Annotated in this window: 206 protein-coding genes, 1 tRNA gene, 2 rRNA genes and 1 pseudogene (2 of these 210 running past the window's edge); 124 read left to right on the plus strand and 86 right to left on the minus strand. The window is 73.7% G+C overall.

The window, feature by feature from the left end; genetic code table 11:
• Positions 1–1,910: ribosomal RNA gene (locus tag PVK37_RS18030) — 23S ribosomal RNA — on the plus strand; it begins 1,200 nt to the left of the window's first position.
• An 89-nt stretch (positions 1,911–1,999) separates the two neighbouring features.
• Positions 2,000–2,116: ribosomal RNA gene (gene rrf / locus PVK37_RS18035) — 5S ribosomal RNA — on the plus strand.
• A 90-nt stretch (positions 2,117–2,206) separates the two neighbouring features.
• On the opposite strand, the gene PVK37_RS18040 is transcribed toward rrf, so the two are convergent.
• On the minus strand, positions 2,207–4,000 hold the full coding sequence (locus PVK37_RS18040) for a hypothetical protein (RefSeq protein WP_275035339.1): 1,794 nt from the start codon (positions 3,998–4,000) through the stop codon (positions 2,207–2,209).
• On the opposite strand from PVK37_RS18040, the gene PVK37_RS18045 reads away from it, so the two are divergent.
• Entirely contained in the window at positions 3,902–4,945 is a 1,044-nt protein-coding gene (locus PVK37_RS18045; protein WP_275035159.1) for a tetratricopeptide repeat protein, read from the plus strand. The two genes, PVK37_RS18040 and PVK37_RS18045, sit on opposite strands and share 99 nt — an antisense overlap.
• On the plus strand, positions 4,942–5,973 hold the full coding sequence (locus PVK37_RS18050) for an HAD-IIA family hydrolase (protein WP_275028627.1): 1,032 nt from the start codon (positions 4,942–4,944) through the stop codon (positions 5,971–5,973). The genes PVK37_RS18045 and PVK37_RS18050 overlap by 4 nt, the downstream gene beginning before the upstream one ends.
• Positions 5,974–6,051: 78 nt before the next feature.
• On the opposite strand, the gene PVK37_RS18055 is transcribed toward PVK37_RS18050, so the two are convergent.
• Positions 6,052–6,390 carry an SCP2 sterol-binding domain-containing protein gene (locus tag PVK37_RS18055; protein WP_275035160.1) on the minus strand — a complete coding sequence of 113 codons (339 nt, stop codon included), beginning with the start codon at positions 6,388–6,390 and terminating at the stop codon, positions 6,052–6,054.
• A 116-nt stretch (positions 6,391–6,506) separates the two neighbouring features.
• On the opposite strand from PVK37_RS18055, the gene PVK37_RS18060 reads away from it, so the two are divergent.
• From PVK37_RS18060 to PVK37_RS18120, 13 genes are all read left to right on the plus strand, one after another.
• A complete protein-coding gene (locus tag PVK37_RS18060; RefSeq protein ID WP_275028628.1) occupies positions 6,507–7,118 on the plus strand; it encodes a phasin family protein in 612 nt (203 codons plus the stop codon).
• 28 nt (positions 7,119–7,146) lie between these two features.
• A complete protein-coding gene (locus PVK37_RS18065; RefSeq protein ID WP_275028629.1) occupies positions 7,147–7,452 on the plus strand; it encodes a hypothetical protein in 306 nt (101 codons plus the stop codon).
• 20 nt (positions 7,453–7,472) lie between these two features.
• Positions 7,473–8,423, plus strand: coding sequence for a TlyA family RNA methyltransferase (locus PVK37_RS18070; protein WP_275028630.1), 951 nt, complete (start codon positions 7,473–7,475; stop codon positions 8,421–8,423).
• Between the two features lie 22 nt (positions 8,424–8,445).
• Positions 8,446–9,330 (plus strand): NAD kinase, encoded by an 885-nt coding sequence (locus PVK37_RS18075; RefSeq protein ID WP_275035161.1) that lies wholly within the window; start codon positions 8,446–8,448, stop codon positions 9,328–9,330.
• Between the two features lie 108 nt (positions 9,331–9,438).
• Complete coding sequence (gene recN / locus PVK37_RS18080; protein ID WP_275028631.1) at positions 9,439–11,196, plus strand: DNA repair protein RecN; 1,758 nt, start codon at positions 9,439–9,441, stop codon at positions 11,194–11,196.
• A gap of 118 nt (positions 11,197–11,314) precedes the next feature.
• The gene (gene steA, locus PVK37_RS18085) at positions 11,315–12,493 is read left to right on the plus strand and encodes a putative cytokinetic ring protein SteA (protein WP_275028632.1); all 1,179 of its coding nucleotides are present in this window, start codon (positions 11,315–11,317) and stop codon (positions 12,491–12,493) included.
• Between the two features lie 28 nt (positions 12,494–12,521).
• On the plus strand, positions 12,522–13,451 hold the full coding sequence (locus PVK37_RS18090; protein ID WP_275028633.1) for a copper transporter: 930 nt from the start codon (positions 12,522–12,524) through the stop codon (positions 13,449–13,451).
• A 61-nt stretch (positions 13,452–13,512) separates the two neighbouring features.
• Positions 13,513–14,376 carry a hypothetical protein gene (locus tag PVK37_RS18095; protein ID WP_275028634.1) on the plus strand — a complete coding sequence of 288 codons (864 nt, stop codon included), beginning with the start codon at positions 13,513–13,515 and terminating at the stop codon, positions 14,374–14,376.
• A 1-nt stretch (position 14,377) separates the two neighbouring features.
• Positions 14,378–16,042, plus strand: coding sequence for a murein biosynthesis integral membrane protein MurJ (gene murJ / locus PVK37_RS18100; protein ID WP_275035162.1), 1,665 nt, complete (start codon positions 14,378–14,380; stop codon positions 16,040–16,042).
• Positions 16,039–17,196 (plus strand): glycosyltransferase family 4 protein, encoded by a 1,158-nt coding sequence (locus PVK37_RS18105; protein WP_275028635.1) that lies wholly within the window; start codon positions 16,039–16,041, stop codon positions 17,194–17,196. The genes murJ and PVK37_RS18105 overlap by 4 nt, the downstream gene beginning before the upstream one ends.
• The gene (locus PVK37_RS18110; RefSeq protein WP_275028637.1) at positions 17,196–19,658 is read left to right on the plus strand and encodes a hypothetical protein; all 2,463 of its coding nucleotides are present in this window, start codon (positions 17,196–17,198) and stop codon (positions 19,656–19,658) included. Before PVK37_RS18105 ends, PVK37_RS18110 begins: the two co-directional genes overlap by 1 nt.
• Positions 19,659–20,043: 385 nt before the next feature.
• Positions 20,044–21,816, plus strand: a complete 1,773-nt coding sequence (locus tag PVK37_RS18115) for a CTP synthase (RefSeq protein ID WP_275028639.1) — start codon at positions 20,044–20,046, stop codon at positions 21,814–21,816.
• Positions 21,813–22,412: an NUDIX domain-containing protein gene (locus PVK37_RS18120; protein ID WP_275028640.1), complete on the plus strand. Its 600-nt coding sequence runs from the start codon at positions 21,813–21,815 to the stop codon at positions 22,410–22,412. Before PVK37_RS18115 ends, PVK37_RS18120 begins: the two co-directional genes overlap by 4 nt.
• Positions 22,413–22,567: 155 nt before the next feature.
• Here the strand turns inward: PVK37_RS18120 and PVK37_RS18125 are convergent, their stop codons facing one another.
• Positions 22,568–22,885: a TM2 domain-containing protein gene (locus PVK37_RS18125; RefSeq protein WP_341483451.1), complete on the minus strand. Its 318-nt coding sequence runs from the start codon at positions 22,883–22,885 to the stop codon at positions 22,568–22,570.
• A gap of 220 nt (positions 22,886–23,105) precedes the next feature.
• Between PVK37_RS18125 and ald the strand changes: the two genes are divergently transcribed.
• From ald to PVK37_RS18170, 9 genes are all read left to right on the plus strand, one after another.
• The gene (gene ald, locus PVK37_RS18130) at positions 23,106–24,221 is read left to right on the plus strand and encodes an alanine dehydrogenase (protein WP_275028642.1); all 1,116 of its coding nucleotides are present in this window, start codon (positions 23,106–23,108) and stop codon (positions 24,219–24,221) included.
• A gap of 47 nt (positions 24,222–24,268) precedes the next feature.
• Positions 24,269–25,267, plus strand: coding sequence for a site-specific tyrosine recombinase XerD (locus tag PVK37_RS18135; RefSeq protein ID WP_423790823.1), 999 nt, complete (start codon positions 24,269–24,271; stop codon positions 25,265–25,267).
• A gap of 248 nt (positions 25,268–25,515) precedes the next feature.
• On the plus strand, positions 25,516–26,439 hold the full coding sequence (locus tag PVK37_RS18140) for a ParA family protein (RefSeq protein WP_036375269.1): 924 nt from the start codon (positions 25,516–25,518) through the stop codon (positions 26,437–26,439).
• Between the two features lie 34 nt (positions 26,440–26,473).
• Positions 26,474–27,784 carry a segregation and condensation protein A gene (locus tag PVK37_RS18145; protein ID WP_275028643.1) on the plus strand — a complete coding sequence of 437 codons (1,311 nt, stop codon included), beginning with the start codon at positions 26,474–26,476 and terminating at the stop codon, positions 27,782–27,784.
• Positions 27,785–27,790: 6 nt separating this feature from the next.
• Positions 27,791–28,684 (plus strand): SMC-Scp complex subunit ScpB, encoded by an 894-nt coding sequence (gene scpB / locus PVK37_RS18150; RefSeq protein ID WP_275028644.1) that lies wholly within the window; start codon positions 27,791–27,793, stop codon positions 28,682–28,684.
• Positions 28,671–29,441 (plus strand): pseudouridine synthase, encoded by a 771-nt coding sequence (locus PVK37_RS18155; protein ID WP_275028645.1) that lies wholly within the window; start codon positions 28,671–28,673, stop codon positions 29,439–29,441. Before scpB ends, PVK37_RS18155 begins: the two co-directional genes overlap by 14 nt.
• A 182-nt stretch (positions 29,442–29,623) precedes the next feature.
• On the plus strand, positions 29,624–30,304 hold the full coding sequence (gene cmk / locus PVK37_RS18160; protein WP_275028646.1) for a (d)CMP kinase: 681 nt from the start codon (positions 29,624–29,626) through the stop codon (positions 30,302–30,304).
• Positions 30,301–31,701: a ribosome biogenesis GTPase Der gene (gene der / locus PVK37_RS18165; RefSeq protein WP_275028647.1), complete on the plus strand. Its 1,401-nt coding sequence runs from the start codon at positions 30,301–30,303 to the stop codon at positions 31,699–31,701. The genes cmk and der overlap by 4 nt, the downstream gene beginning before the upstream one ends.
• A 196-nt stretch (positions 31,702–31,897) precedes the next feature.
• A tRNA-Pro gene (locus PVK37_RS18170) sits at positions 31,898–31,971 on the plus strand.
• Between the two features lie 1,039 nt (positions 31,972–33,010).
• Here the strand turns inward: PVK37_RS18170 and PVK37_RS18175 are convergent.
• The gene (locus tag PVK37_RS18175) at positions 33,011–33,433 is read right to left on the minus strand and encodes a hypothetical protein (RefSeq protein ID WP_275028648.1); all 423 of its coding nucleotides are present in this window, start codon (positions 33,431–33,433) and stop codon (positions 33,011–33,013) included.
• 149 nt (positions 33,434–33,582) lie between these two features.
• Here PVK37_RS18175 and PVK37_RS18180 point away from each other — a divergent pair, with 149 nt between their 5' ends.
• Positions 33,583–34,356 carry a GntR family transcriptional regulator gene (locus tag PVK37_RS18180; protein ID WP_275028649.1) on the plus strand — a complete coding sequence of 258 codons (774 nt, stop codon included), beginning with the start codon at positions 33,583–33,585 and terminating at the stop codon, positions 34,354–34,356.
• Positions 34,353–34,952: a GNAT family N-acetyltransferase gene (locus PVK37_RS18185; protein ID WP_275028650.1), complete on the plus strand. Its 600-nt coding sequence runs from the start codon at positions 34,353–34,355 to the stop codon at positions 34,950–34,952. The genes PVK37_RS18180 and PVK37_RS18185 overlap by 4 nt, the downstream gene beginning before the upstream one ends.
• Before the next feature lie 98 nt (positions 34,953–35,050).
• Here PVK37_RS18185 and PVK37_RS18190 read toward each other — a convergent pair whose 3' ends face one another.
• The 13 genes from PVK37_RS18190 to PVK37_RS18250 all read right to left on the minus strand — a co-directional run bounded on the left by PVK37_RS18190 (position 35,051) and on the right by PVK37_RS18250 (position 47,166).
• The gene (locus tag PVK37_RS18190) at positions 35,051–35,497 is read right to left on the minus strand and encodes a vWA domain-containing protein (RefSeq protein WP_275028651.1); all 447 of its coding nucleotides are present in this window, start codon (positions 35,495–35,497) and stop codon (positions 35,051–35,053) included.
• 171 nt (positions 35,498–35,668) lie between these two features.
• Positions 35,669–36,541 (minus strand): oxygenase MpaB family protein, encoded by an 873-nt coding sequence (locus PVK37_RS18195; protein ID WP_275028652.1) that lies wholly within the window; start codon positions 36,539–36,541, stop codon positions 35,669–35,671.
• Positions 36,538–37,770, minus strand: a complete 1,233-nt coding sequence (locus PVK37_RS18200; protein ID WP_275028653.1) for an MAB_1171c family putative transporter — start codon at positions 37,768–37,770, stop codon at positions 36,538–36,540. The genes PVK37_RS18195 and PVK37_RS18200 overlap by 4 nt, the downstream gene beginning before the upstream one ends.
• A 5-nt stretch (positions 37,771–37,775) precedes the next feature.
• Positions 37,776–38,300 carry an ImmA/IrrE family metallo-endopeptidase gene (locus tag PVK37_RS18205; protein ID WP_275028654.1) on the minus strand — a complete coding sequence of 175 codons (525 nt, stop codon included), beginning with the start codon at positions 38,298–38,300 and terminating at the stop codon, positions 37,776–37,778.
• A gap of 50 nt (positions 38,301–38,350) precedes the next feature.
• Entirely contained in the window at positions 38,351–38,872 is a 522-nt protein-coding gene (locus tag PVK37_RS18210; RefSeq protein WP_275028655.1) for a hypothetical protein, read from the minus strand.
• A gap of 541 nt (positions 38,873–39,413) precedes the next feature.
• Positions 39,414–39,776, minus strand: a complete 363-nt coding sequence (locus tag PVK37_RS18215) for a hypothetical protein (protein WP_275028656.1) — start codon at positions 39,774–39,776, stop codon at positions 39,414–39,416.
• A gap of 392 nt (positions 39,777–40,168) precedes the next feature.
• Positions 40,169–41,158, minus strand: a complete 990-nt coding sequence (locus tag PVK37_RS18220) for an NAD(P)-dependent alcohol dehydrogenase (protein ID WP_275028657.1) — start codon at positions 41,156–41,158, stop codon at positions 40,169–40,171.
• A gap of 85 nt (positions 41,159–41,243) precedes the next feature.
• Positions 41,244–41,942, minus strand: a complete 699-nt coding sequence (locus PVK37_RS18225) for a TetR/AcrR family transcriptional regulator (protein WP_275028658.1) — start codon at positions 41,940–41,942, stop codon at positions 41,244–41,246.
• Between the two features lie 89 nt (positions 41,943–42,031).
• Positions 42,032–42,550 carry a hypothetical protein gene (locus PVK37_RS18230; protein ID WP_275028659.1) on the minus strand — a complete coding sequence of 173 codons (519 nt, stop codon included), beginning with the start codon at positions 42,548–42,550 and terminating at the stop codon, positions 42,032–42,034.
• 335 nt (positions 42,551–42,885) lie between these two features.
• Positions 42,886–44,253, minus strand: a complete 1,368-nt coding sequence (locus PVK37_RS18235; RefSeq protein WP_275028660.1) for a permease prefix domain 1-containing protein — start codon at positions 44,251–44,253, stop codon at positions 42,886–42,888.
• Positions 44,250–44,627, minus strand: a complete 378-nt coding sequence (locus tag PVK37_RS18240) for a PadR family transcriptional regulator (RefSeq protein ID WP_275028661.1) — start codon at positions 44,625–44,627, stop codon at positions 44,250–44,252. Before PVK37_RS18240 ends, PVK37_RS18235 begins: the two co-directional genes overlap by 4 nt.
• A gap of 119 nt (positions 44,628–44,746) precedes the next feature.
• Positions 44,747–45,931 (minus strand): Cmx/CmrA family chloramphenicol efflux MFS transporter, encoded by a 1,185-nt coding sequence (locus PVK37_RS18245; RefSeq protein WP_275028662.1) that lies wholly within the window; start codon positions 45,929–45,931, stop codon positions 44,747–44,749.
• 344 nt (positions 45,932–46,275) lie between these two features.
• Positions 46,276–47,166, minus strand: coding sequence for a DMT family transporter (locus PVK37_RS18250; protein ID WP_275028663.1), 891 nt, complete (start codon positions 47,164–47,166; stop codon positions 46,276–46,278).
• Between the two features lie 61 nt (positions 47,167–47,227).
• Between PVK37_RS18250 and PVK37_RS18255 the strand changes: the two genes are divergently transcribed.
• Entirely contained in the window at positions 47,228–48,622 is a 1,395-nt protein-coding gene (locus tag PVK37_RS18255) for an aminotransferase-like domain-containing protein (RefSeq protein WP_341483388.1), read from the plus strand.
• Here the strand turns inward: PVK37_RS18255 and PVK37_RS18260 are convergent.
• From PVK37_RS18260 to PVK37_RS18300, 9 genes are all read right to left on the minus strand, one after another.
• On the minus strand, positions 48,573–49,496 hold the full coding sequence (locus PVK37_RS18260) for an ATP-grasp domain-containing protein (protein WP_275028665.1): 924 nt from the start codon (positions 49,494–49,496) through the stop codon (positions 48,573–48,575). The two genes, PVK37_RS18255 and PVK37_RS18260, sit on opposite strands and share 50 nt — an antisense overlap.
• Positions 49,490–50,236, minus strand: a complete 747-nt coding sequence (locus tag PVK37_RS18265; RefSeq protein WP_275028666.1) for an SDR family oxidoreductase — start codon at positions 50,234–50,236, stop codon at positions 49,490–49,492. Before PVK37_RS18265 ends, PVK37_RS18260 begins: the two co-directional genes overlap by 7 nt.
• Before the next feature lie 36 nt (positions 50,237–50,272).
• On the minus strand, positions 50,273–51,439 hold the full coding sequence (gene metX, locus PVK37_RS18270; protein WP_275028667.1) for a homoserine O-acetyltransferase MetX: 1,167 nt from the start codon (positions 51,437–51,439) through the stop codon (positions 50,273–50,275).
• Positions 51,440–51,465: 26 nt separating this feature from the next.
• Positions 51,466–52,443, minus strand: coding sequence for a cysteine synthase A (gene cysK, locus PVK37_RS18275; protein ID WP_275028668.1), 978 nt, complete (start codon positions 52,441–52,443; stop codon positions 51,466–51,468).
• 33 nt (positions 52,444–52,476) lie between these two features.
• Positions 52,477–53,289, minus strand: a complete 813-nt coding sequence (locus PVK37_RS18280; RefSeq protein ID WP_275028669.1) for an arginase family protein — start codon at positions 53,287–53,289, stop codon at positions 52,477–52,479.
• Positions 53,286–54,044 carry a YqcI/YcgG family protein gene (locus PVK37_RS18285; RefSeq protein WP_275028670.1) on the minus strand — a complete coding sequence of 253 codons (759 nt, stop codon included), beginning with the start codon at positions 54,042–54,044 and terminating at the stop codon, positions 53,286–53,288. The genes PVK37_RS18280 and PVK37_RS18285 overlap by 4 nt, the downstream gene beginning before the upstream one ends.
• 495 nt (positions 54,045–54,539) lie before the next feature.
• The gene (locus PVK37_RS18290; RefSeq protein WP_275028671.1) at positions 54,540–56,153 is read right to left on the minus strand and encodes a hypothetical protein; all 1,614 of its coding nucleotides are present in this window, start codon (positions 56,151–56,153) and stop codon (positions 54,540–54,542) included.
• Positions 56,150–57,178, minus strand: a complete 1,029-nt coding sequence (locus tag PVK37_RS18295; RefSeq protein ID WP_275028672.1) for a glycosyltransferase — start codon at positions 57,176–57,178, stop codon at positions 56,150–56,152. Before PVK37_RS18295 ends, PVK37_RS18290 begins: the two co-directional genes overlap by 4 nt.
• Positions 57,157–58,302, minus strand: coding sequence for an NAD(P)/FAD-dependent oxidoreductase (locus tag PVK37_RS18300; protein ID WP_275028673.1), 1,146 nt, complete (start codon positions 58,300–58,302; stop codon positions 57,157–57,159). The genes PVK37_RS18295 and PVK37_RS18300 overlap by 22 nt, the downstream gene beginning before the upstream one ends.
• Positions 58,303–58,356: 54 nt before the next feature.
• Between PVK37_RS18300 and PVK37_RS18305 the strand changes: the two genes are divergently transcribed.
• From PVK37_RS18305 to PVK37_RS18315, 3 genes are read left to right on the plus strand one after another with little or no spacing between them, the layout of a single operon-like run.
• Positions 58,357–59,127, plus strand: a complete 771-nt coding sequence (locus PVK37_RS18305) for an NAD-dependent epimerase/dehydratase family protein (protein ID WP_275028675.1) — start codon at positions 58,357–58,359, stop codon at positions 59,125–59,127.
• Entirely contained in the window at positions 59,124–59,936 is an 813-nt protein-coding gene (locus PVK37_RS18310) for a sugar phosphate isomerase/epimerase family protein (RefSeq protein WP_275028676.1), read from the plus strand. Before PVK37_RS18305 ends, PVK37_RS18310 begins: the two co-directional genes overlap by 4 nt.
• A complete protein-coding gene (locus tag PVK37_RS18315; protein ID WP_275028677.1) occupies positions 59,933–60,778 on the plus strand; it encodes a glycosyltransferase family 2 protein in 846 nt (281 codons plus the stop codon). Before PVK37_RS18310 ends, PVK37_RS18315 begins: the two co-directional genes overlap by 4 nt.
• A gap of 97 nt (positions 60,779–60,875) precedes the next feature.
• On the opposite strand, the gene PVK37_RS18320 is transcribed toward PVK37_RS18315, so the two are convergent.
• Positions 60,876–62,540, minus strand: a complete 1,665-nt coding sequence (locus tag PVK37_RS18320) for a PQQ-dependent sugar dehydrogenase (RefSeq protein WP_275028678.1) — start codon at positions 62,538–62,540, stop codon at positions 60,876–60,878.
• A gap of 167 nt (positions 62,541–62,707) precedes the next feature.
• Between PVK37_RS18320 and PVK37_RS18325 the strand changes: the two genes are divergently transcribed.
• On the plus strand, positions 62,708–63,118 hold the full coding sequence (locus tag PVK37_RS18325; protein ID WP_275028679.1) for a cupin domain-containing protein: 411 nt from the start codon (positions 62,708–62,710) through the stop codon (positions 63,116–63,118).
• On the opposite strand, the gene PVK37_RS18330 is transcribed toward PVK37_RS18325, so the two are convergent.
• The 4 genes from PVK37_RS18330 to PVK37_RS18345 all read right to left on the minus strand — a co-directional run bounded on the left by PVK37_RS18330 (position 63,119) and on the right by PVK37_RS18345 (position 67,738).
• Complete coding sequence (locus PVK37_RS18330; RefSeq protein WP_275028680.1) at positions 63,119–64,660, minus strand: pentapeptide repeat-containing protein; 1,542 nt, start codon at positions 64,658–64,660, stop codon at positions 63,119–63,121.
• Between the two features lie 120 nt (positions 64,661–64,780).
• Positions 64,781–65,692, minus strand: coding sequence for an RNA polymerase sigma-70 factor (locus PVK37_RS18335; protein ID WP_275028681.1), 912 nt, complete (start codon positions 65,690–65,692; stop codon positions 64,781–64,783).
• Positions 65,674–66,483, minus strand: coding sequence for an SDR family oxidoreductase (locus PVK37_RS18340; protein ID WP_275028682.1), 810 nt, complete (start codon positions 66,481–66,483; stop codon positions 65,674–65,676). The genes PVK37_RS18335 and PVK37_RS18340 overlap by 19 nt, the downstream gene beginning before the upstream one ends.
• 211 nt (positions 66,484–66,694) lie before the next feature.
• A complete protein-coding gene (locus PVK37_RS18345) occupies positions 66,695–67,738 on the minus strand; it encodes a pectate lyase family protein (RefSeq protein WP_275028684.1) in 1,044 nt (347 codons plus the stop codon).
• 315 nt (positions 67,739–68,053) lie between these two features.
• Between PVK37_RS18345 and PVK37_RS18350 the strand changes: the two genes are divergently transcribed.
• From PVK37_RS18350 to PVK37_RS18365, 4 genes are all read left to right on the plus strand, one after another.
• Positions 68,054–68,800 (plus strand): LmeA family phospholipid-binding protein, encoded by a 747-nt coding sequence (locus PVK37_RS18350; RefSeq protein WP_275028685.1) that lies wholly within the window; start codon positions 68,054–68,056, stop codon positions 68,798–68,800.
• Positions 68,800–71,142, plus strand: a complete 2,343-nt coding sequence (locus tag PVK37_RS18355) for an MMPL family transporter (RefSeq protein WP_275028686.1) — start codon at positions 68,800–68,802, stop codon at positions 71,140–71,142. The genes PVK37_RS18350 and PVK37_RS18355 overlap by 1 nt, the downstream gene beginning before the upstream one ends.
• Positions 71,143–71,364: 222 nt before the next feature.
• Positions 71,365–72,060: a response regulator transcription factor gene (locus PVK37_RS18360; protein ID WP_275028687.1), complete on the plus strand. Its 696-nt coding sequence runs from the start codon at positions 71,365–71,367 to the stop codon at positions 72,058–72,060.
• A gap of 40 nt (positions 72,061–72,100) precedes the next feature.
• Complete coding sequence (locus PVK37_RS18365; RefSeq protein ID WP_275028688.1) at positions 72,101–73,477, plus strand: HAMP domain-containing sensor histidine kinase; 1,377 nt, start codon at positions 72,101–72,103, stop codon at positions 73,475–73,477.
• A gap of 14 nt (positions 73,478–73,491) precedes the next feature.
• On the opposite strand, the gene PVK37_RS18370 is transcribed toward PVK37_RS18365, so the two are convergent.
• Entirely contained in the window at positions 73,492–74,712 is a 1,221-nt protein-coding gene (locus PVK37_RS18370; protein WP_275028689.1) for a PucR family transcriptional regulator, read from the minus strand.
• 86 nt (positions 74,713–74,798) lie between these two features.
• Between PVK37_RS18370 and PVK37_RS18375 the strand changes: the two genes are divergently transcribed.
• Both PVK37_RS18375 and PVK37_RS18380 read left to right on the plus strand, forming a co-directional pair.
• On the plus strand, positions 74,799–75,890 hold the full coding sequence (locus PVK37_RS18375) for a ferredoxin reductase (protein WP_275028690.1): 1,092 nt from the start codon (positions 74,799–74,801) through the stop codon (positions 75,888–75,890).
• 14 nt (positions 75,891–75,904) lie between these two features.
• Entirely contained in the window at positions 75,905–77,068 is a 1,164-nt protein-coding gene (locus PVK37_RS18380; RefSeq protein WP_275028692.1) for a fatty acid desaturase family protein, read from the plus strand.
• A 134-nt stretch (positions 77,069–77,202) separates the two neighbouring features.
• On the opposite strand, the gene PVK37_RS18385 is transcribed toward PVK37_RS18380, so the two are convergent.
• Positions 77,203–77,853, minus strand: a complete 651-nt coding sequence (locus PVK37_RS18385) for an NAD(P)-dependent oxidoreductase (RefSeq protein ID WP_275028693.1) — start codon at positions 77,851–77,853, stop codon at positions 77,203–77,205.
• Positions 77,854–77,960: 107 nt separating this feature from the next.
• On the opposite strand from PVK37_RS18385, the gene PVK37_RS18390 reads away from it, so the two are divergent.
• Complete coding sequence (locus PVK37_RS18390; RefSeq protein WP_275028694.1) at positions 77,961–78,344, plus strand: winged helix-turn-helix transcriptional regulator; 384 nt, start codon at positions 77,961–77,963, stop codon at positions 78,342–78,344.
• 172 nt (positions 78,345–78,516) lie between these two features.
• On the opposite strand, the gene PVK37_RS18395 is transcribed toward PVK37_RS18390, so the two are convergent.
• Positions 78,517–79,272, minus strand: a complete 756-nt coding sequence (locus PVK37_RS18395) for a GntR family transcriptional regulator (RefSeq protein WP_275028696.1) — start codon at positions 79,270–79,272, stop codon at positions 78,517–78,519.
• A 236-nt stretch (positions 79,273–79,508) separates the two neighbouring features.
• Positions 79,509–79,703 (minus strand): hypothetical protein, encoded by a 195-nt coding sequence (locus PVK37_RS18400; protein ID WP_275028697.1) that lies wholly within the window; start codon positions 79,701–79,703, stop codon positions 79,509–79,511.
• 134 nt (positions 79,704–79,837) lie between these two features.
• Between PVK37_RS18400 and PVK37_RS18405 the strand changes: the two genes are divergently transcribed.
• Positions 79,838–80,665 carry a nucleotidyltransferase domain-containing protein gene (locus PVK37_RS18405; RefSeq protein ID WP_275028698.1) on the plus strand — a complete coding sequence of 276 codons (828 nt, stop codon included), beginning with the start codon at positions 79,838–79,840 and terminating at the stop codon, positions 80,663–80,665.
• The gene (locus PVK37_RS18410; protein ID WP_275028699.1) at positions 80,662–81,024 is read left to right on the plus strand and encodes a hypothetical protein; all 363 of its coding nucleotides are present in this window, start codon (positions 80,662–80,664) and stop codon (positions 81,022–81,024) included. The genes PVK37_RS18405 and PVK37_RS18410 overlap by 4 nt, the downstream gene beginning before the upstream one ends.
• Before the next feature lie 71 nt (positions 81,025–81,095).
• On the opposite strand, the gene PVK37_RS18415 is transcribed toward PVK37_RS18410, so the two are convergent.
• The 4 genes from PVK37_RS18415 to PVK37_RS18430 all read right to left on the minus strand — a co-directional run bounded on the left by PVK37_RS18415 (position 81,096) and on the right by PVK37_RS18430 (position 84,351).
• Positions 81,096–82,064: a TerC family protein gene (locus PVK37_RS18415; RefSeq protein WP_275035165.1), complete on the minus strand. Its 969-nt coding sequence runs from the start codon at positions 82,062–82,064 to the stop codon at positions 81,096–81,098.
• 206 nt (positions 82,065–82,270) lie between these two features.
• Entirely contained in the window at positions 82,271–82,438 is a 168-nt protein-coding gene (locus tag PVK37_RS18420; RefSeq protein WP_275028700.1) for a hypothetical protein, read from the minus strand.
• Between the two features lie 137 nt (positions 82,439–82,575).
• Positions 82,576–83,199, minus strand: a complete 624-nt coding sequence (locus PVK37_RS18425; protein WP_275028701.1) for a C39 family peptidase — start codon at positions 83,197–83,199, stop codon at positions 82,576–82,578.
• Positions 83,200–83,631: 432 nt separating this feature from the next.
• A complete protein-coding gene (locus PVK37_RS18430) occupies positions 83,632–84,351 on the minus strand; it encodes a polyamine aminopropyltransferase (RefSeq protein ID WP_275028702.1) in 720 nt (239 codons plus the stop codon).
• A gap of 107 nt (positions 84,352–84,458) precedes the next feature.
• Between PVK37_RS18430 and eccB the strand changes: the two genes are divergently transcribed.
• Positions 84,459–85,835: a type VII secretion protein EccB gene (gene eccB, locus PVK37_RS18435; protein WP_275028703.1), complete on the plus strand. Its 1,377-nt coding sequence runs from the start codon at positions 84,459–84,461 to the stop codon at positions 85,833–85,835.
• 9 nt (positions 85,836–85,844) lie between these two features.
• Here the strand turns inward: eccB and PVK37_RS18440 are convergent, their stop codons facing one another.
• Positions 85,845–86,468, minus strand: coding sequence for a class I SAM-dependent methyltransferase (locus tag PVK37_RS18440; protein WP_275028704.1), 624 nt, complete (start codon positions 86,466–86,468; stop codon positions 85,845–85,847).
• Positions 86,469–86,583: 115 nt separating this feature from the next.
• On the opposite strand from PVK37_RS18440, the gene PVK37_RS18445 reads away from it, so the two are divergent.
• The 9 genes from PVK37_RS18445 (at position 86,584) to PVK37_RS18485 (ending at position 114,015) form a co-directional block, all read left to right on the plus strand.
• The gene (locus PVK37_RS18445; RefSeq protein ID WP_275028705.1) at positions 86,584–88,089 is read left to right on the plus strand and encodes an MGH1-like glycoside hydrolase domain-containing protein; all 1,506 of its coding nucleotides are present in this window, start codon (positions 86,584–86,586) and stop codon (positions 88,087–88,089) included.
• Between the two features lie 376 nt (positions 88,090–88,465).
• Entirely contained in the window at positions 88,466–91,948 is a 3,483-nt protein-coding gene (locus PVK37_RS18450; protein WP_275028706.1) for an AMP-binding protein, read from the plus strand.
• Complete coding sequence (locus PVK37_RS18455) at positions 91,945–95,067, plus strand: thioesterase domain-containing protein (protein ID WP_275028707.1); 3,123 nt, start codon at positions 91,945–91,947, stop codon at positions 95,065–95,067. The genes PVK37_RS18450 and PVK37_RS18455 overlap by 4 nt, the downstream gene beginning before the upstream one ends.
• On the plus strand, positions 95,064–98,666 hold the full coding sequence (locus PVK37_RS18460; protein WP_275028708.1) for an amino acid adenylation domain-containing protein: 3,603 nt from the start codon (positions 95,064–95,066) through the stop codon (positions 98,664–98,666). The genes PVK37_RS18455 and PVK37_RS18460 overlap by 4 nt, the downstream gene beginning before the upstream one ends.
• A gap of 8 nt (positions 98,667–98,674) precedes the next feature.
• Complete coding sequence (locus tag PVK37_RS18465; protein ID WP_275028709.1) at positions 98,675–104,155, plus strand: type I polyketide synthase; 5,481 nt, start codon at positions 98,675–98,677, stop codon at positions 104,153–104,155.
• A gap of 23 nt (positions 104,156–104,178) precedes the next feature.
• Positions 104,179–105,123, plus strand: a complete 945-nt coding sequence (locus tag PVK37_RS18470; protein ID WP_275028710.1) for a TauD/TfdA family dioxygenase — start codon at positions 104,179–104,181, stop codon at positions 105,121–105,123.
• On the plus strand, positions 105,123–105,311 hold the full coding sequence (locus PVK37_RS18475; RefSeq protein WP_275028712.1) for an MbtH family protein: 189 nt from the start codon (positions 105,123–105,125) through the stop codon (positions 105,309–105,311). The genes PVK37_RS18470 and PVK37_RS18475 overlap by 1 nt, the downstream gene beginning before the upstream one ends.
• Positions 105,308–108,487 (plus strand): non-ribosomal peptide synthetase, encoded by a 3,180-nt coding sequence (locus PVK37_RS18480; protein WP_275028714.1) that lies wholly within the window; start codon positions 105,308–105,310, stop codon positions 108,485–108,487. Before PVK37_RS18475 ends, PVK37_RS18480 begins: the two co-directional genes overlap by 4 nt.
• The gene (locus tag PVK37_RS18485) at positions 108,484–114,015 is read left to right on the plus strand and encodes a non-ribosomal peptide synthetase/MFS transporter (RefSeq protein ID WP_275028715.1); all 5,532 of its coding nucleotides are present in this window, start codon (positions 108,484–108,486) and stop codon (positions 114,013–114,015) included. Before PVK37_RS18480 ends, PVK37_RS18485 begins: the two co-directional genes overlap by 4 nt.
• A 185-nt stretch (positions 114,016–114,200) precedes the next feature.
• Here PVK37_RS18485 and PVK37_RS18490 read toward each other — a convergent pair whose 3' ends face one another.
• Positions 114,201–114,875, minus strand: coding sequence for a GGDEF domain-containing protein (locus tag PVK37_RS18490; protein WP_275028716.1), 675 nt, complete (start codon positions 114,873–114,875; stop codon positions 114,201–114,203).
• A 266-nt stretch (positions 114,876–115,141) separates the two neighbouring features.
• Here PVK37_RS18490 and PVK37_RS18495 point away from each other — a divergent pair, with 266 nt between their 5' ends.
• From PVK37_RS18495 to PVK37_RS18510, 4 genes are all read left to right on the plus strand, one after another.
• Positions 115,142–115,381 carry a DUF397 domain-containing protein gene (locus PVK37_RS18495; RefSeq protein WP_275028718.1) on the plus strand — a complete coding sequence of 80 codons (240 nt, stop codon included), beginning with the start codon at positions 115,142–115,144 and terminating at the stop codon, positions 115,379–115,381.
• 155 nt (positions 115,382–115,536) lie between these two features.
• Complete coding sequence (locus PVK37_RS18500; RefSeq protein ID WP_275028719.1) at positions 115,537–116,424, plus strand: helix-turn-helix domain-containing protein; 888 nt, start codon at positions 115,537–115,539, stop codon at positions 116,422–116,424.
• A 111-nt stretch (positions 116,425–116,535) separates the two neighbouring features.
• On the plus strand, positions 116,536–117,372 hold the full coding sequence (locus PVK37_RS18505; protein WP_275028720.1) for an SAM-dependent methyltransferase: 837 nt from the start codon (positions 116,536–116,538) through the stop codon (positions 117,370–117,372).
• A 44-nt stretch (positions 117,373–117,416) separates the two neighbouring features.
• Positions 117,417–118,931: a protein kinase domain-containing protein gene (locus tag PVK37_RS18510; RefSeq protein ID WP_275028721.1), complete on the plus strand. Its 1,515-nt coding sequence runs from the start codon at positions 117,417–117,419 to the stop codon at positions 118,929–118,931.
• A gap of 91 nt (positions 118,932–119,022) precedes the next feature.
• Here PVK37_RS18510 and PVK37_RS18515 read toward each other — a convergent pair whose 3' ends face one another.
• Positions 119,023–119,847, minus strand: coding sequence for an MOSC domain-containing protein (locus PVK37_RS18515; RefSeq protein ID WP_275028722.1), 825 nt, complete (start codon positions 119,845–119,847; stop codon positions 119,023–119,025).
• Positions 119,848–120,299: 452 nt separating this feature from the next.
• Here PVK37_RS18515 and PVK37_RS18520 point away from each other — a divergent pair, with 452 nt between their 5' ends.
• From PVK37_RS18520 to PVK37_RS18530, 3 genes are all read left to right on the plus strand, one after another.
• Positions 120,300–120,887 carry a hypothetical protein gene (locus tag PVK37_RS18520; RefSeq protein ID WP_275035166.1) on the plus strand — a complete coding sequence of 196 codons (588 nt, stop codon included), beginning with the start codon at positions 120,300–120,302 and terminating at the stop codon, positions 120,885–120,887.
• A gap of 83 nt (positions 120,888–120,970) precedes the next feature.
• A complete protein-coding gene (locus tag PVK37_RS18525; protein ID WP_275035167.1) occupies positions 120,971–121,930 on the plus strand; it encodes a pirin family protein in 960 nt (319 codons plus the stop codon).
• 62 nt (positions 121,931–121,992) lie between these two features.
• On the plus strand, positions 121,993–122,658 hold the full coding sequence (locus tag PVK37_RS18530; protein WP_275028724.1) for a hypothetical protein: 666 nt from the start codon (positions 121,993–121,995) through the stop codon (positions 122,656–122,658).
• A 219-nt stretch (positions 122,659–122,877) separates the two neighbouring features.
• Here PVK37_RS18530 and PVK37_RS18535 read toward each other — a convergent pair whose 3' ends face one another.
• Together PVK37_RS18535 and PVK37_RS18540 are read right to left on the minus strand one after the other, a co-directional pair.
• Entirely contained in the window at positions 122,878–123,537 is a 660-nt protein-coding gene (locus PVK37_RS18535; RefSeq protein ID WP_275028725.1) for a DUF1345 domain-containing protein, read from the minus strand.
• A 28-nt stretch (positions 123,538–123,565) separates the two neighbouring features.
• Positions 123,566–123,835 carry a DUF2795 domain-containing protein gene (locus tag PVK37_RS18540; protein ID WP_275028726.1) on the minus strand — a complete coding sequence of 90 codons (270 nt, stop codon included), beginning with the start codon at positions 123,833–123,835 and terminating at the stop codon, positions 123,566–123,568.
• Between the two features lie 185 nt (positions 123,836–124,020).
• On the opposite strand from PVK37_RS18540, the gene PVK37_RS18545 reads away from it, so the two are divergent.
• On the plus strand, positions 124,021–124,431 hold the full coding sequence (locus PVK37_RS18545; protein WP_275028727.1) for a DUF2267 domain-containing protein: 411 nt from the start codon (positions 124,021–124,023) through the stop codon (positions 124,429–124,431).
• 160 nt (positions 124,432–124,591) lie between these two features.
• On the opposite strand, the gene PVK37_RS18550 is transcribed toward PVK37_RS18545, so the two are convergent.
• A complete protein-coding gene (locus PVK37_RS18550; RefSeq protein WP_275028728.1) occupies positions 124,592–125,764 on the minus strand; it encodes a CaiB/BaiF CoA transferase family protein in 1,173 nt (390 codons plus the stop codon).
• Between the two features lie 127 nt (positions 125,765–125,891).
• Between PVK37_RS18550 and PVK37_RS18555 the strand changes: the two genes are divergently transcribed.
• The 5 genes from PVK37_RS18555 to PVK37_RS18575 all read left to right on the plus strand — a co-directional run bounded on the left by PVK37_RS18555 (position 125,892) and on the right by PVK37_RS18575 (position 129,548).
• On the plus strand, positions 125,892–126,560 hold the full coding sequence (locus PVK37_RS18555; RefSeq protein WP_275028729.1) for a hypothetical protein: 669 nt from the start codon (positions 125,892–125,894) through the stop codon (positions 126,558–126,560).
• Between the two features lie 231 nt (positions 126,561–126,791).
• Positions 126,792–127,811, plus strand: coding sequence for a TerC family protein (locus tag PVK37_RS18560; protein WP_275028730.1), 1,020 nt, complete (start codon positions 126,792–126,794; stop codon positions 127,809–127,811).
• A gap of 81 nt (positions 127,812–127,892) precedes the next feature.
• Entirely contained in the window at positions 127,893–128,492 is a 600-nt protein-coding gene (locus tag PVK37_RS18565; protein WP_275028732.1) for a sulfite oxidase-like oxidoreductase, read from the plus strand.
• Position 128,493: 1 nt separating this feature from the next.
• Positions 128,494–129,243 carry a ferredoxin reductase gene (locus PVK37_RS18570; RefSeq protein ID WP_275028734.1) on the plus strand — a complete coding sequence of 250 codons (750 nt, stop codon included), beginning with the start codon at positions 128,494–128,496 and terminating at the stop codon, positions 129,241–129,243.
• Positions 129,244–129,260: 17 nt separating this feature from the next.
• Entirely contained in the window at positions 129,261–129,548 is a 288-nt protein-coding gene (locus PVK37_RS18575; RefSeq protein ID WP_275028735.1) for a DUF6510 family protein, read from the plus strand.
• Between the two features lie 94 nt (positions 129,549–129,642).
• On the opposite strand, the gene PVK37_RS18580 is transcribed toward PVK37_RS18575, so the two are convergent.
• The 3 genes and pseudogenes from PVK37_RS18580 to PVK37_RS18590 all read right to left on the minus strand — a co-directional run bounded on the left by PVK37_RS18580 (position 129,643) and on the right by PVK37_RS18590 (position 132,300).
• On the minus strand, positions 129,643–129,882 hold the full coding sequence (locus tag PVK37_RS18580) for a hypothetical protein (protein ID WP_275028736.1): 240 nt from the start codon (positions 129,880–129,882) through the stop codon (positions 129,643–129,645).
• 313 nt (positions 129,883–130,195) lie between these two features.
• Positions 130,196–130,681: pseudogene (smpB, locus tag PVK37_RS18585) on the minus strand (SsrA-binding protein SmpB); the annotation flags it as partial.
• An 86-nt stretch (positions 130,682–130,767) separates the two neighbouring features.
• Positions 130,768–132,300, minus strand: coding sequence for a glycosyltransferase family 2 protein (locus PVK37_RS18590; RefSeq protein WP_275028737.1), 1,533 nt, complete (start codon positions 132,298–132,300; stop codon positions 130,768–130,770).
• A 349-nt stretch (positions 132,301–132,649) separates the two neighbouring features.
• On the opposite strand from PVK37_RS18590, the gene PVK37_RS18595 reads away from it, so the two are divergent.
• Entirely contained in the window at positions 132,650–133,951 is a 1,302-nt protein-coding gene (locus PVK37_RS18595; RefSeq protein WP_275028739.1) for an NAD(P)/FAD-dependent oxidoreductase, read from the plus strand.
• Here the strand turns inward: PVK37_RS18595 and PVK37_RS18600 are convergent.
• The 3 genes from PVK37_RS18600 to PVK37_RS18610 form a co-directional block, all read right to left on the minus strand.
• A complete protein-coding gene (locus tag PVK37_RS18600; RefSeq protein ID WP_275028740.1) occupies positions 133,939–135,024 on the minus strand; it encodes an AI-2E family transporter in 1,086 nt (361 codons plus the stop codon). The two genes, PVK37_RS18595 and PVK37_RS18600, sit on opposite strands and share 13 nt — an antisense overlap.
• 41 nt (positions 135,025–135,065) lie before the next feature.
• Positions 135,066–135,854, minus strand: a complete 789-nt coding sequence (locus tag PVK37_RS18605) for a spermidine synthase (RefSeq protein WP_275028741.1) — start codon at positions 135,852–135,854, stop codon at positions 135,066–135,068.
• A 137-nt stretch (positions 135,855–135,991) separates the two neighbouring features.
• Positions 135,992–136,966: a DUF2267 domain-containing protein gene (locus PVK37_RS18610; protein ID WP_275028742.1), complete on the minus strand. Its 975-nt coding sequence runs from the start codon at positions 136,964–136,966 to the stop codon at positions 135,992–135,994.
• A 305-nt stretch (positions 136,967–137,271) separates the two neighbouring features.
• Here PVK37_RS18610 and PVK37_RS18615 point away from each other — a divergent pair, with 305 nt between their 5' ends.
• The gene (locus tag PVK37_RS18615) at positions 137,272–137,574 is read left to right on the plus strand and encodes a hypothetical protein (RefSeq protein ID WP_275028743.1); all 303 of its coding nucleotides are present in this window, start codon (positions 137,272–137,274) and stop codon (positions 137,572–137,574) included.
• Between the two features lie 77 nt (positions 137,575–137,651).
• On the opposite strand, the gene PVK37_RS18620 is transcribed toward PVK37_RS18615, so the two are convergent.
• A complete protein-coding gene (locus PVK37_RS18620; RefSeq protein ID WP_275028745.1) occupies positions 137,652–137,996 on the minus strand; it encodes an STAS domain-containing protein in 345 nt (114 codons plus the stop codon).
• Between the two features lie 50 nt (positions 137,997–138,046).
• A complete protein-coding gene (locus tag PVK37_RS18625; RefSeq protein ID WP_275028746.1) occupies positions 138,047–138,388 on the minus strand; it encodes an STAS domain-containing protein in 342 nt (113 codons plus the stop codon).
• Positions 138,389–138,628: 240 nt separating this feature from the next.
• Between PVK37_RS18625 and PVK37_RS18630 the strand changes: the two genes are divergently transcribed.
• The 5 genes from PVK37_RS18630 (at position 138,629) to PVK37_RS18650 (ending at position 143,193) form a co-directional block, all read left to right on the plus strand.
• Positions 138,629–140,458: a PP2C family protein-serine/threonine phosphatase gene (locus PVK37_RS18630; protein ID WP_275028747.1), complete on the plus strand. Its 1,830-nt coding sequence runs from the start codon at positions 138,629–138,631 to the stop codon at positions 140,456–140,458.
• Complete coding sequence (locus PVK37_RS18635) at positions 140,455–141,501, plus strand: cobalamin B12-binding domain-containing protein (protein WP_275028748.1); 1,047 nt, start codon at positions 140,455–140,457, stop codon at positions 141,499–141,501. The genes PVK37_RS18630 and PVK37_RS18635 overlap by 4 nt, the downstream gene beginning before the upstream one ends.
• An 87-nt stretch (positions 141,502–141,588) precedes the next feature.
• Positions 141,589–141,933, plus strand: coding sequence for an STAS domain-containing protein (locus PVK37_RS18640; RefSeq protein WP_275028749.1), 345 nt, complete (start codon positions 141,589–141,591; stop codon positions 141,931–141,933).
• 70 nt (positions 141,934–142,003) lie between these two features.
• Positions 142,004–142,450, plus strand: coding sequence for a response regulator (locus PVK37_RS18645; RefSeq protein WP_275028750.1), 447 nt, complete (start codon positions 142,004–142,006; stop codon positions 142,448–142,450).
• 317 nt (positions 142,451–142,767) lie between these two features.
• Positions 142,768–143,193 (plus strand): hypothetical protein, encoded by a 426-nt coding sequence (locus tag PVK37_RS18650; protein ID WP_275028751.1) that lies wholly within the window; start codon positions 142,768–142,770, stop codon positions 143,191–143,193.
• A gap of 135 nt (positions 143,194–143,328) precedes the next feature.
• Here the strand turns inward: PVK37_RS18650 and PVK37_RS18655 are convergent, their stop codons facing one another.
• The 8 genes from PVK37_RS18655 to PVK37_RS18690 form a co-directional block, all read right to left on the minus strand.
• Positions 143,329–144,162 carry a hypothetical protein gene (locus PVK37_RS18655; protein WP_275028752.1) on the minus strand — a complete coding sequence of 278 codons (834 nt, stop codon included), beginning with the start codon at positions 144,160–144,162 and terminating at the stop codon, positions 143,329–143,331.
• 361 nt (positions 144,163–144,523) lie between these two features.
• A complete protein-coding gene (locus tag PVK37_RS18660) occupies positions 144,524–144,949 on the minus strand; it encodes an OsmC family protein (protein WP_275028753.1) in 426 nt (141 codons plus the stop codon).
• Between the two features lie 207 nt (positions 144,950–145,156).
• A complete protein-coding gene (locus PVK37_RS18665) occupies positions 145,157–146,104 on the minus strand; it encodes a serine/threonine-protein kinase (RefSeq protein ID WP_275028754.1) in 948 nt (315 codons plus the stop codon).
• Positions 146,105–146,222: 118 nt separating this feature from the next.
• Positions 146,223–147,227, minus strand: coding sequence for an SDR family oxidoreductase (locus PVK37_RS18670; RefSeq protein ID WP_275028755.1), 1,005 nt, complete (start codon positions 147,225–147,227; stop codon positions 146,223–146,225).
• Between the two features lie 48 nt (positions 147,228–147,275).
• Positions 147,276–148,130, minus strand: a complete 855-nt coding sequence (locus PVK37_RS18675; protein WP_275028756.1) for an FAD:protein FMN transferase — start codon at positions 148,128–148,130, stop codon at positions 147,276–147,278.
• 132 nt (positions 148,131–148,262) lie between these two features.
• Positions 148,263–149,036, minus strand: coding sequence for a methyltransferase domain-containing protein (locus PVK37_RS18680; protein ID WP_275028757.1), 774 nt, complete (start codon positions 149,034–149,036; stop codon positions 148,263–148,265).
• Positions 149,037–149,188: 152 nt separating this feature from the next.
• The gene (locus PVK37_RS18685; protein WP_275028758.1) at positions 149,189–149,380 is read right to left on the minus strand and encodes a DUF397 domain-containing protein; all 192 of its coding nucleotides are present in this window, start codon (positions 149,378–149,380) and stop codon (positions 149,189–149,191) included.
• On the minus strand, positions 149,371–150,138 hold the full coding sequence (locus PVK37_RS18690; RefSeq protein ID WP_275028759.1) for a Scr1 family TA system antitoxin-like transcriptional regulator: 768 nt from the start codon (positions 150,136–150,138) through the stop codon (positions 149,371–149,373). The genes PVK37_RS18685 and PVK37_RS18690 overlap by 10 nt, the downstream gene beginning before the upstream one ends.
• Before the next feature lie 311 nt (positions 150,139–150,449).
• Here PVK37_RS18690 and PVK37_RS18695 point away from each other — a divergent pair, with 311 nt between their 5' ends.
• The 6 genes from PVK37_RS18695 to PVK37_RS18720 all read left to right on the plus strand — a co-directional run bounded on the left by PVK37_RS18695 (position 150,450) and on the right by PVK37_RS18720 (position 157,433).
• Positions 150,450–150,686: a flavin reductase gene (locus tag PVK37_RS18695; RefSeq protein ID WP_275028760.1), complete on the plus strand. Its 237-nt coding sequence runs from the start codon at positions 150,450–150,452 to the stop codon at positions 150,684–150,686.
• 77 nt (positions 150,687–150,763) lie between these two features.
• Positions 150,764–151,510, plus strand: coding sequence for a response regulator transcription factor (locus PVK37_RS18700; protein WP_275028761.1), 747 nt, complete (start codon positions 150,764–150,766; stop codon positions 151,508–151,510).
• A gap of 43 nt (positions 151,511–151,553) precedes the next feature.
• Positions 151,554–152,993 carry a sensor histidine kinase gene (locus tag PVK37_RS18705; RefSeq protein WP_275035168.1) on the plus strand — a complete coding sequence of 480 codons (1,440 nt, stop codon included), beginning with the start codon at positions 151,554–151,556 and terminating at the stop codon, positions 152,991–152,993.
• Between the two features lie 78 nt (positions 152,994–153,071).
• Positions 153,072–155,294, plus strand: coding sequence for a glycosyltransferase family 39 protein (locus PVK37_RS18710; RefSeq protein WP_480212899.1), 2,223 nt, complete (start codon positions 153,072–153,074; stop codon positions 155,292–155,294).
• A 3-nt stretch (positions 155,295–155,297) separates the two neighbouring features.
• Positions 155,298–156,518 carry a bifunctional glycosyltransferase family 2/GtrA family protein gene (locus PVK37_RS18715; RefSeq protein ID WP_275028763.1) on the plus strand — a complete coding sequence of 407 codons (1,221 nt, stop codon included), beginning with the start codon at positions 155,298–155,300 and terminating at the stop codon, positions 156,516–156,518.
• Positions 156,519–156,674: 156 nt separating this feature from the next.
• Positions 156,675–157,433 (plus strand): helix-turn-helix domain-containing protein, encoded by a 759-nt coding sequence (locus tag PVK37_RS18720; protein ID WP_275028764.1) that lies wholly within the window; start codon positions 156,675–156,677, stop codon positions 157,431–157,433.
• Here the strand turns inward: PVK37_RS18720 and PVK37_RS18725 are convergent.
• Complete coding sequence (locus PVK37_RS18725) at positions 157,379–157,807, minus strand: VOC family protein (protein ID WP_275028765.1); 429 nt, start codon at positions 157,805–157,807, stop codon at positions 157,379–157,381. The genes PVK37_RS18720 and PVK37_RS18725 overlap by 55 nt on opposite strands.
• 161 nt (positions 157,808–157,968) lie before the next feature.
• Here PVK37_RS18725 and PVK37_RS18730 point away from each other — a divergent pair, with 161 nt between their 5' ends.
• The 4 genes from PVK37_RS18730 (at position 157,969) to PVK37_RS18745 (ending at position 163,274) form a co-directional block, all read left to right on the plus strand.
• Entirely contained in the window at positions 157,969–158,160 is a 192-nt protein-coding gene (locus tag PVK37_RS18730; protein ID WP_275035340.1) for a hypothetical protein, read from the plus strand.
• Between the two features lie 7 nt (positions 158,161–158,167).
• Complete coding sequence (locus PVK37_RS18735) at positions 158,168–159,577, plus strand: methyltransferase domain-containing protein (RefSeq protein WP_275028767.1); 1,410 nt, start codon at positions 158,168–158,170, stop codon at positions 159,575–159,577.
• Complete coding sequence (locus PVK37_RS18740; protein WP_275028768.1) at positions 159,570–161,645, plus strand: sulfatase-like hydrolase/transferase; 2,076 nt, start codon at positions 159,570–159,572, stop codon at positions 161,643–161,645. Before PVK37_RS18735 ends, PVK37_RS18740 begins: the two co-directional genes overlap by 8 nt.
• 345 nt (positions 161,646–161,990) lie before the next feature.
• The gene (locus tag PVK37_RS18745; RefSeq protein ID WP_275028769.1) at positions 161,991–163,274 is read left to right on the plus strand and encodes a citrate synthase; all 1,284 of its coding nucleotides are present in this window, start codon (positions 161,991–161,993) and stop codon (positions 163,272–163,274) included.
• 139 nt (positions 163,275–163,413) lie between these two features.
• On the opposite strand, the gene PVK37_RS18750 is transcribed toward PVK37_RS18745, so the two are convergent.
• On the minus strand, positions 163,414–164,814 hold the full coding sequence (locus tag PVK37_RS18750) for a glycosyltransferase family 4 protein (RefSeq protein ID WP_275028770.1): 1,401 nt from the start codon (positions 164,812–164,814) through the stop codon (positions 163,414–163,416).
• Positions 164,815–165,153: 339 nt separating this feature from the next.
• Here PVK37_RS18750 and glgX point away from each other — a divergent pair, with 339 nt between their 5' ends.
• The 5 genes from glgX (at position 165,154) to PVK37_RS18775 (ending at position 172,770) form a co-directional block, all read left to right on the plus strand.
• Complete coding sequence (gene glgX, locus PVK37_RS18755; RefSeq protein WP_275028771.1) at positions 165,154–167,271, plus strand: glycogen debranching protein GlgX; 2,118 nt, start codon at positions 165,154–165,156, stop codon at positions 167,269–167,271.
• Positions 167,271–169,712, plus strand: coding sequence for a malto-oligosyltrehalose synthase (treY, locus tag PVK37_RS18760; RefSeq protein WP_275028772.1), 2,442 nt, complete (start codon positions 167,271–167,273; stop codon positions 169,710–169,712). The genes glgX and treY overlap by 1 nt, the downstream gene beginning before the upstream one ends.
• Complete coding sequence (treZ, locus tag PVK37_RS18765; protein ID WP_275028773.1) at positions 169,709–171,439, plus strand: malto-oligosyltrehalose trehalohydrolase; 1,731 nt, start codon at positions 169,709–169,711, stop codon at positions 171,437–171,439. The genes treY and treZ overlap by 4 nt, the downstream gene beginning before the upstream one ends.
• 58 nt (positions 171,440–171,497) lie before the next feature.
• On the plus strand, positions 171,498–172,106 hold the full coding sequence (locus tag PVK37_RS18770) for a signal peptidase II (RefSeq protein WP_275028775.1): 609 nt from the start codon (positions 171,498–171,500) through the stop codon (positions 172,104–172,106).
• Between the two features lie 127 nt (positions 172,107–172,233).
• The gene (locus PVK37_RS18775) at positions 172,234–172,770 is read left to right on the plus strand and encodes a GNAT family N-acetyltransferase (protein ID WP_275028776.1); all 537 of its coding nucleotides are present in this window, start codon (positions 172,234–172,236) and stop codon (positions 172,768–172,770) included.
• Positions 172,771–172,777: 7 nt separating this feature from the next.
• Here PVK37_RS18775 and PVK37_RS18780 read toward each other — a convergent pair whose 3' ends face one another.
• Complete coding sequence (locus PVK37_RS18780; RefSeq protein WP_275028777.1) at positions 172,778–174,256, minus strand: glutamate-cysteine ligase family protein; 1,479 nt, start codon at positions 174,254–174,256, stop codon at positions 172,778–172,780.
• Positions 174,257–174,452: 196 nt separating this feature from the next.
• On the opposite strand from PVK37_RS18780, the gene PVK37_RS18785 reads away from it, so the two are divergent.
• On the plus strand, positions 174,453–174,791 hold the full coding sequence (locus tag PVK37_RS18785; RefSeq protein WP_275028778.1) for a DUF3817 domain-containing protein: 339 nt from the start codon (positions 174,453–174,455) through the stop codon (positions 174,789–174,791).
• A 20-nt stretch (positions 174,792–174,811) separates the two neighbouring features.
• Here the strand turns inward: PVK37_RS18785 and PVK37_RS18790 are convergent, their stop codons facing one another.
• Positions 174,812–175,393, minus strand: a complete 582-nt coding sequence (locus tag PVK37_RS18790; RefSeq protein WP_275028779.1) for a sigma-70 family RNA polymerase sigma factor — start codon at positions 175,391–175,393, stop codon at positions 174,812–174,814.
• 92 nt (positions 175,394–175,485) lie between these two features.
• Between PVK37_RS18790 and PVK37_RS18795 the strand changes: the two genes are divergently transcribed.
• Positions 175,486–176,232, plus strand: coding sequence for a zf-HC2 domain-containing protein (locus tag PVK37_RS18795; protein WP_275028780.1), 747 nt, complete (start codon positions 175,486–175,488; stop codon positions 176,230–176,232).
• A 25-nt stretch (positions 176,233–176,257) separates the two neighbouring features.
• Here PVK37_RS18795 and PVK37_RS18800 read toward each other — a convergent pair whose 3' ends face one another.
• Both PVK37_RS18800 and PVK37_RS18805 read right to left on the minus strand, forming a co-directional pair.
• Positions 176,258–176,809: a hypothetical protein gene (locus tag PVK37_RS18800; RefSeq protein ID WP_275035169.1), complete on the minus strand. Its 552-nt coding sequence runs from the start codon at positions 176,807–176,809 to the stop codon at positions 176,258–176,260.
• Between the two features lie 68 nt (positions 176,810–176,877).
• The gene (locus tag PVK37_RS18805) at positions 176,878–177,015 is read right to left on the minus strand and encodes a hypothetical protein (protein ID WP_275028782.1); all 138 of its coding nucleotides are present in this window, start codon (positions 177,013–177,015) and stop codon (positions 176,878–176,880) included.
• Between PVK37_RS18805 and PVK37_RS18810 the strand changes: the two genes are divergently transcribed.
• Together PVK37_RS18810 and PVK37_RS18815 are read left to right on the plus strand one after the other, a co-directional pair.
• The gene (locus PVK37_RS18810; protein WP_275028784.1) at positions 177,014–178,138 is read left to right on the plus strand and encodes a baeRF2 domain-containing protein; all 1,125 of its coding nucleotides are present in this window, start codon (positions 177,014–177,016) and stop codon (positions 178,136–178,138) included. The genes PVK37_RS18805 and PVK37_RS18810 overlap by 2 nt on opposite strands.
• Before the next feature lie 121 nt (positions 178,139–178,259).
• Complete coding sequence (locus PVK37_RS18815; protein WP_275028785.1) at positions 178,260–179,303, plus strand: iron-containing redox enzyme family protein; 1,044 nt, start codon at positions 178,260–178,262, stop codon at positions 179,301–179,303.
• Between the two features lie 87 nt (positions 179,304–179,390).
• Here the strand turns inward: PVK37_RS18815 and PVK37_RS18820 are convergent, their stop codons facing one another.
• Positions 179,391–179,618, minus strand: a complete 228-nt coding sequence (locus PVK37_RS18820; RefSeq protein WP_275028787.1) for a CDGSH iron-sulfur domain-containing protein — start codon at positions 179,616–179,618, stop codon at positions 179,391–179,393.
• Positions 179,619–179,890: 272 nt separating this feature from the next.
• Between PVK37_RS18820 and PVK37_RS18825 the strand changes: the two genes are divergently transcribed.
• Together PVK37_RS18825 and PVK37_RS18830 are read left to right on the plus strand one after the other, a co-directional pair.
• Positions 179,891–181,246 carry a hypothetical protein gene (locus PVK37_RS18825; RefSeq protein WP_275035170.1) on the plus strand — a complete coding sequence of 452 codons (1,356 nt, stop codon included), beginning with the start codon at positions 179,891–179,893 and terminating at the stop codon, positions 181,244–181,246.
• Positions 181,247–181,526: 280 nt separating this feature from the next.
• Entirely contained in the window at positions 181,527–182,405 is an 879-nt protein-coding gene (locus tag PVK37_RS18830; protein ID WP_275028789.1) for a SigB/SigF/SigG family RNA polymerase sigma factor, read from the plus strand.
• Between the two features lie 161 nt (positions 182,406–182,566).
• Here PVK37_RS18830 and ctaD read toward each other — a convergent pair whose 3' ends face one another.
• The 4 genes from ctaD to PVK37_RS18850 all read right to left on the minus strand — a co-directional run bounded on the left by ctaD (position 182,567) and on the right by PVK37_RS18850 (position 187,788).
• Complete coding sequence (ctaD, locus tag PVK37_RS18835; protein ID WP_275028790.1) at positions 182,567–184,561, minus strand: aa3-type cytochrome oxidase subunit I; 1,995 nt, start codon at positions 184,559–184,561, stop codon at positions 182,567–182,569.
• 100 nt (positions 184,562–184,661) lie between these two features.
• Positions 184,662–185,387, minus strand: a complete 726-nt coding sequence (locus tag PVK37_RS18840) for an ATP-binding protein (RefSeq protein WP_275028791.1) — start codon at positions 185,385–185,387, stop codon at positions 184,662–184,664.
• 114 nt (positions 185,388–185,501) lie between these two features.
• On the minus strand, positions 185,502–186,656 hold the full coding sequence (locus PVK37_RS18845) for a glycosyltransferase (RefSeq protein WP_275028792.1): 1,155 nt from the start codon (positions 186,654–186,656) through the stop codon (positions 185,502–185,504).
• 148 nt (positions 186,657–186,804) lie between these two features.
• A complete protein-coding gene (locus PVK37_RS18850) occupies positions 186,805–187,788 on the minus strand; it encodes a glucosyl-3-phosphoglycerate synthase (protein ID WP_275035171.1) in 984 nt (327 codons plus the stop codon).
• Between the two features lie 247 nt (positions 187,789–188,035).
• On the opposite strand from PVK37_RS18850, the gene PVK37_RS18855 reads away from it, so the two are divergent.
• From PVK37_RS18855 to PVK37_RS18885, 7 genes are all read left to right on the plus strand, one after another.
• Positions 188,036–189,031: a Gfo/Idh/MocA family protein gene (locus PVK37_RS18855; RefSeq protein ID WP_275028794.1), complete on the plus strand. Its 996-nt coding sequence runs from the start codon at positions 188,036–188,038 to the stop codon at positions 189,029–189,031.
• Positions 189,024–190,112, plus strand: coding sequence for a zinc-dependent alcohol dehydrogenase (locus PVK37_RS18860; protein ID WP_275028795.1), 1,089 nt, complete (start codon positions 189,024–189,026; stop codon positions 190,110–190,112). The genes PVK37_RS18855 and PVK37_RS18860 overlap by 8 nt, the downstream gene beginning before the upstream one ends.
• Positions 190,113–190,253: 141 nt before the next feature.
• Positions 190,254–192,101, plus strand: a complete 1,848-nt coding sequence (locus tag PVK37_RS18865) for an ABC transporter ATP-binding protein (protein ID WP_275028796.1) — start codon at positions 190,254–190,256, stop codon at positions 192,099–192,101.
• A 142-nt stretch (positions 192,102–192,243) separates the two neighbouring features.
• A complete protein-coding gene (gene secA2 / locus PVK37_RS18870) occupies positions 192,244–194,538 on the plus strand; it encodes an accessory Sec system translocase SecA2 (RefSeq protein ID WP_275028797.1) in 2,295 nt (764 codons plus the stop codon).
• A gap of 196 nt (positions 194,539–194,734) precedes the next feature.
• Complete coding sequence (locus tag PVK37_RS18875; RefSeq protein ID WP_275035172.1) at positions 194,735–195,463, plus strand: GAF and ANTAR domain-containing protein; 729 nt, start codon at positions 194,735–194,737, stop codon at positions 195,461–195,463.
• A gap of 70 nt (positions 195,464–195,533) precedes the next feature.
• The gene (locus PVK37_RS18880; protein ID WP_275028798.1) at positions 195,534–196,034 is read left to right on the plus strand and encodes a DUF2231 domain-containing protein; all 501 of its coding nucleotides are present in this window, start codon (positions 195,534–195,536) and stop codon (positions 196,032–196,034) included.
• Positions 196,035–196,085: 51 nt separating this feature from the next.
• On the plus strand, positions 196,086–196,847 hold the full coding sequence (locus PVK37_RS18885) for a class I SAM-dependent methyltransferase (protein ID WP_275028800.1): 762 nt from the start codon (positions 196,086–196,088) through the stop codon (positions 196,845–196,847).
• Between the two features lie 204 nt (positions 196,848–197,051).
• Here PVK37_RS18885 and PVK37_RS18890 read toward each other — a convergent pair whose 3' ends face one another.
• Together PVK37_RS18890 and PVK37_RS18895 are read right to left on the minus strand one after the other, a co-directional pair.
• A complete protein-coding gene (locus tag PVK37_RS18890) occupies positions 197,052–198,008 on the minus strand; it encodes a DUF3500 domain-containing protein (protein WP_275028802.1) in 957 nt (318 codons plus the stop codon).
• Between the two features lie 6 nt (positions 198,009–198,014).
• Positions 198,015–198,407 carry an ankyrin repeat domain-containing protein gene (locus PVK37_RS18895; protein ID WP_275028803.1) on the minus strand — a complete coding sequence of 131 codons (393 nt, stop codon included), beginning with the start codon at positions 198,405–198,407 and terminating at the stop codon, positions 198,015–198,017.
• A 59-nt stretch (positions 198,408–198,466) separates the two neighbouring features.
• On the opposite strand from PVK37_RS18895, the gene PVK37_RS18900 reads away from it, so the two are divergent.
• From PVK37_RS18900 to PVK37_RS18960, 13 genes are all read left to right on the plus strand, one after another.
• Positions 198,467–198,844: a signal peptidase I gene (locus PVK37_RS18900; RefSeq protein WP_275028804.1), complete on the plus strand. Its 378-nt coding sequence runs from the start codon at positions 198,467–198,469 to the stop codon at positions 198,842–198,844.
• Between the two features lie 111 nt (positions 198,845–198,955).
• On the plus strand, positions 198,956–199,399 hold the full coding sequence (locus tag PVK37_RS18905) for a cysteine dioxygenase (RefSeq protein ID WP_275028805.1): 444 nt from the start codon (positions 198,956–198,958) through the stop codon (positions 199,397–199,399).
• A 25-nt stretch (positions 199,400–199,424) separates the two neighbouring features.
• Positions 199,425–199,916 (plus strand): rhodanese-like domain-containing protein, encoded by a 492-nt coding sequence (locus PVK37_RS18910; RefSeq protein ID WP_275028806.1) that lies wholly within the window; start codon positions 199,425–199,427, stop codon positions 199,914–199,916.
• A 45-nt stretch (positions 199,917–199,961) separates the two neighbouring features.
• Positions 199,962–200,552: a winged helix-turn-helix domain-containing protein gene (locus tag PVK37_RS18915; RefSeq protein ID WP_275028807.1), complete on the plus strand. Its 591-nt coding sequence runs from the start codon at positions 199,962–199,964 to the stop codon at positions 200,550–200,552.
• A gap of 261 nt (positions 200,553–200,813) precedes the next feature.
• Positions 200,814–201,419, plus strand: coding sequence for a winged helix-turn-helix domain-containing protein (locus tag PVK37_RS18920; RefSeq protein ID WP_275028808.1), 606 nt, complete (start codon positions 200,814–200,816; stop codon positions 201,417–201,419).
• 175 nt (positions 201,420–201,594) lie between these two features.
• Positions 201,595–202,230: a nucleoside/nucleotide kinase family protein gene (locus PVK37_RS18925; RefSeq protein ID WP_275028809.1), complete on the plus strand. Its 636-nt coding sequence runs from the start codon at positions 201,595–201,597 to the stop codon at positions 202,228–202,230.
• 124 nt (positions 202,231–202,354) lie between these two features.
• Entirely contained in the window at positions 202,355–202,753 is a 399-nt protein-coding gene (locus PVK37_RS18930; protein ID WP_275028810.1) for a TraR/DksA family transcriptional regulator, read from the plus strand.
• 57 nt (positions 202,754–202,810) lie between these two features.
• Positions 202,811–203,725, plus strand: a complete 915-nt coding sequence (locus PVK37_RS18935; protein WP_275028811.1) for a DUF72 domain-containing protein — start codon at positions 202,811–202,813, stop codon at positions 203,723–203,725.
• A 246-nt stretch (positions 203,726–203,971) separates the two neighbouring features.
• Positions 203,972–204,181 (plus strand): hypothetical protein, encoded by a 210-nt coding sequence (locus tag PVK37_RS18940; protein ID WP_275028812.1) that lies wholly within the window; start codon positions 203,972–203,974, stop codon positions 204,179–204,181.
• The gene (locus tag PVK37_RS18945; RefSeq protein ID WP_275028813.1) at positions 204,174–204,602 is read left to right on the plus strand and encodes a DUF2267 domain-containing protein; all 429 of its coding nucleotides are present in this window, start codon (positions 204,174–204,176) and stop codon (positions 204,600–204,602) included. Before PVK37_RS18940 ends, PVK37_RS18945 begins: the two co-directional genes overlap by 8 nt.
• A gap of 187 nt (positions 204,603–204,789) precedes the next feature.
• On the plus strand, positions 204,790–205,032 hold the full coding sequence (locus PVK37_RS18950; RefSeq protein ID WP_275028814.1) for a hypothetical protein: 243 nt from the start codon (positions 204,790–204,792) through the stop codon (positions 205,030–205,032).
• A 6-nt stretch (positions 205,033–205,038) separates the two neighbouring features.
• Positions 205,039–206,394 (plus strand): cupin domain-containing protein, encoded by a 1,356-nt coding sequence (locus PVK37_RS18955; protein ID WP_275028815.1) that lies wholly within the window; start codon positions 205,039–205,041, stop codon positions 206,392–206,394.
• Between the two features lie 138 nt (positions 206,395–206,532).
• Complete coding sequence (locus PVK37_RS18960) at positions 206,533–208,170, plus strand: lipase family protein (RefSeq protein WP_275028816.1); 1,638 nt, start codon at positions 206,533–206,535, stop codon at positions 208,168–208,170.
• Positions 208,171–208,287: 117 nt separating this feature from the next.
• On the opposite strand, the gene PVK37_RS18965 is transcribed toward PVK37_RS18960, so the two are convergent.
• From PVK37_RS18965 to PVK37_RS18985, 5 genes are all read right to left on the minus strand, one after another.
• Positions 208,288–208,956 carry a hypothetical protein gene (locus PVK37_RS18965; RefSeq protein ID WP_275028817.1) on the minus strand — a complete coding sequence of 223 codons (669 nt, stop codon included), beginning with the start codon at positions 208,954–208,956 and terminating at the stop codon, positions 208,288–208,290.
• Positions 208,953–211,631 (minus strand): FtsK/SpoIIIE domain-containing protein, encoded by a 2,679-nt coding sequence (locus PVK37_RS18970; RefSeq protein ID WP_275028818.1) that lies wholly within the window; start codon positions 211,629–211,631, stop codon positions 208,953–208,955. The genes PVK37_RS18965 and PVK37_RS18970 overlap by 4 nt, the downstream gene beginning before the upstream one ends.
• Positions 211,624–212,643, minus strand: a complete 1,020-nt coding sequence (locus tag PVK37_RS18975; RefSeq protein ID WP_275028820.1) for a hypothetical protein — start codon at positions 212,641–212,643, stop codon at positions 211,624–211,626. The genes PVK37_RS18970 and PVK37_RS18975 overlap by 8 nt, the downstream gene beginning before the upstream one ends.
• A gap of 5 nt (positions 212,644–212,648) precedes the next feature.
• The gene (locus tag PVK37_RS18980) at positions 212,649–212,909 is read right to left on the minus strand and encodes a hypothetical protein (protein ID WP_275028821.1); all 261 of its coding nucleotides are present in this window, start codon (positions 212,907–212,909) and stop codon (positions 212,649–212,651) included.
• A 77-nt stretch (positions 212,910–212,986) separates the two neighbouring features.
• Positions 212,987–213,436: a PIN domain-containing protein gene (locus tag PVK37_RS18985; RefSeq protein ID WP_275028822.1), complete on the minus strand. Its 450-nt coding sequence runs from the start codon at positions 213,434–213,436 to the stop codon at positions 212,987–212,989.
• A 95-nt stretch (positions 213,437–213,531) separates the two neighbouring features.
• Here PVK37_RS18985 and PVK37_RS18990 point away from each other — a divergent pair, with 95 nt between their 5' ends.
• The 3 genes from PVK37_RS18990 to PVK37_RS19000 are packed head-to-tail and all read left to right on the plus strand — an operon-like array spanning position 213,532 to position 216,636.
• Positions 213,532–216,084, plus strand: coding sequence for an ATP-dependent Clp protease ATP-binding subunit (locus tag PVK37_RS18990; RefSeq protein WP_275028823.1), 2,553 nt, complete (start codon positions 213,532–213,534; stop codon positions 216,082–216,084).
• A 4-nt stretch (positions 216,085–216,088) separates the two neighbouring features.
• A complete protein-coding gene (locus PVK37_RS18995; RefSeq protein ID WP_275035341.1) occupies positions 216,089–216,286 on the plus strand; it encodes a hypothetical protein in 198 nt (65 codons plus the stop codon).
• On the plus strand, positions 216,286–216,636 hold the full coding sequence (locus PVK37_RS19000; protein ID WP_275028824.1) for a DUF3140 domain-containing protein: 351 nt from the start codon (positions 216,286–216,288) through the stop codon (positions 216,634–216,636). The genes PVK37_RS18995 and PVK37_RS19000 overlap by 1 nt, the downstream gene beginning before the upstream one ends.
• 197 nt (positions 216,637–216,833) lie before the next feature.
• Here PVK37_RS19000 and PVK37_RS19005 read toward each other — a convergent pair whose 3' ends face one another.
• The 3 genes from PVK37_RS19005 to PVK37_RS19015 form a co-directional block, all read right to left on the minus strand.
• On the minus strand, positions 216,834–217,076 hold the full coding sequence (locus PVK37_RS19005; RefSeq protein WP_275028825.1) for a hypothetical protein: 243 nt from the start codon (positions 217,074–217,076) through the stop codon (positions 216,834–216,836).
• A 100-nt stretch (positions 217,077–217,176) separates the two neighbouring features.
• Positions 217,177–218,148, minus strand: coding sequence for a LysR family transcriptional regulator (locus tag PVK37_RS19010; protein ID WP_275028826.1), 972 nt, complete (start codon positions 218,146–218,148; stop codon positions 217,177–217,179).
• Between the two features lie 93 nt (positions 218,149–218,241).
• Positions 218,242–218,847: a hemerythrin domain-containing protein gene (locus PVK37_RS19015; protein ID WP_275028827.1), complete on the minus strand. Its 606-nt coding sequence runs from the start codon at positions 218,845–218,847 to the stop codon at positions 218,242–218,244.
• 276 nt (positions 218,848–219,123) lie between these two features.
• Here PVK37_RS19015 and PVK37_RS19020 point away from each other — a divergent pair, with 276 nt between their 5' ends.
• Positions 219,124–220,449: a M20/M25/M40 family metallo-hydrolase gene (locus PVK37_RS19020; RefSeq protein WP_275028828.1), complete on the plus strand. Its 1,326-nt coding sequence runs from the start codon at positions 219,124–219,126 to the stop codon at positions 220,447–220,449.
• Between the two features lie 66 nt (positions 220,450–220,515).
• Positions 220,516–221,175, plus strand: coding sequence for a hypothetical protein (locus PVK37_RS19025; RefSeq protein WP_275028829.1), 660 nt, complete (start codon positions 220,516–220,518; stop codon positions 221,173–221,175).
• A gap of 78 nt (positions 221,176–221,253) precedes the next feature.
• Here the strand turns inward: PVK37_RS19025 and PVK37_RS19030 are convergent, their stop codons facing one another.
• Both PVK37_RS19030 and PVK37_RS19035 read right to left on the minus strand, forming a co-directional pair.
• Entirely contained in the window at positions 221,254–221,445 is a 192-nt protein-coding gene (locus PVK37_RS19030; RefSeq protein ID WP_275028830.1) for a DUF5703 family protein, read from the minus strand.
• A gap of 73 nt (positions 221,446–221,518) precedes the next feature.
• The gene (locus tag PVK37_RS19035; protein WP_275028831.1) at positions 221,519–222,490 is read right to left on the minus strand and encodes an aldo/keto reductase; all 972 of its coding nucleotides are present in this window, start codon (positions 222,488–222,490) and stop codon (positions 221,519–221,521) included.
• Positions 222,491–222,664: 174 nt separating this feature from the next.
• Here PVK37_RS19035 and PVK37_RS19040 point away from each other — a divergent pair, with 174 nt between their 5' ends.
• Both PVK37_RS19040 and PVK37_RS19045 read left to right on the plus strand, forming a co-directional pair.
• On the plus strand, positions 222,665–223,717 hold the full coding sequence (locus PVK37_RS19040) for an LLM class F420-dependent oxidoreductase (protein WP_275028832.1): 1,053 nt from the start codon (positions 222,665–222,667) through the stop codon (positions 223,715–223,717).
• Entirely contained in the window at positions 223,714–224,550 is an 837-nt protein-coding gene (locus tag PVK37_RS19045) for an undecaprenyl-diphosphate phosphatase (RefSeq protein ID WP_275028833.1), read from the plus strand. Before PVK37_RS19040 ends, PVK37_RS19045 begins: the two co-directional genes overlap by 4 nt.
• 62 nt (positions 224,551–224,612) lie before the next feature.
• Here PVK37_RS19045 and PVK37_RS19050 read toward each other — a convergent pair whose 3' ends face one another.
• Positions 224,613–225,200, minus strand: coding sequence for a hypothetical protein (locus PVK37_RS19050; protein ID WP_275035173.1), 588 nt, complete (start codon positions 225,198–225,200; stop codon positions 224,613–224,615).
• A gap of 409 nt (positions 225,201–225,609) precedes the next feature.
• On the opposite strand from PVK37_RS19050, the gene PVK37_RS19055 reads away from it, so the two are divergent.
• From PVK37_RS19055 to mshC, 4 genes are all read left to right on the plus strand, one after another.
• A complete protein-coding gene (locus PVK37_RS19055; RefSeq protein WP_275028834.1) occupies positions 225,610–226,323 on the plus strand; it encodes a histidine phosphatase family protein in 714 nt (237 codons plus the stop codon).
• A 121-nt stretch (positions 226,324–226,444) separates the two neighbouring features.
• On the plus strand, positions 226,445–227,023 hold the full coding sequence (locus PVK37_RS19060) for a DUF3090 domain-containing protein (protein WP_275028835.1): 579 nt from the start codon (positions 226,445–226,447) through the stop codon (positions 227,021–227,023).
• Positions 227,020–227,838, plus strand: a complete 819-nt coding sequence (locus PVK37_RS19065) for an SCO1664 family protein (protein WP_275028836.1) — start codon at positions 227,020–227,022, stop codon at positions 227,836–227,838. The genes PVK37_RS19060 and PVK37_RS19065 overlap by 4 nt, the downstream gene beginning before the upstream one ends.
• Before the next feature lie 194 nt (positions 227,839–228,032).
• Complete coding sequence (mshC, locus tag PVK37_RS19070) at positions 228,033–229,271, plus strand: cysteine--1-D-myo-inosityl 2-amino-2-deoxy-alpha-D-glucopyranoside ligase (protein WP_275028837.1); 1,239 nt, start codon at positions 228,033–228,035, stop codon at positions 229,269–229,271.
• Between the two features lie 131 nt (positions 229,272–229,402).
• Here mshC and PVK37_RS19075 read toward each other — a convergent pair whose 3' ends face one another.
• A protein-coding gene (locus PVK37_RS19075) for a GntR family transcriptional regulator (RefSeq protein ID WP_275028838.1) crosses the window boundary here: on the minus strand, positions 229,403–230,049 show its 3' portion. The gene runs 145 nt beyond the window's last position; 647 of the gene's 792 nt are visible here — the last part of the coding sequence; its start codon lies off the right edge, out of view; the stop codon is at positions 229,403–229,405.

Genomic DNA, 230,049 nt, shown 5'->3' on the forward strand with positions numbered 1-230,049 from the left:
TCCGCGCCGACAATGTAGCGGGGCTCAAGCACACCGCCGAAGCTGTGGCATTCATACTTTACTTCGCGTGCCCTTGATGGTGCGTGCAGGTGTGTGGATGGGTAGGGGAGCGTCGTGCCGGGGGTGAAGCAGCGGGGTGACCCAGTTGTGGACGCGGCACGAGTGAGAATGCAGGCATGAGTAGCGAAAGAAGGGTGAGAAACCCTTCCGCCGGATGACCAAGGGTTCCAGGGCCAGGCTAATCCGCCCTGGGTGAGTCGGGACCTAAGGCGAGGCCGAGAGGCGTAGTCGATGGACAACGGGTTGATATTCCCGTACCCGCGAAAGAGCGTCCCTGATGAACCTCGTTGTGCTAACCACCCGAGCCTGGGGAGGTCTTCGGACCGAGCTGGGGGAGCGTGGGAACCTGGCGGGTAGTAGTCAAGCGATGGGGTGACGCAGGAAGGTAGCTGAGCCCGGCCGGTGGTGGTTGTGCCGGGGTAAGCGTGTAGGCCGTGTTGTAGGCAAATCCGCAACACATGGGGCTGAGACGTGATGCCGAGCCGATTCAGGTGAAGTCAGTGATCCTATGCTGCCGAGAAAAGCCTCTAGCGAGTTCTTAGCGGCCCGTACCCCAAACCGACACAGGTGGTCAGGTAGAGAATACCGAGGCGATCGGGCGAACTGTGGTTAAGGAACTCGGCAAATTGCCCCCGTAACTTAGGGAGAAGGGGGGCCGGAGACGTGAAGCCCCGCGCGGGTGGAGCGTTGTATGGCCGCAGAGAGCAGGGGGAAGCGACTGTTTACTAAAAACACAGGTCCATGCGAAGAAGTAATTCGATGTATATGGACTGACGCCTGCCCGGTGCTGGAACGTTAAGGGGACCTGTTAGCTCTTCGGGGCGAAGCGGAGAACTTAAGCGCCAGTAAACGGCGGTGGTAACTATAACCATCCTAAGGTAGCGAAATTCCTTGTCGGGTAAGTTCCGACCTGCACGAATGGCGTAACGACTTCCCCACTGTCTCAACCACAGGCCCGGCGAAATTGCAGTACGAGTAAAGATGCTCGTTACGCGCGGCAGGACGGAAAGACCCCGGGACCTTTACTATAGCTTGACATTGGTATCCGAATTAGCTTGTGTAGGATAGGTGGGAGCCGGTGAAGCTCATACGCCAGTATGGGTGGAGGCAATCTTGAAATACCACTCTGGTTGATTTGGGTATCTAACTTCGGACCGTTATCCGGTTCAGGGACAGTGTCTGGTGGGTAGTTTAACTGGGGCGGTTGCCTCCTAAAAGGTAACGGAGGCGCCCAAAGGTTCCCTCAGCCTGGTTGGCAATCAGGTGTTGAGTGCAAGTACACAAGGGAGCTTGACTGTGAGACTGACAGGTCGAGCAGGGACGAAAGTCGGGACTAGTGATCCGGCACTTGCGTGTGGAAGCGGTGTCGCTCAACGGATAAAAGGTACCCCGGGGATAACAGGCTGATCTTCCCCAAGAGTCCATATCGACGGGATGGTTTGGCACCTCGATGTCGGCTCGTCGCATCCTGGGGCTGTAGCAGGTCCCAAGGGTTGGGCTGTTCGCCCATTAAAGCGGTACGCGAGCTGGGTTTAGAACGTCGTGAGACAGTTCGGTCCCTATCCGCCGTGCGCGTAGGATACTTGAGAAGGGCTGTCCCTAGTACGAGAGGACCGGGACGGACGAACCTCTGGTGTGCCAGTTGTCCCGCCAGGGGCACGGCTGGTTAGCTACGTTCGGAAGGGATAACCGCTGAAAGCATCTAAGCGGGAAGCTCGCTTCAAGATGAGGTATCCCACCCTCTTTGGAGGGGTAAGGCCCCCAGCTAGACGACTGGGTTGATAGGCCGGAAATGTAAGCCCGGTAACGGGTTCAGTTGACCGGTACTAATAGGCCGAGGACTTGACTACAAAGATTCTTGCTCGCGTCCACTGTGCGATTCACGACAAACGAACATCCCGACCTCGAGTTGTGTGGGTGTTTGATAAGTCGATAGAGTTACGGCGGTCATGGCGGAGGGGAAACGCCCGGTCACATTCCGAACCCGGAAGCTAAGCCCTCCAGCGCCGATGGTACTGCACCCGGGAGGGTGTGGGAGAGTAGGACACCGCCGGACAATCTTCCAGTCGAGGGCCGCCCCACCGGGGTCGGCCCTCGACTGCGTAGCGCCAGTTGTGGCGCACTGAGGAAGGATGTACCTGTGAGTTCAGAATCGCAGGGCGGAGATCGTCCCCGTCGTTACGAAGACCGCGCCGACCGCTTTGGTGGGCGCGATGGATCGCCGCGTCGTGACGATCGCCCGCCCTACCGTGGCGACCGTGCCCCGCGTACCGGTGGCCAGGGTGCCGAGCGGGGCGGCCGGGACGGCGGCTACCGCGGCAACGACCGCCGTACGGGAGACTTCCGGTCCGGCCCGCGTGACGGTGACTCCCGTGAGCGTGGCGGTTTCCGCCGCGACGGGGACGGCCGTCCGGGTGGTCCGGGCGGTTTCCGCCGCGACGACGATCGGCGTCAGGGCGGTTTCCGTGGTGGCGATCGCCGTGAGGGTGGCGCACCACGAAGCGACCGCGGTGAGGGCTTCCGCCGCGACGACCGGGCTCCGGGCCGGGACGGTGGTTTCCGTGGTGGGCGCGACGGCGGTGGCTATGGCCGCGACGACCGGGCCCCGCGCGAGAGCGGCGGATTCCGCCGCGACGACCGTGGCGAGGGTGGTTTCCGCGGCGGTGACCGTCGGGACAGTGGTGGTCGTCCGGGTGGTTTCCGTCGGGACGACGACCGTCGTGAGGGTGGGTTCCGTCGGGACGACCGGGGTGGTGCCGGTTTCCGTTCTGGTCCGCCGCGTGAGGGCGAGCACCGTGGTGGTGACCGCCCGGGTGGCTTCCGCCGTGACGACCGTGGCGACGGTGGTTTCCGCCGTGACGACCGTGGCGACGGTGGTTCCCGTCGCGATGATCGTGGTGAGGGTGGTTTCCGGCGGGACGATCGGGCGCCTCGTGAGGGTGGCTTCCGTGGTGGGGACCGCCGTGAGGGCGGTTTCCGGTCCGGCCCGCCCCGTGAGGGTGGCTTCCGCCGCGAAGGTGGAGACTCCACCAGGAACGACCGTCGGGACAGTGGTGGTCGTCCGGGTGGTTTCCGTCGGGACGACGACCGTCGTGAGGGTGGGTTCCGTCGGGACGACCGGGGTGGTGCCGGTTTCCGTTCTGGTCCGCCGCGTGAGGGCGAGCACCGTGGTGGTGACCGCCCGGGTGGCTTCCGCCGTGACGACCGTGGCGACGGTGGCTTCCGCCGTGACGACCGTGGCGACGGTGGTTCCCGTCGCGATGATCGTGGTGAGGGTGGTTTCCGGCGGGACGATCGGGCGCCTCGTGAGGGTGGCTTCCGTGGTGGGGACCGCCGTGAGGGCGGTTTCCGGTCCGGCCCGCCCCGTGAGGGTGGCTTCCGCCGCGAAGGAGGGGACTCCACCAGGAACGACCGCCGGGACGGCGGTTTCCGTGGTGGGGACCGCCGTGAGGGTGGGTTCCGCCGCGACGATCGCGGTGAGGGCGGGTACCGACCCGCTGCCCCGTCCCGGGAAGGCGGCTTCCGGCGGGACGGTGCCGGCCGGGAAGGTGGCTTCCGGGGCGGGGACCGTCGGGAGGGCGGGTTCCGCGCCGACGAACGCCCCGGCCGTGGGCCCCGGGACGGCTTCCGGGACCGGGATCGGCCGTACCGGGAGGGTGACCGGCCGGACCGCCCGCGCCGGGACGACCGGGGTCGGTTCGACGACCGTCGCCGTGACGGCGGGCCCTCCGGGCCGCGCCGGGAGGACGACCGTCAGCCGGCCGAGGGTGACCGGGTCGCCGCCCCGGCCCTGCCTGACGAGATCGTCGCGAGTGACCTCGACACCGCTGTCCGGGCGGAACTGCTCTCCCTGAACAAGCCGGTGGCGGAGACCGTCGCCCGGCACCTGGTGGCGACCGGTCAGTTGATCGACGAGGACCCGGCCGAGGCGCTCGCGCATGCGCTGGCCGCCCGCCGGTTGGCCTCCCGCATCTCGTCGGTGCGGGAAGCGGTCGGGCTGGCCGCGTACCACGCGGGGGAGTGGCAGACGGCGATCGCCGAGCTGCGGACGTACCACCGGATGACCGGGTTGCAGAGTCACCTGGCGGTGCTCGCCGACTGCGAGCGGGCGCTGGGGCGTCCGGAACGGGCGATCGACCTGTTCCGCGGCGCCGACCGGGACGCGCTCGACCCCGCCGTGGCGATCGAGCTGCTCATCGTGGCCGCAGGTGCCCGGGGTGACCTCGGGCAGAAGGACGCCGCGGTGGCGATGCTCCAGGTGCGCGAGCTGACCACCGAGGCGGTCCAGCCGTGGACGGCCCGGCTTCGGTACGCGTACGCGGACGCGTTGCTGGCGGTGGACCGGCGGGACGAGGCCCGGGAGTGGTTCGCCCGGTCCGCCGAGGTGGACACCGACGATGAGACCGACGCCGCCGAGCGGCTGCTGGAGCTCGACGGTGTGGTCATCGAGGGCGACGACGAGGAGGACGGCGACGAGCTTCCCGTCGACGACGTCACGCCCGGACCCGGTGCGCCGGGTGCGGTGCCGGCCCGGCCGGACGCCGACCTGACCGGCGACGAGAGCGGCGACCCGGGCGAGCCGGACAGCCTCGACGACGACGACCTGTCCGCCGACGAGGCGGACGAGGACGAACCGGCCTCCGCCCGAGATGCCGTAGCAGCGGCCGATGCCGTAGCGGCGGTCGATGCCGTAGCGGCGGTCGATGCCGTGGCGACGGTGGATGCCGATGTCGTGGCGTCGACCGACGCGGGTGCGGAGCCGGCGGTGACCGATGCCGCTCCGGTGCGGGCGGTCACCGATGCCGAGGCCGATGCGGTGGCCGACGACGCGGTCGCCGGGGAGCCGGCCGGCACCACCGAACGTCCGGGGCCGGGCCAGCGGTGAGCAGCGGCGGGGGCGGTCTGGTCGACGGGTACCGGCTGGTGGTCTTCGACCTCGACGGTGTGATCTACCTGATCGACCGGCCGATCCCCGGCGCGGTCGAGGCGGTCGCCCGGCTACATGCCGGCGGCCACCTCGTCGCGTACGCGACGAACAACGCATCCCGCCGCTCCGCCGAGGTCGCCGACCTGCTCACCGGGATGGGCGTGCCGGCGCGGGCGGACGAGGTGCTGACCTCCGCCGCCGCAGCCGCCGAGGTGCTCCGTGAGCGGCTCCCGGCCGGAGCGGCGGTGCTGGTCGTCGGTGCCGAGGCCCTCCGCGCCGAGATCAGCGCGGTGGGGTTGCGTCCGGTCGGGCGGGCCGAGGAGGCACCGGTCGCCGTGGTGCAGGGCTACGGTCCGCAGGTCGGCTGGGCCGATCTGGCCGAGGCGTCCGTCGCGATCCGGGCCGGCGCGATGTGGGTCGCCACGAACACGGACCGGACGCTCCCCAGCGGCCGGGGACCCCTGCCCGGTAACGGCTCGCTGGTCGCGGCGCTGCGTACCGCGCTCGGCCGGGGACCGGACCTGGTCGTCGGCAAGCCGGAGCCGGCCCTGTTCACCACCGCGGCCCGCCGCGCCGGGGGCGCGGACTGTCTGGTGGTGGGTGACCGGCTGGACACCGACATCGAGGGGGCCTGCCGGGCCGGGTTGCCGAGCCTGCTCGTGCTCACCGGGGTCAGCGGGGTCACCGACCTGCTCGCCGCACCGCCGCAGGCCCGTCCGACGTACGTGTCCTTCGACCTGGCTGGACTGTTCGACCCGGACGCCGTGGTCCGCGTACCGGCCGGGTCCCCGGCCGGCGAGGGCTGGTCGGCGCAGGTCCGGCAGGATGCGATCGAGTTGGCCGGTGCGGGTCGGCCGCTCGACGCGCTGGCCGTGCTCTGCGCCGTCACCTGGGCCCCGGGCCCCGCTGCTGGTGAGGGCCTCCCGGTCCGCCCGGTCGGCACTGCGGCGGCGGACGCGCTGCGGGCGCTCGGCCTGCCGTCCTGAGTGACCGCCCCGGGCGTCCAACGTCGGGTGCGGCCCGGGCGTCCCACCGGCACCGGGCTCCGCGTCCGTCGGTGCGGCTCAGAGCAACTTGCGGAGCTTCATCAGGTCGAACGGGTTCGCCTTGATGGCGACCCGGCGGGACGCCAGTGCCCGGGGCACGTCCAGTTCACCGCGGACCAGGGCGAGCAGGTCGTCGCTGGTGGTACTCAGCGCGATCTTGGCTTTCGGGTCGTCGCCGTCGGTGAGGTCGACCAGCCGGCCGCCGGTGAGCCGACCGTGGAAGGCGGTGTCCAGGTCGGTGATCCGGCAGGCCAGGGTCCGGTCCAGGTCGATGCGGTCGCGGACCTTGTCCGCGTTGTCGTCCAGCCGAGCGGCCAGATCCCGCAACGCCTGCCGGCATTCGTCCACGCTGGCCACGCTCGCCCCCTCGCCTCGCGCCACGCTTCGCTCCCGGCACGGTACCGCACGGGGGGCACCTCCCGGCCCGGTAGCGTGACACCAGCACACCCCGACCCCCGCGGAAGGACTCAGGTATGCAGGACGCGTGGCGCGCCTACCTCGAGCTGGCCCTGGGCCTCACGGAGGCGCCCCGGAAGAGGGCACAGGACGCGGTCCGGCGACTCGTCGGTTCCGGCGGGGCGACCGCCGCCCAGTTGCAGGCGCTCGCCGAGGAACTCGTGGCGACCAGCACGGCCAACCGGGAGGCCCTGACCAAGCTGGTCCGGTTCGAGGTGGACCGGGCGCTGGGCGCGGTGGGACTGGCCACCGCAGACGAGGTCGCCGAGCTGACCCGCCGGGTGCACGAGTTGGAGCGGCAACTGCGCGAGGCCCGTGCCGCGACGCCCACCCCGTCGGCCGAGCCCGTGGCGACTCCGGCCGTGCCGACTCCGGCGGTGGTGGCGGAGCGTACGGTCGCGAAGAAGACGGTCGCGAAGAAGGCCGTGGCCAAGAAGGCCGTGGCGAAGCGGACGCCGGCCACGGAAACGCCCACGGCGGCGCAGGGGCCGGAGAGTTCTCCGCCGCGCAAGGCCCCGGGCAAGCGGCCGCCGGCGAAGAAGGCGACCCCCGGTGCGGGTGCGGCGCAGGGCCGGGCGCAGGCGGCGTCCGGTGGCGCGGGTACGCCGACCCCGGACGGTGCCGCGTGACCGCCGCCGGCCATCCGACGGCGCGACGATGAGCACCCCGTTCCGTCCCGGCCCACCGCCCGGTGGGCCCCGGCCGGCTCCGCCGGGCACCGGGCCGCGGCCCGGCCCGCCACCGTCCGGTGGGCCCCGGCCCGGCCCGACCGCCGGGTTCCGTCCGGGACCGGCACCGGAGGTCGACCCGACCGACGGGGACGACGCCCGGCATCCGGCGGTCGACGCGGCGGTACGGGCGATCGTGAACGCCTCGGCGCTCGCGCCCGCCGACCAGATCCCGCACTACGAGGCCGCCTACCAGACGTTGCGGGAAACCCTCGCCACCATCGACCAGACCTGACCGACCGGAGAACCACCCCGATGGCACGTCGTAACCGGCTGGATGCCGAACTCGTCCGCCGTGGCCTGACCCGGTCACGGGAACAGGCCGCCGCCCTGGTGGAGGAGGGCCGGGTCCTGCTGCGCGGGGTGGTGGCCCGCAAGGTCGCCGCGATGGTCGACCCCGCCGACCCGCTGCTGGTCACCGGCGCGGACCCCACCTCGGAGTACGTCTCCCGGGGAGGACACAAGCTGGCCGGCGCCCTGGCCGCGTTCGACCGGTTGGCGGTCACCGGCCGGCGCTGCCTGGACGCCGGTGCGTCGACCGGCGGGTTCACCGACGTGCTCCTGCGGGCCGGTGCGGCCGAGGTGGTCGCCGTGGACGTCGGCTACGGGCAACTCGCCTGGCCGCTGCGCAACGACGGACGGGTCCGGGTCTTCGAACGCACCAACGTCCGGACGCTGACTCCGGAGACGATCGGCGGGCCGGTGGATCTGACGGTGGCCGACCTGTCGTTCATCTCGCTACGGCTGGTGCTGCCCGCGCTGGCCGGGTGCACCCGGGCCGACGGTGACCTGGCGTTGATGGTCAAACCGCAGTTCGAGGTGGGCCGGGACCGGGTCGGCGCCGGCGGGGTGGTCCGCGACCCGCTGCTGCGCGCCGAGGCGGTGCTCGACGTGGCCGCCGTCGCGGCCGGACTCGGCCTCGGGCTGGCCGACGTGGCGGCCAGTCCACTGCCGGGGCCCAGCGGTAACGTCGAGTTCTTCGTATGGTTACGCGGGGACGCGCCGCCGGCCGACCCCGAACGGGTCCGGTCGGTGGTGCTGGCCGGCCCGAACCCGACGGAGCGCACCGAGCCGGCGGTACCGGCCGGCTCGGCGGCACCGACGGCACCGGCCGGGCCGGTGGAGCGGACCGAACCGACGGACCGGGGCGACGGACCGGCGGTCGGGGGCGGTGCGTGCGGGACACGCTGCGAACAGGAAGGGTGACGGGGTGGGCGCGACAGACCCGGTGAGCCGGACGGCGCTCCTGGTGACGCACACCGGCCGGCGGCGGAGCACCGAGCACGCCCGGGCGGTCGCGGCGGATCTCATCGCGGCCGGGTTCGAGGTACGTGTGGTCGCCGAGGAGGCCGAGGACCTGGACCTGCCCGGGGTGGTGCCGGTCAGCGGGCTCGCCGCCGCCGAGGGGGCCGAGATCGTCTTCGCGCTGGGTGGCGACGGGACGTTCCTGCGGGCGGCCGAACTGGCCCGGCCGGCGAAGGCCCCGCTGCTCGGGATCAACCTCGGCAAGGTCGGTTTCCTGGCCGAGGCGGAGATCGACGACCTGGACCTGGCGGTACGGGACGTGGTCGAGCGGAACTACACGGTGGACGAGCGGCTCACCCTCGACGTCACCGCCGAGTTCGAGGGCGGCCCGACCATCGAGTCGTGGGCGCTCAACGAGATCAGCGTCGAGAAGGGAGAGCGGGCGCAGATGCTCGAACTCCTGGTCGACGTGGACGGCCGGCCGCTGTCCCGGTACGGCTGCGACGGGGTGGTCTGCGCCACCCCCACCGGCTCCACCGCGTACGCGTTCTCCGGTGGGGGACCGGTGGTCTGGCCGGAGGTGGAGGCGCTGCTGCTGGTGCCGATCAGCGCGCACGCGCTGTTCAGCCGCCCCCTGGTGACCGCGCCGACGTCGATCTTCTCGATCACCGTGGACCCGTTCACCACCCTGGCTGTGCTCTGCTGCGACGGTCGCCGGGTGTACGACCTCCCACCGGGTGCCCGGGTCACCGTCCAGCGCGGCGCGCTGCCGGTGCGGATCGTCCGGCTGCGGGCCCGACCGTTCACCGACCGGCTGGTCGCGAAGTTCGGTCTGCCGGTGCACGGCTGGCGGGGCAGCCGCAGGTGAGCCCGGTCTCCTCGGCACGGTGACCGCCCAGCCCGGCGACCCGGTTGTCCACAGCCCGGGTCGCGTCGGCTGGTCAACTGTCGGGGGCCGCGTCTACTGTCGGTGGCTGTGCTGGAAGAGCTGCGCATCACCGGACTGGGCGTCATCGAGGACACCACGCTGCCGTTGACCGGCGGCATGAACGTCATCACCGGCGAGACCGGTGCCGGCAAGACCATGGTCGTCACCGGCCTGGGGCTGCTCTTCGGCGGTCGGGCCGACGCCGGTCGGGTCCGCGCCCAGCCGGGTCGGGCGGTGGTCGAGGGGCGGCTGCGGCTGACCGGTCGGGTCGCCGCGTCGGTGCACGCCCGGATCACCGACGCCGGGGGCGAGCCGGACGAGGACGGTTCGGTGCTGTTGAGCCGTACGGTCACCGTGGAGGGTCGGTCCCGGGCGCACCTGGGCGGGCGGAGCATGCCGGTGGCCACCCTCGGCGAGGTCGGCGAGCAGGTGGTGGCGGTGCACGGTCAGTCCGACCAGCTCCGGCTGCTGCGCCCGGCGGAGCAGCGGGCCGCGCTGGACCGGTTCGCCGGCCCGGCGCACGAGAAGCTCCTCGACGAGCTGCGTGAGGCGTACGCCCGGTGGCGTCGGGTGGTCGACGACCTGGCCGACCGGCGGCGCAACGCCCGGCAGCGGCACCAGGAGGCGGATCTGCTCCGCCTCGGGCTGGACGAGATCACCCGGGTCGACCCGCAGCCCGGCGAGGACGACGAGCTGAAGGCGGAGGCGCAGCGCCTGGAGCACGCCGAGGGGCTGCGCACCGCGGCGCAGACCGCGCACCAGTGCGTGGCCGGTGGCGCCGAGCCGACCGACGAGGTGCCGGACGCCACCGCGCTGCTGGGGGCGGCCCGCCGGGCGTTGGAGGCGCAGGCCGGCACCGATCCGGCGCTGGCCGACCTGGCGGCCCGGCTGGAGGAGGCGGCCACCCTGATCGGGGACGTCTCGGCGGAGCTGTCGGCGTATCTCGCGGCGCTGGACGCCGACCCGGCCCGGTTGCAGACCATCTACGAGCGGCGGGCCGCGTTGCGCACGCTGACCCGCAAGTACGCCGACGACGTGGACGGCGTGGTCGCCTGGGCCGAACGCGCCCAGGCCCGGCTGGCCGAGCTGGACACCTCCGACGAGTTCCTCGACGAGCTGGACCGGGAGGGCCAGCGGCTGGCCGGCGAGGTGGCCGAGCTGGCCGCCCGGGTCTCGGCGTCCCGGCGGGAGGCGGCGTCCCGGTTCGCCGAGGAGGTCACCGTCGAGCTGGCCGGGTTGGCGATGCCGCACGCCCGGATCGAGGTGGCGGTGCTGTCCCGTCCGGCCGGGCGTACCGACCCGTCGCTCGTCGTCGACGGGGCCGAGGTCGGCATCGGGCCGGACGGCGCGGACGAGGTCGAGCTGCGGCTGTTGGCCCACCCGGGCGCGCCGGCGCTGCCGTTGCAGCGGGGCGCGTCCGGTGGTGAGCTGTCCCGGGTGATGCTCGCCATCGAGGTGGTCTTCGCCGGCTCCGGCGGTCCGCCCACCCTGGTCTTCGACGAGGTGGACGCCGGGGTCGGCGGCCGGGCCGCGGTGGAGATCGGCCGGCGGCTGGCCCGGCTGGCCCGCAGTCACCAGGTGCTGGTGGTCACCCACCTGCCGCAGGTGGCCGCGTTCGCCGACCGGCACCTGGTGGTGGCGAAGGACACCGGCGGCGCGGTGACCACCAGCGGGGTGCGGGTGGTGGAGGACACCGAGCGGGCCCGGGAGCTGGCCCGGATGCTCGCCGGTTTGCCGGACTCCGATCTGGGTATCGCCCACGCGGAGGAGTTGCTGGCGGTGGCGGCCCGGGAACGGCGGCCGTGACCTGGTGTTTGTGAGCGCAGCCACACCGGGCTGCGCTCCGGTGTGCTTCCCTGGGTAGGCGGCCCTGCTCAGGCATGTCGCGACGGAAAAGCCCGCTTTCCATGCCAGGATGGTCACGATGCGTCTACCCACCTTGCGCCGCACCCGGAGCGCGGAACCGGGCTCCGTCGTCGGCGCCGCCCGCCTCGACCGCCGGACGAAGCGACTGGTCGGCCGGCTGCGTCCCGGCGAAATCGCGGTGATCGACCACGTCGACCTGGACCGGGTGGCGGCCGACTCGCTGGTGGCGGTCGGTGTCGCGGCGGTGCTGAACGCCAAGCCGTCGGTCTCCGGCCGCTACCCGAACCTGGGCCCCGAGGTGCTGGTGGCCGCCGGCATCCCGCTCCTGGACGACCTGGGGGAGAGCATCTTCCAGCGGATCCGTGAGGGCGACGTGGCCCGGATCGACGGGAACACCGTCTTCGTCGGCGAGGAGCCCGTCGCGCACGGCACCCGGCAGGACGCCGAGACGGTGGCGAAGGCGATGGCCGACGCCCGTGAGGGCCTGTCGGTCCAGTTGGAGGCGTTCGCGGCCAACACCATGGACTACCTCAAGCAGGAACGTGACCTGCTGCTCGACGGGGTCGGCGTGCCGGAGATCCAGACCCCGATGCAGGGGCGGCACTGCCTGATCGTGGTCCGTGGCTACGACTACAAGGACGACCTGGACGTGCTGCGGCCGTACATCCGGGAGTTCAAGCCGGTGCTGATCGGCGTGGACGGCGGCGCGGACGCTCTGGTCGAGGCCGGGTACACCCCCGACATGATCATCGGTGACATGGACTCGGTCACCGACGACGTGCTGCGCTGCGGCGCCGAGGTGATCGTGCACGCCTACCCGGACGGGCGGGCGCCCGGCCTGGCCCGGGTCACCGGGCTGGGCGTGTCGGCGCAGACCTTCCCGGCGGCGGCCACCAGTGAGGACCTGGCGATGCTGCTGGCCGACGAGAAGGGTGCGTCCCTGCTGGTCGCGGTGGGCACGCACGCCACCCTGGTGGAGTTCCTCGACAAGGGGCGCGGCGGCATGGCGTCCACCTTCCTGACCCGGCTCAAGGTGGGCGGGAAGCTGGTCGACGCCAAGGGCGTCAGCCGGCTCTACCGGCAGAGCATCTCCGGTTCCTCCCTGTTGCTGCTGGTCCTGTCCGCGGTGGCGGCGATGGCGTCCGCGGTGGCGGTGTCCACCGTCGGTAAGGCGTACCTGGGTGTGGTTTCGGAATGGTGGGACAATTTCGTGTTCCAGCTCGGCCAGCTCTTCTAGCCCCCGACCTACTCAAGAGGCTGTAAGCGTGATCAACTTCCGGTACCACGTGGTGTCCCTGACCGCGGTCTTCCTGGCGTTGGCGATCGGCCTGGTGGTCGGCACCGCCGCCCTCAACGGCCCGGTCGCCGACTCGCTCCGGGAAACCGTCAACTCGCTGCGCAAGGACAACCAGCTCATGCGCCAGCAGGTCAACGACATGCAGCGCGAGTTGGAGCTGGAGGAGGACTTCGCCGCCGAGATGGCCCAGACGTTCCTGCCGGGCCGGCTCACCGACAAGCGCATCCTGGTACTCAGCCTGCCCAGCGGCCGGGACCACACCGAGGGCGTGCTGAAGATGCTCCAGCTCGCCGGGGCCAAGGTCAGCGGCCGGGTCGACATCCAGGACAAGTTCATCAGCCCGGACAACAACAACAACCTGCTCGAGTTGGCGGTGACCGCGGCCGGGCCCACCGGCGCCCCGACCTCCGGGCTGCCCGGCAACGGGCACGGCGTGGAGAACTCCAGCGCGCTGCTGGCGAACGTGCTGCTGGACCGTACGCCGGCGGTGAGTGAGGCCGACCGCAAGGCGGTGCTGGCCGCTTACGCCAACGCGGGCTACCTGACCATGACCGACCTGGCCGGGGCGGCGGAGGCGGTCGTGGTGGTCAGCGGGCAGCCGCACGTGGACAAGGAGTCCGCGGCCAAGGACGAGTCGGTGGTGAAGATCGCCGAACAGTTCGACCGGACCGGGGCGATCGTGGTCGGCGGCAACGGTTCGACCGGCGGGAACCTGGTCGCCGTGGTCCGGGGCGACCCGGTGCTCGCCCAGACCATCTCCACCGTCGACAACGCCAACACCGGGCAGGGACAGCTGGTCACCGTGCTCGCCATGGAGGAGCAACTCAACCAGAAGAAGGCCGGGCAGTACGGTGTGGGCGACAACGCCGGATCGCTGGTGCCTACACTGCCCAGGTGAGCGAACGAAGCGCCCCGATGCCCGTCTCGTCCCGTTCCGTGCCCGTCGGCCGGTGGTCGGCGTGAGTGCCGGCCGGGTGATCGCCGCCGGGGTGGGCGCGCTGGCCGCCCGCTACCTGCTGCGCGAGGTGCGCGCCACCCCGTGGGCACCGACCCTGGAACGCACCAACTTCCGGGGCCGCAGTGTCACCCTGGCGGCCGGTCCGGCGCTCGCCGCCGGCGCGGCCACCGGCGCGGCGTTCGGCGCGGCCAGCCCGGCCGCCGGCGCGGCCGCGCTGGTCGCCGGCCTCGGCTCCGGCGCGGTCGGGCTCTACGACGACGTGGTGGGCGCCCGGCCCGAGCAGAAGGCCGCGAAGGGCTTCGCCGGTCACCTCGCCGCGCTGCGCGAGGGCATGGTCACCGCCGGGATGGTGAAGGTCGCCGGGGTGGGCGCGGCCGGGCTCGCTGCCGCCGCGCTGCTCGCCGCCGACCCCACGGTGGCCGGGCACCGGCGTCGCCAGCGGCAGGGCGGCCTCGGCCGGGTCACCGACGTGCTGCTCGGCGCGGGCGTGGTGGCCGGTACGGCGAACCTGCTGAACCTGCTCGACCTTCGGCCCGGCCGGGCGCTGAAGTCCGGCATCCTGCTCGGTACGCCGCTGGCCCGGGGCCCGCACGGCGGGCTGGCCGCCGGCGCGGTCGGTGCCGCCGCCGGGCTGATCCGCGACGACCTGGACGAGCGGGTGATGCTCGGCGACAGCGGCGCCAACGCGATCGGCGCGCTGCTCGGCGTGGCCCTCGCCGCCCGGACCGGGCCGGTCGGGCGGGCCGGCATCCTGGCCGTGCTCGCCGGACTCACCGCCGCCAGCGAGAAGGTCAGCTTCACCAAGGTCATCCAGCAGACCCCCGGGCTGCGTGAACTCGACGCGCTGGGCCGTCGATCCGCCTGACGTGAACGCGCCGGCACCCCTCACCACGGCCGGTCGAGTCGCCGGAGCGGCGGCCCTCATCGCCGTCCTCACCGTCGCCGCCCGGCTCGCCGGGTTCGCCCGTACCGCCGTGTTCACCTGGGCGGTCGGCCCGACCGACCTCGGCAGCGTGTACTTCGTCGCCAACACCGTCCCGAACATCATCTTCGAGATCGTCGCCGGTGGGGCGCTGGCCAGCCTGGTCGTACCGCTGCTGGCCGGGGCGGTCGCGGCCGGCGACCGGCCGGCGGTGGCCGCCACCACCGGCGCGCTGCTGACCTGGACGCTGACCCTGCTGGTGCCGCTGGCGGTGCTGGTGGCGCTGGCGTCCGGGCCGCTGATCGGGCTGATCGGGGAGGGCCTCACCGACGCCCAGCAGCACACCGGCGAGCGGATGCTGTGGGTGTTCGCCCCGCAACTGCCGCTGTACGGGGTGGGCATCGTGCTCACCGGGGTACTCCAGGCGCACCGCCGGTTCGCCTGGCCGGTGCTCGCGCCGCTGCTGTCCAGCCTCACCGTCATCACCGTGTACCTGACCTTCCTCGGCCTGGCCGGTCGGCGACCCGACATCGGCGACGTGGACCTCGCCGACGAACTCGTCCTCTCCGGTGGCACCACCCTCGGCGTGGTGGTGCTGTCGCTGTCGCTGCTGATCCCGGTACGCCGGCTCGGGCTGCGCCCCCGACCCGGGTACGCGTTCGGCCCCGAGGCCCGGGCCCGGGTCGGTGGCCTGGCCGTGGCCGGTGTGGTGACGGTCACCGCCCAGCAACTCGCCCTGCTGGTGATCCTCAACCAGATCTCGTTCGGACCGACCTTCGCGCCGGCGGTGTACAACCTCGCCCAGACCGTCTACCTGCTGCCGTGGGCGGTGCTGGCGGTGCCGCTGGCGGTGGCCGCGTACCCCACCCTGGTCGCCGCGGCGTCCGGCGGCGACGCCGACGGCTACCGGTCCACCCTCGCGCCGGCCGTGCGCGGCGTGCTGCTGTTCAGCAGCCTCGGCGCGGCGGCGCTGGTCGGCACCGCCGGGCCGGTCGCGGCGTTCTTCCTGCCCCCGTCGTCCGCCGGGCCGGCCGCCGCCGCGATCGTCGGGTTCGCCCCCGGACTGATCGGCTACGGCCTGTTCGCGGTCCTCTCCCGGGCCCTGTACGCCCGGGGCGACACCCGACCGGCCACCGTGGCGATCACCGTAGGCTGGCTGGCGGTGCCGGTGGCCGCGCTGCCGCTGGGGGCCCTGCTCCCGGTCGACGACCGGGTGCTCGCGGTCGCCCTCGCCAACAGCGCCGGGATGCTGCTGCTCGGGGCACTGCTGCTGGTGGCGGTACGCCGCGCGGCGGGCCCGGCCGCGCTCGCCGGCAGCGTCCGCGCCGGGACCGCCGGGGTGGTCGCCGGGTCGGTCGCCGCGCTCGCCGGCGCTCAGGTGGCGCGGGCGCTGGCCGGAGCCGGTGACGGGACCCCGACGACAGCGGGGACGCTGCTTGCCGGCATGCTGTCCGGGGTCGTGGTGGGCGTCGTCTTCCTCGCCGTGGCGTACCCGGGCGATCGGCGGGACGTAGGGCCGTTGCTGGCGGGAGTGCTCCGCCGGCTCCCCGGCCGGAGCCGCGCCGGCCGCCCGGACCGGACGCCCGAGGACGGAAAGGTGGAGCGGTGAGTGCCAGGAACGGGGGCGGGTGGCCGGGCACGGTGGCCCTGCTGCTCGCGTCGAGCACCGGCGGGGTCGGTCAGCACGTCCGGTCGGTGGCCCGTGGGCTGGTCGACGGTGGCACGTCCGTGCTGGTCTGCGGTCCGGCGGCCGTCCAGGAACAGTTCGACTTCGTCGGGGTGGGGGCACGGTTCACGGCCGTGGAGATCCCGGCGAACCCGACGCCGGCCGACGCCCGCGCGGTGGTCGCGCTACGGCGCGCCCTGGCCGCCGAGCCGGTGCAGGTGGTGCACGCGCACGGGCTGCGGGCCGGCCTGGTGGCGGCGCTGGCCGGTACCTCCGCGCCGCTGGTGGTCACCTGGCACAACGCCGTCCTCGCCGGTGGGTTGCGGGGCCGGCTCTCCACGCTCGCGGAGCGGTTCGTCGCCCGCCGGGCCCGGGTGGCGCTGGGCGCCTCCAGCGACCTGGTCGACCGGATCACCGCACTGGGTGCCACCGATGCCCGGCTCGCCCCGGTCGCCGCCCCCGTGCTGCCCGCCCCGCGTCGCCGGCGCAGTGCGGTCCGGGCCGAGTTCGGGGTGGCCGCCGGCCAGCCGCTGATCCTGTCGGTCGGGCGGCTGCACCCGCAGAAGCGCTACGACGTGCTCATCGACGCCGCCGCCCGGTGGCGGGACCGCACCCCGCCCCCGGTGGTGATCGTCGCCGGGAGCGGGCCGGCCTACCTGCCGCTGGCCGCCCGGATCTCCGCCGCCCGCGCGCCGGTGACCCTGCTCGGGCACCGTACCGACGTGGCGGACCTGCTCGCCGGCGCCGACCTGGCCGTGGTGACCAGCGACTGGGAGGCCCGGCAGCTCTTCGCGCAGGAGGCGCTGCGGGCCGGCGTGCCGCTGGTCGCGACGGAGGTGGGCGGCCTGCCGGAGTTGGTCGGGGACGCCGCCGTGCTGGTCCCCCCGGGCGACGTGGACGCGGTCGACCGGGCGGTGCGGACGCTGCTCGACGACGAGTCCCGCCGGACCGACCTGGCCCGGCGGGGCACGGACCGGGCGGCCGGCTGGCCGACCGAGGCGGACACCGTGGCCGCGCTCACCGCGCTCTACGCCGACCTGGTGCCGGACGTCGGACCGACCGCGCCGGAGGCCGACGCCGCGACGGGACGTGGTTGATGCTGCGCCGGATCGCACCCCTCCTGCTCACCCTGGTCGTGGTGGTCCTCGGGGTGACCGCGCTGGCCGCCGAACCGGACGACGCGGCACACCGCCCCGAGGCCGACTTCGTCGTGCTGGTCGGGGTGCCCGGCCTGCGCTGGGACGACGTCGACCCGGAGACCACCCCGACGCTGTGGAAGATGGCCGAGAACGGCGCCATCGGCGCGCTGTCCACCCGGTCGGCCCGCCGCCCGACCTGCCCGGTCGACGGGTGGCTGACCCTCGGCGCGGGCAACTTCACCGCGTGGAACACCAGCCGCCCGGCGGGTGCCTGCCCGAAGGTGGACGTGACCGTGGAACAGCCCGACACCTTCGGCGCGAACCTGCCCGAACAGGAGAGCGTGGTCCTGCACAACCGGGAACGGCTGCCCTGGGGCGCGGTGCCCGGCGCGCTGGCCGAGTCGGTGCGCTGCACGGTCGCGGTCGGTCCGGGCGCGGCGGTGGCCGCCGCCCGGCCGTTCGGCCGGGTCGACCGGTACGCGCCCCGGCTGCCCGCCGACCCGGCCGCCCTGCTGGGCTCGTGCGTGCTGAGCATCGTCGACCTGGGTACGGTCAGCGGCGAGGACCGGGCCGCCCGGGACGTCGCCGTGCGGCGGATCGACACCGCCCTGGCCCGGGTCCTGGCCGCCCGGCCGGACAACTCGCTGGTGCTGGTGGCCGGGGTCTCGGACACCGCCCAGCCGGCCCGGCTGCACGTGGCGATCGCCGACGGGCCGGGATGGGAGCGGGCCTGGCTGACCTCGGCCAGCACCGGCCGGGAGGGGTACCTGCAACTGGTGGACCTGGCCCCGACCGCGCTCACCACGCTGGACCGGCCGCTGCCGGAGGGGAACTTCCTCGGCCGGGCGGCGGCCCCGGTCGACGGCCGGCCGGCCGACCTGCGGACCGCCATCGACGCCCCGGCTGGCGCGGACCGGGAGGCAGGCGCCCAGGGCCGGGTCGCCCGCTGGTTCTTCGTGCTGCTCGCCGGCTTCCAGGTGGCCCTGGCCGTGGTGGTGCTGCCGCTGCTGCGCCGGGCCCGCCGGCACGCCGGCCCGGTGGGGCCCGCCCCGGTGCCCCGACCGGTGGTGGCGACCGTCGAGGTGCTCCTGGTCGCCGCCGCGCTGGCGATCCCGGCGGCCCTGGTGGCCGACCTGGTGCCGTGGTGGCGGGGCGACCACGCCGGCTGGTACTTCGCGGTGACGACGGTGCTGCTGCTGGCCGCTGCGACCGTACTGGTCCGGCTGGCGCCCGGTCACGACCGCACCCTCGGCCCGCTCGGCGCGGTCGCCGGGCTGACCGTGCTCGTCGTCGGCGCGGACGTGCTCACCGGGGCCCGGCTGCAACTCAACGGCGTGGTCGGCTACTCCGCCCTGGAGGGCGGCCGGTACGCCGGCCTGGGCACGGTCGGGTTGGGGGCGTTCGTGGCCGGGGTGCTGCTGGCCGCCGGCTGGCTGGCCCAGCGGGTGGGTCGGCGGTGGCGGCCACCGGTGGTGGTGGCCCTCGGTACGGCGGCCGTGGTGCTGGTGGGCAGCCCCTTCCTCGGTGCCGACTCGGTCGGCGCGATCGCGTTGACCGCCGGGGTGACCGTCGCGGCGGTGATCTGCAGCGGCGGTTGGCTGACCCTGAGCCGACTGGCCTGGGCCAGCATGGCCGGGCTCGCGGTCACCATCGGGCTGGGGGTGCTGGACCTGCGGCGTCCGCCGGCCGAGCGGGGTGGTCTCGGTCGGTTCCTGGCCGCCCTCGGCGACGGTACGGGTGGCCTGACCGTGCACCGGGCCAGTACCGCCAACTTCGACACCCTGGTCAACAGTCCGTTGACCGTGCTCGCCGTGGCCGGCACGGTGCTGGTCTGGTTCGCCCTGCTCCAGCCGTGGGGCGGGCTGATGCGGCTGTTCGGCATCTACCCGGCGATGCGGGCGGCGATGGCCGGTACGGCGGTCGCGGCGGTGGTCGGCGGGGTCCTGGGCGGTTCGGCGTTGGACGTCGCCGGGGCGGCGGCCGCGCTGGTGGTGCCGATGGCGGCGCTCGCCTCGCTGCGGGTGCTCGACCACTCGACCGACCGTACCCAGCCACCGGGCAACCGGCCCCAGGACTTCGTCACCGGGGCCCGCTCCGGTGACGACCCGGCCGATGACCCGGCCGGCGATCCAGCCGATGACCCGGCCGGCGATCCGGTTGGCGACCCTGCCGGCGACCCTGCCGGGCGGCCGGGCGCGGGACCGACCGCGTCCGACCCGGAGGCCGCCACCGGGATCGTCCCGGCCGCCAGCGGGGACGGCGTCGCCGGTGCCGGGACCTCCCCGGCCGCCACCGGGGACGGCGTGGCCGGTGCCGGTGCGCCGCCGGAGTCGCCGGGCGGTACGGACCCGGTCGGCGGGCGGCCGGACCGGACGGTGGACCGGACGGCCCGGGCGTCCACCGGGGTCGCGACGGCCTAGGTTCCGCCCCTGCGGATGCGGTGCTGCGGGTCGGCCGGGACGGGCCGGCACCGGACGCCGTGCTGTCCCGGACGGCGTGCGGTCCCGGACGGCGTGCGGCACCGGGAGCCGCCGACGCACCTCGCGCCGTACGTGCGCGACGAGCGCCACCCGTGATCCACCGGACGCGCCTGGCCGTGGCCGGCGAGGGGGCCGCAGGTGGGTCGGGCGGGGGTGGAGACGGCGTTGGTGGTGGTGAGGGTGCCGGCGGGACCGGCGGCGTGGCGGGTGCGCCCCGGGGCCGACCTGGGCGAGGTGTTACCGTGGAATCCCGTGGATCGCGTGATCACTTGGCTGATCGGCACGGCGGTCTGCACGACCGCGACAGACGACACGGGAGCAGGCCTTGGCCCCTTCAGCACGGACGACCAGGCACATCTTCGTCACCGGGGGCGTCGCCTCCTCGCTGGGTAAGGGGCTCACCGCCTCCAGCCTCGGCAACCTGCTCACTGCCCGCGGGTTGCGGGTGGTGATGCAGAAACTCGACCCGTACCTCAACGTCGACCCGGGGACGATGAACCCGTTCCAGCACGGTGAGGTGTTCGTCACCGAGGACGGCGCGGAGACCGACCTGGACGTCGGCCACTACGAGCGGTTCCTGGACCAGGCGCTCTCCGGCAAGGCGAACGTCACCACCGGCCAGATCTACTCGGACGTGATCGCCAAGGAGCGGCGCGGCGAGTACCTCGGCGACACGGTGCAGGTCATCCCGCACATCACCAACGAGATCAAGTCCCGGATCCTGGCGATGGCCGAACCGGACGCCGACGGCAACGTCCCGGACGTGGTGATCACCGAGGTCGGCGGCACGGTCGGCGACATCGAGTCGCTGCCGTTCCTGGAGGCGATCCGGCAGGTCCGGCACGATCTGGGCCGGGACAACTGCTTCTACCTGCACGTGTCGCTGGTGCCGTACCTGGCCCCCTCCGGGGAACTGAAGACCAAGCCGACCCAGCACTCGGTGGCCCAGCTGCGCAACATCGGTATCCAGCCGGACGCGCTGGTCTGCCGCTCCGACCGGGACATCCCGGACAAGCTCAAGCACAAGCTGTCGCTCTACTGCGACGTGGACCGGGAGGCGGTCACCGCCGCCCCGGACGCGCCCAGCATCTACGACATCCCCAAGGTGCTGCACCGGGAGGGCCTCGACGCGTACGTGGTGCGCCGGCTCGGCCTCTCCTTCCGGGACGTGGACTGGACGGCCTGGGACGACCTGCTGGAGCGGGTGCACCACCCCCGGCACACGGTCACCGTGGCGGTGGTCGGCAAGTACGTCGACCTGCCCGACGCGTACCTGTCGGTCAGCGAGGCGATCCGGGCGGCCGGCTTCCACCACCGGGCCCGGGTGCAGCTGCGCTGGGTGCCCAGCGACGACTGCGTCACCCCGGCCGGCGCGGCGGCCGCCCTGGCCGGCGTGGACGGCATCGTCATCCCCGGCGGCTTCGGGGTCCGGGGCATCGAGGGCAAGATCGGCACCGCCCGGTACGCCCGGGAGAACGGCATCCCGCTGCTCGGCCTCTGCCTCGGGTTGCAGTGCATGGCCATCGAGGTGGCCCGGCACCTCGGCGGACTGGACGGGGCGAACTCGCTGGAGTTCGACGAGGAGGCCGGCCACCCGGTGATCGCCACCATGGCCGACCAGGAGGACATCGTCGCCGGCAAGGGCGACCTGGGCGGCACCATGCGGCTGGGCGCGTACCCGGCCACGCTCACCGAGGGCTCGATCGTCGCCGAGGCGTACGGCAGCACCGAGGTCAGCGAGCGGCACCGGCACCGGTACGAGGTGAACAACGCCTACCGGGACGCGCTCACCAAGTCGGGCCTGCACATCTCCGGTACCTCCCCGGACGGCCGGCTGGTCGAGTTCGTGGAGCTGGACCGCAGCCTGCACCCGTTCTTCGTGGCCACCCAGGCGCATCCCGAGCTGAAGAGCCGGCCGACCCGGCCGCACCCGCTGTTCGCCGCGTTCGTCCGGGCCGCGGTCACCTACTCGGAGGCCGACCAGCTTCCCGTCGAGCTGGACGGGGCCGGCTCGCGGCCGGCCGCCCCGACCGGGAAGAAGGCGTCCCGCAACGGCGTGCCGGCCACCGACGCGGCGACGACGGCGTCGGCGTCGTGACCGGGCACCGGTACGAGCTGCGGGCCCGCACCGAGCGGTTCGCCGGGCGGATCTTCCAGGTGTACAGCGACGAGGTGACCATGCCGGGCGGCGGAACCGCCGTCCGGGACGTGGTCCGGCACGTGGGCGCGGTCGCCGTGGTGGCGTTGGACGACGCCGGCCGGGTGGTGCTGGTCCGGCAGTACCGGCATCCGGTCGGCGGGTACCTCTGGGAGCTGCCGGCCGGGCTGATGGACGTCGACGGCGAGAACCTCGCCGAGGCGGCGCGGCGGGAACTGGCCGAGGAGGCCGACCTGACCGCCGGCCGGGTGGACGTGCTGGTCGACCTGCACAGCTCACCGGGCTTCTCCAGCGAACTGGTACGGATCTTCCTGGCCCGGGAGCTGACCGAGGTGCCGGCGGGTCAGCGGCACGACCGGCACGACGAGGAGGCCGACATGCAGGTCGTCCGGGTCGATCTGGACGATGCGGTGGCCCGGGTGCTGGCCGGCGAGATCACCAACGCCTCCTGCGTGGCAGGGCTGCTGGCCGCCGTCCGGGCGAGGGACGCGGGCTGGGCCCCGCTGCGTCCGGCGGACGAGCCGCTGCCCCGCTGACGCCACCGCCCCGCCGCCCGGCGCGGGCGGCGGCACCGCGTGACGGCGGGCCTCCGGCCGGGACCGCGTGACGGCGCGTCGCCCGGCCGGGACCGGGGGCGGGCACGACGAAGGGGCCGTACGGTTCGCCGTACGGCCCCTTTCGTGGTCGTGGATCAGTCGCGCAGCGGTCGGCCCTGACCGTCGACGCCGCCGTTGATCAGGATGAGGATGCCGTCGATGAATCCCCAGATGCTGCCGATGCCGCAGGTCACCAGGGTCACCACGAGCTGGATGACGCCGGTCTTGGTGTCGCCCATGTAGAACCGGCCGACGCCGAAGCCGCCGAGGACGATCTGGAGCACGCCGGCGACCACCTTGCTCTTGTCCGAGACGCCGCCGGGGTACTGGTACTGAGGGTAGGTCATGAGGCGACACCTTAATGATCGACTTCGTTGCTGTCCGCAGCGAGTCCGGGCCGATGGGACGATAATGGGCGAACACTGTCCCAACGGCCGAGGTCGGGTCACGTTGTCGGCCAGGACATGCCTGACAGATCGTCAGGAGAACCGGTCACGGGATGTCACTCTGCTGGTCGTCCACTCGGGTCGGCGGGCCTAGACTGCGGCCGACGGGTGCGGTGGACCGCGGCGGCAACGGAGCCGCCGCGCGCCGAGCGGGCGGGGCAGTGCGGCCCCGGGGAGAGGTGTCGTCGTGAAGGTCGGAATCCCACGCGAGGTCAAGAACCACGAGTACCGCGTGGCGATCACGCCGGCGGGCGTGAACGAGTTCACCCGCAGCGGTCACCAGGTCTTCGTCGAATCCGGGGCCGGCACCGGTTCCAGCATCACCGACGAGGAGTTCGTCGCCGCCGGCGCCACGATCCTGCCCACCGCCGACGAGGTGTGGGACACCGCCGACCTGGTGCTGAAGGTCAAGGAGCCGGTCGCCGAGGAGTACCACCGGATGCGCGCCGGGCAGGTGCTCTTCACCTACCTGCACCTGGCCGCCTCCAAGGCGTGCACCGACGCGCTGGTGGACCGGAAGGTCACCGGCATCGCGTACGAGACGGTCGAACTGCCGGACCGGTCGCTGCCGCTGCTCGCCCCGATGTCCGAGGTCGCCGGCCGGCTCGCCCCGCAGGTGGGGGCGTACCACCTCCAGCGGCAGGGCGGCGGGCGCGGCATCCTGATGGGCGGCGTGTCCGGCGTGTACGCGGCCAAGACCGTGGTCATCGGTGCGGGCGTGTCCGGCATGAACGCCGCCGCCATCGCGCTCGGTCTCCAGGCCGAGGTGCTGCTGCTGGACAAGAACGTCGGGCGGCTGCGCCAGGCCGACGCCATCTACCGGGGGCACCTGCAGACGGTCGCCTCCAACGCGTACGAGATCGAGCGGGCCGTGCTCGACGCGGACCTGGTCATCGGCGCGGTGCTGGTGCCCGGCGCGAAGGCCCCGACGTTGATCTCCAACGAGTTGGTCTCCCGGATGAAGCCGGGCAGCGTGCTGGTCGACATCTCCATCGACCAGGGCGGCTGCTTCGAGGACTCCCGGCCGACCACGCACGCCGAGCCCACCTACCGGGTGCACAACTCGATCTTCTACTGCGTGGCGAACATGCCCGGCGCGGTCCCGCACACCAGCACGTACGCGCTGACCAACGTCACCCTCCCGTACGCCCTCGAACTCGCCAACCACGGCTGGCGGGAGGCGCTGCGCCGCGACCCCGCCCTGGCCCTGGGGCTGAACGCCCACGACGGCCAGGTCACCTACGGCCCGGTCGCCGAGGCGCACGGCATGACCGCGCTGCCGCTGACCGAGGTCCTGGGCTGACCGGCCGGCCCTCCCCGGTGCCGGCGCGGGTGGCGGGGCCGGTTCCGGTGTCCACCTCTGCGCCGGCTCTGGTGCCGGCGGCCGCTCCGGCCCCCGCGCCGGCCCTGCTGCGGGCCGTGCGCGGGTACCTCGACCACCTGACCGTCGAGCGGGGACTCTCCGCCAACACCCTCGCCTCCTACCGCCGGGACCTGGACCGGTACCTGCTGACCCTCGCGGCGGCCGGCGTGACCGACCTGGCCTCGGTCGGGCCGACGGACGTCGAGGGGCACCTGGCCGCGCTGCGTGCCGGCGGCGACGGGTACCCGCCGCTGGCCGTGTCGTCCGCCGCCCGGGCCGCCAGCGCGGTCCGGGGCCTGCACCGCTTCGCGCTGCGCGAGGGGTTGGTCGGCGCGGACGCCAGCCGGGACGTCAAGCCGCCCACGCCACCACGCCGGCTACCCCGGGCACTGCCCGTCGACGACGTGGTCCGCCTGCTGGAGACGGCCGGGTCGGTACGGGCCGCCGGCGACGGCGCGCCGCTGACCCTGCGCGACCGGGCGCTGCTGGAGTTCCTGTACGGCACCGGCGCGCGGATCTCCGAGGCGGTCGGCGCGGCCGTCGACGACCTCGACCAGACGGAGGGGACGGTGCTGCTGCGGGGCAAGGGCGGGCGGTCCCGCCTCGTCCCGGTGGGCGGGTACGCCGCCGAGGCGCTGCGGGCGTACCTGGTGCGGGCCCGTCCCGGCCTGGTCGCCGGCGGGCGGGGCACCCCGGCGGTCTTCGTCAACGCCCGTGGTGGCCCGCTCTCCCGGCAGGGGGCCTGGACCATCCTGCGGCGTACCGCCGAGCGGGCCGGCCTGCCGGTCGACGGGCCCGCAGCGGTCTCCCCGCACACCCTGCGGCACTCCTACGCCACCCACCTGCTCGACGGCGGCGCGGACGTCCGGGTGGTGCAGGAACTGCTCGGTCACGCCTCGGTCACCACCACCCAGGTCTACACCCTGGTCACCGTGGAGCGGCTGCGCGAGGTGTGGGCCACCGCCCACCCCCGGGCGTACGGCTGACCGGCCGTCGACCCGTCGGCGCTCCCGGCGCGCTGTGGCGACCGTCACCGGAGGCCGAACCGGGGCCGGTGGCGGCGTCCGGGCTGGCCGACACGCCGACCCGGTACTGACCGGCCTGCGTGAACGTGGCGTACAGTCGGCATCGGGCGCGGACCTCCTGGGGGCGACAACCGGGGTGCGCAGCGGCGCCGCAGAGGGACGTCGGACGGCTCCGACGTCGGGTGGTCGTCGGGAGGGGGCAACAGGACATGGCTGGCAACGGTGACCGTGCCGAGACGTGGACGTCGGAGCTCCGCGAGCAGCAGGCCACACTCGGCGCGGACCTCGGCCCGGCCGATCCGGCCGCGTACACCATGCGCAAACCGATCCCCGAGCCGATGCCCACCGACCGGCACGGGCCGGCCCGGATCATCGCGATGGCCAACCAGAAGGGCGGCGTCGGGAAGACCACCACCACCATCAACCTCGGCGCGGCCCTGGCCGAGTACGGCCGCAAGGTGCTGCTGGTGGACTTCGACCCGCAGGGCGCGCTCTCCGTCGGCCTGGGGGTCAACCCGCACAACCTCGACCTGTCCGTCTACAACCTGCTCATGCAGGACGACGTCACCGCCGAGGACGTCCTGATCAAGACGGACGTGGCCGGGCTGCACCTGCTGCCGGCCAACATCGACCTCTCGGCCGCCGAGATCCAGCTCGTCAACGAGGTCGCCCGGGAGATGGCGCTGGCGCGGGTGCTGCGCAGCATCCGCAAGGAGTACGACTACATCCTCATCGACTGCCAGCCGTCACTGGGCCTGCTCGCCATCAACGCGTTGACCGTGGCGCACGGCGTGCTGATCCCCCTGGAGTGCGAGTTCTTCAGCCTCCGGGGCGTGGCGCTGCTCCTCGACACCATCGACAAGGTGCGCGAACGGCTCAACTTCGACCTCGAGCTGGAGGGCATCCTCGCCACCATGTACGACAGCCGCACCACGCACTGCCGGCAGGTGCTCCAGCGGGTGGTCGAGGCGTTCGGCGACAAGGTCTACCAGACCGTGATCACCAAGACCGTCAAGTTCCCCGAGTCCACGGTGGCCGGGGCGCCGATCACCACGCTCGACCCCGCCTCCTCCGGGGCACGCAACTACCGTCAGCTCGCCCGCGAGGTGATCGCCGCGCAGGCGGAGCGGTAGGCGCGCCCCACGGGGCGTGGACTACGGTCGTCCGGTGACCGCACCACCCCTCGACCCCGCCGCGGTGGCGCAGGTCGCCGCTGCCACCCCTGGGCAGGTCGACCCCGTGACGACGACGCCGGTCGACCCGGCCGCCCCGGTCACACCCGCCGTCCCGACCGGCACCGCCTCCGGTTCCGGGGCCGAGACCGGCACCGCCTCCGGTTCCGGCGATGCCAGCGAGGACGGCGGCGGTTTCACCGTCCGGCTGGCGAACTTCACCGGCCCCTTCGACCTGCTGCTGCAACTGATCGGCAAGCACAAACTGGACGTCACCGAGGTGGCGCTGCACCAGGTCACCGACGAGTTCATCGCCTACATCCGGGCGATGGGCGACGCGTGGGACCTGGACGAGGCCAGCGAGTTCCTGCTGATCGCCGCCACTCTGCTGGACCTGAAGGCGGCCCGCCTGCTGCCCGCCGCCGACGTCGAGGACGAGGAGGACCTGGCCCTGCTCGAGGCCCGGGACCTGCTCTTCGCGCGGCTGTTGCAGTACAAGGCGTACAAGGAGGCAGCGGCGCACATCGCCGCGCTGGAGGCGGAGGGCGGCCGGCGCTATCCCCGGGCCGTCACCCTGGAGCCCCGGTACGCCCAGGCGTTGCCGGACCTGGTGCTCGGCGTCGGCCCGGACCGGCTGCTCCGGCTGGCGGTGAAGGCGATGACCCCGAAACCGGTCCCGGTGGTCTCCATCGACCATGTGCACATGGTGCGGGTCAGCGTCCGGGAGCACGCCGCTATCCTGACCGACCGGCTGCGCCGCGCCGGCACCGCGACCTTCGCCCTGCTCTGCGCCGACTGCGCGGCCACCCTCGAGGTGGTGGCCCGGTTCCTGGCCCTGCTGGAGCTGTACCGGGAGGGACTGGTCGCGTTCACCCAGGAGCAGGCGCTCGGTGAGCTGACCGTACGCTGGACCGGCCCGGCCGACGGCGACACCGATCTCCAGATCGACGAGTACGCCGGCGCACCGTCCCCGACCGGGCCGACCGCGATCGAGCCGACCGGGACCGGGCCGAGTGCGACCGGGCCGAGTGCGATCGGCCCCACCGGGACCGGCCCCACCGGGACCGGCCCCACCGGGACCGCCACCGGGCCTGGGCCGGACGACCGCAGCGCCCACCCGGCCGGCCCGGACCGGTCACCGGCACCTGGCCCGGACGGGTCACCGGCAACCGACCTGGACGGGTCGCCGGCAACCGTCCCGGACCGGCCGACGGTCGGATCGGCGGGTGACGCGCCGGCGGCCGGGGGACGACCGCAGGTGACGGGGGAGCGGGTGGCCGGCCCCGGAACGACGGAGGAGGAGTGACCCCGCATGAGCGATGAGGACCGCCGCGACTCCCTGGCGGACCAGGCCGCGGCCTGGGTCCCCCCATGGAACCGCCCAGCCACCCCCGAACCGGTCCCCGCACCCACTGCGGAACCTGCCCCCGCCCCCACCCCGGAACCGGCCCCGACTGCTGAGGATCCTGGTGGGAAGGGGCCCCTGGAGAAGCCGGCTGCCCCCAGCCGGAGCCCTCGCCGGGGCGCCCGTCGGGCCGTCGTCCAGAAGTCGACGGCCACACCGGGAACGGCCGGGACGACCGGGGTCGCCGGTGCCGGCCCGGATGGGACCGGTGCGGCCCGTGGCGCGGACGGGGCCGCCGGGACGCCTGCGGTCATGGCCGAGGAGGAGCTGCGCGGCGCGCTGGAGGCGATCCTGCTGGTCGTCGACGAACCGGTCAGCGTGGCGACCCTGGCCCAGGTGCTGGAGCAGCCGGTCGAGCGGGTCGGCGGCGCGCTGGAGCGGATCGCCGCCGGCTACACCGAGGCCGGGCACGGCTTCGAGTTGCGGCGTGCCGCCGGTGGCTGGCGGCTCTACACCCGCCCGGCGTACGCCCCGTACGTGGAACGGTTCATCCTCGACGGGCAGTCCGTCCGGCTCACCCAGGCCGCGCTGGAGACCCTCGCCGTGGTCGCGTACAAGCAGCCGGTGACCCGCTCGCGGATCTCGGCCATCCGCGGTGTCAACTGTGACGGGGTGATCCGTACCCTGGTGTCCCGCGGCCTGGTCGCCGAGTGCGGCACCGAGCCGGACAGCGGCGCGTACCTCTACCGGACGACCACCCTGTTCCTGGAGAAACTCGGGCTCGACAGTGTCGACGACCTGCCGCCGCTGGCCCCGTTCCTGCCCGACGACGTAGAAGAGTTTGCCGATGCCACGCGATGACCGCACCCCCAGCCCCGACGCGCCCGTCTACGAGGGGGCCGAACGCCTCCAGAAGGTGCTCGCCGCCGCCGGCGTGGGTTCCCGTCGCGCCTGCGAGGACCTGATCTTCCGTCGCCGGGTCACCGTCAACGGCCGGGTCGCCCAGCTCGGTGACCGGGCCGACCCGTCCCGGGACGTCATCCACGTCGACGGTGAGCGCCTCCAGGCCGACACCCGCCTGGTCTACCTGGCCATGAACAAGCCGCGCGGGGTGGTCTCCACGATGGCCGACGAGAAGGGGCGTACCGCCCTGGCCGACTTCCTCGGCAACCGGGTCGAGCAGCGGGTCTACCACGTCGGGCGGCTCGACGCGGACAGCGAGGGCCTGCTGCTGCTCACCAACGACGGCACCCTGGCGCACAAGCTGATGCACCCGTCGTACGGGGTGCAGAAGACCTACCTGTGCCAGGTGTCCGGGCTGATCCCGCGCAACCTCGGCAAGCGGCTGATGGCCGGGGTGGAGCTGGAGGACGGGCCGGTGAAGGTCGACTCCTTCAGGGTGGTGGACACCCTGGGCAAGACCGCCCAGGTGGAGGTCAGCCTGCACGAGGGGCGCAAACACATCGTCCGGCGGTTGCTGGCCGAGGTCGGGCACCCGGTGAGCCGGCTGGTGCGTACCGCGATCGGGCCGATCCGGTTGGGCGACCTGCGGGCCGGGCGCACCCGCCGGCTGACCAACGCGGAGGTCGCCGCCCTGTTCAGGGCGGTGGGTGACTGACCCGGCGGTTGCGGGTACCGCTGGGGGTAGGCTCCCAGGCGGCCGGGTGGCGCGGATCGCCCCCGGCGGGCGTCGGCACGGGGCGGATCGGACCGCCCGGCATGATGGACGACGATGGACAACCGCTCGCGTGACGCCGGAATCCCGGCGAACCGTGAGGTACGGGCTGAGGAGGACATGCGGTGGCGGAGAACATACGAACCGGGCGATGTGTGGTCGCTGTCGACGGACCATCCGGTTCGGGTAAGTCCACCGTCTCCCGGCGGCTGGCCGCCGGAATCGACGCCCGTTACCTGGACACCGGCGCGATGTACCGGGCGGTCACCTGGGCGGTGCTGCGCTCCGGGGTCGACCCGGCCGACGCGGAGGCGGTGGCGAAGGTCGCCGCCGAGGTGGAGCTGCGCATCGGCACCGACCCCCAGGGGTACGGCGTCACCGTCGACGGGGTCGCCGTCGACGCCCCGATCCGGGGTCCGGAGGTGACCGCGGCGGTGTCCGCGGTGGCCGCCGTGCCGGCGGTCCGGGCGCTGCTGGTGGCCCGGCAGCGCGAGATGATCACGAACGCCGGCCGGATCGTGGTGGAGGGCCGGGACATCGGCTCGGTGGTCGCCCCCGACGCGGAGCTGAAGGTGTACCTGACCGCGTCGGAGACGGCGCGGGCCCAGCGGCGCAGCGCGCAGGACGCCGCCGACGTGGCCGCCACCGCCGCCGACCTGGCCCGCCGGGACCGGCTCGACTCCACCCGCAAGGCCGACCCGTTGCAGCAGACGGCGGACGCGGTGGTGCTGGACACCACCGAACTGGGCATCGACGAGGTCGTGGCCCGGCTCCGCGAGCTACTCACCGAGCGGGGCGTGGCATGAGCGACGGTACCGGCTGGGTGGAGCTGCGCGAACCCGACGTCGAGGAGGAACAGAGCGGCCCGGTGCCGGTGGTGGCCGTGGTCGGTCGCCCCAACGTCGGCAAGTCGACGCTGGTCAACCGGATCATCGGCCGTCGCCAGGCGGTCGTGGAGGACGTGCCCGGGGTGACCCGGGACCGGGTCCCGTACGACGCGCAGTGGGCCGGCCGGGAGTTCACCGTGGTGGACACCGGCGGTTGGGAGCCGGACGCCAAGGACCGGGCGGCGGCCATCGCCGCCCAGGCCGAGACGGCGGTCGCCACCGCCGACGTGGTGCTGTTCGTGGTGGACGCGGTGGTCGGCTCGACCGACGTCGACGAGGCGGCGGTACGGATGCTGCGGCGCAGCGCCAAGCCGGTCATCCTGGTGGCGAACAAGGCTGACAACGCGGCCGTCGAGGTGGAGGCCACCTCGCTGTGGTCGCTGGGGCTGGGCGAGCCGTACGCGGTGTCGGCGCTGCACGGCCGGGGCTCCGGTGAACTGCTCGACGCCATCATGGAGGCCCTGCCCGAAGCGCCGAAGATCGTGGAGAACCGGCCGCGTGGCCCGCGCCGGGTGGCGCTGGTCGGCCGGCCCAACGTGGGCAAGTCCAGCCTGCTGAACCGCTTCTCCGGTGAGGAACGGGCGGTGGTCGACTCGGTCGCCGGCACCACCGTCGACCCGGTGGACAGCCTGGTCCGCATCGGCGGGGAGACCTGGCACCTGGTGGACACCGCCGGGCTGCGTAAACGGGTCGGCAAGGCCAGCGGCACCGAGTACTACGCGAGCCTGCGCACCGCCTCGGCGATCGAGGCGGCCGAGGTGGCGGTGGTGCTGCTGGACGCCAGCGAGGTCATCAGCGAGCAGGACCAGCGGATCCTGTCCATGGTGACCGAGGCCGGCCGGGCGCTCGTCATCGCGTTCAACAAGTGGGACCTGGTCGACGGTGACCGCCGGTACTACCTGGACAAGGAGATCGAGCGGGAACTGCGCCGCATCCCGTGGGCGATCCGGCTGAACCTGTCCGCGATGACCGGCCGGGCGGTGGACAAGCTCGCCCCGGCGCTGCGCAAGGCCCTGGCGAGCTGGGAGACCCGGGTACCGACCGCCCAGCTCAACGCGTGGCTCACCGCGCTGGTGCAGGCCACCCCGCACCCGGTACGCGGTGGGCGGGCTCCGAAGATCCTGTTCGCCACCCAGGCGGGCACCTGCCCGCCCCGGTTCGTGCTGTTCACCACCGCGCCGCTGGACGCCGGCTACCAGCGCTTCGTCGAGCGCAAGCTGCGCGAGGAGTTCGGCTTCGAGGGCAGCCCGGTGGAGATCTCGGTACGCCCGCGCAAGAAGCTCGGCCCGGGTGGCCGGGGCAAGGCGCACGGCTGACCGTCGTACGACGCGCACGGAGCGCCGGGTCGGGGTTGATCCCGACCCGGCGCTCCCGTTTCCCGCCCACCCACCCTCCTAGGATGCTCTAGGGGGTGTGGCGGGGAACGGCGGTGCGGGAGGGGCCTGTGCGTACGACGGGAAGATCCTGCGCTAAGCTGTACCGGCTGCCGCAGGGGAGACCCGGCGGTGGCATCGGGACGTGGCGCAGCTTGGTAGCGCACTTGACTGGGGGTCAAGGGGTCGTCGGTTCGAATCCGGCCGTCCCGACGCAGGTCAGAGGGCTGATCCGGAGATCGGGTCGGCCCTTCTGCATCTTCCTGAGGACCGAGATTGGTTGCGCCGAAGCCGGGGCTGGTTGTTGCTTGACCAGCGGATACATTTCTGGCTGCTACTCGATTACGTGCCGAAGGTCGCGATTCGCCCCACTCGCCGAGGAAACGTTGATACCTCCGCCCTGGGTAGGGCTCAGTCAGCATGCTGACTCAAGGTTCCGGAAGATCCGACGGATCCCGGAATGAACCGGCCACCCATTACTGTCGTCCCTCGTAGCCTACCCGCCACCATCCCCCAGCCTTCGTCAGGCAATGGCGTACCATGGGTCGCCGGACCTATTGGCGGGGAACCGGGCAAGCGATAGAGTCACGTCCGCGAACACCTTGGATCAGACGCAGTTGCGCTTGCTCCTGTAGTGGCGAGCTGCGGACAACACAAAGGACAAAGATGAGCGCGAGCCGGACCCGTACCTGCTCCTGGTGCGGTGAAGAAGGGCACGACAGGCGGTCGTGCGGAGTTTCTCCCCATGCCGGGCGCTGCAGCGTGTGTTCCTACCACGGGCACGACAAGCGCAACTGCCCGCGCAAGTGACTCAGGCTATTAGTCGGTGCTCGCCCGCGGGGTGGCTTGACCTCCGTCATTCGTCAGAGTGAAACGTATGACGCACACGGTGGCGGGTAGCTGAACGGCCCGATCTTGCGGATAGCATGTGTGAAGTGCATGGACACTCGGCGTTCGTCCTGAACGTCAGGGGAGCGTAGGTTCAGTCGGGCTGTCTGAGAGGATCAGAGGGCATATCCGTTGATCGGATATGCCCTCTTCTTGTGTCCGGGTGCCTGGCCGGGTGACTACGCCTCAGCATCGAGGATCCGATCCACGATCACGACGTCGCTGAGGTCCGTCGCTGCGGTTGGTACCGACAGGTCTCTCCCCTGGCCCAGGGGTGGTGATTCCGCAGCTTGTCGAGCTTTTCCCGGATCCGGGCAGCGGATCTCGACGACAGTCTTCGGCTCGACGATGCTGTCCTGCCTGGTCAGGGGGTCGGATGGCGGTGGGTGAGGGTGTGGCCGAGGCGCCAGCCGAGGTTGACGGCGGTCTGTTCCCTGCGGCCGGAGCCCCAGATGCGGCGGATCGTAGTTACCTCGACGCTGACGTCGGCGGAGGCGTCCACCCGGGTCTTGGCGCAGTAGGACGTGTTGGCCGCGCGGGATTCCTCGTGGCGGCGGTGGATCTCGGCGAGGCCGAGGCGGATGATCCCGGCCGTCGCGAGGGCTTTGAGCTGGTCAACGGTCAACTCGTTCGGGTTGGCCGGGATGCCGGCCGCACTGATGGCGACGGCGAGTTCGCCGTACGGCAAGGTGCCGAGCGGAACGGCTGGCGGTGCGAGATGAGGGCCGGCAGAGGCATGGGCAGAGACGTTCGGGTGGGACACGGGCTGGGCAGGCTGATCAGGCATCAGGGTTCCTTCCGCAGTGGACCGATCCACAGGACTTGACTCAGTCCTTTGTTGGGTTGTCCCAACAACTTGGTTTGCTTTCTACCAGGACGCTGGCCAGCGGGGCAAGTAGTTGTTAGCCTGTTGGTACAAATTCGAGGGGGCGTGGCATGAGCTTGAACCCGGCGGACTCTCGGCCGCTCTACCAGCAGCTCGCATCGACGCTCCGGGAGCGGATCCAGAGCGGTGATCTTGATCGAGGTGACCGCTTCCCCACCGAAAGCGAGCTCACTGAGCGGTACCACGTCAGCCGGAACACCGTCCGCTTGGCCTTGGACGTCCTTCGCAACGAAGGGCTCGTGGTCTCCCAGCGTGGGCGTGGGAGCTTCGTCCGGGCAGAGCCAGCGCTCCGTTACTACGCATCGCTGACTGGATCGCGCAAACGACGGCTGGAAGCCGACCGCCGTCGGGACACCTTCAGCCAGCAGATCGAGGCGCAGGGCAAGAAGGCCCGCCAGGTGAGTACCGTCGAGACCGTCCCTGCCGAGGCGGAGATCGCCGCCCACCTGCACCTGTCGCCCGGCGACCCGGTCGCGGTGCGCCGCAGGGTGATGTACGCCGACGATCAGCCGTTACAGCTTGGCGACAGCTACTATCCCCTGCCGATCGTGCAGAACAGCAAGATCATGGATCCGGCCGACATTATCGAGGGAACCGATCAGGTCCTGGAGGACCTGGGCCACACTCCCGTCCGGTACGAGGACGAGATCACCTGTCGGATGCCCACCGCAGAGGAGGCGACCAAGCTCCACCTCGGGCCGGCGACGCCCGTAGGGAGGTTGCTCCGTACGAGTTTCGATCAGAACGACCAGCCCATCGAGGTCTATCAGGTGATCCTGCCCGGCGACCGGCACGTCCTGTTGTACGAGGTCGATGCCGAGTGAACCTCAAGCCGGTAACCCTTGAAGGCCGAGCGGTGCGTCTGGAACCGCTCGGCTTCCAGCATGTAGACGACCTTGCTGCCGCAGCGCGACACGACGCGATCTGGACCTACCTCGATGTGCCGACCCCGGACAGCCGGTACGCCGTCGAAAGGTTGATCCGTGACGCGCTGACCGAGCAGGAACGGGCTGCGCGGCTTCCCTTCGCCATCGTGGAACGGGCAACCGGCACGGCTGTCGGAAGTACCAGCTTCATCGACATCAGGCCGCACGACCGCACCGTAGAGATCGGTTGGACCTGGCTGACTCCGGGCCGGTGGGGACGCGGCATCAACACCGAAGCCAAATACCTGCTGATGCGCCACGCGTTCGAGGAACAACAGGCGGGACGGGTAGCCATCAAGACCGACCTCCGCAACGAGCGATCACAGCGGGCCATCGCCCGACTCGGCGCGGTCCGGGAAGGCGTGTGGCGCAATCACCGTCTCCTCAGCACCGGCACGTACCGAGACAGCGTCTTCTACAGCGTGATCGACAGCGAGTGGCCCGCAGTCCGGCGGCGGCTTGAGGCCGGACCGGAGCCGTCAGCGCGAGACTGACGCCGGCCGCCGGCCAACGGAACCGCCGGGTAGCACACGAGCACCTGTGCGGTCATCCAGGGGCTCGCGTCCGGGGTGGCGGTACCGGTGCGGAGTTGTCAGAAGCTGCTGACCAGCTTGACGAACGCGTCGTCGATCTTCGCCGGGTCGCGGGCGTCGAACGCCTTGCCCGCGGACGCCTTGGCGATCCGGTCCAGCGTCCCGAAATCGGACTGCTCGTCGAAGGCGATGCAGAAGATCTTGATCGGCCGTTCCGGATCGAACGCGTCGTCCCGGAGGAGGCGGGCCAGGTCGACGCCCTTGGGGTACTCGTTCTTGCCGTCGGTCAGGAGGACCACCGCGTTGATCCGGGACGGATCGTAGTTGTCGAGCATGTGTCGGTGTGCTGCCCGTACGGTGGCGTACAGTTCGGTATCACCCTCGACGTGGAGATCGTTGATCTCCCTGGTGAAGGTCTTCTGGTCGAACGCGGAGAGTCGGACCTCTTCGCTGTACGGCGACTTCGGCCGCTGAGCCGTCTCTGAGGAGAACGAGCCTCCCCACACAGGCGGACCATGCCACGTTCCGTCGACAAGGGACAATGGCTCTCGGCGTTGCCAGCGGGTTTCTCGCCTGGATCGGGGTCCTGTCGGTGGTCGTCCTCCTTGTCGCGACCCTACGACGCCGCCTGTTCTCCGGCACCGGGTTCGGTGTGTCGCCACGGATGCTGAGGCAGCTCACGCGTCGGGTCGGCCGGGCACCTGGTCCTGCTGGGGGCCGAGCTGGCTGATCTCGTACCCGTCGGGGTAGCTCTTGGTTCTGATCCCGTCGGCGAACAGGGCCTCGGTCCGTGGCGCTCCGAACCACCGTTGCAGCCGGGCGCGGGTCTTCAGCGCCGCATGCAGACCGGCCCGGACCGGCCAGGCCGGTGTGTCGACGCGCATGGCGCGACGGAGCGGTGCGTCGTACATGGCGCTGACCAGTGCGTTGCCCAGCGGGGCGAGGGGCCTGGGGATGCGGGTGAGCATCAGCATGCGGGTGGCCCGCTCGATGGCGGCCGCGTCGTCGTTGGGCTGCAGGTGGGTGGCGTCGTGGGCGTCGAACCAGGTCTCGAACGCCTCGTAGGAGGCGGGGATGTCGGTGATGCCCATCCGCCGGCCCAGCTCCCGGTAGAAGACGTGGGTGGCGTGCCGTTCGTGGCAGCAGGGCCGGCGCCAGCCGTACCGTTGCAGCCACCGGGTGGGGATCACGACCAGGCAGCCGAGGACGTAGCGGTAGGCGTCGTTGCTGATGTCGTAGCGGCGGTGGATCTGGTTGACGCGCCGTAGCGCCTCGCGGCCGCGCGGCTGGTCGAACCCGTTGAGCACCATCTCGTACATGAGCAGGCCGGTGTCGTCGAGCCGCTGCTGGGTGCGTTCGGTGAGCTCACCGGTGGCGGTGTGCACGGCGGCGATGGCGGGGACGGAGAAGGACCGGTTGAAGGCGAGGTTCAGTCCGAGCTTCAGGTCCCAGGGGAACTCGTAGCGCAGCATGGTCTGGTAGATGGCCAGGTGGTCGCGTTCGGGGTCCAGGGCGCGGATGCGGGTCAGGTTGGCGTAGCGGTCTCTCATCGGTGGGCCTCTCCAGCCTCGGGTGCGGCCTGGGCGGCGGCGAGCCGGGTCGCGACGAGTGTCCGGGCCACCACGGGGGAGCGGGCGTACGCGGTGGTGACCCGGGTCAGCCAGGCGATTTCTCCAGCGTAGCCACCGGCCGGGCGGTGCAGGTCGTCCGCCGGGTGGGGGACCGCGGCGACGACGCCGGCCCGGTGCCGTCGCAGGGCGCAGGCCAGGTGCGCCGCCTCGATGGTGGACCGCCGCTCGTCGTCGTTCAAGCCGGCCTGTTCGGCGAACCGTCCGGCCAGCTCGGTCACCTCGACGTCCATGTACGGGCGGAGCGCGAGGCGGCCGTCGCGGATCTCGGCGACCCGGCGGGTCAGCGCGTAGTCGATGTCGCGGACCGCTCCGAGCGGTCGGCGCAGGCTGGTGTCGAGTTCGAGTTCGGGCAGGACGGCGACGAGGTCCCGCCAGAGCGGTTCGAGGTGCCGGTAGGAGCGGAAGTCGTCCCAGCGTCGGGTGATGGTGAGGATCGGTCCCCAGGCCGGCATGGTGAGACCGACCATCATGAGCAGGGCGCTGACGGTCACCAGCACGGAGGCGATCTCCCGTTCGCCGGCGGGTCGGTAGCCGCTCCAGTAGGCGATCAGGTAGATGATCTTGTTGGTGCTGTAGAGCAGGGCGAAGGCCGCGCCGACGGCGGTGATGCGAAGACCACGGCGTAACCACGGGCGTCCGCAGATGCGGGCGAAGCGCCAGCAAAGCCGGGTGATGTCGGTGCAGTAGGCGAAGAAGCCGACCAGCATGAAGATCAGCAGGTAGGCGGTGACGGCGGGATCGGTGGCGTACTCCACGGTCAGCAGCACGGGGGCGGCGTAGGTGAGCGTGTGGCCGAACAGGCCGACCATGGCGAGGAAGGCCCCGCTGGTGACCCACACCCAGCGTCGGCTCCGCACCGCGGCTGTCGCCGGGGGCAGCGCGAGGTGGAGCAGCATGATCTCGGCGCTCGCGGCGATCGTCATGGCGCAGCCGTGGGAGATGACCTTGGCCAGGTTGGGCAGCCCGGACGCCTGGTCGATGCCGGTGGCGAGGGGTGGGATGGCGAGGGTGATCCCGGTGGCGAACGCCCCGAGCGCCACGCAGATCGCACCCCGGACCTGTCCGGGCTGCCGGTGCTGCAGGCGCAGCATGTAGCCGAAGGCGAACCAGCCGGCGACCGCGCAGACGGCGTAGAGGGCGGTGTCCATCCCGGCTACCAGTCGGGGTGTTCCAGCGAGTGGCGCAGGCGGCCGTAGAGTTCGGCCTGGCCGCTGTCCAGCGGCGAGTCCGGCCCCTCGTCGCGGACACCGCGGGCCCGTCTCAGCAGCAGCGAGCCGATCATCTCCGCTTCGCGTTCCTCGGCGGCGGCGTAGTTGCTGCGGCCGAGGCTGCGGCGGACCAGCTGCGGGTCGAGGTCGGGAAGCAGCAGCCGGGAGGCGTTCTCGTCGAGGATCTCGGTGGCCTGGTGGCCGGCGATGAGGTGACCCAGCTCGTGACCGATGATCAGCAGCTGGTGCAGGGGCGAGGTGTCCTGCTCGAAGAAGATGGCGTCGAACTCGCCGGTCGGCACGAACATCCCGCACACGGAGTGCGCCGGCAGCCTGATCGGCATCAGGTGGATGGGCCGGCCACGCCGTTCGCCGAGCACGTCGCACAGCTTCCGGATCTCGAACGGCTCCGGTATCTCAAGCTCGGCGACGATCCGCTCGCAGCGCTTGCGTAGGCGGTGCAACTTCACGTCAAGGTTCCCTCGCTCGTCGGCGTACTGCCATTGGAGGATCTGCACAGCTAGCGGCGATCGTCCCGCACAGCACCGGTCGTGCTGGGGCTGACACCTTCGGCGACGGCCCGTAACCGGGCCACCATCTGCTCGATGAGCTGCGTGTCCCCTGCGGAGAGTCCGTTGTCGGCGAGCACCTGGCGCAGCGCCACCTGCTTGACGTCCATCCGGCGTAGCTCGCTGAGCAGGGTTATCTGTTCCTGGGTCCGGCGGGCGGCCGCGTCGTCCACGAAGTAGCCGGAGTTGACGCCGAACGCGGCGGCCAGAGCGCGCACGTGCGAGGTGCGCGGGTCGCTGGCCACGCCGCGCCGTAACTCTCCTATGTAGGCGGCGCTGATGGTCACGCCGGTCTCGGCCGCGGTCAAGTTGATCTTGTCGGCGATCTCCTTGTTCGTGTACCGGCGGCCGGCCTCGTCCGCGGCGCTGAGCTCCTCGGAGGTCGGCCGGATCGTGTCGAACAGGTACTCCAGCCTGGCGGCCAGCGTATCCAGCGGCGGCAGCTCCTGCTCTGGCTGTGGATCGTCGACCATGACTCTTCACCTTCCAGCGACTAAACGGCAGTGTCGCAGACGCGGGCGCCAGCGAAACAGATGTTGACACATATGCGGAACGTGAGCGTATGCTCGCTCCTGCTCGGACACGGGTGTTGAGTGTCAGCGAAGATCGCTCAACACCTGTTTCGTGGGCCGGGGGCCTGACCGCGGTCTGGGTCGTCCGAACGGGGAGTCGCCAGTGGGCAGGATCCGCTCTGAGGGGGGCGCGACGAGGGGTGGATCCCGCAGTCGTCGCTGGCGTACGTGGCCGGCCGGAGGGGGAGCCGGCATCGGCAACCTCACCCGGCCGCCGCTGGTGGAGGGGATGGCTGGGCCGTCCGGTCAGGGAGCCCGATCCCGGCTGGCGGCCCAGCCACAGCGGCCCGGCCGGTGCGCGTCGCCTGACCGGCCTCTCCTCGCGAACGGCCCCCTGCGGTAACAGGGGGCCGTTCTGTCTTTGGTCGGTAGGAGTGGGTCGGGTGTTCCGGGGGCGGCCGACGGTCACCGGGGGTGGCGGCGGTGACCGTACTGACCGTGGCTATCCGATGCAGATGGCGACGGCCGTGAGGCTCTGGGTCGTGCTTCCCCGGTTGGACCCACGTATCGTCCAGCCGTTCCCGGACGCGAACGAGTCGGTGAAGAAGATGTCGAAGGCGGATGTCCGGCCGCCGCCACCGGTGACGATCGTGCCGGCGGGGCAGGTGGCGGTGGCGATTCCGTTTCCGCCCGGCGCTACCGACACCGGGGTTCCGGTCGTCTGGGACAGCGGAGTGACGCCGCCCGACTTCCCGCTCGCGGCGGCTCCGGGCTCGGCGGCGGCTCCGCTCAGGGGCACGGCCAGCAGGAGGCTACTGGCCAGTGCGGCCGCTGCGCCGACGACGAGCAGCTTCTTGTTCCTCATGGTGGTTCTCCGTCTCTTGTCGAGAAATGATCAGCCGTACGGTCGGATACAGCCTGCGACACCGGCCGTGATCAAATCCATACATATGTGCCAAAGAATCCGATAATAAGAATTAACCGGCATGTCGCTGTCCTGCCGGTGACGCACGCCGCTGAGCAGGCTCTTCTTCCATCCGATCGCGATCGTCGGGGGCGTCCGACAGATCCCCGGGCGATGGGGACGTTTCGTTGATCGGGCGGCGCGTGTGTCCGAAAGAGACAACCGGCAGGAGTCGGGAGGACGACTGCTGTCCGACTCTGCCCCCGGTGGCCGGCGGTCAACCGTCGGGGAGCGCCGAATGCGTCGAACGGGTTACCAAGCCGGGAATGGGACGGTGGGGCGGTGGCTTCCCGTCAGCGGACGGTGATGACGACCTTGCCGCGGGCGTGGCCCTGCTCCACGTGGCGTACGCCCTCGGCCGCGTCGGCCAGCGGGTACGTCCGGTCGATCACCGGGGTGAGCGTGCCGGCCTCGATGAGCGCGGCGACGTCGAGCAGATCCTGGTGGGTCGGTCCGGCGGGGGTCGCCGGGAGGATCACCCGGAGGCGCTGCCGGACGAACCGATCGACCGCGATGACGCGCAGCATCGCGCCCACCGCCCCGAACACCCGGCCGGGTGGGCCGCCGCCGTTGGCGACCAGCGTCCCGGTCGGGGTGAGTGCTCGGCGTAGCCGGCCCAGCGGGTGGTTGCCGACGTTGTCCAGGATCAGGTCGTAGCGTCGGGGTGCGTCGGTGAAGTCCTCCCGGGTGTGGTCGACGACGTGGCTGGCGCCCAGGGAACGCACCAGTTCGACGTTCCGGCTGCTGCACACGCCGGTGACCTCCGCGCCCAGGGCGGCGGCGATCTGCACGGCGTACGTGCCGATCCCACCGCCGGCCCCGTTGACCAGGATCCGCTGCCCGGCCCGGGCCCGACCCACCGTCCGGATGCCGCGCAGGGCGGTCACCGCCGCCATCGGCACGGCTGCGGCCTGGGCGAAGGTGAGGCCGGCGGGCTTCGGTACCAGCAGGTCCGGGGTGGTGCGGGCGTACTCGGCGAAGGAACCCGGGCAGAAGCCCAGCACCGCGTCACCGGGGCGGAGGCCGCGCACGTCGGCGCCGACGGCCGCCACCCGGCCGGCCGCGTCGATCCCGGCGGTCCGGACCTTCGGCCGGGTCAGCCCGGTGCCGCCCATCAGTCGGGCGACGTACGGGTCGCCGCGCATCAGGTGCCAGTCGTACGGGTTGACCGCGGCGGCGTGCACCTGCACCAGCACCTGGCCTGCCGTGATCTCCGGGCGGACCGCCTCCACCAGCCGCAGAACGTCCGGTGGGCCGAACCGCTCCTGCGCGATCGCCTTCATCGAGACCCCCTCACCGTCGCAGGTGTACGGCGTACACCGTCCTGAGAGCATGGTGAGGTGTACGCCGTACACCTGTCAAGGTGGGTCAGCCGCCGGCCCGGAGCCGGTCGAGGCCGTCCAGGGTCAGGTCCAGGGCGAACTCGAACTCGAACTGGTCGTCACAGCCCGAACCGACGACCGACTCCCGGTCGTGGGCGACCGCCGTCGCCAGTTCGGTGAGGTGGGGGAAGCGCGCCGCCATCTCCTCCGGTGGCAGCGCGTCCGGCTCCGGCCCCCGCCCGGAGCCCTCCTCGAACAACTCCTGGGAGAAGCCGAGCAGGCGGCTACCCATGACGTGCATCGCGTGGTGGGTCAGGTCGACCGGGAATCCGCCCGCCCGGAAGATCCCGATCATCGAGTCCAGGTACGCCAGCATCACCGGGGTCGGATGGGCCCGCGCCTTGGCCCGCGTCTCGATGACCGCGGGTGCCCACGGGTGCCGCAGCAGCATCCGGCGGGCCGACAGCACCCGTCGGCGGATGGCGGTCCGCCAACCGACCCCGTCGACCGGCGGGTCGATCTCGCCGACGAGCACGTCGACCATGCCGTCCAGCAGCTCGTTCTTGTTGGCCACGTGCTTGTACAGCGCCATCGGTACCACGCCGAGCGCCTGCGCGATCCGGCGCATGCTCAGCGCGTCCACGCCGCCCTCGTCGGCCAACGCGACGGCGGTGTCCAGCACCCGCTTCCTGGTCAGCGGGGCGCGGGGCGGCGCGGCGGCGTCGGACTGGCTGGTTGTCTCCACCGTCTCCTCCGTGGCTGGGCCGGGCCGGCGCGACCGGGAAGCCGCGGTGTCTCCCCGGCAGGTATACAACCTCCAGCGGCAGTCTCCACCTACCGGGGCGGCCGGGCGGCGGGTCGATCCGGTGGCGCGGTGGCCCGCCCCGTGATCGCGAAGAGCCGGTCGACGGGGTCCACGACGGCGGGCAGCGACGCGCCGGGCACCAGGGCGGGGTCGTCGGCGCGGACCGTCTCCGCCTCGAACGTGGCGAAGCCGGGCCCGCTGACGCGTAACCGGAGTTCCAGGCCGGGATCCTCCCCGCCCAGGTGGTTCGTCACCGCGATGATCTCCGCCGTCGCGGCGACCCCGCCGGCGGCCAATCGACGCGCGTCGCGGCGGGAACGGGTGACCAGCCGCCAGCCGAAGACGCCGGAACCCACCCCGACGACCGTCGCCAGCGCGCCACCGGCGAGCAGGCCCCAGAAGTCGGTGGGCGACCGGGACGGGCCCAGCGTCACGGCGACGGCGAGCAGGACGGGACCGGGCAGCCAGAGGGACAGGAACACCACCCGGCAGAGCAGCGCCCCGATCGGACCGATGCGGGTTTCCGCTTCCCGGGGACTGCTCGTCACGCCCGTCACCCTAGTGCAGCCGGCCGACGACCACGTGGCGGGCGACGCTCGCCCCAGCCTCCGTCGCGGTGACCGGAGGCAGCTTCCCACCGGCCGAGGACCACGCGGTGGTGCCGCCAGGTCCGACCGGTCCGCTGCCCGCGACGCCGGGGCGGCCCCCGGTCCGTCCCGTGCCGTGATCCGGGTCAGGGCCCTCCGCCGGTCCGCACGTCGGTGGGCGGAGGGCGGCCCGGCCGGGTCAGGCGAAATCGAGCACCAGCCGGTGGGCGGAGGGCGGCCCGGCCGGGTCAGGCGAAATCGAGCACCAGCCGGTGGGCGGAGGGCGGCCGGCCCGGTCAGGCGAAGTCGAACACCAGCGGGAAGGCGAGCACGACCACCCAGGCCCAGCCGGCGTACACGGTCAGGTAGCGGGTCTGCCAGCGTTCCAACCGGGTGAAGGGCAGCCGGCCCCGGACGAAGCCGAGGAACAGCCAGGCCGACCACGCCAGGTTGGCCAGCAGGATGACGTTCTCGCCCAGCGCGGCGGTCTTGTTGGGGCTGAAGCCCCATTCGCTGATCCGACCGGTGATCGCCAGCAGCACCAGCAGGTCGATGACCAGGGCGCTGACCACGAGCACGAGCTGTACCCGGTCGAACAGGCCGGTCCGGGTGGTGAGGTCGCGGGCGGAGATGGCGTACAGCAGCAGGCCGAGCACGATGACCAGCAGCAGGTCGAAGACGATGAGGACGTCGCGTTCGACGTCGATGCCGTTGTCGGTCCAGGCGACGGCGACCAGGAAGGCCAGCAGGGTGGCCGCGAAGAGCGGGGTGAAGACGCGGGTCAGCACCGGTGCCATGTTCTCGATGACGCTCTGCTTGGCCTCCACCAGCCAGGCCGACACGACGACGGCGGCCATCGCGCCGCACGGCAGCAGCCATCCGCTGACGAACTCCTCGGCGTCCAGGCCGATCGCCTCGAAGGTGCCCACCGTGAAGGCGGTGAGCACGCCGCCGCCGAGGGCGAGCAGACTGAAGTAGATCAGCCATTCCCCGGTGAAGCGGATGAAGTCCATCCGCCGTCGGTCCGACCGCCAGTCCCCGCCGACGTAGGCGACGCCGACCACCAGCCACAGCGCGAGGGGCAGGTGGATCGCGGTGAGCACGGTGCTCTGCGAGTCGTCGGCCAGCGGGTACGCGTTCGCGCCGAGCGCGCCGACGGCGAACAACGCGGCGAGCACCGCGACGACCCGCGGCCCGACCTGACGCCGCCAGGCGAAGTAGCCGGCCAGTGCCGGCAGGGCGAAGAGGCCGAGGTTGCGCGCGTAGAAGGTGGCGTCGTCGGACAGGTCGAGCCCGAACCAGGCCGGTACCTTGATCGCGAGGGCCGCGACGGTCGCGCAGAGCACCATCACCGGCAGCTCGCGGCGACCGTGCCCGCCGGTGGACGCGTCCGGTTCCCCGGGCAGCACGAGTTGCTTCCACAGCCGCCCGGAATGCTCGCGGGCGAACTCCCGGGACAGCGTGTCGAGGCTGCCCATCCGCTTGACGGCGATGAGGAACGCCTCGTCGTCCCGCAGGCCCGACTCGGTCAGCTCGGTGATCCGGCTGCGCAGGTGGTCCTCGAGTTCCTCGGTGTCGGTGTGGTGCAGTTCCCGGCGGCGGTGGGTGTAGGCCCGCCACTGGGCGATCTGGCCTTCCAGGTCGGTGTCGTTGTCGAGGGTCATCGTCCCGTCTCCCATGCCGGTGCCGTGATCGGGCTGATGGACTGGGTGGTGGCACCCCAGACGCCGCGCAGGGCGTCGACGACCGTGGCCCACTGGCGGCGTTGCTCGGCCAGTTCGGCGCGGCCCTGGTCGGTGATGCGGTAGTACTTGCGGCGACGCCCCCCGGGTGGGGTCTGCCAGTACGACTCGACGTGGCCGAGTCGTTCCAGCCGGTGCAGCAGCGGGTAGAGCAGCCCGTCGGTCCACTCCAACTGCCCGCCGGACAGGTCGTTGACCTGTTTGAGGATCGCGTACCCGTAGCTCTCGCCCTCGGTGAGGATGCCCAGCACGAGGGGTGTCGCCGAGGCGGCGACGAGGTCTTTGGTGATGTGCATGCGAACCGCCTATACCTAGAACCTCAATGCATAGTACTTCTAGGTTTCGGGGCGGACAACCGGTACCGGGCCGTGACCCTCCCCCCCCCCGACGCGCGGGGAAGGGCCACGGCCGGTGATCAGGGCTGGACGTCGCGCAGTGTCGCCGCTCGACCGGTGGTGCCGGCACCGGTGCCCCGGGTCACGGCCGCGAGGGCCAGGGCGGCGGCCACCAGGACCGCGCTGACCAGCAGCGGGGAGCGGTAGCCGAGGCCCGCGCCGAGCGCCGCACCGCCGAGCGCCGGCCCGACCGCGGCACCGACGTTCATCGCCGCGGTGGCGAACCCGCCGGAGAGCCGTGGTGCCTCCGCGGCCAGGTAGAGCACCTGCGAGATCAGCGTGGCGCCGACCGCGAAGGAGAGCACCCCCTGGACGAACACGAAGCCGAGGGCGGCCACCGGATGGGCGGCGGTGAGGGCGAACAGCAACCAGCCGGCCAGCAGCGCGGTGCCGCCGACCAGCACCACCGGGCGGGGACGCCGGTCGGCCAGCCTGCCGCCCAGATTGACACCGATGAACGATCCGACGCCGAACACCGCCAGCACGCCCGGCAGCCACCCGCTGCCGAGCCCGGTCACCTCGGTCGTCACCGGCGCCAGGTACGTGAACGAGCAGAACGTCGCACCGTTCACGCCCGCCCCCACCAGCAGCGTCACGACCAACCCCGGGTGGCGCAGCGCCCGTAGCTCGTGCCGGGCGGTCGGGGCGTCCGGGTCGACGGGGGTGGACGGCACCGACCGCAGGATGGCGACGACGGCGGGTGCGGAGAGCGCGGCCACCCCCCAGAACGCCGCCCGCCAGCCCCAGACCTCACCGAGCACGGCGCCGAGCGGAACACCCGCGACGCAGGCCAGGGTCACCCCGCTCAGCAGTACCGAGGTGGCCCGGCCCTTCGCCTGCGGGCCGGCCAGGCCCGCCGCGGTCGCCAGGCCGACGGCCAGGAAGCCGGCCATGGCCAGCGCGGCGGTCACCCGGGTGAGCAGCAGCACCCCGAAGCTGGTGGTGACCGCGCCGGCCACGTGCGACAGCAGGAAGGTGACGAGGAAGGCCAGCAGCGCCATGCGGCGGGGCCAGCGCAGGCTCAGCATCGCGACCAGCGGCGCACCGACGATCATGCCGATGGCGAAGGCCGAGGTCAGGGTGCCGGCGGCCGGGATGGACACGCCGAGGTCGGCGGCGATGTCCGGCAGCAGGCCGGAGAGCATGAATTCCGAGGTGCCCTGGGCGAAGACGGCCAGCCCGAGCACGTAGACGGCGAAAGGCATCGAGAAGCTCCAACGTTGGCGCACAGCAGGGGGACGCGACCCCGGATCAGGGGTGGTCGCGTCGGGTGGGGCCCACCGAGAGGGGCCCGACAGAAAACCCACGATGCGGTCGACCGGGGCGGCTCACGACGCGCCGCTGCACCCGGGCAGCAGGGACCGTCACCCGACCCACGCTCGACAGGGGAGCAGGGTCGGTTACCCGCCTACGCGATCAGCCACCGACCAACCGGTGGCTGGCTTCTCTCCGCCTCAGGACCGGACACGCTGCCCAACGTAGCAACACCGGGACGGCGCGTCCACGCTGGCCGGTCAGCGGCCCGACCGGGCCGCCGATCCCGGCGCGGTCACCGGTTGGACAGGGGCGCCGCCTCCGGCGCGGGCACCTGCGCGCTGGCGCGGGTGCGCTGGATCAGGACGACGCAGGCCAGCACCACCACCGCGGCCACCACCGAGGCCGGCGTGACGGTCTCGCCGAGCAGCAGCGCCGACCAGATCAACGTGAGCACCGGCTGGGCGAGCTGGACCTGGCCGACCTTGGCGATGCCGCCGCGGGCCAGGCCCGCGTACCAGGCGAAGAAGCCGAGGAACATCGACACCAGGGTGAGGTAGCCGAACGCCGACCAGGCGGCGGCGTCGGCGTGCGGGGGGTGGGCGACGGCGGCCACGGCGGTGAGGGTGACGGTCGCGGGTAGCGAGAGCAGCAACGCCCAGCAGATCGTCCGCGCGCCGCCCAGCTCGCGGGCGAGCACGCCCCCCTCGGCGTACCCGAGGCCGCAGAGCACGACCGCCGCGAGCAGGAACAGGTCGGCCAGGGACAGCGCGCCGTGCACCATCCCGCTGGCGGCCAGGAACGTGAGCACCGCCAGCATCCCGGCGGCGCTGGCGATCCAGAACAGCGGCGGCGGGCGCTCGTGGGACCGCAGTACCGCGAAGATGGCCGTCATGGCGGGCAGCACGGTGATGACGACCGCGCCGTGCGCGGAGGTCTGCGTGGTGAGCGCGAGCGACGTGAACAGCGGAAAGCCGACGATGACGCCGAGCGCGACGATGGCGAGCCGCCGCCACTGCCCGGAGGTGGGCCGCGGCGCGCCGGTGAACCGCAGGTAGGCGTACGCCAGCAGCGCCGCGCCCACCGACCGGCCGAAGGCGACGAACCACGGGTCGAGATCCTGCACCGCGACCCGGGTCATGGGCAGCGACATGCTGAAGCCGAGTACCCCCAGCGCGCCGAGCACGAGCCCCGCGTTCTGCCCCGCCGTTATCGTCCTGCCGTCAGTAGCGCTACTCTGTACCGTCATGGGTAATGGTAACGCTGTGGATTCCGTTGTCCAGGACCTCCGGCGGCTGGCCGCTGCGGCGGCACCCGGCACCCGCCTGCCCTCGGTCCGCGAACTGACCGCGCGGCACCACGCCTCCCCGGTCACCGTCGCCGCGGCCCTCCGACAACTCGTGGCCCAGGGCATCATCGAGACACGGTCGGGCCGGGGGACGTTCGTGGCCGCCCGACGCCAGGAACGACGCGCGCCGGACCTGTGTTGGCAGACGGTCGCGCTCGGCCCTCGCCGGCCCGGCGAGGAGGAACTGCAGGCGTTACTCGCGTTACCGCCGACCGGGGCCATCGCGCTATCCGGCGGCTACCTGGAACCCGACCTTCAGCCGGCCGCCGCGCTCGGTGCGGCGCTGGCCCGCGCGGCCCGCCAGCCCGCCTCCTGGCAGCGCGGGCCGAGCGAGGGCCGCGAGGACCTGCGCGCCTGGTTCGCCCGCGAGGCCGGCACCGGACTGCGCCCCGACGACATGGTCATCTGCCAGGGCGGGCAGGCCGCGCTGTCGTCGACGCTGCGCGCGCTGGGCAACCCCGGCGACACCCTGCTCGTCGAGTCCCCGACCTACCTGGGCGCGTTGGCCGCCGCCCAGGCGGCCGGACTGCGGCTGGTGCCCGTGCCCGCCGACGCCGACGGCGTACGCCCCGACCAGCTGGCCGTCGCGTTCGCCCAGACCAGCGCCCGGTTGTTCTACTGCCAGCCGCTGTACGCCAACCCGCACGGCGCCACCCTCGCCACCCACCGCCGGGCCCAGGTCGCCGAGACGGTACGCGCCGCCGGGGCGTTCCTGATCGAGGACGACTACGCCCGCGACCTGGCCATCGACGGGGACGTACCGCCCCCACTGGCAGCCGACGACCCCGACGGACACGTCATCTACCTGCGTTCGCTGACCAAGTCGGCGGCACCGGGCCTGCGGGTCGCCGCGATCGGCGCCCGCGGGCCGGCCGGGGCCCGGCTACGGGCGGCCCGGCTGCTCGACGACTTCTTCGTCGCCGGGCCGTTGCAGCAGGCCACCCTGGAGTTCGTCACCGCGCCCAGTTGGGCCCGGCACCGCCGCGACCTGCGCAACGAGCTGCGGTCCCGGCGCGAGGCGCTGCTGTCCGCGCTCGCCCGGCACCTGCCGTCGCTGACCCCCCAGGTGGTGCCGCGCGGCGGCCTGCACCTGTGGGTCCGGCTACCCGACGGCACCGACGACGTCGCGCTGGCCGCCGCCGCTGCCGCCGAGGGGGTCATCGTCTTCCCCGGCCGCCCGTGGTACGCCGCCGAGGCCCCGGCACCGCACCTGCGCCTCACCTACGCCGCCGCCCCGGCACAGCTCATGGACGAGGCGGTACGGCGGCTCGCGAGCGCACTCGACCGGCGATAGCGTCCGCGAACCGACCGGCGCTGCCCTCGGCGAACGGCAGGTTCAGCGACGGTTCGCTCAGTTCCAGCTCCAACAGCAGGGGCCGGCCGTCGTCGCCACGGACCAGGTCGACGCGGGCGTAGAGCAACGGCCGGGCCAGCCCCAGCTGCGCCGCCGTCGCGTGCAGAGCGGCCGTCGCCACGTCCCGTTCGTCGTCGTCGGCCGAGCGCGGCGTCCGGCACTCGAACGTCGGCACGCTCGTCGTACCGTCGGGCAGCAGCAGCGCGTCCTTGCGGATGGCGTGGCTGTACCTGCCGTCGAAGAAGATCAGGTCGGTCTCGCCGTCCCGGTCGATCGACTCCAGGTACGGCTGGAGGAGCACGCTGAGGCCCTGGGCGAGCAGCCGGTTCATGTGCCGGACCGGCGTCGACCCGTCGGTGCGCGCGAACCGTTGCACGTCCTTCGAGTAGGCGCCCACCGCGGGCTTCACCACCACCTCCGCGGCGGCGGGGTGCCGCGCCCAGAACTCGCGCAGCGCCGCCGCCGGGTCCGCGCCCGGCTCGACGATCCGGGTCGGCACCACCGGCACGCCCCGGCCGGCGAGGTCGACGAGGTAGTGCTTGTCGAGGCTCCAGCGCACCACCGGCAGCGGATTGACCAGATCGGTCACCTGGTCGACCCGCTCGCACCACGCCAGGAACTCCGGCAGCCGTTCCACGTAGGTCCACGGTGAGCGCAGCAGGACGGCGTCGAAACGCGCCCAGTCGACGGCCGGGTCCTCCCAGGAGCACACCTCCACCAGCAGGTCGACCGCCCGGCACGCGTCGAGCAGCAGCGGCATGTCGTAGTCGACCGGCAGGCTCGCCTCGTCGGTCACCAGCGCGACGGTCACCACGGCAGGTTCCTCCCCTTGTGCACCCAGGTGCCGGTCGGCCCGTCCGCGTCCAGCAGCGCCATGCTGACGCTGGTGGCCGCGCCCTCCGAGACGTGCTGGTCACCCTCGCCGTCGTTCAGGTCGGTCTTCGTGTAGCCGGGATGCACCGCGTTCACCTTGATCGGGGTGTCGCGCAGCTCGTAGGCCAGGTGCACGGTCCACGAGTTCACCGCGCTCTTGGACGCGCTGTACGCCGGCAGCGACTTGAAGGTGTCGCTGTAGACGTACGAGCCGGGGTCGCTGTGCGCGGTCAGCGAGGCGAGCAGGCTGGAGACGTTGACCACGCGGCCCGCCGCCGACCTGCGCAGCAGCGGCAGGAACGCCGTGGTCACCGCCACGACACCGAACAGGTTCGTGTCGAAGGTCCGCCGCCACAGGTCGAGGGGCTGCTCCGAGGGCTTCCGGCCGTACTCCTCCACCCGGATGCCCGCGTTGTTGACGAGGATGTCGAGCCGGCCGTACCGCCGGTCGACCTCGGTCACCGCCGAGGCGATGGTCTCCTCGTCCGTCACGTCCAGCAGCAGCGGGTCGACCTCGAGTCCGGTGCCGCGCAGCTCACCGGCCGCCGCGGAGACCCGGTCCGCCGTACGGCCGGAGAGCAGCACGTGTACCCCGTGCTCCGCGAGCTGCCGGGCTATCTCGAAGCCGATGCCGCGGTTGGCGCCGGTGACGACGGCGATGGTGGATGGTTGTCCGGACACGTCGAGCTCTCCGTTCGAGGAAGGGGGACCTGCCGCTCACAGGGCCCAGAGGAACTTCGCCACCGGCGGGCCGAACCGGTCGGTGTCCACGAGGAAGGCGTCATGCCCCTCGTCGCAGTCCAGCGGCAGGAACTGCACGTCGGTGCCGCCGGCGTACAGCCCTTCGGCGATCTGCCGTTGCTGGTGCAGGGGGAACAGGATGTCGGTCTGCACACCGATCACCAGCGCCCGCGCCAGGTCCAGCCGGGCCAGCGCCGCCTCGGCGTCGACCGCCACCGCCTCCCCGGCCGGCCCGGGGCCACCGGCGTCGCTGTCCGGTTTACCGCAGGCACCGGCCAGGTCGAACCAGTCGATGCAGCGGCTGAGATACAGGTAACTGTTGGGGTCGAACCGGCGCAGGAACCGTTGGGCGTGGCGTTCCAGGTAGCTCTCGACCTCGAACTCCGGGCCGAACGCCGGTCCCTGCCGGTGCGGCTCCGGACGGAGCCGGGCGCGGCCGAAGCGGACGTCCCACTCCCGGGCCGAGCGGTAGGTCATCATGCCCAGCTTGCGGGCGACCGCCATGCCCTGCCGGGGATAGCTCTCCTCGTCGTACCGGCCCCGGTTCCAGCGGGGGTCGGACCGGATCGCCTCCCGTTGCAGGGACCGCACCGCGATCGAGAACGGCAGCGAGTGCACCGCTCCCGAGATGTTGATGTGATGGCGGGCCAGCCCGGGATGCCGGGCCAGCAGCGCCAGCGCGCTCATCCCGCCCATCGAGGCACCGATCACGCAGGCCAGCTCGTCGAAGCCGAGCGCGCGTACCGTCCAGGCGGCGGCGTCGGCGATGTCCTCGATGGACAGGTCCGGGAAGGTCAACCGGTAGGGCTCGCCGGTGCCGGGATCCACCGACGCCGGCCCGGTCGAGCCCTTGCAGCTGCCCAGCGGGTTCACGCAGATCACGTGCCAGCGGTCGGTGTCGATGGGCTTGCCCGGCCCGAGCATGGCCTCCCACCAGCCCGGGGTGGTGTCGTCCGGGTGGGCGGCGGCGTGCGCGTCGGGCGAGAGGCCGGTGAGGAGCAGGACGGCGTTGTCGCGTGCCGCGTTCGGCTGACCGAAGGTCTCGTAGCCGATGCGCGCGCCGTACAGCGAGCCGCCGCGCTTCATGGCGAACCCGTCGGGCAGGTCGACGAACCGGGTGGCCGGGGGGATGTACTCCGTCATGCGTCCACTCCCCGTGGGTCGTGTGCTCAGGACCGGTACGGCGGGGCGTCCAGCGAGGCCAGCCACTCGTCGTCCGACCCCTCGTTCACCCCTTCGAGCAGGAAGGTGGAGAGGTAGCGTTCGCCGGTGTCCGGCAGCATCGCGAGGAGCACCGAACCCTCCGGCGCCGTCTCCGCGACGCGTAGCGCGGTCGCCAGCGTGGCACCGGCGGAGATCCCCACGAAGATGCCCTCCTCGGCGGCGAGCCGGCGCGCGGTGTCCCGTCCCTCGTACTCGTTGACGGTCACCAGGTCGTCGATGACGGACCGGTCGAGCACCTCGGGGATGAAGTTGGGCGTCCAGCCCTGGATCTGGTGCACGTTCCATTCCTGCCCGGCCAGCACGGAGGCGTTGTCCGGCTCGGGGACCACGATCCGGACGCCGGGCCGGGCGAGCTTCAGCATCTGGCCGACGCCGGTCAGGGTGCCGCTGGTGCCGAAACCGGTCACGAAGTAGTCCAGCCGTTTCCCGGCGAAGTCACTGAGGATCTCCGCCGCCGTCGTCTCGCGGTGGTACGCGGGGTTCGCCGGGTTCTCGAACTGCCGGGCCCGGAACCAGCCGTGCTTCTCCGCGAGTTCGTCGGCGATGCGGTTCCCGCCACTGCTGCCCTCGGCGGCCGGGAAGAGCACCACCTTTCCGCCGTACGCGCGGATGAGCTTGCGCCGCTCGATGGAGTAGGAGTCGGACATCACGGCCACGAAGTGGTAGCCACGGGCCGCCGCCACCATCGCCAGCGCGATGCCGACGTTCCCGGAGGTGCACTCGGCGATCGTGTCACCCGGCTTCAGCAGGCCCCGGGCCTCGGCGTCGAGGACGACGGCGAGCGCCAGGCGGTCCTTGACCGAGCCGCCGGGATTGAACGACTCCACCTTGACGTAGAGGTCGACGTGCTTCGGCGGCAGCCGGTGCAGCCTGACGATCGGTGTGGCGCCGATGGTGTCGAGAATGTTGTCGTAGAGCGGCATGCGGGACCCCTCCCCTTCGTGGTTCCGGCTTGGTCAGTGCGTCCGGTCGAACAGCGGCGCGATCATGTCGAGTACGACGGAGACGGCCTGCTCGCTGTCCGCGTCGTCCAGCGGGGCGTTGAACTCGGCCACCTCGACGCCGAGGATCCGCTCCGGCGGAAAGGCTTCGAAGATGGCCCGGATCTGCGCCGGCGTCATGCCGTCGGGCACCGTGTAGTCGGCCGGGACGGACCCCGGCTCCAGCACGTCCCAGTCGATGTGGATCCACACCGGTGATCCGCCCACGGCGTCCGCGACGGTCTCCGCGCTCGCCTGCGCCGGCGGGATGACCAGGACGCCGGCGGTGCGCAGGAGTTCGTGCTCGGCCTGGTCGATGTCGCGCGCGCCGACCAGGATGGCGCGGTCCGGTGTCAGCCCGGCTCCGTGGCCGCTGTCCCAGAGCCCGCACACGCCGGAGAGGACCATGCCGCCGAGGTAGCCGGTGCCGGTGGTCGCCGGGGTGTTGAAGTCACCGTGCGCGTCGATGTAGAGGACCTTCGCGTCCGGGTACTCGCGTGCCGCGACCGGCAGGGTGGCCAGGCCGGTGGAGCAGGTGTTGGCCACCAGCAGGGGGACGTTGCCGGCGGTCACGCTCTCGGTGACCGCCTGTCGCAGCCCGACGAGCGTCTCCCGGGCCCGGGGGAGGCTGTCGGTCCAGTCGTCGTCGACCGCCGGGGCGGGGTCCCCGACGTACCGTCCCTTGAGGCCGTGGCGGTGTTCCAGTGCCTTCGCGACGCGGGCCGCGCCCTCGATCATCCGTGGTGCGCGGTCGGCCACCCGGCCCTGGGAAACGATGAGGTCGATCATGTCGTCCCTTTCCTGTCGTGCGTGGGGCGGGCAGTTCCGGTAACGAACGGGCACCTGTCGGTCCGTTCCGCGTTCTCTTCCAGGAGGCCGTACTGTCGCCATTCGAGGGCGTGGGTGCCGTATGAGCCCAACTGGGGGGAACGGGGTATTCCGTCGTACCGGTCTATCCGGTTACGGATGTTCGAACGGGTTCTGCGTCCGCTCGGTGTGTCTCCGGCGAAGATGTCGAACCGCTCCCGCGGGTTGATGACCAGGATGAAACGGCTCCCCAGGTTGCGGCTGCGGCGTACCTGGTGCGCGGGACTGCTCATGTTGCAGAACAGCGGCATGCCGGCGAAACACATGGCCCAGGCCGCCGTGTCGGGATCGGTGCCGACCCGGTCCGGCCACGGCGCCGGGTCGACCGCGTGCAGGCGTTGCAGGACCGACCAGCCGAAGGCGTGGTACTCCTCGACGGTCCGTGCCCCGGTGGCGTCCGCCGCGAACGCCACGAGCAGGGGATAGGCGGTATCCAGTCGGCCGTCCCACGTCTCGGAGAGCTTGACGTACTCGGTGAGCCCGCCGGCCAGGTGGGCGATGTCGGGTGCCGTGGTGCCTGCCACGAAGACGAACTTCAGGAGCTGTTTCCGGTACGCGTTCCTGGAGAACACGCAGGGAAAACCGGGGTCCGCGAGGCGGGAACCGACGTCATCGAGAACACTGCGCTGCCAGCCTGTGCCGGCAATACTGATTTCCTGTTGCGAGATCAGCGCCATGCTGCACTTCCCCGTGCCTGTCCGGTGGCAATGTCCGATACTGGGCCAGGATCAAGATGATCTTCGAAGAATGGACAAGCACGGCTTCGCGCTGTCCTGACATTGACGTTCGTGGTTTCCAAGGCGGAGTGCCGTGATCTTTATGGCAACTCTCCGAACCGACGCCAACACTAAGTGCAACCATGCGGTCGACAGGCTGCTGTCTCGCGATGTGAGACGAATTTACGGGCCTGAAAAGAAACGCATCGATTTGACCTGCATAAATGCCGCGTCGGTGTGATCCAGGTCACTTGCCGGCTGTCGCGACGGGCAGGCCGGATCGCCTGCCAGGCGGGGGTACCTGGCAGGCGACCGAGGATGTCGACGATGCGGCGTCACCGTCGGGTGCCGGCGACGTCCGGCACGACGTGGCCGTGGCGGCGGCCCGGGTGAAGATCTACGCCGACCCCGGGCGCGGCCGGTCGAAAGGCGGTCGTCGCCGTGGGCCGGGTCCGGTTACCCGAGCGACACCCGGAAGAGCCGGCCGACGGTGGCGCACGGGTCCGGTGTCACCCGGGCGGCGGTGGCGAGCAACGACAGCGGTTCGTCGCTCCGCCGGACGCTTCCCGGACCGGCTCCCGGAGGCGGCGGCAGCAGGTAGAGCTGGCCGATTCCCCAGGTCGCGATCCAGTCGCGCCGCTGGGCCACCGTGATGTCGGCGAAGTTGTTCGGGAAGAACGCGGTCCGGCGGCCGGTCAGGGCGCTGTGCCGGCCCACCTCCGTGCTGGTGACGATGGTCAGCGTGGTGTCGTTCCGGCAGCGGCGCAGTTCCTGCTCCACCACGCCGCCGGTGAGGGCGTCCGGGTCCGGCGGTGTCCGGACGAGGTGGTATCCGAGCCCCCAACCGGCCGGTAGCACCAGCAGCAGGACACCGACGGCGAGCCCGGTGCGCCGCCCGGCCAGCCGGGCCGGGACCGGAGTCCGGCGGACCAGCACGACGGCCAGCAGCAGCATCAGCAGCACGACCAGGCTGAGGTAGCGCCGACTCAGGTACCCGGTGGTCAGTTCGGAGAAGGCGACCTGCGCGGTCAGGGCGGCCAGCGCGGCCAGGCACACCAGCAGCCAGCGCGGCCCACGGCGAACCGGTCCCCGGCGGCGCAGGAGCAGCAGACCGGCCGCCACGGTGGCCACGACGGTGGGCGCCAGCACCGCGGCCTTGGCCGCCTGCAGGGCCGCCGCGGGCACGTTGCCGACGACCCGGGCCAGCCAGCCGAGCGGGTCGTCGGTGACGGTGGGGGTGTGGTCGAGGTCGATCACGTCGGTGACGTACAACTGCGGTACCGCCATCGCGATGACGCGATTGTCCGCGGGGAACGGTGTACCGAAGTGCGCCAGCCCGTAGCGTGCCCACGGCACCATGACGACCGCGAAGACCAGCCCGGCCGGCACGAGCCAGCGCCAGTCCCGGCGGCGGGCCACGACCAGCAGCACCGCCAGGAGCAGCACCGCCGGCAGGGTGTCCGGCCGGGTGAGCACCAGCCCGGCGGCGGCGGCACCGGCCGCCGGCCAGGCCGGTGCGGGACGCCGTTCCGTGGTGACCAGCGCGAGGACCAGCAGGCTGAGCAGGAGCCCGGCCAGCGGGAAGGTGCGGGCGGTGAGCATCTCGTCGAGATACGGCACGAAGCCGAGCAGGCCCACGGTCACGAACGGCCCGAGTCCGCGTACGCCCAGGCGACGGCCCAGCACCGACAGCACCGCCGCGGTGGCCAGGACACATCCCACCGCGGCGAGGAGACCGGCCTGCGGACCCGTGCGGGTCAGCGCCGCCGTGACGCCGACCAGGATCGGCCAGAGCGGACCGCAGCCCATCGAGTACGGCTCGGTCGACTGGTAGCTGTGCCGGGACGTGATGCGGAAGAAGTCGCCGCCGAGGGTCTGGGACAGCTCGTAGTAGCGCCACGAGTCCACGTTGTACGGCGGGCCGTTCCAGTAGTGGAGCAGCAGGAAGGCCAGCATCCCGGCGAGCGACGCCCAACCGGCGGCGACCAGCCAACCGGGCATCGACAGGGTCCGCGTGGTCTGGACCGGGGCGGCGGTCGGCGCACTGGCGAGCCGTCCGGGCGTACTCATGCGCCCGCCCCGAGCGTCGCCGGGTGGGCCGGTGCGTTCGTCAGCTGTTCGTGCAGGTACGGCCCCGGCGGTCCGGCGTCCTGTCCGGGCAGCTCAGCCGAGTGGTACACCATCGCGTCCTGCACCGAGTACATCGGCCGGGCGCGCACCTCGACCAGGATCCGCGCCAGGTACTCCCCGAGCACCCCGAGGATGAGGAACACGCCGGTGAACCCGCCCGACACCAGGATCGCCAGCGTGGTCCACCCCTCTATGAGGTCGGACTTGAAGAGGAACACCGCGGTCGCGTAGCCGATCCCGGCGAGCGACAGGGATCCGAACATCAGGGACAACCGGTGTGCCACGCGCAGCCCGAAGTTGGAGAACGACAGCAGGACGTCGAAGGCCAGGCTGGAGGTCTCCCGGTTCAGCCGACGGCGATGGGCGGTGCTGTCCACCGTGGTACGGGTGTACCGCAGATGCTGGTGCCGGTGCCCGAGGATCGCGTACAGGGCCTTGCGGTAGCGGACCTTCTCCCGCATGGCCAGCATCGCGGCCAACGCGCGTCGGGAGGTCAACCGCAGGCGTTCGGTCCGCAGCGGGGTGTCCAGGTCGCTGTAGTGGTTGACCAGGCGGTAGAAGATCCGGCTGCGCAACGGACCGTCGTCGCCGCTGGCGGTGACGATGTCGCAGCCACCGGTGGTGCCGACCTGATACATCAGGGCGAGGGTGTCCAGCGGGAAGTCCACGGTCGGGCTCTCCAGTTCGAAGACCCAGTCGCCCATCGCCCGGTCCAGCCCGGCCTTGATGCCGGCCTCCACGCCGTGCCGCCGGGCCAGCCGGATCACCACCGCGTTGAGCCGGTGCCGGGTCGCGCAGGCCCGCACCAGCGGGGTGGGGTCGTTCGTCGAGTTGTCGTCGACCACCACCAGTTCGTGCAGTTCGAAATGTTCGGTGAGCCAGGGCCCCACCTGTTCCAGGAACCGTTCCAGTGCCGCGTCGTTGCGGCAGTAGAGCACGAGACTCACGAAGGTCTTGAATGCCATAGCACCTCATCGAGGTCGTAGATGGTGTTCACTTTGCCGCTGAGCAACGTGACGAACGAGGGACGCTCGCTGTCTGTCCGGATGAGGGTGGGGCGGGAATCGTCCACCTCCGCGGTGCGGAGCACGGCTTTGACCGCGAACAGGCTCTCCACCCGGCGCAGTTGTCCGGCCGTCGGAAGGAAGCGTTGGGTGAGCGTTCGCATGTAGGGGTAACTGCTCGCCGGCCGGGCGGAACAGGTTCCGCAGTTGGCCAGGACGGCCGGCCCGCAGTCCGGGATCCGCTCCTGGCACGGGAACGTCGGCAGGGTGTCGGTACTGGTCAGCCGTGGTGTGTAGGCCACGCTGCTGAGGCTGTGCCACGGGGTGTGCCCGAACGGCATGAGGGAGAAGAACGAGCCGTCCAGCACGGTGACCGCCACGTCCCGGTGGGCCGGGGCGTCGACCAGCACCATCTCGCACAACTCGTACTTGAGCGGCACCGGCGGCAGGTCGAACGTGGCGAGCAGGGCGTTGGTGCCGGCGTAGGTCGCGTTGACGACCGCCCCGGCCGCCACCTGCGTGCCGGATCGCAGCGTCGTCCGCCAGACGTCACCGTCGCGTCCGGCCTCGACCACGGTGTCGCCGAGGAACCACCGCAGCCGACCCGGGTACGCGTCCACCCGGGCCAGTAGTGCCGTGCGCAGCGCCGGTGCGTCGAAACTGAACTCGTCGGTCTCGTACGCCGCCTCGACACTGCCGTTCAGGAAGAACTCCGCCGGGTCGATCCGGGTGGCGGGTACCCCGACCGTGGAGCAGAACTTCTCGAAATGGTGGGCATCCACGAAGGAGCCTTCCGCCGCGATCGCGTACACGGACCGGAATCGTCGGTTGACCGCGGTGGGGAAGTCCCGGAGAAACCGGGTGTAATAGCTGGCTGAACGTAGGGCGGTATACACGCTGCGCGGATAGTGGTAGCCGTTGTGGGCGCGGGCCTGGTTGATCAGGCTGGCCCTTACCAGCGGACGCCGCTCGATGTCGACCACTGCGACGGACCGGCCTTGGGCGAGTTGCCGCCAGGCGGCCCACAGGCCGAAGATCCCCGCGCCCAAGACGAGGGTATCGACAGAAACGCGCTCCGTGCCCATATTTGAAAGGCTAACATCGTTTTTGCCCGTTTATCGTCGCATATCATGAGGTGAGTGATGCTCACAGCTCTGGTCGGTCATACCGGTTTCGTCGGCGGCAACCTTGCCCGGCAACGCGCCTACGACGTCGAGGTCAACCGGGCCACCGTCGGCGCGATCGAAGGGCGACGGTTCGCCCGGCTCGTCATCAGCGCCGCGCCGGGGGTGAAGTGGCGGGCGAACACCGACCCGGACACCGATCGTCGCGCCATCGACGCACTCGTGGCCCACCTGCGCACCACCACGGCGGACGAGGCCATCCTCATCTCCACCGTCGACGTCTACCCGCAGCCGCAGGGCGTGGACGAGACGACGCCCGTCGAACCAGCCGACCATCCACAGGCGTACGGCCGCAACCGGCTCCGGCTGGAACGGTTCGTCCGACAGCACTACCCCCGCTGTCTGGTGGTCCGGTTGCCGGCCCTGTTCGGACCGGACCTGCGCAAGAACCTCATCCACGACCTGGCCACCGGGCGGACCGAGGAGTTCTGCCACCGGAACTCGACCTTCCAGTTCTACGACCTGCAGCGACTGACCGGTGACCTCGACCGGGCCAGCGCGGCGGGGCTGACCGTGCTCAACCTGGCCACCGAGCCGCTCTCCGCGCAGACCGTCGCCCGGGAGGTGTTCGGACGCACGCTGAGCTGCGAGACGGTGGACCGGGTCGACTACGACACGCGCACCCGGCACGCTGCGGTGTTCGGCGCCGAGGGGGCCTACGTCAGCGGCCGTGACGAGGTGCTCGCCCGGCTGCGGGCGTTCGCCCGGGACCGGGTGGCGGCATGAAGGTGGCGATCAGCAACATCGCGTGGCAGCCCGCCGACGACGAGAAGGTCGCCGACCTGCTGCGCCACGCGGGTGTCGCGGGCCTCGAGGTGGCCCCCACGAGGATCTGGCCGGACCTGGCCGCGGTCTCCCTCGACCAGGCCCACACGTACGGGCGGTCGTGGGCCCGCGCCGGCCTGCCGGTGGTCGCCGCCCAGTCGCTGCTGTACGGCCGCCCCGACCTCACCCTGTTCGGGCCGGAGCAGGAGGAGTTCGTCGCCTACCTGTGCCGGGTGATCGACCTGTGCGCCGCGATGGGTGCCACCGCGCTGGTCTTCGGTAGCCCCCGTAACCGGCAGCGGCACGGCCTGCCGGTCGAGGCAGCGGACCGCATCGCCGTCGACGTCTTCGGCCGGTTGGCGGAACGGGCGAACGCGGCCGGGGCGAGCCTGTGCCTGGAGGCCAACCCGGCGGTGTACGGCGCCGACTACCTGCTGCGGGCGGCGGAGGCGGCGGCGCTGGTGGTCGCGGTCGACTCGCCGGGGCTGCGGCTGCACCTGGACACCGCCTGCATGGCGTTGGCCGGAGACGACGCGTCAGCGTGCGTACACCGCTTCGCCCCGCTGCTGCGGCACGCCCATCTGAGCGAACCCGACCTGGCTGCGGTCGGCACCCCCGACCGTGGGCACGCCGACTTCGTGGCCGCCCTGCGCGCCGTGGACTACGACCGGTACCTCAGTGTGGAGATGCGCCCGGCGCAGGGCGACCGGGTGGCGGCCGTGGAGCGTGCCGTGCGCTACGCCGTGGCTCTCTGCGGAGGCCGGTCATGACCGGCACGCGACAGGTCCACCAGGAGGAGGACCGGCAGGTTCCGCGCTACGAGCGGTACGACTTCGCTCCCCGGCGCAGCCGCTACGCGGTGGTGGTACCCGTGATCAACGAGGGCGAGCGGCTCCGCGCGCAGCTGCGCCGGATGCACGACTGCGGTCACGGCCTGGACGTGTTGATCGCGGACGGGGGCAGCACGGACGGCTCCCTGTCCGAGGGCTTCCTGGCCGCCCACGGGGTACGGTCGGTGCTGGTCAAGAGCGGTCCGGGGCGGCTCAGCGCCCAACTGCGGATGGCCTTCGCCGCCACGCTGGCCGACGGCTACCACGGGGTGATCACCCTGGACGGCAACGGCAAGGACGGCGTCGAGGCGATCGCGCGGTTCCGGGCCAGGCTGGACCAGGGGTACGACTACGTGCAGGGCTCCCGCTTCGTCGCCGGTGGCGCGGCGGTGAACACGCCGTGGTCGCGGTACCTGGGTATCCGCCTGGTGCACGCGCCGATGCTGTCGGCCGGCGGGCGGACCTGGTACACCGACACCACCAACGGGTTCCGGGGGCACTCGGCGCGGCTGCTGGCCGATCCCCGGGTGGGTGTGTTCCGCGACGTGTTCGACGCGTACGAACTGTTGGCGTACCTGCCGGTGCGGGCGGCCCGGCTGGGGCTACGGGTCTGCGAGGTGCCGGTGACCCGGGCGTACCCGACGGGGACGGTGCCGACCAAGATCAAAGGGTGGTCCGGGAACCTGGACCTGCTGGCCGTCGCCGCCCGGGCCGCAACCGGCCGCTACGACCCCGCCCGGACCCCCTCCACCGGGGAGGTCCCCGGGCGGCGTACGGCGTGACGTGCGGTACCCGGGCAGCGCCGACCGGGGGCGCTGCCCGCGGCGGGCGGGTCCGCTCATGGAACCCGCCCGCCTTCCGGTGACCCGCTCCGGGTGATCAGGCGCAGGACGCGCCGTTGAGGGTGAACGCGGCGGGGGCCGGGTTCGTCCCGGAGTAGCTGCCGTTGAAGCCGAAGCTGACCGTGCCACCCGCCGCGATGGTGCCGTTCCAGGAGAGGTTCCGGGCGGTCACCGCCGTGCCCTGCTGGCTGATCTGCGCGCTCCACCAGTTCGTGACGCGCTGGTTGCCGGCGTACGTCCAACCGACCGTCCAGCCGTTGACCGGGGCCGGGCCGGTGTTGGTCACCGTGACGCTGGCCGTGAAGCCGGTGCCCCACTGACTGTCCACCCGGTACGTGACGGTGCACGTCGCCGGGGGCGGGCTGGCCGCGAACGACACCCGGTGCAACTGGCCGGGCAGGTCGTTGGCCAGGTAGATCTCACCGTCGGCGTTCAGCCCCAGGGTGGTGGGCTGGATGGTCAGCTCGCCGAGCCTCCGGGTGGCGTAGCTGCCGTCGGCGTTGGGGCGGATGGCGAACGCGGTACCGGAGCAGTAGTCGGTCGCCAGGTAGGTGCCGGCGGCGATGTCGGCGTACTGGCTGCCCCGGTAGACGTGGCCGCCGATGACGGCACAGCCGTCCACCGAGGTCTGGTAGTGGTACACCGGATCGACGTACCGTGCGCCGGCCACGCAGCGGGCCGGGTTGAAGACCTGCGGTCCCTCCCGGCAGGACCAGCCGAGGTTGGCGCCACGCTGGTCCGCGCGCAGGTGGTTGATCTCCTCGTAGGTGCCCTGGCCCACGTCGGCGACCCAGAGTGACCCGTCGGCCGGGTCGAACGAGAACCGCCACGGGTTGCGCAGGCCGTACGCCCAGATCTCCGGCCGGGCCCCGGCGGTGCCGACGAACGGGTTGTCCGCCGGTACGCAGTACGGTCGGCCGTCGCAGCTGCGGGAGACGTCCAGCCGGACGATCTTGCCGAGCAGCGTGCCCAGGTTCTGCCCGGTGTTCAGTTGGTCGTCCGCGCCGCCGCCGTCACCGATGCTCCAGTAGAGGTGGCCGTCGGGGCCGAAGGCGAGCTGACCGCCGTTGTGGTTGCTGAACTCCGCGTGCGCCTGGCTGAGCAGCACCTCCTCACGTGCTGCCGGCACCGGGTGCTGTCCGGCGCTGTCCAGGACGAACCGGGACAGGGTGACCGCCCCGTCGGGCAGCGCCGTGTAGGCGACGTAGAGGGACCGGGTGGTGGCGAAGTTCGGTGAGGTCACGATGCCGAGCAGGCCGCGTTCGTTGCCGGAGGTGGACACCCGGGTGGTGAGGTCCAGCAGTGGGGTGGCCGCGAGTCCGGTGTCCTCGTGGTAGACCCGGACGGTGCCGGCCTTCTCGGTGACGAACAGCCGGTCGCTGCCGTCGTCCGGGGCGTGGATGGCGGTCGGCCGGCGCAGGCCGGAGGCGACCTGGGTGGTGCTGACGGTCAGCCGGTCCAGCGGCACCGCGGCCGGGCCGACCCCGCTCCGCCCGACCCCGGCGGCCGGCGCGGCCCGGTGGTCGGGGCCGGCCACCCCGTCGGCACCGGCCGGCGTGGAGGGGCCGGCCGGGGCGGAGCGGGCGGCTCCGCCGTCGAGGGTGGTGGGGGCGGACAGGGCGGGGGTGGGCGGCAGGAGCAGCCCGGCCGTCAGGACGAGTCCGGTGACGGTCGCCAGGGTGCTCCTACTGGCAGTAGGCATGTCGACTCCAATCTTCGGTCGAAGTCAATGTCCGGGTGGTTTCGGCGTTCATCTATGCGTATCCCGCCTGATGGAAGCGCTCCCAGGTGCGCGGTCCCGCACCCTGGAACCCGCTGCCCCGTTCCGGCGGGCTGAAGCCGACGGTGGCACGCCCTACCATGGCGCGGGTGGACAAGGTGCAGCTCCGCCGGCTACCCGTGACCGAACCGCCGATCCCGCCCGGCGGCGGGCGGATCCAGTCGGACGCGGGCGAACTGGCCCAGATCGCCAGCGGCCCCGACGCGTACCGGTTCGTCGCCTACCTGGAGCTGCGACCCGGCCGACCGCGCGGCAACCACTACCACACCCGCAAGACCGAGACCCTGTACGTCGTCAGCGGCCGGGTGCGCGCGGTCTTCCACGACCTGACGTCGGGGCGGCGCAGCGAGGCGGTGCTGGAACCGGGCCACCTGGTGACGATCCAGCCGCACTGCGCGCACGTCTTCCACGCCCTCGACCCGGCGCAGGCGGTCGAGCTGGCCGACGTCCCCTACGACCCGGCGGACACCCACCCGCACCAGGTCGGCGAGCGGGCCTAGCTAGCCCGCGTCGGACGCCGCCCCGTCGGAGCGTCCCCACCGGAGGGTGCCGTGACAGACCACGTCGCCGAGGATCTCCCGGTTGTCCCGCCACCGGTCCAGCCGGGCCCCGGCGACGCTGACGTCACCGTGGAACGAGGCACGACCGTCGGGGCCGCCGAGGCGGAACACGGTCCCCTCGAACGTGCTGTCGTCGAACCGGGTGGTGCCGTGGAACTGGGTGCCGGTGAAGTCCGCGTACCCGACGCGGCAGCCGGAGAGATCCAGGTCGAGCAGGGTCGCGCCGGACAACGGCAGGGTCGTGCCGGCCCAGTGCGGTGGACCGTCCGGGGCCGGCCGGAGCCGGTCGGTCAGCAGCCGCTGCGCGTCGCGCCGCAGCCCCACCTCCCGCTCCTGCCCGGCGGTACGGGGGCCGGCCAGCCGGAACGGCAGCGGCCGGCGCAGGTACCCGCACACCGCGTCCACCACGCGTTGCCGCAGGTCCGATCGGGTGTCGCCGAGTTCGCCGAGGATCCGTAGCCCGGCCGCGCGGACGTCGGGATCGGGGTCGGCGAGTTGGCCCGCGTACGGGGCGACGGAACCGTCCGGTGTGAGCGGAGCGCCGCTGTCGTCCGGTCCGGCGGTCGGCGTCCAGCCCAGCGGCCAGCACACCGGTTCGTCGTCGGCGGTACCGGACCACCGGGCCCCGGCCAGGTCCACGGTCGGCTGGTCGAGCATGGTCGGCCCGCCGAACCGGGCGTCCCGGAAGCAGGCGTCCGCCCCGAACCGGGCCTTGTGGAACCAGGCCGGCCCGGCGAACCGCGCCCGGCGGAACGACACCGGCCCGGCGAACCGGGCTCCGTCGCCGCCCTCGTGCCAGTCCTGGTAGTCGCCCATCACCACCGCCACCGGCCAGCCCGGATCGTCCTCGTTCGGTTCGTCCCACGCCACCGGCCGGACCTCCTCGATGGTGTCCCAGGCCGGATCGTCCTCCCACAGCTCGTCCTCGCCGCGCCCGAACCAGGCGATGCCCTGGAAGGTGGCACCGGTGAAGTCGGTCGGGCCCCGGAACCTGGCCCGCCCGAACGCGGCGTGCGCACCGAACCGGGCTCCGGTGAACCGGGCCGGGCCGTCGAAGAGGGCGCGGCTGAAGAGCGCGTCGCCGGTGAACCGGGTGCCGGCGAACGAGGTCGTCCCGGCGAACCGGGTGTCGGCGAAGCGTCCCTCGCCCAGCCGGCAGCCGCTGAGGTCGACGTCCACCAGGTACGCCCCGGACAGGTCGACGGTGACCTCGGCCGCCGGGGTGCCGGCCGGGCGCAGCAGCGCCGCGAGGGCGCGTACCGCCGTCCGTGCGTCGTCCCGCGTACCGGGACGGTCGTCCGGACCGGACCGGGCGCGCAGCCGGGCGCAGATCGTGTCGGTCGTGGGCTGCCGCAGGACGGGGTGCGACGTGGCCAGCTCCACCGCCTGCCGCAGCGCGCTCTCCCACGTCGCGCCGGTCGCCTCCGCCACCTGGCGGGCCACGTCCCGGTACGTCCCGGCGACCGTCTCCGGCACTGCCATCCGACCCCTCCGCTTCCCGACGGCCCTCCGGCCGGGCTGCCCGGACCGGGTGACGCGCAGGATAGCCGGCAGGCGGCTGCCCGGACCGGGGCGGCCCGGCGGACGGTCGGGAACCGCTGGTCAGTCCGCCGGTCCGGTGCTGCCGAACTGCCGCAGCTTGTCGGGGTTGACCACGAAGAAGAGCTGTTCGACGCCCCGGGTCGAGGCGTGCAGGGTGACCAGCGCCTGTGGCGTACCGTCCAGGTCGGTCACCAGCAGCGCCGGGCCGCCGTTCGCCTCGACCAGCCGGTACGTGGCGGTGTGCCAGTACTTGCGCCGGACGTTGTCCAGGAAGGTCGACACCCGGGCCACGCCGTGCAGGACCCGGCGTGCCGCGTGGACCCGGCCGCCGCCGTCGGAGCGGGCCGTCACGTCCTCGGCGAGCAGCTGTTCCAGCGCGGTCAGGTCGCCGTCGCGGGCCGCCCGCAGGAACGCCTCCACCAGCCGTCGCCGGTCGGCCGGCGACACCGGGGCGGAGCGGGCGGAGGCGAGGTGCCGCCGGGCCCGGCTGACCAGTTGGCGGGCGTTGTCCTCGCTGGTGTCGAGCACCTCCGCCACCTGCCGGTGGGGATAGTCGAACGCCTCGCGGAGCACGTACGCGGCCCGTTCCGTCGGACCGAGCTTCTCCAGCAGCACCAGCACCGCCAGGTCCACCGCCTCCGCCCGTTCCGCGCCGAGGGTCGGGTCGGCGGCGGTGTCCACCGGCTCGGGCAGCCACGGTCCGACGTACGTCTCCCGGGCCGCCCGCGCCGAGGTCGCCGCGTTGACGGCCAGCCGGGTGGTGACGGTGGTGAGGAAGGCCGCCGGGTTGCGTACCGCCTCCCGGTCGGTGCCCTGCCAGCGGAGCCAGGCGTCCTGCACCACGTCCTCGGCCGCGCCGACACCGCCCAGCATGCGGTACGCGATACCGAACAGTCGTGGCCGCAGGGCCTCGAACTCGGCCAGACCGGTGGTGGACGACGCCGCTGCCGGGGTCACCGGGTCACGCTGCATGCTCCCAACCTAGGCCCTGTGCCGGCGTCCCCGCCCCGACCGTCCGGGGTCTGGGCGCCCGCCCACCCGTCGAGGGTGGTGGACCCGGTCCGGGCGTCGTCGGCCGGCACCAGCGACCGTTCGGCCAGCACCGCGCCGAAGTACCGCGCCCCGGGGTCGGTGGTCACCGTCCGGTGGTCGCCGTTCCTGGCGAGCAACGTACGGCCCAGGTCGTCGAGGCGGAACCGCTCCGGGCCACCGACCTCCACGGTGTGCTCGGCCGGGGTGCCCACCGCGACGGCCGCCAGTTCCGCGGCCACGTCGTCGGCCGCGAGTGGCTGGATCAGCGCCGCCGGGAGACGTACCGTGTCGCCGTCCGTCGCGGCGTCGACGATGGTGGACAGGAACTCGAAGAACTGCGTCGCGCGGACGACCGTGTACGGGATGCCGGACGCGGCCACGAGTTCCTCCTGCCGGACCTTCGCCCGGAAGTACCCGTTGTCGCCGAGCCGGTCGACGCCGACGACGGAGAGCAGCACGTGGTGCCGTACCCCGGCGGCGAGTTCGGCGGTGGTCAGGTTGCGGCCGGACGTCTCGAAGAACCCGCGCGCGGCGGTGGCCTCGAACGAGGGGGAGTTGGACACGTCGACGACGACGTCCGCGCCGGCCAGCGCGGTGTCCAGCCCCGCCCCGGTCAGGGTGTCCACCCCGGTGCTGGGCGAGGCGGCCACCACCTCGTGTCCCCGCCCGGCGAGGAGGGCCACGAGCCTGGTGCCGATGAGTCCACTGCCGCCGATGACGACGATCCGCATGGTGGTACCTCTCTCCGTGATCTGGCCGTCGGTGGGACGACGGCCCGGATGGTGCTCTCGGCAGGTACGACCGGTCGGGGCGGTGATCCGTGACAGGTGGGCGGGTGACGTGCGTCTCGTCGCGGACGGCATCCGGTACGGCGGTGTGCGCCGTCCCGCTCCGACCGCCGGGCTGGGGCGGACGGCCGGAGCGGGACGACCGGTCACCGGGTCACTGGCAGACCCGGCCGACACCGACCCCGGCGGACACCGTCGCCGGCACGGTGGCCGGCGGGTCCACCGTGTACGGGTAGTAGGTGCGCGGCTCGACCACCGTGCCGGCGGTTTCCGGGGCGCCCGAGCCGACGTACAGGTTGTCGCGTTCCACCACCCGGCCCGGGGCGCTGTCGGCGTACCCGACGTGGATCGGATGGGCCACGTTCTCGAAGTAGTTGCCCTCGACCATCAGCCCGGCGTTCTCGGTCGAGGCGATGCCGTAGAGGGCGTTGTTCCGGTAGTAGTTGTTGTAGACGTGCACCGGGTCGGCGAACCGGACCCGGGGGTGGCGCTGGTCCGTACCGTCGAAGAAGTTGTGGTGGTAGGTGACCCGCAGCTTGCCGATGTCGGCCGGGTAGTTGTCCGAGTGGCCGACCAGCGACGCCTTGCTGTGCTGGTGGAACCGGTTCCAGGAGACGGTGACGAAGTCCGACTCCCGTTTGATGTCGAGCAGGCCGTCGTAGCCGTCGGACAGGTCGTTGTGGTCGATCCAGACGTGGTGGGCCTTGTTGGTGACGCTGATCGAGTCGTCCTCGGCGTCGGTGAACCGGATGTTCCGGATGATCACGTTGTTGCCGGGTCGGGTGGTGGAGCCGAGCTGGAGCCCGCCGCCGGTGATCTCGGCGGTGCTGCCGACGCCGATGATGCTCTTGTTGGCGACCACGGTGATCATGTCGCTGACCTGGATCCGGCCGGCCACCCGGATGATCATCGGGTCCTTCGAGCCGGCGGCGCTGGCCAGCGCCGTGGCGGTGGTGACGGTGACGGTCTGACCGCCCGCGCCGCCGGTGGTGCCGGGCTGGCCGAGGGCGTCGACCGAGGCGAAGCCGGTCGGCGCGTCGGTGCAGGAGACGACCGGCGCGGTGGTCGCCACCGGGTCCGCGGCCGCCGCGCCGCCGCCCAGCGGGACGGCCAGGACCCCGGCCAGGACGAGTGCGGTACGGCGGTGCGGCCGCCGGCCGGCGGTTGTGGCCGGGCGGGGGAGAGGGGTGAGGGTCATCGGATGCTCTGCTTTCCGGGCGCGCGGAACCGTCGCGGGGGCGCGCCGCCGCTGGTGGTGGGCAGGACGCAGGTGTCAGCCCCGACCCGTGCCGACCGTCTCCGCCGTACAGGGGGACGGGGCGGAAAGGCAGGATCGGCGGGGCCGGGAGCTGGTATCGGAAAGCGCTTTCCTGACCTGCACGATACGGACCGAACACCTCGAACGTCAACGCTTGTCGATGCCGTCGGCTGCTGGGCGAACTCTGCGGCACCTCTCATCGTTCTCTCATCGCCCTCGGGTGGCACCCCCAGCCGTGGTTGATCTGCTCGGGGTGTGCGATGGCTGAGAGACCGGCGGCGACTGGCCGCCCTGGTGACGATCCTGGTGGTGACGGCGCTGTCCGTCGCGGTCGCCGCCGACCGGTGGGTGGCCCGGACGGCGGCGGAGCGGCTGGCCGGGCGACTGGCCTGCCTGGCGGACCTCGACCGACCGCCCCGGGTGCGGGTGCAGGGCTTCCCGGTACTGCCCGACCTGCTCGCCGGGCGGGTGGGCCGGCTGAGCGTCCAGGCACGTGACGTGCGGCGCGGCGAACTGCGGGCCGCCCTGGTGGAGGCCACCCTCTCCGACGTGCGGCTCCCCGACGACCAGCCGACCCGGGTCGGCGGACTGACCGTGGCGGTGCGGGTCGGTTTCGACGCGCTGCCCGCCGAGGTGGCCGGCCGTCCGGTGCGCTACCGGGCGGCGGACGGCCTGCTCGCCATCGAGACCACCGCTCCGCTGGCCGGACAGCAGCTCCCGGTCACCGTGCTCGCCCGGCCCGCCGTCGACGCCGGCGCCCTCACCGTCACCCCCACCGAGATCGAGGTGATGGGGATGCGCCGCACCGCCGGAAGCCGGATCGTGGACCGGATCACCGGGGGCCGCGACCTCTCCCGTCCCCTGCCCGACCTGCCGACCGGCCTGGCCTGGCAGGCCGTCGAGGTCGTCGACGACGGTCTGCGGCTACGGCTGGCCGGACACGACCTGACCATGAGCGGGGCCGGCGACGGCCACCGCGGCGGCACCTGTGGAGGATCCTGATGCACGCCCGACCCGACAGCCGGATACACCGGACCCTGGCCCGGCTGGGCGGTTGGTGCGTCCGGCGACCCTGGCGGGTGCTGCTCGCCTGGCTGGTCCTGGCGGTGGCGCTGGTCGGCGCGGTCGCCGCCTTCGGCCGGCCGGTCGACAACGACGTCGCCCTGCCCGGCAGCGACGCCCAGGTCGCCCGGGACCTGAGCGAACGGGACGGCGGTGGGACGGGCAGCACCGGGCAGGTGGTGGTGCACGTCGACTCCGGTCGGCTGGACGAGCCGGCCCGGCAGGCGGCACTGGACCGGGCCGCCGACGCCATCGCCGCGGTGCCGCACGTGACCCGGGTCGACGGGGTGGACGCCCGGACCGGCAGTCTCAGCGCCGACGGCCGGACCGGGTACCTCACCGTCCGGCTCGACCTGCGGCAGCGTGACGTGGACAAGACGCTGAGCCGGGCCGTCACCGACGCGGCCGAACCGGCCCGCGCGGCGGGCGTCGAGACGGTGCCCGGCGGGGCGTTCGCCGTGGCGGCGGAACGGGGCGGCACCCACACCTCGGAACTGCTCGGTCTGGCGGTCGCCGCCGTCGTACTGGTCCTCGCCTTCGGTGGCCTGGTGGCGGCGGCGGTGCCGCTGGTCACCGCCCTGTTCACCCTGGTCTGCGCGCTCAGCGCGGTCGGCCTGGCCGGACACCTGGTGGCCGTGCCGGCGGTGGCCGGCAACCTCGCCACGATGATCGGCCTCGGGGTCGGCATCGACTACGCGCTGTTCCTGATCACCCGGTACCGGGCGCTGCGGGCCGCCGGCACACCCGCACCGGTGGCCCTGGTGGAGAGCATGACCAGCGCGGGCGCGGCGGTGGTCTTCGCCGGCGGCACCGTGGTCATCGCCCTCGGCGGGCTCGCCGTGGCCGGGGTGCCCATCCTCGGCACCCTGGGCTGGACCGCCGGCCTGGTGGTGGTGGTCGCGGTGCTCGGCGCGGTCACCCTGCTGCCGGCGCTGCTCGCGGTGCTCGGCCCCCGGATCGACCGGCTGCGGCTCCGCCGCCCGCCCACCCCGCCTGACCACGCCGACCCGCTGCCCACCCCGGTCGGCCCGCCGGCCTGCTCCGGCCCGGTCACGCCGGTCGGCCCGCCGGCCACGACCGGCCCGGCCACCGCGGTCGGCCCAGCGGCCTCGTCCGGCCCGGCCACTACGGTCGGTCCGGCGGCCTCCTCTGGCCCGGCGGCCACCCCCGGCCCGCTGCCCGCCGGGCGGGCCTCCGGCTGGGCCCGGCAGGCCGACCGGGTGACCCGCCACCCGTGGCGCTGGGCGGTACTCGCCACCGTGCTCCTCGCGGTGCTCGCCGCCCCGGCCACCACCCTCACCCTCGGCCAGCTGGACGCCGGCGACAACCCGCCCGGCAGCGCCACCCGGACCAGCCACGACCTGCTCGCGGCCGGTTTCGGGCCGGGTGTCAACGGCCCGCTGACGGTGGTCGCGGCGCTCGAACCGGCGGCCACCGCCGACACCGACCCCCGACTCGGCCGGTTGGTGGAACAGTTGCGGGCCGCCCCCGACGTCGACTCCGTCGGGCCGCCGCGCCTGGCCGACGGCGGGCGGGTGGTGACCGTGAGCGTCCAGCCCCGGACGGCCCCGAGCGACCCGGCCACCGCCGGGCTGGTCCACACGCTGCGGGAGGTACGCGTCGACGGGGTCGAGGTGCACGTCGGTGGGGCCACCGCCACCCGCGTCGACCTGGCCGACCGGGTCCGGGACCGGATGCCCTGGGTGATCGGCGTGGTGGTGGGGCTCTCCACCGTCCTGCTGTACGTCGCGTTCCGCGCCCCGGTCGTCGCGGTGAAGGCCGCCGTGATGAACCTCGTCTCGATCGGCGCGGCGTACGGGGTGCTGACCGCCGTCTTCGCCTGGGGATGGGGGGTGGAGCTGACCGGACTGTCCGGCCCGGTGCCGGTGGAGAGCTACCTGCCGATGATGCTGTTCGCCCTGCTCTTCGGGCTGTCCATGGACTACGAGGTGTTCCTGCTGACCGCGGTGCAGGAGGCGTGGCGGGCCACCGGCGACAACCGGACCGCGGTCCGGCTGGGGCTGGCGGACACCGGGCGGGTGATCACCTCGGCGGCGCTGATCATGGTGACGGTCTTCGCCAGCTTCGTGCTGCACACCGACCCGGTGATCAAGATGTTCGGGCTCGGCATGGCGGTGGCGGTGGCCGTGGACGCCACCGTGGTCCGGGGACTGCTGGTGCCGGCCACCATGGCGCTGCTCGGCCGGGCCAACTGGTGGCACCCCCGCCGTCGCCGCCGGGTCGAGCGGGACCGGACCCCGGTGGGCGTCACCGGGACCTGACCGGCCGCCCGGACCCGCCCGCCCGGGTCGAGGGGGACCGGCGGCCGGGCCCGTCCGCCGGGATCGAGGGGGACCGACGGACGGGCCCGTCCGTCGGGGTCGAGGAGAGGACCTGACGGACGGGCCGGCCGCCGGGATCGAGGGGCGAACCGACGGGCCGGCGGCGGCGTCCACCGGACTCTCATCCAACTCCCAGCCGACCGTGGTCTGATCGGGGGCGAGATGAACACCGCCGTCCGGGTGCTGGTCGTGGACGACCAGCCCAACATCGTCGACATGCTCGCCACGGTGCTCCGGTTCCACGGCTTCGACGTGGTCACCGCGGGCACCGCCGCCGAGGCGTTGCGCCGCGCCGCCGAGAGCCGGCCGCACCTGGTCGTCCTGGACGTGCTGCTGCCCGACGGGGACGGGTTCGAGGTGTGCCGGGCCCTGCGGGCCGCCGGCCACGAGGTCGGCATCGTCTTCCTCACCGCCCGCGACGCCCCGCGCGACCGGGTCGCCGGCCTGACCTACGGCGGGGACGACTACGTCACCAAGCCGTTCTCGGTGGAGGAACTCCTCGCCCGGGTCCGGGCGGTGCTGCGCCGGATCGGCACCGCCGCCGGCCCCACCGCGGCCGGTGTGCTGCGCTACGCCGACCTGGAACTGGACGAGGAGACCTGCGAGGTGCGCCGGGCCGGGCACCTGCTGGCGTTCTCCCCGACCGAGTACAAGCTGCTGCGCCACCTGATGCTCAACCCCGGACGGGTGCTGTCCCGCGCCCAGATCCTCGACGCGGTCTGGCGGTACGACTTCGACGGCGTCTCCAACGTCGTCGACACGTACGTCGGGTATCTGCGCCGTAAGCTCGACCCGCTGGGGCCGCCGCTGATCGAGACCCGGCGGGGCTTCGGCTACGTCCTGCGGGCACCGGAGTGACCGGCGGCCACCGGCCGGCCACCCGCCCCGGAACAGCCCGGTGAACCGGTTGCCGCTGCGCCGTGGCCTGCTGCTCGGCCTGGTCGGTCTGACCGCGCTCGCACTGCTCTCCGCCGGTCTGGTCAGCGCGCTCGCGCTGCGGTCGTACCTGATCCACCGCACCGACGACCAGCTCCGCTCGGCCGCCGCCGTGGTCACCTCGCGGGTCGGCCTGCTCGCCGGCCACCCCGGCGGCGCGGTCCGGGCGGCGGTCGCCCCCTCCGACTACCTGCTGGAGGTCCGGCATCCGGACGGCACCCTCACCCGGATCTCGGCCACCCCGCCACCGGCCACCCCGCTGATCGAGCAGCTGGCGGCACCGACCACCGGCGGGGTCTCCGCCCCGGTCGACCTGGCCGGACAGTGGCGAGCGGTGACCGTACGCGCCGACGACACGGTGGTGCTCATCGCGCTGCCGCTGGCCCCGGTCCGGCAGACCGTGCAGCGGCTCGTCCTGGTCGAACTGGTCGGCGGTACGGCGGTGCTGCTCCTGCTGGCGGCCGGCGCGCGGCTGCTGCTGGTCCGGGGACTGCGACCACTGGACCGGATCACCGCGACCGCCACCGCCATCGCCGACGGCGACCTCCAGCGGCAGGTGCCGCTGCACGGCGTCCGGGTCGGCGACCCGCGTACCGAGGTGGACCGGTTGACCCTCGCCGTGCACGGCATGCTCACCGGGTTGCAGACCGCCATCGCCGCCCGTACCCGCTCCGAGCAGCGGCTGCGGGACTTCGCCGCGGACGCCTCACACGAGCTGCGGACCCCGTTGACCTCGATCCGCGGCTACCTGCAGATCCTGCGGCACGACATGATCGAGCCGGACCGTCGGGCGGAGGTGCTGGCCCGTAGCGAGGACGAGGCGGTCCGGATGGGGCGGATCCTCGACGACCTGTTCTACCTGGCCCGGCTGGACGCCGAACCGCAACTGCGGCGGGACCGGGTCGACCTGGCGGTGCTGGCCCGGGACTCGCTGGCGGACCTGCTCGCGGTGCAGCCGGGCCGCCCGGCGACCCTGCGTGTCCCCGCCGCCGCGCCGGTCACCGGCGACGAGCACGCCCTACGCCAGGTGTTGGCGAACCTGTTGGCGAACGTCCGTACCCACACCCCGCCCGACGCCACGGTCACCGTCGAGGTGGTCGGTGCCGCCGAGGGGGTCCGGGTGCGGGTCACCGACACCGGTCCGGGCCTCCCGGCGGCCCTGGCCGCGCGGGCGTTCGACCGGTTCGCCCAGGGGGAACCGGGACGGGGCGGCGGCAGCGGTCTGGGCCTGGCGATCGTGGCCGGCATCGTGGCGGCGCACGGCGGCGAGGTGGGCCTGACCGTCCCGCCCGTCGGCGGCACCACCGTCTGGTTCACCCTCCCGCCCGCCGACGACTGACGAGGGTGCCCCGGCTACTCCGGCGGCGGTGGGAAGGCCAGGGCGAGGGTCAGTTCGAGCACACTGGCCGGGTCGGTGAGGCGGTCGCCGTACAGCTCCCGCAACCGGCCCATCCGGTACCGCACGGTCTGGGGATGGACGAACAGGTCGGCCGCCACGTCGTCCCGGCGGCCGTGGTGCAGCAGCCAGGACCGCAGCGTGTCGGCGAGCCGGGCGGCGCTGGCCGCCGGGAGCGCCGACAGCGGCTCCAGCGCGCGGGCGCGCAGGTCGGTGAGCCCCTCCGGGTCGGTGCCGAGGATCAGTTCGGCCAGGTGTTCCTCGGTGTCCAGCGGCGCGCCGTCGGCCGGTTCGGTGATGCCGAGGGCCAGCGCCCGGCTGGCCCGCCGGAACGACACGGCGACCCGGGTCCAGGGGCGGGCCGGTCCGAGCACCGCGCGGCGTCCGTGCAGTACCCGGGCGAGCTGCCGACGCCGGGTCCCGTGCATGTCCGGTACGAGCAGCACGGCGGTCTCCTCGTCCGGTTCCGTCCCGGGCAGGTCCTCGCTGGCCTCCAGGGTCTGCGCGCTGAGCAGGACCAGCGGGGCGCGGAGATTGGCCCGGGGCAGCAGGACGGCGGTCAGGGTCTGCGGCGGTGGCCAGTCCGCACGCTGGGCGCTGGCCAGCAGCACCTCCTCGGGCTCGGCGGCGAGCAGGTGCTGGGTGAGCCGTTCCAGGTTGCGCCGTCGGGCCCGTCCGGCGCTGGCCAGTTCGTCGGCGTGCCCGGCCACGCTGGCGGCGGAAAGCTCGTCGATGTACGCGAAGAGCAGTTCGGCGAACTCGGCGACGGTGGCGGCGGAGAGCCCGCTGCGTACCGTGGTGGTGGACATCTCCCGCCAGGCCACCCGGGCCCCGATCCGGTACGCGGCGAGCAGCGCGTCCATGCTCCGCCCGGAGCGGGCCTCCCCGCTGCCGAGCGCGTAGGCGGCCTCCAGCGCCGGGGTGAGCGGGGTGCTCGGGTCGGTGCCCTGGGCGTGCTCCAGCAGGTTGAGGAAGGTGCCCAGGGCGATCTGCACGGCGTTGGAGATCTTGTCGCGCATCTGCCCGGTGAGGGTGCCCGAGTAGCTGGGCACCTCGGCGGTGATCGCGGTGACCGTCCGCTCGGCGATCATCGGCAGCCGGGCCTGCAACGCCCGGGCCACCTGCTCGTCCAGGGCGAGTCGGGCCGCCTCGCGGGTGGCGCGGGAGCTCTCCGCCATCGGTTGTTCTCTCCGCACAAGAAGGGGGTGGTCTTTCACCTCGGCCAGCCAAGATTTTATTCGTACGGGGCGGTCACCATGGTGACATGACCACCACCGTCCCGCACCCGTCCACCCGGGTGCCGCTCCGGGACCGGCTCCTGCGGCTCGCCGGGGCGGTCACCACCCCGCTCCTGCCGGACGACTACCTCGACCTCGTCGCCCCGCTGCGGGCCGGGGCGGACCTGCGCGGCCGGATCGTCGCCGTCCGTCCGGAGACCCGCGACGCCGCGACCCTGGTGATCCGGCCGGGCCGGGACTGGCGCGGACACACCCCCGGGCAGTACGTCCGCCTCGGCGTGGACGTCGACGGGGTCCGCCAGTGGCGCGCCTACTCCCTCACCTCCCCGCCCCGACCCGGAAACCAGCAGCTCACCGTCACCGTCAAGGCCATCCCGGACGGGAAGGTGAGCAACCACCTCGTCCGTCGGGTACGCCCCGGCACCATCGTGCAGCTCGACCAGGCGCAGGGGGACTTCGTCCTCCCGGCGACCGTGCCGGACCGGGTCCTGTTCGTCACCGCCGGCAGCGGCATCACCCCGGTCGTCGGGATGCTCCGCTCCGGCGCGCTGGCCGGGGCCGACGTCGTGGTGGCGCACTCCGCGCCCGGCCCGGACGACGTGATCTTCGGTACCGAGCTGCGTGACCTCGCCGCCCGGGGCGCCGTCCGGCTGGTCGAACGGCACACCGACACCGACGGGCTGCTCGACCCGGCCGCCCTCGGCACCCTCGTGCCGGACCACCTCGACCGGCAGACCTGGGCCTGCGGCCCGATCGGTCTGCTCGACGCCCTGGAGGCGCACTGGGCCGCCGGCGGGGTCGCCGACCGGCTGCACACCGAGCGGTTCCGGCCGACCGTGATCGCGCCCGGCGAGGGCGGCGAGGTCACCTTCACCCGTACCGGGACCACCGTGTCCGCCGACGGCGCGACCGCGCTGCTCGACGCGGGGGAGGACGCCGGTGTGCTGATGCCCTCCGGTTGCCGGATGGGCATCTGCTTCGGCTGCGTGGTGCCGCTGCGCCAGGGCGCGGTACGTGACCTGCGGACCGGCGAGACGACCACCGCGCTGCCCGGCGACGGCGTACTCATCCAGACCTGCGTGTCGGCGGCGGCCGGCCCCTGCGACATCGACCTGTGACGGGAGTTGCGGACATGACCGTGATCCAGAGGAAGCCGCACAACCCGATCGCGCACCTGAGCGCGGCCGACATCGAGGCGCTCGCCGCCGAACTGGACGCGATCCGGGACCGGGTGATCGCCAGCCGCGGCGAACGGGACGCCGCGTACATCCGCCGGGTCATCGGCACCCAGCGCAAGCTGGAACTGGGCAGCCGGGTGGTGCTGCTGTTCTCGCTCTTCCCGCCGGCCTGGGTGGTGGGGACCGCCGGGCTGGCGGTGGCGAAGATCCTGGAGAACATGGAGATCGGGCACAACGTCCTGCACGGCCAGTGGGACTGGATGCGCGACCCGAAGATCCACTCCACCACCTGGGAGTGGGACCACGTCTCCCCGGCCGAGCAGTGGAAACAGTCCCACAACGAGCTGCACCACAAGTACACCAACGTGGTCGGCCGGGACAACGACCTCGGCTACGGCATCATGCGGGTCGACGAGGACCAGCCCTGGCACCCGATGCACCTCGGCCAGCCGCTGTGGAACCTGCTCAACGCCTGCTTCTTCGAGTACGGCATCGCCGCGTACGACCTGGAGCTGGGCCGGCACCTGAAGGAGAAGACCACGAAGGACCGGGTCTTCCGCACCCGGCTGCGGGCCGTCGGGCGGAAGATCCGCCGCCAGGTGCTCAAGGACTACGTGGTGCACCCGCTGCTGTCCGGACCGTCGTTCCTCAGCACTCTCGCGGCCACCTTCACCGCGAACCTGGTCCGCAACGTGTGGAGCCACTCGGTGATCATGTGCGGGCACTTCCCGAACGGGGTGGAGACCTTCGAGAAGACCTCCATCGAGGGGGAGACCAAGGGCGAGTGGTACCTGCGGCAGATGCTCGGCTCCGCCAACATCAGCGGTGGCCGGCTGCTGCACCTGATGGCCGGGAACCTCTCCCACCAGATCGAGCACCACCTTTTCCCCGACCTGCCGAGCAACCGCTACCAGGAGATCGCCCCCGACGTGCGGAAGATCTTCGACCGGTACGGGCTGTCGTACACCACCGGTTCGCTGCCCCGGCAGGTGGCGTCCGCCTGGTGGAAGGTGATCCGGCTGTCCCTGCCGAACCGGTCCGCCGTCCGCCGGCCGGTGGACGACCGCCCGCTGGACGACCGGCCGGCGGCGATGTCCGAGCCCTCGCTGGTGGGCTGACCGGCCGGGGCGGATGCTCGCCCGCACCGGTCCGGTCTCCGGGGCCCGGTCCGGACCGGGCGGTCGCCACCGCTCCGTCGACCTCGCTGGACGACGTCCGCGCCGGGGCTGGTCGCTGCCGACCCGCGTGCCGGTCAGCCGACCGCGACGAGGGAGCGGTGGTGCTTCGGGTTCTCGATCTCGTCGATCAGAGCGACGGCGAGGTCGGCGTACGAGAAGGCCGGGGCGCCCTGCTCCGAGGGCAGCACCTGGGCGCCCCCGGTGCGGTAGCGGCCGGTGCGCTCGGCCTCGTGGTCGAGGACGGCCGGCGGCGGGGCGAGGACCACCCAGTCGACGGTGGTGTCGGCGTTGCGCAGGACCTCCAGCTCGGCGACGTGGCCGAGGGAGAAGATCCGGCCCTCCGCCGGGAAGTTCGGCGTGTCGTGAACCATCACACCCGGCGCGACCTCCAGGTTGGTCCCGATCCCGACGACCACCAGCCGGCCGACGCCGGCCTGGCCCAGCCCCTCGACCAGCGCGCGGGCGGCGCGGCTGAAGTACTCGTCGACCGGCAGGCCCGACTGGTAGGCGGCCTGCACGGCGGCGTCGTGGCCGGCGGCGACGGCGGCCACGCTGTCGGCATCGGTCACGTCGCCCCGGACGACCGTCACCTGGTCGCCGGCCAGCGCGGCGTACGTGGCGGTGTCCCGGACGACCGCGGTCACCTGGTGGCCGCGCGAGACGGCCTCGGCGACCACCCGACGACCAGCCCTGCCACCGGCACCGAAGACGACGATCCTGCTCACCGTGGATACTCCGTTCGCCATGACCGGGAACCGTCCCCGGCCGATGGGCCGAACGCTAGCCGGCGACACCCTGGTTCCCGCAACGGTAGTTACGTAGGCTGGAGAGAGTGAGCGAGCCACTTGACCCGGCCATGTTCGCGGAGTGTGTGGATGGCCCGTCACCGGTCCGTGTCGGCGACAAATGGACCGGCAAGATCCTGGCCTGCCTGAAAACCGGGCGCCGCCGCTTCTCGGAACTGCAGGTGCCGTTACCGGGCATCACGCCGAAGGTGCTCACCGAATCGCTGCGCGCGATGGAACGTGACGGGATGGTCACGCGTACCGCCTACCCGGAGGTGCCGCCCCGGGTGGAGTACGAACTCACGCCACTGGGACATGCCCTGCTGGAGCTCATGAGCACCTGCTGCGACTGGACCGCCGCCCACCTCGACGAGCTGCGGGACGCCCGCCGGGCGTACGAGCAGCGCTCCACCCGGGGGTCCGCGGCGTAGTCCGCGGAGATCCGGGCCGCCGTCCCAGCTCCGTGGGGCGTCGATCGTGGACCGGTCTCCGTCGGTGTCGGTCGCGGAGCCCACCTCCGTCAGCGTCGACCCTCGGCCCGGCGGGCCGGCGTGACCCGCGGTCGGGGGCGGCGGGACGGTGCGACGGCCGGCTGAGCCGGCGTCACCCCCGGCGGATCGCCTGGAGGTCGATCCGCCGGGTGTCGTACCAGTTCCGGCTGAACAACACGATCCGGTCGGCCCGGGTGGCCGGGAAGTGCCGCTGTTCGAGCAGGAGCACCGGGACGTCGGGCGCGACGTCCAGGCGGTCGCGCAGGTCCGGGTCGGGAAGCACCGGCACGAAGCGGGCGACCGCCTGCCGGACCGGCAGCCCGAGGTCGGCGAGGACGTCGTAGAGCGAGTCCCGGGTGCCGAAGCCGTCGAGCGCGGTGGGGTCCGGCAGCAGGTCCGCCGGAATCCACTCGGCGCAGTGCACCACGGGAACGCCGTCGGCGGTCCGGGTACGGCTGATGTGCACGACCGGATCGCCCGGGTCGATCCGCAGGTCCCCGGCGAGTGACCGGTCCGCGACGACGTGCCGCACCCGCAGCCCGGTGGTGCCCGGCCGGCGGCCGAGCAGCGCGATGCCGCGCCCGGTGCCGACCAGCCGCTCCAGGCCGTCGGCCGGATGGGGGGTCGTCGCGACGAACGTGCCGACGCCCCGCCGGCGCACCAGCAGGAGATCCGCGATCAGTTCGGCGACGGCCGCGCGCAGGGTCGGCCGGCTCACCCCCAGCCGCCGGGCCAGTTCCGGCTCCGCGGGGAGCTGTTGGCCGGGCGCGAAGACTCCGCTGTGGATCAGCTCCCGGAGGCGGGTCGCGGCGCGGTCCCCGAGCGTCTGGGCTTCGGTGTCGAGTCGTATCGACCAGTTGGTCTCCATGACGCCTCCTGGATGTCAGACGTGTGGCGGCAGCTGGTGCCGCGACCGGACGCGGCAGCCGGCGCGGCTGACCTGCCGGCGCCGGGCGGCCCACGGTGGTCGGCACGACGTCGGGCCGGCCACCGGCCTGGTGCCGGTCCCGCCCGGTACCACCCACCATCATGGACGGTCGGGGTCGACACCCCGGCCGGCCCGGCGGGTGTCCGGGCCGGGACGACCCGTCGTCGCGCCGCGGGCTAGGTGACCGTGGTCCGGTACGGCCGGGGGCGGCCGGCGTGCCGGGGGAACTGCGGGACCGGTGACGGTGTGCGCCCGTCGTCGACCGTCACCGCCGGCCCGGTGACGTGCCGGTGCCAGCCCAGCGGGGTGCGGCCGACCCGGAAACCGGGCGGTACCCCGGCGACCGTCGTCGGTTCGAGGCGAGCCGTCATCGCGCAGTCCTCCCGTGGCCTGCCGTGGTGCGTCGGAGATATTCGCGCCAATCGGTATTCTCGCCCCTACCGTCGGTACGCGCAGCCCCCGGGTGGGGGTCGTCGCCCGCGGATCCGATCGGGCAGAATGCGGCATGGACCCCGATGTGCGGCACTACCTCCGGCAACTGGTCGACGTCGCCCGTGACGTCCTCGGCGGCAACCTCGTCGGCGGATACGCGGCCGGTTCGGTCGCACTGGACGCGTACCAGCCGGGGCGCAGCGACATCGACGTGGCGCTGCTCTGCGCGCAGGCCCCGGGGTCGGCCCGGGGCCGGGAGTTGGTGGCGAGGCTGCGGCACGAGGCCCTGCCCTGCCCGGCGCGTGGTCTCGAACTCGTCCTCTACCGCACGGCGGTGGCCCGGTCCGGCACCCCGGAGCCCGGCTTCGACCTCGAACTGAACACCGGGCCGGGGCTGCCCTTCCGGGCCAGTGTGGCCGGCCACGACCGGCCGGCCGCCGACGGGCTGTTCTGGTACGGCCTGGACCGCAGCATCCTGCACCAGCACGGGCAGACCCTGTTCGGGCCACCCGCCGCCGAGGCGTTCACCGATCCGGCTCCGGCGGACCTGCGTCGGCTGCTGGTCGACGCGCTCCGGTGGTGGCTGGCCCGGCCGCAGCCGGACGGCACCGGTCCCGCGCCGGGCGCCGGGGACGCGGTGCTCGGCGCCTGCCGGTCGCTGGTGCGGTTCCGGGACGGCGAGTGGCTGCCGAAGGTCGGGGCCGGCCGGCGGTTGCTGCGTACCGGCTGGCCGGCCGAGGTGATCGAGCGGTCCATCGCGGCCCGGAGCGGGGGCACGCCGCCCGACGGCGCGCAGGCCCGTGCCTTCCAGCGCCGGGTCCTGGCGGAGATCGGTGGACCCGGCGGCCGGTCGGGCGACGACGACCCGGCCGGCCCCGGACCCTATGCTGTGCCGTCGTGAGCACCGACGATCGACCGGCTGCGTCCACGCCGGAGGAGCCCGCCGGACTCGGCGCGTTGCGGGCCTGGTGGCGGCTGCCGAAGCAGACCCGCCGGGAGGTACTGGCGCTCAGCCGGTCCGGTCGGCGGCATTCCGATCCGATGGTCGCCTGGGCGGCGTGGCGGTGGGCGCAGACGGTGCTGCCCGTCGGGGCTCCGGAGCCGGGTCGGATCCGCAACATCGCCAGTGGAGCCGGGTTCTTCGCGCTGATCGCGGTCGAGCTGTTCCTCGGCGGCGACCCGACTGATCCCCCGAAGCCGCACTGGCTGGACCGGCGCCGGGCCCGGCCGATCCTGCGCCTGGGGCCGCCGCTGTCGTAGCCGTTCCCGGCCCCGGAGCGGCCGGGGGCCGGCCCGGCCGGGCGACGACGGTCCCCGGCCGGGCCGGGGCGTCATCCGCCCGGCCGGGTCCGGTCCGGGTCGGTCCCGGCGGCGGCCGGGGTGGTGGCGGCCGGGGTGGCAGCGAGACTCCACAGGATCGAGGCGGCCAGGGTCACCACGATGACGCCGAGGGTGACCGGGATGGGCAGCTTGCCGACCGGGGTCTCGGAGAGGATCAGCTTGATCCCGGCGAAGGCGAGCAGGACGGCCAGCCCGTAGTGCAGCTTGGTGAACCGGCGCAGCAGACCGGCCAGGCAGAAGTACAGGCTGCGCAGGCCGAGCACGGCGAAGGCGTTGGCGGTCCAGACGATGAACGTGCTGGTGGTGATGGCCAGGACGGCGGCGACCGAGTCGATCGCGAAGATCAGGTCGGTGGCCTCCACGGCGATCAGGACGACGAAGAGCAGGGTGGCCGTCCGCCGGCCGTCGATCCGGGTGAAGAACCGGTCGCCGTGGTACCGGGCGTCGGTGCGGACGACCCGGCGGACCGCCCGGACCACGAGGTTGCGGTCCGGGTCGATCTCCTGGTCGTGCTTGAAGGCCATCTTCCAGCCGGTCCAGACGAGGAACGCGCCGAAGAGGTAGGCGGTCCAGAAGAACGTCTCCAGCAGTTCCGCGCCGACGAAGATGAACACCAGCCGGAACAGCAGCGCCCCGACCACGCCCCAGAAGAGCACCTTGTGCTGGTAGGCGGCGGGCACCGCGAAGTACGTGAAGATCAGGGCGAAGACGAAGACGTTGTCGACCGACAGCGCCTTCTCGATCAGGTAGCCGGCGTAGTAGGTGCCGGCGGCCTCCCCTCCCTGCCAGGCCCAGAGCAGCAGGCCGAAGGCCAGGCCGGCGGCGATCCAGACCCCCGACCAGACGGCGGCCTCGCGGAAGCCGATGACGTGGTTGTCGCGGTGCAGGAACAGGTCCACGGCGAGCATCGCCGCGATGGCCAGGGTGAGGGCCAGCCAGGCCCACCAGGGTACGGACACGGACACGGTGCGGACTCCCTCCGACCGGGCCGGCGCGGTGGCCGGCGTACGGGTCGAAGGTCTCCCCGGACCGCCGCTGCGGCGGCCCGCGTGGCCGGGACCCGGGTGGGTCCGTACTGACGGCGACGCGTCCGGTGGCGGGTACTCCCCCTCGAATTACGACTGATTATTCACGAAGCAGGGTTCATGTGTCTAGTGGTGGTCGGTCAGTGTTGCCGGGTCAGCACCCGACGGCTCTTGACCACCGCGAGCACGAACACCGCGAGTAGGGCCACCGCGCCGATGATCATCAGCCAGCGCGCGGCTTCGAGCAGCAGTCCGAGCAGGATCAGCGCGGCGGCGATGACCCCGACGACGACGAGCAGTGTCCGCATGGCTGGCCTCCTGATGTCTGCGCGGACGGCACGGTCGGCGGTGACTTCCCCGGCGGCGGTCCGGTATGCCCACCGAGTACGGCGACGGGCCGGCCCCTGGTGGTGGGGGCCGGCCCGTGGTGGGTTGGTGTTCGGGGTCAGCTGGTGGAGTAGCCGCGGGTGGCGATCCAGTCGGCGAGGTTGTCGGTGGTGATCCAGTAGGAGGCTTGGTTGGGGTTGGCGGAGTCGGCGATCTTGACGGTGTGGCCGTTGTCGCGGTAGCCGACGACGCTGATGTAGTGGCCGCCTTCGAAGGAGTGGGGGGTGCCGTTGGTGTCGGTGGTGGTGCCGGCGATGTTGGCGACGACGGCGCGTCCGTCGTTGACGGTCTTGATGATGTCGGCGCGGAGGGTGTCGGTCTGCTTGTCGTCGGCCTTGGGGGTGGGGATCTCGATGGTGCGGTACTTGTTGCCGGTTTCCTTGTTGAGGTAGCGGGTGATGTCGGTGGCGGAGTTGGTGCCGGCCTCGGTGGTGCCCATGTGTCGGGCGGCTTCGTCGACGCTGGGGTTCTTGTCGATGGCGGTGAGGGCGTTACGGGCGGCGGCGGGTCCGCAGTAGTAGAAGTTCGGCTGGGCTTCGTAGCGGATGCTCAGTTCCCGGCCGCCGTTGGGGCGGTCGGTGGTGGGGCTGCCGGCGAAGGCGGCGGCGGGGGCGGCGATGGCGCCGCCGATGATGGCGGTGCCGGCGATGGTGAGTGCGGTCTTACGGATGATGGTGGTCATGGTGACTCCCTCTTCCGTCGGGGGTGGTGCCGGGGGGATGCCCGCGCGGTTGGGGTCGACCCCGGGGTGGGGGACCGCTGGGTGGCGCGGGGGGAAGGTCGGGGTGACGCCGGGGTGCTCGGGGCGTCGGGAGGGTGTAACGAGTCCGGGCCGGCGCGCATTCCACCCTCGGGGGGTGGTCGCGCTGCGGGGGTGGGGGCCTGGTGCTCGCGTCTGGACCATGTACAACCGGTCCGGGGGGCGGGTCATTCCGGCTGGCGGCCCGCGACCGGGGCCGGATATCCGGACATCAGCCCCACAACCGGACACCAGTCGAGGAGTGGGCCCCCGGGACCCGGACACCGGACGCCGGACCGACGATCGTCGCGGCACCGGACGACCCGGCGGTGGTCCGGACGACGGCCGCAGGGCGTCGGAGCGGGCCGCCCTGGACTACCGGCGCGCCAGGTAGACGGTGTTGGTCGACTCGCCGCCCTGCAACGGGTTGGCGAAGCTGACCACGTGCGCCTCCGTGTCCCGGAAGACCGCGTCGAGGGTACGCCGGAAACCGTCGTCGGGCGGGTCGTTCGACCAGAGCGCGAACACCCCGTCCGGATGCAGGTGACCGGCGAGCCGACGCAGCCCGTCGGCCGTGTAGAACGGCGCGTGGCTGGCGTGCAGCACCTGGCGCGGCGAGTGGTCGACGTCGAGCAGGACGGCGTGGAACCGGCGACCGGGCGCATCCGGGTCGAAACCCCCCTCGCCGGCCACCACGGCGAAGAAGTCCGCCAGTACGAACCGGTTCCGAGGGTCGGTGGCGAGCCCGGCGGCGAACGGGAGCAGCTTCCGGCGGTGCCAGTCGATCACGTCCTCGATCGCCTCGACGACCAGCAGGGACCGCACCCGGGGGTCGGCCAGCGCGGTCCGCGCGGTGTAGCCGAGACCGAGCCCGCCGACCACCACGTCCAGCTCCGCGCCCGGGTCCGGCAACCAGGCCAGACCGAGTCGGGCCAGCTCGATCTCCGCCACCGGGAAGAGGCTCGACATCAGGTACTCGTCGTCGAGCTTGACCTCGTACACCTCGACGTCGAGCAGCGGGTCGCGGCGACGGCGGAGGCTGATCTCCCCGATCGGGGTCTCCCGCCAGGCGAGTTCCTCGAAACGAGCGGCCACGTTCCCCACTTCCCGGCCGGGGACCGGCCGCAGCGCGCGACGGCCGCCCTCGACGGGCCGGCCGGAGGCTTATCCTATGGCCCGACCGACCACGGGGAAGGGTAGGCATGCCGTCGCGGCAGGATCAGCTCCACTCGTACCAGTTCACCGTCCAGCGGGCGGTCGCCGCCCTGGTCATGCGGGAGACGGACCCGGCGGTCTCCCCGTTCCGCCGGCTGGCCGGCGCGGCCCTGGCCAGCGTGCTGGTCGCGGCGATCGTGCTCGGCGGGGCCGCCCTCTACGGCCTGTTCGCCGGGGGCGGCTCGAAGTGGCGGGACGACCGGGCCGTGATCGTCGAGAAGGAGTCCGGAGCCCGGTTCGTGCACCGGGACGGCAAGCTCCATCCGGTGTCGAACTACGCGTCGGCGTTGCTGATCATCGGCGCCGACCAGCCGAAGACCGTGCTGGTCTCCCGCCGGTCCATCGACGGGGTGCCGCGCGGACTACCGCTGGGCATACCCGACGCCCCGGACTCGCTGCCGGCCGCCGGCCGCCTCACCACCGCGCCCTGGACGGTCTGTTCGGTCACCGGGGCGGACAGCGACCCGCCCCGCTCGGCGCTGCTGGTCGGGGCGGCCGCCCGGGACGGCCGGCCGCTCGGTGACGACGCCGTGCTGCTGCGGCACCCCGACGGCGGCCTGTACCTCGTCTGGCACCAGCACCGGTACCGGCTCCGGGACGTCGACCGGGTGCTGGCCGCGCTGGCGACCACCCGGCAGCGGGCGGTGCCGGCGGCCCCGGCGTTGCTCGACACCCTGCCGGCCGGCCCGGACCTGGCCCCACTGGACCTGCCCGACCTGGGCGACCCCTCCGACGAGGTGCCCGACGCCGACATCGGGGACGTCTACCTGGTCACCAACTCCGGTGGGGAACGGCAGTACGTCGTGGTCGACCGGGACGGGCTCGCCGGCATCACCGAGTTGCAGGCCGGTCTGCTCCTGGTCCGGACCGGGCAGGGTGAGCCGGAACCGCTGAACCTGAGCCGGTTCGCCCGGCTGCCGAAGCTGCCCGACCTCGTCCCGTCCGGCGGCGGCGCGCCACCGGCCAGCCCACCCCGGCTGGTCCGTCCCGAGGGCGGCGCGATCTGTGGCCAGGTGGGGGACGACGGCGGGGTCCGCGAGGTCCGGGTCGGCGTGACCGCGCCGGACCTGCCCGCTGCCACCGGGGCCGGTACGGCGGAGAGCCCGTCGGCCGTGGTCGCCGACCACGTGGTGGTGGAGCCGGGGCGTGGCGCGGTGGTCGAGTCGGCTGCCGCGCCCGGCGCGACCGGCGGGGCCGTCTCGGTGGTCACCGACCTCGGGCGCCGGCACGTGGTGTCCTCCACCGAGGTGCTCGGCATGCTCGGCTACGCCCGGGTCCGGCCGGTCCGGCTGCCCGCCGGCCTGGTCAGCCTGGTCCCGGCCGGCAGCCCGCTCGACCCGGAGGCGGCCCGGAACGTCCCGTGACCGGCCCGGTCAGCTACCGGCCGCGCCGGTGGGGTGGACGCCGTCGGCGGGCCGCCGCAGCACGGTGACCGCGAAGTCGGCGTCGGCCCGCCAGGGGCGCAGGTCCCAGGTGGCGAAGCGGTGCTCCCGGTGCAGCCCGACAGCGGCCGTGTCGGCGTCGAAGTCGGCGAGGGGGTACCCCCGGTCGGTGCCGAAGCCGATCACCAGCACCCCGTCCGTGCGCAGCTGGGCGGCGACCTGCCGGAGCACCTGGCGTTCGGTGTCCGGGGCCACGAAGGTCATCACGTTGCCGGCCAGCACCGCCGCGTCGAACGGCGCCCCGGGCAGGTCCAGCTCGGCCAGGTCGGCGACCAGCCAGGTCGGCCCCGGATGATCCGTACGGGCAGCCTCGATCAGGACCGGGTCGGCGTCCACCCCGACCACGGTGTGTCCCCGCTCGGCGAGCGCCGCGCCGACCCGGCCCTGACCGCAGCCCGCGTCGAGGATCCGTGCGCCGGGCGGAACCAGGGCGTCCAGCAGGCGGGCCTCGCCGGCCAGGTCGGCGCCTTCGGCGGCCATCCGGCGGAACCGGTCGACGTACCACCGTGAATGCCCGGCCCCGGTGTCGGTCGCCCAGCGTGTCGGCTCTCCCATGCCCGCACCGTACCGGCACCCGTCGTCCGGTCGGCGGGCGACGGCCGGCAAACCGGAAATATCTATCACGATTTATTCGTCTATGCTGAGGTCTGGCGCTCACAGGATGTGACACATGGTCGACTGGTGTGGTCTCCCTGGCCGGGCCGTCCCCGATGACCTGGGGGCGCTCGCGGTGGCGACGCTCGACGCCAACTGGGAGCACGACCACACGGTGCCCTCCCGGACCCTCTACCCGCACCAGTGGAGCTGGGACTCGGCGTTCGTCGCGGTGGGGTGGGCCCACGTCCGTCCCGACCGGGCCTGGCGGGAGCTGCGCAGCCTGTTCCGCGCCCAGTGGGTCGACGGGCGGGTGCCGCACATCGTGTTCGACCCGAGGACGGCCGACGGGGCGTACTTCCCGGGGCCACGGCTGTGGAACTCGGCCGCCGTCCGGGGAGCGCCGGCCGCGCCGGCCACCTCCGGCCTGGTGCAGCCACCGGTGCACGCCCCGGCGGCCTGGTCGGCGTACCGGTCGGCCCCGTCGGACGAGGCCCGCGCCGCGCTGCGCCGGCTCTACCCCGGTCTGGTCGCCCAGCAGCGCTACCTCACCGTCACCCGGGACGTGGGCGGGGGTGGGCTGGCCTGCCTGGTGCATCCGTGGGAGTCCGGGGTGGACAACAGCCCGGCCTGGGACGTGCCGTTGGCCGCGGTACCGGCCGACCCGGTGCTGCTGGCCGCCCAGGCCGCCACCGCCACCACCGCCACCGCCGCAGACACCGCCACCACCACCGCCACCGCCGGCACCGCCACCGCCGGCACCGAAGCCGGTAGCGGGATCGGCAACGGCAACGGCGGTGGCACGGGCAGGGCTGCCGGCGGCGGCGCGCCCGGGGCGTACCGGCGGGTGGACACCGCGCACGTCGACGCCGCGCACCGCCCCACCGACCTGGACTACGCCCGCTACCTGACGCTCGTCGTGTCCTACCGTGACGGCGGGTACCGCGACGACGACCTGGTCGGACGGCATCCGTTCCTGGTGGAGTGCCCGCTGCTGAACGCGGTGGCCGGTCTCGCCGAGCACGCCCTGGCCGCGATCGCGGCCGAGATCGGCGCGGACCCGGGGCCGCACCGGGACCGGGCCGCCCGGATCACCGAGGCGCTGGTGACCCGGCTGTACGACCCGCTCACCGGCACCTTCCGCCCCCGCGACCTGCGCACCGACCGGCTGGTGCCGGCCCGGACGGCGCTCGGCCTGGTCCCGCTGGTGCTGCCCGACCTGCCCGCCGCGCAGGTGGACGCGATCGTCGCCGAGGCGGTCTCGCCGCGGTTCGGTCTGGCCGGACGGATGCCGCGACCGTTGCCCAGCCACGACCGGACCGCCGCCGACTTCGCGCCGCTGCGCTACTGGCGCGGCCCGAGCTGGATGAACCTCAACTGGTTGCTCTGGCGTGGCCTGCTCACCCACGGGCGGTCCGAGCTGGCGGCCGGGCTGCGGGAGTCGATGATCGGACTGGTGGCCGGGGCCGGCTGTCACGAGTACTTCCATCCGGAGACCGGGGCGGGGCTCGGCTCGGCCGGGTTCAGTTGGACCGCCGCGCTCCTGCTCGACGTGCTCGCCCACGACCCGCCGGCCCGGTGATCACTCTTCGCGTCGACGGGGCAACACAAACGCGTCCCGCGTCGTATGATGATCCCGCCCGTTCCGCTCGGTGGGAGCGTTCCGCCACGCGCCGGCGGGGAGATTTCCCCGGCCAGGCCCCGTTCCGCCGGAGAAACGCCGGCCGCCGCCCCCCTAGGCCGTAACAAGCGCCAGCGGTAGAGGGCTGATCGGATGGATGTTCGCATCCGACGTCTGACCTCGGGGTCGGCCCTTCGGTCCGACTCCTATCGATGATCTTTACACCTGATCGACCCGCCATATGCTGCTTCCACTGTAGAAGTCCTGGGGGGGATCATGAATACAGGTGTCGAACGCTGCGTGCGTACCGGAGCACGGGCGGTCAGCGCACACTGACATGCCGCAGTCCACCATCGTCGACCGCTTCACCGGCGTCGCGGGCCGGCACCCCGACCGCATCGCCGTCCTCGGCATCGACCCACCGGTCCACTACGCCGAACTCGACGCCCTGGCCGGCGGGTACGCCGCCGCGCTGCACGCCAGCGGTGTGTCCACCGGGCAGCGGGTCGCCCTGCTCACCGCGCACGGCGTGCCGACCGTCGCCGCGATGCTCGGCACCGCCGCCGTCGGTGGCACGTACGTGCCGCTGGACCCGGGCTTCCCCGAGCAGCGGCTACGGCACATGCTCGACGCCGCCGAGGTGGGCACCATCCTCACCGGACGCGCTCAACAGGCCCTCGCGGACGGCTTGAGCGCCGGCCGCCCCGGCACCCGGGTGGTGGTGGTCGACGATCCCGCGCCCACCCCGCTGCGACCCGTGCCGGTCGACCCGGACGCGCTGGCGTACGTGCTGTTCACCTCCGGCTCCACCGGCCTGCCGAAGGCGGTCGGGCAGACCCACCGCAACCTGCTGCACGCCGTCGACAACCAGATCGGCACCCTGGCCATCGGCCCCGACGACCGGCTCAGCCTGCTCGCCTCGTTCAGCTTCGACGCGGCCATCCCCGACCTGTGGCCGGCGCTGCTCACCGGCGCGGCCGTCGTCCCGGTGGATCTGCGCCGGCACGGCCTCGCCCACGCCGCCGACGAACTGGCCCGGCACCGGGTGACCGTCTACCACTCCACCCCCACCGTCTACCGGTTCCTGCTGGACACCCTCGGCGACCGTCGACTCGACCAGGTCCGGGTGGTGCTGCTCGGCGGCGAACAGGCCACCTGGGCCGACGCCGCCCGGGGCGTCGACCGGTTCGCCCCCGACTGCGTCCTGGTCAACGGGTACGGATCCACCGAGGCGACCTTCGCCGCCCGGTACGCGCTGCCCCTGGCCGGGGTGGACGGCACCCGTACCGGCCCGCTGCCGATCGGTGCGGCGCTGCCCGGGTACGACGTGGACCTCGACCCGGCCGGCGAGATCGTGGTCCGCAGCCGGCACCTCGCCCCCGGCTACCTCAACCTGGACAGCGACCGGTTCACCGTGGCCGCCGACGGGACGCCCACGTACCGCACCGGCGACCTGGGGCAGCGGCTGCCCGACGGGAACCTGCGCTGCCTGGGCCGGCTCGACCGGCAGGTCAAGGTACGCGGGCACCGGGTCGAACTGACCGAGATCGAGGCCGTCCTCGCCGCCGTGCCCGGGGTGACCGGCGTCCGTGCCGTCGCCCGCGACGGCGAACTGCTCGCGTACGCCACCCCGGCCGGGCTGGACCCGGCGGCGCTGAGCGCCGCGCTGGCCCGGGAACTGCCCGGGTACGCGCTGCCCCGGGCGGTGGTGCCGGTCGGGGCGTTCCCGCTCACCGTCACCGGCAAGGTCGACGAGCGGGCGCTGCCCGACCCGCCGTCCGCCGTACCGGCGGGGGAGGAGCCCAGCACGGCGACCGAGCGGGCCGTGCACGACATCTGGTGCGCGGTGCTCGGCCGGGACACGGTCGGCCGTACCGCCAGCTTCTTCGACCTGGGCGGACAGTCGCTGCTGCTCGGGCTGGTCCAGCAGCGGCTGGCCGAGCGGTTCGGGGTCCGGCTGCCGCTGCCCCGGCTGTTCGCGCACCCGACGGTGGCGGCGCAGGCCCGGCTGCTCGACGCCCCGGCCACCCCGGCCCCGGCCCTGCCCACCCCGGTCCCGCCCCCGGTCGCCGCCCGGGAGTACACCGGCGACGAGATCGCCGTGGTGGGGCTGGCCGGCCGGTTCCCCGGCGCGCCCGACGTGGCCACCTTCTGGTGGAACCTGTGCGCCGGGGTGGACTCGATCCACGACCACACCGACGCCGAACTGGCCGCCCTGGGCATCGGGCCCCGGCTGCGCGCCGACCCCCGGCACGTGAAGGCCGCCGGCCGGCTCGACGGGGTGGACGAGTTCGACGCCGAGCTGTTCTCGTTCGGCGCGGACGAGGCCGCCCGGACCGACCCGCAGCACCGGATCTTCCTGGAGACCGCCTGGGAGGCCCTGGAGGACGCCGGCCACGACTCGGACCGCTTCCCCGGCCTGGTCGGCGTGTACGCCGCCGCCTCCGCCAACAGGTACTTCCTCTTCCACCTGATGGACAACCCGGCCGTGGTCGGCGACGTCGACCCGGACGACTGGGAAGCCCGGCTGGTCGGCCGGCAGTTCGCCGACCACCTGCCCGGCCAGGTGGCGTACCGGCTGGGGCTGACCGGCCCGGCGGTGGCCACCCAGAGCGCCTGCTCCAGCTCGCTGGTCGCGGTCTGCCTGGCCGCGCAGAGCCTCGCCGACTACCAGTGCGACCTGGCGCTGGCCGGCGGGGTGAACGTCACCTGGCCCCGGTACCGGGCCGGCGGGCTGGCCTCCCCGGACGGCCGCTGCCGGGCCTTCGACGAGGCGGCGGCCGGCTCCGGGTTCGGCTCCGGCGTCGGGGTGGTCGCGTTGCGCCGGCTCGCCGACGCCCAGGCCGACGGGGACCGCATCTACGCGGTCCTGCCCGGCTGGGCGGTCACCAACGACGGCGCGGACCGGGCCGGGTTCGCCGTACCGGGCCCGGCCGGGCAGGCCGCCGCCGTGGCGAACGCCCTCGCTGCCGCCGAGGTGGCCCCGGGCGAGGTCCGGTTCATCGAGGCGCACGGCAGCGGCACCCCGCTCGGTGACGCGATCGAGGTGGCCGCGCTGCACGAGGTGTACTCCGGCGCGGCCCCCGCCGAGAGCTGTGCGCTCGGCTCGGTCAAGACCAACATCGGGCACCTGGACGCGGCGGCCGGCGTCGCGTCGCTGATCAAGACGGTGCTCGCTGTGCAGCACGGGGTCGTCCCGCCGAACCTGCACTTCACCCGCCCGCATCCGGAGATCGACCTGGCCGCCGGGCCGTTCCACGTGCCGACCAAGGCGCGCGACTGGCCGGAGGTGCCGCGCCGGGTCGCCGGGGTCAGCTCGTTCGGGCTGGGCGGCACGAACGCGCACGTCGTGGTGGAGCAGCCGCCACCGGACGAGTCCGTGGAGCAACCACCACCGGACGAGCCGGTGGACGAGCCGGCCGGCGGGGCGTACCTGCTGCCGGTGTCGGCGCGTACCCCGGCGGCGCTGCGGGCCGCGCTCGGCCGGCTCCGTACCCACCTGGCCGGCACCGACGCGCCGCTGGCCGACGTGGCCTGGACCCTGGCCGTGGGCCGGCGGGCCCTCGGTTGCCGGGCGGTGGTCGCCGCCGCCGACCCGGCCGGCGCGGTGGCCGCGCTGGACGAACTGCTCGCCACCGGCGGTCGGGCCGCCGGTGACCCGACCGAACTGCTCGACCTGGCCGCCGGCTGGCTGGCCGGCGGGGACGTCGACTGGGCCGCCCTGCACCCGGACGGCGGCGGGCGGCGCACCGGGCTGCCCACCTACCCGTTCCAGCGGCAGCGGTACTGGATCGACCCCCCTCAGAAAGGCCAGCGGTGAACTGGTTCCCCTCCACCGGACGCCGTCCCCACGCGCCGGTGCAGTTGTTCTGCCTGCCCTACGCCGGGGCCGGGATCAGCGCGTTCCGGCGCTGGCGGGACGCCATCGGCGACGACGTCGAGGTGCTGCCGGTGCAGTTGCCCGGCCGGGAGGTACGGATCGCCGAGGACCCGAACTTCACCGTCGCCGAGGTCGCCGACGCCATCGCCGCCCGGGTCGACCGCCCGTACGCCATCTACGGCCACTCGATGGGCGGACGGCTCGGCTTCGACGTGGTCCGCGAGCTGCGCCGGACCGGGCGGACCCTGCCGGTCCGGCTGTACGTCGGCGGGGCCCGCGCGCCGCACGTCACCGACGTCAGCCACTTCGACGGGCTGTCCCGGGCCAGCGACTCCGAGCTGCTGGACCGGCTGCGGTCCGGTGGCGGCCTGCCCGCCGGGGTGCTCGACCACCCCGAGCTGGTCGCGTTGCTGATGCCGCTGCTGCGCGCCGACTTCGGCCGGGTGGACAGCTACCGGTACGTCCCGGAGGAGCCGCTGCCGGTGCCGATCGTGGTGTTCAGCGGCCGGACCGACCAGGCGGTGACCCGCGCGCAGAGCGCGGCGTGGGAGCGGCACACCGCCGCCGGGTTCACCCTGCACGACGTCGACGGCGGGCACTTCTTCCTGCACGACCGGCTGACCGAGGTGCTCGCGGTGATCCGCGCCGACCTGCTCCCGGCCGTCACGCCGCCGCCACCGACGGTCGCGGAACCGGTCCGGGCCGGTGGGCACCGGGTGCCGTTGGGGGACACCGGCTGGTCGGTGTGGCGGGACGCGCTGCTGCGGACCACCGGTTTCCCGGCCGACGGGCTGACCGCGCTGGCCGCCCCGAAGGCCGCCGCGGCGGCCGACGACCTGCTCGACGGCGGCCCGGCCGAGGTGTTCGACGCCGAGTGCGCCGCCGCGCTGGCCGTCGGTGGCGAGACGCTGCGCGGGCTGGCCGCCGACCCGCTGCTGCGCGAGGCGGTCACCTGGCAGAACCGCAACGTGCTCACCGCCCTGGACGGGCTGGTCGCGGCCGGCCCGGACACGCCGCGCAACGTCCGCCGCCGGGACCGGGAGAAGGCCCTGCTGCGGTACTGGCAGCGGTACTGCGGCAAGAACGAGACGGTCGGCTTCTTCGGGCCGAGCTGCTGGGTGACCGTCGACCCGGCCGCACCGACCGCGCTGACCGCCGTACCCGGGCCGGGGCTGACCCGCCGCCGCTGGGTGGTGTTCGAGTCGTGGGCGCTGGCCGGGTACGCCGCCGCGCTCGGCCGCGACCCGGCGGTACGCCGCTGGTGGCCGCCGATGCTCGCCGCCCACCTCAGCCTGGCCGGCCGTACCCTGCGCCGGCCCGGTCGCCCGCCGCTGGAGTTGTCCCCGACCGAGGCGGCGCTGCTGGCCGCCTGCGACGGCCGCCGGCCCGCCGCCGAGGTGGTCGCCGACCCGGCGCTCGGGCTGCGCCGCCCCGAGGACGGCTACGCGCTGCTGGACCGGTTCGTCGAACGGGAACTGATCACCTGGGACGCGCTGCTGCCGGTCAGCCCGGACGCCGAAGAGGTGCTCACCGCGCGGATCGCCGCGATCGGCGACCCGGACGCGCGTACCCGGGCCCGCGCCGGCCTGGACCGGCTGGTCGCCGGCCGGGAGGCGGTCGCCGCCGCCGCGGGCGACCCGGACCGGCTCGCCGTGGCCCTGGCCGGACTGGACGCCCTGTTCACCGAGCTGACCGGCGAGTCGCCGCGCCGCCGCGACGGCCAGATGTACGCCGGCCGGACCCTCTGCTACGAGGACACCAGCCGGGACCTGGACGCGGTGGTCGGCGGGCCGCTGCTGGCCGAGATCGCCGCCCCGCTGGGAGTGCTGCTCCAGGCGGCCCGCTGGCTGGTCGAGGCGCTGCGCCGGGCGTACGGCGAGGCGTTCCGGCAGCTCCACGACGACCTGCGGGCCGACGCGGACGGCGGTGAGGTGGCGTTCGCCGATCTGTGGTTCCTGGCTCAGGGCCTGTTCTGGGGCACCGGCGAACGACCGGTCGACGCGGTGGCCGCCGAGTTCGCCCGCCGCTGGGCGGGACTGTTCGACCTGGCCGCGCAGCCGGCCGGCACCCGCCGGGTCGACGTGCCGGTGGCCGCGCTCGCCGACCGGGTCGCCGAGGTTTTCCCGGCCGACCGGCCGGACTGGCCCAACGGCCGGCTACACAGCCCTGACCTGCAGATCTGCGCCGAGGACACCGACGCGCTGGCCCGGGGCGAGTACACCGTGGTGCTCGGCGAGCTGCACGCCGCGTGGGCGTCGTTCGACTGCGCCGTGTTCACCCCCGCCCACCCGGACGTCGAGCGGCTGCGTACCGCCCTGGTCGCGGACCTGGGCGAGCGGCGGGTCCGGCTGCTGCCCCCGCACGAGTGGCCGCGCCGCACCAGCCGGGTCGCGGAGAGCCTGGTCGGCCCGACCGACCGCCAGCTGGCGTTCCTGCCCGCCGCCGGGGCCGAGCCGGGCCGGGTGCTGCCCACCGTGGACCTGACCGTCGCCGACCGGGACGGTGAGCTGGTCGCGGTGGCCGCCGACGGGCAGAGCTGGACCCTGGACGAGATCTTCGCCGGTCCGCTCAGCCTGCACGCGGTCGACGGCTTCAAGCTGGTCGCCGCCGCCGCGCACACCCCCCGGATCACCCTGGACCGGCTGGTGGTGGCCCGGGAGACCTGGCGGACCACCATCGGCGGCACCGGGCTGGCCGACGTCGCCGGGGAACGGGACCGGTTCCTCGCCGTCCGCCGCTGGCGGCGCGCGCTGGGCCTGCCCGAGCAGGTGTACGTCAAGCTCGCCACCGAGACCAAGCCCTGCTTCCTGGACCTGACCAGCCCGCTCTACGCCTCGATGTTCTGCTCGATGCTGCGTACCGCCCGCACCGAGGGCGGCGACACGGTGTCGGTGACGGTCAGCGAGATGCTGCCCACCCCGGAGCAGGCGTGGGTGCCCGACACCGCCGGCCGGCGGTACTTCAGCGAACTGCGGCTGCACATCGTCGACGCCCCCGCGCACCGGGCCGACGCCGGCCCGCACGACGCCCCCGCCAGCGGAACCGGAGAGCAGGCATGACCCACCCCGACACCGCCGCGTCCGGCCCCGACCTGCCCTGGCCGCAGGTCACCGTCGCCGACCTGGTCCGCGAGTGGGCGGTCCGCACCCCGGACGCGGTCGCGGTACGCCAGTGGGACGACCGGCTCACCTACCGGGACCTGGTGGAACGGGCCGCCGGGGTGGCCGCCGTGCTGCGCGGGCGGGGCGTCGGACCGGGTGACCGGGTCGGGGTGTGCGCCACCCGCCGGCCCGACCTGGTGGTCACCGTGCTCGGCGTGCTGCTGTCCGGGGCCGCCTACCTGCCGCTGGACCCGGACGGGCCGCAGCAGCGGCTGATCGAGATCGTCCGGGACGCGGGCGTGCGGATCGTCGTCGGGGACGCCGCCGGGGACGGGTTCGCCGACGTCGACGGCGTCGAGCCGGTCGGGTCGCCCGGCCCGGCCCCGCTGGTCGCCGGCCCGGCCCGCCCCGGTGACGTCGCGTACGTGCTGTTCACCTCCGGCTCCACCGGCCGGCCGAAGGGGGTGTGCGTCACCCACCGGGGGCTGGTCGAGTTCGTCACCGGCTGGGCGGCCCGCACCGGCGTGGACGCCGGCACCCGCAGCCTGGCCAGCGCGTCGCTGAGCTTCGACGCCTCGGTCATCGACCTGTTCGTGCCGTTGGCGCACGGCGGGACGGTGTGCCTGCTCGGCGCGGACGACCGGGCCGACCCGGTCCGGATGCAGCGGTTCGTGGCCGCCCACGAGGTCACCTGGGGGCTGCTCACCCCGACCGTGCTCGACCTGCTCGACCCGGCGGCGGTGCCGGGCTGGCGGACCGTGCTGTGCGGGGCCGAGGCGGTCCCCGCCGACCTGGTCGCCCGCTGGGCGCCCGGCCGGCGGTTCGTCAACGCGTACGGCCCGACCGAGGCGACCGTGGCGGTGCTGGCCGCCGACCTGACCGGCGACGAGACCGACCCCACCCCGATCGGGTTGCCGCTGCCCAACCACCGGGTGCACGTGGTCGACGCCGAGCTGCGTCCGGTCGCCCCCGGCGAGAGCGGGGAACTGCTGGCCGGTGGCCCCGGCCTGGCCGACGGGTACCTGAACCGTCCCGGGCTGACCGCCGCCGCCTTCGTACCCGACCCGTTCTCCGGGCTGCCCGGCGAACGCCTCTACCGCACCGGCGACCTGGTCCGGCAGCTGCCCGACGGACGGCTGGTCTACCTGGGCCGGATCGACCGGCAGGTGAAGGTCCGGGGCCAGCGCATCGAGCTGGGCGAGGTCGAGGCGGTGCTGGCCGGGCACCCGGACGTGGACCGGGTCGCGGTGGAGGCGGTCGCCGGGCCGGCCGGCACCGAACTGGTCGCCTTCCTCACCCCCGCCGACGCCCCCGCCGACCCGGAGATCCGGGACTGGGCGGCGGGCCGGCTCACCCCGGCGATGCTGCCGGCGCGGCTGGTGCGCCTGGCCGAGCTGCCGGTCAGCCCGACCACCGGCAAACTCGACCGGGCCGCGCTGCGCGACCGCGCCACCGCCGCGCTGGACCCCGCCGGTACCGACCCCGCCGATCCGACCGCCGGCCCGACCGCCGGCCCGGCCGACCCGGCCACCGGCTCCGGCGACCCGACCACCGGAACCGGTGACCTGACCGCCGGAACCGGCGACCCGGTCGTGGCGGCGGTGACCCGCGCCTGGACCCGGCTGCTCGGCGCGGTACCCGCCCCGGACACCGACTTCCTGGCCGCCGGCGGCAACTCGGTCACCGCGATGCGGCTGGTCGCCGCGCTCCGCGCCGACCTCGGCCGGCAGGTCGACGCCCGCGCGGTGGTCGCCGGCCGGACCTTCGGCGGGCTGCTCGACACGGTCCGCGCCGCCGCGCCCGCCGAGCACGACGGGCTCACCACCGGCAACCCGCCGACCCTGTCCGCGCCGCAGCGCCGGCTCTGGTTCGTCGACCAGATCGCCACCTCCAGCGCCCCATACAACATCGCGGTGGCGCACCGGCTGCGCGGCCCGCTGGACACGGTGGCCCTCGGGGCGGCGCTGCGGGCCGTCGCGGAACGCCACGACGTGCTGCGCTGGCGGATCCTGCAGACCGCCGGGGTGCCGTACGCGGTGTGCGCCGAACCGACCGACGTGCCGGTACCGGTGGTCGACCTGACCGGGCACCCCGATCCCGAGGCCGACCTGCGGGCCATGCTCACCGCCGGGGCCGGGCACGCCTTCGACCTGGCCACCGGCCCGTCCTGGCAGGTCACCGTGTACCGGCTCGGCGTCAACGAGCACGTGCTGGCGATCACCCTGCACCACTCGGTGTTCGACGGCTGGTCCGAGGCGGTGCTCTACGCCGACCTGGCCGCCGGGTACCACCGGGCGGTCACCGGCGCGGATCCGACGCTGCCGCCGCTGGCCGTCTCGTACGCCGACTACGCGGTCTGGCGGGCCGAGCGGGACCGGCGACGCGGCCCGGCCGACGTGGCCTGGTGGGCCGACCACCTGCGGGACGCCCCGACCGTGCTGGAACTGCCCCGCGACCGGCCCCGCCCGACGGTGCAGACCTACGTCGGCGCGGAGGCCGCGGTGACCCTGTCCGCCGACGCGGACCGGGCGGTCCGGGACCTCGCCGCCGCCCGGGGCACGACCAGCGCGGCCGTCCTGCTGGCCGGTTTCGCGGTGCTGCTGCGCCGGCTCACCGGCGGCGACGACCACGTGCTCGGCGCGGTGGTCGCCGACCGTCGGCTGGCCGCCTTCGACGACGTGATCGGCTTCCTCATCGACACCGTGCCGGTACGGGTCCGCAGCGGCGACGGGGTCGACTTCGCCGCCCTGGTCGACCATGCCACCGCCGAGCTGCACGAGGCCACCGACCACTCCGGCGCGCCCCTGGAGAAGATCGTCGAGGCGCTCGGGGTCGTCCGGGACACCACCCGGGCACCGCTGGTGCAGGTGCTGTTCAACGTGCTCAACTTCGCCCCGCCCCGGCTGGACCTGGCCGGGACGACCGGCGAACCGGTCCGGGTGGACAAGCCGGGCTCCCCGTTCGACCTGACCGTGTACGTGGTCGAGCCGGACGGCCGGTTCGGCGTCGAGGTGGTCTACAACCCGGACCTGTTCGACGCCGACCGGGTCGACGCCCTGCTGGCCGACCTGGCCCACCTGGTCGGCGCGCTGGCCGCCGCCCCGCACGAGCCGGTCGACACGGTCGCCGTCGCGCTGCCCCGCCCGACGGTACGGGTGGCGCAACTCGGCGCGATGGCCGTCGCCGCCACCACCGAACCGGCCCGCGCGGCGCTGCCCGCCGGCCCGGACGGGCTCACCACCACCGAGGAGCAGGTCGCCGCGATCTGGCGGGAGGTGCTCGGCCGGGACCGGGTCGGGGTGACCGACAACTTCTTCGACATCGGCGGCCACTCGATGGCCCTGGCCGCCGTACACGCCCGGTTGACCGCCGCCACCGGACGCTCGGTGGCGCTGCTCGACCTCTTCCGACACCCCACCATCCGGGCGCTCGCCGCCCACCTCGACGGTGCCGTGGACCGGCCGGAACTGGCCCGTGCCGCGCTGCGCGCCGCCGCCCGACGCAGTCGTACCCGCCGTAACCCCCCACCCCGCCGCCCCGGCGGCGCAGCGGAATGAAGGACCTCATGAACAACCCGGACAACCCCTCCCTTTCCGGCGAGGGCGACGGCATCGAACCCATCGCGATCGTCGGCCTGGCCGCCCGGCTGCCCGGCGCGGCGGACGTACGCGAGTTCTGGCGCAACCTGGTCGACGGGGTGGAGTCGGTGACCACCTTCACCCGGGAGGAGCAGCTCGCCCGGGGCGCCACCGTCGACGAGGTCGACGACCCGAGCTGGGTGAACCGGGCCCCGGTGCTGGAGGCGTTCGACGAACTCGACGCCGGCCTGTTCGGGATGACCGCCCGGGAAGCCGAGATCACCGACCCGCAGCACCGGATCTTCCTGGAGACCTGCTACACCGCGTTGCAGGACGCCGGCTACGACCCGGCCCGCTACGACGGCTCGGTCGGCGTGTACGCCGGCACCGGCGGCAACCTGTACCTGCAACTGCACGTGTCGAAGAACAAGCGGGTCGGCGGGGCGGTGCACTCGGCGGTCTCGGTCGCCACCGGCAACTCGCCGAACTACGTGGCGACCAACGTGTCGTACCGGCTGGACCTGCGCGGGCCGAGCTTCACCGTGCACACCGCCTGCTCCACCTCGCTGGTCGCGTTCCACCTGGCCTGCGAGTCGCTGCGCAACGGCGAGTGCGACATGGCGCTGGCCGGCGGGGTGAACGTGGAGCTGCCGCACGCGGTCGGTTTCATGGGCATGGAGGGCTTCACCTCCCCGGACGGCCGGTGCCGCCCGTTCGACGCCGCCGCCAACGGCACGGTGTGGGGCAGCGGCTCCGGGGTCACCGTCCTCAAGCGGCTCTCCGACGCGATCGCCGACGGTGACACCGTGCGGGCCGTCGTCCGGGGCAACGCCATCAACAACGACGGGGCCGGCAAGGTCGGTTTCACCGCGCCCAGCGTGGACGGCCAGATGGAGGCCATCGCGCAGGCCGTCGCGATGGCCGACGTGGACCCGCGCACCATCAGCTACGTCGAGGCGCACGGCACCGGCACCGCGATGGGCGACCCGATCGAGATCACCGCGCTGGCCGCCGTGTACGGCCAGGACACCGACGACCGGGGCTGGTGCGGGATCGGCTCGGTGAAGAGCAACATCGGCCACCTCAGTCAGCCGTCCGGCATCGTCAGCGTGATCAAGACGGTGCTGGCGATGGAGCACGGGCTGATCCCGCCGACCATCAACTACGAGACCCCGAACCCGGCGATCGACTTCGCCGACACCCCGTTCTACGTGACGAACACCCTCACCAAGTGGGACAACGACACCGGTCCGCGCCGGGCCGGGGTCAGCTCGTTCGGCATCGGCGGCACCAACGCGCACGTGGTGCTGGAGGAGGCCCCGGCCGCGTACCGGGCCGACCGGCGGATCCGGCCGGCGCACCTGCTGCACGTGTCGGCGAAGACCCCGACCGCGCTGGACACCGCGCTGACCCGGCTCGCCGACCACCTGGCCACCGCCACCGACGGCGGCCCCGAACTGCTCGCCGACGTGGCGCACACGCTGCGCGTCGGCCGGCAGGAGTACGCCCACCGGGCCACCGTGGTCGCCACCGACCTGGCCGACGCGGTCACCGCGCTGCGTACCCCGCGCCGCCGGCAGACCGGCGTGGCCGACGGCCCCACGCCCCGGGTGGCGTTCCTGTTCTCCGGCCAGGGCGCGCAGTACGCCGGGATGGGCGCGCAGCTGTACGCCGAGGAGCCGGCGTTCGCCGCCGTGGTCGACGAGTGCGCCGAACTGCTCCGCCCCGAACTCGGCCTGGACCTGCGGGACCTGATCCTCGGCCGGGACCCGGACGCGGGGGAGAAGCTCACCGAGACCCGCTACACCCAACCCGCCCTGTTCGTGATCGAGTACGCCCTGGCGACGCTCTGGCAGCGGGCCGGGGTGAAGCCGGCGGCGATGATCGGCCACTCCATCGGCGAGTACGCCGCCGCCACCGTCGCCGGGGTGCTCACCCTGCCGGACGCGCTGCGCGTGGTGGCCGCCCGGGGCCGGCTGATGCAGTCGATGCCGGCCGGCGCGATGCTCGCGGTCAGCCTGGACGAGTCGGTGGTCGCCGAAACCCTGCCGGACGGGCTCGCCGTCGCCACCGTCAACGGCCCCGGCACCTGCGTGGTCGCCGGCCCCCACGAGGCCGTCGAGGCGTACGCGCAGACCCGCAAGGGCAAGTGCAAGCCGCTGCGCACCTCGCACGCCTTCCACTCGCCGATGATGGACCCGATCCTCGCCGAGTTCACCGCGCTGATGGCGGCCGTGCCGCTGCGCCCGCCGACGGTGCCGTTCCTGTCCAACGTGACCGGCACCTGGATCACCGACGCGCAGGCCACCGACCCGGCGTACTGGGCGGCGCACCTGCGCCAGCCGGTCCGGTTCGGGGCGTGCGTGGCGACCCTGATCGCCGAGGGCGTCTGGCAGCTCGTCGAGTGCGGGCCGGGCAAGCAGTTGGCGAACCTGGCCCGGATGCAGGTCGCCAAGGGTTCCCCGGAGCAGCGGGTCCGTACCCCGCTGGGCAGCCTGCCCGGCCCGACCGAGGACACCGGCGACCTGGCCACCCTCCTCGGCACCGCCGGGGCGCTGTGGAGCGCCGGCGTCCCGGTCCGGCTGGACGCCGACCCGGCCGCCCGGCGGGTGCCGCTGCCCACCTACCCGTTCGAACGGAAGCGGTACTGGATCGACGCCGACCCGGTGCAGCCGGCCGCCGTGGCCGAGCCGGAGCGGGGCCCACGCCCGCTGGCCGAGTGGTTCGCGGTTCCGGTGTGGCGGCAGGCCGCCCCGGAGACCCGGCGTACCCCGCCGGGCCGCTGCCTGGTGTTCGTCGACGGGCCGCGCGGCGAGGACCTGCTCACCGCGCTGCGCGCCGCCGGGGCCGACCCGGTCGCGGTGCGGGCCGGCGACGGGTTCGCCGCCACCGCCGACGGCTACCGGCTGCGGCCCGGTGTCCGTGCCGACCACGACGCGCTGGTCGAGGCGCTCGGCACCGACCTGCCGGACCGGCTGGTCCACGCGTTCACCCTGGACGGCGAGCCGGCCGGCACCGACCTGGCGGCCACCGCCACCGCCCTGGACCGGGGCTTCTTCGACGCCCTGCACCTGGTGCAGGCGCTCGCCGGGGCCGGCCGCACCGCCGACGAACGCCCGCTGACCCTGGACCTGGTCACCGCCGGCATCGGCGACGTCACCGGACCCGACCTGACCCGCCCCGAACACGCCACCCTGCGCGGCCTGGCCCGGGTGCTGCCCGCCGAACTGCCCGGGGTGACCGTACGGCTGGTCGACGCCGACCCGGCCGCCACCGGCACCACCGCCCTGGTCGCCGAACTGGGCCGACCGGTGGGCGAGGTCACCGAGGTGACACTGCGCGGCAACCGCCGCTGGGTCACCGACCACGAGCAGGTCACCCTGGACGCGGACAGCACGGAAGGCCCGGTGCTCCGCGACGGCGGCCGGTACGTCATCACCGGCGGCCTGGGCGGCATCGGCATCACCCTGGCCGAGGACCTGGCCCGGCGGTTCCGGGCCCGGCTGGTGCTGCTGGCCCGGTCCGGCCTGCCGGCGCGGGACCGCTGGGACGACCACCTCGCGGTGCACGGCGACGACCGGGCCGGCCGGGCCATCGCCGCGATCCGCCGGATGGAGGCCGCCGGGGCCGAGGTGCTGGTGCTGGCCGCCGACGTCACCGACCCCGCCGACCTGCGCCGGGTTCGGGACGCCGCCGAGCAGGCGTACGGCGGCGTCGACGGCATCGTGCACGCGGCCGGCCTGGCCGGCGGCGGCATGGTCGAGATCAAGGACCGGGCCGACGCGGAACGCGTCCTCGCCCCGAAGGTGGCCGGCACCCTCGCCCTGGCCCAGGTGTTCGGGGACCTGCCGCTGGACTTCGTGGTGCTCTGCTCGTCGATCACCGCCGTGCTCGGCGGCTTCGGGCAGGTCGACTACTGCGCGGCCAACAACGCCCTGGACGCGTACGCCCGGTCCGGGCTGGGCTGGTCGGCACCGGTGCTGTCGCAGAACTGGGGCGGCTGGGCCGAGGTCGGAATGGCCGTGGAGACCGACGTGCCGGCCGGCTTCCGGGCCGCCGCCCGGGACACCGTCACCAGCACCGTCGACCACCCGGTGCTCACCACCCGGGTCACCGGCGCGACGGAGACCGTGCTGCACGGCCTGGTCTCCGCCGGCACCCACTGGCTGCTCGACGAGCACCGCATCGGCGGGGTACCGGTGGTGCCCGGCACCGCCCACCTGGAGTCGGTGCGCGCGGCGGTGGCCGCCGCCGTACCCGCCCCGGCCCCGGACGCGCTTGTCGAACTGCGCGACGTGGTGTTCCTGGAGCCGTTCTCGGTGCCGGACGGCACGGTCGCCCAGTACCGGGTCGAGCTGACCGGCACCGACGAGGGCGTCGACTTCGCCGTCCGCAGCCTGGCCGCCGGTGAGCTGCGCACCCACGTACGCGGCGCGGCCGGCTGGACCGTCGAGCCGGCCCCACCGGCCCGGGACCTGGCCGCGCTCACCGCCGGCTGCCGGCGCATCGACGACGACCAGTCGTTCGGGCGGGGCCGCACCAGCATGCTCACCTTCGGTCCCCGGTGGAACTCGCTGCGGGAGCACCACCTCGGCGCGGGCGGGGAACTGGCCCGGATCAGCGCGCCCGCCGAGGCGCTCGGCGACCTGTCGGCCTGGGGGCTGCACCCGGCGCTGCTGGACGTGGCGACCGCGTTCGGGCGGGGCCGGGGCTCCGGCACCTACCTGCCGCTGTCGTACGGCCGGATCGTGGTGCGCGGCCCGCTGCCGGCGGACCTGGTCAGTCACCTGCGCTACCGGGACGGCGACACCGACGAGGTGGTGGCCGCCGACCTGTCCCTGCTGGACGCCGACGGCCGGGAACTGGTGTCCATCAGCGACTTCGTGCTGCGCCGGGTCGACTCCGACGCGGTCACCGGCGGGCTCGCCGCCACCGGCCCCGACACCGGGTCGGTGTCCGCCTCCCCGGGCGAGGACATCCGGCCGGTCGACGGGGCGGAGGCGTTCCGCCGCAGCCTCGCCGCCGGCCTCGGCCCGCAGGTCGTCATCGCCACCCGCACCGTCGCCGACCTGCGGTCCCGGTCCGGCCGGGTCACCACCGAGAGCCTGGAGACCGACGACGGACCGGGCACCGGGCCGACCGCCGCCAGCATCGCCGGCACCTCGGCCGCGCCGCGTACCGAACTGGAGGCGGTCATCGCCGCCGTCTGGCAGGACAACCTCGGCCTGGACGCCGTCGGCGTGGACGACGACTTCTTCGCCCTCGGCGGCAACTCGCTGGTCGCGGTGCAGCTCATCGCGGCGATGCGCAAGGCCACCGGGGTCCGGCTGCCGATGCGCAGCCTCTTCGAGACGCCCACCGTGGCGGGCCTGGCGGCCCGGATCGAGGAACAGCGCGCCGCCGCACCCGCCGAGGAACCGGCCGCCGCGCCGACCATCCCGGCCATCCCCCGACTGCCCCGCGCCTGACCAGGACAAGGAGACCTGAGCACATGAGCGACACGATCGCCACGTTGCCGGTGCTCGTCGAGAACGACGGCACCGCGCTCACCGAGCTGATCGACCGGCGGCGTACCGAACTGCGCGCCACCCTGGTCGAGCAGGGCGGACTGCTGTTCCGCGGCTTCGACGTCGGCGGGGTCGACGGCTTCGACCGGGTGGTCCGCGCGCTGGCCGGCGAGCCGCTGACCTACACCGAACGGTCCTCGCCCCGGCACGCCATCAAGGGGAAGGTCTACACCTCCACCGACTACCCGGAGGACGAGGAGATCTTCCTGCACAACGAGAACTCGTACCAGGCGCGCTGGCCGCTCACGCTGTTCTTCTACTGCATCACCCCGCCGGACACCCAGGGCGCGACCCCGCTGGCCGACGTGCGCCGGGTGTACGAGCTGATCGACCCGACGGTCCGGGAGGAGTTCGTCCGGCGCGGCTGGCTGCTGATGCGGAACTTCCACGCCGACTTCGGCACCCCGTGGCAGCACGTGTTCAACACCGACGACCGGGCCGAGGTCGAGGCGTACGCGGCGGCGAACCGGATCGAGCTGGAGTGGGTCGGCCGGGACGGGCTGCGGACCCGCTCCCGGCGCGAGGTGGTCCACCACCGGCCCGGCTCGGACACCCCGCGCTGGTTCAACCACGCCACCTTCTTCCACGTCAGCACCCTGGCCAAGGACATCCAGGAGGGGCTGCTGGAACTCTTCGGCCCCGACGGGCTGCCGTCGAACACCTACTACGGTGACGGGGCGGAGATCCCCACCGATGTCATGGACCATCTGCGGGACGCGTATCGTGCCGCCAGCGTCCGTTTCGACTACCAGCGCGACGACGTGCTGGTGGTGGACAACATGACCGCCGCGCACGGTCGGGAGCCGTTCACCGGACCCCGCAAGATCGCTGTCGCCATGGCCGAACCGCACACCCCTGGAGAGAACTGATGTCCGAGCCGCGTTTCCTGGTCGTCCGCAACGACGAGGAGCAGTACTCGATCTGGTCGGCCGACCGGGAGCTCCCCGCGGGCTGGCAGGACACCGGGTTCGCCGGCACCCGCGAGGAGTGCCTGGCCCACATCGACACCGTCTGGACGGACATGCGTCCCCGCTCGGTGCGTGAGGCGCTGGCGTGACCACGAAGGAGTGGACCTTCCCGGCGTCGTACGCGCAGGAGCGGGTCTGGATCGCCAACCAGCTCGACGCCGGCTCCCCGGTCTACAACGTCTCGCTACTGTGGACCTTCCCGGCGGGACTCACCCCCGAGCAGGCCAGCGCGGTGTTCGGCGCGGTGGTGGCCCGGCACGAGGCGCTCCGTACCCACCTGCGGGTCGACGACGGGACGCTGACCCAGGTGGTCCGGGCCGCCGGGCCGGTCGACCTCGAGGTCATCGACCTGCGTGACCTGCCCGGGGACCGGCAGCGGCCCCGCTTCGACGAGCTGCTCGCCGAGCTGGCCCGCACCCCGATCCCGCTGGACGCCCCGCCACTGTGGCGGGCCCGGCTGGTCCGGATGGCCGACGACCGGGTGGTGCTGCAGGGCGTGGTGCACCACGTGGTCTTCGACAGCCGGTCCGCGGTGATCCTCACCGAGGAACTGGCGGCGTGGTCGCGCGCCGCCCTCGGCGGCACCTCCGTCGACCTGCCCGAACTGCCCATCCAGTACGCCGACTTCGCGGTCTGGCAGCGCCAGCAGCTCGTCGGGGCGGAACTGGACCGGCAGCTCGCCTTCTGGCGGGACCGGCTGGCCGACGCGCCGGCCGCCACCACCCTGCCGCTGGACCGGCCCCGCCCGGCCGAGCTGGGCTACGCCGGCGACGAGGTGCACTTCACGCTGCCCGACGGGCTGCTGGACCGGGTCGGGCAGCTCGCCGCCGGGTCGACCGCCACCCCGTACATGGTGCTGCTGGCCGGGTTCACCGCCCTGCTGCACCGGATCTCCGGCGACGCCGACCTGGTGGTCGGGGTCTCCACCGCCGGCCGGGACAACCCCGAGCTGGCCGGGCTGATCGGCATGTTCGTCAACCCGGTGGCGCTGCGCTGCGACCTGACCGGCGACCCGACCTTCACCGAGCTGGTCGCCCGCACCCGGGACGCCCTGGTCGACGCGCTGGAACACGGCGACACCCCGTTCCAGACGATCGTCGAGGCCATCGCGCCGCAGCGGGACCCGTCGGTGCAGCCGGTCTTCCAGACCGCGTTCAACTTCATCCCGGACTCCGGTCTGGATCCGGTCGCCCTCGGCACCACCAAGGACGACCTGGCCTTCGACATCACCACCACGACCAGCCGGCTGCTCTACCGGACCGCCCTGTTCGACCGGGCCACCGCCGAGACGGTCGCCGCCCGGTACGTCCGGCTGCTCTCCGCCGCCGTGGCCGACCCGGACACCCGGGTGTCCGCGCTGCCGGTGCTGGACGACGCCGAACGCGAGCGGGTGCTGGACACCTGGAACGACACCGCCCGGGACGTACCGGAGTCCACCCTGGTCGCGGTGCTCGAACGGCAGGTGGCGGCCACCCCGGACGCCACCGCGCTGGTCGCCGACGGGGTGTCCCTCACGTACGCCGAGCTGAACGGCCGGGCCAACCGGCTGGCCCGGACGCTGGTGGGCCGGGGGATCGGTCCGGGGAAGCTGGTCGCCCTGGCCCTGCCCCGCTCGGCCGACCTGCTGGTGGCGATCCTCGCGGTGCTCAAGTCCGGTGCCGCGTACCTGCCGGTCGACACCGGCTACCCGGCCGGCCGGATCGCGTACCTGCTCGCCGACGCCGAACCGGCGCTGGTGCTGACCACCCCGGACACCGCCGCACTGGTCCCGGCGGACGCGCTGGTCCTCGACGCGGCCCTGACCGGGGACGGTCCCGGGGATACGGCGGGCCTGACCAGGGACGGCGGGACCGCCGACCCGGCCGGGGCGACCGCCGACCTGACCGACGCCGAGCGGACCGTCCCGCTGCGGCCGGACCACCCGGCGTACGTGCTCTACACCTCCGGTTCCACCGGCCGCCCCAAGGGCGTGGTGGTGGAGCACCGGGCGGTGCACGCCTACCTGGCCTGGGCCCGGGACACCTACCCGGGGCTGGCCGGCACCGCGCTGCTGCACTCGCCGGTCTCGTTCGACCTGACCGTCACCGGCCTGCTCGGCCCGCTCACCGCCGGCGGCACGGTCCGGCTGGCCGGCATCGACGAGGCCGCCGCCCGCGCGGGCGGACCGCCGGCCTTCCTCAAGGTCACCCCGAGCCACCTGCCGCTGCTCGACGCCACCCTGTCGCCCACCGCCGACCTGGTGATCGGCGGCGAGGCGCTCACCGGGGAACAGCTCGCCGGCTGGCGGGCCGCCCACCCGGACGCGGCCGTGGTCAACGAGTACGGCCCGACCGAGGCCACCGTGGGTTGCGTGGCCGCCCGGATCGCCCCCGGCGAGCCGGTGCCGGCCGGCCCGGTGCCGATCGGCCGACCCACCTGGAACATGCGGGCGTACCTGCTCGACGCCCAGCTCAACCCGGTGCCGCCGGGCGTGGCCGGTGAGCTGTACGTCGCCGGGACGCAACTGGCCCGGGGCTACCTGCGCCGGCCCGCGCTGACCGCCGAACGGTTCCTGCCCTGCCCGTACGGTGCGCCGGGGGAGCGGATGTACCACACCGGTGACCTGGCCCGCTGGCGCGCCGACGGGACCCTGGAGTACCTGGGCCGCCGCGACCAGCAGGTGAAGGTGCGCGGCATGCGCATCGAGCTGGGGGAGATCGAGTCCACCCTGCTCGCCCACCCGGGCGTCCGGGAGGCGGTGGTGGTGGTCCGCACCGACACCGGCGAGCCGAACCTGGTCGGGTACCTGGTCGGCACCGCCGACCCGACGGAGGTGACCGCCGAGGCGGCCCGCCAGCTGCCCACGCACCTGGTGCCGACCGCCCTGGTCACCCTGGACGCGTTGCCGCTGACCCCGAACGGCAAGCTGGACCGGGCCGCGCTGCCCGCCCCCGCCACGTCGGACGACACCCCGTCCTACGTGGCCCCGCGCACCGACGCCGAGTCGCTGGTGGCGGAGGTCTTCGGCGACATCCTCGGGGTGGAGAAGGTCGGCGCGTTCGACGACTTCTTCGCCCTCGGCGGCAACTCGCTGCGCGGCATGCGGGCGATGTCCCGGATCCGCGCCGAGGTCGACGTGGACCTGCCGATGCGCGCCCTGTTCAGCGCCCCGGTGGTCGCCGACCTGGCCACCCAGATCGAGGCGCTCATCGCCGCCGAGGTCGACGAACTCTCCGAAGCCGAGGTCGCCGCGCTGCTCGCGGCGGAAAAGGGAACATCCGAATGACGGACCTGAAGGACGCCGCGACCCGCGACGCCGCCCGCCAGGCGCTGATCGCGCAACGGCTCCGCAAGCGCCGCGCCACCCCGGCGGCCGGGATCACCCCCCGGCCGCCGGGGGCCACGGTGCCCCTGTCGTACGCCCAGGAGCGGGTCTGGTTCATGGACCAGATCGCCCCCGGCGAGGCCGCGTACCACATCGCCGTGCCGCTGCGGGTACGCGGCCCGCTCGACGTGACCGCGCTGCGGGCCGCGTTGGGCGCGCTCACCGACCGGCACGAGTCGCTGCGGACCCGGTTCCCGGCCGACGCCGACGGCCGACCGACCGTGCTGGTCGCCGAGCACGTCGAGGTGCCGCTGACCGTCGTGGACGCGGCCGACGAGGCCGCCGCGCAGGCGATCGTGGACCGGGCCGCCGTCGAGCCGTTCGACCTGGCGGCCGGTCCGCTACTGCGGGCCACCCTGATCCGGCTGGCCGACGACGACCATGTGCTGTTCCTCGGCAAGCACCACATCGTCGGCGACGGCTGGTCGGTGGACGTGCTGCTGCGCGACCTGATCACCCTGTACCGGGGCGGCGAGCTGCCCACCCTGCCCATCCAGTACGGCGACTTCGCCCGCTGGGAGGCCGAGCGGCTGGACGGCCCGCAGGCCCGCGGCCACCTGGACTACTGGACCGCCCGGCTGGCCGGCATCACCCCGCTGGAACTGCCGGCGGACCTGCCCCGGCCGGCCACCCAGACCTACCACGGCGACTTCGTCGAGTTCACCGTGGACCGGGCCACCACCGACGCGCTGAACGCGCTCACCCGGGACGCCGGCGGCACCCTGTTCATGACGCTGCTCGCCGCGTACCAGGTGTTCCTGGGCCGGCACGCCGGTCAGGACGACTTCGCCGTCGGCGCGTCGGTGGCCGGCCGGTCCGCGCCGGAGCTGGAGAACCTGGTCGGCATGTTCATCAACATGCTGCCGATGCGGGCCGACCTGGCCGGCGACCCCACCTTCACCGAGCTGCTGGCGCGCACCCGGCGCGGCGTGCTGGACGGTTTCGAGCACGCCGAGGTGCCGTTCGCCCGGGTGGTGCAGGAGCTGAACCTGCCCCGCGACGTCAGCCGCTCCCCGGTCTTCCAGTCGATGTTCGTGCTCCAGAACTACGAGATGGGCCGGTTCCGGTCCACCACCGACGGGGCAGCCGCCGCCGGCACCGCCGCCGAGGTCGACTTCGCCTGGCAGCCGATGGAGCTGCGGGCCACCCGGTTCGACTTCGAACTGCACGTGGTGGAGGTCGGCTCCGGGCTGTGGGGGAAGCTGGTCTTCAACACCGACCTGTTCACCCGGGCCACCGTCGAACGGATGGCCGAGCGGTTCACCACCCTGCTCCGCTCGGTGGTCGCCGCCCCGACCAGCCGGGTCTCCGCCCTGGACCTGACCACCCCGGCCGAGCGGGCGCTGCTGGCCGGCTGGAACACCACCGCCGCCGACTTCCCGGCCACCGCCACCCTGCACGGGCTGGTCGAGGCGCAGGTGGCCCGGACCCCGGACGCCCCGGCGGTCACCTTCGACGGCCGCACCTGGACGTACGCGGAGCTGAACGCGGCGGCCAACCGGATCGCGCACCGGCTGCGGGCCGCCGGTGTCGGCCCGGAGACCCTGGTCGGGGTGTGCGCGGAACGGTCCTTCGAGCTGGTCGCCGGCCTGCTCGGCGTGGTCAAGGCCGGCGGGGCGTACCTGCCCCTCGACCCGGAGTACCCGGCCGACCGGCTGGCCTTCATGGTCACCGACGCGGACGCGCCGGTGGTGCTGGTCCAACAGCACCTGCGGGACGTGCTGCCGGAGACCTCGGCGACCGTGCTCGCCCTGGACGACCCGGCCGGCTGGGCAGACCAGCCCACCGACGACCCGACGCCCACCGCCGGCCCGACCAACCTGGCGTACGTCATCTACACGTCCGGCTCCACCGGCCGTCCGAAGGGCGTGCCGAACACCCACCGGGGCATCGTCAACCGGCTCGACTGGATGCAGCGGACGTACCGCCTCGGCGGCGACGACGCGGTGCTGCAGAAGACCCCGGCCAGCTTCGACGTGTCGGTGTGGGAGTTCTTCTGGCCGTTGCAGACCGGTGCGCGGCTGGTGCTGGCCAAGCCGGGCGGGCACAAGGACGCCGGCTACCTGCGGGACCTGCTGGTCACCGAGCGGGTCAGCACCGCCCACTTCGTCCCGTCCATGCTGACCGTGTTCCTCGCCGAGGACGGCGTCGAGACGGCCACCGCGCTGCGCCGGGTGATCTGCTCCGGCGAGGAGCTGCCGCTGGCGGCGGCGGTCGAGTTCACCACCCGGCTGCCCTGGTGCGGCCTGCACAACCTGTACGGCCCCACCGAGGCGGCCATCGACGTCAGCGCCTGGGAGTGCGAGCCGGCCGCGCTGGCCGGCCTGACCAGCGTGCCGATCGGCGGGCCGATCGCCAACCTGCGGCTGCACGTGCTCGACCCGGCCGGCGACGAGTGCCCGGTCGGGGTGGCCGGTGAGCTGCACCTGGGCGGGGTCGGGTTGGCCCGCGGCTACCACCGCCGGCCCGCGCTGACCGCCGAGAAGTTCGTGCCGGACCCGTTCTCCGGCGAACCCGGGGCCCGGCTGTACCGCACCGGCGACCTGGCCCGCTGGCGGGTCCAGCCGGACGGCAGCGGCGTGGTCGAGTTCCTCGGCCGGATCGACCATCAGGTGAAGCTGCGCGGCCTGCGGATCGAGCTGGGCGAGATCGAGAGCGCGCTGCGCGACCAGCCCGGGGTGGCCGAGGCGGCGGTGGTCGTCCGCGAGGACACCCCCGGCGACAAGCGGCTGGTCGGGTACCTGGTCGGGACGGCCGAGCCGGCGGCGCTGAAGGCGGCGCTCAAGGACCGGCTGCCCGAGTACATGGTGCCGAACGCCTTCGTCACCCTGGACGCCCTGCCGCTGAGCCCGAACGGCAAGCTCGACCGGAAGGCGCTGCCCGCCCCGGTGGTGACCCGGGAGGCGTCGGTGGCCCTGGTGGAGCCGCGCGACGACACCGAACGGCTGCTCGCCACCATCTGGTCGGAGGTGCTCGGCGTGCCCACGCTCGGCATCGACGACGACTTCTTCGACCTGGGCGGGCACTCCATGCTCGCCACCCAGGTCGTCGCGAAGATCCGCAAGGCGGACCTGGACACCCGTCCGGTCGGCGTGATGGACCTGTTCCAGCAGCGCACCATCCGGGACCTGGCCGCGTTCATGGCCGGCGGCGCGGACGCCGACGGCCCGCGCCGGCTGCTCTACGAGCTGACCAAGCCCGTCCCGGCCGGCCGGCGCACCCTCACCTACGTGTGCGTGCCGTACGGCGGCGGCAGCGCCATCGTCTACCAGCCGCTGGCCGACGCGCTGCCCGCCGGGCACGCGCTGTGGTCGCTGGCCATCCCCGGCCACGACGTCGGACTCGACGAGGCGGCGTTGCCCTTCGACGAGCTGACCACCCGGGTCACCGAGGAGATCCTGGAACGGATCGAGGGACCGGTCGCCCTGTACGGGCACTGCGGCGTCGGCAGCGCCATCGCCGCCGACGTGGCCCGCAAGGTCGAGGCGGCCGGCCGGGACCTGGACGCCCTCTACATCGGGGCGATGTTCCCGTTCGCCCGCCCCAAGGGCCCCCTCGCGGCGCTGCGGACCCGGCTGGAGAAACTGCGCAGCAACCGGCACTACGCGAGCTGGCTCAAGTCGATGGGCGTGGACACCGACGAGCTGGAGCCGGAGCAGGCCGACCGGATCCTGAGCAACATGCGGGCCGACTCCCGCGCCTCCGAGGAGTACTTCACCGGGCTGCTGGACCGGCAGGCGGTCAAGCTGCGCGCCCCGATCGTCTCGGTGGTCGGCTCGGAGGACCCGGTCACCGACTACTACACCGAGCGGTACGCCGAGTGGCAGTTCCTCAGCGACACCGTCGGCCTGGTGGTGCTGGACCAGGCCGGGCACTTCTTCCTGAAGTACCGGGCCGACGAGCTGGCCGAGGTGGTCACCTCGACGCACCGGGCGATGGCCGCCGGGGACACCCGGGCCCTGGAGCCGGCCGCGAAGGGCGAGGACGCCGCCTGGACGCTGCGTGACTGGCAGCGCGTCGGCGTCGACGACCGGCCGGCGAAGGACGTGGTCAAGCCGAGCATGGCCCGGTTCCTGGCGATCACCGTCGGGCAGCTGGTCTCCACCACCGGCTCGGCGTTGACCGCGTTCGCCCTGCCGATCTGGTTGTTCACCCAGACCGGGTCGGTGGCGAACCTCGGCCTGCTGTGGGCGCTCGCGCTGATCTGCGGCGTGCTGATGCTCCCGGTGGCCGGCGCGATCACCGACCGGGTCAGCCGCCGGAAGATCATGATGATCGCCAGTTCCTCGGCGGGCAGCATCCAGCTCGTCCTGGCCGCCCTGCTGTGGACCGGGAACCTGGCCCTGTGGCACATCTACCTGCTGGTGGCGTTGAGCCAGGTGGCGGCGTCGTTCCAGCGCATCGCGTACCAGTCGTCGGTGCCGCAGCTGGTGCCCAAGCGCTACCTGGGTCACGCGATGGGCATCGCGCAGCTCTCCAACGGTTTCGCCCTGCTGATGATGCCGGTGTTCGCCGCCGGTCTGCTCGCCGCGATCGAACTCAAGGGCATCCTGCTGATCGACGTGGCCAGCTACGTGGTGGCGGTGGCCACCCTCGCGGTGATCCGCTTCCCGGACCTGCTGGGCTGGCGGCCCCGGGAGCGGCTGCTGGTGGCGATCGCCAACGGCCTGCGTTACTCGTGGCACCACAGGGGTTTCCGGCTGATGCTCGGCTACTTCGCGCTGGGCAACATCTTCCTGGCCCCGGCGCTGGTGCTGACCACCCCGCTGGTGCTGTCGTTCGCCACCGCCACCGAGGTCGCCCAGGTGGCCCTGGCCGAGGCGTGCGGCGCGGTCGCCGGTGGGGTGCTCATGGCACTGTGGGGCGGCCCCCGGCACCGCCGGATGATCGGCGTGCTGGTCGGCAACCTCGGCACCGCCGTCGGCTGCGTGATCATCGGGATGGACGCGTCGGTGGTGGTGATCGCGGCCGGGGCGTTCTGGCTGGCCATGTCGATGACCACCGCGCAGAGCATCTACGCCACGATCGTGCAGGTGAAGGTGCCGCAGCGGTACCACGGTCGGGTGTTCAGCCTGAACCAGACCATCTCCTGGTCGACGCTGCCGATCGGGTTCGCCCTGCTCGCCCCGGCGGCCACCGCTCTGTTCGAGCCGATGCTCGCCCCGGGCGGGGCCCTCGCCGGTTCGGTGGGCGCGGTGATCGGCACCGGCGAGGGCCGGGGCATCGGCTTCGCGTACGTGGTCTTCGGCGCGATGCTGGTGCTGGTGACCCTCGGCGGCTTCGCGATCCGGCTGCTGCGCCGCTTCGACCTGGAGGTCGAGGACTCCCTGCCGGACGACCTGATCGGCGCGCAGGAGCGGGAACGCCGGCTGGCCGAGCGGGCCGCCCGGCAGGCGGAGCAGGATCAGCGGGTGGCCGTCCCGGTGTGACCGTGTGGTTTTCCCCGGACCCCCGGCGCGGTCGCCCCGCGCCGGGGGTCCGCGCCGTCCAGGGTGGTCGGTCCGGCGGGCGGGATGCCGGCCCGGCGGTGGTCGGGCCACGTGGGCGGGTGCCGGTTCTGCCGTGGCGCGGGACGCCGCACCGCCGGCTCTGCCGTGGTGGCGGCGGGGACGCCTCAGCGGTGGGCGGTCAACGAGTCGCCGTGGTGGTTGGTGTCGACGAGCTGCCGGGCCGGACGGGTCGGTCGCGGCGCGCCGATGCTCTTGGCCCGGTACATGGCCGCGTCGGCGCGGCAGAGCGCGTCGGAGAGCTGCGCCGGGCCGCGTACCGGGGCCAACCCGACCGAGGCGGTAACCCGCAGGTTCACCGCGCCGTGCTGGATCGGGACGGCCAGCGCGTCGCTGAGCCGGCGCGCGGCGTGCTCCATCCACCGGTGGTCGACGGTGGGACTGGCCAGCAGGCCGGCGAACTCGTCACCACCGAGCCGGGCCACCAGGTTGTCCCCGGCGAACGCGGCGAAGCGCTCGGCGACGCTGATCAGCACCTGGTCCCCGGCGGCGTGCCCGTACCGGTCGTTGACCTGCTTGAAGTCGTCCAGGTCGAGCACCACCGCGATCAGCGGCTGCCCGGCCGAGTCGGTCAGCAGGGTGGCGGCGAGCCGGTAGAAGGCCCGGCGGTTCGGCAGCCCGGTGAGCGGGTCGTGGCTGGCGGCGTGTCGTTCGGCGGTCAGCTCGGCCTGGAGCAGGTCGATCCGCGCCTCGGCCCGGACCGCGCGCTGACGGAATCCGAAGCCGGCGGCGACCGCTCCGGCGGCGCAGATGCCGGACACGATGGTGAACGGATCTGGCACCGGCGTCCCCCGTCATCGCGTCCGCGGGTGCGCCACGCAGCCGCCCGGCACAGCCGCGCCGGACCCTGTTTCCCCTGGTCGCACCCCAGGTTGGGTCACTCAAAGTGAACGGTTCGGTACCGTCCACACTGCGTTATCATGCTCCCTGTCCAATGCAGATGCAATAGCAGATGCACGTGCATCTGCCTCCGAGTTGATATTCGCGCACCCTTCGTCGTCGCGCCGCCGCGAGCGGTAGCGGTCGGCCCCCTAACGAAAGACGCCCCATGCAGCAGCCACCGAACGGCGTTTCCACCAGTGCCCTGCCCCCGCTGAAGTGGCAGAAGAGCCGCCGGAGCAATCCCAGCGGCAACTGTGTCGAGCTGGCCGAGTTGCCCGGCGGGGCCGGCATCGCCATGCGGAACTCCCGCCACCCCGAGGGGCCCGCGTTGATCTACACCGCCGACGAGATCGCCGCGTTCGTGCTCGGCGCCCGGGACGGGGACTTCGACCACCTGATCACCTGAGCCCGCCCCGGCCGCGTCGAGAAGCGGAAGTGGACGACGGTGTCCCCGCATGGGTGCCACCGGCCGACTACGCCTGACTCTGGGTTCATGGCATGCTTACACGTCAGCCGGTCGGGGGGCGTCCGGCTGGGGAGCGGGCAAGCGGAGGTCGCCACGTGACGACGGTTCCAGCCGAGGGTGGTCCGACGACCGGGCCGACCGTGCTGCGCATGCTGCTCGGTGCCCAGCTCCGCCGGCTGCGCGAGCACAGCGGGGTCACCCGGGAGGGTGCCGGCTGGGAGATCCGCGCCTCCGAATCCAAGATCAGCCGGATGGAGCTGGGTCGGGTCGGCTTCAAGGAACGGGACGTCTCCGACCTGCTCACCCTCTACGGCGTCACCGAGCCCGCCGAACGCGAGGCGCTGCTGAAGCTGGCCCGGGACGCCAACAACCCCGGCTGGTGGCACCGGTACGGTGACGTGCTGCCGGCCTGGTTCCAGTCGTACCTCGGCCTGGAGGCCGCCGCCGCGCTCATCCGCAGTTACGAGGTCCAGTTCGTGCCGGGCCTGCTCCAGACCCGCGAGTACGCCCGCGCGGTGGTCATGCTGGGGCACGGCGCGGCCGGCCCGGCGGAGATAGACCGCCGGGTGGGCCTGCGGATCGAGCGCCAGCAGATCCTCCGCCGGCCGGACGCGCCGCTGCTGTGGGCGGTGGTCGACGAGGCCGCGCTGCGCCGCCCGATCGGCGGCCCGCAGGTGATGCGCGGCCAGGTGCACGCGCTCATCGAGGCGACCAAGGTGCCGAACATCCGGTTGCAGGTCGTCCCGTTCGACGCCGGTGGGCACGCCGCCGCCGGCGGGGCCTTCAGCATCCTGCGCTTCGGTGACCAGGACCTGCCCGACATCGTCTACATCGAACAGCTGACCAGCGCGCTCTACCTCGACAAACGGGACGACGTCGACCACTACGCCGCCGCGATGGAGCGGCTCTGCGTCGAGGCCGAGCCGCCGGAGCGGACCCAGGAGATCCTCACCCGGATCCTGGCCGACCTGCACCGCGCCTGACCGGCCCGGCGACCGGGGACCCCCGCCCGCCGCGCACTACGATGACCCCCGGCGGCCGACCACAGTGGACGACCGTCCCCGGCCAGGCCGGCGCATTCTCTGGAGGCAGTCTTGACCAGCGGGTTCCCGGGCCCCAGCAACCCCAGCGCCCGGATCGACACCTCGGTGGCCCACCCCGCCCGCCGGTACAACTACTGGCTCGGCGGCAAGGACAACTTCCAGGCCGACCGGGACTCCGGTGACGCGTGGGCGGCCCAGTTCCCCACCATCCGGGTCAGCGCCCGGGAGAACCGCCGGTTCCTCCGGCGGGCGGTCACCCACCTGGCCCGGGACGCCGGCATCCGGCAGTTCCTCGACATCGGTACCGGCATCCCCACCGCCGACAACACCCACCAGGTCGCCCAGTCGATCGCGCCCGAGGCGCGGGTGGTCTACGTCGACAACGACCCCATCGTGCTGGCCCACGCGCGGGCCCTGCTGACCAGCAGTCCCGAGGGGGCCACCGCCTACCTCGACGCCGACCTGCGGGACCCGCAGCGCATCCTCGACCACCCCGACCTGCGCCGGACCCTCGACCTGACCCGCCCGGTCGGGTTGATGCTGGTGGCGATCCTGCACTTCGTCCCCGACGACGACGACCCGTACGGCGTGGTGGCCCGGCTGCTGGACGCGCTGCCCGCCGGCAGTCACCTGGTGGTGTCGCACGCCACCGGCGACCACCTGCCGGTGCCGCTGCCGCCCCGGCCCGCCGGGAAGAGCCACGACGGCGACCCGAACGGGCTGGTCGTGCTGCGTAGCCGGGACGAGTTCACCCGCTTCTTCACCGGTCTGGAACTGGTCGCCCCGGGCGTCCGGTCGGTGGCGCAGTGGCGGGCCGAGCAGGAACCGCAGCCCCGCCCGACCGCCGCCGAGGTCAGCATGTACGCCGCGGTGGGCCGCAAGGTCTGACACGGTTGGCGGGCCGGGGCGGCGACCGGGCAGACTGGGACACCATGTCGCCGTTCACGCCCGCCCTCCGGCTGCACGACCGGTTCGTCCTGCGCGAACGCATCGGGCGCGGTGGGATGTCCGAGGTGTGGCGGGCCGACGACGAGGTGCTGCACCGCCCGGTCGCGGTGAAGGCGCTCGCCGGCCAGTTCGCCACCGACCCCGAGCTGCGCGCCACCATCCAACGCGAGGCCCGCGCGGCGGCCCGGCTCACCCATCCGCACGTCACCCAGGTGTACGACTACGGCGAGGCCACCCTGCCCGGCGGGATGGTGGTGCCGTACCTGGTGATGGAACTGGTCGCGGGGGAGAACCTCGCCGACCGGCTGACCCGGGGGCCGCTCGCCTGGCCGGACGCCGTCCGGTCCGGCGGGCAGATCGCCGCCGCGCTCGCCGCCGCGCACCGCATCGGGGTGGTGCACCGGGACGTCAAACCGGGCAACGTGCTGCTCACCGACACCGGCGCGAAGGTGCTCGACTTCGGCATCGCCGCGCTGGCCGGCCCGCCCCGGCGGAGCACCGAAGGCAGCAGCCGGGAACCGTTGATGGGTACGCCCGCCTACCTGGCCCCGGAACGGTTCGGTGCCGGCCCGCCCGACCCGGCCAGCGACGTCTACGCCCTCGGCGCGGTGCTCTACCGGATGATCACCGGCCGGGCGCCGTTGCCGGTGCACAGTTGGCAGGACGCACTGGCCGTGCACGTCCGGGGTACCCCGGTGCCACCGATGGGGGTACCCGAGCTGCCCGCCGACGTCGAGCGGCTGGTACTGGCCTGTCTGGCCGCCGACCCGACCGGCCGGCCCACCGCCGCCGAGGTCGCCGCCCGGCTGGGCGCGGGCGCCCCCGAGCATCCACCCACCACGGTCCTGCCGGTCCTGTCGCGCGCCGACCACCCACCCACCCTCGTGGACCGGTCCATCCGGGGTGGGCCGCCCGCCCCGGAACGGCCGGATCGGATCGTCGCCGACCGACCCGACCCGTGGACACCGACCGCCGGTGCGTCCGTCCGGCCCTCGTCCGTCGGGCCGGCGTCGCGCCGGTCGAACCGTACCGTGGGCGTACTGGTCGCGGTGGGGGTGGCGCTGCTCGTCGGTCTGGTCGGGGTGATCGCCCTCGGTGGGTCATCCGACGAACCGGCCGCCGGGCCGGCCACCGCGTCCGCGGGCCCGCCGGCCACGCCGGCCCAGCTCCCGCCGACCACCCGCCCCGCGCCGGCCGCCACCCGAACCCCACCGACCACCCTGCGCGACCTGGCCGACGAGGTCGAGTCGGTGATCAGCCAGGCCGAGCGGCGGGGCACCCTCGACGGGAAGGCCGCCCAGCGGCTCCGCGAGGAACTCGCCAAACTGGAGTCGGGCAAGCCGAAGGACCGGGCCAAGCGGCTCCGGGAGCTACGCAAGCGCCTCGACGAGGCGGTCGAGGACGAGCAGATCGACGAGACCGCCGGCACCCGCCTGCTGACCATGCTGGACCGGTTCCCCGGCGGCCGGGCCGAGGACGAGCCGGACGACGAGGACTGACCGGCCCGCCGCACGGCCACGCCGCCCGACCCGGCCGCACGGTCACGCCGCTGTGCCGCTGCACCGCCGAGCGCCGAGCCGGCCGCCCGGGTCAGCTCACCTCGACGGGGTCGCCGACGCGGACCGTGCCGGGCCGGACGACCTGGGCGTACACGCCGACGCAGGGGAGGGGACCGAGCTGCGGCACCGGCACCTGCCGGTTCAACCTGGCCGGTACCCGCAGCGCGCCGGGGTCGCCGGGCAGGCTGCCGTGGGCCAGGGTCGGCACCGCGCAGCGCGGCGTCGGCACCAGCACCCGCAGCACCACCTCACGGCCGATCCGGACGTCCCGTCCGATCCAGTCGTTCTCCACGAACCCGGCGTCCGTTCCGGTCCGGACCACCAGGTTCGGCCGGTACCGCACCGCGTCGACGGTCCGTCCCGGGGTGGCGGCGGCGATGCGCTCCAGGGTGGCGGTGGTGAGCAGGTGTACCGGGGCGAAGTCCACGAAGGACACCGGGTCGGCCCCACCGCCGAGCGGGGTCCGGTCGACCGTCACGTCGGCGGTGATCCCGGCCGCCAGCACCTCGTCGGGCCGGGCCCGGTCCAGGGTCGCGCCCGGCGGTACGGTGGCGGTCAACGTCACCGGGGCACCGAGCACCTCGCTGAGCACCTCGTCCACGTCGTCGGTGCCGGCGAGCTCCCGACCGTCGGGCAGCGTGATCCGGACCGGGCCGGGCGCGGCGCCCGAGGCGCGCAGGGCCAGCATCGTCCGCCACCGTCGGGGATTCTTCGCGCTGACCACCCGGCCGGTGGCCCGGTCCAGCAGCGCCAGGCGGCGGTCGCCCGCGAGCCCGGCCGGGGTGACCGTCGCCTCCGGGAGCAGCTCACCGAGCATCGACTTCACCGGGTACCGCCGGATGCTCTCGATGTTCATCTGTCCCCTTCGGCCGTCCCGGCGCGACACCATCTGCACACCGTGTCGGGACCGTAACGTACCGGTCGATTCCGACACCGGTTCCCGACCCCCGGGGACGGGCACGGCGGCGCGATGCCGGCGGTGTCCGGTCCGGGGTCGGGTGTCCGGTTTCCGGAGCGGGTGATCCGTTGACGGCGGCGACCCCGGCCGGGCGGGGTGGAATGTGGGCCGGGGGTGGGTGGTTACATCTCCCGGACGGCCGAGGAGGAGCCCTGGTGGGCCGGGCCTGGATCCGGGATGCGGGTCGGGTCGGTGGAATGCCGGTGGCCGCCCGGTGGTTGTACATGGTTCGGCGCGGTGAGCCAGGCTCCCGGCCGACCTCCTGATCTTTGTTTCGGCGTGCGTGCCCTGCCCCCGCAGGTGTGCGTGCGTTCCCCCGTGTGGATTGGAGTTCCCCCATGAACACGATCATGAGCACGACGCTGCTGCGGAAGACTGTTCTGGGTGTCGCCGGTCTGGCGTTCGCCGGTGGTGTGGTGGCCGGTCCGGTCGCCGGTGCGGTGGACGCGGCTCCGGCTCATGCCGCGCCGGTGGCGGTGCAGGCGGACAAGCCGGACACCGGCAAGCTGCTGCCCCACGGCACGCCGGGCGGCCAGTCGAGCATCCCGCTGAACGCCGAGCAGACCGCCAACGCCAAGGCCATCGTCAAGGCCACCAAGAAGGCCGGCATGGACGAGCGGGCCGCCGTGGTCGCCATCGCGACCAGCCTGCAGGAGTCGAAGCTGGAGAACCTGGGTCACCTCGGTGACCGCAACGACCACGACTCGCAGGGCCTGTTCCAGCAGCGTCCGTCCAGTGGTTGGGGCACGGTCGAGCAGATCACCGACCCCGAGTACTCCACGACCGCGTTCCTGAAGGGCCTGAAGCAGGTCGACGGCTGGCAGGACATGCCGCTGACCCAGGCCGCGCAGAAGGTCCAGGTGTCCGCCTACCCGGACCACTACGCGCAGTGGGAGAAGCAGGCCGCTGACCTGGTCGCCGCACACTGGAACAGCTGAGTCACCAACGGGCCGGTACCCGCAACGGGTACCGGCCCGTTCGGCTGCCCACCGGGCGGTACGGTTGCCGGGTGGAGGGACCGATGCCGGCGCAGACCCGGCCCCCGGACGCCCCGGCCGCCGAGCCGTCGAGTGTGCTGCTGCCCGGCCACGACGTGCCGCTGGGCCGGTACACCACGGTGCGGCGGCTGCTGCCGCAGCGGCCCCGCCGGATGGTCGGGGCCTGGTGCTTCGTCGACCACTTCGGCCCGGACGACGTCGGCGTCGGGCAGCGACCGGGCATGCAGGTGCCGCCGCACCCGCACACCGGCCTGCAGACCGTCACCTGGCTGCTCGACGGCGAGATCCTGCACCGGGACAGCCTCGGCAACGTCCAGGCGATCCGTCCCGGCCAGCTCAACGTGATGACCTCCGGGCACGGCATCGCCCACTCGGAGAAGTCCCCGCCGGCACGGCCGTCGGTGATGCACGGCGTCCAGCTCTGGGTGGCCCTCCCGGAGGGGACCCGGTCCGGCCCGCCCGGCTTCAGCCACCACGCCGAGCTGCCCCGCTGGCGCGACGGTGACCTGGACGTCACCCTGCTCGTCGGGGAACTGGCCGGCAACCGTTCCCCGGCGGTGGTGCACACGCCGCTGCTCGGCGCGCAGCTCGAACCCCGGGGCGCCGGCCCGGTTCGGGTGCCGCTGCGCCGGGACTTCGAGTACGGCGTGCTCGCCATGTCCGGCGCCGCCGAGGTGGACGGCGTACGGCTCACCCCCGGCGGGCTGCTGTACGTCGCGCCGGGCCGGGAGACCCTGACCGTGGCGCACGGTACGGACGCCCGGCTGCTGCTGCTCGGCGGCGCGCCGTTCGAGGAGCCACTGGTGATGTGGTGGAACTTCGTCGGCCGCTCGCACGACGAGATCGTGGCCGCCGCGCAGGACTGGGCCGCCGGACGGCGGTTCGGCACGGTGGTGGACGACCCGGAGCCGCCACTGCCGGCACCGGCGATGCCCACCGTCCGGCTCAAGGCCCGCGACCGGCACGGCCGCATGCACGACTGAACGAGGGTGCCGACCCGGCCCGGTGGCAGGAGTGGTCCGGCCGGGCACGGGTAGTCGCGGGCATGGCGACGACTGCGACCTCGAGCATCGAGGACAAGAAGCGGCTGGTCCGCAGGCTGGCCGGGGCCGGCCGGGGCTTCGCCGAGCAGTACGGCTTCCGGGTCACCAACAACCCGGGCAGCCTCTTCCAGTTGCTGGTCCTGTCGGTGCTGCTGGCCCGGCCGGGCGACTTCCGGCGGGCCCTGGACGCCACCCGGGCGCTGCGGGACGCCGGCTGGGACAGCGCCGCCCGGATGTCCCGTTCGTTGCACGAGCAGCGGACCCGGGTACTGCGGGACAACGGCTTCCGTAGCGACCCGGATGCGCTGGCCGACCTGCTCGGCGACCTCGCCCTGACCGTCCTGCGCGACTACCGGGGTGACCTGCGTCGGCTGCGCGCGGTCGCCCACCACGACCCGGCCCGGGAACGGGACCTGCTGGCCCGGCTTCCCGGCGTGGACCAGCCGGTGGTGGACCTCTTCCTCCGCGAGGTGCAGGCGTTGTGGCGGGAGGTGGCACCGGTCGCCGACCGCCGGGCGCTCGCCGCCGCCCGACGGCTGGGGCTGGGACGGTCCGCCGGCGACCTGGCCGGCCTCGCCGGCAGCGGCGAGTCCGAGCGGCTGGCCTGGCTGGTCGGTGCGCTCGCCCGGGTGGACCTGGAGCAGGGGTACGCCGAGCTGACCAGGTGACCGGCCGCCGTGCGTTGTCCCACAGTTTCGCCATAACCATCCGTACGGGGGACCTGGCCTCGTACGCTGGTCGTGGCAGTGATGCCCGCCCGGTTCGGGCGGACATCGACCGCCTGGCGGTGGTGACCCGGTACGGGTCCGTTGACCGCCGGTCACGGTTGTCGCGTGGCGCCCGGGTCGCGGTTCGTGGCCCGGGCGCTCGCCTGCCCCCGGACGTTCTCAGCCGGCGAAGCCGGCCACCAGGTTCACCGCCGCGGCGATGATGATCGCCCCGAAGAGGTACGACACCAGCATGTGCCGCAGCACCGTGGCCCGCATCTCGTTGCTGCACAGGTCGGTGTCCGAGACCTGGAAGGTGGCCCCGACGGTGAACGCGACGTACGCGAAGTCCGCGTACCGGGGCGGCTCGTCCTGGTGGAAGTCGATGCCCCCGTCCGGGCCGGTGTAGTAGATCCGGGCGTACCGGGTGGTGAAGACGGTATGCACCACACACCAGGAGAGCAGCACGCTGGTCACGCCCAGCCCGCCGTGCAGGCTCCGGGGCAGTCCGGGCGGAGCGGAGCGGGCGGTGCCCATGATGATGCCCACCGCCACCAGGCTCGCCACGCAGGCGGTCAGCAGCAGCACGTCGCGGACCGCCCGGTTCGGGTCCTCGTGGATCGCCAGCCGGGCGGTCCGTTCCGCGTCCATCGGCCAGAGCGCCCGCCAGGCCAGCACCAGGTAGGTCAGGGCGGCGGCGTCCCAGCCGACCAGCGGGGCGAGTCGCGGGGTGCCGAGCACGCCGAACGACACCCCCGCGCAGAGGCCGATCAGGCCCATCACGACGAGCTGGACCGAGGCCGGCGTCGGCCGGTCCGGATGCCGCGACAGGTGCCACACCGCTGTCCGCCCGGCCCGCCGCCGCCCGTCAGATCCGGCGCAGGTGCTGCGCGACGCGGGTGTGCGGCTCCCGGGCCTGCGCCGCCCGCTGGGCCGGGTCGACCTCGGGCGCGGCGTCGATCCGTGCCGAGCGGGCCACCTCGCGCCCGTTGGCGTAGTCCACCGGCGGCAGCGCCCGCAGCGCCCGCAGCACCTCCGGCGGCGCACCCTCCCGTTCGGCCTGCCGGAGCACGTCGTCCCGGCCCGCCGGGTAGTCCAGGCTCGACAGGTACCGCAGCACGTCGGTGTCACTCACCATGACAGGAATCCCCCGCCCTCTGGTCCGTCCGGGTCACGACCGGGCGCGGTTACCCGTCCACCGGCCGGTCACGCCCGTCCCGGTCGGCCAAAAAGCGGGCGTACCGGTACCGTTTCCCCTGGCCGGGGACGGGTACCTGCCGGGTTCGCGCAGCCGACGTTCGCGCAGCCGGAGGGAGTGCGGGCATGAACTACGACACCTTCGTCGACCAGGTCGCCCAGCGGGCCGGGGTGCCCTCGGCCCGGGCGGTCGAGTTGAGCCGGGCGACGCTGGAGACCCTGGCGGAGCGGCTGACCGGGGGAGAGGCACTGGATCTGGCCGCCCAACTGCCCAAGCCGCTGCAACTGCTGCTGCGGAAGACCCCGAGCACCGAGCACGCCGAGCGGTTCGGCGCGGCCGAGTACGTGGCCCGGGTCGGCCAGCGCGCCGACGTGGACCCGGCAGCGGCCCGGGCCGGCATCCGCGCCGTGTTCACCACGTTGCGCGAGGCGGTCACCGGCGGCGAGTTCGACGACGTCGCCGCCCAGCTGCCCCGCGACTACCGGGACCTGGTGGAGCCGGCGATGGCCCCCGGCGCGACCCTCCGCCGCGCCTGACCCCACCACCCGCGCGTCGGTCCGTCCAGCTGCGTGTCCGGCGGCGGCCCGTCCGGCCCGCGCGGGGCGAGCGGTGACGGCTGGTCCGGGACGCGTGCCGGGCGACGGCTGGTCCGGGGCGCACGCCGGGCGACGGCCCCCGTCGGGCCGACGGCGGTCGTCAGGCGACGGCGGTGGCGGCGCGGAGGGCGTCGATCCGGTCGGCGGGGTAGCCGAGTTCGGCGAGGATCTCGTCGGTGTGCTCGCCGGGATGCGGTGGCGGACGACGCAGCGCGGTCGGAGTGCCGGAGAACCGGGGCGCGGGGGCCGGCTGCGGCACCCCGTCGGCGGACACGAAGACGCCCCGGTCGGCCAGGTGCGGGTGGTCCGGGGCCTCCGCCCAGTCGAGCACCGGGGCCAAGCAGGCGTCCGATCCGCCGGCCAGTTCGGTCCACTCGTCCCGGGTGCGGGTCCGGAACAGCCGGGCCCAGGCCCGCCGCAGCGCCGGCCAGTTCGCCGGGTCGGTCCGGTCCAGCGCCTCGTCCGGCGGCAGCGGGAAGCCGGTCCGGCGGACCAGTTCGGCGTAGAACTGCGGCTCCAGCGCCCCCACCGCCACGTACCGGCCGTCGGCGCACTCGTACGTGTCGTAGAAGGGCGCGCCGCCGTCGAGCAGGTTCACCCCGCGCGGGTCCTGCCACATGCCCATCCGGCGCAGGGCGTGGATCTGGGTGCTGAGCACCGCCACGCCGTCCACGATCGCCGCGTCGACCACCTGCCCCCGGGCGCCACCCTGGACGGCGTACAGCGCGGAGACGATGCCCAGCGCCAGCATCATCCCGCCGCCACCGAAGTCACCGAGCAGGTTCAGCGGCGGCACCGGGGCCTGCCCGGCGCGGCCGATGCCGTGCAGCGCGCCGGTCAGCGCCAGGTATCCGATGTCGTGGCCGGCGTACGGGGCGTTCGGCCCGTGCTGTCCCCAGCCGGTCATCCGGCCGTAGACCAGCCGCGGGTTGACCGCGAGGCACTCGGCGGGGCCCACGCCGAGGCGCTCGGTCACGCCTGGGCGGAAGCCCTCGATCAGCGCGTCCGCGTCGCGGACCAGCGCGAGCACCACCTCCCGCCCGCCGGCGGTCTTCAGGTCGACCCCGACCGAGCGGCGGCCCCGGTTGAGCAGGTCGGGGTGCGGGGTGCCGAAGGCCGCCGGGCGGACCTCGGTGGCCCGGTCCACCCGGACCACGTCCGCGCCCAGGTCGGCGAGCATCATCGCGGCGAACGGGCCGGGCCCGATGCCGGCCAGTTCCACCACCCGCAGGCCGGTGAGCGGACCGGTCGCCGGGGCACTCTCCTCGGTCACCGGCACACCATAGGACACCCGGGACTTTCCGTGGGGCCGAGGAAAGTTCGGCGGATCCGATCGGATCATGGATTCGGCCGCACGGAAGTCGTAGTCTCGGCGCAGTCGTGCGGTGGAAGGATCGCTCATGTCGCGTCGTACCGGTAAACCCTCGTACGTGCACCCGCGTCCGAAGCCGGGCGGTGGGCGTACCGCGTTGGTGCTGACGGTGGTGCTGGTGCTCGTGGCGGGGGTGGGCGGCGGGCTCGTCGGCTGGGCCGTCGGCCGGCCGGACGCCACCGAACGGGCGGTGGCGCAGCTCCGTGCCGAGGAGGCCCGCCGGGACGCCGAGCAGATCCGGACCCTCACCGACCAGGCCCGGCTCACCGGTGAGCAGCTCAGCCCGATCATCGCCGAGCTGGACGCGGCGCTGGAGGCGGGCCGGCCCGCCCCGGCCGACCGGGTCGCCGCCTGGCAGCGCACCCTCGCCGACGCGAAGCAGCGGCACGCGGACAGCCCCTCCGGCAGCACCGGCACGAACGTCGCGCGGGGCGGCTTCCGGACCGCCGTCGAGGGCTTCACCGTCGCGGTCGACACGTACGCCGCCGCCGGTGGGCTGGCCGCCGGGCCGCGCGGCACGCTGTACGCCCTGGTGGAGCGGCAGCACGCGGCGGCCACCACGACCTGGTCGATGGCCGCCGCCCAACTCGACCAGCTCAACGTCGACGCCGGCCACGGACACCAGCACGTGCACCTCGACGGCGGGCACGGCGACGGGTTCGCCCCCGACCAGGAGCCGGAGGGGCACGCCGACTGAGCGTGACCACCACGCCGGCCCGGCGTGAAGCGGGTCACCCCGTCCGGGCGTCCGCCCCACCCCCGTGTGGCGGGTCGCCGCAGGCTGACCTAACCTTGCCCCAGCGAGGGGAGTACTTCCCACGAACCATACCGGTCAGTACGGCCGCCACGGGCGGACCTCGGGTGGTTGCCCACATACCGTGGGTGAAGGAGACCTCGAACATGGCAGGGTGTGTTCGAGGAGGCTCTTATGGGCGAATTGTCGTATCTGTCTGCTGCCGGGCTCTCCTCGGTGGGCACCCCGACGCTCTGGGCGGTCACCATCGCCGGAGTGCTCGCCCTCCTGGTGCTCGACTTCCTGGTCACCCGACGCCCGCACGAGGTGTCGATGAAGGAGGCGCTCGGCTGGTCGGCGTTCTACGTCGCCCTGCCGCTGGCCTTCGGCGGCTGGATCTGGGCCCGGTACGGCTCCCAGCAGGGCGTCGAGTACCTCACCGGTTACCTGGTCGAGAAGTCCCTCTCGGTCGACAACCTCTTCGTGTTCATGCTGCTGCTGGCCGCGTTCGCGGTGCCGGCGGTGCTGGCCCAGCGGGTCCTGCTGTACGGCATCGCGGGCGCGCTGGTGCTCCGGGCGGTCTTCATCGCCCTCGGCGCGGCGGCCCTGCAGACCCTCGACTTCGCCTTCCTGCTGTTCGCGATCATCCTGATCCTCACCGCGGTGAAGCTGCTGCGCGACGCCCTCTCCGGCCACGAGCAGGAGGTGGACATCTCGAAGATGCGCTCGGTGCGGCTGCTGCGGAAGTTCATGCCGGTCACCGAGGAGTACCACGGCACCAAGATGGTCATCCGCGAGCACGGCCGGCGGACCCTCACCCCGCTGGCGCTGGTGGTGGTCGCGGTCCTCGCCACCGACGTGGTCTTCGCCGTCGACTCGGTGCCCGCCGTCTACGGCATCACCGAGGACCCGTACCTGGTATTCGCCACCAACGCCTTCGCCCTGCTCGGCCTGCGCGCGCTCTACTTCGTGCTGCACGCCGCGCTCAGCCGGCTGGTGCACCTCAGCTACGGCCTGGCGGTCATCCTCGCCTTCATCGGCGTGAAGCTCGGCCTGCACTGGGCGCACGGCATCTGGTCGGGCGTACCGGAGATCCCGACGCTCGCCTCGCTCGGTGTGATCATCGGGGTGCTGGTGATCGTCACGCTGACCAGCCTGCGGGCCACCCGCAACGCCGAGCCCGGCGACCGCGAGATCGTCGTCGACCGGAAGTGACCGCCCCGACCGGCGCAAACGTGCCCGGTCCGTGGTGGGAACCAGCGGCGGCGGCCCCGCCGGGGTGGTAGGACTGTCCGGGTGGGAATCGTCTCGCCCGGCTTCCAGGGCCGGCCCCGGTCGGCCGCGCCGGCCCTGCCCCCGGGGCAGTACCTCACCCCGGACTTCCCGGTGCTCTCCGCCGGCCCCACGCCGCGGGTGCCGACCGACGGCTGGGAGTTCGTGGTCACCGCCGAGGACGGCACCGAACGCCGGTGGACCTGGGCCGAGCTGATGGCCCTGCCGCAGGAGACGCCGACCGTGGACATCCACTGCGTGACCCGCTGGTCCAAACTCGGCACCAGCTGGCAGGGCGTCTCGCTGGACACCCTGCTGGCCGGGGTCGACACCACCGCCCGGTACGCGCTGGTCCACTCGTACGGCGGGTACACCACCAACCTGCCCCTGGCCGACCTGCGGGACGGCCGGGCCTGGGTGGCCCACGGCTACGACGGGCGTCCGCTGGCCGCCGAGCACGGCGGGCCGGCCCGGCTGCTGGTTCCGCACCTGTACTTCTGGAAGTCCGCGAAGTGGGTACGGGGCATCCGGCTGCTCGCCGACGACCGGCCCGGCTTCTGGGAGACCGCCGGCTACCACGACTACGGGGACCCGTGGCGCGAGCAGCGCTACCAGGGTGACTGAGGTGGCCGGGCCCGCCGGTGGTGGTCCGCTGACCTGGCGGGTGGCCCGGCTGGTGGAGCGCCGGGTGGAGACGCCCACCGCGCAGACCCTGGTCCTGGCGGTGCCCGGCTGGCCGGGGCACCTGCCCGGCCAGCACGTCGACGTCCGGCTCACCGCCGCCGACGGTTACCAGGCCGCCCGCTCGTACTCGCTGGCCGCGCCGGCCGACGGCGACCGGATCGCGCTGACCGTGCAGCGGGTGCCCGACGGCGAGGTGTCGCCGTACCTGACCGACGTGTACGCCGAGGGCGACCCGGTGGAGGTACGCGGACCGGTCGGCGGGTGGTTCGTGTGGCGTACCGACGAGCCGGCCCCGGTGCTGCTGGTGGCCGGCGGATCCGGCGTGGTGCCGCTGATGGCGATGATCCGGGCCCGCCGCGCCGCCGGCAGCCGGACCCCGTTCCGGTTGGTCTACTCGGTGCGCAGCCCGACGGACGCCATCTACGCCGACGAGTTGCGCCGCCGGACCCGCGACGACCTGGGCCTCGACGTGGCCTACGTCTACACCCGCGCGGCCCCGGAGGGCTGGCGCGGCGAACCGCACCGGATCGGCCTGGCCGACCTGAACACCCACGGCTGGCCGCCCGACCTGGAGCCCCGGTGCTACGTCTGCGGTCCCACCGGGTTCGTGGAGACCGTGGCGGACCTGCTGGTCGGGCTCGGCCATCCGACCCGCCGGGTACGCACCGAACGCTTCGGCCCGACCGGATGACGACGGAGGAGGGGCACGTGACCGACCTGTCCTACCTGGACGGCAACATGCTGGACGGGCCACTGCGGGAGTTGTTCGCCGTGGACCTCAGCGACGCGACCGGCCGGTGCGAGTCGTGCGGCCTGGTCGGCCCGCTGGCCGGGCTGCGCGTCTTCGCCCACGCCCCCGGCCTGGTGGCCCGCTGCCCGAGGTGCACGGAGGTGATGCTGCGGCTGGTCCGCTCGCCCGACCGGGCCTGGCTGGACCTGCGTGGCACCACCTTCCTCCAGGTCCCGATGCCGCTGGACCTGCCGCGTCCCGACTGACCCACCCCCGCCCCGGCGCGCGGGGCGGGGGCCAGCCGACCGGCAGCAGCGTGCCGGCGGTCGCGTCGGCGTCAGCGGTACCCCGGCCCCTGTCTCAGTGCCGTCGCAGGTACAGGGCGGCGACGCCGAACGCCGCCGTCATGAGCGTTCCGATGGCGGTGATGGCCGACGCCACCGTGCTGTCGATCTCCGCGAAGACGTTCAGGAGGGTGAGCAGCACGATGGCGAGGAATCCGACTCCCGCGAGCAGGTAGCTGGCCCGTACCACCGTGATCCTGCCGTGCCCTCTCCTGGTCACCTCGTGTTCGTCGTTGTCGGGCACTAGAGTCGTCATGGCGTTCCCTTCCTCCGTCTGGACTGTCGGTTACCGGGACGTGTGGTGGCCCCCCTGTTCACGGCAGGGGGGCCACCGTCTGCTGAGGACAGTAACGAGCGACAGCCGTCAGTGGGAAGCTCCGGATGAGAGATTCTCGATGGGAATCTCATCTGGCAATGGGATTCCCACCTAAACCTGCATCAATCGCCACGCGTCCGGTCGGGAAGGAGACATCGACCCGGCGCAGCCCCGGCACCAGCCCGGCTCAGCCCGGCACCGGCCCGGCTCAGCCCCGGGCTCAGCCTCGTCGCCGGCCCGGCTCGGGTCCGGCTCAGCCTCGGCGGCGGCGTTGGCCCTTGAGGTGCCGGCCCAGCTCACGGGCGATCTCCCGGTTGGCGTCCCGTTCGGCCAGGGCCTGCCGCTTGTCGTACGACTTCCGGCCGCGCGCCAGCGCCAGCTCGACCTTGGCCCAGCCGTTCTCGAAGTACATCGACAGCGGCACCAGCGTCAGCCCACCCTCCCGGAGCTTCTCCAGGATGCGGGCGATCTCCACCCGGTGCAGCAGCAGCTTCCGGGTCCGGCGGGGCGCGTGGTTGGTCCAGGTCCCGAAGCCGTACTCGGCGATGTGCAGCCCGTACAGCATGATCTCGCCGTCGCGTTCCTGGGCGAACGCGTCGACCAGCGACGCCCGACCGGCCCGCAGCGACTTGACCTCCGTGCCGGCCAGCACGATCCCCGCCTCGTACGTCTTGAGGACCGTGTAGTCGTGCCGCGCCTTCTTGTTGGACGCGATCAGCGTGCGTCCCTGCTCCCTGGCCGTGGCCGCCTCCCGGGTCTGCGAGCCGTCCCGGCTGACCCTACCGCTCCGCCAGCTTCACCGGGCCGCCCGCCGTCCCGGTCCGGCTACCGGCCGCGGCGGCGTAGCCGGGCGGCCAGCCGGGCGGCGGTCACCGGTACCACCGCCACCACGAACTGCCCGCTGCGCGCGTCCCGGCTGGTGGTGATCCCGAACAGGCGCGTGCCGTGCCGGCGGATCCGGGGCCGGGCGGGCGGCAGCCCGGGGGCGCGCAGCGGGGCGCTGCCCCGACCGGCCGGGCCGTCGACCTCGACCCGCAGCGGATGCCGCTGACCCGAAGCGGCGCTCCGGGCGAGCAGGTCGTCCACCCGGAACCGGACCCGCACCAGGCTGCCCCGGTCGTCGGTGTGGATGTCCAACGTGCTGCCCTCGACCTGCCCGGCGTGCAGGCGTACCGGGCCGCCGACCGTCCGGCCCAGGGCCGGGACCGGGCTGCGGGCGGTCACCGTCAGGCTGCCGGTGCCCGCCCAGGTCACGCCGACCGTGTCGAGCCGGGCCAGCCAGTCGGCCCGGACGTCGGTCACCTCCGTCCAGGTGGGCCGGCCGGGCACCGGGTAGCCGGCGTACCAGCGCCCGTCGGCCACCACCGTCGGTGGTACCCCCACCTCGGCGTCCTGACCGACCACGGTGAGCAGGTCGTCCAGCCCGCCCGCGCCGACCGCGCCGAGCCGGAGCCGGGTCTCGATGCCGAGCTGGTCACGCAGGTCCTCGGTGAGGTACCGGTCGACCAGCCGCCGCACCACCGCGTACACCCGCTCCTGGGTGGGGCGGTCCAGCGTACGGACGTCGTCGGCGACCAGGTGGGCGACCTCCAGCCCGAAGTGCCGCCGCAACACCGCGTCGCGCTGCTTGCCGGCCGGGATCAGCTCGGCGACCCGGTCCACCAGCAGCTCCACGCAGCGTAGCCGCTGGTCGAGGCGGCTGCGGTAGGTGATGTTGCCGGCGTCCAGCCGCCGTACCGCGTGGTAGTAGTCGTAGTCGGCGAGCACCGAGACCCGCCGCGCCCGGTAGAGGGCCTCCAGGGTGAACGGCTGGTCGCTGAGGATCGGCATGTCCGCGCAGAACCGCAGCCGGTGTCGTTCCAGCAGCTCCCGCCGGAACAGCTTGATGTTCGCCAGCGACCAGGGCAGCGCCGAGTCGAACAGGTCCACGTCGCTGCGCGTCTCGGCGAAGATCTCCTGGGACATGTACCGGCCGTTGACCCCCACCGCCCGGCCGAGCACCACGTCCGAGTCCCACCGGTCGGCCGCGGCGACCAGCCGCTCCAGCGCCTGCGGGCCGAGCCGGTCGTCCGAGCCCACGAAGAACACGTACCGGCCGGTGGCCAGGTCGAGGCCCCGGTTGCAGGGGACCGCCGGCCCGCCCGAGTTGGGCTGGTGGACCACCCGCACGGTGTCCGGGTACCGGGCGGCGAGCTGGTCCAGCAGCCGGCCACCGCCGTCGGTGGAGCCGTCGTCCACCGCCACGATCTCCATCCGGTGGCGGCCGATGGTCTGGCCGAGCAGCGACGCCAGACAGGCCCGCAGGTACGGCATGGTGTTGTACACCGGGACGACGACGCTGACGTCGGGAACCTGCACGCTCGCGCTCCTTCTGGCACCGGGGTGGTCGGCGGCCGGGCCGGTCGAGGGGCGGCGGGATCCGATCGGACGTCCTGGTTCGAGGATGCCCTGACCCGACGGGTCGGATCCAGCTTTCCCCAGCTCAGGTGTGCCCTGTCGGGCGCTCGTCCGCCCGGCCGGGGACACCGGTGCCGCGCCGGGACGGCCGCCGGGTCTCCTCCGGCTGAGGATGGTCGGTGCCGTTGTCCGACCGGCGACCGGCAGATGACCGACCGTCGACCGGCCGGCGGCGGACCGTCGTCGGGCCGCCGGTTCCCGCCCCGCCCCGCGACGTTTGTCGGGCGTGGCGAGGGGAAGGGCAGCGGACATGACGAAGCCTCGTGTGGTGATCGTGGGAGCCGGTTTCGCCGGGTACCACGCGGCGAAGACCCTGGCCCGACTCGCCCGCGGTCGCGCCGAGATCGTGCTGCTGAACTCGACCGACTACTTCCTCTACCTGCCCCTGCTGCCCGAGGTGGCGGCCGGCGTGGTGGAGCCCAGCCGGATCTCCGTCCCGCTCAGCGGCACCCTCGACGGCGTCCGGGTGATCATCGGTGAGGCCGACCGGGTGGACCTGCAGAACCGCTGGGTCGGTTTCACCCAGCCCGAGGGGGACCGGGGCCAGTTGGCGTACGACCGGCTGGTGCTCGCCGTGGGCAGCGTCAACAAGCTGCTGCCCATCCCCGGGGTGACCGAGTACGCGCACGGGTTCCGGGGCCTGCCCGAGGCGCTCTACCTGCATGACCACGTGGTCCGGCAGATCGAGCTGGCCGAACAGGCGGTGGACCCGGCCGAGCAGCGGGCCCGCGCCACCTTCGTCGTGGTGGGCGCCGGCTACACCGGTACCGAGGTGGCCGCGCACGGCCAGCTGTTCACCGACGCACTCGTCGCGCAACGGTCCCGGCTGACCATCCGGCCCCGCTGGCTGCTGCTGGACGTGGCCCCCCGGGTCCTGCCCGAGCTGGACCAGCGGATGTCCGACACCGCCCAACGGGTGCTCGACCGGAGGGGCGTGGACGTGCGGATGGGCACCTCGGTGGCCGAGGCGACCGCCGACGGGGTGAAGCTGACCGACGGCGACTACGTGCCCACCTGCACCCTGGTCTGGTGCGTCGGGGTACGCCCCGACCCGTTCGTGGCCGAGCTGGGGCTCCGCACCGAGAAGGGCCGGCTGGTGGTCGACGAGTACCTCACCGTCCCCGGCTTCCCCGAGGTGTACGCGTGCGGCGACGCCGCCGCTGTGCCCGACCTGACCCGCCCCGGCGGGATCTGCGCGATGACCGCCCAGCACGCCCAACGGCAGGGCAAACTGGTCGCCCACAACATCGCCGCCTCGTACGGGCAGGGCCGGCGCAGGCCGTACAAGCACCACGACCTGGGGTGGGTGGTCGACCTGGGCGGGTGGGACGCGGCGGCGAACCCGCTGAAGCTGTCGCTGTCCGGCCCGCCGGCCAAGGCGGTGACCCGGGGCTACCACCTGCTCGCCATGCCCGGCAACCGGGCCCGGGTGGGCGCGGACTGGCTGCTCGACGCGACCCTGCCCCGCCCGGCCGTGCAACTCGGCCTGGTGCCGGCCAACGCCGTACCGCTGGAGAGTTCCTCCCCGGAGGTCCCGGCCTACCGTCGCTGATCCCGACGGTTCCCCGCCGGCCCGCCACCTCGACGGGCGAGCCGGCGGGGCAGCCCGGCCTCCCGGAGCAGCACCTGGACGATCCCGGCGGCGGGGATCGCCAGCAGCGCGCCGACCAGGCCGGCGAGTTCGGCGGCGAGCAGCACGCTGACCAGCACGGTCAACGGGTTCAGCCGGACCGCCCGGCCCATGATGACCGGTTGCAGCAGATGGTTCTCCACCTGCTGGTAGACCACGAAGAAGACCAGCGTGACGATGCCGGCGGTGGGGGAGTGCAGGAAGGCCGCCCCGGCGGCGACCAGCGCCCCGACCGTCGCCCCCACCAGGGGCACCAGGTCGGCCACCGCGACCAGCAGGGCGATCACCGCCGCGAACGGCACGCCCAGCAGGAACAGGACGACGAACGTCAGACCTCCGCAGATCACGCTGATCAGCAGGTTGCCGGTGACGTACCCGGTGATGGTGCGCCCGCACTCCCGTCCGATCCGGCGCAGCCGTTCACCCCGGCCGTCCCCGGACAGGGCGAGCAGCGCCACGCTCATCCTCGGTGCCTCCAACACCATCAGGTACGCCAGCACGGTCACCGTGACCACGCCGACCACGCCCTCCACCACGCCGCGCACCACGCCCAGCGCGGGCTGACGGGCCCGCTCGGTGTACCCCTCGATCAGGCCCCGGTGGGTCTCCGCGTACCGGCGCAGGCCGAACCGGTCCAGCAGCTCACCGAGCCGTCCCTGCCCGGACCGGGCTTCCCGGAGCAGTTCCGGCGCGTGCGCCACGAACCGGGTCACCTCGTCGAGCAGGGGCACCACGATCAGCGCGGCCACGCCACTGAGCAGCGCGAACGTCGCGAGGAACACCAGCAGGGTGGCGAGCGTGCGCCGGCGGACGAACCGGCGCTGCAAGCGGTCCACCGGTGGTTTCAGCGCGGCGGCGAAGAAGGCGGCCAGCACGAGCCAGACCAGCACCCGCCGGGTGGCCCAGAGCAGCAGCAACCCGAGCAGGGTGACCAGCACCAGACCGATGACGATCATGACGCGCCGGGCGGTCCGCCGGTCGTCCGGGCTGCTCATCCGGCGCGGCTACCCGGTGGCGGCGGAGGGAAACCCGCAGGTCAGTCCACGCCCAGCGTGGCGTCGGTCGCCGGGAGCGCGCCGGCGGTGAAGTCGGTCAGGGCGGGGCCGTGCAGCACCACGCCGGGCAGCGCGTCCCGGGCCACCCGGGCGACCAGCCGGGGCACCGGCAGCCGGCCGGGGCGGGGCGCGGCGGCCAGCACCACGTTGCCGTACCGCCGGCCGCCGAGCATCCGCCGGGCGGCCACCAGGCAGACGTCGGCGAACACCGCGCCGAGGGTGGCCGCCTGCACCCGGGAGAGGACCAGCGGCGGCAGGTCGGTCAGGTTGACCAGGTAGAGCCCGTCCGGGGCGAGGACCCGGGCCACCTCGGCGGCGAACTCGACGCTGCGTACGTGCGCCGGCATCCGCGCGCCGGAGTAGATGTCGGCGAGCACCACGTCGTACCCGCCGGTCGGCTGCCCGGTCAGGGCCGCCCGCGCGTCGGCCAGGTCCAGCCGGATCCCCGGCGGTGGCGGCAGCTCCCGCACCACCAGGTCGAGCAGGACCGGATCACGCTCCACCACCTGCTGGACGGAGCCGGGCCGGGTGGCCGCCAGGTAGCGGGGCAGGGTCAGCGCGCCGCCGCCGAGGTGCAGCGCCCGCAGCGGTACGCCGGGCGGCGCGGCCAGGTCGAGCAGCGCCGCCATCCGGCGGACGTACTCGTACCGCAGGTGGGTCGGGTCGGCGGTGTCCACGTAGGACTGCTCGACACCGGCCGCGAGCAGGGTACGCCCGGTCGGGCGGCCCGGGTCGACCACCAGCACCGGGCCGTCGGCGGACCCGTCCATGATCGCATGGTAGCCGACCCGCCCCGGCCGGGCGGACCGGCCACCCGGACGGCTTCCCGGTCACCGCCGGGCACCGGGTCCGCCGGTACGGGGGCGCCGGCCCGCCGTACGGGGGCATGACGCCGCCCCGCGCCGACTCAGCCGGCCACGCCCGCGCCCGCCTCCTCGATCGCGTCGTCCACCCGGTGGGCCAGGTCGACGTCCTGGGCGGTCACCGCGTCCGCGCGCCGGCTGCGCACGGTGAGCACCGCGCTGGCCCCGGTCTGCCGGGTGATCTGCGGTCCCCGGCCGGTGTCGGCCCGGAGCCGGTCCAGCCGGTCGAGGACCCGGTCCAGGTTCCCCGGCGGCAGCGCCACGCTCCGCGACAACGCCCGGTCCCGGACCGACCAGTACGGCAGGTCGGCCAGCGCGGCCCGCAGCTCGTCGGCGGTCAGCGGCGCGGCCCTGCCCTCCGGTCCGACCACGCCACCACCGGCCTCCGGTGGCGTGAGCAGGTCCAACAGGCCCTCCGGTACGCGCAGCGACGCCACCAGGTCGCCATCCGCCTCGGCCAGCGCGGCGAGGGTCGCCTCCGCCTGGTAGCGGGCCTGCTCCGGGGTCCGGCCGCTGATCCGGGCCACCTCGGCGAGGAACCCCGGCAGGTCCCGGTGCCGTTCGATCCCGTCCACCGGCGTCACGTCGTGCAGCGACATCGGTACCGCCCGCAGCAGCCGGTCCCGGTCGGCGGGGTCCAGTGCCCTCGCCAGGACCAGCACCGTGGCCTCGGTACCGACCTTGGCGGTGCGGAAGTCGACGCCGGCCCGGCGGCCCACCTCCCCGACCAACTCCCGGTATCCGGTTCCGGTGGCGCCGGGCGTGGTCCCGCCCGGTCGGGGCCCCGGCCGCGGGTTGGCCGGCCGGCCGGCCGGCGGCGGTACCGGCCCGCCGCGAGTGCTGTCCGGTTTGTGGGCCCCGGCCGGCGGCGGCCCCGCACGTTTGCCCCGGTCCAGGTGGGTGGGTTGCTTGGACGCGCCGAGGGTGGTCCCGTCCCGGCTGGGCTGCCGGCCGCGTTCGCGGGCCTGACGGGCCAGGGTACGCCGCCGCTGGTTGTCACCCTCCATCTGCTTCCTCATCCGGCTGACCTCGCTTCCCGACTCGGTTGGCGCTGCCGGTCCCGGCTGGCGGTCGCGGGTCGACGGTCGCGGCCCGTGTTCCCGCGCACCACCACCGCGGCCCGCCCTGTGCCGCGTACCACCCGGTCCCGGCCTGCTCCCCGGCGGCTTCCCGGCCCCGGGCGCCCCGAAACCAGCGCCGGCCGGGCCGGCGGTTCTCCCGGATACGGCTTCATGCCAGCGGGGTGACGAGCCGTCACCCCGTCGCGGCACATGCTCGGTGCGGACCGGAGGAACTTCCGAAGCATGCGGAAGGGAAGGTCGTCATGAAGAGGATTGTCGAGATCGTCCCCGCCCGACCCGGCTGGTACGCCCGCTGGCAGCTCACCCCGGACGCCACCCGCTGCTACCCGGTGACGGTGTGGGCGCTGGTGGAGGAGGCCGACGGCGTCGGTCGCGAGGTGATCGGCGTCGACTGTGTGGGGCAGTGGCCCGGATCGGACGACAACGAGGCGGGCAGCGAGTTCGTCCGCTATCTCTTCCACGCCCCCGAGGCGGGCGGTCCCGACGACCTGGAGCCGGAGCGGAACGCGCCCGGCCTGTCCCGGGAACCGGTCACCGCGGCCTGAACCGCCCGGCGCGGCTCGGGCGGGGCGCGTCGGCGGCGCGGTGCGACCGGTCGGGTCGGCGGCCCACGGACCGGGACTCAGCCGACCTCGCGCACCTCGTCGTCGCCGGCCCGGCCGGCGGAGAGAAGTTCGGCCAAGCCGGTGCGGGCCAGCAACTGCTGGATCTGCTCGTTCATCCCGGTGAGCCGGACCGACCCGGGCCCGGCCCGGTAGATCACCACGAACGCGCTCAACCCGGACGAGTCACACAGGGTGACCCCGGTCAGGTCGACGGTGAGTTCGTCGTACCCCTCGGCCTGGGCCTGCCCGGCCGCCCGGATCAGCTGCGGAGCGGTGTCGAAGTCGAGTTCACCGGTCAGCCGCAACCGGGCGTGCCGGTCTGCGAGCCGGCTCACCTCGATGGTCAACAACTGACGGGGCATGTCCTCCATGTTCCCAGTTGGCGGCGTACCGGAAACCCCCGGGGGTCCGGCTATGCGGTGCTGCTGGCGGACCGGTCGCCGGTATCCGCCCGGGGCGGCCGGACGAGCAGGCCGTTGACGCCGGTGATGTCGAGGATGGTGTCCAGGAACCGGGGCGTGTCGCGGAGGTGGATCGCCGTACCCTGCTGGTGGCCCTCGCGCCAGGCGTGCACGATGACCGCCAGGCCGGTGCTGTCGATGAAGAGCAGCCCGCCGAAGTCCAGCACGATGGCCGCCGGCCGGGCGGCCAGCAGATGGTCGAGCGCCGTCCGCAGCGGTGCCGCGGTGGTGAAGTCGAGGTCGCCCGCGACGCTGACCAGGGGTGCCCCGGAATCGGAGTCATCGATCGACATCGTCAACGGTGTCGATTCAGGCTTCCGCCGCTGGGGAACCACCATCACGCCTCTCCGCAGGTGCTGCCGGTCGGGCAGTTTCTCGAAAATCGTAACAACCCCGGGGGCTGTCCGCCCGGTACGCCGACGCGGCCACGGGTGGCGTTACCGGCATACCGGCGTAGGCTGGGGCGAAGAGATTGGACCACACACGCCGTGACCGGCGGACCGAGGGTGTCGAGAAGGAGTGGGGCTTAGCTGGTGACTGCTGCCGACGTCAGGGGCTGCGACCCGGGCGACGGACGGATCTCCACGCCGAGTGCCGCACGGGCTCCGGCGTGGTCCGCCGACGCCACGACCCGGCCTGCCCAGTCCCTGCCACCCACGCAGTCCCTGCCGCCCCTGGACCCGGACCGCGCCCCGACCGAACCGGACTGGTCCGAGGTCGTCGAGCACTTCCGGGAGGGCTTCGTCGTCTGCGACGCCGCCGGGGTGGTGCGTCATCTCAGCCCGGTCGCCGCCCGGCTCCTCCCCGAGATCACCGTGGGTGAGCTGCTGGTCGCCGCCGGGATCACCGCCCTGACCGGGTCCGACGACCGCACGGACCGCACCGACCTCACCCACCATGACCGTCGGCTCCGCGTCCGGCGGGTGCCGCTGTCCGGTCGCCGGTGCTGCTGGTACGTCGAGGACGTCACCGAGAGCGTCAGCCGGGCCGACGCCCTGCTCGCCGAGCGGGCCCGGTCGGCGTTCCTGGCCACCACCGGCGAGAAGCTCGGCAACCCGCTGCACCCGGACCGGGCGGCGGCGGCCACGGTCCGGCTCGCCGTACCCGCCCTGGGCGACGTGGCGGTGCTGGTGCTCGCTCCGCGTACCGGACGGGTCCGCTGGTGGCGGGCGGCCCGGGTGGACGACGACGTCCCTGCGGTCGACAGCGGCATCCTCGGCGTCACCGACCTGCCACCCGCGATCGACGAGGGACTGGCCGGGACCGAACCGCACGCGGTGGACTGGCTGGTCGACCAGGCCGCCGAGGCCGGCTGGTTGCCGGGCCTGGCCGTGCCGGACGTCTGCGCCCGCCTGGTTCCACTGCCCGGTCGGGGCGCGCCCGCCGGTGTGCTGCTCGTCGCGCGGCGGGCGACCCGGCGCTACGACGAGGACGACGTCGAGCTGCTCCGCGCGTTCGCCTCCCGGGCCGGCGCGGCGCTGACCTCGGCGGCGCTCTACCGCGACCAGGCCGAGGTCGCCGACACCCTCCAGGCGAGCCTGCTGCCGGTGGAACCGGCCGAGGCGGCCGGCGTGCAGTGGGGCACCGCCTACCGGCCGGCCCAGGCCGGGCTGCGGATCGGCGGCGACTTCTACGGCTCACACCCACTACCCGACGGTGGCTCCCTGTTCTATCTGGGGGACGTGTCGGGCAAGGGCGTGGAGGCGGCGGTCTTCACCGGGCAGTTGCGCCAGTGCCTCCAGGCCCTGCACCGGGTCGAGTACCATCCCGCCCGGCTGCTGCGGCTGCTCAACGACGCGCTGCTGGAGACCACGCTCGCCAACGGCCAGGGCCGCTTCGCCACGATGGTGCTCGGAGTGGTCCGGCCGCACCGCGACGGCACCCTGACCCTGACCATGGCCGGTGGCGGTCACCTGCCGCCCCTGCTGGTGCGGGCCTCCGGAGCGGTGGAACCGGTGCCGCTGAGCGGCATGCTGATCGGCGTGGTGCCCGATCCGCGCATCGGCGAGGTGACGGTGACCCTCGCCCCGGGCGAGACCTGCCTGCTGTACAGCGACGGGGTCACCGAGGCCCGGGGTGGCCGGCGGGGGGACGAGCTGTTCGGCGTGGACCGGTTGGTGCACGCCATCAGCGGCTGCCACCGGATGCCCGCGCCGGCGCTCGCCGAGCGGATCGAGCAGGTGACCAGCGACTGGCTGGCCCACGGCGACCACGACGACATCGCGGTGCTGGCGATGCGGGCGGTCGGCGCCGTCGCCCGAGGCCCCCGGCACCTGCACGCGGTGCCCGACCTGACCGCCCCCGCCCCGATCCCGCAGCCGTCCGGCCCGGGACGCCCCGACCGGAGGACGTACCGACCGTGACCAGTCCCGCGACCGTCGACCTGACCGCCGCCTATCCGGCCTACCTGGCGTGCCTGGAGGAAGCCGACGAGTACGCGGCGGTGGACATGGTGACCGGTCTGCTCGACCGGGGGGTGCCGGCCGAGCCGATCCTGCTCGACCTGGTCGCCCCGGCCCAGGCCGAGGTGGGGGAACGCTGGGCGCGCAACGAGTGGAGCGTGGCGCAGGAACACGCCGCGACCCACATCAGCGACCGGGTGGTGGCCGCCGTGTCCGCGTACGCCAGCCCGCGTCCGTCCCGCGGCCACGTGGTGGTGGCCTGCATGGACGGGGAGTGGCACGCGCTGCCGGCCCGGCTGGTGGCGGAGGTGCTCCGGCTGCGCGGTTGGCAGGTCACCTTCCTCGGGGCGAGCGTTCCCGCCGCCCACCTGGTCGGGTACCTGCAACGGCACGACGCGCACGCGGTCGCGCTGGCCTGCGCGCTGCCGATGCGGCTGCCGCACGCCCACCGGATGATCGAGGCGTGCCGGCGGTCCGACGTGCCGGTGCTGGTCGGTGGTCGCGGCTTCGGCGCGGACGGGCGGTGGGCCCGGCGGCTGGGGGTGGCCTGGGCTCCGGACGCGCTGGCGGCGGCGGCGCTGGTCGCCGACGAGCGGGCGTTGCGGCGGGTGCCGGCGGCCGACCTGGCGCACCTGGCCGACGACGAGTACGCCGGTCTGCTCCGTCGCCGCGCCGAGCTGATCGACTCGGCGCTGGTCGATCTGCGGGACCGCTCCCCCGGGGTGGCGAACTACGACGCCGCGCAGCTCGACGCGACCATCAGCGACCTCGGCCACATCGTCGACTTCCTCGCCGCCGCCGTCTATGTGGACGACGTCCGACTGTTCACCGATTTCGTCGGGTGGCTGGCGGCGATCCTGTCCAGTCGCGGCGTGCCGGTGGCGTCGGTGACGCAGACTCTGGAACACTTCTCACAGGCGCTGCGGGACTTTCCCCGGGCCGGTCGGTTCCTCGACGCCAGCCGGAGCGTGGCGACGGTCTCCCCGGCGCTCAGCCGGAGCTGAGCCCACGGTGGGTGACCCCGCCCGGAGGCCCTGCTTATACTTGCTGCACTGCAAGCATCCGCCTGTGGTCAAGCGAGAGGGAACACCTTGACGTTCACCGTCGCGTACGCCCAGGGGGATGACGGTGCTGTCTGCCTGCGCCTGGCGGGGGAACTCGACATGAGCACCGCGCCCGAGCTCAACGCGGCAGTCGACCAGCTCATCGCCGACGGACACACCCGCCTGCTGGTCGACCTGAGCGAGCTGACCTTCTGCGACTCCACCGGCATCGCCGCCTTCGTCCGGGGCGACAACACCGCCGCCGGGCTCGACGGCTGGTTGCGGCTCACCGGGGCCACCGGACGGGTCGCCCGGGTACTCAGCGTGACCGGACTGGCCGAGGTGCTCCGCTACGATCCCGATGCCGACCCGGCCTCACACGCCTGCCGGTGATCGGTTACATTTCCCCGCCGGCACACCCCACCGTCCGGTTTCGTACCACCGTCACAGGAGGCAGGTAGCCATGGGCGTAGACACGCCGAGCCCCGTTCGGATCCTGGTGGTGGACGACGACCCGGGTGACGTGCTCATGATCGAGGAGGCCCTGGAGGACTCCGACGTCGACAAGATCATCGACGTGGTCAGCGACGGCCAGGAGGCGATGGAGTTCCTCCGCCAGGAGGGCCGGCACACCGACGCCAAGCGCCCCGACGTCATCCTCCTGGACCTGAACATGCCCCGGATGGACGGCCGGCAGGTGCTCGGCGAGGTCAAGAGCGACCCGGATCTGCGTACCATTCCGATCGTGGTGCTGACCACCTCCAACGCGGACACCGACATCGTCGGCAGCTACACCCTCCAGGCGAACGCGTACGTGACGAAGCCGATCGACCTGGACGACTTCAACGACGTGGTGCGCCGGATCGACGAGTTCTTCGGCCGCGTCGTGGTGCTGCCCAAGCGTTCCTGACCGCGCCCGCGTCCCGCTCCACCCGCTCCGTCGCCCTCGCTCCCACCGCGCCCGTCCTCCGGTCCCTCCGCCTCCGTGCCGGCCGTGCCCGCCGTCCCGGTCCGTCGCCTTCGTGCCGGCCGTGCCCGTCGTCCCCGGTCCACCGGCCGTCGTCCCGGGCCCGGCCACCGGTGTCCGTCGATCACCAGTCCACCCGGGCTGCCGCCGGCGTGTCGTGGGGTGGGCCGGCCATTTGCCGGAAACCGCTGCGCGCCCGGCCGTCCGGCCGGAGGATCGGCGGTGGGGGAGTTCGCCATCGGCGGACGGGAGGCGGCGACGTGAGATTCTCCGTGGTGGAGATGGGATACGACCAGCGGCAGGTGGATTCCTGCCTGGACGACCTGAGTGCCCGGTTGGCCGAGCTGGCGGCCCGTGCCGCCGGTGCCGGGGTCCTGGGCGACGTCGGGTGGGAGCAGTTCCGGGACGAGGTGGTCCGGCTGCGGGACCTGGTCGACGCGCGGCGGCCCGATGTCGTACCGGTGCCGGTCGACACACCCACGGCTGCCGCCGCGCCGCCCGTCACCGGGCGCGGCGCTCCGCCGATCGCCACCGCCCTCCCGCCGACCACCGCAGTGCCGCCGATCGCCACCTCCCCGCCGACCACCGTCACGTCCCCGCCGACCACCGCCGCCACATCCCTGCCGATCGCCACCACCCTGCCGATGACGGCTGGCGGGGCCACCGGCGGCGTGCGGGGCCGCTGACCGCTGACCGGGTCATGCGGTGGCCGGGTCTTCCGGTGTCCTCGTCATCTGGGTGTCCGGATCGTCTGGGTGTCCGGGGCGTCGGTGTCCGGGGCGTCCGGCTCACCGGGCGGGTGACCCGGGCCGGGCGGTCGCTCAGGTCAGCGCGTCGACCACCGTGGTGGCCCGGCGCTCGTGCTTGGCGTACGCGCCCGGGTAGGCGGACCGCTGCACGGCCTGGGCGGCGCCGGTGACGCTCATGTCCTGCCAGCCGGGAACCTTGCGCAGCGCCTGGTAGAAGGCGCGGGACGCGTACGCCGGCTGCATCAACTCGCGTACGCTGCCCCAGCCGCTGCTCGGCCGCTGCTGGAACAGTCCGACCGAGTCGTGGTCGTCGCCGCTGCCCTGGTGCGGGTACCGGGACGACTCGGCGAGCCGGTCGCTGGCCAGGTTGTGCAGGTTGCTCTCCTGGATCGCGGTGGAGACCGCCACCACCAGGGCGCGGCGGGGCATCTTCAGCTCGACTCCGACGTCCACGATCGTCTTCGCGTTGTCCATCTGCCGCTGGCTCAGCCCGGCGACCGGCTCGGGACGGGCTGGCTTGCGGGGGCGGGGCGGCGTCGTACCGGCCGAGGGGCTGACGGTGGCGCTGGCCGTCGGGGTGGGTACGGCGCCGCGCTGGTACGACCGGGACGCCCGCTGGTCGGCCTCGGCGGCGCTGACCGCCCGGTCGGCCAGTGAGTCGCGCAGCGGCTCCTCGTCGCCGGTGGCGGCCCGCGTACCGGCGAACAGGCCGACGCCGAGGCAGCAGGTGACGCCGGTGGCGAGTGCGACCCGGGCGGGGGTGGAGGCGAGCCGTGGCCGTCGCCGTGGCCGGCGGTCCTCGGCGCGGTGGCGGCCGATGGTCCGAACGGTCGATGCCGCGTCGTCCGGACGGTGATCCGGCCGCGCGCTGGTCAGCTTCTGGTCAGCGGAGTCGTCAGGGTGCACCCGCCGAGGCTAGAAAGTATCTTGGCCGTTGCCATCGGCGTGAATGGTGGCATCAGCCACAATTAGCGGCAATCGCGCCCATTATTGCCCGCTATTTACCGCCAAATTCGGCGAACCGGGCAAATGCTTATCCGGGCTGGTAAGGCGGTGCGGAGGGGACAAGTCCGCTGCCGATCGGCGCCCACCACGGCCCAGCCCAGGGGTCGTCCGTTCGGCCCAGCCCCGATGGGCCGTTCTCGGCCGGGCGACGACCGCTGTCCGCCGGAGCGGCGGTGTTCAACGACGCCGTTCTCCACCGGGCTCGGCGACAGCCGTTCTCCACCCGGGCTCGGCGACAGAGTTCCCGCTGCGCTGGCGGTGTTCAGCGGCGACCGTTCTCCGCTGCGGTGACGGTGAGCCGGTGCCGGCTCAGGTCACTGGTCGAGAACGGCCACAGCCGGTCGGCCTGCTCCACCAGGCCGGCGAGCTGCTCCCGGCTCAACCCGATGGACGAGATCGAGGCGTGCACGTCGGCCTGGTACCGGCCGTCGTCGGCCCGACCCAACTTGACCTCGGCGCGTACCTGCACCGTGTGCGCCTCGTCGGTGATCTCCTTGGCCGCCTCGACCGCCGCGTGGTGCAGACACGAGGCGAACGCCGCCGCGAGCAGCTGCTCCGGGGTGAGCCCGGTGCAGTGTGGCGCGAGCGGGGACGCCAGCGCCGTCGACAACCCACCGTCGTCGGTGTGTACGTGACCGCCCTCGGCGGTCGCCATCGCCTCGTGGAACCACGAACCCGGATCCGACATCGCCGTTCCTCCCGTCGTTCCCGGCACGGCTACCCGGCACCCGCCCGGCGAAACCGCCCGACCAGCGCCCGCCCGGTGACGGGCCGTCAGCCGGGCCCGGGAGTTCAGCCGGGCCCGGGAGGTTGGGCGGGTCGGGGCGTCAGGCGGCGGGGAGGTTGGGCGGCGGCGGGGCGTCAGGCGGCGGGGAGGTTGGGCGGCGGCGGGGCGTCAGCTCTCCGTGCCGCCGCCCGGATCCACCACGGCCATCTCGGTCGGTGCGGTGGCGGCCCGTTCGGTCCACGGGGAGACGGGGGCGGCGGTCCGCTGCCGGGGCACCACGGTGGCCAACGGCACGTACACCCGGGCGTCGACCGCTTCGGCGAGCACCAGCGCGGCGAACAGACTGGTCGGCCGGTCCGACGGATCCTCGGCCAGACAGCTCCGGCACAGGTCGGCCACCTCCGCCGGTAACCCCTCCACCGCCGGCAGCGGCTCCGGCGGCTGACGGCGGCGGGTGCCCAACAGCTGCGTCGCCGTCGACGCCGGGTACGGCAGCCGACCGGTGAGGCAGTAGTAGAGCAGCACCCCCACCGCGTACATGTCGGCTGCGGTGGTGGCCGGCCGCTGCGCCAACTGCTCCGGCGCGAGGTACGCCGGGGTGCCGACCACCATGCCCGCCGGCAGCTCGTCAGCCGTGCCACTGGTGGTGGCGATGCCGAAGTCCAGCACCTTCACCCCGGCCGGGGTGAGCACCACGTTGGCCGGCTTCACGTCCCTGTGCACGATGCCGTGGGCGTGTGCGGCGGCCAGCGCCGCGCTCACCTCGGCGCAGACCCGCACCGCGATCCGCCAGTCCAGCGGCCCGGAGCGGACGTGCGCGGCCAGCGTCTCCCCCTCGGCCAACTCCATCACGATGTACGGCACCTGCTGCCCGGTGCCGGTGACGGCGGTGCCGAAGTCGTGCACGCTCGCCACGTTCGGGTGCACCAGCCGGGCCGCCGAGCGCGCTTCGGCCCGGATCCGCTCCACCGAGGTCGGGCCGTCGTGGTGGCCGGGCGAGATCAGCTTCACCGCCACCGTCCGGTCCAGCACCACGTCGTGGGCCCGCCAGACCTCCGACATGCCACCGACGCCGATGCGCTGTTCGAGCCGGTACCGCCCGTCCAGCGTCCTCATCGTGCCGCTCCTCGCCTCGTCCCCACGCCCCGCCCGCAGGTGCCCCCCGAGCCGGTACCCGGCCTCCGAGCAGCACAAACCGACAACCGGCGATCTCCGCGTGACGCTGTCCGAACGCTCAGTCAGCGGCCGGGTCGGCTCCCGGGGCGGGGCCGGGGTCGTTCCTCCGGTTCACAGCCCGCCCGTCGGGTCGCGCCGGGCCGGGGCCGTCGGGCAACGCCGTACCGGGGCTGCCGGGCAACGCCGTGCTCACCCCGAAGCCGCGCCCCAGGGCCCGTACCTGCGCCTCCAGCTCGGGTACCGCCCGGCGGGCGTGCCGGGCCATCACCCGGTCCGCCAGCGGGCTGACCAGCACCGACCGTCCCGCCTGGAGCAGACCGACCGCCCGGGGCACGTACACCCGGCGCTGCCGCCGCTCGATGGCCCGGACGAACGCCGCCGCGCACTCCCGTACCGACGTGGTCTTCCGCATCGGCCAGGGCAGCCGCGCCAGCAGCTCCGCGACGGCCGGCAGGTCGGTCCGGGCCTCCCGGACCAGGTCGGTGTCGATCCAGGAGGGGTGTGCGGTGCCGACGGCGACCCCGTGGTGGGCCAGCTCCAACCGGATCGAGGTGCCGAAACTCTCCGCCCCGGCCTTCGACGCGCAGTACGCGGCCATCCCGGGCGGCGCGGCGAACGCCGCCGCCGACGAGACGATCAGCAGGTACCCGCGCCGGGCGATCAGCGCGTCGACCGTCGCCGCCGCCGTCCGCATCACCCCGACCAGGTTCACCTCGACGGTACGCACCATCGCGTCGAGGTCCCCGACCGCGAGGGTTCCCCGGTTCGCCACTCCGGCGTTGGCGACCACCGCGTCGATCCCGCCCAGCGCCGCGATGGTGCCGTCCACGGCCCGGGTCAGGCCGGCCTGGTCGGTGACGTCGGCGGGAAACCAGACGTGCCCCTCGCCCAGCTCGGCCGCCAGGGCGGCGAGGCGGTCCGGCTCCAGCCCGACCAGGGACACCCGGGCACCCCGGGCGGCGGCGACCCGGGCGGTGTGCTCGCCGATGCCCCGGGCCGCCCCGGTCACCAGGACCACCCGACCGGCGAGCGGACCGGCCGTACCGCCTCGTTGCTGGCGCACGATCCGCAACCTACCACCCGACGGCCCACCGTCCCGGGGCCCGAGTGGTCAGCGGCCCACCGGCACCGGCGGGTGGGTCGATCCCGGCCGGGGCGTGACCCACCACGCGCAGTCCCGTTCGGTCAGCCAGTCGGGGCCGTCCGCACCCCGCACCAACGCGCTGACGGCGAACGTGGCCGCGCGTACCGCGTCCGGGGCGGCCACCGTCACCGCCTCCCACGGCGAGTCGGGCACCCGGCCGGTACGCGGATCGAGGACGCCCCTGCCGTCCGGGTCACGCGCCGACGCGGTAGCCAGCCCACCGCCGTTGAGCCCCACCGTGCGACCGTCGACCGGCACCGGCCAGCCACCGGAGGGGGCCGGCCCGGCCGTCGCCACCCGGGACCCGACCGCCACCAGCACCCCACCCGCCGACCGCTGCGCGATCTGTTCCGCGCACCGCTGCGCCAGGTACGCCGTCGCCGTCCCGCCCAACATCAGCAGCAGCGTCGGCGGTACGGTCAGCCGGTCACCGCGCAGCGACACCGACCGCCAGTCACCGGCGTCGGGCAGCGGGACGCCGCTGCCGGAGCCGCAGACCGGCAGCGGGCCGACCCGGGCGGCCAACCGGATCCGGGCCGCGCCGATCGTCGGGTCGCAGTCGCCGTCACTGATCCGGGCCGCCTCCAGCGCGACGGTGACCAGCTCCCGTAGCAGCGGTCCGACCGGCACCGGCCGGCCCGCCGCCCGGTGCACCCGGGCCAGTTCGCCCCGCCCCGGCGCGGTGATCCGGTCCAGGGCGGCGAGGGCCCCGGCGACCACCCGCCGGGCGGTGGTGGGCCGGTCCACCCCGGTCACCGCCACCCGGACCGGACGCCCCCGATGTGACCAGCGCGCCTCGCGTACCCCATCGATGGTGTCCATGGCCGGAGCCTGCCGGCCGCGCCTGGGAGGGGCTGAGGTCGTGGCTGTGTGTCGGCTGTGCGACACCGGGCGGCCGGGTCGGCGCGATCCCTTTCCGCCGTTCGCTGCCGGTCCCGCGAACGTGCAGAACCTTCAGGACCCGGCGACGACCAGGTAGAAGGTGAAGCCGGCGAGCAGCGGCCCGGTCGCCAGCCGGTGCAGCCACGCGTCCACGTCCGCCTCGGCCAGCTCACCGGCGGCCACCGCCCGCGTCGAGTTGCGCCGCAGTCCGAGGATCTGGTCGGCGGTGCCGAAGTCGCGGAACAGCACCGCGACCGGTTCGACCGACCGGATCCGGAACCCGGCCGCGTCGGCCAGCCGTACCATCTGGCGGCCCATGGTGGCGTTGCGGACCCGGCTGGCGTTGAACCGGGCGAACCGTCGACTGGTGGTGACGTCCTCGTCGGCGACGGCGAGGGTGTCCCAGTCCGGCTCGGCCATACCGAACAGGCCGCCCGGCCGTAGTACCCGCCGGGCCTCCGCGAACGCCCGCTCCGGCTCGGGTACGTGTTGCAGCACCCGGTCCACCCGGAGCCGGTCCACACTGGCGTCGGCCAGCGGCAGGTCGCGCAGGTCACCGGCCCGCAGCTCGACGTTGGGGCGGTCGGCGTGCCGGTCGGTCGCCTCGGCCAGCATCCGGGGCTCGTGGTCGACCCCGATCACCGTGCCGTCCGGGCCGACCGCGTCGGCCAGCGACGCCAGGTCGGTACCGGGCCCGCAGCCCAGGTCCACCGCCGTCTGGCCGGGCCGTACGTCGAGCGCGGCGAGCAGGCGCTGCTTGTAGTCGAGGCCCACCGGGGTACGGGCGGCGGCGTCCATGTACGCGATCTGGTCCGGAGCGGCGGTCAGGCCGGCGAGTCCACTCATCCGGTCATTTCACCACGAAACACCGACACTCCGGCGTCCATGGTGGACGCCGGAGTGTCGGTCGACGGGGCCGGGCACGGGCCGGCGGAAACCACGGCCGGCCGAGACCGCACCCGTCCCGGATCAGACACCCGGAGTCGCACTGCCCCGGGTCAGTCGCGTACGGCGTACCGGGTGAGGAAGGCCCGCCAGGCGGTGGGGGAGAAGGTCAGCGCCGGGCCGTGCGGGTCCTTGCTGTCCCGTACGCCGATCACGTCGGGCAGGTTGTCGGCCACCTCGACGCAGTCGCCGCCGTTGCCGCTGCTGCGACTGCTGGTGCGCCACCGTGCGCCGGTCAGGTCCATGTCTGGGCCACCTCCGTGATCAGGTCGACGGACTGCCGGTGGGACAACGCCTCGCCGCGCACGTCCTCCCACGCAGCCAGTATCGCCGCCAACTCGTCCGCCTCGCTGACCACCTGACCCTGGAGCTGGTTGTCCAGGTAGCCGGCCAGCCGGTGATCGGGGCTCTGCGCCAGCACGAACGGGCCGTTGAGCCCGGCGTAGGCACCCACACTGGACGGCACCACGTGCACCCGGACGTGCGGGGCTCCGCACGCCCGGACCAGCGCGGTCAACTGCTCGTGCATGGTGGCCGGGCCGCCGACCGGCCGGCGCAGTACCGATTCGTCGATCACGGCGGTGAACTGCGGCGGGTCGTCCTGGTTGAGGATGCCCTGCCGGGCCAGCCGGGTGGCGACGTGCCGCTCCACCTCGCCCCGGGGGAGCAGCCCGCCGCCGGCCAGCACCTCCCGCGCGTACCGCTCGGTCTGGAGCAACCCGGGCAGGACCATGCACTGGTACGACCGCAGCGACACCGCCTCCCGTTCGATCTCCTGCCACGGACGGAACCAGAGTGGCACCTTCTTCCGGAAGGTGTCCGGCCAGATGTCCGCGATGTCTTTGCCGAGCGCCTCGGCGGCTGCCGCCCGGTGCCGGGGGTACGGAACGCGTCCCTCGTTGAGCCACCGCATGGTGGTCTTCGGGTCGACGCCGATGCGTTCGGCCAGCGATTCGGTGGTCTGCCCGGTGGCGTACAGGGCGGCGCGGAGCGCGTCGTTCATGCGGTTTCCCTTCCAGATGGCAAAGACGTCTGCCCGGCACCCACTCGCGGGATGTCGTCGTCCGACCACGTCGCAGGAGGGTGTGGGCGAGGCGGCGCGGCCGGTGGAGGCGTGAGACCCGGCGGTCGCGTCTGTCGGGCCGCCCCGTGGGGAGGCGGGGCGGCCCTCCACAAGGGACAACGAGACGGCGGGTGAATGGATGTGAGCGTGCGGGACCACGAGAAGGCGCTGGTACCCGGCGAGACCGGCGACGCGACCGTGGGTGAGGGCGTCCCGGGACCGGTCCCGGTACTGGGCAAGGGCGGACGGCGGTGAGGGCCCGGCCGCACGTCGCCGCGCGGCCGTCCTGGCGGTGCCGGGTCTGCGGCGCGCCGTGGCCCTGCTCACCGGCCCGGCTGCGGTTGCTCGTCGAGTACCGGGGCAACCGCCCCACCCTGCTGATCCACCTCGCCCTGCTGCTGGAGGAGGCCGCCACCGACCTGCCCGGCACCCACCCGGACGCCCCCGACCTGACCACCCGTTTCCTCGGCTGGGCACGTGCTCGTTGAGCGTGGTACGCGACGCGTACAGGTGGCGCACAGGCAACGCTGGGACGGGACACAGGGTCGGGGACCAGGATGGGGGCATGGTGACCGACGGGCATGCGCTTCCGGGCCGGGTCGAGCTGCGCCGTCCGGACGGCGGGCCGGTGCGGGTGCTGGTGGTCGACGACGAGTCCACCCTGACCGACCTGCTCGCCATGGCGCTGCGCTACGAGGGCTGGCAGGTCGCCACCGCCGGCAACGGCATGGCCGCGCTGAGCAGCGCCCGGCAGACCCGCCCGGACGTGGTGGTGCTCGACGTGATGCTGCCCGACCTGGACGGCTTCCAGGTACTGCGCCGGCTGCGCGAGCAGGCCCCGAACGTGCCGGTGCTGTTCCTGACCGCCCGGGACGCGGTGCAGGACCGGATCGCCGGACTGACCGTCGGCGGCGACGACTACGTCACCAAGCCGTTCAGCCTGGAGGAGGTGATCGCCCGGCTGCGGGCCCTGCTGCGCCGGGCCGGGCTGGCCGTCGCGGCCCGCGAGGAGGCCGTCCTCACCGTCGGTGACCTCAGCCTGGACGAGGACAGCCACGAGGTACGCCGGGGCGACGACCTGATCACCCTCACCGCCACCGAGTTCGAGCTGCTCCGCTACCTGATGCGCAACCCGCGCCGGGTGCTCAGCAAGGCGCAGATCCTGGACCACGTCTGGAACTACGACTTCGGCGGCCAGGCCAACGTCGTCGAGCTGTACATCTCGTACCTGCGGAAGAAGATCGACGCCGGCCGCGAGCCGATGATCCACACGCTGCGCGGGGCGGGCTATGTCCTCAAGCCCGCCCCGTGAGCCCCGCCGTTGGCCGTCGTCCCGCTGGTCGCTGTCGCACCGGCTGGCCGGCTGGTCGCTGCGGGGCCGGCTGGTCGCCACCGTCGTCGCCCTGCTCGCCCTGGTCAGCGTGGGCGTCGGCACGGTCACCACGGTGGCCCTGCGGCACTTCCTGACCAGCCAGATCGACGAACAACTGGCCCCCATGTACCAGGGGCGCGGGCCGGTCGACCCGCTGCCCGGCTGGCAGCTACCCGACAACCGGTTCCTGCGCGTCCCGCCCGGCTTCCCCACCGGCACGATCGTCGTGCAGGCCACCGACGGCCAGGTCACCGCCGCCCGGACCCTCACCGCCGGCCGGGACGAGGAGCCGATACCGGTCTCCGAGGTCACCGCCGTCGCCGCGCTACGCGCCGACGGCCGACCCCGCACCGTCGACCTGGGCGACCGGGGCGACTACCGCTTCGTGGCGCGCACCGCCCCGGACGGCACCGTCCGGGCGCTGGGCGTGCCGCTGGCCGGCGTCCAGCAGACCATCTGGCGGATGATCGCCGCGCAGGCCGGCATCGCCACCGCCGGCCTGCTGCTCGCCGGCTCGGCCGGCGCGCTGATCGTGCAGGCCACGCTGCGTCCGCTGCGCCGGGTCGCGGCCACCGCCACCCGGGTCACCGAACTGCCGCTGGACCGGGGCGAGGTCGCCCTGTCGGTCCGGGTGCCCGCCGCCGACACCGACCCGCGTACCGAGGTCGGTCAGGTCGGCAGCGCGCTCAACCGGATGCTGGGGCACGTCGCCGCCGCGCTCACCGCCCGCCAGGCCAGCGAGACCCGGGTACGCCAGTTCGTCGCCGACGCCAGCCACGAGCTGCGTACCCCCCTCGCGGCCATCCGGGGGTACGCGGAGGTGGCCCGCCGGGGCCGGGCGGAGGTGCCGCCCGACGTGGCGCACGCGCTGCGCCGGGTGGAGTCCGAGAGCGTCCGGATGACCAGTCTCGTCGACGACCTGCTGCTGCTGGCCCGGCTCGACTCGGGCCGTCCGCTGGTGTCCGAACCGGTCGACCTGTCCGCGCTGGTGGTCGACGCGGTCAGCGACGCGCACGTGGCCGGCCCCGGGCACCGCTGGCAGCTCGACCTGCCCGACGAGGCGGTCGAGGTGCCCGGTGACGCCGCCCGGCTGCACCAGGTGGTGACGAACCTGCTGACCAACGCCCGGGTGCACACCCCGGCCGGTACCACCGTCACCACCACCCTGCGGGCCGGTCCGGACGCCGCCGTGCTGACCGTCGCCGACGACGGCCCCGGCGTCCCCGCCGAGCTGCAACCGGAGGTGTTCGAACGGTTCGCCCGGGGCGACAGCTCCCGGTCGCGGGCGCACGGCAGCACCGGCCTCGGCCTGGCCATCGTCGCCGCCGTGGTGGACGCCCACCACGGACAGGTCACTGTGGACAGCCGGCCGGGCCGGACCGCGTTCACGGTACGGCTGCCGAACCGCACAGCGGACGCATAGCCTTCGCACGGGGGCGGGCCAGCCGGGCCGCCGAGGCTGGCTCACATGGAGAAGACAGAGCATCCGCCGACCGCTCCGCTGCCCTCCACCACCGCACCGGTGGTGGGCCCGTCGGCCGCCGGCACCCGGGAGCCCGGCCCGCCGGACCCCGCCGGGGTGCCGCACCCACCGCGACCGGAGCCCCCGGCGGTCCGGCCCCGCTGGGTACGCCCGGCACTGGCCGCCCTGCTGCTCGGTACCGCGCTGCTCTACCTGTGGGGACTGGGCGGGTCCGGCTGGGCCAACGCGTACTACTCGGCCGCCGCGCAGGCCGGCTCGCAGAACTGGACGGCGTTCCTGTACGGCTCCTCCGACGCGGCCAACTCGATCACCGTGGACAAGACCCCGATGTCGCTGTGGCTGATGGCGCTGTCGGTACGCCTCTTCGGGCTCAGCTCGTGGTCGATCCTCGTGCCGCAGGCGCTGCTCGGCGTCGCCACGGTCGGCGTGCTGTACGCGACCGTCCGCCGCTGGTACGGGCCGGCGGCCGGGCTGATCGCCGGTACGGTGCTCGCCCTCACCCCGGTCGCCGCGCTGATGTTCCGGTTCAACAACCCGGACGCGCTGCTGGTGCTGCTGCTCACCGCCGCCGCGTACGCCACCGTACGGGCCCTGGAGGCCGCCTCGACCCGGTGGATCGTGCTGGTCGGCGTGCTGGTCGGGTTCGGTTTCCTGACCAAGATGCTCCAGGCGTTCCTGGTGGTGCCGGTCTTCGCCGGGGTGTACCTGGTGGCCGCGCCGACCGGGCTGTGGCGGCGGATCCGGCAGCTCCTGCTCGCCGGGCTGGGCCTGGTCGCCGCCACCGGCTGGTGGGTGGCGCTCGTCGAGCTGGTCCCGGCCAGCGCCCGCCCGTACATCGGCGGCTCACAGACCAACAGCATCCTGGAGCTGACCCTCGGCTACAACGGCCTCGGCCGGCTCACCGGGGACGAGGTCGGCAGTGTCGGCCCGCGCGGCGGTGGCCCGTTCTCCGCCCAGACCGGGCTGCTGCGGATGTTCGACACCGAGGTCGGTGGGCAGGTGTCCTGGCTGCTGCCGGCCGCGCTGATCCTGCTGGTCGCCGGACTGGTGCTGACCGGCCGGGCACCCCGGACCGACCGGACCCGGGCCGGGCTGCTGCTCTGGGGCGGCTGGCTGCTGGTCACCGGGGCGGTGTTCAGCCTGATGAGCGGGATCTTTCACGCGTACTACACGGTGGCCCTGGCCCCGGCGGTCGGTGCGCTGGCCGGCATCGGGTCCACCCTGCTCTGGCGGCACCGGGCCGTCGCCTGGTCGACCGCCGACTGGTCACCCGCCGACCAGGGCGTTCCCCGCTGGCGGGACTGGTTCGCCACGGCCGCCCTGGCGGTCACCCTCACGGTCACCGCCTGGTGGTCGTGGACGCTGCTCGGGCGTAGCGCCGACTGGTACCCGTGGCTGCGGACCGTGGTGCTGGTCGCCGGGCTGGCCGGCGTGCTGCTGGTGCTGGCCACCACCCGGTCGACCGGGCGGCTGACCCGGCGGCTGACCCCGCTGGTCATGCTGGCCGTCGCGGTGGCCGCCCTGTCCGGGCCGGCGGCGTACGCCGCGCAGACCGCCGCCACCCCGCACAGCGGCGCGATCCCGAGCGCCGGACCGGCGACCCAGGGCGGCTTCGGTGGCGGTTTCCGGGGCGGCCGACCGAACGGCATGATGCCGCCGGACGGCGAGTTCCCCGGCGGCCAGTTCCCCGGCGGCCAGTTTCCCGGTTTCCGCGACGGCACCCGGAACGGCCAGCCGGGCCAGGGCCAGAACGGGCAGCCGGGGCAAGCTCAGGGCGGCCAGCCGGGGCAGGGCCAGAACGGGCAGCCCGCGTTCCCCGGCGTACCCGGCGGAGCCGCTCCGGGCGGTGGGGCGCGCGGCGGGGGCGGCATGGGCGGCCTGCTCAACGCCGCCGAACCCAGCGCGGAACTGCGGGACCTGCTGACGCAGGACAGCGCCGACCACACCTGGATCGCGGCCACCGTCGGGTCGAACAACGCCTCCGGCTACCAGTTGGCCACCGGCGAGCCGGTGATGGCCGTCGGTGGGTTCAACGGCAGCGACCCGTCGCCGACCCTCGCCCGGTTCCAGCGGTACGTCGCCGACGGCGAGATCCACTGGTTCATCGGTGGTGGCGGGTTCCGGGCCAACGGCGGCAGCGACGCCTCCGGTGAGATCGCCACCTGGGTCGCCGAGAACTTCGAGTCACAGACCGTCGACGGGGTGACCCTCTACGACCTGAGCAGCGGAAAGCAGGGCTGAGCCATGACGTACACCCCGCAACCGGTCGCACCGGCCCGGACCGTCGCGCCACCGGTCCTGCTGGACGTGGTGGTGCCGGTCTACAACGAGGAGGTCGACCTGGGCCCGTGCGTCCGGCGGCTGCACGCCCACCTGACCGGGCACTTCCCGTACCCGTTCCGGATCACCATCGCCGACAACGCCAGCACCGACCGTACCCTGGCGGTGGCCCGGGACCTCGCCGCCGAACTGTCCGACGTCGAGGTGCGGCACCTGGACGCCAAGGGACGCGGCCGGGCGTTGCGGGCCGCCTGGTCGGAGTCGCCCGGTTCGGTCCTGGCCTACCTGGACGTGGACCTCTCCACCGACCTGGCCGCACTGCTGCCGCTGGTCGCCCCGCTCGTCTCCGGCCACTCCGACCTGGCCATCGGCACCCGGCTGGCGCGCGGCTCGCGGGTGGTCCGGGGCGCCAAACGGGAGGTCATCTCGCGCGGCTACAACCTGCTGCTGCGCGGCACCCTGTCCACCCGGTTCACCGACGCCCAGTGCGGGTTCAAGGCGATCCGGGCGGACGTGGCGGCCCGACTGCTGCCGCTGGTCGAGGACACCGGCTGGTTCTTCGACACCGAACTGCTGGTCCTCGCCGAGCGGGCCGGGCTGCGCATCCACGAGGTGCCGGTGGACTGGGTCGACGACCCGGACAGCCGGGTGGACATCGTCGCCACCGCCCTGGCCGACCTGCGCGGCATCGGGCGGCTCGGCCGGGCCCTGCTGACCGGGGCGCTGCCCCTGACCGAGCTACGCGAACAGCTCGGCCGGGCCCCGCTGCGCCCGCCGCCGGTCCGGGTACCGGTCGGGCTGCCCCGGCAGCTCGCCCGGTTCGCCGCGGTGGGGGTGGCGAGCACCCTCGCGTACCTGGTGATCTTCGTGCTGGCCCGTGGCGGACTCGGCGCGCAACCGGCGAACCTGCTGGCGCTGCTGGTCACGGCGGTGGGTAACACGGCGGCGAACCGCCGCCTCACCTTCGGGGTCACCGGTAGCCGGCACGCCGGCCGGCACCACGCGCAGGGGCTGGTCGCCTTCGGGCTCGGTCTGGCGCTGACCAGCGGCTCGCTCGCCCTGCTGCACGCCGCGACCGCCACCCCGCCCCGCGCGGTGGAACTGCTGGTGCTGGTCGTGGCGAACCTGGCCGCCACCGTGCTGCGGTTCGTCCTGCTCCGCGCGGCCATGCACCACCGCCGCTGACCGCGACCCGGCGCGGCCCGTCACCACCACCGGCGGCATTCTGCGCGGCCGGGCACCGCCGCCGTCGACGGCATCCGGAGCGACCCGGCAGCGCCGCCGGCCACGGCGGTCGGCGCGGCGGCGTCGCGGGGGTGGCCGGCGTGGCAGGCTGGCGGTGTGTACCGGGAACGTGCCGCGTCGATCGCCGGGGCGGTGCTGTGGACCAGCACCGTCCCGGCGGGGGCCGCGCCGACCAGGGTGCTGCCGGACGGCTGCCTGGACCTGCTCTGGTCGTCCCGGGCCGGGCTGCTGGTCGCCGGCCCGGACCGGACCGCCCACCTCGCGGTGGGCCGCCCGGGGGAACGCTGGGTCGGGCTGCGGTTGCCGCCCGGCGTCGGGCCGGCGGTGCTCGGCGTCCCCGCCGACGAGCTGCGGGACCGCCGGGTGCCGTTGGCCGACCTGTGGGGCGAGCGGGTCGCCGCCGACCTGGCCGAACGGGTGGCCCTGGCACCGGGTGAGGCCCTGACGGCGGGGGAGGCCCTGACGGCGGTCGCGGCGGCGCGACTGCGCGCGGCCGGTGGCGCGGATCCGGTCGGCGGCCGGATCGCCGACCGGCTGGCCGCCGGGGCCACGGTCGCCGCGACCGCCGCCGAGCTGGGTCTGGATCCGCGCGTCCTGCGTCGCCGGTGCCTGCCCCTGTTCGGGTACGGCCCGAAGACCCTCGCCCGCATCCTGCGCATGCGGCGGGCGCTGGCCCTGGCCCACGCCGGTACGCCGCTGGCCGAGGTGGCCGCCCGCAGCGGGTACGCCGACCAGGCGCACCTGACCCGGGAGGTGCGGGACCTGGCCGGGGTGCCGCCGACCGTGCTGCTCCGGGCGGCTCAGCCCACCGCGGTCCCCGCCTCGTCGGCCGGTCCGACCGGCAGCGGGGCGTAGAGGTCCACGCCGTTGCCCTCCGGGTCGTGCAGGACGGCGTACCGCTGCCCCCACACGGCGTCCCACGGGGCGAGGTGCCCGGTGAACCCGGCACCGGTCAGCTCCGCGTGGTACCGGTCGACCTCGGCCGGGTCGGCGCAGCGGAACGCCAGGCTGATCCGGGGTGAACCGGTGCCCGCCGTCCAGTCCGGGTCGAACGAGCGCAGGGTCGCCACGGTGTCCCAGGCCAGCCGGACCCCGCCGGGCAGGGTGACCTCCACGTGCGGCTCGGTCTCCGCGCCGGGTGGCACGTCGACCCCGAGGCGGCGGTAGAAGTCCAGCGTGCGGGCCATGTCGGTGGTCGCCATCCCGACCAGGTCGAATCGTGGTGTCATGCCCCGACGGTAGGACGGGCGCGGGCCGGCTGTCTTGAACGAATCGGACCACTCCGACGTGGCGGCTCTGCCGGTGTGCCTCCCGGGACGGTGCACACCGCGTACGGTATGACCAGACACGACCGGTTTATCCGTCATGGGGACGTACGTGCCGTACGGCGGTGACCGGACGTTTCCACCACGGCGAGGGAAGGGAGCGGTCGGTGATGCACCTGGCCTACCTGGACGCGGGGTCCGGCAGCCTGATCGTGCAGGCGGTGGTCGGCGGAGTGGCCGGGGCGGCGGTGGCCGCGAAACTGTACTGGCGGAGGTTGGCGGACCGGTTCCGCCGGCAGCGCACCGACCGGCACTGAACCGCCCATGACGATCCCCGACACCCGGGCCGAGCCGGCCTCGTTCCGCGACCCGGCCAACCGGGTCTTCCACCGGGACGGCCACGTGCTGCGCGGCCTCGACGAGCGGGCCGCCCGCGACTACCGGGCGCTCGCCGGGGCGGAGTTCTTCCGTACCCTGCTGGCCGCCGGCAAGGTCTGCGGCACCGAACCGGTCGGGCCGCTGCCCGACGCGCCCTGGGCCACCGTGCTGCGGCACGAGCGCATCTCGTTCGTCTCCCACCCGTACGAGTGGTCGTTCGGCATGCTCCGCGACGCCGCGCTGCTGCACCTGGAGATCCTCCGGGAGGCGGTGACCGCCGGGTTCACCCTCAAGGACGGCTCGGCGTACAACGTCCAGTGGCGGGGCGTCGAGCCGGTCTTCATCGACGTCGGGTCGTTCGAGCCGGCCCGGGAGGGCGAGCCGTGGGCCGGCTACCGGCAGTTCTGCCAGACCCTGCTCTACCCGCTGCTGCTCCAAGCCCACCTCGGCGTCGACTTCCAGCCCTGGCTGCGGTCCCGGGTGGACGGGATCGAGGCCGAGCAGCTCCGGCCGCTGTTCCGGGGGCTGCGCCGGCTGCTGCCCGGCGTACCGACCCACCTGCACCTGCACGCGGCCATGCAGCGCCGGCACGCCACCGCCACCACCACCGACGTGCGGGACCAACTGCGGGCCGCCGGGTACTCCCGGGAGCTGACCCTGGCCACCGTCCGGGGACTGACCCGGCTGGTGGACCGGCTGGACCGCCCGGCGCCGGACAGCCACTGGGTCGACTACCAGCGCACCTGCGGCTACTCCGCGGACGACCGGGCGGCCAAGGAACGCTTCGTCGAGGCCGCGCTGACCGCCGGGCCGCGTCCGGCGCTGCTGCTCGACCTCGGGGCCAACGACGGCCGGTACGCCCGGCTCGCCGCCCGGCACGCCGACCAGGTGGTCGCGGTCGAGCAGGACCCGGTGGTGGTCGACGGGCTGTACCGCCGGCTGCGCGCCGACCGGCAACGTCGGGTGCTGCCCCTGGTGATGGACCTGGCCGACCCGTCCCCGGGCGGCGGCTGGCGCGGGGTGGAACGGGCCTCCTTCGCGGACCGGGCCGCGGCCGACGTCGTGCTCGCCCTCGCGGTCGTGCACCACCTGGCGATCGGCCGGAACGTGCCGCTGCCCGAGGTGGTCGACTGCCTCGTCGGGCTCACCCGGCCGGGCGGCCGGATCGTGGTGGAGTTCGTCCACCCGGCCGACCCGATGGCCGACCGGCTGCTGGCGAACAAACCGGCCGGCCTGTTCCCCGACTACCGCCCCGAGGTGTTCGCCCGGCTGCTCGCCGACCGCTGCCGGATCGAACGGCGGCTGGACCTGCCCTGCGGCACCCGGACGCTGTACCTCGGGGTCGTGGGTGGTTGACCGGACCGCCGACCCACCCGACGTCACCGTCGCCCGGGACGCGACGTCGGCCGGCGCAGCGCCGGAGGCCGTACCGTCGGTCCGGCGGACCGAGCTGCGTCACCTGCTGGAGGTGACGGCCCTGGTCGGGCTGACCGTCACCCAGCCGCTGCTGGACGTGCTCGGTCGCAGCCCGGACTTCTTCCTGTTCCACCGGGCCACCCCCGGTCAGGTCGGCGCCCTGGTCGCCCTGGTCGCGGTGGGACCGACGGTGGCGCTGGCCGTCCTCGGCGCGCTGGGCTGGCTGGCCGGGCGGCGGGCCCGCACGGCGGTGCACCGCACGCTGGTCGCCCTGCTGCTCGCCGCGCTCGCCGTCCAGGTGGGCCGGGAGCTGACCCCGCTGCGGGGGGTACCGCTGCTGCTGGCGGCCGGTACGGTGGGCGTGGCGGGCGCGGTGGCGCACCGGCGCTGGCGTACGCCCGGCCGGGTGCTCCGGGTCGCCGCCGCCGGGCCGCTGGTGTTCGTCTCCCTGTTCGTCCTGGTCTCGCCCGCCTCGGCGGTGGTGCTGCCGCGTCGGGGCGACGGCGCGGGGCCGGGCGTCGCGGCCGGCCCCGGCGGACACCCCCCGGTGGTGCTGCTGATCCTCGACGAGCTGCCGCTGGTCTCGCTGCTCGGCCCGGACGGCCGGATCGACGCGGCCCGCTTCCCGCACGTCGCCGAGCTGGCCGCCGGCTCGACCTGGTACCGCAACGCCACCGGGGTCAGCGGCTGGACCCCGTACGCGTTGCCGGCCATGCTGACCGGCCGGTACCCGGCCCGGCCGGACGCCCCGCACTACTCGGCGTACCCGGACAACATCTTCACCGCCTTCGGCGGGCTGTACGACATCCGCGCCCAGGAGAGCATCACCCGGCTCTGCCCACCGAGCCGCTGCGAGCAGGCGGTCGGCCCGGAGCAGGGACTCGGCGTGCTGGTCCGGCAGAGCGCCGGCCTGCTCCGCCAGCTCGCCGCCCCGGTGGACGGCACGGTCGACCCGGAGGCGAGCTACCGGGAACCGACCGCGGTCGAGGCGGGCCTGGACGCCGCCGAGCCGCCCCCGGCCGACCCGAAGTTCCGCTGGGACAGCCTGGACGACAACCAGCCGGCCCGGTTCACCGACTTCCTGGCCGGGCTGCGCCCGACCGAGCGGCCCACCCTGCACGTCCTGCACCTGCTGATGCCGCACAGCCCGTGGACGTTCCTGCCGTCCGGGGCCCGCTACGACGCCCCGGAGGACCTGCCCAACGACGGCGCGGGCTGGGCGGACCTGGCCCGACAGCGGCACCTGGCGCAGCTCGGCTACACCGACCGGCTGATCGGGGAGACCCTGCGGACGATGCGCGCCACCGGCCTCTACGACCGGGCGGTGCTGATGGTCACCGCCGACCACGGGGTCAGCTTCACCGAGGGCTTCCAGGGGCGGGGGATGGACGCGATCCGCCGTGCGCCCGGCGAGGTGGCCTGGGTACCGATGTTCGTCAAGGAGCCCGGCCAGCGTGCCGGCCGGATCGACGACCGGAACTGGGAACACGTCGACCTGCTGCCCACCGTCGCCGACCTGGCCCGGATCCGGTTGCCCGCCAGGGTCGACGGACGGTCCGCGCGGCAGGCCCCGCGCGAGCGCACCGACAAGCGTTTCTACGACCGGCCGGGGGAGCCGGTGACCCTGCCCGGCGGCGTGCCGACCCCGCCACCGCTGCCCGCACCGCATCCGCTGGTCGGCACCCCGGTCACCGGCGACCGGCGGACCGGCGGGACGGTCCGGGTGGCCGACCTGGCCGCGTTCCGGGCCGTCGACCCGGACACCGGCAGCCTGCCGGCGCTGGTCTGGGGCAGCGTGCCGGCCCGGGTGCCGGACGGCACCCTGCTCGCCGTCGCGCTCAACGGCCGGGTTGCCGCGGTGACCCCGGTGGTCCCGGCCGACGAGGGTGGTCGACGCTTCGCCGCGCTGATCACCGACGACCGGCTGTTCCGGCCCGGGGCGAACCAACTGGACGTGTACCAGGTCACCGCCGCGGGTGACCTGCGCCGGCTGACCCCCACCGCCTGAACCCCGTCCGGCGGTCGACCGGAGGGCGGGCATCCAACGGCGGTCGCCTATCCCGTCCGGTGGTTTTCAGGGGATTCGTCATAGCTGCCGATGGTGGCCCTCATCGATGTCCGGGTGATTTCGGGCGGTTTTCGCGCGCCACCGACCGTATGCGGTCGGGAGCCCTCCGGTGGCCCGGTTCGGCCCGTTCCGGCCCAGGCGAGGGGGTTTCCCGACCGTTCGGGTGGGGAATCGGGTGACGCATCCCTCACCGCCCAACCACGGCGGGCGGTGTTACAGGCATCGCGTTTACGGTAAAAGCGAAGGCATCTTCAACGTAGATTCCGCCGGCGAAGCGAGGGACACATGACGGAAGTCAAGCTCGATCACTCCGGTGGGCAGCTTTCGATGCCGGTGCAATCCGCGGTCGAAGGCCCTGCCGGAATCCGGGTCGGTGCATTGCTGAAAGAGACCGGCCTGACCACCTACGACCCCGGGTTCGTCAACACCGCGGCCTGCTCCTCGGCGATCACCTACATCGACGGCGATGCGGGCATCCTGCGGTACCGGGGCTACCCCATCGACCAACTGGCCGAGAAGTCCTCCTTCCTGGAGGTCTCCTACCTGCTCATCTACGGTGAGCTGCCGACCGCCACCCAGCTCGACGAGTTCAGCCAGCGCATCCGGCGGCACTCGCTGCTGCACGAGGAGATGCGGCGCTTCTTCGACGGCTTCCCGCGCGACGCGCACCCGATGGCGGTGCTGTCCTCCGCGGTGAGCGCCATCTCCACCTTCTACCAGGACAGCCTGGACCCGTTCGACGCCGAGCACGTGGAGATGTCCACGGTCCGGCTGATGGCGAAGGTGCCCACCATCGCCTCGTACGCGTACAAGAAGTCCATCGGCCAGGCGATGCTCTACCCGGACAACTCGCTGGGCTACGTGGAGAACTTCCTGCGGATGACCTTCGGCGTGCCGGCCGAACCGTACGACGTGGACCCGGTGATGGCCCGGGTGCTGGACATGCTGTTCATCCTGCACGCCGACCACGAGCAGAACTGCTCGACCTCGACGGTACGCCTGGTGGGCTCCAGCAACGCCAACCTCTTCGCCTCCGTCTCGGCCGGCGTGAACGCGCTGTTCGGGCCGCTGCACGGCGGCGCGAACCAGGCGGTGCTGGAGATGCTCCAGCGCATCGAGGCCGACGGCGGCGACGTGCAGTCCTTCGTCCGCAAGGTCAAGGACAAGGCCGACGGGGTCAAGCTGATGGGCTTCGGCCACCGGGTCTACAAGAACTACGACCCGCGCGCGGCGATCGTGAAGAAGGCCGCCCAGGACGTGCTCGGCCGGATGGCGAAGCCGGACCCGCTGCTCGACCTGGCCATGCAGCTCGAGGAGATCGCCCTCGCCGACGACTTCTTCGTCTCCCGCAAGCTGTACCCGAACGTGGACTTCTACACCGGCCTGATCTACAAGGCCATGGGCTTCCCCACCAAGATGTTCACCGTCCTGTTCGCCCTCGGCCGGCTGCCCGGCTGGATCGCCCAGTGGCGCGAGATGATCGGCGACCCGGAGACCAAGATCGGCCGTCCGCGGCAGCTCTACACCGGTGCCGCCGAGCGCGCGTACGTCCCGCAGGACGCGCGCTGACGACCTGCTGACCCCGCACGCGACGGGCCGCCACCCCTGCCGGGGCTGGCGGCCCGTCGCGTTGCCCGCCGGGAACGGTCGTCCGCCCGGAACATCGGCGTCGTCCGCGACCGGCGGCCCGTGCCGGACGTCGGCAGGGTCAGCGCAGACCGGCGGCGGCGAGCAGGTTGCCGTCGTGGAACGCGGGCGCGGCGGGACGGCCGTGCCGCATCCGCTGGGCGGCCTGCTCCGTGGTGAACGCCGACGAACCGGTGATGGCGGTGGCGTAGCTGGCGGCGGTCCGGTGCGCGATCGCCGACCAGCCGTACTGCTCGTGCACCATGACCCGGGCCCGGCGGGCCAGCGCCCGCGCCCGGTCGGTGTCGGACAGCAGCGCGTGCACCGCCTCGCTGAGCCCGTCCGGGTCCTGCGGACGGAACGTCATGCCGGTCACCCCGGGCTCGACGATCTCGGCGAGACCCCCGGTGGCGGCCACCGCGAGGGGCGCGCCGGCCGCCGCGCCCTCCAGCGCCACCATGCCGAACGGCTCGTAGATGCTCGGCACCGCGAAGCAGTCCGAGGCGGCCATCACGGCCGGCAGGTCGGTGCCGCCGAGGAAGCCGGGCAGGCTCACCGTGCCGGCCAGACCGAGCCGCTGCACCTCCGCCTCCAGTTCGGTGCGGTACGGGCCGTCGCCGACGATCACCGCGCGCAGGCCGGGGTGCCGGTCCCGCAGCCGGGGCAGGCCGGCGAGCAGGTGCTGGACACCCTTCTCGTAGACCAGTCGACCGGCGAAGGTGACCAGCGGGCCGTCCCCGGCGAACCGCCGACGGGCCGCGGCGACCGCCGCCACCGGGGCCTTCCAGCGGTGCGGCTCCACCCCGTTGGGCACCACGTCGACCCGTCCGGCCGGTACGTCGAACAGGCCGGTCACCTCGTCCCGCATGTACCCGGAGCAGACGATCACCCGGCCGGACTCGTTGCTCAGCCAGTGCTCCACCGCGTGGATGGTGCGGTTCATCTCCTTCGGCAGCCAGCCCTGGTGCCGGCCCGCCTCGGTGGCGTGGATGGTGCTGACCAGCGGCACGTCCAGGTGGTCGCGCATGGTCATCGCGGTGTGCGCGACCAGCCAGTCGTGGGCGTGCACCACGTCGTACCGGCCGGTCTCGGCGGCCCGCAGCGCGGCCCGGGTCAGCGTGTGGTTGAACGCCATCGTCCAGGCCAGCAGCGAGTCGGTGGCGAGCGGGAAGGTGACCGGGTCCTCGGCGGCCCGGACGATCCGCACCCCGTCGGCGTACTCCTCCAGCGGCGCGCCCTCGCTGTGCCGGGTGACCACGGTGACCTCGTGCCCGGCGGCGACCAGCGCGACGGAGAGCGCGTGCACGTGCCGGCCGAGCCCGCCGACCAGCACCGGCGGGTACTCCCAGGACAGCATCAGGATGCGCCGGGGGCGCGGTGTCGGCCCGGTCTGCTGCGGGACCTGGGGGCGGGAGGTCAGGGTGGGCCGGCAGGCCCGGTCCGAGGGGCTCGCGAACTCTTCGCCGACCCGCGGGCTCGTCACAATGGATCTCCGTCCAGGCAGGGGGGTACGCGCCGACGTCGATGGCGGCGAGGGGGCATGGTGGGGTGGCCGACGTGGCCGGTGCGGGCCCGCGGTCGCGCGCGCCCGCACCAAGGAAAAGCCATGGACCGGGAACTCGCATCTCGAAAGGGCCTAAGGTGACGAGGGACACCCGAAGGTTTGAGCGACCTCAGGTGGGTGTATTCGGGACGTTCGGCCGAACGGGTGGCGGGGCGCGCCGGGTGGATTGACGCGCGGACCGGTTGGGCATAACCGGCGTGCGCGTCGGCGGTCCCACCGCTGCGACGCCGCCGACGAACCACGCCCATAAGGAGCGACATGCAGGTCTGGCCGGGTGACCGCTATCCGCTGGGGGCCACCTACGACGGGATGGGCACCAACTTCGCGATCTTCTCGGAGGTGGCCGAGGCGGTCGACCTCTGCCTGTTCGACGAGTGGGACACCGGGGCCGAACGCCGGGTCCGGCTCCGGGAGGTCGACGCGCACGTCTGGCACGGCTACATCCCCGGCATCGAACCGGGGCAGCGGTACGGCTACCGGATCCACGGGCCGTACGACCCGGCGAACGGGCTGCGCTGCAACCCGCACAAGCTGCTCCTCGACCCGTACGCCAAGGCGGTCGACGGGGACGTGCAGTGGGACCCGGCGGTCTACGACTACGTGCTGGGCGACCCGGACCGGATCAACGAGGACGACTCGGCCCCGTTCATGCCCAAGTCGGTGGTGGTGAACCCGTACTTCGACTGGGGCAACGACAAGCCGCCCCGCACCCCGTACCACCACTCGGTGATCTACGAGGCGCACGTCCGCGGGCTGACCATGCGGCACCCGGACATCCCGGAGGAACTGCGCGGCACGTACGCCGGCATCGCCTCCCCGCCGATGATCGAGCACCTGACCCGGCTCGGGGTGACCGCGATCGAGCTGATGCCGGTGCACCAGTTCGTGCACGACCACCGGCTGGCCGACCTGGGGCTGCGCAACTACTGGGGCTACAACACCATCGGCTTCTTCGCCCCGCACCACGGCTACTCGGCGCTGGGCCACCTCGGCCAGCAGGTGCAGGAGTTCCGGGGCATGGTGAAGGCGCTGCACGCCGCCGGTATCGAGGTGATCCTCGACGTGGTCTACAACCACACCGCCGAGGGCAACCACCTGGGTCCGACGCTGAGCTTCAAGGGCGTCGACAACCCCAGCTACTACCGGCTGAGCGAGGAGGACCGCCGCTACTACGTCGACTACACCGGCACCGGCAACAGCCTGAACGTGCGCAGCCCGCACTCGCTGCAACTGATCATGGACTCGTTGCGGTACTGGGTGACCGAGATGCACGTCGACGGGTTCCGCTTCGACCTGGCCGCCACCCTGGCCCGCGAGTTCTACGAGGTGGACCGGCTCTCCACCTTCTTCGAGGTGGTCCAGCAGGACCCGGTGGTCAGCCAGGTCAAGCTGATCGCCGAACCGTGGGACGTCGGCCCCGGCGGCTACCAGGTCGGCAACTTCCCGCCGGTGTGGACCGAGTGGAACGGCAAGTACCGGGACACCGTCCGCGACTTCTGGCGCGGCGAGCCGGCCACCCTGGCCGAGTTCGCCTCCCGGATCTCCGGCTCCGCCGACCTGTACCAGGACGACGGGCGCAAACCGTTCCACAGCATCAACTTCGTCACCTGCCACGACGGGTTCACCCTCAACGACCTGGTGTCGTACAACGACAAGCACAACGAGGCCAACGGCGAGGACAACCGGGACGGCGAGGGCCACAACCGATCCTGGAACTGCGGTGTCGAGGGCCCCACCGACGACGAGTCGATCCTCGCCCTGCGGGCCCGGCAGCGACGCAACTTCCTGGCCACCCTGATGCTGTCGCAGGGCGTGCCGATGATCGGCCACGGCGACGAGCTGGGCCGCACCCAGCACGGCAACAACAACGCGTACTGCCAGGACAGCGAGCTGGCCTGGATCGACTGGGACAACGTCGACGAGCAGCTGCTGGAGTTCGTCCGCACGCTCACCGCGTTCCGGGCCCGCCACCAGGTGTTCCGTCGCCGCCGGTTCTTCACCGGCCTGCCGGTGGGCGGGCGCTCCGCCGAGCAGCCGCTGCCCGACCTGGCCTGGTACACCCCGGACGGGCGGGAGATGAACGGCGGCGACTGGGGCAACGACTTCGGCCGGGCGGTCACCCTGTTCGTCAACGGCGAGGGCATCCGGGAACGCGGCCAGTACGGCCAACGCCACCGGGACGACTCGTTCCTGCTCTGCTTCAACGCCCACGACGCGCCGCTGGACTTCACCCTCCCCGGCGGCGAGTTCGGGCAGAAGTGGCACTGCGTGATCAGTACCGCCGATCCGGACCCGGACGGCCCGATGGTGGTCGGCGCGGGCGGCACCCTGCGGGTGCCGGACCGTTCCCTGGTGGTCCTGGAGAGGACGCTCTGATGTCGGTCACCCCTCCGGCCGCCGGACACCCCGCCGACGAACCGTCGCCGCCGTCCACGTCCGCCGCGCCGACCGCGCCGTCCACGTCCGCCACGTCGACCGGGCCCGACCCGTCGGCCGAGGCCGGCCGGCGGGTCGGCGCCACCTACCGGGTGCAGGTGCGGCCCGACTTCGACCTGACCGCCACCGCCGGGCTGGCCGACTACCTCGCCGACCTGGGCGTCACCCACCTGTACAGCGCGCCGCTGCTGACCGCCACCCCCGGCTCGGCGCACGGCTACGACGTGGTCGACCACCGGGCGGTCAACCCGGAACTCGGCGGCGAGGACGGCCGGCGGCGGCTGGTCGCCGCGTTGCGCGCGGCCGGGCTCGGCCTGGTCGTGGACATCGTGCCCAACCACGCCGGGGTGGCCCGCCCGGCGGCCAACCCGGCCTGGTGGGACGTGCTGCGCGCCGGCCGCGACTCGGCGTACGCGCACTGGTTCGACATCAACTGGGACGCCGGCCGGCTGCTGCTGCCGGTGCTCGCCGACAGCCCGGACGCGCTGGACGACCTGACCCTGGCCGACGGGGAGCTGCGCTACCACGAGCACCGCTTCCCGGTCGCCGACGGCACCGGCGACGGCAGTCCCCGGGAGGTGCACGACCGGCAGCACTACCAGCTGGTCTCCTGGCGGCGCGGCGACACCGAACTGACGTACCGCCGGTTCTTCGCCGTCTCCGACCTGGCCGGGCTGCGGGTGGAGGACCCGGACGTGTTCACCGCCACCCACGCGGAGATCCTGCGCTGGGCGGCGGCCGGCGAGGTCGACGGCATCCGGGTCGACCACCCGGACGGGCTGCGCGACCCGGCCGGCTACCTGGCCCGGCTGCGCGCCGAAGCGCCCGACGCCTGGCTGGTGGTGGAGAAGATCCTCGAGTACGGCGAGGAACTGCCGGACTGGCCGGTCGACGGCACCACCGGCTACGACGCGCTCGCCCCGGTCGGCGGGCTCTTCGTCGACCGGCGCGCCGAGGACGACTTCACCGTCCTGGACACCCGGATCACCGGGCGGGCCACCTCCTGGCCCGAGCTGATCCACACCACCAAACTGGCCGCCGCCACCCGGCTGCTCGCCGCCGAGCTGACCCGGCTGGCCGCGCTCGCCCCGGAGGTGGACCGGGAGTCCGCCCGCGCCGCGCTGGCCGAACTGGCCGCCTGCTTCCCGGTGTACCGGGGCTACCCGCCGGACGGCAGCCGGCACCTGGCCGCCGCTCGCGCCGAGGCGGGCCGCCGCCGCCCGGACCTGACCGCCGCCCTGGACGCGCTCACCGCCCGGCTGCGCGACCCCGACGACGAACTCGGCCAGCGGTTCCCGCAGCTCACCGGCGCGGTGATGGCCAAGGGCGTGGAGGACACCGCCTACTACCGGTGGAGCCGGTTCGTCGCGCTCAACGAGGTGGGCGGCAGCCCGGTCCACTTCGGTACCCCACCGGAGGAGTTCCACCGGTTCGCCGCCGCCCGGCTGCGCCGCTGGCCCCGGGCGATGACCACGCTCTCCACCCACGACACCAAACGCGCCGAGGACGTCCGGGCCCGGCTGGCGGTGCTGTCCGAGCTGCCGGACCGCTGGGCCGGGCAGGTCGGCGACTGGATGCGGGAGGTGCCGCTGCCCGACCCGGCCTTCGCCCATCTGCTCTGGCAGACCGTGGTCGGGGCCTGGCCGATCGACCGGGACCGGCTGCACGGGTATGTGCAGAAGGCCGCCCGGGAGGCCGCCGCCGCCACGACCTGGGCCGACCCGGACCCGGTCTTCGAGCGCGCCCTGCACGCCCTGGTCGACCGGATGTACGACGACCCCGGGCTGCACCACTCGATCACCGCGTTCGCCGAGGAGATCACCTGGGCCGGCTGGTCCAACTCGCTCGGCCAGAAACTCGTCCAGTTGGCGATGCCCGGGGTGCCCGACACGTACCAGGGCACCGAACTGTGGGACAACTCCCTGGTCGACCCGGACAACCGCCGCCCGGTCGACTTCGCCGTACGCCGGGACCTGCTGGCCCGCCTCGACGCCGGCTGGCGGCCACCGGTCGACGCCAGCGGCGCGGCGAAACTGCTGGTGGTGTCGCGGACCCTGCGGCTGCGTCGGGACCGGCCGGAGCTGTTCACCGACCACCGGCCGCTGCCGGCGCGCGGCCCGGCGGCGGCGCACGCGGTCTGCTTCGACACCGGCGGCGCGCTCGCCGTCGCCACCCGGCTGCCGCTGGGGCTGGCCCGGCGCGGTGGCTGGGGCGACACGACCGTGTCACTTCCCGTCAACCAGATGACCGAGCTGTTCACCGGACGGGTCTACGCTGGTCCCCGGGTGCCGCTGGGCGATCTGCTGGGCAGTTACCCCGTCGCGTTGCTGGCTCCGGTCGAGCCGGCGTCCGCTCCCGCCGAAACCGGGGAGACCGCATGACCGAATTCACCGTCTGGGCACCGCACGCCACCCGGGTCCGGCTGCGGATCGGCACCCGGGACCGGGACATGGTCGCCGGCAGCGGCGGCTGGTGGCACACCGAGGTGCCCGACGCCGGCCCCGGCACCGACTACGCGTACCTGCTCGACGACGACGAGCGGGCCCTGCCGGACCCGCGTTCGCGCTGGCAGCCGGCGGGCGTGCACGGCCCCAGCCGGGTCTACGACCACGCCGCCTTCGACTGGCAGGACCAGGCGTGGACCGGCCGGCAACTGCCCGGCAGCATCCTGTACGAACTGCACGTCGGCACGTTCACCCCGGAAGGCACCTTCGACGCGGCCGTCGAACGCCTCGACCACCTGGTCGACCTCGGAGTGGACCTGATCGAGCTGCTCCCGGTCAACGCCTTCAACGGCGAGTACAACTGGGGCTACGACGGGGTGTGCTGGTACGCCCCGCACCACGCCTACGGCGGCCCGGACGGGCTGAAGCGGCTGGTCGACGCGGCCCACCGCAAGGGCCTCGGGGTGATCCTCGACGTGGTGCACAACCACTTCGGCCCGTCCGGGGCGTACGCGCCGATGTTCGGGCCGTACCTGGCCGAGCAGAGCAACACCTGGGGGCGGTCGGTCAACCTCGACGGCCCGCACTCCGACGAGGTACGCCGGTACATCGTCGACAGCGTGCTGATGTGGCTGCGCGACTACCACGTCGACGGGCTGCGGCTGGACGCGGTGCACGCGCTGGTCGACCACCGGGCCACCCCGCTGCTGGAGGAGCTGGCCGTCGAGGTGGAGTCCCTCGCCACCCACCTGGGCCGGCCGCTGTCGCTGATCGCCGAGTCCGACCTCAACGACCCCCGGCTGATCACCCCCCGGGAGGCGGGCGGGCTCGGGCTGCACGCCCAGTGGAACGACGACGCCCACCACGCCCTGCACACCCTGCTCACCGGGGAACGGCAGGGCTACTACGCCGACTTCGGCTCGCTGGACTGCCTGGCCGAGGTGCTCACCGGCGGCTTCTTCCACGCCGGCACCTGGTCCAGCTTCCGGAACCGCACCCACGGCCGGCCGGTGGACCGGCAGCGGGTGCCGGGGCACCGGTTCGTGGCGTACCTGCAGAACCACGACCAGATCGGCAACCGGGCCACCGGCGACCGGATCTCCGCCACGCTCTCCCCGGGGCTGCTGCGGGTCGGCGCGATGCTGCTGCTGACCGCCCCGTTCACCCCGATGCTGTTCATGGGGGAGGAGTGGGGGGCGAGCACGCCCTGGCAGTTCTTCACCAGCCACCCGGAGCCGGAACTGGCCGCCGCGGTCGCCACCGGCCGTCGCCGGGAGTTCGCCGCGCACGGCTGGCCGCCCGGTGACGTGCCGGACCCGCAGGACCGGCAGACCTTCGTCCGGTCCCGGCTGGACTGGGCCGAGCTGGACAAGCCCGAGCACCGGGAGCTGCTGGACTTCCACCGGCGGCTGATCGCGTTGCGCAAGGCCCGCGCAGACCTGTCCGACCCCCGGCTGGACCGGGTCGAGGTCCGGCACGGGGACCGGTTCCTCATCGTCCGGCGCGGGGAGTGCCTGGTGGTGGCGAACCTCGCCGACCGGCCGCAGCGGATCAACCTGCCCGGGGTGGTACGCCAGGTGCTGCTCGCCACCGGCACCGGGGTGACCGTGATGCGGGACGGACTGCAACTGCCCGCGGAGACCGCCGCCATCGTCGCGCTGTGACCCGGTCATGCCCGGCGGGACCGGTCGATGTCCCGCCGGGCATGCCAGACTTGGCGGAATGAGCGAGCGTACGGTGACCGACGGGACGGCCCCGGACACGGCCGACACCCCCGACGCCCCAGACCCCTCCGGCACCGCCCGGGGGCAGCGGTGGAGCCGGCACGCGCCCCGGCTGGTGGCCGGCATCGCGGTCGCCGTGGTCGCCGCCGACCAGCTGTCGAAATGGTGGGCCGAGTCGACCCTCACCCGGGGCGAACGGACCCCGCTGCTCGGCGACGCGCTGGGCGTCCAGCTCATCTACAACCCGGGTGCGGCCCTGTCGATCGGCGCGGGGGCGACCTGGATCTTCACCATCGTCACCGCCGTCGGGGTGCTGGTCGGCCTCTGGTACGCGTGGCGGGTGCGGTCCCGGGCCTGGGCGGTGCCGCTGGGGCTGATCCTCGGGGGCGCGACCACCCACCTCGGCGACCGGCTGTTCCGGGAGCCGTCGTTCGGTCAGGGCCACGTCGTCGACTTCATCGCCTACTTCGACTGGTTCATCGGCAACGTGGCGGACATCGCCATCGTCGTCGGGGCGGTCCTGTTCCTCGTCCTCACCTGGCGCGGGTCGACGTTCCGTCCGGAGCCCGACCCCGGGCCGGCGGAACCGGCCACCGGACGGCCGTAGCGTGGCGGACGTCACCGAGGGGGGAGGTCACCCCGCGGCCACCGACCGTCCGCCGCTGCCGGCGGGAGTACGAACTTCTCCGGGACCGGGTCCTGACCGGGCTGCGGGTGAACGCGGCCGCGCTGCCGTGACCGGCCCGGCGCAGCCGGCGGTCCGGTTACGGCCGGTCGTCGAGGCGGACCTGGCGATGTTCCGGCGCTTCCTCGTCGAGCCGGGCCTGATCGGGCTCGACTGGGCCGGCTTCCGCGATGCCGGCGCGCCGGGCCGGCGGTTCGCCACCGACGGCTACCTCGGTCCGGACGACGGCCGCCTGGTGGTGGAGGTCGAGGCGGAGCAGGTGGCGGCCGGTTTCGTCAGCTACACCGCGGGGTCGTACGGCGGGCTGGCCCGGCACTGGGAGATCGGCATCGCGCTGCTGCCCGAGTGGCGCGGGCGGGGCATCGGCTGGCGGGCCCAGGCGATGCTGGCCGACTACCTGTTCGCGCACACCCCGGCCCAGCGCGTCCAGGCCGGCACCCACCCGGAGAACGTCGCCGAGCAGCGGGCGCTGGAGAAGGCCGGGTTCCGGTTCGAGGGCGTCATCCGGTCGTGCGAGTTCCGGGCCGGCCGGTGGCGCGACGGTCACCTCTACAGCCGGCTGCGCGACGACCCGTCCCCGGGCTGAGTCCCGCTCAGGGCAGCGGCCACTCGTGGACCGGCCGGTTGGCGTGCATCAGCTCGACGTAGTGGCCCACCATCCGGCGCAGCGCCTCCGGCCGGTCCAGGTGGTCCTCGGACTCGAACCGGTGCAACGTGGCCACCTGCCAGGTCGCCCCGTTGCGGCCGGTCAGGCAGCGCTGCTCGATGATGCCGAGCAGCCGGTCCCGTTCGGCCGGGGCCACCCCCCACCGGTCCAGGCCGTGGTGGGCCAGCGGCAGCAGCCGGCGCAGCACCAGCTCGGTGGCCGGCAGGTAGCCCAGTCCGGGCCAGAACACCCGGGCGTCGATGCCGTGCCGGGCGCAGCTCTGGAAGTTCTCCTCGGCGGCGCTGAACGACATCTGCGACCACAGCGGCCGGTCCGCCTCGGCGAGCGCCCGGACCAGCCCGAAGTAGAAGGCCCCGTTGGCGACGGTGTCCAGCACGGTCGGGCCGGCCGGCAGCACCCGGTTCTCCACCCGCAGGTGGGGTCGGCCGCGCAGCACGTCGTAGACCGGCCGGTTCCAGCGGTAGATGGTGCCGTTGTGCAGGCGCAGCTCGGCCAGCTTCGGCACGTCCCCGGCGGCGAGGGTCTCGGCCGGGTCCTCCGGGTCGCAGATCGGCAGCAGCGCCGGGTAGTAGCGGACGTTCTCCTCGAACAGGTCGAAAACACTGGTGATCCAGCGTTCCCCGAACCACACCCGGGGGCGTACCCCCTGGGCCTTGATCTCCTCCGCCCGGGTGTCGGTGGCCTGCTCGAACAACGGGATGCGGGTCTCCCGCCACAGCTCCCGACCGAACAGCAGCGGCGCGTTCGCGCCGAGCGCCACCTGGATCCCGGCGATGGCCTGCGCGGCGTTCCAGTAGTCGGCGAACTGGGCCGGGCTGACCTGGAGGTGGAACTGGGTGCTGGTGCAGGCCGCCTCGGGGGTGATCGTGTCGGCGGTGGTCACCAGCCGCTCCACCCCGTTGATCGCGATCCGCAGGTCCTCGCCGCGGGCGGCGAAGATCTGCTCGTTGAGCAGCCGGTAACGCGGGTTCGCCGACAGCGTCCCGGCGGTCAGGTGCTCGGGACGCAGCGTCGGCAGGATACCGATCATGACCATGTGCGCGCCGAGCGCGCGGGCCTTCTCCTCGGCGGCGTTCAGGCTGGCCCGGACGTGCTCCTCGAACTCGGCGGTGCCGGTGCCGGCCAGCCGGCGGGGCGCGACGTTGATCTCCACGTTGAACTGGCCCAGCTCGGTCTGGAAACTCGGGTCGGCCACCGCGGGGAGCACGTCGGCGTTGCGCATCGACGGCATCCCGGCGTCGTCGACCAGGTTCAACTCGATCTCCAGCCCGGTCGTCGGGCGCTCGAAGTCGAACCGGGACTCCCGCAGCATCTCCGCGAAGACGTCCAGACAACGACGGACCTTCTCCCGGTAGCGGGCCCGGTCCTCCCGTGTGAAGGTTCGTACGCCGACGTCCTCGCCCATGGTCACCACCCTGTCACCCCTGGCGTGTTTAACCTCGCACGGGCCGGACCAAACCTGAAGGACCGAAGGTCCCTTTGTGCCCCCGACGCGTTCCCCGCGCGGACGGCCCGGCGTGATCCGGGTCGCGCCGCCGCCGGCCCCGCGCCGGGGTACCCGCTGCGGCCCCTAACATGGCCCGGACGGAAGGGGAGCGGACGTGCGCGAGAAGGTGACCCGGTGGTTCCGGGTGGTGGCCGTCGCCGAGGCGTTCTCCTGGCTGGCACTGCTGCTGGCGATGGCGGTCAAGTACGGTCCGCCCGGCAACGAGATCGGCGTACAGATCACCGGGCCGGTGCACGGCGGGCTCTTCGTCGCGTACGGCGGACTGGCCCTGCTGGTCGCGTGGCTGCACCGGTGGAGCTGGCCGACCACCGCGCTGGCCCTGGTCTGCGCCGTACCGCCGTTCGCGACGCTGGCCTTCGAGCGGTGGGCCCGCCGGCGGGGCCGGCTCGCCGCCGCCCCGGAGCTGGCCCGGAGCCCCGTTCCGCTGGGCTGACCGCGCCCCCTCCGGGAACGTCAGCCGGCGACGCTGCGTCCGGGGCCGGCCGACTCCCGCATCCCGGCGACCAGGTCCTCCCGGGCCCGGGCCACCCGGGAGCGGATCGTGCCGACCGGACAGTTGCAGACCTCGGCGGCCTCGGCGTAGGAGAGCCCGAGCAGTTGGGTCGCGATGAACGCCTCCCGCCGCTGCGGGGCCAACCCGTCCAGCAGGTCCCGTAACGCCACCTGCTCGTCGAGGACGGCGGAGCCCTGCCGGAACGCGGCCACCTCCGCCGCCGACTGCCAGTCGTCGAGCCGGGCCTGCGGCGGGCGGCGGGCGGCCGAGCGGAGATGGTCGGCGGCCACCCGTCGGGCGATCGCCAGCAACCAGGTCCGCGCCGTGGACCGGGCCGCGAACCGGGGCAGCGCCCGCATCGCCCGCAGGTACGTCTCCTGGGCCAGGTCGTCGGCCTCCACCGGATTGACCAGATAGGCCAGGAAACGGTGCACGTCCCGGTGGGTCACCTCGACGAAGCGGGTGGCGGCCCGCCGGTCCCCGGTCTTTGCCGCCAGCGCGAGCCGGGTAACGGTCTCGTCGTCGGCCCGCTCGGCGAACATGCGGCACAGATTACCCGTACGTCCGAGCTGATGGGGGAACCGACGGCGCGCCGGGGTGGCAGCGGCGTGGCGCGGTCGGCCACCATGGGCGGGTGAACTGCGCTTCCTGCCGGGACGCCCTGTCGGCCCGCCTCGACGGCGAGGAGTCACCGGGGGAGGGCCCGGCGCTCGACGCCCACCTGGCGTCCTGCCCGTCCTGCCGCCGGTGGTACGACGACGCTGCGGAGGTCGGCCGGCTGCTGCGGGTCGCCCTGCCGACGCCGCCGTCGCGGGGGATCCCCGACAGCGTGCTGGCGGTGGCTCCGAGCCCGTGGTGGGCGCGACTGTCCCGGACCCTGTACGGGCTGCTCGGCGTGCTGGGCGCCGGTCAGTTCCTGCTCGGGGTGACCCAGATCGGGGCCCTGGCCCGGGGCACCCACACCCACACCGACCAGGTCGCCAGCGCCGGCCACCTGTGGCACGAGTCGGCGGCGTGGAACCTCGCCATCGGCGCGGCGTTCGGGCTCATCGCGGCGCGACGGGTCCGGCCGGCGGCGATGGTCCCGGTGCTGACCGTGTTCGTCGCCGTGCTGACCCTGCTCAGCCTCGGTGACGTCGGGGCCGGACGGGTCCAGGTGGCCTGGTTGCTCAGTCACGGGTTCCTCATCGCCGGCTACGGGGTGCTGCTGCTGTTGCGGCATCCGCTGCTGGACTTCGGTGACCCGCCCACCGGCCCCCGCTCCGGCCGGTGGCGGCCGGTCTTCGACGACCCGGCCGACGAGGCGGCGGACCTGCCGGGGCCGTCCGGTCGCCGGTGGGCGCCGGGCAGCCCCACGCCCACCCGCCGTGAGGTGGCCTGACCGCCGCAGCCGGAACCGCTGATGCTCAGACGACGATCACGAGGACCAGCAGGGACACCACCACCAGCACGCCGAGGGCGGCCTGGAGCAGCAGCGGCGGCCCGAGGTGCGACCAGACCGTCGGCGGGCGCGGGGTCAACCACTGGGTGGTGGTGATGTTGACGATCCGCTCGATCCGGGGCGGCAGGTCCGGGTCGCCCTGGTCGCGGAGGGTGAGCTGGACGTGGTCGCCGGGGTGCACCGCGCTCTGCGCCAGGTGACCGTGCAGCTCGACCTCGTAGAGCTGACCGTCGGTGTCGCGCAACCGGACCGGGGTGACCAGGAACTCCGGCCCCTTCTTCAGGTCCTTCCACTTGCGTCGGGCGCCCGCGCCGCCGGCGGCCTTGAGCACCGTGCGTACCAGCAGGGTCAGCAACTGCACCACGCCGGCCGCCGTCACCACCGCCACCAGGATCGGCTGCGCCACCCGCATCTCCCGGGTGTAGCCGTCCATGAAACGGACCACCCGCCCGGTGAAGATCCTGCCGGTGGGGCGGAGGATCCGCGGGCGTCGGAGGTCGCTGTCCATCGTCGTCACCACCGATTGTTCTGTTCTGTACACCGATCGTATCGGTCGACCGGGGTTGAACCACATGAGTGAACCCCTCACGCGTACGGCGCGTCGCCGGTGCCGGCCGCCGTGGTCTTCCGCCGCAGGAACGTCCGGGTCGCGGCAGCGGCGATCAGGTGACAACCGCAGCGGCGCGGGTAAGCGCGGGGCCGAGCCGGAAAGGGGTCGAGCATGGAGCTGTCCTTCCTGCGCCCGCTCTACGAGCATCCCGGGCCGTGGTGTTCGGTGTACCTGGACGCGTCCCGGGACACCCAGGACTCCCGCCCCGCCCTGGACCTGCGCTGGCGGGCCCTGGCGGGCCGCCTCGCCGACCAGGGGGCGGACCCGGCGACGGTGGCCGCCCTGGACCGGACGGTGCGCGGGCACGACCCGCTGACCGGCGACTACGGGCTGGCCGTCTTCGCGGCCCGGGGCCGGGTGGCGCTGGCCGAGTACCTCTCCGCCCCGCCCGCGACGGATCTCGCCTACCACGGTCCGCTGCCGCACACCATGCCGCTGGTCGCCGACCGGGGCGAACAGGTCGCCTGGGTGCGGGTGCTCGCCGACCGCACCGGGGCCGACGTGGTGGCGGTCAGCGCCGGTGGCGTGCCGCGCCGGGCGCACGTACGGGGCCGGGAGAGCTACCAGCTGCGCCGGGTGCGGCCGGGCGGCTGGTCCCAGTCGCGCTACCAGCGGGCCGCCACCGAGGCGTGGCACCACAACGCCGGGGACACGGCGGCGGCCACCGTCGAGCTGGCCGAGCGGGTCGGCGCCGAGGTGGTGGTGCTGGCCGGGGATGTCCGCGCCACCGGCGTGCTCGCCGCCCAGCTCCCGCCCCGCTGGCAGGACCGGCTGGTCCGGACCGACGCCGGCGCCCGCACCGGCGGCGCCGACCCGGCCGCCATGGAGGACGTCACCGTGCAGACCGTCGCCGAGCTGGCCGACCGGCGGGTCCGCGAGACCCTGGACCGCTTCGGCGTCCAGGAGGACGTCGGGGCCGGGCTGGACGCGGTGGTCGCCGCGCTGCAACGCAACCAGGTCGACACCATGATCATGGTCGACGACCCGTCGTCGACCGACGACCTGTGGATCGGCCCGGAACCGACCGAGATCGCCACCGACCCGGGTCAGCTCACCGCCCTGTCCGTCGACGAGCCGCAGCGGGTACGCGCCGACCAGGCGTTGCTACGCGCCCTGGTCGGCACCGACGCGGCGTTGACCGTGCTCGGGCGGGACGAGGCCCCCGAGCTGACCGACGGGATCGGCGCGGTACTGCGGTACGTCGACGCCGGCACCCCGGGGCGTGGCCCGGCCTGACCCGCCCCGCCGACCTGCCCCGCCGACCCGGGACGCGGTGACCTGCCGTACCCGGGTCGCCGGCGTCGTTTAGTCGGGGCTGGCCAGGGCATCTACTGGCCCAGTCGACCCAGGAGGTGCCATGTCCGACCCCGCTGCGCGCCCGTACGGCCCCGCGCCGTTGCCCCGGGCACGCGGCCCGGTCCCCGCCGCCGTGCTCACCGCGTGGCGGCACCCGCCACACGACCTGCCGGACCACCTCGTCCCCGAACCGGACGACCCGCTCACCGACGAGGACCTGCACCTGACCCTGTTCCTCTGCTACGAACTGCACTACCGGGGCTGGGTCGGGGTGGCCGAGGAGTGGGAGTGGCAGCCGTCCCTGCTGGCCCTGCGGGCCCGTGCCGAGCGGCCGTTCGAGGCGGCCCTGCGTCGGCTGGTCGGTCCGCTGCCGACACCGTCAGCGGCGGAGCTGCCGGCGGCGCTGGCCGAGCTCACCCGGGCCGACCACGGTCCGCCGCTCGCGGCCACCCTGCACCGGACGGCCACCCTGGAGCAGTTCCGGGAGTTCGTCGTGCACCGCTCGATCTACCACCTGAAGGAGGCCGACCCGCACTCCTGGGCGATCCCCCGGCTCGGCGCGCCGGCCAAGGCCGCGCTGCTGGAGATCCAGATGGACGAGTACGGTGGCGGCCGCCCGGAGCGGATGCACGCCGAACTGTTCCGCGGCACCCTGGACCGGCTCGGTCTGGACAGCGGCTACGCCGCGTACCTGGAGGCGGTCCCGGGGGTGACCCTGGCCACCAACAACCTGATCTCGCTGTTCGGCCTGCACCGGCGGTGGCGCGGGGCGCTGGTGGGGCACCTGGCAGCCTTCGAGATGACCTCCTCGCTGCCGAACCGTCGGTACGGCAACGGGCTGCGCCGGCTGGGACTGGACGGGACGGCCACCCGCTTCTACGACGAGCACGTCACCGCCGACGCCGTGCACGAGCAGATCGCCGCACACGACCTGTGCGGGGGACTGGTCCGGGCCGAGCCGGACCTCGCCGGGGACGTGCTGTTCGGCGCGGCGGCGTGCCTGGCGGTGGACGGGCTCCTCGCCGGACACCTGCTGGACAGTTGGGCCGCCGGCGGCAGCTCGCTGCGCCCGACGACCGGCACCGCGCTGCCGTTGGCGGCCTGACCCGCTGACGGCCCCGGCCGGACGGCCGGCACCGCGCTACCCACGGCGGCCGGACCCGCCCTGGGCGGCCCGGCCGGGACCGGTGGCTCAGGTCGGTCGGTGGTTCCCCTCGGCGCGGAAACCGGTCACCTTGTGGGTGCCGTCGCAGAACGGCTTCAACCCCGACCGGCCGCACCGGCACAGCGCCACCGTGCCCCGCCGGGTGTCGATGCGCTCCCCGTCCGGAGTGACCAGGGCGAAGTCCCCCCGCACCAGCAGCGGCCCGTCCGGGTAGGGGGTGATGGTGGTCGCGGCGGCTCTCTCGTTCTCCGGCATGGCACCGGATGTGCCCGGCCCGGATGCCCCGAAACCCCGCCCGGCCAGCCCCGGCGGCAGCCGGACGCCGGGGGCGCGACCTCCGTCCGGGGCCGGGGAAACCCGAAGGGGGACCAGGCTCGGATTCCCCCCGCCGGGTGGCGGAGGCCCCGTTTGAACCCCATCCGGACGGGAAGCCGGGCCGCGTGGCGAGCGAACGAGGCAGGGTCGGATCGGGACGCGGGACGCGCGGTGGACCTCCGGACGCCGGTGCCGGCCCCGCCGGGGACCGGGTGGTGGCGGTGGGCAGCACCGCGCGGGTGCTGGTGGCGGCGGCCGCGCGGGCGTTGAACGGCACCGACTGCGCCGACATCGGCCATCCGCCGGCCCTGTCCCGGTTCGTGGGCGCGCCCGAGCCGGTACGCCGGGCGGCCGTGGTCCGGGCCGCCGGGCGGGTGGCGCTGACCGTGGACCAGGCCGCCGAGGTGGACGCCGGACGGGTGGCCCGGTGGATCGTCGACCAGTACCCGGACCGGCGTTTCCCGGCCGTGGTGCTCGGCTCGGCGCACGGGGCGGCCGTCCACCTCGCGGTGGCGCTCGGCGTGCCGTGGCTGCCCACCGGATTCGAGACCACCGTGCACTGGACCGACGGGGCGGTCGACCGGCCCCGGGCCGCCTGGGACCACGGCGCGGCGCTGGCCGCCCGGCTGTTGCGCGGCAACGACGACGTACACGTCCGCCAGGTGCACTGCCCGGCCAGCCGGGGCGCGCTGGCCGGGGCGACGGTGTCGCTGGGCGTACGGTGGCAGCGGCTGCCGGCGGCGTACCTGCGGTTCCTGGCCGACCAGCTGGACCCCGGCGCGCCGGTGCTGCTGCTGCGCGACGCCCGCACCTGGCCGGTCCGCGACTCCGGTCGCGGGCACAGCTTCCAGGTGGGCTGCCCGGCCAGCGGGCTGGACCCGGTGGACTTCCATCCGGACGCCCACGCGCTGCGTCAGGTGCTCCGCTCCGCCGGCGGTGACGGCGCGCGCTGGGACCCGCCGGAGGTCTCCGTGCCGCAGGCCCCGGCCGAGAACGGCGTGGAGTCCGGTTTCGAACTCGACGCCCGGGACTGGGCCGGTCGTCGGGGACACCCGCTGCACCGGGTGCTCGTGCCGCGCCCGGAGGTGCTCAGCGCGGCCGTCGCCGACCTGTACCGGGGGTGGCTGCGCGCGGCCGGCAAGACCGGTGACCGGTTGGTGGTGGAGTGTGGTCGACTGCTCGACCCGTGGCAGGTGGTGCGGGCCGGGCTGGTGCCGTACTGGTGCGAGAACGCCACCCGGCGCAGCGTCTCGGCCGCCGAGTGGTGGCTGGCCGGCAGCGAGCCGTTCACCTCGGTGGACGTCCTGCCGGAGCCGCCGGGGGTGGCGTCCCCGGCGCTGGCCGGGCTGCCGCAGTGGCTCGCCGTCGCCTCGTTCGGCCGTCGTCGCCGCGCCCTGGACCGGACCGCCGCGCGCGGCTACCCGGTGACCTCCGTGCCCACCCGCCGCGCCACCGAGGTGCTCCGGGGCCAGCCGTACGACCTGCCGGTGCCGCCGCCGCTGCGGGCGGACGTCGCGCTGGCCGCGTTGCGGGACAGCGGCACCGCGCAGGGCCTGCTGGTCACCTGATCCCCATCCGCCTCCCGCGCCCCGGCGGCACGCCCGCGTACCGGCTCCGCCGGTGGTGGACCGGGCCAGCCCGGCGAATCATCCTCGCGACCTCGGGGTCTCGTGGTTGAGTACCTACAGAGCGGAAACACCGCTGGCTGCGACGACCTGATCACGTTTCGTGGCGCTGCGGTTGTCGCTCGTCGCATTCCCCAATCTCCGACCCGGCCGGCCCGGGCGCGGCACTGTGCCGTGCCCGGGACCAGCCGGACGGAGGGGACCTTCGGCGAGGGAGGCGCGGATGTTCGGACAGCCCACCACAACCACCCCGGCCCCGACCGAGCGGGGACTGGAGGACCTTGACGCGGCGGCTCTGGCGTACGCGGCGCGGATCGAGGGTCTTCCGCCCGAACGGCGGCAGGAGGCGCGGGACGACCTGGTCCGGTTCGCCCTGCCGTTCGCCGGGCGGCTGGCCCGCCGCTACCGGGGCCGGGGCGAGCCGCTGGAGGACCTGGAGCAGGTGGCCCGGCTCGGTCTGGTCAACGCCGTCGACCGGTACGACCCGGAGCGGGGTTCGTTCACCGCGTACGCGGCGATCACCATCGTGGGTGAGATCAAGCGGCACTTCCGGGACCGCACCTGGGGGGTGCACGTGCCCCGCCGGCTGCGGGACCTGATCCTCGAGGTCGGCCAGGCGACCGCCGCGCTGACCAGTGAGCTGTCCCGCAGCCCCACGGTGGCCGAACTGGCCGAGCGGCTGGAGACCCCGCAGGAGGAGATCCTCGCCGCGTTGGAGTCCGCCGCCGGCTACAGTCCGGCCTCGCTGAACGCGCCGGTCGGTGGGGAGAGCTCCGCCGAGTTCGGTGACCTGGTGGGTGAGTCGGACAACGCGTTGGAGTCGGTCGACGACCGGGTGACCGTCAGTGGTCTGCTGCACCGGCTGCCCTGGCGGGAGCGGCGCATCCTGGCGATGCGGTTCTACGGCAACCAGACCCAGGCGGAGATCGCGGCGCGGTTCGGCATTTCCCAGATGCACGTCTCCCGGCTGTTGTCCCGGGCGTTGACCTGGCTGCGTCAGGCCATGCTCGCCGACGCCCCGCCGCCCTGGCAGAACGGCGAGCAGCCGGAGACCGGGCGCACCCGGGCGGCGGCGACCGCGCAGCCCGCCGACCGGGGGTAGCGGCGCGCGCCCCGGCCCGGCGACTCGGCGACCCAGTCCGCGAGGGCGGCGCAGCCCGGCGATCGGGGCTAGCGGGGCCGCGCGGGCGGGCCGGGTGGGTCGGGCGGGCCGGATGGCTGCCTGCGGGCAGCCCGGCGACCGGCGGTGGGGGAATCCCCGGCTCAGTCGTGGGGCGGCGGGTGGGGGTGCCGCCAGCGGTCGTTGCCGTCGGGCTCCCGCTCGGCGTCGAGCGGATCCTCGCCGGGCTGCTCGGTCTCCTCGAAGCTGGGCCGCAACACCCCCTCCGGCTCGGGGACCTCCACCGGACGGGCCCCGGACTGCGGGATCGGCTGGTAGTCGGCGGCCTCGTGGGCGCCCCGGGCGCCCCGGGCGCTCGGCGACTCCGGTAGGTGCTTCTCGTGGCGCAGTTCCTCGCGCATGGTCTGGGGTGGGCGGGTGCTGCGTTGCGGCAGGTCCCGGCCGAGGTCGGCGACGAGGGGGCCGTACTTGGCGTCGAACGCCGGCCGCTCGGAGCGGATCCGGGGCATCCGGTCGAAGTTGCGCAGCGGGGGCGGGCAGGTGGTGGCCCATTCGAGGGAGTTGCCGAAGCCCCACGGATCGTCGACGGTCACCATCGCCCCGTACCGCCAGGACTTCCAGGCGTTCCAGATGAAGAACAGGGTGGAGACGCCGAGTACGAACGAGGAGACGGTGGAGATGGTGTTCAACGTGGTGAAGCCGTCGGTGGGCAGGTAGTCGGCGTACCGGCGGGGCATGCCCTCGTTGCCGAGCCAGTGCTGCACCAGGAACGTGCCGTGGAAGCCGAGGAACATGGTCCAGAAGTGGATCTTGCCGAGGCGTTCGTCCATCAGCCGGCCGGTCATCTTCGGCCACCAGAAGTAGAACCCGCCGAAGAGCGCGAAGACCACCGTGCCGAACAGCACGTAGTGGAAGTGGGCCACCACGAAGTAGCTGTCGGTGACGTGGAAGTCCACCGGAGGCGAGGCGAGCAGCACCCCGGTCAGCCCGCCGAGCAGGAAGGTCACCAGGAAACCGACCGCGAACAGCATCGGCGTCTCGAAGGTGAGCTGCCCCTTCCACATGGTGCCGATCCAGTTGAAGAACTTCACCCCGGTGGGCACCGCGATCAGGAAGCTCAGGATGCTGAAGAACGGCAGCAGGACCTGGCCGGTGGCGAACATGTGGTGCGCCCAGACCGTCATCGACAGCACGGTGATCGCGATGGTGGCCGCGACCAGACCCTTGTACCCGAAGATCGGTTTGCGGGAGAAGACCGGGATGATCTCGGTGATGATGCCGAAGAACGGCAGCGCGATGATGTACACCTCGGGATGGCCGAAGAACCAGAACAGGTGCTGCCACAGCATCTGACCGCCGGTGGCCGGGTCGTACACGTGCGCCCCGAGCAGCCGGTCGGCGGCCAGCGCCAGCAGCGCGGCGGCCAGCAGCGGGAAGACCAGCACCACCAGCAGGCTGGTGAGCAGCATGTTCCAGGTGAAGATCGGCATCCGGAACATGGTCATGCCGGGCGCCCGCAGGGTGAGCACGGTGGCGATCAGGTTGACCGCGCCGAGGATGGTCCCCAGCCCGGAGAGCACCAGCCCGATGATCCACATGTTCGGCCCGACGCCGGGCGAGTGCTGCACCCGGCTCAGCGGCGTGTACGCGGTCCAGCCGAAGTCCGCCGAGCCGTCGGGGGTGAGGAAACCGCCGATGACCATCAGCCCGCCGACCAGGAACAGCCAGTAGGCCAGCGCGTTCAGCCGGGGGAACGACACGTCCGGCGCGCCGATCTGGATCGGTACCAGGTAGTTGCCGAAACCGAACGCGGCCGGGGTGGCGAAGAGCAGCAGCATGATGGTGCCGTGCGAGGTGAACAGCTGGTTGTACTGCTCGGGGGAGAGGAACTGGAGGCCGGGCCGGGCCAGCTCGCCGCGGATCAGCATCGCCTGCACCCCGGCGACCAGGAAGAAACCGAACGAGGTCAGCAGGTACAGCAGGCCGATCTGTTTGTGGTCGGTGGTGGCCAGGAAACGCAGCAGCTTGCCGCCGGGCAGGGCCGGGCGGACCGGCCCGGGGTAGCCGCCGAAGCGGGCCGGCGCGAGGATGGCCGGTCCCCGGTCCCGGCCCGCCCCGGTACTGGTCGATGTCGTCATCCCGCTGCTCACCCCGTCCGCGCCCGGAGATAGGACGGGCGTGACTACCCGCCGCTCTCACCATCAAACCAGGCGAGAAGCGGGAAAAGGGGCGTAACGGCTACAGTGCGGGGAGCATCGCCCAGACCACCTTGCCGTTCCCCACCGGGGAGGTCCCCCAACGCTGGGTCAGGTCCCGCACCAGCAGCAACCCCCGCCCACCCTCGGCGTCGGCGCGCGGATTCCCCGGCCGGGCCACCGCCCGGCTCCCGTCGGTGACGGCCACGTGCAGGTACGGCCGCCGCAGGGTCAGGGTGACCTGCATCGGGGTGCCGGCGTGCCGGACCACGTTGCCGACCAGCTCACTGAGCACCAGCGAGGACGGGCCGACCAGCTCCGGCAGGTTCCACCGGCCGCACGCGTCCCGGGCCAGCTCCCGCGCCCGGCGGCAGGCGTCGGCGACCGGCTGGAGCCGTACCCGCAGGCGCGGCGCGGCCCCGCTGACCTCCCGGCTGGCCTCGGCGTAGCTGCCGCGCACCGGCACCACCCGGCAGGCGGTCGACTCCGCCAACCAGCCCGCCGCGTCCGGCGGCGGGGCACAGAGCACCATCGGCACCGCCGGCCAGTCCGCCGCCTGCCGGGCGGTGGCCGCGAAGACCGACAGCGCCAGCTGGTCCCGGACCCGCAGCCCGGCCAGGTCCACGATCAGCGCGTCCGGCTGGGCGGCCAGGCAGCGGTCCAGGACGGCGTGCACCGGACGCATCGTTTCCAGATCGAGGGTGCCGGCCAACCGGACCACCGTGACGGGCGAATCGTCACGTACCTGGCAGGTGATCCGCCTCGACATGGTCCTTGCTCCGTCCGTCCCGATGATCTCGTGCCCCCGGTGGTCCGCCAGTACCCTCCGGGGCTGCGCCGAAACCGGCACCGACAGCCACCGTGACAACAGTCAGGGGTGGGGTCAGGCCGCCAGCAGGCGGGGCGCGGCGAGCTGGCCGACCCGGTCGTAGAGCTCCACGTACCGCTGGGCCATCACCGCCGGGGTGAACCGGACGGCGGCCTCCCGCCGGCACTCCTGCGGGTCCAGCGGGCCGGCGGCCAGCACCAGCTCCCCGAGCTGGTCCTCGTCGTCGGTCAGCAGCCCGGTGCGGCCGTGCTCGATCAGCTCGGGCAGGCAGCCGCGCCCGGTGGCGACCACCGGGGTGCCCAGGGCCAGCGACTCCACCACCGCCGTGCCGCCCGGCTCCTCCCAGCGCAGCGGGAACAGCATGGCGCGGGCGGACGCCACCAGGTCGTCCCGCTCCCGGCCGGCCACCGTGCCCACCCAGCGCACCCGGTCGCCGTCGACGTGCGGGGCCACCTCGTCGAGGAAGAACCGGACGTCCGGGTTCTGCCGGGCGTCCGCACCCGCCGCGGCCAGGTCCGCCGGACGATGGTACGGGCCCACCGGCCCGGCCAGCACCAGCGGGAAGCCGGCCCGCCGGGCCAGCCGGGCGGCCACGTCCTGCCCCTTGCCGGGATTGATCCGGCCCAGCACGACCACGTGGTCCCCCTTGAGCGGACGGGGCCGCCGGTCGGCGTCCACCGCGAGCGGGGTGGACAGGTGCACGTGCCCGACCGAATGGTCGCGCAGCGCCTGCGGGGCACGGGCGAGCTGGGACGCGGACACCCCGTTCACCCGGACCCGGTCACCGCCGTCGAGCTGGCCGTACAGGGCGGGGTGCTTGGCGAGGTCCCAGTGCAGGGTGTGCAGCACCGGCGGGGCGTCCGGGCCCATCGCGGCGAGGGTGGCCAGGCCGACCGCCTCCACGTGGTCGTGCACCAGGTCGATGTCGTCGCGGGCGTGCAGCTGGCGCACCACCCCGGCCAGGTGCGCCTGGGCGAGCCCGCAGACCTGGTTGTACGGGCGTTGCAGCGCGGAGAACTGCCCGTCGGGGAAGACCGAGAACCGCTCGTCCACCGGCAGGGTGCTGGTGTCGACGGAGGCGAGCACCACGCGTACCCCGAGCCGGCGCAGCTCCGGCACCAGCGTGGCGATCACGTTCTCGATGCCGCCGTACCCGGGTGGCGGCACGGACAACCAGGGACCGGCGTTCATCAGCACGGTACGGCTCACGGGATCTTCCTTCCCTCGGCGGAACGCGGGTGGTGCTGGGTCGCACGGGACGCGGATGGTGCCGGGGTCACGCGGAACGCGGGTCGTGCCGGGTAACGCGGCATGCGGATGGTGCCTGGTCACGTGGCACGCGGATGGTGGTGCCGGGTCACGCCGCCGCCACCCGGCGGCGGGGCACCAGGTGTCGCAGCTCCGCCAGGGGCGGGCGCTCCTGGATGGCGATGTCGCTGACCACGATCTCCCGGCCCAGGTTCGGCAGCGCGTCCGAGCCACCCCGCCGGAACTGGGTCAGCAGGGTGGCCGGCACGGCGTCCGGGTGCGCCCAGCCGCGCCGCTGCAACCGGGACCAGACGGTCAGCATGATCTGCGCCGACATCCGGCCCAGGGCGGCGGTGTCCTGGTGGCGGTGCTTGCGCTGGCCGAGATCCACCTGGGCCAGCGCGTCCAGACCGACCAGCTCCAGCAGGTCGATCAACATGGCCGTCTCCACGCCGTACCCGGAGACGAACGGCACCCGGGCCAGCACCTCGCGCCGACCGGCGTACTCGCCGGCCAACGGCTGGACGAACCCGGCCAGCTCCGGCCAGAACAGGTTGAGCAGCGGGCGGGCCATCAGCTCGGTGACCCGACCACCCCCGTCCGGCTCGATGCTGGCCTGGCCGATCAGCGGCCGGTGGTAGAAGCCCTTGACGAAGTCGACGGAGGGATCGGTCAGCAGCGGCCCGAGCAGGCCGGTGACGAAGTGCGGACGGAACTCCCGGAGGTCGGCGTCGACGAACGCCACCACGTCCCCCCGGGCCGCGGCCAGCCCGGCCCAGAGCGCGTCCCCCTTGCCGGTGAGCCGGGGCAGCGACCGGGTCATCTCGTCCTGGCCGACCACCTCCGCCCCGGCGGCCCGGGCCACCTGCGCGGTCCGGTCGGTGGAGCGCGAGTCGACCACGATCAGCTCGTCGACCAGGGGTACCCGGTCCATCAGGTGTTCCCGGATCGTCGCCACGATCGCCCCGACGGTGGCCTCCTCGTCCCGGGCGGGCAACACCACGCTGACCCGGTTGTCCCCCTTCGCGGCGATCAGCCGCTGGGCCGTCCACTCGTCCGCCGAGGTCGTGCGGTACGTGGCCCAGGCTTCCACCACCGGTGACACGCTCGATTCCGGATCCCGCACTGGCACACCCCCATAGTCGTAACGGCGTCCGCCGTTGGCTGTGCGCGGGACGCGGACCAGGGATTTCCCAGCCGCGACCGCCACCTAACCGATCTGCCCCCATCATCTTGATCACAGGCCCCACCTGCACCATTTCCCCCAGGTGAACGTTTGCCCCCGCGCCGGTACGGGCAGTCGGCAGAGCACAGCAGAACACGGGCGGGGAGGACTGCGCATGGGTGCGTGTCGGGTGGCACTGGTCGGGGCGGGCGGGGTGGCCCAACGGCACGCCCGGGTGCTGGGCGGGTTCGCCGACGTCGAACTGGTCGGGGTGACCGACGTCGCCCCCGACGCGGCGGCGGACCTCGCCGGGCGGTACGGCGGACGGGCGTTCCGGGACATCGACGACCTGCTGGCCGCCGGGCCCGACGCGGTGTACGTCTGCGTGCCGCCGTTCGCCCACGGCCCGGTCGAGGAGGCGATCGTCGACGCCGGCGTGCCGATGTTCGTGGAGAAACCGGTCGCGGTGGACCTGGACACCGCCGAACGGATCGCCGAGCGGGTGGCCCGCCGGGGTCTGCTCACCGCGGTCGGCCACCACTGGCGCTACCTGCACGTGGTGGACCAGGCCCGGGAACTGCTCGCCGACCGCCCGGTGCGGCTGGTCAGCGGCGCCTGGCTGGACAAGGTCCCCCCGGTGGACTGGTGGGCCCGCCGGGACCGCTCGGGCGGCCCGGTGATCGAGCAGGCGGCCCACGTGCTGGACCTGATCCGGGTGCTGGTGGGTGAGGTCACCGAGGTCACCGCGTACGGCGACGGCAACCCGCCGCCGGTCGACGGCGCGGACATCGACTCGGTCACCACGGCGGCGCTGCGCTTCGCCGACGGGGCGGTGGGCACCCTCGCCGCCGCCTGCGTGCTCGGCTGGAAGCACCGGGCCGGGCTGGAGATCCTCGCCGACGGGCTGGCCCTGTCGCTGACCGAGAACGGCCTGACGGTGTGCGACGCCGACGGGGAACGCCGCTTCGACGCCGACCCGGACGGCGCGCGGGTCGCCGTCGACCGGGCGTTCGTCGACGCGGTGCGGGGCGTCGGCGACGACGTCCGGGTGCCGTACCCGGAGGCGCTCGGCACCCAGCGGCTGGCCTGCGCGGTCGCCGAGAGCGCCCGTACCGGACGGCCGGTGGCCCTGCCCGCCCCGGGCCGGATGGGGGTGACCGTCGGTGCGTGACCGGGTCGTGGTGGTCAGCGGCCCCGGGCAGGTCGACCTGGTCGAGGAGGAGCCCGCCGAGCTGCGTCCGGGCACCTTCCGGGTGGAGACCCTGTACAGCGGGATCTCGGCCGGCACCGAACTCAGCTACGTCAAGGGGACCAACCCGTACCTCAACGTCACCTGGAACGCCGACCTCGGGCTGTTCCAGCCCGGCGCGGCGAGCACCCCGTACCCGGTGCGGCGGCTGGGCTACATGCAGGTCGGCCGGGTGGTGGAGAGCGCCACCCCGGCGGTCCGGGTCGGCGCGGTCGGCGCGATGACCTACGGCCACCGGACCGGGTACGTGGCCGACCCGGTCGCCGAGCGGTTCGTGCCGCTCCCCGACGACCTCGACCCGCTGCTCGGCGTGTACGTGGCGCACATGGGGCCGATCTGCGCCAACGGTCTGCTGCACGCCGCCGCCGACCTGCACGGCGCCGACGTGCGCTCGCTCGCCGACGGGGTGGCCGGCCGTCGGGTCGCGGTGGTCGGCAGCGGGGTGGTGGCCCTGCTCACCGCCCTGTTCGCCCAGCGGCACGGGGCCGCCTCGGTGGTGGTGCTCGACCCGACGCCGCAGCGTCGGCAGGTCGCCGAGGCGCTCGGCCTGGAGACCCTCGACCCGGACGCCGCCGACCCGGCGGTGGTGCTGAAGACCAGGTGGGCGCACACCGCCGGGGACCGGGGCGCGGACGTGGTGTTCCAGTGTCGGGGACAGGCGTGGGCGCTGCACCTCGCGCTGCGGCTGCTGCGCCCCCAGGGCACCGTCATCGACCTGGCCTTCTACCAGGCCGGGGCGGACCAGGTCCGGTTCGGTGAGGAGTTCCACCACAACGGGCTGTCGCTGCGGTGCGCCCAGATCGGCCGGGTACCGAGAGGGCTCGCCCCGACCTGGGACCGGGAACGGCTCTCCGCCGAGACGGTCGCGCTGCTGCGCGACCGGGGGGAGCTGATCCGCGCGCACCTGGTCTCGGCCACGGTGCCGTTCGCGGAGGCCCCGGCCCTGCTGACCGACCTGGCCGAGCGTCGCCGGCAGGAACTCCAGGTCGTGCTGACCTGCTGAGCAGCTGACCTGCTGCCCGCGTCACCGTTCGGCCGGGCGGGTCCGGGGCATCCGGCGGTCGGCCGGCCGGCGGTCCGTCGTCCGGCGGCCCGGCCGGTCCCGGGGATCAACCGAGCGGTACCGGGCGGTTACCGTGTTGCGGTGACCACCGGACCATCCCCCCGCGTCGGACTCGCCGCCCTCCTGCCCTATCTGCGCGCCCACCGCGGCACCCTGGTCGTGGTGGGCGTGCTGTCGCTGGTCAGCGCCGGAGCCGCGCTCGCCCAGCCGCTGCTCACCCGGTCGCTCCTGGACGCCGTGTCGGCGTCCCGGGCGGTCGGCCCCATCGTCGGCGTGCTGGTCGCCGTGCTGGTGGTCGGCGCGATCCTCGACGGCTTCCGCAACTACCTGCTGCAACGCACCGCCGAGGGGCTGGTGCTCACCACCCGCCGCCGGCTCGCCGGCCACCTGCTGCGGCTGCCGATCGCCGAGTACGACCAGCGCCGCACCGGTGACCTGTTGTCCCGGGTCGGCTCGGACACCACCCTGCTGCGGGCGGTGGTCACCTCCGGCCTGTTCGAGCTGGTGACCGAGGTGGTCATGGTGGTCGGCGCGACCACCGCGATGCTGCTGCTCGACCCGCTGCTGTTCGGCGTCACCCTCGGCGGGGTCGCGCTCGGCCTCGCCTTCGCGCTCACCGTGGCCCGCCGGGTACGCGAGCTGTCCCGGGCCGCCCAGGAGCGGATCGGCGAGATGACCTCCGCCGTCGAACGGGCCATCTCCGCCGCCCGGACCATCCGGGCCAGCCGGGCCGAACAGCGGGAGACCGAGACCGTCGCGGCCAGCGCCGAGCAGGCGTACGCGGCGGGGCTGCGGGTGGCCCGGGTGCAGGCCGTGGTCGGCCCGGCCGGCACCATCACCATCCAGGGGGCGTTCCTGCTGGTGCTCGGCGTCGGCGGGTCCCGGGTGGCGTCCGGCGCGCTGAGCGTCGGCGACCTGGTCGCGTTCATCATGTTCCTGTTCTTCCTGGTGATGCCGCTCGGTCAGGCGCTGAACGCGTACACCCAGCTGCAGACCGGCCTGGGCGCGCTCCAGCGGATCGAGGAGATGTTCACGGTGCCGGTCGAGGGGGCCACCGACGCCGCCGGCGCCCCCCAGGTCCCGGCGTCCGGGGCCGTGCCGGCCGGCCTGGTAGCCGGAGCTGTCCCGGCCGGCCCGCCGCCCGGGGTCGCCCCGGCGGTCCCGGCGCAGACCCGGCCCACCCCACCGGTGGCTCCGGCGGCCATCGAGTTCGACCGGGTCGGGTTCGGCTACCCGTCCGGCGGCGGCCCGGTGCTGCACGAGGTGAGCTTCACCGTGCCGGCCGGCACCCGGACGGCCCTGGTCGGGCCCTCGGGCGCCGGGAAGTCCACGCTGCTGGCGCTGGTCGAGCGGTTCTACGAGGTCACCGAGGGCAGCCTGCGGCTGGACGGCGTCGACGTCCGGGACCTGCCCCGGGACGCGCTGCGGGCCCGGCTCGGCTACGTCGAGCAGGAGGCCCCGGTGCTCGCCGGCACCCTGCGGGAGAACCTGCTCATCACCGCCCCGGACGCCACCGAGGAGCAGCTGCACGCCGTCCTCGCCGAGGTCAACCTCACCGCGCTCGTCACCCGGACCTCGCAGGGGCTGGACGTACCGGTCGGTGAGGGCGGGGTGCTGCTCTCCGGCGGGGAGCGGCAGCGGCTGGCGATCGCCCGCGCCCTGCTGGCCGGGCCGCCGGTGCTGCTGCTCGACGAGCCGACCAGCAACCTCGACGCCCGCAACGAGGCGGCGCTGCGCCGGGCCATCGACGCGGCGGCCGAGCGGCGGACCCTGCTGATCGTCGCGCACCGGCTGTCGACCGTGGTCGACGCGGACCAGATCGTGGTCCTCGAGGGCGGCCGGGTGGTCGCCGTGGGCACCCACGACGAGCTGACCGAGACCAACCCGCTGTACCGGGAACTCGCCGCCCACCAGCTGCTGGTGAGCTGACCCGCCACGCGTACCGGCGTCGATTTCCCGCCCGTCGGCGCCAGCCGGGAGCAGGACGGACCGTCCCGGTCCCCGACACTCCGGGACGGTCGGGGGCGACCGGGCCGCGCCGGACGGCCCGGGTCGCGTACCGTTGCCGCTCATGGGTGTGTCGCAACGGTTGAAGACCAGGTTCCGGCGCTTCCTCCAGCGGCCGGGCAGCACGGTTGACCTGGCCCCGCTGGAGAAGCTGCTGCCGCAGATCGAGGCCCGCGAGGAGGAGCTCGCCGGGCTCGACGACGCGGAGCTGACCGAGGCCGCCGCAAAGGCCGAGGGGTACGTCGAGATCTGCGCCATCGGTCGCGAGGCGGCCCGGCGCGGGCTGGACCAGCGGCCGTACGACGTGCAGCTGCTCGGCGCGATGTCGCTGCTGTCCGGCAAGGTCGCCGAGATGGCCACCGGTGAGGGCAAGACGCTCACCGCCACCATCGCCGCGTACGGCCACGTGCGGCTCGGCAACGGCCCGGTGCACGTGCTGACCGTCAACGACTACCTGGCCCGCCGGGACGCGCAGTGGATGGAGCCGGTCTACACCCTGCTCGGGCTGACCGTCGGCTGGGTCAACGAGGCGTCCACCCCGCAGGAGCGGCGCGACGCGTACGCCCGTGACGTCACCTACGTCTCGGTCAGCGAGGCCGGCTTCGACTACCTGCGCGACCAGCTCGTCACCGACATCGACGACCGGGTGCAGCCGCCGCTGCGCACCGCCATCGTCGACGAGGCCGACTCCATCCTGATCGACGAGGCCCGGGTGCCGATGGTGCTCGCCGGTGCCGTCCCCGGTGAGCAGGACCCGGTGCACACCGCCGCCGCGCTGGTGCGCGGCCTGCGCAAGGGTAAGCACTACACGGTCGCCGAGGACGGTCGCAGCGTCGCCTTCACCAGCGCCGGCCTGACCACCGTCGAGGCCAAGCTCGGCGGCATCGACCTGTACGCCGAGGAGAACGTCGCCCAGCTCTCCGCGGTGAACGTGGCGCTGCACGCCCAGGCCCTGCTGCACCGGGACGTCGACTACATCGTCCGGGACGGCACCGTCGAGCTGATCGACGAGATGCGCGGCCGGGTCGCCCAACGCCGCCGCTGGCCGGACGGGCTCCAGGCGGCGGTGGAGGCCAAGGAGGGCCTGGACGCCACCGCCGAGGGGGAGGTGCTCGGCACCATCGCCGTGCAGGCGTTCGTCGCCCTCTACCCGAAGGTGTGCGGGATGACCGCCACCGCCGTGCTGGTCGGCGACCAGCTCCGCGAGTTCTTCTCGCTCGAGGTCGCGGTGATCCCCTCGAACACCCCGTGCGTGCGGGTGGACGAGCCGGACCGCATCTACGCCACCCGGGCGGAGAAGGAGGAGGCGCTGATCGACGAGATCAAGCGCTGCCACGAGGCGGGTCGGCCGGTGCTGGTCGGCACCCTGGACGTCAAGGAGTCCGAGCAGCTCGCCGCCGGCCTCAACGCCGCCGGGGTGCCGTGCGTGGTGCTGAACGCCAAGAACGACGACGAGGAAGCGGCGATCATCGCCGAGGCCGGCGCGTACGGGGCGGTCACCGTCTCCACCCAGATGGCCGGCCGGGGCGTGGACATCCGGCTCGGCGGCAGCGACCAGGCCGACCGGGACCGGGTCGCCGAGCTGGGCGGCCTGTACGTCATCGGCAGCGGCCGGCACGACAGCCGCCGGGTCGACGACCAGCTGCGGGGCCGCGCGGGCCGGCAGGGTGACCCGGGCGGCTCGGTCTTCTTCGTCAGCCTGGAGGACGACCTGGTGGTCCGACACGCCGCCGACGCCATCCCACCGTCGCCCCGGATGAACGCCGACGGCCTGGTCACCGACGACCAGGTCGACTTCGCGGTGGAGCACGCCCAGCGGGTGGCCGAGGGCGTCAACCACGAGATCCACCGCAACACCTGGCGGTACAGCGTGGTGATCGAGCAGCAGCGCAAGGCGCTCGCCGAGCGGCGGGAGCGGCTGCTGACCAGCGAGGTGGCGGCGCTGATGCTGCTGGACCGGGTGCCGGAGAAGGCCGGCGAGATGGACGAGGACGTGCTGACCCGGGTGGCCCGGTCGATCGCCCTCTACCACACCGACCGGCTGTGGGCGGAGCATCTCGCGGAGCTGTCCGAGGTACGCGAGGGCGTGCATCTGCGGGCGCTGGGCCGGCTCGACCCGCTCGACGAGTTCCACCGCTCCGCGGTGCCGGCGTTCAACGCGTTGATCCCGGAGATCGAGGCGCGCACCATCGCCACCTTCACCGAGACCGAGTTCGACGACGACTGGGAGCCGGACGCCTCCCAGTTGGTCCGGCCGAGCGCCACCTGGACGTACCTGGTGCACGACAACCCGTTCGGCTCCGAGCTGGACCGGCTCATCGCGTCGGTGGGCCGCCGGCTCAGCTCCGGGTCGCGCTGAGTCCGAGAAGGGGCCCTCCCGTACCGTGTCCGCTGCGGGGAGGGCCCCTTTCGTGCGGTTTCGGCCCGGGTTCGCGCGGGTAGTAGGCCGGGTCCGTGGAGTCGGGAGAAGACGACGTGAACATGACGGTACTGACGGTGGGGGGAGCCGCGTCCGACGCGGTGGCGGCGGAGGCTGCGATCCGGTGAACCTGGAGATGCACGATCCCGCGGTGGAGACTCTGGGCGTGTTGGAGACCGCGGGGCTGCTGCGGGAGTTGACCGCCGGTCTGCTCGAGGTGACCGACTTCGACGAGGCCCTGACCCGACTGGTCACCATCGCCCGGGACGCGGTGCCGGGGGTGTCCTGGTGCGGGTTCACCGTGCTGCGGGCCGGTGAACCGGCCGGGGTGGCCGCCTCGGATGCCCGCCTGGCCGAGCTGGACGACCTCGGACACGGCCCGGAGTCGCCGGCGATGAGCGCGATCCACCGCCGGGAGCTGGTGGTCTCGGCCGACCTGGCGACCGAGCAGCGGTGGCGGTCCTGGACGGACCGGGCCGGCGCGCTCGGCGTACGGGCCGTGCTGTCCGCCCCGGTGGACGTCGACGAACAGGTCATCGGCGCGCTCAACCTGTACGCCGACACGCCCGACGCGCTGACGGCACGGCGACAGCTCACCGCGATGCTGCTCGCCGAGCACGCCGGCCTGCTGCTGGCCGCGGTACGTGGCCGGGCCCGACAGGCCACCCTGGCCGCCGAGATCGACGGATCTCTTCTTCAGGAGGGTGTGGTCGGACAGGCGATCGGTGTCATCATGACTCAGCGGGGTTGCCCGGCACCGGAAGCGTTACAGGTGCTGCGCAGCGCCGCCACGGCGCTCTCCATACCGTTGCGGGAGGTCGCCGAGCGGCTGGTGGTCACCGTCTCCCGGCCCCGGGAGGGTTGATCGTTTGCCGTGCCGCCCGCCGGGTAGCAGTCCGGGGGTGAGGAGTTGAGCCGACCCCGGGGGAGGGGACATGCAGAGCCGACTGCGGGTGCACGGCCATCCGATCCAACCCATGCTGGTGACGTTCCCGTTCGGGCTGTTCGTCTGCGCGACCCTGTTCGACCTGTTCGACCTCGCCGGCGGTCCGGCCTTCCTCGGTGAGGTCGGCTACTGGACGGCGGTGGCGGGGCTGGTCGCCGCGGCGCTGGCCGGGATGGCCGGCATGGTGGACCTGTGGGACGTGCCGGCCGGCGCGACCCGGCGTACCGCGATCAGCTTCAACCTGGCCAACGTGCTGACGGCGGCGCTGTTCGTGGTGACCTGCCTGGTCCGGGCGGACGCGCCGGGGCGCGGGGCGTCCGGGGCGCTGATCGCCACCGAGCTGATCGCGCTCGCGGTGGGTGGGTTCGGCGTCTGGCTCGGCACCCACCTGGTCCGGCGGTTCGACCGGAGCCCGGTGGAGCCGGGCAGCCTCGACGCGCTCGGCGGGGTGTCCGGGTCCACCGTGGACATCGCGCAGCGGCGGGTCTGACCGCCGGTAAACCGGTTGTCGGGGCCGGCCGGGCCCGGTGAGACTGCCCCGGTGTCCACACACGACGACTTCGACGACCTGGTGGCCGAGGCGGTCGCGGTCCCGGTCCAGGGCTGGGACTTCGCCTGGTTGACGGGCCGGGCCAGCGAGGAACGACCCCCCTGGGGCTACGCCACGCTGCTGGCCGACCGGATGGCGCGGGCCGACAGCGCGCTGGACATCGACACCGGCGGTGGGGAGGTGCTCGCCGGCATTCCCCGACCGCCCCGGTCGCTGGTCGCCACCGAGGCGTGGCTGCCGAACGTGCCGGTGGCCCGCCGCAACCTGCGTCGGGTCGGCGCGACCGTGGTGGCCGTCGCCGACCGTCCACCGCTGCCGTTCCGGGACGCCGCTTTCGACCTGGTGACCAGCCGGCACCCGGTGGACACCTGGTGGCCGGAGATCGCCCGGGTGCTCCGCCCCGGTGGGCGGTACCTCTCCCAGCAGATCGGCGCCGGTCAGGTGCACGAGCTGGTGGAGGCGATGCTGGGTCCGGTGCCGGTGGGTGCGGAGCGTCGCCCCGAGCGCCTGGTGGCCGGGGCCGAGGCCGCCGGGTTGACCGTCGTCGACCTGCGGGAGGCCACTTTGCGGACGGTCTTCCACGACATCGCGGCGGTGGTGTGGTTTCTGCGCAAGGTGGTCTGGACGGTCCCGGACTTCACCGTCGAGCGGTACCGGCCGCAGCTGCGCCGGCTGCACGAGCGGATCGTGGCCGAGGGGCCGTTCGTCGCGCACGCCCGCCGCTTCCTGATCGAGGCGGTCCGACCGGACTGACCGTCGGTCCGGCCTTCGGCGCGGCCTGGCCTGTCGGTCCGGCCCGACCGTCGGCGCGGTCTGGCCTTTGGATCGGTCCGGCCTTTCGACCGGCCCGGCAGGGGCTGGCCGCTGGCGCGGCGCTTCCCCGTCCGAGCGGTCGGACCGACCGTCGCGCCGGCATGACCGGGGCCGCCCGGTGTGACCGGAGCCGGCGGTCGGGGGTCACCCGGAGTGGGGGTGGGCCTCGGCGTGGTGGGCGGCGAGCAGGTCGGCGCCGAAGTCGGCCGACGGGCGACGCAGCACGGTGTGCGCGTGGTTGCCGTCGGCGGCGGTGTTGTCGTACTCGATCAGCAGGTCGTCGCCCTGTACCCGGTAGTAGTGGCGCTGCCCCGGCCCGGCCGGCCCGGCCCAGGCGAAGTGCAGTTCCCCGCCGGTCAGCCGGTGCGCCTGCCGGGCGGCCAGCTCGGGCGGGAGCCGGTCGAGGTAGAGGGCGACCACCTGGTCGAGCAGCGCCCGGCCGGTCGGCCCGAGCCGGCTGGCGGGCACGCCGAGCGGGTCGATCCGGCCGGGCGCGGTGGGCCGGGTGGCGCTGATGATGTCGTCGGGGGCGTGGTCGGCCACCACGGCGGCGGCACGGGCCGCGGGTCCCATCGTGTCCAGCAGCGCGCGGGCCAGGTCCTCCTCGGCCGCGAGCGGTCGGGAGACGGTCCGCCCGGCGTACCGGACGGCGGCCGGGTTCGCGCCGAGGAAGATCGGGGCGGGGGAGACCTCGTCGGCCACCACGGTCATGCTGACCGACAGGTGGTGCCCCTCCACCCGCCACGCCCACCGGTCGTCGTGCGCCGGATCACCGAAGACGGCCACCCAGTAGTCGGCGCTGTGCCGGCCGCGCCGCCAGCCCTCCGCGCGGTCCAGCACCTCCTCCAGCGACATCACCGTCATCGCCTGGGCGTACGCGTGCGGGCTGAGCGCGGTGGCCAGCAGCCGGTGGGTGGCCTTGCGGCCGGCCCGGTCCAGGTCGGCCAGGCAGACCCCGGCCCGGGGACGCGGCCGGTACTCCAGCCATTGGCGGGCCTGGTCGTCGAACGGGTGGGCCGCCGCGGCGCGGGCCGGTTCGTCGAGCGTGGTCAGCAGCGTCGTGGCGGCGGCGCGCATCCGTTCCGGCAGGGGATCCTCCATGGTGGGTCAGTCCTGGCCGAGCAGCGCCAGCATCGGCGCGAGGTCGAAGAACCGGGCGGTCTCCACCGCCGACGGGCTGCCGTGGTCCGGGTCGGCCCCGGCGGCGAGCAACGCCCGGACGGCCTCGGCGCTGCTGCGGAAGACGGCGGCGGCGAGCGCCGTCTGCCCCCGGTCGTTGGTCCGGCCGTGGTCGGCGCCCCGGTCCAGCAGCGCGGCCACCGTCTCCGGGTGGGCGTGGTACGCGGCGAGGATGAGCAGGGTGTCGCCCTTGCTGTTGGTCAGGTTGACCGGCAGGCCGGCGTCGACCTGGGCGGCGAGTTCCCCGGTGGCACCGCCCCGGGCCAGGTCGAACATCCGGTGGGCGAAGGCCAGGGTCGCGTCGTCCAGCTCCTCGGTCACCCGCCCAGGGTAGCCAGCCCCGGTTGCTAGCCTGCGACGCCACGACGGACGGGAGCACGATGGACGACAGCGTGTACGTGGGCAACGCCGGGCGTGACGGCGCCGGCAACGGCGGCTGGTTGCTGGGGCACTTCATGGCCGACGGCGACGTGCGGCACAGCACCGACGTGGAGGTGAAGTGGGGGGTGCACGCGGCGGGGGAGCGGCGCGAGCGGTGGGCGACCGGTGAGCGGCGTACCGCCCTGCTGGTGCTGGTCAGCGGGGCGTTCCGGGTGGAGTTGCCGGACCGTACGGTGCGGTTGGGCATGTCGGGCGACTACCTGCTCTGGGGTCGTGGCGTGGATCACTCGTGGTACGCCGAGCGGGATTCGGTGCTGGTCACGGTCCGCTGGCCGTCGGTGCCGGGTTACCGGGTCGGGCCGCCCGTCCGGCCCTGAGCCGACGGACCACGGCCGGTGTCCCAACTTTCGGGAAAGCCTACTAACCCGCTAGGTTTTAACGGTTATTCTGGGTTCGCTTCCGTCGCCCGAGAGTCACGAGGAACCACCATGGACCGCCGCACCGAACCGGACCTGCTCGCCGTCGCCCGCCACCACGCCGCGTCGCCGCTGCCGATCCGGTTCGATCCCGTGGACCGGTGGTACACCCGGCTCGCGGCCCAGCGCGACCACGAGGTCTGGCTGCTCACCTGGCTGCCCGGCCAGGGCACCGACCTGCACGACCACGGCGGTTCCGCCGGGGCCTTCCTGGTCGTCTCCGGCACCCTGACCGAGGAGGTCGTCGTCGGTGGGCGGCTGCGCCCGCACCAGCTCACCCCCGGCCTCGGGCGTAGGTTCGGTGTCCGACACGTGCACCAGGTGACCAACCGGGGAAACCAGCCGGCGGTCAGCGTGCACGTCTACCGTCCCGCCCTGCACCGGATGACCCGTTACCGCCTCACCGACGGCCTGCTCCAGGTCGCCGAGGTCGCCCACGCCGGCGTGGCCTGGTGAGGCCCTGATCCACCGGAGGAGCACGATGCACACCACCGACCTCTGTCCCGGCCCCACCGTCACCGCGCCGCCCGGCTCGCGCGGCATCGACGAGATCCTCGCGGCCGCCCGCGCCCGACTGCACCGGCTCGACCCGGAGCGGGCGCACGTGGCCCACCGGCGGGGCGCGCTGCTGGTCGACATCCGGCCGGCCGCCCAGCGCGCCGCCCACGGCACCGTCCCCGGTGCGCTGGCCGTCGAGCGCAACGTGCTGGAGTGGCGGTTCGACCCGCGCTGCGCCGCCCGGCTGCCGCAGGCGGTCGGGTACGACCTCCAGGTGCTGATCCTCTGCCAGGAGGGCTACACCTCGTCGCTCGCCGCGGCCGCGTTGCAGGACATCGGCCTGCACCGGGCCACCGACGTCATCGGCGGTTTCGCCGCCTGGTCGATCGCCGGGCTACCCACGCTCGGCCCGACCGTCCTGAAGGCACCGGCGCCCACCGTCGCGCCGGTGGCCGTCCGACCCACGCCGTACTGACCGCCGACCCGGCGCGTCGCGCGGCACCCAGAGCAGGGAGACAGCATGTCCATCTTCGCCACGTCCGCGCGTCCGTACCCGGCGCCCCGCCTGGTCGCACCGCCGCGACCCCGGGTGGCCCCGGCCCTGACCATCACCGTCGACGTCACCCCCGGCGCGGTGACCCCCCGGCTGGCCCGCCTGGTCGAACTCCTCAACGAACTGGCCGAGACGGGCGAGGGGGTGCTCCGGGTGCAGGGGCTGGACCGGGTGGCGCTCGCCGAGGCGCCGGTGGAGCCGGCCCGCCGGGAGCCGGCGCCCGCGCCGACTCCCGTACCCCGTCGACCCGGCCCGCAGACGTTGACCCTCTCGGTCGCCGCCCGGGACGCGCGGTGGGGCTCCCGGGTCGTCGGTCTGACCCGGATCGAGTTCGACCTGCTGCTCTTCCTGGCCGAGCACCCGCGCCGGGTGTTCACCCGGCGGCAACTGCTCGCCGGGGTGTGGGGACACGAGCACTCCGTCACCCGGACCGTCGACGTGCACGTGCGCCGGCTCCGGGCCAAGGTCGGCGACACCGTGCCGTTGGTCACCACGGTGCACGGCGTCGGCTACCGGCTCGCCGACGACGCGCCGGTGGTCATCGACCGGGACCACTGATCCTTTCCGGCCGGGAACGGAAGTCTCCCCGGGCACCGTCAGATGGATGTGAAAGCCGCAAGGCACCCCCGCATCGGGCCTTCCCGACGCTTCTGCTGTAATCATCTTCGTACGCAGAGCGAGCATTCGGCTCCGATGTGTTCGCCAATTGTCACATTCCAGCAACACGGCCGCCCTTGATTCTCGTACTGGTACCGGGAAGCATCGATCGAAGGAGCGTTCCCGGGCCGTGGGGAGACACTGGACCAGCCAAGGAGGACCATGTCGGTCAGCCCCGCCTCGTCGCGCGCCGGATGGCATACGTCCCAGCCCGTGGTCCCCGGTCGTCCCCCCGCCGGCCAGCGCCGTCCGGCCAGCACAGCGGCCCCCGTCCTCACCGTGACCCTGTCCATCCCGCTCGCCTCCGACGAGGCGCTGACCCCGGCGGCCCGCCGACTGCTGGACGCCGCCCGGGAACTGCTCGAGCGCGGGGAGGGCGTGGTCACCGCCGTGCCCGCGGCGGACCGTCGCCCGGAAGCCGTCCCGTCGGGTCGTACGCCGTCGCGGGCGGTCGCGCCGACCGTGCCGGCCCTGCACATCCTCGCCGCCTCCCGGTCGGTGCTACGCGACGGCGAGCCGCTGCCGTTGACCCGGCTGGAGTTCGACCTGCTGCTGCACCTGGTCGCCCACCCGCGCCGGGTCTTCACCCGGCTGCAACTGCTCAACGCCGTCTGGGGGTACGAACACGCCGGGGTGCGGACCGTGGACGTGCACGTGCGCCGGTTGCGCGGCAAGGTCGGGGTGGACGTCCCGCTGGTCACCACGGTCTACGGTGTCGGCTACCGGCTCGCCGACGACGCCCGGGTAACCGTCGACCGGACGGGCTGACCGCCGCCCGCCGCAACCGTCCGGGCGAAGTGCCGGCGGTGGCCGGGTTCCCGGTTCCGGCCCCATGGCTGCCCCAGCCGGTCCGCCCGGCCTCGACCGGTGCGTCCGGCACCAGGGGCCTGCCTCGACCGGTCCGTCCGGTCCCGGCGACGGGCCGGTCCGGCACCATGGTCGGATGCGGATCCGCCCCATCTCCGTCGAACGGCTCGTCGCCGAGCTGACCGACCGACTGATCGACACCCCGGTCGCCGGACGGCTCCGGGTCGCCCTGGACGGCGCGCCCGCCGCCGAACCCGACCGGCTCGCCGAGGCGCTGGTCGACCCGCTGCGTGCCGCCGGCCGGGCGGTGCTGCACGTCCGTACCACGGACTTCCTCCGGCCGGCCTCGATCCGCCTCGAACACGGCCGGACCAACCCCGACGCGTACTACGAGGGCTGGTACGACGAGCAGGGGCTGCGCCGCGAGGTGCTGGACCCGGCCGGGCCGGCCGGTGGGGGTGACCTGCTGCCGTCGCTCTGGGACGCCCGTACCGACCGGGCCAGCCGGGCCGGCTACGTCCACCTGCCACCCGGCGGCGTGGTGCTGGTCAGCGGCCCGCTGCTGCTCGGTGGCGCGCTGCCCTTCGACGTCACCGTCCACCTGGCGCTCTCGCCGGCCGCGCTCCGCCGCCGCACCGACCCCGACCAGGAGTGGACCCTGCCGGCGTTCATCCGGTACGCCGAGGAGGTCGTCCCGGACTCCTTCGCCGACGTGGTGGTCCGGGTCGACGACCCCCGCCACCCCGCCCTCGTGGAGTCCTCCGCAGGATGACGGAAATCCGCGGTTTGATCCACCGCAAGGTTGGGTACTCGGCCGGCTCACAAGCGGACCGTCGCCGGACGTGACCGCCGGCGGCTCGGGGTCCTTCCCGATCCCAGAGGAAAGGCAGGCAGCGATGCTCGTCCACGACACGGTCGGAACGGGCCGATCCCCGCAGGACGTCGACCGGATCCGGCTCTCCCTGCAGGCACGCTACGACGAGCTGTCCGCGGAGTACGAGCAGGCGGTGCTGGACAGCCAGGTGCTGCGGCTGGTGGAGGTCGGCGACACGGCCGGGGACGACCAGGCCGACAGCGGCACCAAGACCGCGGAACGGGACACCGCGCAGTCCCTGCTGCGCACCATCCTCGACCGGCGGGCCCAGTTCGAGCACGCGCTGGCCCGGCTGGAGGAGGGCACCTACGGCAACTGCGAGGGCTGCTCCGCGCCGATCCCGGTGGAACGGCTGGAGATCTTCCCCTCCGCCACCAGCTGCGTCACCTGCAAGCAGAGCCGCGAACGGCGCGCCGCCTGACCGCCGGTACCCGGGCCACCGCTCCGGCGTCGCGCCGGAGCGGTGACCGTCGTCCCGATGGGTGACATCCTGGTCGGCACGGCCTCGTGGACCGACCGCACCCTGCTGGAGTCCGGCTGGTACCCGGCCGGGGCGGACACGCCCGAGCGTCGGCTGGCCCACTACGCCCGGTGCTTCCCCATGGTCGAGGTGGACGCCACCTACTACGCCCCACCCGCCGAGCGGACCGCCCGGCTGTGGGCCGACCGTACCCCGGCCGCCTTCACCTTCAACGTCAAGGCGTTCAGCCTCCTCACCGGACACCCGACCCGGGTGTCCGCGCTGTACCGGGACCTGCGTCCGGAGACCGGGAAGCGGACCGTCTACCCGGGCGACCTGCCCGCCCAGGCGTACGAGGAGGTCTGGACGCGCTTCCTCTCCGCGCTGGATCCGCTGGTGGCGGCGGGCAAGCTGGGTGTGCTGCTGTTCCAGTTCCCGCCCTGGTTCACCCTCCGGCGGGACAACAAGGAGTACCTGGTCGAGGTGGCGGGGCGCTGCGCGCCGCTGCGCCCGGCCTTCGAGTTCCGGCACGCCTCCTGGTTCGCCGGTGACAACGCCGCCGAGACCCTCGACCTGCTGCGCCGGCACCGGCTGACGTACGTCTGCGTGGACATGCCGCAGGGCCACCGCTCGTCGGTGCCGCCGGTGCTGGCGGCCACCACCGACCTGGCCGTGGTGCGTTTCCACGGGCACAGCGACAAGTGGACCAGCCGGGACATCCACGAGAAGTTCGGGTACCGCTACTCGGACCGGGAGCTGCGCGGGTGGGTGCCGCGGCTGCGCGAACTGGCCGACCGGGCGGACCGCACCCACGTCCTCATGAACAACTGCTACCGGGACTACGCGCAGACCAACGCGGCCACCCTCGCCGGCCTGCTCGACACCGCCCACGCCGGCCCGCGGCGCAAGGGCGCACCGGCGCGGCGGGGCTGAGCGGCGGCGACCCGTGGCTTTAGGCCCGGCTGACCGTCCGGGGCGTCGGGTCCGGGTGTCGGGGCCGGCCGGTGGTCCGGGCATCGGGGGCCGGGCGGCGGGCCCGGCCGGTGATCCGGGCGGCGGGAATCACCCGCCGAGGGTGAGGACGACTCACCCCGGTGCCGGGGACCGTGAGGGCGTGTGCGGTGGTGCGAGCCGGCCGCCGCGTGCGGCGCGACGACGGGCAGAACGGGGGTGCGCGACGTGACGGTTCGAGTGGACCGCCGGCACGACACGGTGGAGCGGCACGGCACGGTGGTGCGCGTGGCCGGGACGCCGAACCTGCGGCCCGGCTGCGTGGCCCGGCCCGGGCGGGTGAGCCCGACCCGGCAGTGGCGGGCCCCGGGCGCGCCACCACGGCGCGACGACCATCGACGGTGGGAGACCGACGGACGGGGGTGGGCACATGGCTAACGAACCGAACTCGGTGTTCGAGTCATCGCTGGACAAGACGAATCTGATCCTCAAGGACATCGAACAGGCGTACGGCTGGTCCAAGGACCGCCGCAACCAGTCCTTCGCGGCGCTGCGTACCGTCCTGCACCTGCTGCGCGACCGGCTGCCGGTGCAGGAGAGCGTCGAGTTCTCGGCGCAGCTGCCGGTGCTGGTGCGGGGCGTCTACTTCGACGGCTGGGACCCGTCGAACGTGCCGATCAAGCTCAACCGGGAGGACTTCCTGTTCGAGGTCCGGCAGGGCTTCCCGTACGAGACCGAGGGCGGCCCGGAACGGGTGGTGCAGGTGGTCCTGGACACCCTGCGCCGGCACGTCACCCAGGGCGAGTGGGCGGACGTACGGGCCACCATGCCGGGCGACCTGGCGAAGATGATTCCCTGACCCGGTACGCGCCACCGGCGGGCCCGTCGGCGATCACCGGCGGGCCCGCCGCAGCGGCTGGGCCGATCCGCCGGTACGCCCGTGGCCTGCCGTCTACGGTGGGGTTAGAGAAGATCGCGCGGCGGGTACCACCGGCCGTACGACCACCCCCGACGTAGGGCGGGGCGGCACATCCGAGGGAGCACCGATGGCACTCAACGACGACGACATCACCACGACCGGCGGCGGCGGGGCGGAGGGTCCGGCCGACGGCGGTGCCACCCCCGGTCAGCAGGACGGCGGCGCCGACGGCGGGGCGGAGGGTCCGGCCGACGGCGGTGCCACCCCCGGTCAGCAGGACGGCGGCGCCGACGGCGGCGCGGAGGGCCCGGCTGACGGGGGCGCCACCCCGGGCCAGCAGGACGGCGGCGCCGACGGCGGCGCCCGGTAACGCCTGATGACGACCATCGACCCGCCGGGCGGCCGTGCTGGCCGCCCGGCGGTTCCGGCTGTCCCGACCCGCGACTCCGCCGCTGCCGTCGGCTCCCTGGCTGCCTCCGCCGCTGTCGTCGACTCCGCCGGCACCGGCGCCCCGGCCGCCCTCGCCGCGTTGGCCCGGTGCGTGGCCGTCGAACCGGCGAAGTTCGCCGCCGCCCACTGGGGACGGGCCCCACTGCTGTCCCGGGCCGCCGAGCTACCCCGGCCGGCCGGCTTCACCGACCTGCTCAGCCCCGCCGACGCCGACGAGCTGCTCAGCCGGCGCGGCCTGCGTACCCCGTTCCTGCGGATCGCCCGGGACGGCCAGCTCGTGCCGGCGGCGCGGTGGACCGGCGGTGGCGGGGCCGGCGCCGAGGTCGGCGACCAGGTGCTCGACGAACGGGTCATGGAGCAGTACGCCGACGGCGCGACCCTGGTCCTGCAGGGCCTGCACCGCACCTGGCCGCCGCTGATCGACCTGGCCCGCGACCTGGGTCTGGCCGTGGGGCAGCCGATGCAGGTCAACGCCTACCTCACCCCGCCCGGCAACCAGGGGTTCGCCACCCACTACGACACCCACGACGTCTTCGTGTTGCAGGTGGACGGCCGCAAACGGTGGCGGATCCACCCGCCGGTGCTGCCGGACCCGCTGGAACGGCAGCCCTGGGGCGGTCGGGCCGACGAGGTCTCCGCCACCGCCGAGGGTCCCGCCGCGCTCGACGTGGTGCTCGAACCCGGCGACGCGCTCTACCTGCCGCGCGGCTGGCTGCACAGCGCCCAGGCGCAGGAGTCCAGCTCGCTGCACCTGACCATCGGGGTACGGGCGCTGACCCGGTACGCCATCGTCGAGGAACTGCTCGGCCTCGCCGCCGAGGATCCCCGGCTGCGGGCCGGCGTGCCGTTCGGCACCGACCTGGCCGACCCGGAGGCGGTGGAACCCGAGCTGACCGAGACCGTCGACGCGCTCCGCGACTGGCTGCTGCGCGCCGACCCGGCGGCGGTCGCCGACCGGCTGCGTCAGCGTCTCTGGCCGGCGGCCCGACCCGCGCCGATCCGCCCGCTCGCCCAGGCCGCCGCGATCCACGCGGTGAACCTCGACAGCACCCTCACCCTCCGCGCCGGGCTGCGGTGGCAGCTCGTCGGGGACGGCCCGGACCGGGTGGCCCTGCGGCTGTTCGACCGGACCATCAGCTGGCCGGCGGTGTGCGGGGAGGCGGTCCGGGCGTTGCTCACCGGCACGGTGTCCCGGGTCGGTGACCTGCCCGGCCTCGACGACCCCGACCGTGTCGTGGTCGCCCGCCGGCTGCTGCGCGAAGCCGTCGTCGTCCCCACCTGACCGGTCGCGTGCCGCCCCGGCACCCGCCCGTGCCGCCCCGGCACCCGCCTCTTTGTGGGCAATCCGGCGCATTGCCCGCCATCGGGTCGGTCGCTGGTGGAGCCTGCCAGAGGGGAGGTACGCCGGAGGGAGGGCGCGGTGCGGGGACGGGACCGCCGGCTGCTCGGGTTGCTCGTCCTGACCAGCCTGTCCCCGATGACCGAGGCCGTCGTGCTGGTCGCGATGGGATTCCGGGCCGCCGAGGGACTGGCCCCGCAGAACGCCTCCGTGTGGCCGTACGACACCTACCACGACCTGCGCTGGCTGTACGTCTACCACGAATCCTGGCCGCACTTCCTGTTCTGGCTGGGCATGCTGGTGGTGAGCCGGGGCCTGTTCCACACCCTCCTGGTGGTGCTGGCCTGGCCGACGGAGGTACCCCGACCGCCGGTGCGCTGGCTGCTGCGGCGCAGCCTGGTCCTCGCCCTGGTGCTGGCCCTGTTCGTGACGCCGTGGGCGGTGGTCTCGGTGGCCGCGTCGGTGGTCGCGTTGTCCTGGGTGCTGCTGGCGTCGCTGCTGCCGATGGTGCTGCTGGCGCCGTTCCTGCAACGGGCCGCCGTGGTACCCGACTGGTGGCGGGGACTGCCGTCGGTGTCGATGGTCGGCTGGTCGCTGCTGAACTTCGTGGTGCTGACCGTGGCCGGGGCGTTGTGCTGGAGCGTGCCGGGCTGGTGGACGGTGCCGGTCGCGGCGGTGGCCGGGCTGGTGAACGGGCTGCTGTGGAACCGGACGATCCGCTCCGCGCTGCTGGTGTCCCGGGTCAGGTGGGCCCGGATCCCGGTCACCCCGCTGGCGGCGCTGCTGGCGCTCGCCGTACCGGCGGTCGTCCCGCTGCTGGTCAACGTGCTACCCGCCGGTGACCTGCAGATCGAGGCGGTGGTGCTCGACCGCCGGCTGCCACCGGAGGTCGACCAGGCGGTGCTGGTGCTCGCCGGCTACGGCTCCGCCTACCACGGCGAGCGGCCCCCCGACCCACGGGTGCGGCGGTTCTCCTACCGGGGGCTGGGGCCGGACGGGCAGCCCCTGCCGTACGGTCCGCCGGACACCACCATCGCGGTCACCGAGAGCGTACGGCTGCTCGGGGAACAGGTGGACCGGCTGCACCAGGAGACCGGCCGGCCAATCGCCCTGGTCGGGGAGAGCGAGGGGGCCGTGGTCGCCCGCACCTACCTGGCCCGGCGTCCGCACCCGGCGGTCGAGTCGCTGGCCATGTTCAGCCCGTTGATCAACGCCGGACGGGCCTACTACCCGCCCCCGCACGTCGACCGGGGTTGGGGGGTGGTCACCGGCTGGCAACTGCGGGTCATGTTCGGGCTGGTCGACGTGCTCGGCGGTCCGGGCCAGGGGCCGGACGAGCCGTTCATCCGTTCGCTGCTCGACGACGCGCCGTTCTACCGCAACCAGCTCATGTGCCCGGTGCCCGGGGTCCGGGTGGTCGCCTTCCTGCCCACCACCACGGCCGCCGAGGCCCCACCCGGGGAGTTCAGCCGGATCCCGGTCTTCCAGATCCCCGGCGTCCACGGTGGGCTGCTCGGCCGGAATCTGGTGCAGAGCAGCCTGATCAGCTTTCTCGAAGGTAAGCAGGTGCAGCGGATCCGCAGCGACTACGGGCTGATCCAGCGGCTCGGGGCCGCCTGGCAGGCACCACCGCTGCCGCTCGCCGCCAACCCGGCCTGGGCGGGCGACCCGCAGCCCGACCCCGCGTTCACCGGCCGGGTCTGCCTGCCGCCCCGCTGACCGGCGCGGCCTGCGGTCCGGCCCGCGCCTGCCGACCGGCCCCGAATGGCGCGGCCCTGGCCTGGCCGCAGCGCCGGTCGGCGCCGGTTCCGGCCCGGACGTAGCGTCGGACCAGGGTCAGCGGAGGCCGGTGACCAGCAGGAACGCGGTGGCGAGCAGCCCTGCCACCAGCACGATCGTCATCGGCCGGGGGCCCAGCACGGCGTGCCGGCGGTCGGCGAGCACCTTCGCCGGCCAGAGCCCGACCAACGGCCCGAGCAGCGACACCACCAGGGCGATCACCGGCAGCCCTACCGCCAGGTCACCGCCGTACCGCTCGCCGGCGGCCCGCGCGGCCATCGCCACCGCGTACGCGACCGTCGCGCCGAGCACCCCGCAGAGGGCCAGCAGCGGGTTCACCGAGCCGGGCAGGTCACCCGGCTGTCGGGTCCGGTCCAGCAGCTCCCGCGCCTGGTCCAGCCGCACCAGCGGGTCACCCGAGGCGTCCCGGGCCGGGCCGGGCGGGTCACCGAGCCGGCGGCCACCCGCGCCGATCCGCCCGCGCAGCACCTGCCACAGGTGGGCCGCCTCGGCGTCCACCCGCTCCACCAGCTCGGTCGCCTCGGCCACCTCCGTCTCGGCCCGACGGACCTGCTCGGTGGCCTCCCGTACCGCCCGCTCGGCGGCGGCGCACTGCCGTTCGTGCCAGCTCGTCGCCTCGGCCCGCTGGGCCGCCGCGTGCGCGGTCAGCTCGGCCAGCCGGCGCAGGCAGGCGGCGTACGACTCACTGGTGACCGGTTCGTTCATCGGGGAAGTCCGTACGGGATGATGGTCTGGCCGGTGCGGTGCACCGCCCGGTCGAAGAACAGGCCCCGCCACGGGCGGGGGTACCAGTCCGGCCCGCCGGTGCCCGGGTACAGCGACGACCCCAGCTCCCCGCCCTGCACGTCGAGGGCCACCCAGGCGCCGATCTGGTCGGTGCGGGACGCCGGCCCGCCCAGGTCGTTGCGCATCCGGGCCACCCCCCGCCACCAGGCCAGCACGTGGGTGCGCCGCTCCGGCCCGTCGTGCAGGATCTGCCGCAGGTGCTCCAGCCCGGTACGCCGCCCCACCCGGGCCGACAGCCGGCCGGCCGCCGCGTCCACCGCGTACAGCAGCAGGTAGTGCGGGGTGGCCGGGGTGCCCGGCGCGGTCAGCGCGTCGGCCGTCTCGGCCATCAGCTCCGCCACGGTCTCCTCGTCGTACCAGGCGGCGTCGTCGGCCAGGTCCTCGTAGAGCGTCCGGGCGGCGTGGTCGGCGTCCGGGTCGAGGCAGGCGATGGAGAACCGGGCCGAGCCGGGCTCGTGCTGGCGGGCCAGGGACCGTCCGGCGGCGTCCAACACCGCGCACGCCTCGTCGACCCGGGTGCCGAGCACCGCCAGGTTGCGGCCGGGGGCCCGGGGCAGCCGCAGCGCCGCCGAGCGGGCCTGCACGTCGATGATCTCCCCGAGCAGGGCCACCGGCCCGCGCGCCCCACCGGGCTGCCGGGCCGGGGCCAACGCCCGGTGGTCGGGGGCGTCGGCGAGCCGGGGGATCGCGTCACCGTCGAACAGCCGGGCCGGGGCGGCGTCCGGCGGGCGCATCCGCCACAGCCTGTGCTGGAGTTCGCTCCAGGTCTCCCACTCGCTGGCCGACGGGATCCGGGCGACCTGGTTGCCCTCCACCATCCCGGACTCCGCGTTGATCACCGCGTGGTGCCGGGGCAGGGACTGGGCGGCGTCGTTGCGTTCGGCCAGGATCCGCAGCGCCTTGGGCAGCGCGATCCGCAGGGTGAACTGGGCGACCAGTGCCGGCCGCCCCCACAGCGCCTCGATGCCCCGCACGTCCTGCGAGGCGAGCACCAGGTGGATGCCCTGGGACCGGCCCCGCCGGGCCAGGTCCTCCAGCAGGTCGGCGGCCTCCCGGGCCACCACGTCCCGGCCGGCGAGCAGCATCTGGAACTCGTCCACCACCGCCACGATCCGGGGCCAGTGCCCGGTCGGGTCGACCGCACGCAGCTCGGCGAGCTTGGTGACCTCGTGCTGCTTCGCGGCGTCCGCCCGGCGGCGCAGCTCCTCGGCGAGGAACCGCAGCAGCGCCAACCCGAACTCCCGGTCGGTGTTGACGTTGATCCCGACCAGCCGCATGTGCGGCAGCCAGCTCGGGTCCCGCCGGCCCTGGGCGAACCGGGCGAAGGACACCCCCTCCTTGAAGTCGAGCAGGTAGAACTCCAGCTCGGCGGGAGAGTACCGGGACGCCAGCGCCCCGATCCAGGCGAAGATCAGGTTGGTCTTGCCGGTGCCGGACGGGCCGCCGATCAGGGCGTGCGGCGGGTAGTCGCCGAGGGTGAGCAGCACCTGCCGGCCGTTCGGCGCCTCACCGATCGGCGCGACCAGCGCGGTCGACGAGTCCTCCTGCCACATCTCGTCGGGCAGCAGCTCGGTGAACGGGGTGGGGGCGGGGCCGGCGGCGACCGTGCCGGCGATCCGCCGGCAGGTCTCGGTGACCAGCCCGGCCGGGGGTGGCGGGTCGAGGCGTACCGGCAGGCCGGCCGGTCCACCCACCCGGACGTCACCGGGCGAGACCAGCACCCGCTGCACGGTCGGGTCGTCCGGCAGCGCGATGCCCCGCACCACCAGGTGCACCCCGCAGGCCGCCCCGGTCCGCACCACCCGGTCGAGCTGGCCGCGTTCGTGTCGGGAGAGTTCGTCCCCGCCGAGCAGCACCGCCACCCGCCACGGCTCCGGACGCCGTCCGGTGGCCGCGGCCAGCTCCCGCAGCGAGGAGTGTTCGCCGGCCAGCACCGTCTCGTTGATCCGGCGGATCTGCTCGACCAGGTCGTCCAGCAGCCGGCCCAGCCCGCCGGGACCGACGAAGGTGAGCAGCCCGGCGGTACCGAGCGGGGCGAACCCGGCCAGCCCGCCACCGAGGTGCTCCGGGTCGTACCCGATCAGCCGGACGGTGCCCGGGTCGGCCCGGCCGACGCTGCGCAGCAACAGCGCGGCGACCACCGCGTCGCAGCCGGCCCGGTCGGTGCCGGCCAGGTGCACGTGCCCGGCGTCCAGCAGCGGCACCAGCGCGGGCACCGGCTGCGCGCCGGGGATGCGGACCGTGCCGACCCGGACCGCGCCGGGCGGCTCGGCCCGTCCCGCCGGGGTGGGCTGCCAGCCCGACCAGTCGGCGGACGCGGCCCCGGGGGCCTCCCGCTCGGCGGCGGCCGCCGCCCGGCGGGCCAGCTCGGCGATCCGTTCGGTGTACCGGGCGTCGATCTCGGCGAGCCGGCGGTCCCGTTCCGCGCCGACCCGCTGCGGTACGTCGTCGGCGGCCCGGCGGATCCGGTCCAGCCGGGCCTGACCGGTCTCCAGGTCGGCGCGGGCGGCGGCCAGCCGGCCCCGGGTCGACCCCAACGCCTCGGAGAGCAGCCCACGGACCCGCCCCACCAGCTGGGCGCGCCGGTCAGCCATGCCGACCGGGCCTGCCGGATGTCGGATCCGCCGGACGCGGCGGGGGGACCCGGTCGGCCGGCTCCGCCCGACGGGGCCGCGAGGTCGCCTCCGCCCGACGGGGCCGGTCGACCGGGTCGGGTCGGGTCGGCCCGTCCCCGCGCCGCTCGTCGTCGGGGCGTTCCTCGGGCAGGTCCCGGCCCAGCCGCTCCAGCAGCAGACCGGTCAGCACGCCGGCGGTGACCGCCGGGTCAGCCGGATGGGGCTGCTCCTCGTCGGACTTCTGCCGGGGCGGGGGCATCCGGCAGACCCGGGTCAGCACCGTCTCCAGCACCGGTGGCGGCAGCCCGGGGAGCAGGTCGCGGACCTTCCCGTCCAGCGTGTCGCGCAGCTTCGGCAGGTCGGCCGCCCGGGGTGGGTGCCCGAGCAGCTCACCGGCGAGTTCCCGCAGCAGCGGCGGGGTGACCGTCGCCAGGCCCAACCCGACGTCGGCGTGTGCCCGGCGCAGTTCACCGTGTAGCCGGGACCGGTCGCCGGCCTTCACCCCGCCGACCACCCGGCGCAGCAGCTCCCGGGCGTCGGTGACCTGCTCGTCCGGGCCGGTCGGCTCGCCCTCGGAGCCGCCGGTCAGCTCCGCCACCCGCACCGCCCACCAGCGGCGTACCACCGGGGCCGGTTCGGGGTCGTCGGCCGGGACCGCGTCCGGCGGCGGCGCGTCCCCGCGCGGCGCGTCGTGCGCCGGCCGGCGGTCCTGCGGCCGGGCCGCCGGCGCGCCGTCCGCACCCAGTCCGATCGCGGCCAGGTAGCTGGCGAGCTGTTCCTGGGCCACCCGCAGGGCGTGCCCGGCGCTCTCGGCATGCTCGACGGCCGCCGACAGCTCCGGCACACCCATCGGGTTCGACGACTCCTGCCGCACCCAGCGCAGCCGCTCGGTGGCCAGGGCGAACTTCTCCAACGCCTGGGCGAGCGGGGCCAGCGGCAGGTCGTCGGCGGCGGCCCGGACCTGTGCCCCGATGTCCTCGATGATCGACATCGGCGTCAGAGCGCGGACACGTAGAGCTGCGCCTGTTCCACCGCGACCAGCGTCGCGGCGAGACATTCCTCCAGCTCCTGGCTGGCCTGGGTCAACGAGGCCTGGGCGGCCTCGACGGTCTCGTGGCCGCTGCCCTCCAACGCGCCGGCGAGGGTCTGCTGTGCCTCGGCCAGCTTCTCGCCGGCCGCCTGCACCGCTGTCTGCCCTTCACCGATCTGCTGGAGCGCGATATCGATGGCGGCCTTGAGCTCGGCGACGCTCGCCACAGCGAAACCTCCTGGGGGCGGGGAGGACTCCATTAGAGCTTATTCCGGTCCGGGAAAGAAAACGCGCCGTGCGGTCGTTACCGCCCCGCTGTCCGGTCCCGGTCGGGCAGGTCCCGGTGACCGGCGTGCGCGTCGCGCGGGGCGGGGCCCTCCCCGCGCAGCCAGCGGGGTCCGTAGACCTCCGCGCCGACGGCGGTGACCCGCTCCCGCAGCGCCCGGTCGGCGGTCACCACCACCCGCCGCCGGTCCGGCTCCGCCGCCGCCAGCGCCACGATCGCGTCGTCGCCGGAGCCCTTGGCGGCGACCACCCGGACGCCCTCGGTGGCCGGCACGTCCCGCGCGGCGCCCTCGACCACCAGGACCACCTCGACCGGCGCGGGCAGCTCCGGCGGTACGCCCGACGCGCCCACCGGCACCAGCCGGTCCCGTAGCCGCGCGGTGGCCCCGGCCCGGTCCCGCCACCAGCCGTCCGGGCGGGACCCGACGACGTTGGCGGCGTCCACGATCAGCAGCGGCGGTGTCTCCATGCCCCCACCCTGCCATCCGGACGCGTTTGTCGGGCCGACCCTCGGGTAGCCCTGCGTGTTGCTCCTGTCGCCGCCGACCTGCCCGAGGAGTGTTCATGTGGGGACCCGCTGACTTCGGCGCCGACCCGTGGGACGAGTTCCTGGCCCGCTACTTCGGTCGGGGGGAGGCCGGTGGCCGGCCCGCGCACCGGGTCGACATCACCCGCCTGATGACCGCCGACGCCCGGGAGATGCTGGCCGACGCGGCCCGCCGGGCCGCCCAGCGGCGTAGCAACGACCTGGACACCGACCACCTGCTCTGGTCGGCGCTGCAACGCCAGGCGCTACGCGACCTGGTCAGCCGGGCCGGGGCCGACCCGGACACCCTGCTCAACGCCCTCGGTGGCCGGGGCGACGGCGCGCCGGGCGGCGAGGTGCCGCCGAACCTCTCGCTCACCCCGGCGGCCAAGCGGGCGCTGCTGGACGCGCACCAGCTCGCCCGGGCGATCGGAGCCAACTACATCGGCCCCGAGCACATCCTGATGGCCCTGCCGCTGAACCCGGAGTCGCCGGCCGGGCGGATGCTGGCGGCCGGGCGGATCCAGCCGGAGTCCCTGCAGGCGGCGGGGGCGGAACGGGGACCGATGAGCGCACGACCGGACCGGGGCACGCCGACGCTCGACCAGTACGGCCAGGACCTCACCGACCTGGCCAAGGCCGACCGGATCGATCCGGTGATCGGCCGTGGCGACGAGATCGAACAGGCCGTGGAGATCCTGTCCCGACGGACCAAGAACAACCCGGTGCTGATCGGTGAGGCCGGGGTCGGCAAGACCGCCATCGTGGAGGGGCTGGCCGAGCGGATCTGTGACGGCGACGTGCCGCAGACCCTGCTCGGCAAGCGGGTGATCCAGCTCGACCTGGCCGGCCTGGTCGCCGGCACCCGGTACCGGGGCGACTTCGAGGAACGGCTCAAGAAGGTGGTCGACGAGATCCGCGCCCACCGCGAGGAGCTGATCATCTTCCTGGACGAGATCCACACCCTGGTCGGGGCCGGCGGGGCCGGCAGCGAGGGCGGCATGGACGCGTCCAACATGCTCAAACCCGCGCTGGCCCGGGGCGAGCTGCGGGTGATCGGCGCGACCACCCTGGACGAGTACCGGCGCACCATCGAGAAGGACGCCGCGCTGGCCCGCCGCTTCCAGCCGGTACTGGTGCCGGAGCCGACGGTCGAGGACTCGGTGGCCATCCTGCGCGGCCTGCGGGACCGGTACGAGGCCCACCACCAGGTGCGGTTCACCGACGAGGCGCTGGTCGCCGCGGCCGAGCTGGCCGACCGGTACGTCACCGACCGGTACCTGCCGGACAAGGCGATCGACCTGATCGACCAGGCCGGCGCCCGGGTCCGGTTGCGGACCCGCACCCCGGCGGCGGACGTGCGGGAGCTGGAACGCCAGCTCGACGAGGTACGCCGGGACAAGGAGCAGGCCGTCGCCGACGAGCAGTACGAGCGGGCCACCACCCTGCGGGACCGGCTGCACGAGCTGGAGGAGGAGATCCGGCAGGCCCAGGGGGACGGCGACCCGCAGCGGGTGCCGAACGTGACCCCCCAGGAGATCGCCGAGGTGGTCTCCCGGGCCACCGGCATCCCGGTCAGCCAGCTCACCGAGGAGGAACGGGAACGGCTGCTGCGGCTGGAGGGGCACCTGCACGAACGGGTGGTCGGCCAGGACGACGCGGTGACCGCGGTCGCCGAGGCGGTCCGCCGGTCCCGGACCGGGCTGGCCGACCCGGACCGGCCGATGGGCAGCTTCCTGTTCCTCGGCCCGACCGGCGTCGGCAAGACCGAACTGGCCCGCGCGCTGGCCGAGGCGCTGTTCGGGGAGGCCGACCGGATGGTGCGGCTGGACATGAGCGAGTTCCAGGAGCGGCACACGGTCAGCCGGCTGGTCGGCGCGCCGCCCGGCTACGTCGGCTACGAGGAGGCCGGCCAGCTCACCGAGGCGGTCCGTCGCCGCCCGTACGCGGTGGTGCTGCTGGACGAGATCGAGAAGGCCCACCCGGACGTGTTCAACGTCCTGCTCCAGGTCCTCGACGACGGCCGGTTGACCGACAGCCAGGGCCGGACGGTGAACTTCCGCAACACCGTACTGATCATGACGAGCAACCTCGGCTCGGAGCTGATCACCGGCAGCCAGCGCAGCGTCGGTTTCGGGGCGGGGGAACCCGGCAGCGCGCAGGAGACCGACGAGCTGCGGGAACGGTTGATGCGCCGGCTCCAGGAGAACTTCCGGCCGGAGTTCCTCAACCGGATCGACGAGATCATCATCTTCCGCCGGTTGGAGGCCGAGCAGTTGCGGCAGATCACCGGCCTGCTGCTGGAGGAGACCCGCCGCCGGCTGCACGGGCAGGACATCACCGTCGAGGTGACCGACGCGGGCGTCGACTGGCTGGCCGAGCACGGGTACCAGCCCGAGTTCGGCGCCCGGCCGCTGCGCCGGGTGATCCAGCGGGAGCTGGACAACCGGCTCTCCCGGATGCTGCTGGAGGGCCAGATCTCGCCGGGCCAGCGGGTCACCGTGGACGCCCGCGACGGCGCGCTGGCCATCGACGTCGCCGCCGGTGAGCGGGGCGGCTACACCCCGGCCACCACGACCCACCCACGGTAGCGGGGTGACCCGTGCCCGACAGCGGGAGGAGCCGGTGAGCGAACCCGAGGAGAACCAGGACGAGGCCGACCGGACCGAGCCGATCGTGGCCGCGCCGACCGCGAACCCGGCCCGGGTCCAGGTGCCGCCGGAGGGCCCGGAGGCGTTGGCCGACGGTGTCCGGCCGCCAGAACCCGGGCCGGTGCCCGGAGAGGAGACGTGATGGCACGCGAGGCGAGACTCGACGCGGACGTGGAGGTGCTCTGGGCGGACTTCCACGCCCGGGTCAACATGCCCTCCGAGCAGTTGCGGCAGTGGCTGCTCACCCGGGGATCGGGGGAGGAGGCGTTCGGGCCGAACCCGGACCTGGACCTGCCGGTGCCGGGCCGGCACATCCTCGCCGTGCTCGGCAAACGCAAGGTCGACCTCACCGGCGAGGACATCCGGATCATGCAGGACACCGTGGACCGGATCGACGCGCTGGTCGACGCGAGGCCGCCCGCCGGCAACGCCGACGACGGCTGGCGGCACGCGCTGCTCGACCTGGGCCACGACCCGCTCGCCGTACGCTGACCCGCCGGCCGCCCCGCTCGTTCCCGGCGGGGCCGGTGTACCGGTCGGGCCCTGCGGTGGCCGCTGTGCCGGCCCTGGTCGTACCCGCCGGGGCCGGTGTACCGGTCGTGCTCCGGTCGGGGCCGGTGTGCCGGCGTGCCCGGTGGGCGCGGCCGGCCGCGGCGGGATCCGTGGCGGCCGGTGGTCCGGCCGGGGGCCTACCCGGACTCGATGCTGCCGATGGTCAGGCCCAACCGGTCCACCGCCGCCTGCCGGTCGGCGCGGGCCCGCTCGTCCCGGCTGAGCAGGTTGGCGTACTCGGCGACGTGCGACGGGTCCGCCGTCTCGGGCAGGGTACGCAGGAAGGACTCCAGGTCCCGGGCGGCGGCGGTGGCCGCCTCGGCGGCCCGGCGGGCGGTCCGCCGGTCGTCGTCGGGCCGGGCGTGCTCGGTGTCGGTCATGCCCCGTACCTACCCGGTCGCCGGGACTTCGCACCCCGGTCGGCCGCCGCACCGGACCGGCCTGGTGGCCCCGGCCCGACCCGGGTCACCGACACCGGGCCTAGACCGGGGTGCGGTGGCGTACCCCGAAGTCGGGGTGGTCCAGCAGCCACTCCAGGTAGGCCGGGTGCGGCGCGAGGGAGTCGGTGTACGCGGCCGTCGCCGCCTCCAGCACGCCCTCGGCGAACCGGGCCGCCGGGGACTCCGGATGCCAGCCGAGCATCAGCCGCCACCGCAGCGGGTTGCCGGTCAGCCGCCGGGTGACCAGGCCGCCCACCGGTCGGAAGGTGGCCTGGCACAGCGCCACCGCCACCCCCGCCTCGACCAGGTCGACGCAGCCCCGCACGTCGGTCTCGTACACCTTGCGGGGGGTGAACCCGGCGCGGGCGCAGGCGGCGGCGAAGCAGTCGCCGAAGCAGCCGTCGCCGGGCGCCGCCACCCACTGCTCGTGCCGCAGGTCCACCAGGGCCACCTCGTCCCGGTCGGCCTGGGCGTGCGACTCCGGCAGCATGACGAAGACCGGGTCCACCGCCACCTCCCGCCAGCTCAGGCCGAACTCCGCCGACGGGGCGGCGTCACCGCACACCCCGGTCAGCACGTAGTCGAGCCGGCCGCCCAGCACCAGCTGGGACAGCTCGTCGACCGACCACGAGGCGTACGTGTTGATCGGGGCGTTGGGTTGTTCGGCGGCGAGCCGGTGCACCAGCCGGCCGAGGATCGGGCTGTTCACCCCGCCGAACCGGTACCGGCTCAGCGCGTCCCCGGCGCTGGCCAGCCGGGCCGCCTCGTCCTGGAGGCCCTTCATCGCCGGCAGCAGCACCCGCGCCCGGGACAGCACCAGCTCACCGAGCGCGGTGGGCCGGGCCCCGCGCCGGTCCCGGTCGAACAGCGCACCGCCGAGGGCCCGTTCGATGCGCTGGAGCTGCGCGGTCAGTGCCGGTTGTGCCAGTCCGAGGGTCGAGGCCGCCTTCGTCACGCTGCCGGTCTCCGCGATCGCGCAGACCACCCTGAGGTGTCGCAACTCCAGGTTCATGACGTGACGGTAGGACTGGTCGGGACCATCCGGAAGACCTTTCGTGTTTCGAAGGTTCCCGATGGCTGACAGAAGTTTACGAAAGTTGCCTTGTCACCGGTCCCGGTCGAGGTCCGCGAGGTACGTGCGGCGCCCGGTGACCGCGTCGCGGACCTTGTCGACCACCCCGACCGCCGGCTCGACGATCCGGTTCCACGGGGGAGTGGCCGGCGTGCCGGGATGCGGTCGGGTCGGCGCGGCCTCCTCGGCGATCTCCAGCCGGTTGCCCAGTCGGATCAGCTCCGCCTCGCTGGCGACCGCGCACAGCCGCTCCAGCGCCGGCCGTACCGCGGCGACGTGCCGCCGCCACACCTCCCGCACGTCGATGACCTGGGTCCCGTCGGTGTCCTTGAGGACCCGCAGCAGCGCCGCGTCGGTCTCGATCTCCCGGTCGGCCAGCTCACCGCCGTCGGGCAACGCCCGGCGTACCGCCGGGTAGAGGTACTGCTCCTCGGCCGAGAGGTGCCGGGACACGGCGGCGGCGAACACCTCGGCCACCTCCCGCCGGCGGGCCCCGTCGGTGTCCGGCGCGGCGAGTTCCCCGGCCAGCGCGGTGATCCGGTGGTGCTCCTCCTCGACGATGTCGACCAGGCTACGGCCACCCGGCCGGTACCCGTCGTCGCCGTCACCGGGCGGCAGTGGTGGCAGCGGAACACTCATGGGTGCCTCCTCGGCGCGGACGGTGCCGGCGCCACCGTCCGGCGTGGCGGACCCGGTGTGCCGGGCCCGGGGCGGCGGGTCCGTCACCGGGGCCCGATGTGGCGGTGGACCCGGTACCCGACCGCCCGCCTGCCGAAACCGGGCCGACCCGCCGGCCCCCGCGCCGGCCTGACCCGCCGGCCTGAGCCGTGTCCGCCGACCCGCGGGCGGGTGTCGTGCGGCACCCGCCGGTCGACGGGGGCTCGTGGGGGCGTCCCCCGGCTGATAAGAAGAGGCATGACCGACGCCGTTTCCGCCGTGCCCGACCCCACCGACGAGGTCGTGGAACTCTGCCGTGACCTGCTGCGTATCGACACCACCAACACCGGCGACAACGCCACCAGCGTCGGGGAACGACTCGCGGCCGAGTACGTCGCGGAGAAGCTCGCCGAGGTGGGCGTCGAGTCCACCCTGCTGGAGTCCGCGCCCGGCCGGGCCAACCTGGTGGCCCGGATCCCCGGCGCCGACCCGGGCCGGCCCGCGCTGCTGGTCCACGGTCATCTCGACGTGGTCCCCGCCGACGCCGACGAGTGGTCGGTGCACCCGTTCTCCGGTGAGGTCCGCGACGGGTACCTGTGGGGGCGCGGCGCGATCGACATGAAGGACTTCGACGCCATGGTGCTCGCCGTGGTGCGGCACTGGCAGCGCACCGGGGTCCGGCCGCCGCGCGACATCGTGCTGGCGTACACCGCCGACGAGGAGGCCGGCAGCGACTACGGCGCGCACTTCCTCGTCGAGCGGCACCCCGACCTCTTCGACGGCTGCGCCGAGGCGGTCGGTGAGGTGGGTGGCTTCTCGTACACGGTGGACGACGCCACCCGGCTCTACCTCATCGAGACCGCCGAGAAGGGCATCGACTGGCTGCGGCTGCACGCCCGGGGCCGTCCCGGGCACGGCTCGATGATGCACGACGACAACGCGGTGACCGCGCTCGCCGAGGCGGTCGCCCGGATCGGCCGGCACCGGTTCCCGGTGGTGGTCACCGACACCGTACGGGCCTTCCTGGCGGAGGTCGGCGACGTGCTGGGCATCGAGGTCGACCCGGACGACCCGGAGACCGCGATCGCCAAGCTCGGCCCGATCGCCAACATGATCGGCGCGAGCATCCGCAACACCGCCAACCCGACCCGGTTGGCCGCCGGCTACAAGGACAACGTCATCCCCGGCCGGGCCACCGCCGCCATCGACTGCCGCAGCCTGCCCGGCCAGTCCGAGCTGCTGGAACGGCAGCTACGGGAGCTGGTCGGCCCGCACATCGACATCGAGTACATCCACCGCCAGCCGGCCCTGGAGACCACCTTCGACGGGGCGCTGGTGGAGGCGATGTCCGCCGCGTTGCGCGCCGAGGACCCGGGCGCGCGGGCGGTGCCGTACATGCTCTCCGGCGGCACCGACGCCAAGGCGTTCTCCCGGCTCGGTATCCGCTGCTTCGGGTTCGCCCCGCTGCGGCTGCCGGCGGACCTGAATTTCTCCGCGCTGTTCCATGGCATTGACGAGCGGGTTCCGGTGGACGGGCTACAGTTCGGCGTGCGGGTACTCGACCGGTTCCTCCGTAGTTGCTGACCGGCTGCGCCGCGACGCGGTCCGGCACTGCTCCTTCCCCCCGATTCGCGAAAGGGACTTCCTCACATGACCGACCAGCACGGTGAGCTGGACGCTGCCCTCGAGCGGGTGATCGACGCGGCCCGTCGGCACCTGGCCGCCGTACGCGCCGCTCAGGGCCGGGTCGACGACGACGACGTCTGGCAGGCGTACGTCGAGCTGAACAACGCCTCCTTCGCCTACGACGAGCAGCTCCTGGACGCCTTCGGCGAGGTCACCCCGTGGGACGTGGAGTCGATCGACCCGGACGAGGCCGACGCGCACTTCGGCGCGGCCGGTACGGGCGCCGAGCCCACCGACCCGCACCCGCAGGTGATCTCCGTCCGGCAGCGCCGTGACTACCGGGTGCCGAGCGTCTCCGCGCTGATCCGCGCCGCCGAGGCGGCCCGCCGCGAGGGCACCCCCGCCGAGGACGAGCCGGCCCCGGTGGAGGGCGTCGGCGAGGCGGTGCTGGAGCTGCTGCAGAGCGGCGACGGCTCGCTCAGCGCGCTGGACGTGCCCGAGCTGGAGCCGCTCGACGGGGTGGTGATGGTCAGCGAGGTGGGTACCCCGGTCGACCTGGAGTCCTTCGACGACGACGACCCGGTGGGCCCGTTCCAGCCGGCGGCCGACGACCGGCTGGTCGGTCGCCTCGACGAGCACCCGTTCCTCGACGTGGAGGACGGCGAGCTGGGGCACACCCACTGACCGGCGGGGCCCGGGTCGCTCGCGGCCCGGGCCCCGGACGTCAGTAGGGGAGCCGGTCGGCGCCGGTGGCCCCGGACGTCAGTAGGAGAGTCCGGGCTGCGGCTGGGCGACCCGCCGCCGACGGAGCATCACCTGCCGGGTGCCGTCCCGGTACAACCGCACCCGGGCCAGTTCCCAGCCCGAGTACTCCGCCTGGATCGCCAACTGCACCGCGGCGGTCACCCGGTCGACGTTCGGCGGTAACCGCAGCGGTGCGTATTCGTAGTCCATGCCCTCCATGCTGCCCAGCCGCGCCCGCCGGCGCCACCCCCTTGCCCGCCGGCTCCCCCGGGCCGGGCCCGGCTCAGCCGTCGCGTTCCGGGTAGCCGACCTCGACGGCGGAGACGTCGTCCAGGGCCGTGGTGATCTCCTCCGGCAGGGTCATCCGTTCGACCTGGAGGGCACCCAGCAGTTGACCCACGGTGCGGGCCCCGAGGATCGGCGCGACCACCCCGGGACGGTCCCGGATCCAGGCCAGCGCCACCTCCAGCGGGGAGACACCGAGCCCGCCGGCCGCGATGACCACCGCCTCCACGATGCTGGAGCAGCGCGGCTCCAGGTAGGTGGCGACGAACGGCCCGAAGTGCGGTGAGGTGGCCCGCGAGTCCGCCGGCCGGCCGTGCCGGTACTTGCCGGTCAGCACCCCGCGCCCGAGCGGGGACCAGGGCAGCACCCCGAGCCCCAGGGCCGCGCAGGCCGGCAGCACCTCCCGTTCCACCCCCCGCTCCAGCAGCGAGTACTCCACCTGGGCGGCGACCACCGGGGCCCGGCCCGGGTAGGCGGCCTGCCAGGCGGCGGCCCGCGCGGTCTGCCAGCCGGCGAAGTTCGACACCCCCACGTACCGGACCCGGCCGCTGGTCACCGCGTGGTCCAGCGCCGACAGGGTCTCCTCCAGGGGGGTGTCCGGGTCGTAGCCGTGCACCTGCCACAGGTCGACGTGGTCGGTGCCGAGCCGGCGCAGCGAGGCGTCCAGGGTGCGCAGCAGGTGCCCCCGGGAGCCGTCCCGGCGGCGTGCGCCGCCCGGCCGCAGCCCCGCCTTGGTGGCGATCAGCAGCTCCTCGCGGGGCACCAGGCCGCCCAGCAGCGACCCGATGACCGCCTCGGCGTCCCCGTCGCCGTACACGTCGGCGGTGTCGACCAGGTTGCCGCCCGCGTCGAGGTAGCTCTTCAACTGGGCGGCCGCGTCGTCGGCGTCGGTGTCCCGGCCCCAGGTCATGGTGCCGAGCGCGAGCCGGGAAACCGCCAGCCCGCTTCGGCCGAGCGGTCGTTGCTGCATAGGTGAACCATATTTCGAATCGGGCCCCGACCGATATCCTCGCCTCCGTCAACTCTCCGACGCTCCGGTTGTGATCTTCGTCCGGTCCCGGTGGCGGGGGTGAGCCGGTGGACGGGGCGTCCGCCCGCATTGCGTAACCTGATGCGACTCGTGGTGCGGGATGGGGGAGGACCAGTGCGACTCGGGCTCAGCCTCGGATACCAGACGGCGTGGAGCACACCCGCCGACCACCTGGCTCTGGCCCAGGAGGCGGACCGGCTCGGCTACTCGGTGGTGTGGGCGGCGGAGGCCTACGGCTCTGACTCGCCGAGCATGCTGGCGTGGATCGCCGGGCAGACCGAGCGGATCGACGTGGGCAGCGCGGTGATGCAGATCCCGGCGCGTACCCCGGCGGCGACCGCGATGACCGCGACGACCATCGACGCGCTCTCCGGCGGCCGGTTCCGGCTCGGCCTGGGGGTGTCCGGCCCGCAGGTCTCCGAGGGCTGGCACGGCGTCCGGTTCGCCAAGCCGCTCGCCCGCACCCGCGAGTACGTCGACATCGTCAAGCTCGCCGTCGGCCGCAAGGAGGTCGCCTACGCCGGCGACCACTACACGCTTCCGCTGCCCGACGGGCCCGGCAAGGCGCTGCGGCTGGGTTTCCGGCCGCCGCGCGAGCACATCCCGATCTACCTGGCCGCGGTCGGCCCGAAGAACCTGGAGCTGGCCGGCGAGATCGCCGACGGCTGGCTGGCCGTCTTCTACGCCCCGGAGTTCGCCGAGGACCAGCTCGCCGCGGTCCGCGCCGGCCGGGCACGGGCCGGAAAGGAACTGGCCGGGTTCGACGTGGTCCCGTCGGTGCCGGTGGTGGTCGGTGACGACCTCGCCGCCTGCGCCGAACTGGTCCGCTGGTACGCCGCGCTGTACGTGGGCGGGATGGGCAGCCGGCAGCAGAACTTCTACAACCAGCTCGCCACCCGGATGGGCTACGGCGACGCCGCCCGTGAGGTACAGGACCTCTACCTCGCCAAGCAGCAGCGTGACGCCGCCGCCGCGGTGCCGCTGGAGTTCATCGACCGGACGTCGCTGCTCGGGCCGAAGGAACGCATCGCCGAGCGGATGCGGGAGTACGCCGCGGCCGGCGTCACCACCCTGTCGGTGACGCTGTTCGTGGCCGACCGGGAATCCGGCGTGCAGACCCTGCGGACCTGCGCCGAGGCCCTCGACCTGGCCGGGGTGGGCGAGTGAGCTGGATCGAGGCGATCGTCCTCGGCGTCGTCCAGGGCCTCACCGAGTTCCTCCCGGTCTCCTCGTCCGGACATATGCGGATCACCTCCGCGATCTTCTTCGACCGGGACGCCGGGGCGTCGTTCACCGCGGTCACCCAGCTCGGCACCGAGGCGGCCGTGCTGATCTACTTCGCCAAGGACATCTGGCGGATCACCCGGACCTGGATCGTCGGGATCTGGGACAAGTCGGTGCGGTCCAGCCTGGACTACCGGATGGCCTGGTACGTGATCGTCGGTTCGATCCCGATCGGCTTCTTCGGGTTCCTGTTCAAGGACCAGATCCGCACCGCCGGCCGGAACCTGTGGGTGGTCGCCACCACGCTGATCGTGTTCGCGTTCGTGCTGGCCTTCGCCGAGTACTGGGGTCGGCAGACCCGCACCCTGGAGAACTTCCGGATGAAGGACGGCGTCGTGATGGGTCTCGCCCAGGCGATGGCGCTGGTCCCGGGGGTGTCCCGCTCCGGCGGTACGCTCACCGCCGGTCTGCTGCTCAACCTGACCCGGGAGACCGCGGCCCGGTACTCGTTCCTGCTGGCCATCCCGGCGGTGGTGATGTCCGGCATCTTCAGCGTCGGGGACGTCTTCGAGCCGGCGGCGCCGGGCACCTCGGTGCCGAGCCTGGCGCAGATGGTGGTGGCGACGCTGATCGCCTTCGCCGTCGGGTACGCGGCCATCGCCTGGCTGCTCCGCTACGTCGCGCACCACACCCTGTACGTGTTCGTGCTGTACCGGGTCGCGTTGGGCACCCTGGTGCTGGCGTTGCTGCTGACCGGCACCATCTCCGCCACCTGACCCGGCGCTGAACAGCCGAACGGGCCGGTACCCCCTGTGCGGGGTACCGGCCCGTTGGTGACTCAGCTGTTCCAGTGTGCGGCGACCAGGTCAGCGGCCTGCTTCTCCCACTGCGCGTAGTGGTCCGGGTAGGCGGACACCTGGACCTTCTGCGCGGCCTGGGTCAGCGGCATGTCCTTCCAGCCGTCGACCTGCTTCAGGCCCTTCAGGAACGCGGTCGTGGAGTACTCGGGGTCGGTGATCTGCTCGACCGTGCCCCAACCACTGGACGGACGCTGCTGGAACAGGCCCTGCGAGTCGTGGTCGTTGCGGTCACCGAGGTGACCCAGGTTCTCCAGCTTCGACTCCTGCAGGCTGGTCGCGATGGCGACCACGGCGGCCCGCTCGTCCATCCCGGCCTTCTTCGTGGCCTTCACGATGGCCTTCGCGTTCGCGGTCTGCTCGGCGTTCAGCGGGATGCTCGACTGGCCGCCCGGCGTGCCGTGGGGCAGCAGCTTGCCGGTGTCCGGCTTGTCCGCCTGCACCGCCACCGGCGCGGCATGAGCCGGAGCCGCGTCCACCGCACCGGCGACCGGACCGGCCACCACACCACCGGCGAACGCCAGACCGGCGACACCCAGAACCGTCTTCCGCAGCAGCGTCGTGCTCATGATTGTGTTCATGGGGGAACTCCCATCCGTGGGGGATCATCGCGTCCCGCGGGGGCGGGACACGGCGCGCCGTCCGGCGCTCCTCGCTTCGGGTGGTGATCGACCGGGAGTCGTGCTCCACCGGTCCGAACCATGTGTAACGACCGCCGGGCTGGGGTCATTCCCGCGACCCGCCGCGTCGGCGCAGGTCAGCGGCCTCCTCGTCCGGCCGTCCAAGGGTGTAACGACCGACTGCCGGCGGCCATTCCCCGCCCGCCCACCCGCCGGCCTCCGCCGGTACCGGACATCCAACCCATCGCGGCCGAAACCACTCAAGCCTGGAGCGGCACCCAGCCCCGCCGGGACGGCAACCGCCCGAGCCGGGACGGCGCGCACCCGGAGCCCTCGCCGATCCGGCGCGGGCCCTAGGGTGGGCAGCGTGGCGACCCTTCTGCTTCTGCGACACGGCCGGACGACCGCGAACGCCGCCGGCGGACTGGCCGGTCGACAACCGGTCGAACTGGACGACACCGGTCGAGACCAGGCGCGGGCGGTGGGGGAGCGGCTGCGGGGCCTGCCGCTGGCCGCCGTGGTGACCAGCCCGCTGATCCGCTGCCGGCAGACCCTGGAACTGGCCCTGCCGGACGCGGTCCCGGCGGTCGAGGAGGGGCTGATCGAGTGCGGGTACGGCGAGTGGGAGGGCAAACCGCTCAAGACGCTGGCGAAGGACCCGCTCTGGCCGGTGGTCCAGCAGCACCCGAGCGCGGCGGTCTTCCCGCAGGGCGAGTCGATGGCCGGGATGGCCGCCCGGGCGGTCGCGGCGGTACGGTCCTGGGACGCCCGGCTGACCGCCGACCACGGCCCCGAGGCGGTCTGGGTGGCGTGCAGCCACGGTGACGTGATCAAGGCCATCGTGGCGGACGCGCTCGGCGTACACCTGGATCTCTTCCAGCGCATCGTGGCGGACCCGGCGTCGGTCACGGCGATCCGCTACACCCCGACCCGGCCGTTCCTGCTGCGGCTGAACGACACCGGTGGCGACCTGTCCGGGCTGGTGCCGCCGGCCCGTAAGCGTCGGCGGCGGCCGACCCGGGCGGCCGACTCGGACGCCGCGGTGGGCGGCGGTGCGGGAGCCGGCCGGTGAGGCCCGCCGCACGGCGGACGGTGGTGACGGTCCCGACCCGGCCCGGCCGCCGCCCGGGGTGGCGACGGTTCTGCGTCGGTGGGGTGCGCGCCCTTCCGGACGGCCGGATAGGGTCGTGGGTATGACACACCAGGTGCACTCCTTCGAACCGCCCGAGCGGTTCGTCGCGGGGACCGTGGGGCCGCCGGGGGAGCGCACGTTCTTCCTCCAGGCGCGCGGCGGCGGCCGGGTGGTCAGCGTCGCGCTGGAGAAGGTCCAGGTCTCCCTGCTCGCCGAGAAGCTGGAAGAGCTGCTCACCGAGGCGCAGCGCCGGTTCGGCGTCGAGCTGCCCGAGCTGCCGCCCGCCGGTGCGGCCGACAACGACCCGTTGGACACGCCGGTGGACGAGGAGTTCCGGGTCGGCACCCTGGGCCTCGCCTTCGACGTGGACACCACCACCGTGGTGATCGAGGCGATCGCCGCCGGTGAGGCGGAGACCGAGGTCGAGCTGGACGATGACGACGACGATGACGACGAGGTGCCCGAGCCGGACGACGACCTGGACCGGCTCCGGGTCCGGCTCACCCCCCAGGAGACCCGTCGGTTCATCGAGCGGGCCCGCCGGGTGGTGAACGCCGGCCGGCCGCCCTGCCCGCTCTGCGGCCAGCCGCTCGACCCCGCCGGTCACCTCTGCCCCCGGCACAACGGCTACCACCGGTGACGTTGTCGCAGCTCCGGCCGGGCGAGGCGGAGAGCGCCGCGCTGCGGCTGCTCCGCGAGGGCGAGTTCGCCCTGGAAGGCCGGCTGGTGGACGCGTCCAACACGACGCTGCGCGGCACGCTGACCCTGGACGGGGCGACGGTGCGCTGCGTCTACAAACCGGTCCGGGGTGAGCGCCCGCTCTGGGACTTCCCGGACGGCACCCTCGCCGGCCGGGAGGTCGCCGCCTACCTGGTCTCCCGGGCCAGCGGCTGGGATCTGGTCCCGCCGACGGTGCTGCGGGACGGCCCGTTCGGGCCCGGCTCCTGCCAGCTCTGGATCGACGAGCCGGACGACGCCGAGCCGCTGGTCGCGTTCGTGCCGGCGGACGCGGTGCCACCACGCTGGTTTCCGGTGGCCGCCGCCCGGGACGAGGACGGCACCGCGTACGCGCTGGCCCACGCCGACGATCCCCGGCTGGCCCGGCTGGCGGTGCTGGACGCGGTGCTGAACAACGCCGACCGCAAGGGCGGGCACGTGCTGCTCGGCCCGGACGACCGGATCTACGGGGTGGACCACGGCGTCACCTTCCACGTGGAGGACAAGCTGCGTACCGTGCTGTGGGGCTGGTCGGGGCGGCGGCTGCCGCCGGACGCGGTCGACATGCTCGACGCGCTTGCCCCCCAGGTCGACGGGGCGCTCGGCGACGAACTGGCCGAGCACCTGACCGCGACCGAGATCCGCCGGCTGGCCGCCCGGATCGCGGCGCTGCGCGGGACCGGTCGTTTCCCGCGACCGTCGGAGGACTGGCCGGCGATGCCCTGGCCACCCATCTGACCTGCGGGTCGGTCGCGGCGGGGCGGCCGGCGCGACGACCAGGACGGCCCGGTGGACGGGCCACGCCGGCCGCACGGTGCCGGTCCGGCCGGCGTGGTGTCGCGGAGCCGGTGCCGGTGCGGCGGGCGGCCGGTCGGGTCGATCACCCGGTGCGGGAGCGCGGCGGTGTCCTGGCGATCGTTAGGCTGGCGGGCATGGAGTCATGGACGGGCCACGAGGTGCCACGGCTGCCGGGTCGGGGCGAGCCGTTGACGTTGTTCGACTCGGCGCGGCGCGCCGTTCACCCGAGTGCGCCGGAGGGCACCGCGACCATGTACGTCTGCGGGATCACCCCGTACGACGCGACCCACCTCGGGCACGCCGCCACCATGATCACCTTTGATCTCGTCCAGCGGATGTGGCGGGACGCCGGCCGGTCGGTCGACTACGTGCAGAACGTCACCGACATCGACGATCCGCTGCTGGAGCGGGCCGAGCGCGACGGCGAGGACTGGAAGGTCCTGGCGATGCGCGAGACCGCGCTGTTCCGGGAGGACATGGAGGCCCTGCGGATCATCCCGCCAGCGCACTACGTCGGTGCCGTCGAGTCCATTCCGGACATCGCCGACCGGGTGGGGGAGCTGCTCAAGGACGGCGCGGCGTACCGGCTGGACGACGGCACCGGCGACGTGTACTTCGACATCGCCGCCGCGCCCCGGTTCGGCTACGAGTCCAACCTCTCCCGGGCGGAGATGCTGGAGATCTTCCCGGAGCGGGGCGGGGACCCGCAGCGGGCCGGCAAGCGGGACCCGCTCGACCCGCTGCTGTGGCGGGGCGCCCGGGACGGGGAACCCTCCTGGCCGGGCGGCGACCTGGGCCCCGGCCGGCCGGGCTGGCACATCGAGTGCACGGTGATCGCGCTGAACCTGCTCGGTGACCGGATCGACGTGCAGGGCGGCGGCAACGACCTGATCTTCCCGCACCACGAGTGTTCGGCCGCGCACGCCGAGCGGCTCACCGGCCGGGCCCCGTTCGCCGCGCACTACGTGCACGCCGGCATGATCGGGCTGGACGGCGAGAAGATGTCCAAGTCCCGGGGGAACCTGGTCTTCGTGTCCCGGCTGCGGGCCGACCGGGTCGATCCGATGGCGGTGCGGCTGGCCCTGATGGCCGGGCACTACCGCAGCGACCGGTCCTGGACCGACGAGCTGCTCGCCGCCGGCCAGGCCCGGCTGGACCGCTGGCGCCGGGCCGCCGCCGCGCCCGCCGGGCCGTCCGGGGCCGTGCTGCTGGCCGGGGTACGCTCCCGGCTCGCCGACGACCTGGACACCGCGGGGGCGCTGGCGCTGGTCGACCGGTGGGCCGAGGACACCCTGGCCGGGGCGGGCGACGACCGGGACGCGCCCCACCTGGTCGCCGACACCGTGGACGCCCTGCTCGGCATCCGGCTCTGACCGTCGCGGCCGGCACCGGTGCAGTGGGAGCTGTCGTGAGTCGGCACCGGTGCAGCGGGAGCTGCCGTGGCCGGCACCGGTGCCTCCGGTGCCGGCCGTGCTCCTGACCGCTGCGGGCCGAGCCGGCACCGTCAGCCGAGCATGAGCCCCGGGTCCGGGTCGGGCTCCGGGGCCGGTCCGGGAATCCGGTACTCCTCGGTCAACGTGGTCATCGGTCCCGGCCACGTCGCCTGGGCCACCTCGATCGGCTTGCGCGCGCCGTCGTAGGCGACGTGCAGCAGGTGCAGTACGGGGGTGTCCGGCCGGATCTGGAGCGTCTCGGCCTCCTCGCGGCTGGGTTGGCGGGCACTGATCGTGTCGGTGGCGGTGGCGTACCGCCGCCCGGTCGCCTCCTCCGCCTCCTGGTACAGCGGGCGGCCGAACGCCTCGGCGCGTTCCAGGGTGGTGCCGGCGGTGTCGGCCGGCAGGAACCAGGACGCGCCGACCTCGACCGGGGAGTCCTCGGTGCGGACCAGGTGCCGCCGGACCAGCAGCTCGGTGCCGTCCGGCACGCCGAAGGCGTCGGCGACCTCGGGTGGGGCGGGGGCGCGGCCCACCCCGATCAGGTGCTGCCGGTACCGGGCGGCCAGGTCGGTGTGGTAGCCCCGGAAGCCACCGTACCGGCCCCGGGAGAGCCGGTTGAGTCGCCGCCGGGTGCCCCGGACGTACGTACCGGAGCCAGGTTTGGTGATCAGGATCCCCTCTACCCGGAGCTGGTCCACGGCGCGTTGCACGGTCT

It is taken from the genome of Micromonospora cathayae, assembly GCF_028993575.1.
Lineage (GTDB): Bacteria > Actinomycetota > Actinomycetes > Mycobacteriales > Micromonosporaceae > Micromonospora > Micromonospora cathayae.

Bases quoted from the DNA above. Each gene is read 5' to 3' on its own strand.
- ctaD (WP_275028790.1), bottom strand. From the start codon at position 184,561: ATGACGACATCGACCAGTACCGGGGCGGGCCGGGACCGGGGACCGGCC.
- PVK37_RS18395 (WP_275028696.1), bottom strand. From the start codon at position 79,272: ATGGAGACCAACTGGTCGATACGACTCGACACCGAAGCCCAGACGCTC.
- PVK37_RS18680 (WP_275028757.1), bottom strand. From the start codon at position 149,036: ATGAGTGGACTCGCCGGCCTGACCGCCGCTCCGGACCAGATCGCGTAC.
- PVK37_RS18335 (WP_275028681.1), bottom strand. From the start codon at position 65,692: ATGCAGCGTGACCCGGTGACCCCGGCAGCGGCGTCGTCCACCACCGGT.
- PVK37_RS18600 (WP_275028740.1), bottom strand. From the start codon at position 135,024: ATGAGCAGCCCGGACGACCGGCGGACCGCCCGGCGCGTCATGATCGTC.
- PVK37_RS18855 (WP_275028794.1), top strand. From the start codon at position 188,036: ATGGGTGCGTGTCGGGTGGCACTGGTCGGGGCGGGCGGGGTGGCCCAA.
- PVK37_RS18345 (WP_275028684.1), bottom strand. From the start codon at position 67,738: ATGACCCTCACCCCTCTCCCCCGCCCGGCCACAACCGCCGGCCGGCGG.
- PVK37_RS19050 (WP_275035173.1), bottom strand. From the start codon at position 225,200: ATGAGCACGACGCTGCTGCGGAAGACGGTTCTGGGTGTCGCCGGTCTG.
- PVK37_RS18790 (WP_275028779.1), bottom strand. From the start codon at position 175,393: ATGTTCGCCGAGCGGGCCGACGACGAGACCGTTACCCGGCTCGCGCTG.
- PVK37_RS19035 (WP_275028831.1), bottom strand. From the start codon at position 222,490: ATGCAGCAACGACCGCTCGGCCGAAGCGGGCTGGCGGTTTCCCGGCTC.
- PVK37_RS18155 (WP_275028645.1), top strand. From the start codon at position 28,671: ATGCCACGCGATGACCGCACCCCCAGCCCCGACGCGCCCGTCTACGAG.
- PVK37_RS18380 (WP_275028692.1), top strand. From the start codon at position 75,905: ATGACCGTGATCCAGAGGAAGCCGCACAACCCGATCGCGCACCTGAGC.
- PVK37_RS18610 (WP_275028742.1), bottom strand. From the start codon at position 136,966: ATGAGGAAGCAGATGGAGGGTGACAACCAGCGGCGGCGTACCCTGGCC.
- PVK37_RS18440 (WP_275028704.1), bottom strand. From the start codon at position 86,468: ATGGGAGAGCCGACACGCTGGGCGACCGACACCGGGGCCGGGCATTCA.
- cysK (WP_275028668.1), bottom strand. From the start codon at position 52,443: ATGCCGCTCTACGACAACATTCTCGACACCATCGGCGCCACACCGATC.
- PVK37_RS18070 (WP_275028630.1), top strand. From the start codon at position 7,473: ATGGCACGTCGTAACCGGCTGGATGCCGAACTCGTCCGCCGTGGCCTG.
- treZ (WP_275028773.1), top strand. From the start codon at position 169,709: ATGACCGAATTCACCGTCTGGGCACCGCACGCCACCCGGGTCCGGCTG.
- PVK37_RS18780 (WP_275028777.1), bottom strand. From the start codon at position 174,256: ATGGGCGAGGACGTCGGCGTACGAACCTTCACACGGGAGGACCGGGCC.
- PVK37_RS18245 (WP_275028662.1), bottom strand. From the start codon at position 45,931: ATGCCTTTCGCCGTCTACGTGCTCGGGCTGGCCGTCTTCGCCCAGGGC.
- PVK37_RS18770 (WP_275028775.1), top strand. From the start codon at position 171,498: ATGAGCGAGCGTACGGTGACCGACGGGACGGCCCCGGACACGGCCGAC.
- PVK37_RS18660 (WP_275028753.1), bottom strand. From the start codon at position 144,949: ATGTCGGATCCGGGTTCGTGGTTCCACGAGGCGATGGCGACCGCCGAG.
- PVK37_RS18735 (WP_275028767.1), top strand. From the start codon at position 158,168: ATGACGATCCCCGACACCCGGGCCGAGCCGGCCTCGTTCCGCGACCCG.
- PVK37_RS19025 (WP_275028829.1), top strand. From the start codon at position 220,516: ATGACCGACCAGCACGGTGAGCTGGACGCTGCCCTCGAGCGGGTGATC.
- PVK37_RS18910 (WP_275028806.1), top strand. From the start codon at position 199,425: ATGCACACCACCGACCTCTGTCCCGGCCCCACCGTCACCGCGCCGCCC.
- PVK37_RS18420 (WP_275028700.1), bottom strand. From the start codon at position 82,438: ATGCGGACACTGCTCGTCGTCGTCGGGGTCATCGCCGCCGCGCTGATC.
- PVK37_RS18220 (WP_275028657.1), bottom strand. From the start codon at position 41,158: ATGAAGGCGATCGCGCAGGAGCGGTTCGGCCCACCGGACGTTCTGCGG.
- PVK37_RS18065 (WP_275028629.1), top strand. From the start codon at position 7,147: ATGAGCACCCCGTTCCGTCCCGGCCCACCGCCCGGTGGGCCCCGGCCG.
- PVK37_RS18915 (WP_275028807.1), top strand. From the start codon at position 199,962: ATGTCCATCTTCGCCACGTCCGCGCGTCCGTACCCGGCGCCCCGCCTG.
- PVK37_RS18520 (WP_275035166.1), top strand. From the start codon at position 120,300: ATGAGCACGACGCTGCTGCGGAAGACTGTTCTGGGTGTCGCCGGTCTG.
- PVK37_RS18950 (WP_275028814.1), top strand. From the start codon at position 204,790: ATGGCACTCAACGACGACGACATCACCACGACCGGCGGCGGCGGGGCG.
- PVK37_RS18330 (WP_275028680.1), bottom strand. From the start codon at position 64,660: ATGGCAGTGCCGGAGACGGTCGCCGGGACGTACCGGGACGTGGCCCGC.
- PVK37_RS18560 (WP_275028730.1), top strand. From the start codon at position 126,792: ATGGGCGAATTGTCGTATCTGTCTGCTGCCGGGCTCTCCTCGGTGGGC.
- PVK37_RS18475 (WP_275028712.1), top strand. From the start codon at position 105,123: ATGTCCGAGCCGCGTTTCCTGGTCGTCCGCAACGACGAGGAGCAGTAC.
- PVK37_RS18905 (WP_275028805.1), top strand. From the start codon at position 198,956: ATGGACCGCCGCACCGAACCGGACCTGCTCGCCGTCGCCCGCCACCAC.
- PVK37_RS18625 (WP_275028746.1), bottom strand. From the start codon at position 138,388: ATGTCGATCGATGACTCCGATTCCGGGGCACCCCTGGTCAGCGTCGCG.
- PVK37_RS18485 (WP_275028715.1), top strand. From the start codon at position 108,484: ATGACGGACCTGAAGGACGCCGCGACCCGCGACGCCGCCCGCCAGGCG.
- PVK37_RS18685 (WP_275028758.1), bottom strand. From the start codon at position 149,380: ATGGACCTGACCGGCGCACGGTGGCGCACCAGCAGTCGCAGCAGCGGC.
- PVK37_RS18990 (WP_275028823.1), top strand. From the start codon at position 213,532: ATGTGGGGACCCGCTGACTTCGGCGCCGACCCGTGGGACGAGTTCCTG.
- PVK37_RS18930 (WP_275028810.1), top strand. From the start codon at position 202,355: ATGCTCGTCCACGACACGGTCGGAACGGGCCGATCCCCGCAGGACGTC.
- secA2 (WP_275028797.1), top strand. From the start codon at position 192,244: ATGGGTGTGTCGCAACGGTTGAAGACCAGGTTCCGGCGCTTCCTCCAG.
- PVK37_RS18285 (WP_275028670.1), bottom strand. From the start codon at position 54,044: ATGGCGCTGATCTCGCAACAGGAAATCAGTATTGCCGGCACAGGCTGG.
- PVK37_RS18815 (WP_275028785.1), top strand. From the start codon at position 178,260: ATGTCCGACCCCGCTGCGCGCCCGTACGGCCCCGCGCCGTTGCCCCGG.
- PVK37_RS18605 (WP_275028741.1), bottom strand. From the start codon at position 135,854: ATGGACGGGTCCGCCGACGGCCCGGTGCTGGTGGTCGACCCGGGCCGC.
- PVK37_RS18295 (WP_275028672.1), bottom strand. From the start codon at position 57,178: ATGGCATTCAAGACCTTCGTGAGTCTCGTGCTCTACTGCCGCAACGAC.
- PVK37_RS18985 (WP_275028822.1), bottom strand. From the start codon at position 213,436: ATGGAGACACCGCCGCTGCTGATCGTGGACGCCGCCAACGTCGTCGGG.
- PVK37_RS18110 (WP_275028637.1), top strand. From the start codon at position 17,196: ATGCTGCGCCGGATCGCACCCCTCCTGCTCACCCTGGTCGTGGTGGTC.
- PVK37_RS19015 (WP_275028827.1), bottom strand. From the start codon at position 218,847: ATGAGTGTTCCGCTGCCACCACTGCCGCCCGGTGACGGCGACGACGGG.
- PVK37_RS18700 (WP_275028761.1), top strand. From the start codon at position 150,764: ATGGTGACCGACGGGCATGCGCTTCCGGGCCGGGTCGAGCTGCGCCGT.
- PVK37_RS18465 (WP_275028709.1), top strand. From the start codon at position 98,675: ATGAACAACCCGGACAACCCCTCCCTTTCCGGCGAGGGCGACGGCATC.
- PVK37_RS18525 (WP_275035167.1), top strand. From the start codon at position 120,971: ATGCCGGCGCAGACCCGGCCCCCGGACGCCCCGGCCGCCGAGCCGTCG.
- PVK37_RS18180 (WP_275028649.1), top strand. From the start codon at position 33,583: ATGAGCTTGAACCCGGCGGACTCTCGGCCGCTCTACCAGCAGCTCGCA.
- PVK37_RS18580 (WP_275028736.1), bottom strand. From the start codon at position 129,882: ATGACGACTCTAGTGCCCGACAACGACGAACACGAGGTGACCAGGAGA.
- PVK37_RS18645 (WP_275028750.1), top strand. From the start codon at position 142,004: ATGGGCGTAGACACGCCGAGCCCCGTTCGGATCCTGGTGGTGGACGAC.
- PVK37_RS18370 (WP_275028689.1), bottom strand. From the start codon at position 74,712: ATGGCGGAGAGCTCCCGCGCCACCCGCGAGGCGGCCCGACTCGCCCTG.
- PVK37_RS19030 (WP_275028830.1), bottom strand. From the start codon at position 221,445: ATGGACTACGAATACGCACCGCTGCGGTTACCGCCGAACGTCGACCGG.
- PVK37_RS18495 (WP_275028718.1), top strand. From the start codon at position 115,142: ATGCAGCAGCCACCGAACGGCGTTTCCACCAGTGCCCTGCCCCCGCTG.
- PVK37_RS18140 (WP_036375269.1), top strand. From the start codon at position 25,516: ATGGCTGGCAACGGTGACCGTGCCGAGACGTGGACGTCGGAGCTCCGC.
- PVK37_RS18470 (WP_275028710.1), top strand. From the start codon at position 104,179: ATGAGCGACACGATCGCCACGTTGCCGGTGCTCGTCGAGAACGACGGC.
- PVK37_RS18355 (WP_275028686.1), top strand. From the start codon at position 68,800: ATGCACGCCCGACCCGACAGCCGGATACACCGGACCCTGGCCCGGCTG.
- PVK37_RS18945 (WP_275028813.1), top strand. From the start codon at position 204,174: ATGGCTAACGAACCGAACTCGGTGTTCGAGTCATCGCTGGACAAGACG.
- PVK37_RS18810 (WP_275028784.1), top strand. From the start codon at position 177,014: ATGGAGCTGTCCTTCCTGCGCCCGCTCTACGAGCATCCCGGGCCGTGG.
- PVK37_RS18555 (WP_275028729.1), top strand. From the start codon at position 125,892: ATGTCGCGTCGTACCGGTAAACCCTCGTACGTGCACCCGCGTCCGAAG.
- PVK37_RS18280 (WP_275028669.1), bottom strand. From the start codon at position 53,289: ATGATCGACCTCATCGTTTCCCAGGGCCGGGTGGCCGACCGCGCACCA.
- PVK37_RS19005 (WP_275028825.1), bottom strand. From the start codon at position 217,076: ATGACCGACACCGAGCACGCCCGGCCCGACGACGACCGGCGGACCGCC.
- PVK37_RS18540 (WP_275028726.1), bottom strand. From the start codon at position 123,835: ATGGTGAGTGACACCGACGTGCTGCGGTACCTGTCGAGCCTGGACTAC.
- PVK37_RS18595 (WP_275028739.1), top strand. From the start codon at position 132,650: ATGACGAAGCCTCGTGTGGTGATCGTGGGAGCCGGTTTCGCCGGGTAC.
- PVK37_RS18745 (WP_275028769.1), top strand. From the start codon at position 161,991: ATGACGGAAGTCAAGCTCGATCACTCCGGTGGGCAGCTTTCGATGCCG.
- PVK37_RS18255 (WP_341483388.1), top strand. From the start codon at position 47,228: ATGGGTAATGGTAACGCTGTGGATTCCGTTGTCCAGGACCTCCGGCGG.
- PVK37_RS18215 (WP_275028656.1), bottom strand. From the start codon at position 39,776: ATGAGGAACAAGAAGCTGCTCGTCGTCGGCGCAGCGGCCGCACTGGCC.
- PVK37_RS18310 (WP_275028676.1), top strand. From the start codon at position 59,124: ATGAAGGTGGCGATCAGCAACATCGCGTGGCAGCCCGCCGACGACGAG.
- PVK37_RS18725 (WP_275028765.1), bottom strand. From the start codon at position 157,807: ATGACACCACGATTCGACCTGGTCGGGATGGCGACCACCGACATGGCC.
- eccB (WP_275028703.1), top strand. From the start codon at position 84,459: ATGCCGTCGCGGCAGGATCAGCTCCACTCGTACCAGTTCACCGTCCAG.
- treY (WP_275028772.1), top strand. From the start codon at position 167,271: ATGTCGGTCACCCCTCCGGCCGCCGGACACCCCGCCGACGAACCGTCG.
- PVK37_RS18515 (WP_275028722.1), bottom strand. From the start codon at position 119,847: ATGAACATCGAGAGCATCCGGCGGTACCCGGTGAAGTCGATGCTCGGT.
- PVK37_RS19020 (WP_275028828.1), top strand. From the start codon at position 219,124: ATGACCGACGCCGTTTCCGCCGTGCCCGACCCCACCGACGAGGTCGTG.
- PVK37_RS18900 (WP_275028804.1), top strand. From the start codon at position 198,467: ATGGACGACAGCGTGTACGTGGGCAACGCCGGGCGTGACGGCGCCGGC.
- PVK37_RS18875 (WP_275035172.1), top strand. From the start codon at position 194,735: ATGCACGATCCCGCGGTGGAGACTCTGGGCGTGTTGGAGACCGCGGGG.
- metX (WP_275028667.1), bottom strand. From the start codon at position 51,439: ATGACGGAGTACATCCCCCCGGCCACCCGGTTCGTCGACCTGCCCGAC.
- PVK37_RS18360 (WP_275028687.1), top strand. From the start codon at position 71,365: ATGAACACCGCCGTCCGGGTGCTGGTCGTGGACGACCAGCCCAACATC.
- PVK37_RS19000 (WP_275028824.1), top strand. From the start codon at position 216,286: ATGGCACGCGAGGCGAGACTCGACGCGGACGTGGAGGTGCTCTGGGCG.
- PVK37_RS18830 (WP_275028789.1), top strand. From the start codon at position 181,527: ATGTTCGGACAGCCCACCACAACCACCCCGGCCCCGACCGAGCGGGGA.
- PVK37_RS18530 (WP_275028724.1), top strand. From the start codon at position 121,993: ATGGCGACGACTGCGACCTCGAGCATCGAGGACAAGAAGCGGCTGGTC.
- PVK37_RS18200 (WP_275028653.1), bottom strand. From the start codon at position 37,770: ATGGACACCGCCCTCTACGCCGTCTGCGCGGTCGCCGGCTGGTTCGCC.
- scpB (WP_275028644.1), top strand. From the start codon at position 27,791: ATGAGCGATGAGGACCGCCGCGACTCCCTGGCGGACCAGGCCGCGGCC.
- PVK37_RS18665 (WP_275028754.1), bottom strand. From the start codon at position 146,104: ATGAGGACGCTGGACGGGCGGTACCGGCTCGAACAGCGCATCGGCGTC.
- PVK37_RS18210 (WP_275028655.1), bottom strand. From the start codon at position 38,872: ATGGTCGACGATCCACAGCCAGAGCAGGAGCTGCCGCCGCTGGATACG.
- PVK37_RS18615 (WP_275028743.1), top strand. From the start codon at position 137,272: ATGAAGAGGATTGTCGAGATCGTCCCCGCCCGACCCGGCTGGTACGCC.
- PVK37_RS18840 (WP_275028791.1), bottom strand. From the start codon at position 185,387: ATGTCGAGGCGGATCACCTGCCAGGTACGTGACGATTCGCCCGTCACG.
- PVK37_RS18955 (WP_275028815.1), top strand. From the start codon at position 205,039: ATGACGACCATCGACCCGCCGGGCGGCCGTGCTGGCCGCCCGGCGGTT.
- der (WP_275028647.1), top strand. From the start codon at position 30,301: ATGAGCGACGGTACCGGCTGGGTGGAGCTGCGCGAACCCGACGTCGAG.
- PVK37_RS18620 (WP_275028745.1), bottom strand. From the start codon at position 137,996: ATGCCCCGTCAGTTGTTGACCATCGAGGTGAGCCGGCTCGCAGACCGG.
- PVK37_RS18320 (WP_275028678.1), bottom strand. From the start codon at position 62,540: ATGCCTACTGCCAGTAGGAGCACCCTGGCGACCGTCACCGGACTCGTC.
- PVK37_RS18445 (WP_275028705.1), top strand. From the start codon at position 86,584: ATGGTCGACTGGTGTGGTCTCCCTGGCCGGGCCGTCCCCGATGACCTG.
- PVK37_RS18300 (WP_275028673.1), bottom strand. From the start codon at position 58,302: ATGGGCACGGAGCGCGTTTCTGTCGATACCCTCGTCTTGGGCGCGGGG.
- PVK37_RS18690 (WP_275028759.1), bottom strand. From the start codon at position 150,138: ATGAACGACGCGCTCCGCGCCGCCCTGTACGCCACCGGGCAGACCACC.
- PVK37_RS18965 (WP_275028817.1), bottom strand. From the start codon at position 208,956: ATGAACGAACCGGTCACCAGTGAGTCGTACGCCGCCTGCCTGCGCCGG.
- PVK37_RS19010 (WP_275028826.1), bottom strand. From the start codon at position 218,148: ATGAACCTGGAGTTGCGACACCTCAGGGTGGTCTGCGCGATCGCGGAG.
- PVK37_RS18820 (WP_275028787.1), bottom strand. From the start codon at position 179,618: ATGCCGGAGAACGAGAGAGCCGCCGCGACCACCATCACCCCCTACCCG.
- PVK37_RS18935 (WP_275028811.1), top strand. From the start codon at position 202,811: ATGGGTGACATCCTGGTCGGCACGGCCTCGTGGACCGACCGCACCCTG.
- PVK37_RS18545 (WP_275028727.1), top strand. From the start codon at position 124,021: ATGAACTACGACACCTTCGTCGACCAGGTCGCCCAGCGGGCCGGGGTG.
- PVK37_RS18925 (WP_275028809.1), top strand. From the start codon at position 201,595: ATGCGGATCCGCCCCATCTCCGTCGAACGGCTCGTCGCCGAGCTGACC.
- PVK37_RS18510 (WP_275028721.1), top strand. From the start codon at position 117,417: ATGTCGCCGTTCACGCCCGCCCTCCGGCTGCACGACCGGTTCGTCCTG.
- PVK37_RS18235 (WP_275028660.1), bottom strand. From the start codon at position 44,253: ATGACCCTCGACAACGACACCGACCTGGAAGGCCAGATCGCCCAGTGG.
- PVK37_RS18715 (WP_275028763.1), top strand. From the start codon at position 155,298: ATGACGTACACCCCGCAACCGGTCGCACCGGCCCGGACCGTCGCGCCA.
- PVK37_RS18450 (WP_275028706.1), top strand. From the start codon at position 88,466: ATGCCGCAGTCCACCATCGTCGACCGCTTCACCGGCGTCGCGGGCCGG.
- PVK37_RS18195 (WP_275028652.1), bottom strand. From the start codon at position 36,541: ATGAGAGACCGCTACGCCAACCTGACCCGCATCCGCGCCCTGGACCCC.
- PVK37_RS18675 (WP_275028756.1), bottom strand. From the start codon at position 148,130: ATGGACACCATCGATGGGGTACGCGAGGCGCGCTGGTCACATCGGGGG.
- steA (WP_275028632.1), top strand. From the start codon at position 11,315: ATGCGTCTACCCACCTTGCGCCGCACCCGGAGCGCGGAACCGGGCTCC.
- PVK37_RS18375 (WP_275028690.1), top strand. From the start codon at position 74,799: ATGACCACCACCGTCCCGCACCCGTCCACCCGGGTGCCGCTCCGGGAC.
- PVK37_RS18425 (WP_275028701.1), bottom strand. From the start codon at position 83,199: ATGACCACCATCATCCGTAAGACCGCACTCACCATCGCCGGCACCGCC.
- glgX (WP_275028771.1), top strand. From the start codon at position 165,154: ATGCAGGTCTGGCCGGGTGACCGCTATCCGCTGGGGGCCACCTACGAC.
- PVK37_RS18340 (WP_275028682.1), bottom strand. From the start codon at position 66,483: ATGCGGATCGTCGTCATCGGCGGCAGTGGACTCATCGGCACCAGGCTC.
- PVK37_RS18240 (WP_275028661.1), bottom strand. From the start codon at position 44,627: ATGCACATCACCAAAGACCTCGTCGCCGCCTCGGCGACACCCCTCGTG.
- PVK37_RS18060 (WP_275028628.1), top strand. From the start codon at position 6,507: ATGCAGGACGCGTGGCGCGCCTACCTCGAGCTGGCCCTGGGCCTCACG.
- PVK37_RS18880 (WP_275028798.1), top strand. From the start codon at position 195,534: ATGCAGAGCCGACTGCGGGTGCACGGCCATCCGATCCAACCCATGCTG.
- PVK37_RS19060 (WP_275028835.1), top strand. From the start codon at position 226,445: ATGACACACCAGGTGCACTCCTTCGAACCGCCCGAGCGGTTCGTCGCG.
- PVK37_RS18805 (WP_275028782.1), bottom strand. From the start codon at position 177,015: ATGCTCGACCCCTTTCCGGCTCGGCCCCGCGCTTACCCGCGCCGCTGC.
- PVK37_RS18890 (WP_275028802.1), bottom strand. From the start codon at position 198,008: ATGGAGGATCCCCTGCCGGAACGGATGCGCGCCGCCGCCACGACGCTG.
- PVK37_RS18460 (WP_275028708.1), top strand. From the start codon at position 95,064: ATGACCCACCCCGACACCGCCGCGTCCGGCCCCGACCTGCCCTGGCCG.
- PVK37_RS18970 (WP_275028818.1), bottom strand. From the start codon at position 211,631: ATGGCTGACCGGCGCGCCCAGCTGGTGGGGCGGGTCCGTGGGCTGCTC.
- PVK37_RS18040 (WP_275035339.1), bottom strand. From the start codon at position 4,000: ATGCGCGAGCGCCTCGGCCGGGTCCTCGTCGATCAACTGACCGGTCGC.
- PVK37_RS18175 (WP_275028648.1), bottom strand. From the start codon at position 33,433: ATGCCTGATCAGCCTGCCCAGCCCGTGTCCCACCCGAACGTCTCTGCC.
- PVK37_RS18315 (WP_275028677.1), top strand. From the start codon at position 59,933: ATGACCGGCACGCGACAGGTCCACCAGGAGGAGGACCGGCAGGTTCCG.
- PVK37_RS18290 (WP_275028671.1), bottom strand. From the start codon at position 56,153: ATGAGTACGCCCGGACGGCTCGCCAGTGCGCCGACCGCCGCCCCGGTC.
- PVK37_RS18400 (WP_275028697.1), bottom strand. From the start codon at position 79,703: ATGACGGCTCGCCTCGAACCGACGACGGTCGCCGGGGTACCGCCCGGT.
- PVK37_RS18405 (WP_275028698.1), top strand. From the start codon at position 79,838: ATGGACCCCGATGTGCGGCACTACCTCCGGCAACTGGTCGACGTCGCC.
- PVK37_RS18975 (WP_275028820.1), bottom strand. From the start codon at position 212,643: ATGTCGATCATCGAGGACATCGGGGCACAGGTCCGGGCCGCCGCCGAC.
- mshC (WP_275028837.1), top strand. From the start codon at position 228,033: ATGGAGTCATGGACGGGCCACGAGGTGCCACGGCTGCCGGGTCGGGGC.
- PVK37_RS18920 (WP_275028808.1), top strand. From the start codon at position 200,814: ATGTCGGTCAGCCCCGCCTCGTCGCGCGCCGGATGGCATACGTCCCAG.